This window comes from Jiangella muralis (genome assembly GCF_001270745.1).
Lineage (GTDB): Bacteria > Actinomycetota > Actinomycetes > Jiangellales > Jiangellaceae > Jiangella > Jiangella muralis.
Genome location: NZ_KQ434759.1, coordinates 1 through 193,514 on the forward strand (window position 1 = coordinate 1; position 193,514 = coordinate 193,514).

Sequence of the window (193,514 nt, forward strand, 5' to 3'; positions counted from 1 at the left end):
CGAGCTGCTCGCCAAACCGGCAGCAGCATGAACCGTTGCTTACACCGCTGGACGCCGCCGGGCAAAGCACCCAGCAATAGGCGGGTTACTCCAAGATCAACATCGCCGGGCGGGCGGTAGCGGGCGGGCGGCCGGGCGGGCAGCCGGCGGGGGCGCTGGGCGGGCGGCGGCGAGGTCCGGGCGCTAGCGGCGCTCGTTGCCGTGCTTGTAGTTGCCGGTGATCTTGGCCAGCAGCAGCTGCCGCTCGCGCTCGTCGGCGGCGCGGTCGAGGGCGGCGGCCAGCCGGTCGGCGGCGTTCCCGCCGATGGTCGCCACGACCCGGCCGCCGCGGCTGACGCGGATGGGTCCGGCCTTCGTGACCTGGTAGTCGTACGGGTCTTCGGCGAGCTGGTCGGTCATCGCGACACCGTACGACACGGAGATGGGTCACATTTTTGTGATACATTCGTCCCCATGACGGCTGCTCCCGACCACCATGTAGGGCTCCGCGAGTTGCGCCACAGCACCGGCGCCGTGCTGGCGCGGGTACGTCGCGGCGAGACCATCGATGTGACCGAGAGAGGTCGGCTCATCGCCCGGATCGTCCCCGTGGAAGACCGGTCTCCTGGCCCCGTCCTGGCCGAACTGATCGAGTCCGGCCGCGTTCAGCCCGCCGAGCGCCCCGGGTATCGGCCGCGGATGCGCCCCGCCGACGGTACCAATCGGCTGGGTGAGGCACTCGCTGCGATGCGCGACGAAGAGCGCTGGTGAGCGTCTACTACGTCGACACGTCGGCGGCGTTGAAGCTGCTGGCAGAGGAAGAGCACTCCAAGGCGTTCGCGGCGTTCTACGACGCTCATGCTTCCGACTCCTGGGTGAGTTCGGCGCTCCTGCGCATCGAGGTGGTGCGCGCGGTGGCCCGCGTCCTCCCGTCGGCGCTTCCGGACGCGCGTGACCTGCTGACGGCCTTCGATTTCATCGCGATCGACGACGACATCGTCGAGCGTGCGATGGATGAGCCGGATCGGAAACTCCGCTCGCTCGACGCCATCCACCTGGCGACCGCTCGGGTACTCGACGCCGACCTCGATGCCCTGGTGACCTATGACGACCGGCTCGCGGAGGCTGCGACGGACGCCGGAATGACAGTCCTCCGGCCCGGCAGGTGAGTGGGCGTCAGGCGGTGAGGCCGGCGGGACTCCAGTCGAACGTGGGCGGCAGCACGCCCTCGAGCGTCAGCAGCCAGCGCTTGACCTCGAGCCCGTTGCCGCCCGACCCGCCGCTGTAGCCGCCCAGCCCGTCGCTGGCCAGCACCCGGTGGCAGGGGACGACGATGGGGAGCGGGTTGGCGCCCATGATGCCGCCGATGGCCCGGGCCGGCACCCCGGTGCCGCTGCGCTCGGCCAGCCCGCCGTAGGTGACGGACGAGCCGTAGCCGACGGTCTCGTGCAGCGTGCGCAGCACCACGGCCGACGCCGAGCCGGGGACGTGCCGCCAGTCGATCGGGACGTCGAACGAGCGCAGCCGGCCGGCGAAGTACTCGGCCAGCTGGGTGAGGACGGGCGCCAGCCGGGCGGGGTCGTCGACCACCGGTGTGCGGCCGGAACCCAGCCGGCGACCCCAGCCGACGGCGGCGAGGCCGTCGCGGGTGACGGCCACGCTGATGCGGCCGACCGGGGTGTCGAGCCCGCCGACCGCCACGTCATCGCTCACACCGTCCATTCTGCCCGCCCCCACCGACAGGGTCGCTGTTGTGGAGGCCCACCAAGCCGGAGCCGCGGGGCTGGTGCGAATTGCCGACTATGTGCTGGGGCGGCTCGTCGGCCAGAGTGGAGGGACACCGCCGCGGGTCCCCGCGGCGGACGCACGTCGGAGGAGCACTCGATGGCAGGAAGGTCGCGGCTGCCGGCCGCCGATCTCGCACGCATCGCCGCGTTCGCGGCGCTGACCGCCGTCCTCGGGCTGCCGGGGTCGTTCCACCTGTTCGGCAACGCGGTCCCGGTCACCCTGCAGTCGATGGGGCCGCTGCTGGCCGGCGCGATCCTCGGCGCGAAACGGGGCGCGCTGTCGCAACTGCTGCTGCTCGCGCTGGTCGCGGTCGGGCTGCCGCTGCTGGCCGGCGGACGGGGCGGGCTGGGCGTGTTCGCCGGGCCGTCGGCCGGCTACCTCGCCGGGTTCGTGGCATCGGCGTTCGTGGTCGGGCTGATCGTGGAGCGGTCCGGGCGCCGCCCGGGGATGCACTGGGTGCTGGTGGCGTGCTTGCTCGGGGCGGCGACGACGCTGGCCATCGGCATCCCGGTCCAGTCGGCGGTCACGGGGGTGCCGCTGACGGAGACGTTCCAGCTGTCGCTGGCGTTCGTCCCGGGCGATGCGGCCAAGGCGGTGTTCGCGGCGCTGGTCGCGTCGGGGGCGCAGCGGGCCTATCCGGACGCGGCGCCGGCGGCTCGCCGGGAACGGGTGGAGGGCCGTACCGGGGGCGACGACACCGGCTCCGGCCGGGCCTGAGACGCTGCGTCGATGCCGGTCTTCCGCGAGGTCTTGGCACACGCAGCCGCCGCACCGCACCGCGTCGCCGTCCGCTACGGCGACACGACGCGCAGTTACGCCCAGCTGGCGAGGCACGCCGAGCGGGCCCGCCCGGACGTCAAGCCGGGCACGTTGGTCCCGCTGCCGGACGGCGACCCGGTCGCGCAGCTCACCGGGCTGCTGGCGGCCGACGCCGCCGGGGCGGTCCCGCTGTCCTGCGACCCGTCGTGGCGGCCCGAACACCGGAGGGCGTTGCTCGCGCCGCTGCCGGACGTCGTCGACGAGGCAGGGGCGCACGACCTCGCCTGGGCCGGGTTCACGTCCGGCAGCACCGGGCGGCCGCGGGTGGTGGTCCGGTCGCGCTCGTCGTGGACCGGGTCGTTCGCCGCGACTGACCGGCTCACCGGGGTCACCGCCGCCGACACCGTGCTGGTGCCGGGTGCGTTGTCGTGGTCGCTGACGGCGTTCGCGGCGGCGCACGCGCTGGCGGCCGGTGCGACGGTGCGGCTGACCGGTGACTGGTCGGTTCCATCGCTGCTGGCGGCTGCGCCGGACGCCGATGTCGTCCACCTGGTGCCGCACCGGCTGGCGGCGGTGCTGGACGCGCGGCCGGAGCGGCTGCGGACGGCGGTGGTCGGCGGCGCCGCGCTGGGCACGGCGTTGCGCGAGCGCGCGGCGGACGCGGGTGTCGGCGTGGTCGCCTACTACGGCGCCACCGAGCTGTCCTTCGTCGCCGTCGACCCGGACGGGACCGGGCTGCGGCCGTTCGACGGCGTCGAGATCGAGCTGCGGGCGGGCGAGGTGTGGGTGCGCTCGCCGTGGCTGGCGCACGGGTACGTCGGCGCGGCGGCCGGGCCCTTGCGCCGCGACGCGGACGGGTGGGCGACGGTCGGCGACCTGGCCGCGGACGCCGCCGGCCCGCTGGTGCTGCGTGGACGCGGCGACGGCGCGATCCTCACCGGCGGCGCGACCGTCGTGCCGGAGGACGTCGAGGCGGTGCTGGCCGCCGTGCCCGGTGTCGAGGGCGTTGTCGTGCTGGGGCTGCCGCACGCCGGGCTCGGCCAGGTGGTCGCCGCCGTCGTGCAGGGCGACGGGGTGCGGCGGGCCGTGCTGGAGGCGACCGCCCGCGCGCGCCTGACGCCGGCCCAGCGACCGCGCCGCTGGCTCGCCGTCGACGAGCTGCCGCGCACGTCGTCCGGCAAGCCGGCTCGTGCGCTGGTCGCCGCCCTGCCTGCCCGGCCGCTGACGTGACCGCGCCGGTCGTGGTCGCGGCGCGGCGCACGCCCATCGGGACCGCCGGGAAGGCGCTGCGCGAGGTGACCGTCGACCAGCTGGCCGCGCCGGTGCTGTCGGCGGTCGTCGACGACGTGTGGCCGCTCACCGCGATGCGTCCGGTCGACGACGTCGTGCTCGGCAACTGCATGGGCCCGGGCGGGAACGTCGCGCGGGTCGCGGCGCTGGCCGCCGGGTTCGACGTCGCCGTGCCGGGCGTCACCGTCGACCGGCAGTGCGGCAGCGGGCTGGCCGCGATTCTGCAGGCCGGGCAGGCGATCCGGTCCGGCGAGGCGCGGCTGGTGCTGGCCGGCGGCGCCGAGAGTGCGTCGACGGCTCCGCAGCGGGTCGGTGCGGCCGGGCCGTACGACCGCGCGCCGTTCACCCCGCCCGAGTTCGGTGACCCGGACATGGGCGCCGCCGCCGACGACCTCGCCCGCCGCCGCGGCGTTACCCGCGGCCGGCAGGACGCCTACGCCGCCGCCAGCCACCGGAAGGCGCTGCTGGCCCGCGACGCCGGCCGGTTCGACGCCGAACTGGTGCCGGTCGGCGGGCTGGAGCGCGACGACCGGCCGCGGCCGCTCGATCCGGCCGTTCTGGCCCGGATGCCGCCCGCGTTCGTCCCGCGCGGCTCCGTCACCGTCGGCAACTCGTGCGCCAACAGCGACGGCGCCGCCGTCGTCGCGCTGACCGGCGACGACCTGCGGGCCGGACGGCCGGGGCTGCGGCTGGTGGCCGGCGCCGTCGTCGGCTGCGACCCGCGGCTGCCCGGCTGGGGCCCGGCGCCGGCGGTGCAGCGGGTGCTGGCCTCCGCGCGGGTCGCGCTGGGCGACGTCGCCGCCGTCGAGATCGTCGAGGCGTTCGCCGGCCAGGTGCTCGCCGTCACCGACGCGCTCGGGCTGGACCCGCTCGGGCCCGACGCGGGCACCGTCTGCGCCGACGGGGGCGCGCTGGCGCTCGGGCACCCGTGGGGCGCGTCGGGCGCCGTCGTCGTCGTGCGGCTGTTCGCGCGGCTGGTCCGGGGCGGCGCGCCGGCCGGGACGCTGGGCCTGGCGACCGCGGCGATCGGCGGCGGGATGGGCGTGGCCGGGCTGTTCGAGGTGGTTCGGTGACGCTGCTGACCGGCGCCTACGTGGCCGGGACGTCGCCGGTGCACCGCGCGCCGGCCGGGCTGAAGCTGGCGCTGCTGGCCGTCGGGTGCACGGCGCTGGTGTTCGCGCGGTCGCTGCCGCTCGTCGGTCTGGCCGCCGTCGTGGTCGTGGGACTGTACGCGCTGGCCCGGATCGACGTGCGGGCCGCGTGGGGGCAGCTGCGGCCGCTGCGCTGGCTGGTGGTCGTGCTGCTGGTGGTGCAGGTGCTGATCGCGGACCTTCCGACGGCGGTCGCGCTGACGGGCCGGCTGGTGCTCGCGGTCGCGCTGGCCGCGCTGGTGACGTTGACGACGCGGACGACGGCCCTGATGGCGGCGCTGGAACGGGGGCTGCGGCCGCTGCGCCGGTTCGGCGTCGACCCGGCCCGCGTCTCGCTGCTGATGTCGCTCACGCTGCGCAGCGTCCCGGTCGTCGCCGGGATCGCCGGGCGCATCCGGGAAGCGCGCTGGGCCCGTGGCCGCGAGCGCAGCGTCCGCGCGTTCGCCGTCCCGCTCGTCGTCGGCGTGCTGCGGCACGCCGACGCGATGGGCGAGGCGCTGGCCGCGCGGGGCCTGGACGACTAGCCCGAGACCTGGGCGATGCCCGGCACGCCGGCCTCGACGGTGACGCTGGCCCGGGTGCTGACCGGTGCGCCCGGCTGCCGGACGTACGGGACGACGCGGTAATCGGTGCGCCAGGCATCCGGCGTCAGGGTGCAGGTGGCGTAGCCGCGCTGGACGTTGTGGAACTTCATGTGCGGGTTCTCGGCCAGCCAGACGGCGCCGAGCGGGTCCTGGTCGACGCCGTCGCCGCCCGCGCTGATCGACGTCGCGAGGAACTCGGCGCCCACCGTCGCCGAGCCGGGGTCGTCGAAGTTCGCCTTGAGATCGGCGGCCACGGAGCGGTGCGCGTCGCCGGTGATCACGACGAAGTTGTCCACGTCGCGCTCGCGGACGCCGTCGAGCAGCCGGGTCCGGGCCGCCGCGTAGCCGTCCCAGGTGTCCATGCCGAACGCCTGCACCGGGCCGGCCTCGTGGTCGGCCTGCATCATGAAGATCTGGTTCGCCAGCACCTTCCACGTCGCCCGCGAGTCCGCCAGCCCGTCCAGCAGCCACGCCTCCTGCGCGTCGCCGAGCATCGTCCGGGCCGGGTCCAGGCGGTCGGCGCAGTCGATCTGCCGGCCGTCGCCGCAGGCCTGGTCGTCGCGGTACTGGCGGGTGTCGACGACGTTGAAGTCGGCCAGCGTGCCGTAGCGCAGCCGCCGGTACAGCTGCATGTCCGGGCCGACCGGCATCGACGCGCGGCGCAGCGGCATGTTCTCGTAGTACGCCTTCAGCGCGGCGATGCGGCGGGCCCGGAAGACCTCGCCGCCCACGCCGCCGCCGTCGACGTCGTCGGCCCAGTTGTTGTCGATCTCGTGGTCGTCGAGCACCACGACCCATGGCGCGGCGGCGTGCGCGGCCTGCAGGTCGGGGTCAGTCTTGTACTGGCTGTAGCGGACGCGGTAGTCGGTCAGCGAGTGGCACTCGACGGCGGGCAGGTGGGCGCGGCCGATGGTGCCGGCGCCGCCGCCCTCGTAGATGTAGTCGCCCAGCTGCACGACGAGGTCGACGTCCTCCTCCGCCAGGTGGCGGTAGGCGGTGAAGTGGCCTTCCGAGTAGTTCTGGCAGCTGGCGTAGGCGAAGCGGACCTGGCTGGGACTCGCGTCGGTGGCAGGGGCGGTGCGGGTGCGGCCGACCGGGCTCAGCTCGCTGCCGGCGCGGAACCGGTACCAGTAGTCGCGGCCCGGCTCCAGCCCATCGGCCTCCGCGTGCACCGAGTGCCCCAGCTCCGGCGTCGCCCGGACCGTGCCGGATCGCTCGATCTCGCGGAACCGCGGGTCGCGGGCGAGCTGCCACTGCACCGGGACCGCCCGCTGCGCCATCCCGCCGCTGCCGTCGGCCGCCAGCGGGTCCGGCGCCAGCCGCGTCCACAACACCACCCCGTCCGGCGCCGGATCGCCCGACGCGACACCGAGCGTGAACGGGTTGGCGCGGAACACCGGGTTCGCGCGGACCGGCGCGGCCGAGAACCCGGCCAGCGCGGCGGTGAACGTCAGCGCGCCGCCGCCGGTCAGGGCGAGGAACCGGCGGCGGTCGAGGGTGGACGGCGATGCGGGCACGGCGACCTCCGGGACGTGGGGATGTCCGATCCCATCACAGCTGTCCCGACTAGGGGTCAAGGCCGGAATGAACGTCCGGCGTCGCCCCGGTGAAGTCCCCGTCACTCACAGCATGGCGGTGTACTTGCCCCAGGTCGTGGAGGTGCCGATCTGGATGCGGGGTGCGAAGGTGCCGTTGTTGCGGCCGGGGAAGAAGTACAGCTTGCCGGTGTTCTCCCGGGCGACCACGTCGGGGATCTGGTCGTTGTTGAAGTCGCCGGCGCCGGTCATGGCGGTGTACTTGCCCCAGGTGGTGAGGGTGCCGATCTGGATGCGGGGTGCGAAGGTGCCGTTGCCGCGGCCGGGGAAGAAGTACAGCTTGCCGGTGTTCTCGCGCGCGACCATGTCCGTGTTGCCGTCGCCGTTGAGATCGCCGACGCCGGTCATGGCGGTGTACTTGCCCCAGGTCGTCGAGGTGCCGATCTGGATGCGGGCGGCGAAGGTGCCGTTGCCGCGGCCGGGGAAGAAGTACAACTTGCCGGTGTTCTCGCGCGCCACCATGTCCGTGTTGCCGTCGCCGTTGAGGTCGCCCATCCCCGTCATGGCGGTGTACTTGCCCCAGGTGGTGAGGGTGCCGATCTGGACGCGCGCACCGAACGTGCCGTTGCCGCGGCCGGGGAAGAAGTACAGCTTGCCGGTGTTCTCGCGCGCGACCATGTCGGCGTTGCCGTCATTGTCGAGGTCGCCGACGCTGGTCATCGCCGTGTACTTGCCCCAGGTCGTGAACGTGCCGATCTGGATGCGGGCGGCGAAGGTGCCGTTGCCCCGGCCGGGGAAGAAGAACAGTCTGCCGTTGTCCTCGCGCGCCACCATGTCCGTCTTGCCGTCTCCGTCGAAGTCGTGGTCCGCGACCGGCGGCTGGTCCAGGAGGGCGGCGGTGCCGTCGCGGATCTCGCCCAGCCGGGCGTACAGCAGCTCGCCCGGGCACTCGGTCGCGCCGCCGTCGCGGTGCCCGGCGATGGTCGGCAGCGTCTGCTGGCCCGGGTAGGCGAACGTGCCGTGCGGGTCGACGTCGTTCAGGCCGAGCTTCCAGGCGAACAGCCGGGCGTAGGCGTCGAGGACGGCCTGCCCGGGCTGCGTCGCGGTGAACTCGCCGAGCGCGGCCACCCCCACCGAGTAGCTGTTGTAGCCCTCGACGTGGGCGCCGACGACGGCGCGGTCGATACCACCCCAGCGGCCCTCCCAGATGCGGCCGAACCGGTCGACGAAGAAGTTGTAGCCGATGTCGCGCCAGCCGCGGCCGACGACGTGGTACTCGTAGATGCCGCGCAGGATCGCGGGCACCTCGGCCTCGGTGTAGTCGTTGGTGCCGGCCGTGTGGTGCACGAAGCCGCCCTGGACGTCGCCGTAGAGCGGGTCGGTCTGCTCGCGCAGCGACTCGTCGGCACCCCAGGCGGCCCGGCTGTGGATGACCGGTCTGGGCGCGCCGTCGCGAGCAGCGGCCGGCGTCCGCTGCAGCGTCGTCGCCGCGTCGGCCGGCTCCGCCGCCGTGTCGGCCGCCGCCTCGCCCGGGTCGATCAGCGTGAGCTCGAGGCCCGCGGGGACCTCGCCGCCGGGCGCCTCGACGCGGATCTCGATCGCCTCGGAGCCGGGCAGGATCACCGGGTCGGTGCCGCGCCGGGCACCCTCCGCCTCGGCCGTGTCCGCGTCCGGCGCGTGGCCGTCGTCGTGCACCGCGTACCACGGCGACCACGCCTCGGGGCCGCGCGCCCGCACGTTGATGTGGATGTCCGACGCGCCCTCGGCGGCCGGCCAGGTGACGGCGGCGACGTCGAACGCGGGGGTCTCGATCGTGCCGGTGCCGACGGTGGCGTCGCCCGCCCTCGCCGTCCCGCCGGCCGCGAGGAGATCGTCCAGCGCGATGGTCTCAACCGTGGTCCCGGCGGGCTCGGCATCGGGGGGCGCGGCGTCGCTCCCGCTGGCCGGCACGGTGGTGAGCCCGGCAGCAGCCAGGGCCAGGATGGCGAGGACGCCTACGTTCCGGGGATGCATGGACACGAGGGCGAAATGTACCGGTTCGACGGCTTTGCCGGTAGTTCGTCGCTCAGGCGGGGTCGAGCCACCAGGGACTGGAGTAGGCGACGCCGAAGTCGTTGCAGGGGTGGCCGTCCGGGCCGGGGGTGCCGTTGGGCCGGGACGGGTCCGAGACGCGCAACACCACCCAGTCGCCGTCGTCGGCATCCAGGGGGACGGTGAAGCGGGTGACCCGGCCGGCGGCGGCCTCGACGACGTCGGCGACGACCGGGACGCCGTCGCCGGGGCGGAGGACCTGGAGGTCGAGGCGGCGGCCGGACCAGTCCGCGCCGCGGTCGAGGTCGACGGCGAAGTGGATGTCGCCGCGGGCGCGCCGGATCGAGCCGCCCATCGGCACGCCGTCGGCCGTCGCGTCGAGGCGCAGGCCGGAGACGCAGGTGGCGAAGAACCGCCGCTCCGTCATCGCCTGGAACACCGCCTCGCGGGTGTTCTCGGTGACCCACATGCCGGTGCGGCCCTTGCCCTCCGGGTAGCCCCAGTCGGTGCCGTGCTCGTCGGTGACGCCGGACAGCCCGGGCCGCCAGCCGGCGTTCAGGCAGGTCACCAGCGGTGAGCTGACGCCCTTGGCCCAGCCCTCGAACAGATAGTCGTCGTACCGGTTGAACATCTCCAGGCTGACCAGCTGGTCGTGCGCCGCCGGCTCGTAGCGGAAGTCGTTGAACCGGCCCGGCTCGCGACCCGGGTGGTTGAACCCGGCCAGCCCGTCGGCGCCGCCGTCACCGAGGCCGAGGAAGCCGTCCTGGCGGGTCAGCCAGCGGTAGAAGCCGCCCATCAGCGTGGCGTCGAGCACGTCGGTGTAGTCGTCGGTGAACCACACGTTGACGTGGCCGAGCAGCGGGTTCGTCCACTCGAAGCCGCGGATCGCGGTGAACACCCCCGGCTCGTCGGCGGCGTCGGCGAGGTCGCGGGTCCGGCTCCAGCCGCTGCGGCTCAGCCCGGTGATGCGGTTGACGCCGTCGGGCAGCAGCGGGTCGAGGATGCTGAGCACGCCGTCGGACAGCGTCGCGTGGTCGGTGAGCGCCGCGACGTCGAGGCCGGCCGAGCGCATCGACTCGTACGCCAGCGCGGGGTCGCCGGCGCCGTCGGAGAGCATGGTGTGGTTGTGCAGGTCGGCGTGGACGAGCGTGCGGCCGCGGGTGATCCGCGACGCGCGGGCGGCGCCCGGCTGGCCGGTCGCGGTGCGGGTGACTCCGGCGGCGGCGCCGTCCGCGTCGGCGGCCAGGATCAGACCGCCGGCCCCGGCGAGGATGCCACGACGGCCCGGCGCGGGCACGTGCCGATGCTCGTGTTCCGAGTCACTCATACAGCGATCCCAACCCTCCGTCGTCACCAGCAGGGAAGCCGAGGTGTGCGGCGTCGGAACACCGGCTCGCCCCCACCTTAGTTCCAGCCGTTAGCCTCCTCTCGTGCTGGTGTTGGCGGTTGCGGCGTTCGCCGTCGCGTGGTGGCTGGGGCTCTACCTCGCCGGTCGCGACCCCGCCGACTCCGCGATGCGCCGCGCCGGGCTGGGCCTGGTGTCGTACGCGCTCGCGTTGGCGATGGCGCCGTTCGACGGGTCCGTCGTCGACGCGCTGGGGTACGTGCTCGCCGGGCTGCCGGCGCTGATCTGGACCGGTGTGCTGCTCGCGCTGCTGCCTGACGGCGCGCCGTGGCGGGCGCCGGCCGAGCGGGCGTGGCGGTTCGTCGTGCTGCCGCTGGGCCTGGCCGAACTGGTGGCGGCCGCGGTCGCCGGCGGCGGCTGGGAGCCGCTGACGGCGGTGCTGGTGCTGCTGCCGCTGGCGGCGGCGCTCTGGCTGGTGCTGCGCGCGCGGACCGGGCCGCTGGAGCTGCGTCAGGGCGTCGTCGTGCTGGCGACGCTGCTGTTCGGGCTCGGCGCGGTGGCGGTGCTGGTGCCGATGGGCGGGCTGCCCGACTGGTTGGTGCTCGCGGCCGTCGGGGTGGACCTCGTCGTGCTCGGCGTCGTCGTCGCGGTGACGAACGCGCTGGAGTCGGGCGAGGCGCTCGGCGCGGACCTGCGGCGATCCGCCGTCGGGGCGCTGCTCGCGGCCGCGGTGTTCGGCGGGCAGGTCGGGCTGGTCACGCTGGCGTCGGGCGACGGGCCGGGCGACGCGGACGACGCGCTGCGGGCACTCGCCTTCGGCGTCGTCGGCGCCGCGATCGCCGTTGTGACGCTGGCCAGCGCCGTCCAGGCGGCCGTCGACCGGCTGGCGTTCGCGGGGACGCCGGCGCTGCGGGCGTCCCGGTCAGAGCTGCGCGACGCGTCCGACGCGCTGCCCCGCCGCGACGCGCGCCACCACCTCGACGACCTCGACGACGACGCGTTCGTGCGGCTGGTCCGCGACGCGCTGCGCAACTACGGCGACCTCGGCAAGCTGGTGTCCAGCCCGCTGCTCGCCCTGCCCGCCGTCGACGCCCGGCTGGCTCGCGGCGGCCGGGACGGACACGCCCTGGACCGCGCGACCGAGCTGAAGGCGCTGCTGCTGGAGAGCATCGAGCGGCTCCGCCCCCGCGACGCCGACTTCGGCACCAGCGAGGAGTGGCGGCACTTCAACGCCCTCTACTTCCCGTACGTCGCCGGGATCCGCCCGTACCGCCGCCAGCCGGACCTCAGCGGCCTCGACGACACCTCGCGGCGGGCGTTCGACTGGCTGCGCCGGTACGTCCCCGAACGGACGCTCTACAACTGGCAGAACGCCGCCGCCCGCGTCGTCGCGCACGATCTGCGCACCCGGACCGGCTGAACTGGCAGCACTTGGCAGTGCCGGGTATGTGCTTGGCAGTGCCGTCCGGGCGACGGTCGTGGTGTCCGAACGACATCACGAAGGAGCTGGTCACCATGGCCGCAGACACTGCCACTCGTACCCCCGCCGTCGCCCGCATCCGCGAGACGCCGCTGCTGCGCTGGACGCTGGAGTTCGACGGCATCGTGACGGCGCTGAACGGGCTGGTGTACGTGCTCGCGGCGGGATGGGTGGGCGACCAGCTGGGGTTGCCGACGGCGCTGCTGTACCCGGCCGGGGCGCTGCTGGTCGTCATGGGCGCGTTCGTGTTCTTCGTGTCGACGCGGCGGGCGGCGCCGGTGCTGTGGGTCGGCGCGATCATCGTGCTGAACGCCGTCTGGGCGATCGACAGCGTGATCGTCATCGCGGCCGGCTGGTTCGACCCGACCACCGCCGGGGCGATGTGGATCCTGCTGCAGGCCGCGATGATCGCCGTCTTCGTCGTCCTCCAGTACACGGGCCTGAAGCGGGCCCGCCGCTGACGCCGTCACCGCGAGGCCTCCGGCCCCGGCGTGCTTGAGCCCGCGCCGGGGCCGGTGCACGCCCGGCTCCCTACGGGACGACGGTGACCAGGCCACCGTCGACGACGAGGTCCTGGCCGTTGACGTAGGACGCGGCATCGGAGGCGAGGAACGTGACCGCGGCGGCGACTTCGTCGGCGCTGCCGGCGCGGCCCGCGGCGATCCGGCCGACGACGGCGGCCTGCGCCTCGGCGCTCACGTTGTCGTGGAACATCGGGGTCTCGATGTAGCCGGGGCTCACGGAGTTGACGCGGACGCCCCGGGGCGCCAACTCGGCCGCGAAGGTCTGCGTCAAGCTGTGCACCGCCGCCTTGGTGGCTGCATAGATGCTGGCGCCGGCCAGGCCGCGGTGCCGCGTCCACGAGGCGTTGATCACGATCGCCGCCCGCTCGGACAGCAGCGGAACCGTCGTCTGGACGGAGAAGAACACCCCCTTGAGGTTGATGCCGACGACGCGGTCGAACTCGGCCTCGGTGACGTCGGCGGCCGGCTGGAACGCGGCCACGCCCGCGTTGGCGAAGACCACGTCGAGCCGTCCGTGCCGGTCGCCGATGGCGGCCGCCAGCGCGTCGAGGTCGGCGCGGTTCGCGACATCGGCGCGCACCGCGAGCACGCGCCGCGAGCCGCCGAGGTCGTCGAGCGCGGCGTCGAGCCGGCTCTGGTCGCGACCGGTGATGACCACGTGGGCGCCCTCGGCGAGGAACCGGCGCGCGGTGGCCAGCCCCATGCCGCTGGTGCCGCCGGTGACGAGGGCGACCCTGCCGTCGAATCGGGAGTAGTGCTGCGTCATGTCACCCAGCGTTGCGGCCACGGTGCGGCGCGACCAGTGCGCAGCTATCCGGGGTCCGGCACCACCAGGGTGCCGGCGCGCGGGTGGTACAGCTCGAGGTACCAGTGCGGGCGGTCAGTCACGGCCAGGGTCGTCAGGTCGAAGAACAGGTCGCCGGCCTCGGGATGGCGCACCGCCTTCACCGCCTGGATGGGGACGCCCACGTCGTGCCGCGCCCACAGCTCGGCGAACTCGGCGCTGACGGCGCTGAGGTCGCCGACCAGCCGGGCGAACTCCGGATCGCCGGGAGCGCGGGCCGCGTCGGCCCGGAAGGCCGCCACGACGGACGGCGCGACCGACGCCCAGTGCACCCGCAGGTCGCGGTAGCGGGCGCTGGTGAAGAACGTGACGAGGCAGTTGTGGCCCGTGTCGTCGTAGCCGAGCATCGTCCGGGCGGCGTCGTTGACCGCCAGTTGGTTCCAATATCGGTCGCGCAACAGCGCCGGCCGCGGCACCCACGCGTCGAGCAGCTGCCGCAGCTCGGGCGGGACCACGGTGTCGCGGCTCGCGCCGGACGGCGGCGGGTTGAGACCGGCCAGCAGGTACAGGTGCGCGCGCTCGGGCTCGCTCAGCCGCAGCGCGCGGCCGATGGCGTCGAGCACCTCGGCCGAGACGTTGATGTCGCGGCCCTGCTCGAGCCAGGTGTACCAGGAGACCCCGACACCGGCCAGCACCGCTACCTCCTCGCGCCGCAGCCCCGGCGTGCGGCGCCGGCCCACCGCGACCAGTCCGACGTCACCGGGCGTGAGCCGGGCCCGGCGCGTGCGCAGGAAGTCGCGCAACTGGTCGCGGCGGATCAGCGTCGGCGCGGGAGACTCGCTGGCCATGCTCTCCACGGTAGCCGTGGCCGCTGGATCCCGGTGTGTCGCAAAGTGGAACCGTGAAGCCCTGCCCTAGGCTCTGGTTACACTTTTTACTAAGAAAGTGTAACTCGCGTCCAGGGAGGGGCTGTGTCGTTCCACTTTCTCGGGCCGGACCCCGTCGAGGCTCAGTTGCAGCGAGTCCTCGACGGGCTGTCGGCCGGGCGTGCCCCTCGCGACATCGAGCTGCTCAACGTCGACGTGAAGGAAGAACCGGGCCGCCGTGGCCACGGAGGCACGGTTCTCCCTGGTCGACCAGAGAATGAGGAGGCCGCGCGATACCTCGTCGGGGAGCTGTCGTGTATCGCGAACACCCCGGGTGCAGGCGCCCTCATCCTGGGCATAGCCGACGACGGCCGGCGCATCGGCACGGAGCTGAACGAGGAGTGGCTGCGGCATCGCATCTTCCAGCTCAGCGACCGGCGCCTGACCGTGGACATCAGGGTCGGAGACCTGGCTGGGACTCGTCTTCTCATCCTTCGGCCGCCGGAAGCGGTGGAGCCGATCCGCTCGAACGGCCGGATCCACTGGCGGGTCGCCGATCACTGCGTCGAGGTCGACGCGGCGACCTGGATGGCCGGTCGGTTGCATCGAGGCGGGTTCGACTGGTCTGCGCAGCAGTCGGGCTTCCGACTCGACGACGTCCAGCCCAGTGCCGTTGAGGTAGCCCGGCGTTTCCTCGGCCAGGCCGGCAGCGATCCGGCCGCGGCCGACCTCGCCGCGGCGACGGACAGCGACCTGTTGCGCCGGCTCAACGTCGTCGACGGCGACGGCCGGCTGACCAATGCCGGCGCGCTGCTCTTCGTGCGGACGAACGCACCGGCGATCGACTACATGCGGCGCGATCATCCCGGCGGTGACAGCACCATCCGGATCCGGCGAGACGGACCGTTGCTCTCCCAGTTGGCCGAGGTCGAGACCGCGGCTGCGGCCGCGAACGCGCTCGTGCAGATCCCCGACGGGCTCGTCCGCGGTCAGGTCCGCAGGCTCCCACAGTCCGCCGTCCGCGAGGCGATCGTGAACGGGGTGATCCACCGTGACTGGTCCACGGACGCACCGGTGGTGGTCGAGCATGTCGGCGACACCCTCACGGTCACCTCGCCCGGCGGATTCATCGCGGGCATCACGCCAGAGAACATCATCACCCATCCGTCGGCGCCTCGATACCGGGCGTTGGCGGAGGCAGCGGCATCGCTCCGGCTCGCGGAGCGTGAAGGCATCGGTGTCGACCGAATGGTCGCGGCCATGCTCGCCTTGGGCCACGAGCGACCGGAGATCTCCGAGTTGCCCGGACCGTATGTCCGGGCGGTTCTCCTGGGCGGACCGCCTGATGAGTTCTGGATCGAGTTCCTGGCCGACATCTCGCCGAAGACACTGGCCCGCGACGTCGACCTCCTCCTGATGCTGGATCACCTGTGCCGCCATGGCTGGATCGACTCGCGGCGGGCGGCGCCGGTGATCCAACGCGGAGAAGCGGAAGCGCGTGCCGCCATCGGCCGGCTGGCCGAGGCCGCCTTCGTGGGCCGCCTCGTGACCGAAGTGGCCGGAGTTCCCGTCGGCGAACCCGCAGCCTGGCGATTGTCCGACCTCGTTCGCGACACGCTGGAGTATCGGCTGGGCTACCGGCAGGGCGAGGCGCGCCAGCGCATGATCCTGGAGTGGGCGCGGGCCAGAGGGCGGGTCTCGTCGACAGAGATCGCCGACCTGGCCGGGGTGGCGCAGAACTACGCCGGGAAGCTGCTGACCGAACTCGAGCGGCAGGGCCAGCTGGAACCAGGGCGCCCGAACCGCAGCGGCCGCGGGTTCTTCTACCGCCCCGTCAGCAGCTGAGCATTAGGCCCAGCCTCAGGGAACGCCGCTGGGTTCCTTTCCCTCGTGGGCCTCGCCGCTGCCAGGGACCTCGCGGCCGGCGCTATACTAGGCTCGAACGGTGGTGACCCAGGACCTGCCCGCGGCGGGCGTCGAGACGACGTCCAGGCGGCGGCTGACCGCGGAGATCTGGATCGTGCTCGGGCTGTCGCTGGGGCAGTCCGCCGTCTACGCCGTCGTCAGCCTGATCGCGCGGCTGACCCGGCCGGAGCGGCTGAGCGAGCAGACCGCCACGCTGAACGCGTCCCGCAGCGTGCGCGAGTACCTCGACCTCACCTACCAGCTGCTGTCCATCGGGTTCGCGCTGGTGCCGGTCGCGCTGGCGCTGTACCTGTTGTCCGGACCGGGCCGGTCGGCGCTGAAGCGCATCGGCTTCGACCTCGCCCAGCCGGGCCGCGACCTGCTGTTCGGCGCCGGGCTGTCGGCCGTCATCGGGCTGCCGGGGCTGGGCATCTACTTCCTCGGGCACGCGCTGGACATGAACGTGTCGATCCAGGCGAGCACGCTGGGCGCGTACTGGTGGACGGTGCCGGTGCTGGTCCTGTCGGCGCTGCAGAACGCGGTGGTCGAGGAGGTCATCGTCGTCGGGTTCCTGATGACGCGGCTGAAGCAGCTGGGCTGGGAGCTGCCGGCGATCATCGCGACGAGCGCGGTGCTGCGCGGCTCGTACCACCTGTACCAGGGGTACGGCATGGCCATCGGGAACATGCTGATGGGCGTCGTGTTCGGGTACTTCTACCACCGGACGAGACGGGTCATGCCGCTGGTGGTGGCGCACTCGATCCTCGACATCGTCTCGTTCGTCGGCTACGACCTGTTCGCCGACGAGCTGGGGCTGCCGTGACGACGGGGTATTCGGGGACGCCGCTGGTGCGCAAGCTCGGCATCGAGCCGGGCCACCGGGTGCTGTTCGACGGCGCGCCCGACGGGTTCGCGCTCGACGGCGTCCGGCCCGACCACCGCGCGGGGCCCGGCCGCTACGACGTCGTGCTCGCGTTCGTCCGCGACCGTGCCACGCTCGACCGCGACCTCCCCGCCCACCAGGACCGCATCGAGCGCGCCGGCGCGGTGTGGGTGGCCTGGCCGAAGCGGGCCAGCAAGGTCCCGACGGACGTCACGGAGGACGTCGTGCGGGAGGTGGCGCTGCCGCGCGGCCTGGTCGACGTGAAGGTGTGCGCCATCGACGCGGTGTGGTCCGGCCTGAAGCTGGTGATCCGCAAGGAGAACCGCTGACGCCGTCACCGCGGGGGATCCGGAACCATCCCCGTCGAGGCCGGGACCGGCTCGATGCGGTGGCGGCGGACGAGCAGCAGCACCGCCAGCACGATGTAGGCGGCGATGGCGGCCACGGCGCCCGGGTAGGCGTCCTGGCCGATGAGGATGGCCGTCCCGGACAGCAGCGCGAAGTCGAACAGGCCGTGCAACACCGAGTTCAGGACGTTGCCGCCCGACACCCGGCGGATCAGATAGAAGAAGTACCCGGCGAAGCTCACCGCCACCGCCTGCCCGATGGCGCCCGGCCCGCGGCCGATGAGGTTCGACAGGTGCACGGCGCCGAAGATCAGGCTGGACCACAGTGCCACCTGCCCCTCGCGCAGGCCGCGCCGCCGCAGCGTGGTCACGCCGATGCCGCGGAACATGCCCTCTTCGCCCCAGCCGACGAACTGCGTGGCCACGAACAGGGTGAGGACGAAGACGACGCTCTTGTCGAGCAGGTCGGCGTAGTCGATGGCCAGCACGATGGCGGCCATCAGCACGATGGGCACCGCCCACACCCAGCGCCGGACCGGCCGGTCGTCCGTCAGCACCGGCCGCCACCAGCCCAGCACGCCGACCACGGCGTAGGTGAAGACCAGCGCGGCGCCGAGCGGTATCCACATGGTGATCATGACGTTGGATGCCGTGGTGAAGGCCTCGTCGGCCTCGATGCCGGCGATCTCGGCAGCGAGCAGGCCGCCGCCCTGGATGATCGCCAGGTAGCCGACGACGACGGCGAGGAAGCCCCAGACGGGCAGGTCACGGCCGGTCATGATCGAACTGTAGTGTCTCGGGGCGGCGACGTGACGCGGCTGCGCTGACACGCCGACGGTGGCACACTCCGTGGATGGACGTCGCCGCGGATGAGAGACCTCTCATCGGTGTCTCATCCTGCTCTCGCCGGGCCTGCCGACCATGCTGAGCATGAAGTCGGCGGCCGCGCTCACCATCTCCGCCCTGGCGGTCGTGGCCGCCGGGATCTTCGGTGTGGGCGCCATGCTGGCGACGCCGTCGACCGGTGACGACTTCGGCGGGCCGGTCGACGTGGGCCCGGCCGGCTCTGACGGCCAGGAGCCGACGCGCGGGCCGTCGACGCCCACCCCGACCCCGACCACCCCGACGCCGACCGCCACCACCCCGCCGCCCGACGACACCGGCGGCCAGCCGGTCGAGCCGCCGCCGCCGGTGCGTCCCGGAGACGACGACGGCGACGACGACGGCGATGACGACGGCGACGACGGTGGCGACGACGGGGTTGATGACGACTGAGCCAGGTACGAGATGACGCGGCCGGCGGAGTGCGCGTCCGGGTCGCCGTCCGGACCCGGGTGCTGGCCGCGGTGCTGGGAGTGGCGGCGGTCGGCATGCTGGTGGCCGGAGTGACGTCATTCCTCGTCCAGCGCGAACGGGTCGACGCGCGCATCGACGACAACATCGCGCAGGAGGTCGGGGAGTTCCGCGAGTTCGCCGAGGACGGCATCGACCCCGCGACCGGCAGCGCCTTCACCACCGTCGACCGCTTCCTCGAGGTCGTCCTGCAGCGCAACGTGCCCGACCGCGACGAGGGCCTGCTCGCGCTGGTCGACGGTGAGGTCGCCTGGGAGCCCGCCAGCGGCGTCAGCGTCCGGCTGGAGGACGACCCCGGGTTCGTGGCGCTGGTCGCCGGCCAGGGTGGCACCACCCGGGTGCGGCCGCACTCGGTCGACACCGAGACGCTCGGGCAGCTGCGGTACGTGACGGTGCCGGTCACCGTGCCCGGCGACCCCGCGCAGGGCCTCTACGTCATCGCCTACGCCCGCGAGATGGAGCAGGCCGAGGTCGTCGACGCGTACAAGACGTTCGCGATCGTCGCCATGACGTCGCTGGCGATGGTCGGCGCCGTCGGCTGGCTGGTCGCCGGCCGGCTGCTGCGGCCGATCCGGCTGCTGCGCGACACCGCCCAGCAGATCAGCGACACCGACCTGTCCGGGCGCATCCCCGTCACCGGGACCGACGACATCTCCGCGCTGGCCCGCACGTTCAACGACATGCTGGACCGGCTGGAACTGGCCTTCGCCGGCCAGCGCGACGCCCTCGACGACGCCGGGCACGAGCTGCGCACCCCGATCACGATCATCCGCGGTCACCTCGAGCTGATGGACTCCGCCGACCCCGCCGACGTCGAGGAGGTCCGCGTCCTCGTCCTGGACGAGCTGGACCGCATGCGCCGCATGGTCGACGACCTCGTCATGCTGGCGAAGTCCAGCCGGCCCGACTTCGTCCACCCGCGCCCGGTCGAGCTGGACCGCCTGGTCGACGAGGTGCTCGACAAGGCCCGGACCCTCGCCGACCGGCAGTGGCGCGTCGACGCCCGGGTGACGGCGACCGTGGCGCTGGACCCGCAGCGGATCACCCAGGCGCTGCTGCAGCTGATCTCGAACGCCGTGAAGTTCACCGCGCCGGGCGACGTCATCGCCGTCGGCAGCGCGCTCACCGGCGCCGAGGTGCGGCTGTGGGTCCGCGACACCGGCGCCGGCATCGCCGCCGACGACCTCGACCGCATCTTCGACCGGTTCGCCCGCGCCGACGTCGGCCGCGGCGTCGAGGGCTCCGGCCTCGGACTGGCCATCGTCCGCGCGATCGCCGAGGCGCATCGCGGCACCGTCACCGTCGACAGCCGGCCCGGCGACGGTGCGATCTTCACCGTCGCGCTGCCGTTGTTCGGCGCCGCGGCGGCCGACGACCTCGTGGAGGAGGAAGCTAGATGAGCAGGATCCTGATCGCCGAGGACGAACCGCGCATCGCGGCGTTCATCGAGAAGGGGCTGCGTGCCGCCGGCATGACGCCGACCGTGGTCGGCGACGGCCGCGGCGCCTTCGACTACGCGATGACCGGCGGCTTCGACCTCGTCATCCTCGACATCGGGCTGCCCATCATCGACGGGTTCGCGGTGCTGCGGCAGCTGCGCGAGGCCCGCAACGAGCTGCCCGTCATCATCCTGACCGCCCGCGACTCCATCACCGACACCGTCGCCGGCCTCGAAGGCGGCGCCGACGACTACATGGCCAAGCCGTTCCGGTTCGAGGAGCTGCTGGCCCGGATCCGGCTGCGGCTGCGCGAGGACCGCGCCCCCGAGGCGATGGTCCTGCACCACGGCGGGCTGTCACTGGACCTGCGCACCCGGCGGGCGACCGTCGACGAGCGGACGGTGGAGCTGTCGGCGCGCGAGTTCGCGCTGGCGGAGACGTTCCTGCGGCATCCGGGCCAGGTGCTCAGCCGCGAGCAACTGCTCAGCCGGGTCTGGGGCTACGACTTCGACCCCGGCTCCAACGTCGTCGACGTGTACGTGCGGTACCTGCGGCGCAAACTCGGCAGCGAGCGGTTCGTGACGGTGCGGGGCATCGGCTACCGCCTCGTCAGCCCCGACGACGAGGAGTCCGGCCCGCCTGAGCCCAGCCGCCAGGTCACCTGATCGCCGCGGTGGGAACGATCAGGTGACGTACCGGCCGGTTGCGGCGGCGTGTCGGTCACCTGATCATCTTCAGCATGTGGACGCGAAACGATCAGATGACGTAGCCGGCGCGAATCGGGCCGGTACATCACCTGATCGTTTGCCGCGCGCCCCGGGTCAGCCGGCGGACGAGGCGCTGTCCGGCGTCGACGGGCTGGCCGGCGAGGTGGCGGACGCGGGGTCGGCCGGGCTGTTCGGCGTCGTGGCACTGGTCGCGGAGGCCGGGTCGGCGGGCGAGTTCGCCGAGGTGGCGGAGGCCGGGTCGGCGGGGTCGGCCGGCGAGTCGGCGGTGCCGGCCGAGCTGGCCGTGTTCGCGCTGGCCGGGTCCGCGGGGGAGCTCGCCGAGTTCGCGGAGTTCGCCGACGACGGCGCCGAGGAGCCCGACGACACGTCGGCGGCCGGCGCCTGTGCCCCGTTGAGGATGGGCGCGGCGACCGCGCTGCCGGCGCCGAGGCCGAGCGCCGCCATGGTGCCGACCGCGAGCCACGTCTTCTTCTGGAGCTTCATCGTTGTCCTCCTGTACTGGACGCCGGAGCGTCTTGTTCTGACAGCTACGAGCATCGCGGCCGCGCATGAAGGCTTCAGGAGAGCCGCATGAGAGCGTTCTCAGCCGCGCCCGGACCGCCCGCCGACGCCGCGTCGAGCCAGCGCTCGGCCAGCTCCAGCCGGTCGGCGGTGGCCCGCTCCCAGTCCGGGTCCTGGGCCCGGTACGGTCCGGTGGCCAGCGACAACGTCACTCCGGCGGCACGCAGCCGGAGCTCGGCCGGGTCGACCCGGCGCGACAGCACGGGCAGCCACTCGGTCAACGCCGCGTGTGCTCCCGCCGCGGCGTCGAACGGGCCGGAGGCGAGGACGGAGAGGTGCGCGAGCAGGCAGCCGAAGTCGTCGGCGCGGCGGCCGGGGCCGATGGTGTCGATGTCGAGCAGCCCGCTGACCCCGCCGTGCTCGACGAACAACTGGGCGTCGTAGAAGTCGCCGTGGGTCGGCTCGTCGCCGTCCGGGAACGCGGCCAGGCCGTGGGCCAACGCGTCGGCCAGCGAGCGCGCCTGCGGCCCCAGCGACGGCGCCGCGGCCGCGACGACCCCGGCGTAGTGCGACGCGTGCGCCGACCACGGCGCCCGCCTCGGCAGGCCGGCCACCTCGGCCGGCAGCCGGTCCAGCAGCGCGACCAGCTCGGCGGGGGCGCGCAGCGTGGTCGCGCCGGACTCCAGGGCGGTCCGCAGCGGCGTCCCGCGCAGCGGCGCCAGCACGATGATCCCGTCGTCGCTCCAGCCGAGGCTGCGCGGCACCGGCACGCCGGCCTCCGTCAGCACCCGGTGCCGGCTGTCGACGTCGCGGACCTGGGCCGGCCGCAGCACCTTGACGAACACCCGGTGCCGCTCCGTCACGACCTCGATGACGGCGCGCTTGCGCGGCCGGTACGCGACCACCCGCAGCTGGACGCCGTCCGGAGACAGCCCGAGGCCCTTGAGCAGGTCGCCGACGGTCGACGGGAAGCAGGCGGCCGCGAGGCCCGGCAGTTCTGGGTCGTACGGGAACCGCCACACCTGGACGTACCGGTCGCCGTCGGTGACGACGAGCCCGCCCGGCGGCCGCACGCCCGACACCGAGGCGGCGAACGTCTCCTCCCGTTCGCCGTCCGCCCACGACGCGCGGACGACGTAGGAGGCGGTCGTGCGGTCGCCGGGCCGGTGGTCGACGTCGCGCAGGGTCCAGCCGAGCAGCGACGCCCCGGCCGGCGTCAGGGCCGCGTCGAGGATGTCGGGGACGGACGGGCCGGTCAGCAGCGCGAGGCCGGGGTCGGTGGACGGTCCGGGCACGCGGGCCAGCCTGACGGCCGACGATGAGCCGGACATGAACCGGAGATGAGACGGCTCTCATTCACGACGGCACCGCTGTCGCGCATCGGCCCGGACCCGCCGCTAAGCTGAGGCCGTCACATCGCATCGGGGGTTCGCGCGTTCGGCGCGCCCCCTCTCGAAGGGAGCTGTGTCCGCCGTGTCGACGGACGCGTCAAGTCGCACACATTCAGCACGCCACCGTGACGCCGGGCCGGGTGCCCGATGACCGCCGCGGTAGCGATTCTCGCGGTCTTCGTCCTGACCTTCGGGACCGCCTATTTCGTGGCGCAGGAGTTCGCCTACGTCTCGGCCGACCGGGTCGAGCTGGCCCGCCAAGCCGGCGCCGGCGACAAACGCGCCGCGTCGGCGATCCGGGTCATGGAACGCCTGTCCTTCATGCTGTCGGCCGCCCAGGTCGGCATCACCGTCACCGGCCTCATCGTCGGTCTTATCGCCGAACCGGCGTTCGCGCAGGTCGTCCGGCCACTGCTGGAGTCCGTCGGGCTGCCCGCCAGCGCGGTGCCGGGCGTCTCGGTCGCGGTCGGGTTCGCGGTCGCGACCATCATCCAGATGGTGCTCGGGGAGCTGTTCCCGAAGAACCTCGCGCTGGCCACGCCGGAACGGCTGGCCAAGCTGCTGGCGTCGTCGACGCACCTCTACCTGGCCGTCAGCGGCCCGGTGGTGCGGCTGTTCGACAACTCCGCCGCGTGGCTGCTGCGCAAGGCCGGCATCGAGCCGGTCGAGGAACTGCACCACGGCGCCACGTTGGAGGAGCTGGGCCACGTCATCGGCGAGTCCGAGGCGGGCGGCTCACTGTCGTCGCAGCTGTCGGGCATTCTCGGCCGCGCGCTGTACTTCTCCGAGCACACCGCCGGCGAGGCCATGGTGCCGCGGCCGGACGTGCGCGCCGTCCGCTCCGACGCCACGGCGGCCGCCGTCGTCGAGCTGGTCTCCACCCACGGCCACTCCAACTATCCGGTCCGGGGCGAGGAGACCGACGAGGTCGTCGGCGTCGTCGGCGTGCGCGAGCTGATGTACGTCGCGCCCGGTGACGTCGACTCCATGCTGGTCCGCGATATCGCCCGCCCGCCGCTGCTGGTGCCCGACAGCCTGCCGCTGCCGGCGCTGGTCGAGCGCATGCAGGACGCCGGCGACGAGTTCGCCTGCGTCGTCGACGAGTACGGCGGCCTGGCCGGCATCGTCACGCTCGAGGACGTCTCCGAGGAGCTGTTCGGCGACATCACCGACGAGACCGACCAGCAGGGCGTCCCGGTCACGCAGGACGGCGACTGGTGGCAGCTCGACGCCGGGCTGCGGGTCGACGAAGCCGCCTCGAGGACCCGCCTGCCGCTGCACGAGTCCGACCACTACGACACCGTCGCCGGCCTCATCGTCGCCGAGCTGGGCCGGTTCGCCGAACCCGGCGACCGCCTCGTCGTCGGCAGCCGCGACGACGGCCGCGACCGCGTCGAGATCGAGGTCGTGACGGTCGCGCGGCACGTGCCCGAGCTGGTGCGGCTGCACCGCCTCGGCCTCGTGCACACCGACGGGAACGCGGAGGCGGCCTCGTGAGCCCGGTCACCGCGATCCTCGTCACCTTCGCCCTGCTGATCGCCAGCGCGTTCTTCGTCGCCGCCGAGTTCGCCCTGGTCGGCGCCCGGCGGCACCGCATCGAGCAGGCCGTCGCTTCCGGCAAGCGCGGCGCCAAGGCGGCGCTGGCCGGCATCCGCGAACTGTCGCTCATGCTGGCCGGCGCCCAGCTCGGCATCACCATGGTCGTGGTCGGCCTGGGCATGGTGTCCGAGCCGGCCTTCCACCATCTCCTGGAGCGGCCGCTGCACGCCGTCGGCATGCCCGACGGCACGGCCGACGTCCTCGCGCTGATCATCGCGCTGACCGGCATCACGTTCCTGCATGTCGTGGTCGGCGAGATGGCGCCGAAGTCGTGGGCCATCGCGCATCCGGAGCGGTCCGCGATGATCCTCGCGCCGGCGTTCCGCGGCTATGCCTTCGGCGTCCGCTGGCTGCTGGTGCTGCTCAACGGCGTCACCAACGTGCTGCTGCGGCTGGTCCGGGTCACGCCGCGGGACGAGCTCGTGACGATCCGCAACCGCGAGCAGCTGCACCAGCTGGTCCGCGAGTCCAACCGGCTCGGCCTGATCGGCGCCGCCGACTACGGACTGCTGACCCGCGCGCTGGTCGCGCCGGAGCAGCAGGTGCGGACGGTCATGGTGCCGGCCGAGCGCATCGTGTCGGTGCCGGCCGGGGCCGGCCCGCAGGACGTCATCGACGTCGGGCGCGGCAGCGAGCGCACCCGGCTGGTGGTCCGCGACGACGCCGGCGCCCCGGTGGGTGCGGTGCACGTGCGCGGCGCGCTGAGCGCCCGGGCGGCCGGCGCCGCATGGACGGCGGGCGCGGCGGCGCTGCCCGTCCCGCTCATCCCCGACGGCGCCGACCTCGCCCAGGCCGCCGACGTGCTGCGCGGCGCGCGGTCGCAGCTGGGCATCGTCGTCGACGGCTCCGGCGCCGAAGTGGGCCTGGTGGCCATGGACGACGTCGTCACGGCGGTGCTGGTCAACCGATGACGGCCGCGTGGGTCGCGTTCCTGACCGACTACGGGCGGGCCGACGGCTACGTCGCCGCCTGCCACGGCGTGATCGCCCGCATCGCGCCGTCGGCTCGGGTCATCGACGTGACCCACGAGGTGCCGGCCCAGGACGTGCGGCACGGCGCCGTCGTCCTGGCCGACACCCTGCCGTACCTGCCGCCGTCGGTCGTGCTGGCCGTCGTCGACCCCGAGGTGGGCACGCGGCGCCGCGCGGTCGCCGTCGCCGCTGGTGAGCATGTGCTGGTCGGGCCGGACAACGGGCTGCTGTCGTGGGCGGCCGACGCCGCGGGCGGCGCCGTGCGCGCGGTGGAGCTGGAGTACCGCCTCGACACCGGCGCGACGACGTTCGACGGGCGGGACGTGTTCGCGCCCGCCGCCGCGCACCTGGCCGCGGGCACCGAGCTGCGCGCGCTGGGCCGGGAGCTCGACGTCGCGACGCTGGTCCGGCTGCCCGACCCGTGGCTGCGGGTCGGGCCGGAGATGGTCGAGGCCGAGGTGCACGTCGTCGACCGGTTCGGCAACGTCGCGCTGGCCGCCGGGGCAGCGGACCTGACGGCGGCCGCGCTGGACCAGCACCCCCGGCTGCGCGTCACCGCCGGCGAGCGGTCGTCGTACCTGCCGCTGGCGGCGTCGTTCGCGGCCGTGCCCGAGGGCGACCCGGTGCTGCTGGTCGACTCCGCCGGCCGGCTGGCGCTGGCGGTGAACCGCGGCAGCGCGGCGGCCGAGCTGGGGCTGCGGCCGGGAGACCGCGTGACGATCAGCACGTGATGTCCGCGCCGATGTCGAAGCGGCGGGCGCGGCTCCGACGTCACCTGTGAGAGCACAGGAGGCGAGCCGATGAAATACCTGATCCTCATCTACCGCGACCCACCCAGCGCCGGGCCTGGCCATGCCGCGCACGCCGCGCTGACGCACGAGCTGGCCGGCGGCGGCGAGCTGATCGCGGCCGAGACGCTGGCCGATCCTTCCCAGACCCGGCGGGTGCACGCCGGCGCGGTGGTCGACGGGCCGTTGCCCGGGGCCGGCGCCCAGCCGGCCGCCTTCTACCTGGTCGAGTGCGAGACGCTGGACTGCGCGCTGCGGCACGCGGCTCAGGCGCCGGAGGCCGCGGCCGGCCGGGTGGAGGTGCGCCCGGTGCTGTGCCGCGGCGGCCTGGAGATGTAGGTCCCTCAGCCCAGCTCGATCACCCGCTTGCCGCGCGCGTGCCCGGTCTCGACGGCGCGGTGGGCGGCGGCGACCTGGTCGAGCGGATAGCGGCGCTCGACGACGGGACGCAGGGTGCCGTCGTCGACGTGCCGGGCGAGGGTGGCGAGGTCGTCGCGTCGTGCCTTCACCTGGACGACGCGGATGCGCGGTCCGGGCAGCAGCGCGGACGCGAGTGCGAACGGGACCGCACGGGTGGCCGTCGTCGCGATCCGGCCGCCGCGGTCCAGCAGCCGCCGGTAGTCGCGCGCGTGCGCTCCGTGCAGGTCGGCGACGGCGTCGAAGACGCGGTCCGCGGGCGGCGCCGCGGTGTGGTCCCAGACGTCGGCCGCGCCGAGGTCGTGGCAGAGGTCCGCGTTGGACGGCCCGGCCACCGCCGTCACCGTGGCGCCCATGGCCACGGCCAGCTGCACCGCCGCCGTCCCGACCCCGCCGGATGCGCCGACGACCAGGACCCGGTCGCCCGGCCGCACCCGCAGCGAGTCGCGCAGCACCTGCAGCGCCGTCAATCCCACCGTCGGCAGCGCGGCCGCAGCCACCAGGTCCACCGCCGCCGGAGCCGGGGCGCACCGGTCCGCCCGCATGACCGCGTACTCCGCGACCGTGCCGAGCCGCTTCGGCAGCCCGCCGCGATAGCCCCAGACGCGGTCGCCGACGGCGAGGTCGTCGACGCGCTCGCCCACCGCCACCACCTCGCCGGCGAGGTCGAGCCCGGTGCCGCGGGGCAGCCGCGCGCCGAACCGCAGCCGCCCGGACCGGAACAGCGCGTCACTCGGATTCACGCTCGCGCCGTGCACCCGGACCAGCACCTCGCGTGGCCCGGGCCGCGGTACGTCGACGGTGTCGGCCCGCAGCACGTCCGGGTCGCCGTAGCGGTGGTGGCGGGCGGCCCGCATCGTCGCCGGGATCACGCCGCCACCTCCACCTTCGGCGCCGCTGCGGCGCGCCGCACGCCCAGTGCGAACAGCGCGACGCCGCCGGCCAGCCAGCAGGCCAGCACGAGCAGCGGCCCGGCCGCGCCGGCGCCGTCGAAGTAGGCGACGGAGCGCAACAGGCTCCCCGTCGCGCCCGGCGGCAGCAGCTGGCCGAGTGCGCCCCAGCCGGCCGGCAGCAGCTCCGGCGCGCTGGCCAGCCCGGACAGCGGGTTGCCGAGCAGAATCAGCGCGATGGCGCCGACCGCCAGCCCGGCGTTGCCGAGCGCCGTCCGCAGCCCGAGAATCGCCCACGCCGTCGCCGAGATGCCCAGCGCCGCCGCGGCCGCCGTCGCCCAGTACGCGCCGTCGAAGGTGCCGAAGACGAACCGCAGCAGCGCGGTCACCGTCAGCCCGGCGACGACGGCGAACACCGCGGCCCCGGCGGCCTGCCGGGCCGGCCCGCGCACCGTCATGAGCAGCACGACGGCCGCGATCCAGCCGCCCAGCGCCAGCGGCAGGGCACCGGCGGACAGCCCGGCGCCGGTGGGGTCGTCGGCCGGGAACGGGCGCACGTCGGTGATCGTCTGCACGCCCAGCTCCGTGCCGAGCGCGCGCAGCTGGGTCGCGACGGCGTTGCTGGCCGCGCTCGCGACTAGCAGCTCGTCCGGGCGCCCGGACGCGTCGAGCAGGATCGCCCCGTAGGCCTCGCGGTCCAGGATCAGCGCCCGGGCCGCGTCCGCGTCGGCGGCGGGCGTGACGGCGAAGCCGTGGGTCTCCAGTTCGCCGGCGAGGCCGCCCTCGTCGCCCGCGACCGCGATCGGCACGTCGTTCGGGCCGGAGTGCAGCGGCGGCAGCGCGAACGCCGACAGCAGTGCAACCAGCAGCACCGTCAGGCCCGCGATGACCGCGGCGAGCTGCCGCCAGGCGGGCGGGGATGGGGTCTGCTCGGGCATCTCGTCCTCCAGATAAGAAACGCTTCGTATCTTATGAACTCGGACTGTAGGCTACCCGCGATAAGAAACGCAACGTTCCTTGGAGGATCGATGGCGGAGACCCGCCGGCGCGGCGAAGCGCTCGAGGCGGCCATCGTCGACGCCGTCTGGGCCGAGCTGGCCGAGTCCGGGTACGCCGGGCTGACCGTCGGCGCCGTCGCCGAGCGGGCCCGGACCAGCAAGGCCGTCCTCTACCGGCGCTGGCCGGGCCGGGCGGCGCTGGTGATCGCCGCGCTGTCGCAGCACGCGCCGTCCACCGAGGACGTGCCGGACACCGGGACGCTGCGCGGCGACCTGCTCGCGCTGCTGCGCACCATCGCCGCCGGTGTGTCGGCCCGCAGCATCGACGCGCTCTGGGGACTGCTCACCGAGACCGCGCGCGACCCCGAGTTGGCCGCGCTGGTCCGTACGCAACTGGCCGAGCTGCAGCGCAGCGGCCCGATCGTCGTCGTCTTCGACCGCGCGGTGGCCCGTGGTGAGGTCGACGCCGCCCGCGTCACCTCCCGGCTGCTGCGGGTGGCGCCCGACCTCGTGCGCAACGAGCTGATGCTGTACGGGGCGATCACCGACGCGGCCATCGTCGAGATCGTCGATCAGGTGGTGCTACCGCTCGCCGGAGTGTGAGCCACGTCGCGTTCCGGCCGGACGTGTCACACCCGGCGGACGGCGCGGGTCTCGTGTGCGGACATCCAGACGCACGTGAGACGGAGACACGATGGCGAGGAGACTGGCGGAGTTCGTGACGCGCCGGCGGCGGGCGGTGCTGATCGTGGCGGTGCTGCTCGCCCTGCTCGGCGGGGCGACCAGCACGTCGCTGTTCGGCAAGCTGTCGGCCGGCGGCTTCGACGACCCGGGGGCGGAGTCAGGGCGGGCGGCCGACCTGCTCGAGGACACCTTCGGGCAGTCGCCGCCGAACCTGGCGCTGCTGGTCACCGCCCCCGACGGCGTCGACGGCGCCGCCACGGCCGAGGCGGGGACCCGGCTGACGGAGTCGCTCGCGGCCGAGGACGGCGTGCGCGACGTCGTCTCGTACTGGTCGTCCGGGCAGCCGCAGCTGCGCAGCGACGACGGCGAGCGCGCGCTCGTCCTCGCGACCATCCCCGGCGACGAGACCGCCGTCAACGAGCGGGTCGGCGAGCTGGCCGACGTCTACGGCGGGGACGTCGACGGCCTGACCGTCGAGGTCGGCGGGCATGCCGCGTTCTCGCACGAGCTGGCCGAGCAGAGCGAGAGCGACGTCGTCACCGGCGAGTTGATCGTGTTCCCGGTGACGCTGATCGCGCTGGTCCTGGTGTTCGGCGGGATCGTCGCGGCGCTGCTGCCGCTGGCCGTCGCCGCCGCGACGTCGCTGCTCGGGATGGGGCTGCTGTGGGCGCTGGCCGAGGTCACCTCGCTGTCGGTGTTCGCCGCCAACGTGGTGACGCTGGCCGGGCTGGGGCTGGCGATCGACTACAGCCTGCTGATGGTCAACCGGTACCGCGAGGAACTGGCCGGCGGGCGCACGGTGCCGGAGGCGATCCGGGCCACGCTGGGTTCGGCCGGGCGGACCATCGTGTTCGCGTCGCTGACGGTGTGCATCGCGCTGGCGACGCTGATCCTGGTGCCGCTGCCGGCGATCCGGTCGATCGGGTACGCGGGGGTGCTGACCGCCCTGCTCGCCGCGACGGCGTCGCTGGTCGTGCTGCCGGCGCTGTTCGCGGTGCTCGGGACCAGGGTCGGGACGCCGCGGCTGCGGCGGCGCTCGTCCGGGCCGTCGTCGGATGGGTTCTGGCACCGGCTGGCGGTGGTCGTGATGCGCCGCCCGCTGCCGATCGCGACCGTCGTGACGGCGATCCTGCTGCTGCTCGGCGCGCCGTTCCTCGGCATGAAGCTCGGCTACCTGGACGAGCGGGTGATGCCGTCGTCGTCGGAGGCCCGGCAGGTCGCGACGGTGATCCGCTCGGACTTCGCGACGGGGGAGCAGGACGCGCTGCAGGTGGTGGCGCCGTCCGGGCTGGCGGAGCCGGATGCGTACGCCGAACGGATCTCCCGGCTCGACCACGTCGCCCGCGTCGACACCGTCAGCGGCAGCTACGCCGACGGCGCCGCGGTGGCGCCGCCCGGCCCGCCGCACGCCCGGTTCGCCGCCGGCGACGCCGTCTACCTCTCGGTCGTGCCCGAGCCCGGCACCGTCGAGCAGACCCGCGAGCTGGTCGGCGCCGTCCGCGCCGTCGACGCCCCGGCCGAGACCCTGGTCGGCGGCGTCGCCGCGGTGGCCGAGGACGCGGACCGGTCGCTGCTGGACATGCTGCCGTGGGCGCTCGGCGCGGTCGGGCTGGCGATGGTCGTGCTGCTGTTTCTGCTCACCGGCAGCGTGCTGCTGCCCATCCTTGCGCTGGTGCTGAGCACGCTCAGCCTCACCGCGACGTTCGGCGCGATGGTGTGGATCTTCCAGGACGGCCACCTGTCCGGCCTGTTCGGCTTCACCGTCACCGGCACCACCATCTCGACCGTGCCGGTGATGCTGTTCGCGCTCGCGTTCGGGCTGGCGATGGACTACCAGGTGTTCATGCTGTCGCGGATCAGGGAGGAATACGACCGCGGCGCCTCCCCGACGGCGGCCGTCGCGCTCGGCCTGGAGAAGGTCGGCCGCATCGTCACCGCCGCGGCCGTCCTCATCTCCATCGTCTTCCTCGCCTTCCTCGTCTCCGACATCACACTGATGAAGGCGTTCGGGGTGGGGCTGCCGCTGGCGGTGCTGATCGACGCCACGCTGATCCGCGGCGCCCTGCTACCGGCCACCATGCGGCTGCTCGGCGGCGCGACGTGGTGGGCGCCGGGGTGGCTGCGCCGGGTGCACGCCCGGTTCGGCCTGCGGGAATCTTCCGACGCGCCTCAGCGGGAGCCGGTCCCTGCCCGTCGATGAAGCTCTGGTCGGCTGGGAGGGGACAGTTCGCCGCTGTCCGCACGTGGGCCGTCCCCCTGCTGCCCATTTTCTCAGCGGCCAAGTGCGGGCAGTTATCAGGGGGACGGGGGAGGTGCGGGCAGAGCCCGCCCGGGTGCACCGTTCGCCGTTCGCCTGGCTGGCTGGCGTTCGCTGTTGTTGCCGTGCACCGTTGGGTCGTCCTCGATTCGCGGCGGCCATCGAGGTGGCGGCGAGGTGTGCCCAGACTGCCACGGCCAACCTGCGGACCACGGCGAACGTGCGGCCACCCGGCGCACTGCAGCAAAGCGGACACGAGCGGCACAGAACCGGCGTTCACGAGTGGTCAGCCGATCGCGAGGGCGGCGGCGACGCGGTCGCGGAGGGCGTTGACCTCCTCGCTGGTGAGGGTCCGGTCGACTGGGCGGAGCACCAGCCGGAGCAGCACGTTCTCCTGCCCGGGCCGCATCGCCAGCCGCTCCCGCGCAGCCGCCGGAAGGTCCGCGTACGGCGTCGTGGAGAGGACGGCGACCTCCTCGACGAGGTCGGCGTCGGGGCCGAGGGCCTCGCGGACGCGGTCGCCGAGCAGTTCGGCGTCCGAGCCGGCGGCGACGGCGACGGAGAGGTCGCGGCGGGCCGGCGGCAGGCCGGACACCGGCTGGTACGGCGTGAGGTCCAGCAGTTGCCCGGCCACCCGCGGGTCGGCGGAGCGCAGCAGCCGGATGTCCGGGATGCCCTTGCGCAGCATGAGCGCCCGGTCGAGCCCCATGCCGAGCGCAAGTCCGGACCACGAGGACGGCGACAGCCCGGCGGCGGTCAGCACCTCCGGCGCGGCCAGCCCGCATTCGGCGATCTCGACCGGGTGGCCGTCGTGGATGGCCTCGACCTCCCGGCCGCCGGACGTGTACGGGTGCGACGTCGCCGTCCAGCGCCAGTGGGTGCCCGGCAGCAGCGCGTCGACGAGGGTGGTGACCAGAGCCTGCAGGTCGTCGTGGTCGAGCCGGCGGCCGCCGCGGCGCAACAGCCAGAGGTCGAGCTGGTGCGGCGTGCCGGTGTGCAGACGGTCGATGGAGTCGCGGCGGTGGCAGATGCCGGGCAGCACCAGCAGCACGTCCCGCTCCGGCGCGCCCCCGGCGGCGAGCGCGCGCAGCGCCGGCGGCACCCCGGCCGACGTGTGGCTGCGCAGCATGGTGGTGTCGCTGACGTAGCGGGTGTAGCGGGCGTCGCGCGAGACGGCGTCGCGCTGGTAGCCGAGGCGGTCGTAGTTGTCCTCGACGGCGACGACCGGGCGCGAGCGCAGCAGCCGGACGTCGGCGTCCCACCGTTCACCCAGCGCCGAGGCGGCGGCGGTGACGAGGAGTTGCAGGGCATGCGGCCCCTGCGCGGGATCGGTGAGGTCGCGCAGCGAGAGCGCGTCGACCAGGGCGGGCAACGACAGCGGCTGCGGGCGGCTATCGGAGGCAGCGAGAGAAGTAGTCATGACCGGGCCTTTCGCGGAAGGGAAGCGGATGGATGCTCCCCCGGCCGGTCGTCCGCGAAGGGTCAGGCGTGCGAACCCTCCGGGCGGCGGACGTTCGCCGACCGGGGGCCGCTAAACCAGCGCTGACCTGGCATGTGCTGGAGTCTAGCCGAGCGCCAGCTGATCAGCCAGGCGCGACAGGCTGTCGTGCCAGCCCTTGAGGTGGTCGTCGCGCTGCTCCTCGGTCGGGTTGTGGCTGTGCGTCACCACGACCTCGGTGCCACCCTGCTCCGACGGGGCGATGCGGACGGCGACCCGGCTGGCGGGCGCGTTGTCGCCGTCCCACGACCAGATGAACGTCACCAGGCGGGGCCGCCGGATCTCGCCGAAGATGCCGCGGACCGCGACGTTGTGGCCCTTGGACAGCCCGGTGGTGCGGAAGCTGAACCGACCGCCGGCCCGGGGATCGGTCTCGTAGATCGCGGCGAACGCCGGCGGCCAGTACCAGCCGGCCAGCCGCCGTGGCTCGGTGAACATCGGGAAGACGTCGTCGGGGTCGGCGTCGACCACCATGGAGACGACGGCGGTGGTGGCATCGGGGGTGGATGACTCGACCATGGTTGGGCACTTTAGGGCATTTTCCTACATCCTGACGAGAGGGGCCCACGGCTCGTCGCCGACTTCCCGGCGCAGCCGCTCCAGCTCGGCGGTGAGTTCGCGCCGGACCGTGTCGTAGGCCGGATCGGCGTACCGGCTCGTCAGCTCGGCGGGGTCGCGGCCGAGGTCGAACAGCTCCCACTCGTCCGGGTAGTGGATCAGCTTGTGCGTCGCCGTCCGCACGCCGACGTGCGCGGGGACGTGGTGGCTGCCGTCCAGGTGCTCCCAGTAGCGGTAGTACATCGAGGTGCGCCAGCCGGCCGGCCGCTCGCCGCGCAGCAGCGGGCGCAGGCTGCGGCCCTGCATGCGCGGGTGCGCGGGCACCCCGGCGAGGTCGAGGAAGGTGGGCGCGAAGTCGACGTTCAGCGCCATCGCGTCCGTCGATGTGCCGGGCGCGACCTCGCGCGGGTAGCGCACCATGAGCGGCATCCGCAGCGACTCCTCGTACATGAACCGCTTGTCGTACCAGCCGTGGTCGCCGAGGAAGAATCCCTGGTCCGATGAGTAGGCGACGACGGTGTCGGCGGCCAGCCCGTGTTCGTCCAGCGCGTCGAGCAGCCGGCCGGTGTTGTCGTCGATCGACGCGACGCAGCGCAGGTAGTCCTTGAGGTAGCTCTGGTACGCCCAGCGGGTGCGCTCGTCGGCGGGCAGGCCGCGCGGCCACGGCGCCTTGAGGTCGCGCTCGTTGAGATCACGGCCGACGCGCATCCGGGCCTCGCGCGCCGCCCGGCCGCGTCCGGCGTAGTCGTCGAACAGGGTCGGCGGCTCCGGCAGGTCGACGCCGTCGAACAGGCCGAGGTGGGCGACGTCGGGGTCCCAGCTGCGGTGCGGCGCCTTGTGCCAGAGCAGCAGGCAGAACGGGCGGTCCGGGTCGCGGCCGGCGATCTGCTCGAGCGCGAGGTCGGTGAGGACGGTCGTCGTGTAGCCGGGGACGGTGCGGCGGCCGCCCGGGCCGAGCAGCTCCGGGTTCCAGTACTCGCCCTGGTCCTCCAGGATCTCCCAGCTGTCGAAGCCGTGCGGGTCGTGCACCCCGCCGTGGCCGAGATGCCACTTGCCGACCAGCCAGGTCTGGTAGCCGACGGCGCGCAGCAGCGCCGGGAACGACGGCTGCCGCGCGTCGATGGGCGTGCTGAGGGTGCGGACGCCGTTGACGTGGCTGTAGGTGCCGGTGAGGATCGCCGCCCGGCTGGGTGCGCACAGGGCGTTCGTGCAGAACGTCGCGTCGAACCGCATGCCCTCGGCGGCGATGCGGTCCAGCTGCGGCGTCGGCATCAGCTCGCTGCCGTACGCCGAGATCGCGTGCGCCGCGTGGTCGTCGGTCAGGACGAAGACGAGGTTGGGCCGCTTCACGCGGTCTCCACCGTCAGCGGCGCGGACGTGCGCACGTCGGCGTGGCCCGCGGCGTCGACGGCGACGGTGAGCGGGTGGCCGGCCACCCGCAGGCCCTCGACCCGCAGCGGGAACCAGTCGGCGAACGCCGGGTCCGGCGCCACCCGCAGCCGGCCGCCCGGCACGTCCGCCGTCAGCCCGAGGGCCGCCTGCAGCAGCGCGACGACCGTCGCCGCCGACCACGCCTGCGGCCGGCACGCGGCCGGGTAGGCCAGCACCGGCTCGCCGGCGCGGGCGTCGGTGCCGGCGAACAGCTCGGGCAGCCGGTAGGCGAAGTCGGGCGCGACCCGCAGCAGCCCGCCCGCCAGCGACGCCGCGACGCCGGGGAAGCCGTCGGCGGTGAGCCCGCGGACCGCGATGGCGGTGTCGTGCGGCCAGCTGCTGCCGGCGTGGTAGCCGAGCGGGTTGAACCCGGCCGCGTCGGCGCTCATCGTCCGCAGCCCGTACCCGGCGTCGAGGTCGGGCCGGCCGAGCCGATCCGCGACGACGGCGGCGTCGTCCGGGCCGAGCAGGCCGGTGCCGAGCAGGTGGCCGAGGTTCGACGTGACGGTGCCGACCGGCCGCTTGGCGCCGTCGAGCGCGATGGCGGGGAACCGGCCCTTCTCGTCGGACACCCAGAACGCGGCGGCGAACCGTTCGCGCAGCGCCGCCGCCCACTCGCGGAGCCGGTCGCCGCCCTCGCGCCGGTGCGCGTCGAGCAGGTCCGCCCCGGCGAGGGCCGCCTCGTGCGCGTACGCCTGCGCCTCGCTGAGCGCGATCGGCGGCTCGGCGATGGTCCCGTCCGGGTACTGGATGGAGTCGCCGGAGTCCTTCCACCCCTGGTTCGCCAGGCCGCGGCCGCTGCTGTCGACGTACTCCAGGAAGCCGTCGCCGTCGGGGTCGGCCTCCTCGGTCAGCCAGCGCAAAGCGGCTTCGAGCGGATCGAGCAGGTCTCGGACGTCGTCGTCCGGCAGGCCCCAGCGCCACGCGTCGTGCAGGAGACAGACCCACAGCGCGGTCGCGTCGACGGTGCCGAAGTACACCGGCGGCAGCCGGCTTCCGGCCGTGGGGATGCGGACCTCGTGCAGGATCTTGCCCGGCGCCTCCGCGGTGTCCGGGTCGTGTCTCGTGCCCTGGCGGCGGGCCAGCGTCCGCAGCGTCCCGCGGGCGACGCCGGTGCCCAGCGGCAGGGTGAAGCGGGCGGCCCAGAGGGAGTCGCGGCCGAACAGGGTGAAGAACCACGGGCTGCCCGCGGCCAGGAACGTGTCGCCCGGCGCCAGCGGGTCGGCGAGTGCGAGCGCGCCGAGGTCGTCGACGCTGCGTTCGGTGAGGCGGGCGAGGTCGGCCCGGCCGGTGACGGTGACGGCGTCCCACCCGGCGTCGGCCGGCCCGAACGCGTTGGCCGGGGGACCGGCGGCGAACGCGGCGGTGACGGTGACGTCGACGATCCAGGACGAGCGCGGCGCCAGCTCGACGGCCCAGGAGAGGACGGCGCCGGTCGCGTGCGCCTCGACGGTCGCGCCCGGCGCGCTGAGCGTGGTCCGCAGCTCGCCGCCGTCCCACTCGACGCCGCCCGGCGCGGAGGACGGCGGGCGGCCGCCGCGCTGGGCGCCGTCCTGCTTGATGGCGTCGGCGGCGGCGAAGTCGGCGGCGACGTGCAGGCGCACGGTCGCGACCACCGGGACGCGGGCGCTGTTGACCAGTTCCAGGCTTTCGGTGATGCCGTCGGTCCGGGCGAAGCGCTGCCGCTCCAGCCGCACCGTCGGGTCGGCGCCCGCGTCGCCGAGGTGCCGGACGATGCCGGTGAAGTGGGCGTGCCCCGCACCGCGCAGGCCGTGCCCGGCCGGTTCCGGCTCGTGGCCGTCGACGTCGACGCGCAGTTCGGAGAGGACCCGCCGGTCGTGGCTGAGCACGCCCTGGGCGCCGGCCGCCCGGAGCTGGCCGTCGGCGCCGGACAGCGCCACCGTCGGAGCCCTGACGCAGCTGACGAGGTCGTGCAGGAACGGCTGCGGCACCGGGCTGGAGGCGGGTGAAGCGGTCACCACGGTGATCCTTCCGTGACTTGACAGAACAGTCGACGCGTTCTTAACTCTGAACCAGATCCCATCTTTGAACGATCAAACGCACGCTATCAACCGAATTTTGATCGTTCAACACGTCAAGGAGGACGGCCGATGGCGACACCGGAGAGTGGTGCCACGCTCGAGAGCGTCGCGTCGGCGGCCGGTGTGTCGCGGCAGACGGTCTCCAACGTCCTGAACGCGCCCGAACGGGTGGCGCCGGAGACCCGGCAGCGGGTCGAAGAGGCCATCCAGGCGCTGCGCTACCGCCCCAACCGGTCCGCCCGGTCGCTGCGCACCCGCATGAGCAACCTCATCGGCTACTGCGTCCCGCCCGCCGCGGCCGGCAACCTCAACCCCGTCCTCGACCGGTTCGTGCACGCCGTCACCGAGTCCGCGGCCCAGCACGGCTTCCACGTCCTGCTGTTCACCGCGCCCGCGGGCGATGCCGGGCTGGACCGGTACGCGGAGCTGCTCGCCCAGCGCGCGGTCGACGGGTTCGTGCTGGCCGACACCGTGGTCGCCGACCCGCGGCCGCGCTGGCTCACCGAGCAGAGCGTCCCGTTCGTGGCGTTCGGTCGCAGCTGGTCCGGCCCCGACATCGGCCGCTGGGTCGACGTCGACGGCGCGGCCGGCATGACGGAGGCGGTCGAGCACCTGCACGCGCTCGGCCACCGCCGCATCGCCTTCATCGGCTGGCCGGAGGGCTCCGGCGTCGGCGACGACCGCGTCGCCGGGTACACCGCGGCCTGCCGGCGCCTCGGCCTGGACCCGCGGATCGTCCGCGCCGAGGGTGGCGCCGGCACCGGCCGCGCCCTCGCCACCACCCTGCTCGACGGCGACGACGCGCCCAGCGCGCTGGTCTGCGTCAGCGACGACTCCGCGTACGGCGCGCTGCGGGCGCTCGCCGACCGCGGCCTGCAGCCGGGCGAGGACGTCGCCGTCGTCGGGTTCGACGACACCCCCGCCGCCCGGCTTCCCGGCGTCGACCTCACCAGCCTGTCCCAGCCGATCGAGCAGATCGGCCGCGAAGTCGTCCAGATGTTGCTCGGCCTGCTCGGTGTCGTGGTCACCCCGCCCGGCCCCGAGCACCGCCTGCTGCGCCCGTCGCTGGTCGTCCGGGCCAGCTCTCGCCCCGCCGGACCGGGTCCGGCCGCCCCCACGGAGGCTTGACATGCGACACATCCCCCGAACCCCACTCGCGGTGGCCACGGCCTTGGCGGCCGCGACCCTGCTGGCCGCCTGCGGCAGCGGCTTCGACGACGATGACGACGCCGCCGGCGACGACGCGGCCACCGGCGGGACCGACGGCGGCGCCTCGCTCACCGTCATGATCGGGTCGTCCGGCGAGGCCGAGACGGTCGCCGTCCAGGACGCGACGGCCCAGTGGGCCGAGGAGACCGGCAACGAGGTCGAGGTGATCCCGGCCCAGGACCTCGTGCAGCAGCTGCAGCAGGGGCTCGCGGGCGGCAACCCGCCGGACGTCTTCTACGTCAGCCCGGACCGCTTCCGCATGCTCGCCGAGGGCGGCTCGCTGTACCCGTACGGCGACCAGATCGAGGACGCCGACGACATCTACCAGTCGCTGCGCGACGCGTTCACCTACGAGGACGAGCTGTACTGCGCGCCCAAGGACGGCGGCGTGCACGCGCTGGTCATCGACACCGAGGCGTGGGCCGCGGCCGGGCTGACCGAGGCCGACTACCCGCAGGACTGGGACGGCCTCGCCACCGCCGCGCAGGCGCTCACCGCCGACGGCCGGGTCGGCCTGGCCTTCACCGGCGACTACAACCCCGTCGGCTCGTTCCTGCTGGCCGGCGGCGGGTTCTTCGTCAACGACGATCAGACCGAGGTCACCGCGGACACCCCGGAGAACCTCGCGTCGCTGCAGTACATCAAGGACAACATGGACGCCGGCACGTTCGCCTTCGCTCCCAACATCGACGCGGCGTGGGGCGGCGAGGCGCTGGGCAGCGGCAAGTCCGCCATGACGATCGAGGGCGCCTGGATCGTCGGCGCGCTGCAGAACGACTTCCCGGAGCGGCAGTGGACCGCCGTCCCGATGCCGGCCGGTCCCGGCGGGCCCGCGTCGACGGCGTTCACCAACTGCTGGGGCATCGCCGCCGACAGCGAGAACCAGGCCGCCGCCGTCGACCTCGTCAACTCGCTCGTGAGCCCCGAGCAGCAGCAGACGTTCGCCGAGGCGTTCGGCCCGATCCCGTCGCGCGCCAGCCTGGCCGGCTGGAACGCCGAGACGTTCCCGGAGAAGGCCGCGTTCGCCGAGGGCATGGACACCGCCCGCAGCCAGGTCGCGGTGCCGGGCTTCGAGTCCGTCCTCGCCGACTTCAACACCCAGCTCGAGGGCATGGCGGCCGGCACCGTCACTCCGGAGCAGGCGCTGCAGGCGCTGCAGACCAACGGCGAAGCCCTCCTCTCGCAGGAGTGACGTGACCGCGACGGTCACCCGGGAGGCGTCGGCGGGCCGGATCCGGCCGGTCCGCCGACGCGTCACCTCCGGGCACCTGCGCCAGGAACGCCGGGCCGGCTGGCTGTTCGTCGCGCCGGCCGTGATCGTGCTGGTGGTGTTCCTGTTCGCGCCGATCCTCATGGCGGCGTGGGTCAGCCTGCTGGACTGGAACGGGCAGTCCAGCCCGTTCTCCGGCGACGCCGACTTCGTCGGGCTGTCCAACTACCAGAGCCTGCTGACCGAGGCCGGTCTGCTACGCAACGACTTCATGCTCAGCGTGCGCAACACGATCTACTACGTGCTGTTCAACGTCACCGGCGTGGTGGTGGTGTCGTTCGCGCTGGCGATGGCCGTCAACTCGTACGTGCTGCGCGGCCGCTCCTTCTTCCGCACCATCTTCTACTTCCCGGCCATCACGTCGTCGGTGGCGATCAGCGTGCTGTTCCTCTTCCTGTTCCAGGGGTCCGGCGTCGTCAACGTCGTGCTGTCATGGGTGGGCGTCGACGGGCCGTCGTGGTTCACCGACCCGCGTGGTGTGCTGCACATCGTGCTCGGGTGGTTCGGGGTCTCCGACGCGCCGGGGGCACTGGCCGACACGACGGTGGGCGGGCTGAGCCTGTGGAACTGGCTGTCCGGCCCGTCGGTGGCGATGTGCGCGCTGATCACGCTGACCATCTGGGCATCGTCGGGCACGTTCATGCTGTTCTTCCTGGTCGGGCTGCAGGACATCCCGGTCGAGCTGGAGGAGGCGACGGCGATCGACGGCGCCGGCGGGTGGCAGCGGTTCCGGCATCTGACGCTGCCGCTGATGCGCCGCAGCATCGTGCTCGTCATCACGCTGGCGCTGATCAGCAGCTGGCAGGTGTTCGACCAGGTGTTCATCCTGTCGCAGGGCTCGCCGGCCAAGACGACGCTGACGCCGGCCTACGTCTCCTATGTGCGCAGCTTCGGCGACGGCCAGTTCGGCGTCGGCGCGGCGGTCGCGTTCGTGCTGTTCGCGATCATCATCGTGCTCACGCTCGTGCAGCGGTGGGTGGGAAGGGAGCGCCGGACATGAGCGGGCTGACGCTGCGGCGGGCGCCCCGGCCGCGGCGCGAGCGTGACGCCGTCCCCGTCGTGCTGACCGACCGGTACTCGCCGCTGCCGCGCAAGGTGGCGGTGCGGGTCGTCGGGTATGGCCTGCTGGCGCTCGGGACGCTGCTCTACCTCGGGCCGTTCCTCGTCCAGGTGGCGACGTCGTTCAAGACCGACGCCGACGCCGTCGGCAACCCGGTGTCGCTGATCCCGTCGCCGGTGACGCTGGCCGCCTGGGAGATCGTCGCCGGGTCGAACCCGGCGTACTCGGTGCCGGTGTTCCGCTGGCTGGGCAACTCGTTCGCCGTCACCATCTCGGTGACGCTGGGCCGGCTGATCATCGACAGCCTGGCCGGCTACGCCCTAGCGCGGCTGCGGTTCCGCGGGCGCGCGGTGGTGTTCGCCGGCGTCGTCGCGGTGCTCGCCGTCCCCGGCGTCGTGCTGCTGATCCCGAAGTTCCTGGTGCTCAACGAACTCGGCATGTTCAACAGCTACGCCGGGATGATCCTGCCGCTGTTCTGCGACGCCGTCGGGATCCTGCTGATGAAGACCGCGTTCGAGGCGGTGCCGACCGAACTGGACGAGGCGGCCCGCATCGACGGCGCCGGCGTGTTCCGGACATTCTGGAGCGTGATCCTGCCGCTGGTCCGGCCGGCGCTGGTGACCGTGACGATCCTGTCCTTCCAGGGCTCGTGGAACGAGTTCACCCACTTCCTGGTGGCGACCTCGGACCCGGACCTCGCGACGATGAACCTCGGCATCGCCCGGCTGACGGCCGGCGACCTGCAGGGGTCGCAGCAGTTCCCGCTGAAGCTGGCGCTGGCGACGTTGTCGACGATCCCGATCGCGATCGTCTACGTGTTCTTCTCGCGCTACTTCATGCGCTCCGGCAACGCCACCGGCCTGAAGTGACGCAGGGCGCCGTGGGTCACACGTTGGGGGACGGGGGCAGTCTGGGCACGCCTCACCTCACCCGCGCAAGGACGGCATAGTCGCCGATGACGACGCTCATCCGGTGCTGCGGCGGGTGACGTGCCCCCCACGCGAGTGACGTCGACGCCCTGAGCCGTCTTCGATGGCGAGAACCGTCCGAACGGCACCTCGAAGACGACTCCCGCCATCGAAGACGGCGCCGGGAGTCGAGGACAACCGGTGCGCCGGCAGGAACGGCGATTGGGTCCGAGTACGTGAATCCTCGTGCCGCCATACATGCTGGCCAGGGAGAATGCCGCCGGCCGCTCACTGGCCGCTCATGGTTGGCGGTTTGGTGGGCCCAGGGCGCCAGTAATCCGCCAACCATCGGTGGCCGCGCACGGTCAGGGGTCGGTGGGGACGGCAGCCAGGCGAACGGCGAACGGTGCACCGGGCGGGCTCTGCCCGCACTTCCCCCGTCCCCCTGATAGCTGCCCGTACTTGGCCGCGCGCGTGCGGGTCAAGCGGACCTTCGCCGGCGCGAAGCGCCCCACAAGTCCGCTTGAGGCGCGCGTGCGCGGCTAAGAAAATGGGCAGCAGGGGGACGGCCCACTGCCCGCAAAACGGCGACCGGCGGCGACCACGCCCCGATCGTGGCCCGCGGGAAATCCGGATGACGGGCGGCGGCTCGCCCTGGCAGAGTGGCCGGTCGTGTCCAGCGTCTACCTGATCACCGGCATCATGGCGGCCGGCAAGTCCACCGTCGCGCAGGCGCTGGCCGAGCGGCTGCCGCGGGCGGCGCACGTGCGTGGTGACACGTTCCGCAAGGCCATCGTGTCCGGCCGCGCCGACCCGGTGCCGGGCGACGCGGAGGGGATGGCGCAGCTGCGGTTGCGCTACCGCATCGCCGCCGGGGTCGCCGACGAGTACGCGGCCGCCGGGTTCACCGCCGTCGTGCAGGACGTGGTGATCGGGCCGGTGCTGGCGGAGTACGTCGAGCTGGTGCGCACCCGCCCGCTGCACGTCGTGGTGCTCGCGCCGACGCCGGACGCCGTCGCGGAGCGGGAGGCCGGTCGCGGCAAGACCGGCTACGGCGCCTGGACCGTCGACGACCTCGACACGTCGCTGCGCACCGAGACGCCGCGGTTCGGGCTGTGGCTGGACACGTCGGACCTGACGCCGGAGCAGACGGTCGACGCGATCCTGGCCCGGCGCGACGAGGCCGCCGTCTGACGGTGCCGCCGCGGCATCGGCGAGCAGCGCGTGCGGGCGTCAGCCGGCGTCGGCGAGCAGGCCGCGCTGGTGCGCGATCGACACCGCCTCGGTGCGGCTGGCCGCGCCGAGCTTCGTCATGACCCGCGACAGGTGCACGCTGACCGTCTTCTCGCTGATGAACAGCTCTTCGCCGACCTTGCGGTTGGTGTAGCCGCGGGCCACCAGCTCGAGCACGCCCAGTTCGCGCGGCGTCAGCAGCCCGGCGCTCGGCAGCACGGTGCCGGGCAGCGCGACGTGGGCTCGCCGGGCGAGGTCGCGGACGGCGGCGGCCAGCGGTTGCGCGCCCAGCCGGTCGGCGGCCTCGTGCGCGGCGGCCAGCTCGACGGCGGCGGCGTCACGGTCGCCGCTGGTGATCAGCGCCTCGGCCAGCCGCCAGCGGCCCAGCGCGACGTGGAACGGCTCTCCGTAGCCGAACGCCTCGACGACCGCGCGCCACGGCTCTACCTCGCCCGCGCCCTCCAGCCGGGACTCCTCGGCCCGCAGCCGGGCCAGCCAGGCCACGCCCTCGGCGCCGAGGTGGTCGGCGCGGGGGATGCCGTGCTCGGCGGTGCTGCGGGCGTGCTCGACGAACCGGCGTCCCTCGGCGACGGCGGCGGCCTCGGCGGTGGCGTCGTGCTCGGTGCGGGCCCGGGCCGCGACGTCGGCCAGCGAGCCGAGCGCCAGCGTGGCCAGCCGGATGCCGCCGAGTGGCCAGTAGTCGTCGTCGCCCTTGCGCATGGATGCGATGGCGTCGTCGGCGAGCCGTGCGGCGTCGTGCTGCCGGCCCTGCCAGCCCGCCATCTCGAGGCCCGCGATGCCGGCCAGCTGGGCGATCTGGCCGTCTCGGTGCCATTCGGGCCGGATGCGGTCGAGGTCGCGCTGCGCTTCGTCGAACCGGCCGCGGCTCACCTTGATGATCGCCGCCGACGCCGCCAGCAGCGCCGAGATGGTGTCGGAGACCTGCTCGCCGGGCGGGCTGGCGGCCGCGAGCGCCTTGTCCCAGCTGCCGCGGGCGTAGTGCACCATGGCGCCCATCCAGCGCAGCTCGAGGCCGTAGGCGCTCCACGTGAGGCCCAGCTCGGCGGCGCGGGCGGCGGCGGCGTCGGCGATGGCACTGGCTTCGTCGAGCCGGCCCTGCTCGTACCGGGTGGTGACGAGGTTGAACGACGCCCGCAGCTCGACGTTGGCCGCGCCGACCCGGACGGCGTTCTGCCGCGCCTGCTCGAACAGCGCGCAGGCCTCTTCGACGGCGCCGGCGCGGAGGTCGTTGAAGGCGAGCGTGATGAGCGCGTCGGACTCGGCGCTGACGCTGCCGCTGGCCCGCGCGTCGGCGATGGCCTGCTCGGCGAACTGGCGGGACAGCTCGTTCTCCCTGGCCAGGCGCGTGCGCCCGCGCAGCGCCAGCACCCAGGCGCGGGTGCGGCTGGGCGGCTCGGGCTCGACCAGCGCCCAGGCGTCCTCGATGACCTGCTCGGCCTCCTGCCACCGGATGCTGGCCAGCAGCGTCTCGGTGAGCTGGCGGCGGACGTCGGCACGGGTGATGGCGTCGGCGTCGCGGTCGGCCAGCTCGAGCGCCGCCTCCGCGTACGCGACGGCCCGCTCCGGCTGCCCGGCCGCGCTGGCGACGTAGGCGGCCTTGCGGGTGAGCGCCAGCTCGTCGACGCCGGACCGCGTGGCCGGATCGTCGACCGCCGGCCACAGTTCCAGCGCCTGCTCGACGTAGCGCAGTTCGGCCGCGAGCGCTCCCACCCGCATGGCGTCGTCGGCCGCCTTCACCGACGCGGTCAGCGCCGTGGGGAGGTCGTTGCTGCGCAGGCTGTGGTAGGCGAGCGCGCCGGCCAGTTCGTCCTGCTGCAGCTCGACGATGCGGCGGGCGTAGGCGGCGTGCAACCGGACCCGCTCGCCCGGCAGCAGGTCGGCGTAGACGGCCTCGCGCAGCAGCGCGTGCCGGAAGGTGTAGCCGCCGTGGTCGTCGGTGACGAGGATGTGGTGCTGCAGCGCCTCGCGCAGCGCGGTGTCGAGGTCGCCGTCGGGGAGGTCGATGACGGAGCGCAGCGCGGCGTGCCCGACGTGCCGGCGTCCGGTGACGGAGATGGCGCCGACGACCCGCTGGGCGGCCGGGCTGAGAGTCTCGACCCGCGACAGCAGCACGTCGGCCAGCGCGGTGGGGATGCCGCCGGCCCGGCCCGTCGCGGTGGCCGCCACCAGCTCCTCGGCGAAAAACGCGTTGCCCTCGGACCGGGCCGCGACGTCGGCCAGCCACTCGGCGTCGACACCGGCGTCGGCCAGCGCCTCGACGAACGCCAGCGCGTCGGCCGGGCCGAACGGCGCGAGGTCGAGCCGCTCGACGACCGGCAGCCGGACCAGCTCGGCCAGCAGCGGCCGCAGCGGATGCTGCCGGTGGAGGTCGTCGGACCGGTACGTGGCGACCACCAGCAGCCGCTGCGCCGCGAGCCGCGACACCAGGAACGAGAGCAGGTCGCGGCTGGACGCGTCGCTCCAGTGCAGGTCCTCGATGGCGAGCACCACCGGCGCGTCGTCGCTCAGCTCGGCCAGCACCGTGACCATGGCGTCGAACAGCTGCAACTGCCCGAGGTCGGTCTCTTCACCGGACCGCATGGTGGTGGCCGCGGCACGGCCGATGAGCCCGGCCAGCGCCGGCCGCGCGTCGACGAGATCGGGCCGGACCCGCCGCAGCTGCTCGACGACCTCCTTGAACGGCAGGTACGGCAGCCCGGCCTCGCCGACGCTGACGCAGCGGCCCAGCAGCACGTGGGCGCCGGCGGTCTCGGCCTCGGCCAGGAACTCCGTCAGCAGCCGGCTCTTCCCGACCCCGGCGTCGCCGGAGAGCAACACGGCGCCGCCGGTGCCTCCTCGGGCGCGTTCGAGCGCCGCGCGCAGCTGCGCGGACTCGCTGCTGCGGGCGGTGAACGGCACTCCGGTTCCGAGCCTTGGCACGACACCGATGCTTGCATACCCCTCCGACAACGTGGCAGGCATTTTCGCGCCGGTCAGCGGACCGGCTGCGGCCGGCGCGCGGCGGGGCGGGTGTCCTGTGGGGTGGACGTGACGTCACGGCGCGTGCCACGGCGGGTGGTGACGGCGTCGCGGCGGAGCCGTTCGTGCCGGTAGTCGAGCTCGGCGCGGATGGTGTCGATCATGGTCTGCCTCCCCTGAACTGGCCTCGTACCGTCGAGACTCGTGCTGAGGGCGGCCCCGCCGCATCGGGCGACCACGCACACCCGCGCGGCGGCGACCCCTTACCCCGTCGCCACCGGGGGAGTAAGGGGATCTCGCGGGTGCCGGATCAACTACGGTGGTGCTCACATCTCGGCAAGAAGGGTCACCGTGGTCAGCGTTCCGAGCGTCTCCTACTCGATCACCGTCAGGCTCGAGGTGCCCGCGGGCGGCACGTCCGTCGGTCAGCTCACCGCCGCCGTCGAGAAGGCCGGCGGGCTCGTCACCGCGCTCGACGTCACCGCATCGGGCGCCGACCGCATCCAGGTCGACGTCACCTGTGCCGCCACGTCGTCGGCGCACGCGGGCGAGCTGGTCACGGCGCTGCGCTCGGTGCCCGGCGTCATCATCGGCAAGGTCAGCGACCGGACCTTCCTCGTGCACCTCGGCGGCAAGATCGAGGTCGTGTCGAAGGTCCCGATCCGCAACCGCGACGACCTCTCGCTCATTTACACCCCCGGCGTGGCGCGGGTGTCGCAGGCGCTCGTCGACAACCCCGACGACGCCCGCCGGCTGACCATCAAGCGCAACACCGTGGCCGTCGTGACCGACGGGTCGGCCGTGCTGGGGCTGGGCAACATCGGCGCGACGGCGGCGCTGCCGGTCATGGAGGGCAAGGCGGCGCTGTTCAAGCGGTTCGGCAACATCGACGCGTTCCCGATCTGCCTCGACACCCAGGACGTCGACGAGATCATCCGTACCGTCCAGAACATCGCGCCCGTCTTCGCCGGCATCAACCTCGAGGACATCTCCGCGCCGCGCTGCTTCGAGATCGAGGCCCGGCTGCGCGAGCTGCTCGACATCCCCGTCTTCCACGACGACCAGCACGGCACCGCCATCGTGGTGCTCGCGGCGCTGCACAACGCGCTCAAGGTGGTGCGCAAGGAGATCGGCTCCATCCGCGTCGCGATGTCGGGCGCCGGCGCGGCCGGTCATGCCATCGCGCAGTTGCTGGTGGCGGCCGGCGTCACCGACATCGTCGCCGCCGACATCAACGGCGTCATCCACTCCGGGCGGGCCGACCTCACCGGCGTGCCCACGTGGTACCTCGAGCACTGCAACCCGCGCGGCGTCACCGGCGACCTCCGCGACGCCGTGCGCGACGCCGACCTGTTCATCGGGGTGTCGGCGCCGAACGTGCTCACCGCCGCCGACGTCGCCACCATGGCCAGCAACGCCATCGTGTTCGCGTTGGCCAACCCCGAGCCCGAGATCGACCCGCGGGCCGCCAGCGAGTACGCCGCCGTCGTGGCGACCGGGCGGTCGGACTACCCGAACCAGATCAACAACGTGCTCGCGTTCCCCGGCGTCTTCCGCGGCCTGCTCGACGCCCGCAGCCGCTCGGTGACGACGGAGATGATGCTGGCGGCCGCCGCGGCGCTGGCCGCCACCGTCAAGGACGAGGAGCTCAACCCGTCGTACATCGTTCCCAGCGTCTTCCACTCCGGCGTCGCCGACACCGTGGCCGAGGCCGTGCGCGGCAGCGTCGAGACCATCAGGCGCGTCGCCGAGGAGACCGGCGAGTTCCCAGCCATCCCGGTGTGATGGACGCCGAACCCGTGGGCGCCGAGAAGCTGACCGGGAAGCTGCTCGTGGCCGCACCGTCGCTGCGCGGCTCGACGTTCGACCGGGCGGTCATTCTCATGCTCTCGCACGACGGCGACGGCGCCCTCGGCGTCATGGTCAACAAACCGACCGAGGTGCTGGTGGGTGACGTGCTGCCGGGCTGGATCTCGGTGGTCACCGAGCCCGGCGTGGTGTTCCAGGGCGGGCCCGTCAGCCTCGACAGCGCGCTCGGGCTGGTGGCCGTCGGCGGGAACGACGAGCCGCTGGGCATCCGCCGGGTGCGTGGCCGGCTCGGCGTCGTGGACCTGGACACCCCGGCCGAGATCATCGAGCCCGCGGTGACGGCGATGCGGGTGTTCGCGGGGTACGCCGGGTGGGCGCCGGACCAGCTGGAGGGCGAGATCGAGGAGGGCTCGTGGTTCGTCGTCGACTCCGAGCCGGGCGACGCGTTCCGTACCGACGCGCAGGACCTGTGGCCGGTGGTGCTGCGCCGCCAGGGCGGCCAGCTGGCCCTGATGGCGACCTTCCCCGCCGACCCGTCGATGAACTGACGCATCGGGCTCACCGCTCCAGGCGTTCGAGGACGGCCACGACGTGGTCGCCGCCGCTGCCGGGCGGCGTGTCGGGCGCGAGCCGGGGCGGCGCGCTGGTGCGGACGACCCGCCAGCGCACCCCGCCGGCCGTGAGGACGTTGCCGGGCGCGTACCAGGCGGTGGTCTCGCGGCCGCCGGGCTCGTCGACGCCGAGGCAGACCAGCGGCGCGTCGACCCCGACGACGGTGATGGCGGCCGCGCCGGCCGCGGCGGGGTAGCCGAGCCGCACCCGGACCCGGGCGGCCGGCGCGCCGGACTCAGCCGTCGTCATCGGCCTCACACCAGTCGATGCGGGTGAACAGGCGGCGGAAGACGTCGAGCGGCACCGGCCGCGGGTGCCGGCGTCCCCACGGGTTGTGCAGCAGCACCCGGCGCTCGGTGTCGAGGCCGCGGACGGCGTAGGCGTGCGCGACCGGCGCCAGGTGGTAGCGCAGCGCGGCCGCCGCGCCGGCGTCGTCGCCGTCGTCGAAGGGGCGGCTGCAGGCGACCGCCGGCTGACCGGACTCGGCCAGCGCCGCCACGATGTCGTCGTCGGCCTTCGGCACTCGCAGCAGGTAGCTGGGCCGCCCGGTGAGCCAGTACAGCGCCTCGGCGGGCAGGCCGCCGCCGGCCAGGGCGGGGTAGCCGCCGCCGTAGACGGCGAACGCCTTCTCGACGTACGGCACCAGCGTGGAGCCGTCGGGGGAGCGGGCGTACGCGAACCCGCCGTCCGCGTCGTCGACCGGCAGCGTCGGGTGCAGCCGATACCGCCGCCCCGGCACGTCGACCAGCACGGCGTCGCCGGCCGCGGTGACGGCCGGCAGCAACCACGGCGCCCGCTCGGCCACCGTGCACAGGGCGGCGACGAGGTGGCAGTCGCTGATGGCGCCCTGGCCGGCGAACTCGGTGCCGACGGCGGCGGGGAGGGTGAGCGGGTGGGCGGCGTACCGGACGCCGTCGGTGAGCGCCGGCTCCGTCGCCAGGCCGGGCGTGGGGAACGGCGGGACGGGCGCAGGGAGGCCCGGCGGTGGGCCCGGCCGCGGGGCGGGGTGCAGCAACGCGAGCAGCCCCGCCACCTCGGCGTCGAGCCTGTGACGGACGGCGCCGGCCGCGTCGTCGACGGCGGCGGTGATGGACCGGGCCAGCTCCGCGGCCGGCCGGGCGCCGTCGACACCCACCGCCCGCGCCACGCCCTCCGCGCGCCCGGCCGTGGCCGCGCGCACGGCCTCGAACTCCGCGCCCACCCCGGCGCGGAGCAGCGTCAGGGCCTGGACGGCCGCACGGATGGGCCGCTCAGCCACGGCCGGACCCGGACGCCGTCGTCGATGTCGCTCTCACACCCCCTATGGGTGCTTCTGGCGACCCGAATGTGACACGACGGTCAGGATTTGTCGCCGCCGCCGGGCTTCATGGACGCCCAGATCTCCTTGCACTGCGGGCAGACCGGGTACTTCTGGGGGTCGCGGCTGGGCACCCACACCTTGCCGCAGAGGGCGATGACGGGCGTCCCGTTGATCATGGCCTCGGTGAGCTTGTCCTTGGGCACGTAGTGCGAGAACCGCTCGTGGTCGCCGTCGCCACTGGTGGGTTGGGTACGGCGGTCCTCGATGGTGTCGCTGCCGGGGGTCAACTGGGTGCTCACCCCGCCAGTCTACGGATTGGGTGGACGAACCGCGCATGTCGGCAGCGTCGCTATGATTCGCTCGTGACAGAGCGGTCGGGTGACGAGGAGGCGCAGGGCATCCTCGGCCCGGCGTATCGGCGGCTGTCCATTGGCATCGTCTCCGCGGTGGTGTTCGTCGCGTTCGAGTCGATGGCGGTCGCGACGGCCATGCCCACGGCGGTGCCCGAGCTGGACGGCATGGCGCTGTACGCGTTCGCGTTCTCGGCGTTCTTCACGACGAGCCTGTTCGGCATGGTCGTGTCGGGCGAGCTGAGCGACCGGACGGGGCCGCGGCTGCCGCTGATCCTGGGCACGTCGTCGTTCACGGTGGGGCTGCTGCTGTCCGGTTCGGCGCAGTCGATGTGGCCGTTCCTGGCCGGACGGGCGACGCAGGGGCTGGGCGGCGGGCTGGTCATCGTCGCGTTGTACGTGGTGGTGGGCCGCGCGTACCCGGAGCGGCTGCGGCCGAAGATCTTCGCCGGCATCGCCGCCGCGTGGGTCGTCCCGTCGATCGTCGGGCCGCTGGTGGCGGGGCTGCTGACAGACGAGCTGTCGTGGCGGTGGGTGTTCCTGGGCATCGCGCCGCTGGTACTGATCCCGGTGTTCCTGACGCTGCCGTCGGCGAAGGCGGTCGACGGGCCGCCGCCGGGTGGCGCGGCGCGGCGGGCCGGGAAGAAGCGGTTCGCGCTGGCGGCGGCGGTCGGGGTCGCCCTGCTGCAGTACGCGGGCTCGCGCGCGGATCTCGTCGCGCTGGCGGTGGCCGCCGTGGGACTGGTGCTGCTGGTGCCGAGCGTGCCGAAGCTGCTGCCGCCAGGCACGATCGCGCTGCGCCGCGGGCTGCCGACGGTCGTCGCGCTGCGCGGCATCTACGCGGGCGCGTTCTTCGGCACCGAGACGTTCCTGCCGCTGCTGCTGGTGTCCGAGCGAGGGCTGTCGTCGACGCTGGCCGGGCTGTCCCTGACGGGCGGCGCTCTGGGCTGGGCGACCGGGTCCTGGTACCAGGGCCGGACGCGCACCGTCGCGCCGCGCTACCTGCTGGTCCGGGCCGGCGGGGTGTTCGTCGCGCTGGCCATCAGCAGCGTGTCGCTGGCCCTGATCGATGCGGTCCCGCCGTACGTCGTCATGCTCGGCTGGGTGGTCGGCGCGTTCGGCATGGGCATCGCGACGGCCAGCATGAGCGTGCTGCTGTTCCAGCTGTCGCCGGTCGCGGACCACGGGGCGAACTCGGCGTCGTTGCAGGTCAGCGATGCCCTGTTCACGGCGACGTTCGTCGGGCTGGCGGGCACGATCTTCGGTTCGGCGCACGCGGATTCGATCGCCCAGGCGACCGTCGACAACTGGGTGTACCTGGTGATCATCGGGATGATGGCGGCGCTGGCGCTGTTCGGCGCGTGGGCGGCCGGCCGGGTGCGGACGGCGTCCGACGCGGCCCCGTCCGGCCTGACGGCCGACCCGCCGCAGCCGGCCGGGCCCGCCACGGAGTCGGCGGGGTGAGACTGCGCGCGTCCGGCCGCGGGCTGTCGGTCCCGGCCGTTAGGCTCGACGAGGTGCCCGGGCCGCCGCCCGGCGCCGCCGGTGTCGGCAGTGCTGCCGACGGGCCGCGCCAGACATGGACGTCAACGTCACGGGAGATGTGTGAGCACTTCGGCCGCTGAGCACCTGCCTCCTGCCTATCCCGATCGTGCCCCGTGGGGAACCGCGGGGCGCCTGCGCGCTTGGCAGGCGGCGGCGCTCGAGGACTACATGACGCGCGAGCCGCGCGACTACCTCGCGGTCGCGACCCCCGGCGCGGGCAAGACCACGTTCGCGCTGCGCATCGCCGCCGAGCTGCTCGCCCGCAAGATCGTCCACCAGCTCACCATCGTCGCGCCGACGGAGCACCTGAAGCGGCAGTGGGCCGAGGCCGCCGACAAGGTCGGTATCACCGTCGACCCCGCGTTCAGCGGCCGCACGGCCCGCACCAGCCGCGACTTCACCGGCGTCGCCGTCACCTACGCCGGTGTGGCCGCGCACCCCATGCTGCACCGCGCCCGCTGCGAGAACCGCCGCACGCTGGTCATCCTCGACGAGGTGCACCACGCCGGCGACTCCATGTCCTGGGGTGAGGCCACTCGCGAGGCGTTCGACCCCGCCTCCCGCCGGCTGGCGCTGACGGGCACGCCGTTCCGGTCCGACATCAACCCCATCCCGTTCGTCACCTACGCGCCCGACGTCCAGGGCATCCCGCGCAGCGTCGCCGATCACTCCTACGGCTACGCCGAGGCGCTCAAGGACGGCGTCGTCCGGCCGGTGCTGTTCATGGCGTACTCCGGCGAGATGCGCTGGCGCACCCGGGCCGGCGACGAGGTCGCGGCGCGGCTGGGCGAGCCGCTCACCAAGGACATCACCGCGCAGGCCTGGCGCACCGCGCTCGACCCGCACGGCGACTGGATCCCGTCGGTCCTGCAGGCCGCCGACACCCGTCTCACCGAGGTGCGCCGGCACGTGCCCGACGCCGGCGGCCTGGTCATCTCCACCGACCAGGAGTCGGCCCGGGCCTACGCCTCGCTGCTCAAGCGAGTGTGCGGCGAGTCGCCCACCGTCGTGCTGTCCGACGAGCCCAAGGCGTCGAAGAAGATCGCCGAGTTCAGCGACGGCGACAGCCGCTGGATGGTCGCCGTCCGCATGGTCTCCGAGGGCGTCGACGTGCCCCGCCTGGCGGTCGGCGTCTACGCCACGGCCACCCAGACGCCGCTGTACTTCGCCCAGGCGATCGGCCGCTTCGTCCGCGTCCGCAAGCGCGGCGAGACCGCGTCGATCTTCCTCCCGACGGTGCCGACACTGCTGTCGTACGCGGGCGAGATGGAGGTCTCGCGCGACCACGTCCTCGGCAAGCCGCCGGGCGCCGACGACGACCCGCTGGCGGCCGAAGCGGCCCTGATGGAGGCGGCCCAGCGCGAGGACCCCGCCGACGGCGACGAGTTGATGCCGTTCGAGGCGCTCGGCTCCGACGCCTCCTTCGACCGCGTCCTGTTCGACGGCGGCGAGTTCGGCACCCAGGCCCGCACCGGGTCCGCCGAGGAGGCCGACTACCTCGGCATCCCCGGCCTGCTCGAGCCCGACCAGGTCGCCGTCCTGCTGCGCCGGCGGCAGGCCGAGCAGCAGGCCGCCCGCGACGCGGCACCGTCCGGCGACGACGCGCAGAGCGACGGCGGCCGTGACCCCGCGGTGTTCGAGCAGATCTCGATGCTGCGGCGCGAGCTGAACGGCCTGGTCGGCGCCTGGCACCACCGCACCGGCAAGCCGCACGGCGTCATCCACACCGAACTACGCAAGAGCTGCGGCGGCCCGCCGGCGGCGCTGGCCACGGCGGCGGAGATCCAGGAGCGCATCGACACCATCCGCGCCTGGGCCATCGCCCGTGGCTAGGGCGTGTGAGTCCGGATGATCTCGGGCGGCTGGTCGCTGTGGCTCGTGATGACGTGCGCACCGATGAGTACCATGATCATGGTTTCATCGGCGGCAGGTGCTGTTCACACACACCCTAGGCACTCGAGGTGCGGGTCCGCCTGAGCAGGCGCACCAGCAACGCCGCCACAATCAGGCAGCCCGCCAGCAGCAGTACGCCGCCGGCCGTCCGCACGCCCCAGTCGTAGTCGCTGGTGTAGGCGGTCGGCCGGTCGGCGTCGTCGTGCAGGCGTACGTCGTCGATCCGGGCCGGCATCGGGTCGCCGCGGCCGACTCGTTCGGCGTCGCGCAGCTCGACGTCGCGCCGGGTGAGCGTGCCGTCGGCGCTGACGTCGATTCTTCCAGGCCCACCGGGGACCCCCGCTCCAGGCAGGTCAGCGGGAGATGCGGACGGCGTCGGCCTCGATCGAGCCGGCCGTCGACGTCCAGCGGCTGACGCCGACCACCGGGCGGCTGCCGGCGGCCAGCGCGAACGTGCCGATGGAGACCCACCGGCCGCCGTTGCTGCGCTGGTCGATGTAGACCGTCTGGTTGCCGTTCGGCGTCGCCACGAGGTACGGCGTGCGCGAGTTGTTCGCCGGGTCCTGCGGGTACCAGACCTCGACGAGGTAGTTGGCGGCGGACGGGATGTTCGCGCTGAACCAGGCGACGTCGCTGGAGAGCACCGGCTGGGCGTGCCGGTGGTTGCTGCCGTACTGGCCGGGCGCCGACGCCGTCACCCAGTTGGCGCTGGCGGTGAACGCGCCGCCGTTGTCGACGATGACGCTCCACCCCGGCGTGCCGCCGCCGTTGACGTAGCCCATGTACCGGTTCCAGTCCCAGTTCGGGCCGGGGTCGGTGTGCGTGGCGCCGGGCGCCTCGCTGTGCGCGATGATGTTCGTCCGCGTGCGCGGGATGCCGTAGCGGTCGCAGACGTGCCTGGTCAGCGCGGCCGACGAGCGGTACATGGCCTCGGTGTACCAGGCGGGGTCGTTGACCCAGCCCTCGTGCTCGATGCCGATGGACCGGTTGTTGGTGTTGCCGACGTGCCAGGCGACGTCCTTGTTGCGCACCATCTGGGTGATCTCGCCGTCGGAGGAGCGGACGACGTAGTGCGCCGACACGTTCGCGCTCGGATTCTGGAACCACGAGATGCAGCCGGCGTACGAGCCCTGGACCGTGTGGATGACTACGCGATCGATGGCGTAGTCACTGGGCCGGTTGGCGACGCGGTAGTTGCCGGAGTTGGCGGCCACCCAGCGGGCCGGGCCGTAGTCGTCGGTCTTGACGGAGAACCGCTGGTCGAGGGTGGGGACGGTGGCGAACGAGCGGTAGTCGGGGGCGACCGCCCGGGCGGCGACGGTGTACGTCTCGCCGTGCGCCTGCAGCGCCAGGCCGCGCTCCAGCGTCTCGTAGACGGTGTCGGCCTCGAGCCGGGCGACCGAGGGGTCGGCATAGCCGGAGTAGCGGGCGACCGGCTCATACCAGGCGTCGACGCGGCGGCGGTCGGCGGCGCCCAGCCCGGCGTCGTCGGCCAGCGAGCGCAGCAGTGCGGCGGCGCCGTCGACGTTCGCCGCGATGTCGGTCTTCAGCGCGTCCAGGCCGTGGCCGGTGAGCGCGGCGGCCGTGCCCAGCGTGTCGGTGGACGGGTTGCTGATCAGGTGCATGACGCCGTAGCCGCCGGCCTGGCTGGGCTTACCGGCGTGGTCGTCGATGCGGGTGACGGTGTAGGAGAGCGCGACCAGCAGGTCGCGCGGGACGCCGTGCTTGCGGGCCGCGGCGGCGAACGCGGCGCTGAGCCGGGTGACCGTCCGGACGGGGCTGCCGGCGGCGTTGGCGGCGGTCGTGACCACGGGGGTCACGACGATGGCGGCGCCGAGCGCCAGGACGGCGCGGCGGCTGGGTTGGGTCGTCACTGCGGATCCCCTCTGTCGCCCGGAGCCGGTGGATCGCACCGGCCGAGTAACAGCAGAACCTACCGACAGTTTGTGGTGCTGTCACCAGGTTCTGGCGGAATGTCCGGGTGGGACACACACTAATCGGCCGGGGCTCCGGAGTGTCGCTCCAGGAAGGTGTAGACGTCGGTGTCGTCGACCCCTGGAAACGTGCCTGGAGGCAATGCTGCCAGGAGGTGGGAATGGACCCGTGCACTGGGCCAGGCCCGGCTGGCCCAGCGGCCGGCCAGCGCGGCCGGCGGACGGCGGCAGCAGGACGGATCGGGGCAGGCCGACGTGGCCCGGACGGTGGTCTCGCGGCCCTGGAACCACTTCGAGTGGGCGTACGGCACGCCGACGTCGATGGCGAAGTCGCCCTCGGGCGTGCTCTCGACGTGCGTGGTGCACCAGTAGGTGCCGCGGCCCATGTCGGTGTACTGGTGGTGGGTGGCGTAGCGGTCTGGCGCCGAGAACACCGCCCGCGACGCCCAGAACCGGCAGACCAGCTGGCCCTCGATGGCGCCGGTGACGTCGGCGGGGAAGGTGACGTCGTCGTTCTCGTACGCCTTGTAGATGACGCCGTCCTCGCCCACGCGCATGAAGTGCACCGGCAACCCGAGGTGGTGGGTGGCGAGGTTGGTGAACCGGTGCGCCGCGGTCTCGTAGGAGACGGCGAACACGTCGCGCAGGTCGTCGATGGCCAGCTCGCGCCGGGCCTTGGCGCGCTGCAGGAAGCTCACCGCTCCGGTCTCGGGCATCAGCAGGGCCGCGGCGAAGTAGTTGGTCTCGACCCGCTGCCGCAGGAAGTCGGCGTAGTCGGCCGGCTCGCGGTGGCCCAGCGCGAAGTGACCGAGCGTCTGCAGGACGATGGTGCGCGGGTCGTGCCCGCCGCGGCCGGACGACGGCAGGTAGATGCGCCGGTCCTCCAGGTCGGTGACGGAGCGGGTGGCGCGTGGGAGGTCGGCGACGCGGTGCAGCGTGAAGCCGAGGTGCGTGGTCAGCTCGCCGACGCCGCGCTCGGTGAGCGGTCCGCCGTCGTGCCCGACGGCGCGGGAGATGCCGGCCGCGACCTGCTCGATCTCGGCGAAGTAGTTGCCGCGGTCGCGCATCTGGTGGCGCAGCTCGGCGTTGGCCCGGCGCGCCTCCTCGGGGGTGGCGGCCTGCTCGGTGGCCCGCCGCCGCAGCTCGCCGTGCAACCCGATCAGCGACTCGAGCACGTCGGTGGACAGCGTGCTGGTGGCGGCGACGTGCGGCAGTCCGAGCGACGAGTACAGCGGGTCGGTCTGCGCGTGCTCGAGCGCGATCTCCAGTGCCGCCCGGTGCGACGGCGGCTCCGGCTTCATCAGGTCGGCGACGTCGACGCCCAGCGCCGTCGCGATGGCCTGCAGCAGCGTGAGCCGCGGCTCGCGCCGTCCGTTCTCGATCTGCGAGAGCAGCGACGGCGCGCGGTCGACGGCGGCGGCGAGCGCGCTCAGCGTGAGCCCGGCGGCCTTGCGGGCGTGCCGGATGCGGCGGCCCAGGGTGACGAGGTCGAGATCGGCCATTCCCCCCTCCATCCAGTGAAATTGTCCCATCAGTGAAATTCGGTGAATCTTCACCCACTCTAGCGGTGGATCGGGGTGGTTGATGCGCCGCACGGTGGAGGACGTCAGCAATTCACCTAACCGGGAGTGAGCATGACGACGACACTCGACCCAGGCCATCGCACCGGCGCGCCGGCGGACCGTCAGGCCGCCGAGGCCGCCGCCCTCGCCGAGCAGTGGGCGACCGACCCGCGCTGGTCCGGCGTGCGCCGCACCTACACCGCCGAGGACGTCGTGCGGCTGCGCGGCAGCGTCCGCGAGGAGCACACGCTGGCCCGCCGCGGCGCCGAGCGGCTGTGGGAGCTGCTGCACCAGCCCGAGCACGTGGCCGCGCTGGGCGCGATCACCGGCAACCAGGCGGTGCAGATGGTCCGGGCCGGGCTCAAGGCGATCTACCTGTCCGGCTGGCAGGTCGCGGCCGACGGCAACACGTCCGGCAACACCTACCCCGACCAGAGCCTCTACCCGGTCAACTCGGTGCCGACGGTCGTCCGCCGCATCAACAACGCGCTGCTGCGCGCAGACGAGATCACCTACGCCGAGGGCGCCGACCCCGGGTTCGACTGGCTGGCTCCGATCGTCGCCGACGCCGAGGCCGGGTTCGGCGGTCCGCTGAACGCGTACGAGCTGGCCAAGGCGCTGATCGCGGCCGGCGCCGCGGGCGTGCACTACGAGGACCAGCTGGCCTCGGAGAAGAAGTGCGGGCACCTGGGCGGCAAGGTGCTGGTGCCGACGTCGCAGCACGTCCGGACCCTCAACGCGGCCCGGCTGGCCGCCGACGTCGCCGGCGTCCCGACCATCATCGTCGCGCGCACCGACGCCCTCGCCGCCGAGCTGATCACCAGCGACGTCGACCCGATCGACCAGCCGTTCCTCAACGGCGAGCGGACCGCCGAGGGCTTCTACCGGACCCGCTCCGGCGTCGAGCCCGTCCTCGCCCGCGCGCTGGCCTACGCGCCGTACGCCGACCTGCTGTGGGTCGAGACCGGCACCCCGGACCTCGCGCTGGCCCGGAAGGTCGCCGAGACGGTGCGCGAGCAGTACCCGGACAAGATGCTGGCGTACAACTGCTCGCCGTCGTTCAACTGGAAGGCGCACCTCGACGACTCCGAGATCGAGACCTTCCAGCGCGACCTCGCCGAGTTGGGCTACCGGTTCCAGTTCATCACGCTGGCCGGGTTCCACCAGCTCAACTACGGCATGTTCGACCTCGCCCGCCGCTACGCCGAGAGCGCGATGACGGCGTACGTCGACCTGCAGCAGCGCGAGTTCGCCGCCGAGCGGCTCGGCTACACCGCGACCAAGCACCAGCGCGAGGTCGGGACCGGCTACTTCGACCTGGTGTCGACGGCGCTGAACCCGGACAGCGACACGCTCGCCCTCAAGGGATCCACGGAGGAGGAGCAGTTCTGACCCTGGCTGCGGGCGGATCACCGGGTTCTGGGACCGCCGGTGATCCGCCCGCCGTCGGTGCGCGTCAGAACTCGCTCTGCGACCGGGCGGCCGCGACGAGGATGGCCTGACGCTGCTGGCGGTTGTGCCGACCGGCCTCGAACCACTCCGCCGAGACCGCCTCGACCCGCCGGACGAGGTCGCCGTGGCCGGCGAACGGCGCGGCGTCCCAGACGCGGTCGAGGAACGTCTCGCCGTTCTGATCGCGGATCGCGTCGTTCGGCACGCCCGTCGGCTGCGACCGGAAGACCACCTCGGGCTCCACGCGCTTGACGTACGGGTGGAACGAGTTGAACTGGCCAGGCACCGGGTCGGCGACGTAGTACGGCGCCAGCAGGTAGCCGTGCGTCGTGAAGTGCATCGACGCGTCGGCGGGCTGGATCGACGCCGCGAGGTCGCCGTCGAGCCCGAGCTGCGGGAAGAAGGTGAACTCGCGGTAGCTCGGGGTGTCGTCGCGCACGACCATCAACGTCGGGCCGTACATGATGGACTGTATTGACTTGTCATTGGCAGCCTTGTCCACCCAGAAGCTCAGCGGCATGTTGATGTCAACGACGTCGCCGGCCTGCCAGCTGCGGCTGACGGTGACGTACGACGACGGCGTCGCGTCGACCTGCTGGTCCCGGCCGTTGACGGCGACCGTGTAACCGTGCCAGGCCCAGCCCGGGACCCGGAGCTTGAGGTCGAGCGGGCCGCTCCCGCTGACGAACCGCAGCCGGGTCGACCCGGCCGCCGGGAACGCCGTCTCCTGGGTGATGACGAAGCCGCGCTCCGGCCAGGTCAGCGTCGCCTGGATGAACAGGTTCAGGTACAGCGCCGACCCGTCGCCGGACCGGAGGAACACCGTCTCCTGGTACTTCGTGTGGCTCTCGACGCCGGTGCCGTTGCAGCAGCTGCCGTTGCCGCCGTACCGGCTGTACTCGACGAAGGTGCCGATGCGGCGCGACCGGCCCGGCCACATGTTCTGGTGGTACGTCACCTCGGTGGCGGTGACGCTGTCGACGTCGCGGCGCGAGCTGAGGATCTGGTTGTGCAGCGCCCGCTCGTAGAAGTCCATCAGCGTCGGCTCGGGCTCGTGGAAGAACAGGTTCCGGGTGAGCCGGAGCATGTTGTACGCGCAGCACGTCTCGGCGTGCCGCGGGTCGCTGCCCGACGTGAAGCCGGACGTGATGTCGCCGCGGGCGCGGAAGTGCTCGCTGCGTCCGGCGCCGCCGTTGCTGAACGTGCGGTGCGGCACCACCATGCCCCAGAAGTTGCGCGCCGCCGTGTGGAACCGCTCCTCGCCGGTCTGCTCGAAGATGCGCAGGTAGCCGATGTTCGGCGCCATGTACTGGTTCGCGTGCCGCCCGTTGAGCTGATCGCTGTTCTCGATGCTCGCGGTGAACAGCGTGCTGAACGTGAACAGCTTGGCGGTCTCGAGGAACCTGGCCCGCTGCCCGGCGTCCGTCGTGTGCGCCGCGAGCTCGGCCATGACCTCGTTCATCGACCCGGCTTCGCCGGCGCTGTAGGTGTTCCACATCTGGTCCCGGCCCTCGGGCGAGATGCGGCTCAGGCGGCTGTGCACCCACTCGCCCATACGCAGCAGGATCGGCAGCGCGTCCTCGTTGCCGGTGAGGTCGTACGCGTTGAGCAGGCCGCGCATGATCTTGTGGTGGGTGTACCAGACCGCCCAGACGGCGTTCGGGCCGCTGTTCGGCTGCACCATCGGCGGCTCGATGCGGATGAACTGGCCCTCCGGGAACGCGGCCAGGTAGCCCGGGTAGCCGGTGCCGACGATGGTGGCGGGCCGGCCGTTCCCGGACGCGTCCGGCGCGGTCTCACCCTCGTCGTCGAAGGTCCAGCGGGCCCGTAGGGCGCCAGCGTCCACCCCGGTGGGTTCGGTGGCCAGCTGCTGGATCTCGGCCGCGCTGAGGGCGCGGCCGTGCAGCTGGACCTCGTCGACGGCGGCGTTGAGCAGGACGTGGTCGTTGCTGGTGGAGCGGCCGATCCAGTTGCTGACGGTGTCGCCCAGGGCCGCCGGCGTGATCGTCATGGCCGTGTTGACGCCCGCCTCGACGCCGTTGACGTACAGGCGGCCGGTGCTGCCCTGGAGCGTGACGGCGACATGGTTCCAGGTATTCAGGGTGAGCTGGGTGGCGCTGTCGATGCGCTGCTCGGCGTTGGCGCCGTCGACCGTGATCGCGAACCGCGGGCCGACGTCGTTCGAGACCCGCGCGGTGAGGGCGAGGTAGGCGCGAGTGCTGGTCGCGAGCGTGAGGATGCGCGCGTTCGTCTGGCTGCTGCCCGGGCTCACCCACGCGCTGAACGTGGCGTCGGTCAGGCCCGTCGTCAGACCGGTGGGGAGCGTGACGAACTGGTTCGGGTGCGGGTCGCCGAGCTTGACGGCGTTGCCGAACCGGCCCGGCACCCGGCCGACGTTGCGCCCGTCGAGCGCGTCCTGGACCTTCGCCAGCTCCTCGACGATGTAGTCCAGCTTCGTCAGGAAGATCTCCTCGCCGGTGGCCGCCCAGCACTGCGCCAGCATCGTCATCCAGTGGCCGGAGAAGTGGCCGCGGAGCAGGTGGTTCGGGGTGTCCCAGCCGCCCGGCCAGGTGCCCGGCGCGGGCAGCCCGGCGTTCGCGCGGAACAGGTGCAGCATGCGGTCCGGCCCGTCCAGCGGGTCGCTCGTGCCGGGGTAGTGGCGGGCGTAGTCGATCATCCGGTCGCGCTTCGCCTTGTAGATGCCGTCGCCCAGGCTGACCTGGTTCAACGCGAACGGCGCCACCTCCCACCCGGCGGACGTCCAGCCCGGGCGCGGCGTGCCGCCGGGGATGGCCGGTGCGGCCGCTGGTGCTGGTGCGGCCGCTGCCGGTGCGGCCGCTGTGGCCACGGCCGAGGCCGCTGCCGGCGCCGCCGCCGCCATCGCGCCGAACCGCAACGCGTCCCGCCGGGAGAATCTCTTGCTCATTCTGGCCCTCCTCGTTCCGGCCCTCGTCGGCCGCGCTATGTGAGCGTTAACAACGTGGTGGAGAGTCCGCTATGGACGGATGTGAACTGTGATGTGTGAAATAGTGCCCGCTGCCGAGGGTCGGGTCAAGGGTGATCACCAACGGCGTCGGCCGCGGACCGCGCACTCGCCTGGCCGCCTGGTTGCCCGGTCGTGGTGGCCGCCGTGGGCTGCAGCCGCGGATCGTGCCCTCGCCTGGCCGCCTGGTTGCGGCCGCCGCCGTGCCCACGCCGCGCCGTCGGGCAGGTGGGCGGACGCCCGGCTCCGATCCGCTCGGCTCTGTCGACGCGCGGCCCCGCCGGCCAACGGCGCCCGTTGATCATGGGAGATCGGGGTTCCCGGGCGGGCGGAACCCTGAATTCTCCATGATCGACTTTGCTGGGTGCTCACCTACCTGCACGCGAATCGTCGTGCCGACGGCGGTGTACGCCGCGACCTCCGATTGGGGCGCGGAGAGTGCGGGTGACGTGACGTGACGGTGACGGCGGCGCGTCCCCGACTAGGCTGGCCCGGCGCATCGAGCGCGGCGTCGAACCGGAAAACGATCAGGTGACGAAACGGCGGCCGTTCGCCGCGGTTGGTCACCTGATCATGGTGTGTCCACCTGGTGGAGATGATCAGGTGACGTAGTGGCCGGGGCGACGTGTCCGGACGTGCGGCGAGATGGCCAGCCGGGGCGCGTCGGCGGCAGCCGTCAGAGCTTGCGCATCGACCAGGCCTGCTCGGCCGAACCGACCACCGTGTCGAGGTCCTGGCCGGTCGAGGCGAGCACCGCCGCGGCCACCGCGCCCTCGGTGAACGGGGCGTCGGCGAGGCGGACGAGCGGGCCGCCGCCGTCGTCCTCGAGGTCTTCGAGCAGGGTCTTCGCCGTCAGCACCGAACTGCCCATGTCCATGAGGACGCAGACGCCGTCACCGCTGTCGGCCGCCTTCACGGCCGCCGCGATGAGGTCGATGCTGGTGCCGAACCGCCCGTCGTCGGTGCCGCCGGCGGCGCGGATGGCGACCGACGGGCCGGCCAGCTCCGCCGCCATCTCGGCGACGGAACCGGCGACCGCCGGGCTGTGGGAGACGAGCACGATGCCGACCGTCACGCGACGACCTCCGCCAGCGCCCGCAGGATCAACGCCGTCGACGCGGCGCCCGGATCCTCGTGACCGACGCTGCGCGGACCGAGATAACTGGCCCGGCCCTTGCGCGCCTGCATCGGGACGGTCGCGGCCAGCCCTTGCTCGGCGCCGTCGGCGGCGGCAGCGGCAGCCGCCGCGAGTGGCCCGCCGTCGGCCGCCACCGCCTGGAACGCGGCGACCGCCGGCGCGAGCGCGTCGATCATCGTCTTGTCGCCCTCGTTGGCGCCGCCCAGCCCCTTGATCGCGGTCAGGGCGGCCTCCAGCGCGGCGCCGACCTCGTCGGCGGAGGCGGAGGTGGTGTCGCCGAGGGCCTTGCCGGCCCGGCGGAACGCGCTGCCGTACAACGGCCCGGACGCACCGCCGGTCTTCGCGACGATGCCCCGGCCCGCCGCGACGAGGACGTCGCCCGGGGTCGAGGGGGCTCGTTCGGCGATGTTGGTCAGCGCGGCGGCGAGCCCGCGGGCCATGTTGGCGCCGTGGTCGCCGTCGCCGATGGCCGCGTCGAGGCCGGTCAGCCGCGCCTCGTCGGCCTTGACGGCGGCCTCGGACGCGGTGATCCAGGCCGTCGCCGTCTGCGCGTCGAACGCCATGCTCACCGTCCCCACCGCAGCGCGGGCGTCTCGACCGGCGCGTCCCACAGCCGCAGCAGGTCGTCGTCGAGGGACATGACGGAGATCGAGAAGCCCTGCTGGTCGAGGCTGGTGATGTAGTTGCCGACCAGGCTGCGCGCGACCCGTGCGCCGTGCCCCTCGATCCAGGCGACGGCCTCGGCGAACGCGCCGTACAACTCGATCAGCGGGCTGCCGCCCTGTCCGTTGAGCATGACCAGCACGTCGCCGGAGATCGGCCGGTCGGCATGGATGACGTCGAGCGAGTAGCCGACGAACTCGTGGATCGGGGCCATCTTGCCGCGCTCGCGGCCCGGTTCGCCGTGGATGCCGACGCCCAGCTCGACCTCGTCGTCGGCGAGGTCGAAGCCCGGCTTCCCGGCGGCCGGGACGGTGCCGGCGTGCAGCGCGATGGCGAACGACCGCGTCACCTCGTTGACGTGGGTGGCGATGCCGGCGACGGTGTCGAGGTCGGCGCCCTCTTCGGCGGCGGCGCCGGCGATCTTCTCGACGAACACCGTGCCACCGACGCCGCGGCGCCCGGCCGTGTAGGTGGAGTCCTCGACGGCGGCGTCGTCGTTGGTGACGACATCGACGACGCGGACGTCCTCGTCGTCGGCCAGCTCGGCGGCCATGCGGAAGTTGAGCACGTCGCCGGTGTAGTTCTTGACGATGTGCAGCACACCCGCGCCGCCGTCGGCGGCCTTCGTGGCGGCCAGGATCTGGTCGGGCACGGGTGACGTGTACACCTCGCCCGGCGCGGCGGCGTCGAGCATGCCGTAGCCGACGTACCCACCATGCAGCGGTTCGTGTCCGGAGCCCCCGCCCGAGACCAGTCCCACCTTGCCCTGCGTCGCGCCGCCCGCACGCGAGATGACCCGGTTCTCCAGGTCGACGGCGAGCGACGGATGGGCGGCGGCCATGCCGCGCAGCGCGTCAGCGATGACAGAGTCGGGGGAGTTGATCAGCTTCTTCATCGACGGACCGACCTTTCCGTGATGCGGATGTCATCTGCGTGCCACAGTACGCGCGAAACGGCCCGCCGGACCGGGGACCGGCGAACCTCTATGGTTGTCGCCGTGGTGGAGATCTCGCAGACGCTCGATCGCGGCCTTCGCCTGCTCGAGGTGCTGTCCGGGTCCAGCGACGGCCTCACCGTCGCCGAGGCGTCCACCGTCCTCGGCGTCAACCGCACCATCGTCTACCGCCTGCTGGCGACGCTGGAGCAGCACGGCCTGGTGCGCCGGGTCGCGGGCGGCCGGTTCAGCGTCGGGTTCGGGGTGCTGACGCTGGCCGGCAGCGTGCAGCCGTCGCTGCGGCAGGTGGCGCAGCCGGTGCTGCGGGCGCTGGCCGACGACGTCGGCGCGACGGCGCACCTCACCATCGCCGACGGCGCCGAGGCGCTGGCCGTCGCCGTCGTCGAACCGACCCGCACCGACTACCACGTCGCCTACCGGGTCGGCTCGCGGCACCCGCTGGAGCGCGGCGCCGCCGGGCGGGCCGTCCTCGGCGGGCGGGCGGGGTCGGCGGCGTTCGTGAGCACGGTGGGCGAGTTGCAGACGGGGGCCAGCGGGGTGGCCGCGCCGGTCATCGGCGTGCCGGGGGTCGAGGCCAGCGTCGGCGTCATCGCCCTCGCGGCGCTGGACGACGACACCGTCGGGCCGCGGGTGGTCGCGGCGGCGGCGCAACTGGGCGAGCGGCTCGGCTGACGGCGCTCAGCCGCTGACCTCGACCTCGATCTCGTTCGAGACCATCTCCGGGTCGTCGACGTTGACCAGGCGGAACAGGTTCGGGCCGGGCGCGTCGGTGGCGACGGAACCGCTGAACGTGCCGTCCTCACGGGTGGTCAGCGTGATCGGCCGGCTGGCCGGGTAGTCCTGCCACTCGCCGTCGCCGACCTTGTGCTGCAGCGCCACCCGCACGCCGCCCTCGACCGGCGCCAGCGTACCGGCCAGCGCGATGAGGTCGTTCGGCGCGACCTCGGCCGGGTCGGCGGTGAGTTCCAGGCCCTCCTCGGGGGCGGGCTCACCCGGGACCGACGTGCCCGGGTCCTGGCTGGTGCCGTCGCCGGGCTGGCCGCTGTCGTCGGCGCGGGAGCCGAACCAGGCGCCGCCGGCGAACCCGATCACCGCGGCGACGGCGAGGCACGCGGCCAGCGCACCGGCCGTGGCCTGGCCGGGCGGGCCGGTGCCAGTGCGGGTGCCGGCGCGACGGGGCGCGGTGCGGGTGGTGGTCCGGTCGCTGGTGCGGCCCGTTCGGGGGCTGCGGGCGGGTGCGGGCGCGTCGTCGTCCTGGTCGTCCGGGTCGACGTCGGGGGGTGCGGGGGCGTGCCGGGCATCGGGAGCGCCCGGGCCGAAGGCGGCGGCGAAGCCGGGTCCGGGCTCGTACGCCGCGGTCTCGGCCGGCGCGGCGACGGTGGTGGGGGCGGCGACGGCGGTGGGCGCGGCCTCGGGCTCCGGCCTGGCGCGGCGGGCGGCGGCCCGGCGGCCGTTGGACCGGGACACGGTGCGCTCCGGCGCGGCGGGTGCGGCGTCGTTCTGGTCGGCGCCGAAGCTGGCCCAGAACGCGGCGTGGGGCTCTTCGGTGGCGGCGACGGGCTCAGGGGACGGGCTCGCGGCGGCCGCGGCCCCGGTCGGCTGGACGTCGGCCGGCGGTGCATCAGGTGCCGGCTGGCCGGCGGCCGGGTCGGGGGTGGCGGGGTCGGGGGTGGCGGCGCGGCCGGACATGGGGCGGCCCGGGGCGCCGGTGCGGGTGCGGGCGGACGTGGCCATCCCGGCGGCGGGGCGCGTGGCGTCGGCGGGTGCGCCCGGTTCGGGTCTGGAGCCGAGTCCGAGTGGGTCCTCCGGCTCGATCCGGATGCGCCCCGACGCCGACCGGCGCCCCTCCTGCGGCATCGACTCGGTCGCGTCGATGCGGCCGGACCGGGACCGGCGGCCGGTCGGGGCCGCGGCCTCGACGTCGGCGGCCGGAGGGTCGGTGCGCGGTGCGGTGGTGTCGGCGGCCGGAGAGTCGGCGGGCGGTGCGGTGGTGTCGATGCGGCCGGACCGGGACCGGCGGCCGGGTTGCGGCGGGTCCGCCGGCGGGACCGTCTCGATGCGGCCCGACCGGCGCCCGCGCTGCGGTGTGGCCTCGGCGGGGTCGGCGGCCGGCGCGCCGGACTCGGGTACGTCGATGCGGCCGGACCGCGACCGGCGGCCGGTCGAGGGAGCGGACGTCTCGATGAGGCCGGACGTGGACCGGCGACCAGGTGGCGGCGCGGACGCGTCGATGGGGCGGCTGTGCTTGGCGGCCCGCCTGGACCGGGAACTGCCCGGCCCCGCGTCGCCTGCACCGGAAGCAGCGCCGGACGAGGACGCGCCGTTGGGCTCCGGCCACAGCGGCGTCCCGAGTTCGTCGCTCAGGGGCGCCAGCAGCGGCCCGGTCTCGTGCGGCGCCACAGTGCTGGACTCGAGCCAGGAGGCGATGCCGAGGTCGTCCTCGGCGGGGTCGGGACCAGGTGCGGAAGCGGGCTCGGCACCACCATCAGACGGAGCGTCGCCGGTACCGCCGCCCGCCGCTCGGCGGCCGCCGGCGGCGTGCTTGGCGGCTCGCGCGTCGCCTGTGGCTGGTCGGGACATCGTCGCCTATTGAAGCATCCGTCACCGACGTCGCGCCTCAGCCGACCGTGACCTGGACTTCGTTCGACACGACGGAATCGTCGTCCTCGCGGACGAGGCGGAAGGTGTTGGTGCCGGACTGGCTGGTCGAGGCGTAGGTGCTGAAGGCGCCGTCGGCGTTGGTGACGGGCTGGTTGTTCAGCGGGAACGTCTCCCAGTCGCCGCCGTCGACGCTGCGTTCGAGCCGGAGCTGGATGCCCTCTTCGGGCGGGTCGACGGTGCCGGTGAAGTCGATCTGGCCGCCGGGAGCGATCGACTCCTGGCCGGCGCTCAGGGTGATCGCGCCGTCGCCGGACGGGGCCTCGGTCTCGGGCGGGGTCTCGCCGCCGGGGGTCTCGCCCACGGGGGTGGTGTCGTCTGGCGCGTTCGTCTCGGACGCGGACGGCGACCCGCCGTCGGATTGCGAGCCGAAGTAGCCGCCGCCGGCGAAGCCGACGATGGCTGCGGTGATGAGGCAGGCGGCGAGCGCGCCGCCCGAGGCTCGACTGGACATCGAAGACATTCAACCCTGACACCCGGGGGGCTAGGCAAGTCGACAGGGCCACGACGTCGGACATGACCTGGGGTGACGCAGAGTGTGATGAAGCCCGCGGGTACGGAACGCGTCCAGACGGGTACCGTGCCGACAGGCCGACGAGCCGGGAGGGACCGATGAGTGAGACCGACGTCGTCGTGGTCGGGGGTGGCCCGGCCGGGCTGCTGCTGGCCGGCGATCTCGCGAGCGCCGGTGTCGGCTGCACGCTGCTCGAACGGCGAACCGGGCGCTCGCCGCTGACCCGCGCGTTCGCCGTCCACGCCCGCACCCTGGAGGTGTTCGACGCCCGCGGTGTCGCCGAGCAGGTCATCGGGACGGGGACGCGGGTGGCCGGGCTCAGCCTGTTCGGCAGCATCGAGGTCGACCTCTCCGACCTGCCGACCCGGTTCCCGTTCGTGCTCGTCACGCCGCAGTACAACGTCGAGGACGTGCTGGCGGCGCGGGCCCGCGAGGCCGGCGCCACCCTCGTCGAGGGCGCCGGGGTGACCGGTCTGGACCAGGACGGCGACGGCGTCACCGTGCGGGTGGACGACGGGCGGGCGCTGCGCGCGGCCTACGCGGTCGGCGCCGACGGCGTGGGCAGCACGGTCCGCGAGGCGCTCGGGCTGCCGTTCCCCGGCGAGGCGGTCGTGGAGTCGGTGATGCTGGCCGACGTCCGGCTGGCCGACCCGCCCGACGAGGTGCTGGTGGCCAACGCCGGCGACGACGGGTTCGCGTTCGTGGCCCCGTTCGGCGACGGCTGGTTCCGCGTCATCGCGTGGGACCGCAAGGTGCAGCGGCCCGACGACGACCCCGTCGAGATGGACGAGATCAGCGACCTCGCGCGCCGTGTGCTCGGCACCGACTACGGCATGCACGACGCCCGCTGGCTGTCGCGGTTCCACAGCGACGAGCGGCTGGTCCCGAGCTACCGGAAGGGGCGGACGTTCCTCGCCGGCGACGCCGCGCACGTGCACTCGCCGGCCGGCGGCCAGGGCATGAACACCGGCCTGCAGGACTCCGCGAACCTGGGCTGGAAGCTGGCCGCCGACCTCCACGGCTGGGCCCCGCCCGGCCTGCTGGACAGCTACGACACCGAGCGCCGCGCCGTCGGCGCCAGCGTCGTGCAGGGGAGCGGAACGCTGCTGCGCCTGGCGCTGACGGGGTCGGCGCCGCTGCGCGCGGTCCGCAACGTCGCCGGCGCCGTCGCCGCGAGCATCGGCCCGGTGCAGCGCAAGGCCGGTGAGTTCGTGTCCGGGCTGGCCATCGGCTACGGCCGGTCCCGCGGCGACCACCCGCTGGTCGGCAAGCGGGTGCCGGATGTCTCCGTCGTCACCGAGTCCGGCACGAAGACCCGGCTCTACGAGGCGCTGCGCGGCGGCCGGTTCGTGCTGCTGACCGGCCAGGACCACCACGGCCTGGTGGACCCGTGGGCCGGCCGGGTCGACCTCGTCATGACGGTCGACCGCTCGCAGGGCCTGACGCTGGTCCGCCCCGACGGCTACGTCGCCTGGGCCACCGACACCCGGCCGATGATCCGCCGCGACGCCGAACTGCGGGCCGCCCTCATTGCCTGGTGCGGTGAGCCGAGCGGCGCCTAGGGCACGGCCGACGCGACCAGCGGGAGGATCCGCGGCGCGACGACGGTGGACAGCGCGATCAGCGTCGTGGTGCGGACGATGTCGTCGTCGCCGACGAGGTCGTCGATGACCCGCTGGAGGTCGTCGTTGTCGCGGGCGACGATGCGGCAGAGCAGGTCGCCCTGGCCGGTGATGGTGTGCACCTCCAGCACCTCGGGGATGCGGCTCAGGTGCGCGGCGACGGATTCGCGGGCGCCCTGGCGGATGTCGAGCGAGGCGAACGCCGTGACCCGGAAGCCGAGCGCGGCGGGGTCGACCGTCGGCGCGAAGCCGGCGATGACCCCGGTGTCGCGCAGCCGGTCGAGCCGGGCCTGCACCGTGCCGCGGGCCACCTGCAGCCGTCGCGACGCCTCCAGCACGCCGATGCGCGGCTCGCTGGTGAACAGCTCCAGGATCCGGGCGTCGAGGGCGTCGATCATGCGTCCTCCAGACTGGACAACCTGCACAGTGATTCGGCGGGGCAGGTGTCCACACCGTACACCGTGATCAGCGTCTCGGCGGCCTCTTGCACACCCGCGAGCGGCCCCGGCAGAGTCCTGTCATGACGGCCACCGACCACACTCTGACCCCCGAAGAACGCGACGCCGACCTCGATCTCGAGCAGCTCAAGCAGCTCGTCGGACTCGTGGAGTACGACGAGAGCAAGGACCCGTTCCCGGTCACGGCGATGGACGCGGTGGTGTTCGTCGCCGGCAACGCCACCCAGGCCGCGCACTTCTACCAGTCGGCCTTCGGCATGGAACTGGTCGCCTACGCCGGCCCTGAGACCGGCAACCGCGACCACAAGTCGTTCGTCCTCAAGAGCGGCTCGGCCCGCTTCGTCATCAAGGGCGGTGTGCACCCGGAGAGCGACTATCTCGACCACCACCGGCGGCACGGTGACGGCGTCGTCGACCTCGCGCTGGAGGTCCCCGACGTCGACAAGTGCGTCGCGCACGCCCGGGCCCAGGGCGCCACCGTCCTGGAGGAGCCGCACGACGTCAGCGACGAGCACGGCACAGTCCGCATGGCTGCCATCGCGACGTACGGCGAGACGCGGCACTCGCTGGTCGACCGGTCCCGCTACGCCGGGCCGTACCTCCCCGGCTACGTCGCGCGGACGTCCACGCACGTCAAGCGCGACGGCGCGCCGAAGCGGATGTTCCAGGCCGTCGACCACTGCGTCGGCAACGTCGAGCTGGGCCGCATGGACTACTGGGTCGACTGGTACCGCAAGGTCATGGGCTTCATGAACATGGCCGAGTTCGTCGGCGACGACATCGCCACCGAGTACTCCGCGCTGATGTCGAAGGTCGTCGCCAACGGCAACCACCGGGTGAAGTTCCCGCTCAACGAGCCGGCCATCGCGAAGAAGAAGTCGCAGATCGACGAGTACCTGGAGTTCTACGGCGAGGCCGGCTGCCAGCACATCGCCCTGGCCACGGGCGACATCCTGCGCACCGTCGACCTCATGCGCGCCGAGGGCGTCGAGTTCCTGGACACCCCCGACGCCTACTACGACGACCCCGAGCTGCGGGCCCGCATCGGCACCGTCCGCGTCCCGGTCGAGGAGCTGAAGCAGCGCGGCATCCTGGTCGACCGCGACGAGGACGGCTACCTGCTGCAGATCTTCACCAAGCCGATCGGCGACCGTCCGACGGTGTTCTACGAGCTGATCGAGCGGCACGGCTCGCTGGGCTTCGGCAAGGGCAACTTCAAGGCGTTGTTCAAGTCGATCGAGCGCGAGCAGGAGAAGCGCGGGAATCTCTGACGTTTGTCGTCTGCACCAGCCCGTACACGAACCGGGCCAGCCGTCCCGAGCCGGTGGGCGTCGTGAACGCGACGTGCCACCGGCTCGGCGCGTCGCCCTCCAGGTGCTTCACGTCGGCGTAGGTCCGCTCGACGTCGCCGATGACGCACGACCACGGCTCGAGGTCGCCGTCGGCGGGCAGTTCCGGGACGGCGCCGCCGTGCTCGCGGGCCAGCCAGCCGTTGACGACGGTGCCGGTCGCGCTGGTCAGCAGCTCCCAGCGCAGGTCCGGCCAGAGCGGCAGGTACCAGTGGGCCAGCCGGCACTGCACGTCGCCGATGGTCACGTCGCTCTGGCCGACCGGCGCGCCGAGCACGATGCGGTACCGGTCCAGCCCGCGCGGCGCCGTGCGGGACCGTTCGACCGTCTGCCAGAACGCGTTGGCCTTCCGTGCGTCGGAGTGGGTGACGCCCAGCCGCTCCCACGCCGCCTCGACCAGGTCCGGCTGGAAGTCCTGCATGCGCCGCAGCAGGGTCAGCTGGAACTCGGTGACGCCGAAGCCGCTCAGTGCCATCGGCCCAGTGTGTCAGCGCGGCGCTGGACGTCCGGCCCCGCGATCGGGGAGGATATCGCCGACTCAGCCCGGACGGCGAAGGGTGCCGCTACGTGGATGGTCTGGTCCTCTTCCTCGCCCAGGAACTCGGTCTCACCGCCGGGCGCCGCGCGGTCCGCGCGATCCGCGACCCACCGGAGGTGCGGGCGCTGCGGACGGTCGTCAAGGCGGCCCTGGACGCGCCCGAACTCGCCGCCCTGGCCGCGCCGGACCACCGGGACGGGTTCCTGGCGGCACTGCGCAACCGGCTCGGCGACGACCCGCCGGACCGGCCGCGGTACGGGCGGCCGGAGGTCAGCGAGGCGACGCTGCGCCGGCTGGTGGGTGACTGGGTGGCCCCGCTGACGCACCCGGTGCCGCCGTCGGACCAGAGCCCGCTCGCCGGTCTCGGCATCGATCCGGAGCACCTGCGCGAATTGCTCTACGCGCTGGTCCGGGCCGGCATCAGGGCCGACGCGGCGGGCGGCGGGCCGCTGCAGCCGCTGGACACCATCCTCCGGCTGGAGCGCACGAGCGAGCAGCAGGACGCACTCGTCTCACTGGTGCGGCCGGTCCCGCCGGTGCCGCCCCCGCCGGCCGGCGTCGGCGCCGTCGACACCTTCACCGGGCGCTCCGCCGAGCTGACCGAGCTGACCGCCCGGCTCATCGCGCCGCCGCCCGGCGTCGTGCCGGTGCTGACGATCCACGGCCCACCGGGCATCGGGAAGAGCGCGCTGGCCGCCCAGGTGGGCCGGCATCCCGAGGTCGTCGCGCACTACCCCGACGGCGTGCTGCTGGTCGATCTGCTCGGCTGGACCGACGGCATGGAGCCGCTGGGCGTCGGTCCCGTGCTCGCGCACCTGCTGAGTCTGGCCGGCGTCCCGGTGCCCGACGACGGCGGGGTGGAGCGACTGCTGCCGGCCTGGCGCGGCTGGCTGGCCGGGCGCCGGGTCCTGGTCGTCCTCGACAACGCCCGTGACGAGGTCCAGGTGCGGCACCTGCTGCCGGATCAGCCGGGCTGCGCGGTCGTGGTGACCAGCCGCGAGCGGCTGGGGCACCTGGCCGGGGCCGCGGTGTCAGGGCTGGGCGCGCTGGCCGGGGCCGACGCCGCCGAGCTGCTGCGCCGGCTGGCCGGTCCCGGGCGCCTGGACGACGAGGAGGCGACGGCGCGCATCCTGGCGCTGTGCGGTGGCTGGCCGCTGGCGCTCCGGCTGGCGGCCGGGATCTTCCGCAACGAGCCCGACGCCGACGCCGCCGAGGTGGCCGCGGCGCTGTCCAGCGCGTCGGCCACCGAGCTGGACCCGATGACGGCGCGGCTGCGGGCGTCGTACGAGCGGCTCGACGACGAGCTCCGGCCCGCGTTCCGCTGGCTGGCGTCGTGGGACGGCCCGGCCCTGACGCCGTTCGCCGCCGCCCTGCTGCTCGATCGTCCCGAGGACGACGCGGTCGGGCTGCTGCGGCGGCTGGCGCGGGCCGAGCTGCTGCTGCCCGCCGGGCCGTCGCGCTGGCGGCCGCACGACCTCGTCCGGTCGTTCGCCGACGGGCTCAACGGCGACGATCCGTGGGACGAGCACTACCGCACGTTCCACCGGCTGCTCGACGGCTACCTCGCCGAGGTCGAGGAGCAGGGGCAGGCCTGGGACCGGCTGGCCGACGAAGACGAGAACGTCGCGATCGCCGCCCGCGGCGCCGTCGTCGGGGCGCTGGTGGTGCTGAGCGACCCGCCGGACGAGGCGGCCCGGGCCGAGCGGAACGCCCGGCTGGCCCACCGGCTGGGCCTGGACGATGCGAGCGCGCTCACCGAGGACGCGGTCCGGCTGCACACCGCCGGCGTCCGGCTGGCCGAGGAAGGCAGCCGTCTGCTGGGCCTGATCGGCCACACGAGCGCCGCCCTGAACTGCGCCGCGCTGCTCAACTACGCGGTGCCGGACGGCGCCGACCGGTTCGGCCGGCTCCTGGAACGCGACGTCGTCTACCCGCAGTTCACCGCGCTGTTGCGGCGGCAGATCGCCGAGCTGCGGGAGGCCGGCGACGAGCGGAGCGCGGGCCGGATGCTGCTCGCTCTCGCCGCCACACAGGCCGACCGCGGCGACAGCGAGGCGGCGGCGTCGTCCCTGCGGGCCGGGCTGCGCAGCGTCCGGGTGGCCGGCGACCGGTGGGCGGAGGCCAGGGGCCTGGCTGCGCTGGCGCGGCTGGAGGCCGATCGGGGCGCGGCGGACCTCGCGCGCGAGCACCTGACCCGGTCGCTGGCCCGCTACGAGGAGCTCGGGCCGTCGTACGTCGATCCGGTCACCGGCAACCCGCTCGATCCCGCGGACGTCGACGACGTGCGGGAGCGGCTGCGCGCGCTGGACGACGACTAGGGGGCGTCGCCGCCGGGGCGGCCGAGCACGCGCCCGGCGACGCCGCGCAGCAGGCGGTCCAGCGGCGAGCCGAACGGGTCGTCGCGGACGACGTAGGTCCAGGTGGCCGACGGGCGGCCGAGGCCGAGGCCGGCGGCGTCGGTGAGGTCGGGGTGGGCGGCCAGGAACGCGTCGGCGTCGTCCTCGGCGGCCTGGAGCAGCGGCTCGAAGGCGCGGACGGCCTCGGCGTTGAACTCCACCACCGGCGCCTTGCCGGACAGCGACCGCAGGGGCGTGGCGTCGCGCACCTGCGCCAGGTGGGCGAGGTGGTCGGCCCACGCGCGGTCCAGGAAGAACAGCCGCACGCCGCGCTCGGGCTCGGGCCGGGCGAGCAACTCCTCGCGGCGGGCGAGGACGTGCTCGCGCTGGCGGCGGGGCACGACGGCGTAGGAGTGGGTGTTGGCGTAGATCCGCAGCGCGATGCCCTCGGCGACGCGTTGCGCGTGCTCGGCCTGCGAGCGGGCGCCGGCAGCGGCGATGCGGCCGTCGGCGTCGGACGAGGCGCGCAGGCGGGCGTGCCGCGCGACGAGGTCGTCCTCCAGGCTGGCGAAGAACGCCGAGCCGCCGGGGTCGCCTTGGCGCCCGGCCCGCCCGCGCAGCTGGTCGTCCAGCCGCGCTGCCACGTTGAGCTCCGTCCCGATGACCAGCAGCCCGCCCAGCGCGGCGATCTCGTCGTGGCTCTCGGCGCTGCCGCCCAGCCTGATGTCGACGCCGCGGCCGGCCAGCTGGGTGGAGACGGTGACGGCGCCGCGGCGCCCGGCCTCGGCGATCACCGCGGCCTCGGCCTCGTCGTTCTTCGCGTTCAGCACGACGCACGGGACGTCGGCGTCAGCGAGCAGCGCGGCCAGCTCCTCGCTGTCGGCGACGCTGGGCGTGCCGGCGAGGACGGGCCGGCCGGACGCGTGCGCGGCGGCGATGCGGCCGACGATCGCCCGCAGCTTGTCGGCCCGGGTGGCGTAGAGGGCGAGCGGCTCGTCGACGCGGACGCACGGCAGGTCCGGCGGGATCACCTCGACGCGGCGGGCGTACATCCGGTCGAACTGTTCCACCGCCGACGCCGCGGTGCCGGTCATGCCGCTCAGCAGGCCGAACTCCTCCACCAGCTCGGCCGCCGTGACGGAGTCGAGGACCTCGCCGGCCTGGCTCGGCGGCAGCCCCTCCTTCGCCTCGACGGCGGCCTGCAGGCCGTCCGGCCAGCGCTGCAGGTGCGCGACCCGGCCCTTGGCGGCGTCGACCAGCTGGACGGCGCCGTCGCGGACGAGGTAGTCGACGTCGCGGGTCAGTAGTGCCTCGGCGTGGACGGCGAGGTTGGCCAGTGTGAGGGTGCGCCCGCCGTCGGCCTCGGAGTAGAGGTCGACGCCGAAGGTCCGCTCGATCAGCTCCTCGCCCGCGGGGGTGAATGCGATCCCGTAGCCGTCGGCGCTCACCGCGTAGTGCGTGTCCGACTCCATCGACGTGACCAGCTCCGCCATCGCGGTGTCCGCCTCGGCGTCGTCGACGGCGCCGGCGAGGACGAGCGGCAACCGGGCCTGGTCGACGAGCACGGAGTCGGCTTCGTCGACGATGACGACCTCGCGGCGGTCGCGCACCCGCTCGGCCTCGTCGTGGACCAGGCGGTCGCGCAGGGTGTCGAAGCCCAGCTCGTTCGCCGCCACGTACACGACGTCGGCGGCGTAGGCCGCGCGCCGCTCGTCCGGCGTCGACGTCGCGTCGACCCAGGCCACCCCGACGCCGGCCGCGTCGTACAGAGGCCGCATCCACTCGGCGTCGCGGCGGGCCAGGTAATCGTTGGCGGCCAGCACCGTGACGTGCCGGCCGCGGGCGCTGGACAGGGTGGCCGCGAGCGCGCCGGCCAGCGTCTTGCCCTCGCCGGTGTCGAGCTGCACGATGCGCCCGGCGAGCAGCCCGAGCACGGCGAGCAGCTGGTTGTCGTGCGCCCGTTCGCCGAGCGTGCGCCGGCCCAGCTCGCGGACGAGGGCGAGGCCGTCGGCCGGGTCGACGTCGGCGCGCAGCCGCCGGCTCAGCTCGCCGGTGGGGACGTCGGCCAGCGCGGGCTCGGCCTGCCCAGCACGGCGCACCGTCCGTTGGCCGGCCGCGTCCGGGGCCAGCGGCCGGACACCGAGAAAACCCGCGAGACGCGCGCGAACACCCACGAGACGTCAGCCTATGTCGTCCGATCGGGGCGTTCCCTTTTGTCCGGATCTCCGGCAGGCTGCGGTGATCACACCGTCGCCTACTCGCCTGGGAGCGTCCTCGATGAGATCTCGTGTCAGGTCCGGAGCCGTCGCGGTGGCTGCCGTGGCGCTGCTGGCGGGTGCCGTCCTCCCCGCGAGCGCGCAGTCCTCCCGCCCGTCGCCGGGCGAGTCCGGCGCGGGCGACGCCTACTTCCCGTTCGCCGGGAACGGCGGCTACGACGCCGTGCACTACGACCTCGACCTGCGCTACCAGCCGCCGGACGCCGCGCCCGCGCCGCTGACCGGCCGGCTGGACGCCGTCGCGACCGTGACGATCGTGCCGACGCGGCACCTGACCAGCTTCAACCTGGACCTGCGTGGGATGGACGTGGAGTCCGTCGTGGTGCGGGACCGGCCGGCGGTGTTCACCCGCGAGGGCGACGAACTGGTCGTCACGCCGAAGACGATCCTGCCGCGCGGCAAGGCGGTCGACGTCGTCGTGACCTACGGCGGCGCGACCGGGCGGCCGACCGACATCGAGGACGCGTTGTACGGCTGGGTGACGACCCGCGACGGCGCGATGGTGGCCAGCGAGCCGGACGGGTCGATGACGTGGTACCCGGTCAGCGACCACCCGACCGACAAGGCCACCTACGACGTCGCCGTGACGGTGCCGGAAGGGCTGGTCGCGGTCGGCAACGGCGATCTCGTCGGCTCCGACACCGTCGGCGGGTGGACGACCTGGGAGTGGTCCGCGCGCGAGCCGATGGCCAGCTACCTGGTGACGGCGTCCGTCGGCAACTACGAGCTGCGGCAGACGACGACGCCGGGCGGGCTGCCGCTGATCGACGCGATCGACCGCGACCTCGCGCCCGCCGCGTCGGCCGGGCTCGCGCAGACCGCCGAGATGATCGCGCTGTTCGAGACGCACTTCGGCCCGTACCCGTTCTCGTCCTACGGCGCGATCGTCGACGACGACACTGTCGGCTACGCGCTGGAGACGCAGACCCGGCCGATCTACTCCCGGAGCGCGTCGGAGGGCACGGTGGCGCACGAGCTGGCGCACCAGTGGATGGGCAACTCGGTCAGCCCGGCGCGCTGGCAGCACATCTGGCTGAACGAGGGCTGGGCGACGTACGCGAGCTGGCTGTGGGCCGAGCACGACGGCGGGACCACCGCCGCCCAGCGGTTCGCCGCGGTGATGGCGCGGCCGGAGTCCAACGCGTTCTGGCAGACCGTCGTCGCCGACCCAGGCCCGCTCGGACTGTTCGCGAGCGCTGTCTACGACCGGGGCGCGGCGACGCTGTACGCGTTGCGGCAGGAGATCGGCGCCGACGCGTTCGGCGCGCTGTCGCGGGAGTGGCCGGCCCGGTACCGGGACTCGGCCGCGACGACGGACGACTTCCAGGCGCTGGCCGAAGAGGTGTCCGGCCAGGACCTGGAGGAGTTCTTCGACGTCTGGGTGTGGACGGCGGGGAAGCCGGCGATCTCCTGACCGTTCATCGGCAGGACGCGCTATCATCGTCGCATGGCGATGAATCGGGTGTCTGTCGACGCGGCGGCGGTGCAGCTGTTCCACAGCCTCGCCGACCCCGCGCGGCTGGAGATCGTGCGGCTACTGGGCCACGGCGAGCGGCGGGTGGTCGACCTCACCGGTGAGCTGGGCCTGGCCCAGTCGACGGTCTCCGGCCACCTGTCCTGCCTGCGCAACGCCGGGCTGGTCGAGCCGCACCCGCACGGCCGGTCCACCTACTACGCGCTGGTCCGGCCCGAGCTGTGGGCGCTGCTGACCGCCGCCGAGGACGTCCTCGCGGCGACCGGCTCGCCCGCCCGGCTCTGCCCCGACGGCGTCGGCGCCGGACACCTGCCGCACGACGACGCCGTCGCGCACGCCCCCGAGGCCGGGCACCGGGCCCGGCCCGACGCCGCCGCGCCCGCCACCCGGCCGGGACAGGTGCACTGATGGGCGCCGGGCACGGTCACGGCCACGGCCTGCCGCAGGGCGCCACCGCGTCGTACGCGTACCGGCGCCGGATGCAACTGGTGCTGGTGCTCATCGGCGTCGTGATGCTGGTGCAGCTCGGCGGCGCGTACCTCTCCGGGTCGCTGGCGCTGCTGGCCGACGCCGGTCACATGCTGGCCGACGGTCTCGGCGTCACGCTGGCGCTGCTGGCCACGGCCATCGCGGCCAAGCCGGCGAACACCGCGCGGACGTTCGGCTGGCAGCGGGCGGAGATCCTGGCGGCGCTGACCAACGGCGTCGTCGTCGGCGTCATCGGGGTGCTGGCCATCGTCGGCGGCGTCCGGCGGCTCGGCGACCCGGCCGAGATCGAGACCGGCATCATGCTGGTGGTCGCCGTCATCGGCCTGCTGGCGAACGTCGTCGCGCTGTTCCTGCTGCGTTCCGGCCAGCGCGAGAGCCTGAACGTGCGCGGCGCGTACCTCGAGGTCATGGGCGACACCCTGGGCTCGCTGGCCGTCGTCAGCGCGGCCATCGTGATCATGGCGACCGGCTGGGTCCGCGCCGACGCGCTGGCGTCGATGCTGATCGGCGTGCTGATCTTGCCGCGCGCCTGGATACTGCTGCGGGAGGTGTTCGACGTCCTCCTCGAAGCCACCCCCAAGGGCGTCGACCTGAAGGACGTCCGCCGCCACATCATGGAACTCCCCGGCGTCGTCGACGTGCACGACCTGCATGCCTGGACGATCACCAGCGGCGTCCCGGTGCTGTCCGCGCACGTCGTCATCACCGACTCCGCCGAGCCCGGCTGCGGCGCCGACTCCGTCCTCGACGGGCTGCACGAGTGCCTGGCCGGCCACTTCGACATCGAGCACAGCACGTTCCAGATCGAGCCCCTGGGCCACGTCGAGCACGAGCACGCCGGCCACGCCTGACCCCGTCCCATGATCATCAAAGAATTGGGGCGTGATCACGCCCCAATTCTTGCTCGACCTGGTTTGTCCACAGGCCCGATTGGCGCGACGGCGCCGGCTCACGCAGGCTGGCCCGCGTGGGCCTCGACGACCTTCTGGCGGCGCAGTGCGGTGTCGTCAGCCGTGCACAGGCGCTGGCCGCGGGGCTGACGGTCGACAGGATCAGGTGGTTGGTCGAGTCCGGCCGCTGGCGGCGCGTCCACGCGCACACGTTCGTGACCTTCACCGGGCCGCTGCCGTTCGAGGCGCAGGTGTGGGCGGCGGTCCTGCGCGCAGGTGCGGGCGCCGTGGCCAGTCACCGCACCGCCGCCTACCTCGACGGCCTGTGCGACGAGCCGGGCCCGGTCATCCACGTGACCGTGCCGGCCGACAGATACGTCGGCGGCAAGATCGACGGCGTGCGCGTTCACTACGCGCATCGGCTTCCCCGCACCCGTCATCCCGCCGCGACCCCACCACGCACGCGGGTCGACGAGACCGTGCTCGATCTGGTGGACGTCGCGCCGCATTCGCGTGAGGCCGAGGGCTGGGTGACGGCGGCCTGCCAGCGCCGCCTCACCACCCCCGAACGGCTCGCCGACGCGCTCGGGCGGCGGAAGAAGATCCGCTGGCGACCCATGACCGAGGCCATGCTCGCCGACGTCGCGTCCGGAGCCCAGTCGCCGCTGGAGCTGCGCCACCTGCGCCGGGTCGAACGCGCCCACGGCCTGCCCACCGGCCACCGCCAACAACGCATCGCCGGGCAGCGCGTGATCTGGATCGACGTCGACTACGAGCCCTACCACCTCCGGGTCGAACTCGACGGACGCCTCGGCCACACCGGCGAAGGCCGCTTCCGCGACCACCACCGCGACAATCACGCCACCGTCGACGGCCACGCCACGCTGCGCTACGGCCACGCCGACGTGTTCGGTGACCCCTGCGGCGTCGCAGCCGAGCAGGCCCGCGTTCTCACCGCTCGCGGCTGGACCGGCACCGTCCGCTCCTGCCGACCCGGCTGCCGCGCCACCCTGTTCCATCCAAGAAATGTGGGGTGATCACGCCCCGTTTCTTTGATGATCATGGGGAGGGGTGGACGGTGCCGGTGACCGCTCCGAGCCGCTGGCGCGACCCGTCCGGGCCGGGGGCTGTGGCGCGGATGGTGACGGTGTCGCCGTCCTCCAGGAACGCGCGGGTTGAGCCGTCGGCCAGCGTGACGGGCTCGGTGCCGTTCCACGTCAGTTCGAGGAACGAGCCGCAGTCGGGCCGGACGCCGCTCACCGTCCCGCTCGCGTAGAGGTCGCCGGTGCGGACGGAGGCGCCGTTGACGGTCATGTGGGCCAGCATCTGCGCCGGCGTCCAGTACAGCGAGCGCAGCGGCGGCCGCGAGACCACCGTCCCGTTCCACGACACCGAGAACGACACGTCCAGGCCCCACGGCTCGGCGTCGCGCAGGTAGGGGGCGACGGCCGGCGACCGCAAAGGCGGCGCCACCCGGGCGTGCGCCAGCGCGGCCAGCGGCACCACCCACGGCGACGCCGACGTGGCGAACGACTTGCCCAGGAACGGGCCGAGCGGGACGTACTCGAACGCCTGGATGTCGCGCGCCGACCAGTCGTTGACCAGCACCATGCCGAACACGTGGTCCTCGAACGCACCGACCGGCACCCGCGACCCGAGCGCCGACGGCGTCCCGACGACGAAGCCCGCCTCGGCCTCGATGTCCAGCCGCAGCGACGGACCGAATTCGACGGCGTCGCCGGCCCGGCGCAGCCCGGACGGCCGCACCACCGGCGTGCCGGAGACGACGACGGTGCCGGCGCGGCCGTGATAGCCGATCGGCAGTTGCCGCCAGGCCGCCGGCAGCGCCGGGTTGTCCGGCCGGAACAGCCGGCCGACGTTCTCGGCGTGCGTCTGCGAGGCGTAGAAGTCGACGTAGTCGGCGACGTCGAACGGCAGCCCCAGCCGCACGTCGGCCGCCGGCACGAGATGCGGCTCGACGAGGTCGCGGTGCCGCGGGTCGGTGACCAGCTCCAGCAGCCGCGCGCGCACGGCGTCCCAGACCGGCCGCCCGGCGGCCAGGAACGGGTTGAGCGTGGGGTGGTCGAACAGCTCCGCGCCGGCCAGCGGCGTGAGGTCGAGCACCCACGAGCCGACGGCGACGCCCACCCGCGGCGACGCCCCGGCCACCGAGAACACGCCGTACGGCAGCGTCCACGCGTCGAACGGGTCGTCGTCGCCCAGCGGCAGCCAGGTCACGGCGCCACCAGCCCGAGCTCGCCCAGCTCGGCCAGCGGCTCGTCGATGCTGCACGACCCGTACGACGCGAACCAGCGGCGCACCGACGCGGGATCCAGCGTCCCGACCTCGGCCGCCAGCGCCGCGCCGTCCTCCAGGGACAGCGCCGCCGCGACCTCCGCGGCCGGCGCGCCCTCCACCGCCCGCCCCACCGCCAGCAGCAGGTTGAGGAACCCGTGCTCGGACGGACGGCGCACGGCGTGGTGCAGCCCGGCGGTGAACTTGAACGGGATGCCGCGGTCCAGGCACGCGACGACGAACGCCGCCACCTCGTCGTCGGACGGGACGGCGTCGGCGGACGGCCCGCCGGTGCGCAGCTTGGCGCGATACCCGGCGTCGGCGAGGACGTCCAGGGCGGCCTCCCAGCCCGGCTCGCGCGGCACCTCGACGTAGGCCGGCTCGTCATCGGCGGGCCCGCCCAGCGCGGCGTCGAGCGCGGCCACCGTGCGGCGCGCGTTCTCGCCCAGCGGCGACCCGCGTAGCGGCACCTCGACGCCGCGCAGCACCAGGCCGGGGTGCTGCGCGACGGTGTCGGCGGCGGCCAGCACGCCGGCCGTCCCGGTGTCGACGACGACCGCCACCTCCAGCGGCGCGGGCAGCCCACGCGCCAGCCCGGCCAGCGACTCCAGCGCGGACGCCGGGCACAGCAGCGGCCCGACCAGCGCGGCGTACCACGCCGACCGGTGCGCCAGGTGTGCCGGCACGGCCTCCGGCAGCGGCAGCGAGCCGGGCGGGAACACGGCCGCGTCGTCGATCAGCCGCTCGAACATCGGGGGAATCGTCATCGCACGCCTGGTTCCTTTCCCTTGACACTCATCCGACCCATCCTCGACCCTGGTCGATATACGGGCAAGCGCGTCCGATATCCGAACAATTGCCGAGAAGGTGACGGAGATGTTCTACCGCAGCGTCGGCCAGGTCCCGCCCAAGCGGCACACCCAGTTCCGCAAGCCCGACGGCGGTCTCTACTACGAGGAGCTGATGGGCGAGGAGGGGTTCTCCTCCGACTCGTCGCTGCTGTACCACGAGGGCGTCCCGTCGGCCATCGTCGACTCCCGCATCTGGGAGCTGCCCGACGCCCGCACCGTCGCCAACCACCCGCTCAAGCCCATGCACCTCAAGCCGCACGACCTCTTCCCGGGCAAGGACTGGAAGGCGTTCGACGTGGTCACCGGCCGGCGGCTGCTGCTCGGCAACGGCGACGTCCGCATCGCCTACGTCGCGGCCGGCGAGTCGTCGCCGCTCTACCGCAACGCCATCGGCGACGAGTGCGTCTACGTCGAGGACGGCGAGGCCACGCTGGAGACGATGTTCGGCCTGCTGCGGGTGCGCAAGGGCGACTACGCGATCATCCCGCGGGCCACGGTGCACCGCTGGGTCCCGACCGGCGACGAGCCGCTGCGCGCGTACGTCGTCGAGGCGAACTCGCACATCACCCCGCCGAAGCGGTACCTGTCGCGGTTCGGCCAGTTCCTCGAGCACGCGCCGTACTGCGAGCGCGACCTGACGGCCCCGGCCGAGCCGTTCGTGACGGTGGGCGAGGACGTCGACGTGTACACGAAGCACCGCGGGCACGGGCCGTCCGGCCTGGTCGGCAGCATCGTCACCTACCCGACGCACCCGTTCGACGTGGTCGGCTGGGACGGCTGCCTGTACCCGTACACCTTCAACGTCGACGACTTCGAGCCGATCACCGGGCGCATCCACCAGCCGCCGCCCGTGCACCAGGTCTTCGAGGGCTACAACTTCGTCATCTGCAACTTCGTCCCGCGCAAGGTCGACTACCACCCGCTGGCCGTGCCGGTGCCGTACTTCCATTCCAACGTCGACTCCGACGAGGTCATGTTCTACTGCGGCGGCGACTACGAGGCGCGCAAGGGCTCCGGCATCGGCCAGGGCTCGATCACGCTGCACCCCGGCGGCCACTCGCACGGCCCGCAGCCGGCCGCCATCGAGCGGGCGCTGGGCAAGGACTACTTCGACGAGCTGGCCGTCATGGTCGACACCTTCCGGCCGCTGGAGATCGGCGAGGCGGGGCAGCAGAGCGACGACGGCGCGTACGCGTGGAGCTGGAGTGGGCGCGGCCCGACGGGGTGACGCCTGGTTGTCGGTGCAAGCGGCTAGAGTGCGGGCGATCCCACCCTGAACCGTTCTGAGGAGTTCCCTGTGCGCCGCATCACCGGCTGTCTGCCGCTGGCCGCTGCCCTGCTCGTCCTCGCCGGCTGCGGCGACGACTCCGGCGGCGGCTCGGAGGAGACCGCGGCGCCGTCCGCGGCCGCGTCCGACCAGACCGAGCCCGAGAGCGAGGGCGAAGGCGAGGGCGAGGACGAGCCGGTGGCCGACGTCGCCTGCGCCGACGGCCCGCCGGAGGCGGTCGTCACCGACGCCGGCGACGAGCCGCGCGCGCTGATGGAGCTCACGCCCACGGCCGGCGACTCCGCCGCCACCACCATGACCATGACGATGGCCAGCAGCAGCACCGTCGACGGCGAGGAGCTGCCGGCCGCGCCGGTGCCGCCGATGACCATGGGCATGGTCATCACCGTCGAGGACGTCACCGACGACGAGATCACCATGACGGTCGTCTACGACAGCGCCGAGATCGAGGGCGGCGACCCCACCGCGCAGGGCCTGCTCGACTCCATGGTCGGCCTCACCGCCACGGTCACGTCCACCCGCAGCGGCGCGTTCATCGACGGCGGGTACGACACCGAGGGCCTCGACCCCTCGCTCGCCCCGCTGCTCGAGCAGTTCGAGACGCAGCTGGCCAGCCTCACCGTCCCGCTGCCCACCGAGCCGGTCGGCGTCGGCGCCACCTGGGACGTCGCCACCAGCGCCGACCTTCTCGGCGGCACCTTCTGCAACGTCTACGGCTACACCCTGACCTCGTTCGACGGCGACGCCTACGAGATGACGGCCGAGATCTCCCAGCAGGGGCAGCCGGGGCCGCTCGAGATGGGCGGCGCCAGCGCCGAGCTGGAAGAGCTGACCGGCTCCGGCAGCGGCACCACCGCCGGCCGGCTGACCTTCCCGGTCGCCATCTCCGGCAACAGCGACATCACCACGTCGACCGTGATCTCGGCCGACGGGCAGAACCTGGAACAGCAGTCCGAGGTGCAGATGGAGCTCAGCCCGCGCGACTGACCGGCTGACAGCCGGGTGAAAGTCAGAAGAAAGCGGGCCCTGCCACGATCTCCGGCGGTACGTGATCCACCGGAGGGGGACGTCGTTGTTGTACAGGATGCTGCTGCCCGGGCTGCTGCTCGCGACCGGGGCGGCGGCGGCGACGCCGGCGGGGGAGCCGTCGCCGCTGCCGCCCGGGCCGCTGCCCGGTGAGGTCGTCCGCGTCGCCGGCACCGGCGATCAGGGCTACTCCGGCGACGGCGGGCCGGCGGTCGACGCGCGGCTCAACCATCACCTGCGGCTGTCCACCGCTCCCGACGGCACGCTCTACATCGCCGACCGGTCGAACGGCCGGCTGCGGTCCGTCGACGGCGACGGCGTCATCGACACCGTCCCGGGCACCCGCGCCCTGGACCCGCCCGAGTCCGAGTACGACGAGGTCGACGACCCGGCGGACGGCGCGGCGCCGGGCCCGCCGATCGCCAGCGCCGTCGGTTCCGACGGCAGCATCTACGTGGCCGGCGACCTGGACGTGCGCCGCATCGGGCCCGACGGCGCCGTCACCGTGCTGGCCGGCGCCGGCGAGGACGACATCGAGAACGGCGACGCCGACGGCGGACGGGCCGCCGACGCGCGCATCCGCTCGCCCGAGGACATCGCCGTCGACGCGGCCGGTGACGTCATCGTGGCCGACAGCGGCAACGGCCGGATCCGCCGCATCGGCGCCGACGGCGTCATCACCACCATCGCCGGCGGCGGCGAGACGCCGCTCGACGAGGCCCTGGACGGCCCGGCCACCCAGGCCGAGCTGTACTCGCCGTACAGCGTCGCCGTCGACGTCACCGGCACGGTCTACTTCACCCTCGTGATGAGCCCCGACGTCTACGAGGTCGGCCCCGACGGCGTGCTCGGCGTCATCGAAGGCGACGACCTCGCGGTCCTCGACCGGCGCGAGGACCTGCTCGGCGACACCGATGTCGGTGGCCGGCAGCTGGCGGTGGGACCGGGCGGCGAGGACCTGTACATCACCGACGCCGCCAACGGCCGGCTGCGGGTGCTGCGCGACGGCATGATCGAGGTCGCGGGTGCGCTGCCGACCAGCGCGGACGACATCACGGTCGGCCCGGACGGCACGGTCTACTACACCAACGGGACCACGGTGTGGCGGCTCCCACAGGGCATCGACGAGCCGGCTGACCCCATGACGCCGGCCGGGTCGTCGTGGCCGGATCGCGATCCCGGCGACGTCGTCACGGTGGCGGGCGCGGCGACGAGCCCCGAGGACGTGGTGCCGCCGGCGCCACAGCCCGACCCGTACCTCGGCCCGCTGTCCGTCGCCACCGGACCGGACGGCGTCACCTACGTCGCCGACCCGTCGCAGCACGTGGTCCACCGCGTCGGCGCCGACGGCGAGGTCAGCGTCGCGGCGGGCACCGGCGAGGCCGGCAGCAGCGGCGACGACGGGCCGGCCGGCGAGGCACAGTTGGACACCCCGGTGGGTGTCACCGTCGACGCCGACGGCACCCTGTACATCGCCGACTCCGTCGCGGGCGTGGTCCGCCGGGTCGGCGCCGACGGCGTCATCACCACCGTCGCCGGCACCGGGGCGGACTCCGGCGACGAGCCGCCGCCCGTCTGCGTGGGCGAGCCCGCGGCCGAGGCGGTCCTCGGCCCGCCGTCGGACGTCGCGATCGGCCCGGACGGCGCCCTCTACCTGTCCCTCTCCGCCCGCGCCCTGATCTGCCGCGTCGGCCCCGACGGCCTGCTCACCCGGGTGGCCGGCGGCGGCGACCTGTCGGCGGAGGACGCCGACGGCCGGCCGGCGCTCGAGGCCGGTCTCTGGGAGCCCGGTGCGATCGACGTCGACGCCGGCGGCAACGTCTACCTCGTCGAGGACGGCCGGCCGTACGTGCGCATGGTCCGGCCCGACGGCACGCTCGTCACGTTCGCCGGCGACAGCCGCTTCGGCCTGGACGAGGGCGGCTTCGCCGGCGACGGCGGGCCGGCCGTGGCGGCCGAGCTGAACACGCCGGGCGACGTCGTCGCCGGTCCGGACGGCGTCTACATCGCCGACGCCTTCAACAACCGCGTCCGCCGGGTCGGCCCCGACGGCGTCATCGAGACGGTCGCGGGCACCGGCGCCCGGGCGGATTCCGGCGACGGCGGACCGGCCGCCGAGGCGGGCCTGAGCGAGCCGATCACCGTCGACGTCGCACCCGACGGCGCCCTGGTCGTCGCCGGCACCCGAGAGGACCACGTCCGGCGCATCGGCACCGACGGCGTCATCGAGACCGTCGCCGACTTCAGCGTCGACGACGGCACGTCGCCCGAGCCGGCCGATGCCGCGGTGCTCAGCCCGCACATGGCCATCGCCGTCGCACCCGACGGCACGCTGCTGGTCGCCGAGCCGCAGCAGCAGCGGCTGCGCCGCCTCGACGGCGCCGACCTCGTCGGTGTGGGCCCGGCGGGCCAGCCGCTGGGCAACCTCCTCCGGATCGCCACCGGGCCCGGCGGCGAGGTCTACGCCGCGCTGGCCGACGCCGTGGTGCGGGTGCATCCGGACGGCCGGCGGGTCACCGTCGCCGGTGGCGGGCGCGTGGAGCAGCCGGCGGTGGTGGACGCCCAGGCGGTGGGCCAGACGGTGCGCCCGGGCGACGTCGCCGTCGGGCCGGACGGCCGGGTCCACCTGTTCGACCTCGCGACCCAGCGGGTCTACTGGATCGACCGCGACGGCGCGATCAAGGCGATGCCCGAGTTCGACGACGTCACGTTCGAGCTGCCCGCCGGGCTCGCCATCGGACCCGACGGCACCGTCTACGTCAACGACCAGGGCGCCAACCTGGTGTACGCCGCGGCGTCGGGCGAACCGGCCCAGGTGTTCGCGGGCACCGGCGAGAGCACCATCGTCAACGGTGACGCCGGCGACGGCGGGCCGGCCGTGGACGCGATCCTGCAGTCGCCGTCCGACGTCGAGACGGACGCCGACGGCAACGTCTACGTGTCCGACTTCGTCGGCATCCGGCGGGTCGACGCCGAAGGCACCATCAGCACCGTGCTCGACGCCGAGCCGGACGGCGACACGGATCGCTGGATCACCGCCCTGGCGGCCGGCCCCGGCGGCGACCTCTACGCCGTCGACGGCACGACCCGCCAGGTGATCGCGCTGGTCCGTCCCGATGAGATCTCCGGCGGCTTCCCCTGGTGGATCGCCGGCGCCGGCGCGGGCGCGCTGGTGGCCGCCGCGGCCGTCGTCGTGCTGATGCGCCGCCGCCGCGCGGCCGGCGCAACGGCTACGCCAGTCACCGACCCCACGACGGAAGGACCTGTGACCGCATGAACAGCGACGACGACGGCAAGGTGTTCGACGGGTACGCCCGTCTCTACGGCCCGCTGACGGTGGCCGGGCTCGGCCTGATCTTCAAGCCGATGTTCGACGACCTCGAGGTCGATCTGGAGACCGGCGGCGTCGTCAGCCGGTTCGGCAACCTCTGGGACACCGCCGCCAACACCAACGGCGACCCGGCGGTGCTCGGCATCATGCTGGCGCTGATCCTGATGTCGCTGACGCTGGTGGCGACGTTCCGGCCGCGGTCGGGCGGGCTGCCGGTCGGCATCTCCGTCGTGTGCCTGCTGATCATCCTCATGCTGGTCACCAAGCCCGGCACCGGCGATCCCGCGCCCGACCTCAGCCCGGACGGCCTCTCGTCGATGGCCGTCGCGACCTTCGCCCTGGTCCTGGGCGTCGTGCACGCGGTGCACTTCGCCCGCTGGAGCCGCGGACGGACGCCGTCCGGCCTGCGCTGACCGACCCGCCGGCCGACGCCGGCGATCCGACCGACCCGATGGGGGATCCGTGCTCAACCGGGCGTTGCTACCTGCCCTCCTGCTCACCGGCGGCCTGCTGGCCGCCGTCCCGGCCGCCGGCGAGACACCGCCGGAGGAGGAGATCCCCGGCCTGCCGGTCGTGATCGCCGGCACGGGGGAACGGGGCTACTCCGGCGACGGCGGCCCGGCGGTGGACGCCCGCCTGAACGACGAGCTCCGGTTCGCCGCCGGGCCCGACGGCACCCTTTACGTCGCCGACCGCTACAACGGCCGGGTGCGGGTGGTCACGCCCGACGGTGGCATCGACACCCTGCCCGGCTCGCTGGCCCGGCGCTCGCCGGAGACCGACGGCCTGGAGGTACCCGGCCTGGGCACCTACAGCCCCCGCAACTCGCCCTTCGCGACCGCCATCGGGCCCGACGGCAGCGTCTACGTCGCCGGGAGCCAGGACATCCGCCAGGTCGCCCCCGACGGCACCGTCACGGTGATCGGCGGCGCCGGCAACGAGCAGCCACCGGACGGCGTCGACCCCGGTGGCGACGCGATCGACGCGTACCTCCGCGACCCCGCGGACATCACGGTCGACGCCAACGGCATGCTCTACGTCGCCGACACCGCGAACAACCGGATCCGCCGCATCGGCCCGCACGGGATGATCACGACGATCGCCGGCGGCGGCGAGGACCCCCCGGCCTCGGCCGAGGGCCAGCCGGGCTCGAGCGTGAACACCTACGGCCCGACCAGCGTCGCGGTCGACTCCACGGGCAGCGTGTTCTTCACCATCGAGATGGACGGCTCGGTGTACGAGATCGACCCGGCCGGGAACCTGCACGTCATCTCCGGCGAGGACATCGCCGCGACCGGCGGGGACGAGCCCGCGGGCGACGCCGCGCTCACCGGTGGCCGGCATCTGGCCGTCGACGCCGACGACAACCTCTACATCACCGACCCGGGCAACGGCCGGCTGCGGATGCTCAGCGCCGAGGACGACCTGATCACGACCGTGGCGCCGCTGCCGGCCGACGCCCGGGACATCGTGATCGGCCGCGACGGCACGCTCTACTACGGCCTGGCGAACCGGATCTTCCGGGTGAGCGACCCGGGTGCGCCGGCGCCGGCCGCCGAGCCGGTGGAGCCGGCCGGGCCGTCCTGGCCGGACGCCGACCCGGGCGACCTCGTGCCCGTGGCGGGGGCGCGCGGCGGTGCCGACGCACAGACCGAGACCGCGTACCCGCGTGACCCGGCGGTCGGCCCGGCGACGGTCGCGACCGGCCCCGACGGCGTCAGTTACGTGGCCGACACCAGGGGCCACGTCATCCACCGGGTCGACGCCGACGGCGCCGTGTCCATCCTGGCCGGGACCGGCGAGGGCGGCTTCGGCGGTGACGGCGGCCCGGCCACCGCCGCCCAGCTGTCCGGCCCGGACGGCCTGGACGTCGACGCCGCGGGCAACGTGTACGTCGCCGACGCCGGCAACGCCAGGATCCGCCGCATCGGCGCCGACGGGCGCATCGAGACGATCGTGGGTGCTGGCCGGCCCGACGACGGCGAGACCGTCCCGGCCTGCGACGGCGAACCGGCCACCGAGGCCGTGCTCATGTACCCGGTCGACGTCGTCGCCGCGCCGGACGGCACCGTCTACCTGGCCGACCGCGACCTCGGCGTGGTCTGCCGGGTCGGCGCGGACGGCCTGCTCACGCGGGTGGCCGGCGGCGGCGAGCTGTGGTCGGACGACGCCGACGGCGAGCCCGCCGTCGAGGCCAGCCTCTGGGAGCCCACCGCGATCGACATCGACGCGGCGGGCAACCTCTACCTCATCGAGAGCGGCCGTCCGTACGTGCGGATGATCCGGCCCGACGGCGTGCTCGTCCCGCTGATCGGCGACAGCTACTTCGGCCAGGACGAGGGCGGCTTCTCCGGCGACGGCGGCCCGGCCACCGAGGCGGAGCTGAACACGCCGTCCGATCTCGCCGTCGCGCCTGACGGCAGCCTCTACGTCGCCGACACCTTCAACGGCCGGGTCCGGCACGTCGCCGCCGACGGCGTCATCACGACGGTGGCCGGCACCGGGTCGGTGGACGCGGGAGGCGACGGCGGACCGGCGGCCGAGGCCGGCCTGGGCGAGCCCACCGGCATCGACGTCGGTCCCGGCGGCGAGGTCGTCGTCGCGAGCCTGAGCGCCGACCTCGTCCGGCGGATCGGCGCCGACGGCGGCATCGAGACGCTGGCCGACTTCCACGAGGCCGAAAGCCCGGACGAACCGGTCGACGAGGCGGAGCTGTCGCCGGGCATGAGCATCGCCGTCGGCCCGGACGGGACGCTGACGATCGCCGAGCCGCACGCCCTGCGGCTGCGCACCGCCCAGGACGGCACCCTCACCGACCTGGTGGCCGGCGGCACGGCGGACCTCGCCCAGGCCGGGCAGTTGGCGGCCGGCCCGGGCGGCGAGCTGTACGCGATCCTCGGGCAGACGGTCGCCCGGGTGTACCCCGACGGGCGCAGCGTCGTCGTCGCCGGAGGCCGCCCGGGGGACGACGCGCCGATCGTCGACGGCACCCTCGCGACGGCGCAGTCGCTGACGCCGCGCGACATCGCCGTCGGCCCCGAGGGCACGGTGTTCGTGCTCGACAACCTCCGCATGGGGGTGTACGAGATCCGCGCCGACGGCACCATCGCGGGGGTGCCCGGGTACGCCGACGTGCGGTTCGCCGTGCCGGCCGGGCTGGCCGTGGGCGGCGACGGGACCGTCTACGTCACGGACGCCGAAGCCCACCTGGTGTACGCGGCCGCGCCGGGCGAGGACGCGCGGACGATCGGCGGCAACGGCGAGGACCTGTATGACGAGGACGACAGCGGCGACGGCGGCCCGGCCACGGAGACGCAGCTCGCCGTCCCCGGCGACATCGTCGTCGACGCCGCGGACAACGTGTTCGTCCAGACCCCGAACGGAGTGCGCCGGATCGCACCCGACGGGACCATCACGACCGCGCTGTGGCCTCCGGACCTGTCGGAGGAGCGGCTCGCCCCGGGCGCGCTGGCGCTCGGCCCCGGCGGCGACGTCTACGTCGTGGAGAGCACCTTCGGGCAGGTGTTCGCGCTGATCCGTCCGGGCGACGTCACCGACGGGTTCCCGTGGTTCCGGGCCGGCCTCGGCGCCGCGGCCGTGGTGCTGCTGGCCGGCGCGGCCGTGCTGGTGGTCCGCAGACGACGGGAGCGGTCGGCCCTCGACAGCCCGCTCGCGTGAGCTGTGCGGTCCCGTCGTCATGGTCCCCGTGTCGCAAGCAGCCGCTTTGGCGACGTTCACCGCTTTGCTGCCGTGCGCCGGGTTCCGTGCCGTTGGTCGTCCCCCTGCTGCCCATTTTCTCAGCCGCGTGACCGCGCCTCAAGCGGACCCGGGGGGCGCTTCGCGCGGCTGCGGGGCCGCTTGACCCGCGGTCCCGCGGCCAAGAACGGGCACCTATCAGGGGGACGGGGGGAGTCTGGGCACGCCACCCCCCACTTCACGCGCGCCGGGAGCACCTCACCCGCGAAAGCACCGCACAACCACCGCCGACGACGCTCATCCGGTGTTGCGGCGGGTGACGTGCTCCCCACGCGAGTGAAGCCACCGCCACCGCGACCGCAGCCACCGTCTTCGATGGTGAGAACCGTCCGAACAGCGCCTCGAGGACGGGTCCGGGAGTCGAGGACGGGTCCGGGAGTCGAGGACGGGTCCGGGAGTCGAGGACGGCGGCGGGAGTCGAGGACGGCCATGATCACCAGGCGGCCCAGGTCGCTGGGGGGTTGGGTCCGTGCCGTTCGGCGTCGGCGTCGGCGTTCGCGTTGGCCGGGTGCAAAGCCCGCCCGGCTGGGAGGGAGTCCCACCCTACGGGCGGGCACCGACATACTCGCGCGCGCGAATGCTCGCGCAGACGCCGATGCCCGACGCCCGCTGCGCCCGCACCGGGCCTACCAGCTCGCCGCGCCGGGCGCACCGACTCGCCCGCTGCGCCGGGAATCGCGGCGGCAGCGGGCGAGTGGGCCGGTGCGTGGATCAGGTGACGTCGCGGCGCCGCATCAGCAGCGCCCCCGCCACCGCGAAGGCCACCAGGTACGCGGCCACCAGCAGCGCCGCCGGCCGGCCGTCGAGGACGGTCAGGACGCCGGGCGCTCCCTCGGGGTCGTCCGAGCCGCCGGCGCCCAGTGCGCCGGCCAGCGACCCGGCCGCCGTCCCCGGCAGCACGTCGGTCACGTACTCGATGCCGCTGAGCAGGTTGCCGACGCCGCGCAGCAGGTTCTCGATCACCAGCGACCACACTAGCCCGAGGCCGACCGCCAGCGCGGGGCTGCGGGTCAGCACGCCGACCAGCACGCCGGCCACGGCCCACATCCCGAAGATCAGCAGCCCGCCGCCGACCGCCTCGGCCAGCGCGCCGAGCGCCGGCCACGCGATGCTCTGTCCTTCGACGACGGCGATCAGGGCCGACGCCGCGAAGTCCAGGGCCAGCGTCGCCGCAACCACCCCGACGACCGCGATGCCGACGGCCGCGAGCGTCCCGCCGAACGTCGACAGCCGGCCCGGGCCCTGCGTGAGCGCGGTCTTCCAGGTGCCCCAGCCGTAGCCGCTGCCGGCGGCCAGCGCGCCGAGGATGAACATGATCGCGCCGCCGAACATCGGCATGCCACCGGTGAACACCGACGGGATCGCGGCCGGCAGCAGGTCCGGCAGCAGCGCCGACGGCGGGACGCCCTCGTTGGAGAAGCCGGACGAGCCGGTCGAGTACGCGATGTAGTTGAACAGGTAGGCGAAGGTGAGGTTGAGCAGCAGCCACACCGTCGCGAGGATCCAGACCGCGGGCCACTTGCGCAGCCGCAGCAGCTCGGCCTTCGTGCTGGCGACCAGTCCACTGACCATGGTGGGGACGGCGCGGGCCTCGCCACGCGCGGTGGCCCGGCCGGTCATCGTCGCGGTGCTCATCGGTTCTCCTCCTCGTCGGTCGTCATCTCGAAGAACACGTCTTCCAGCGACCGCTCGGCCGTCCGGATCTCGTGGATGTCGGCGCCGGCGGCGACCAGCGCGCGGGCCAGCTCGGGCGCCCGCTCGTCGGACAGCTCCAGCCGGATGCCCGCGTCGGTGAGCTGGACGGCGTCGTCGCCGGCCACCTGCATCGACGCGGCGAGCGCCACCTCCACCGGCTGCGCGCGGACCAACAGCGTGCTGGCGCCGCGCAGTTCGGCGACGGTGCTCTCGGCCAGCAGCCGGCCGTGCGCGATGACGCCGACGCGGTCGCAGATCTCCTGGACCTCGGCCAGCAGGTGGCTGGAGAGCAGCACGGTCTGGCCCTGCTCGGCGAGGTCGACGACGAGCTTGCGCATGTCGGCCATGCCGGCCGGGTCCAGCCCGTTCGTCGGCTCGTCCAGGACCAGCAGGTCCGGCTCGCCGAGCAGCGCGGACGCGACACCGAGCCGCTGCTTCATGCCCAGCGAGTACGACTTGAACGCGTCGCTGCCACGCTCGGCGAGGTCCACGCGGTGCAGCGCGTCCTCGACCGCCACGTCGGAGACGCCCTGGTAGCGGGCCATCACGCGCAGGTTGTCGCGGCCGGACAGGTAGGGGTAGAAGCCGGGGCCCTCGACCAGCGCGCCGATTCGTGCCGTCGCGCCGGGCTCACCGGGCGCGTGGCCCAGGATCGTCGCGGTCCCGCTGGTGGGACGGACCAGGCCGAGCAGCATGCGCAGCGTGGTCGTCTTGCCGGCTCCGTTCGGTCCGAGGAAGCCGTACACCTCGCCGCGGCGGACGGTGAGGCTCACGTCGTTGACGGCGAGCCGGTCGCCGTAACGCTTGGTCAGCCGTTCGGTGACCACGATGGTGTTCGTCATGGCTCCACGCTCCCGCGCAGCCGCCGTCGCCCGCGTCGTCCACAGAGCGGCATCGGGCGTACGCAGATTCGCGTAGTGCGGTTACGCCGCGTCGCCGACGCCGCGCGACCGGCGCCGGATCTAGGGTCGAGGGCATGGAGAGGGTACGGACCTGGCTGATCGACGCCGGCATCGCGCTGGCGCTCGTCGTGCTGGGCATCGGCGGCACGCACGGCGCGTCCCAGGGACAGGCATGGGCGCGCGACCCGGGCGTGTTCGCCTACACGCTGGTGGTCATCGCCGCGCTGGCGTTGCTGCTGCGCAGGCGGTATCCGCGCACGACGCTGCTGATCAACGGCGCGGCCCTGGTGACGTATCTGGCCGCGGACTTCGCGTACGGACCGATCATGATCACCGTCCCGGTGGTCATGTACACGCTCGGCTACCAGCTGCCGCTGCGCTCGGCGCTGCGCTGGGGCGGCGGCTACTACGTGGTGTTCTTCGTGGTGTCGACGGTGCGGCTGCTGGACGACACCGGCGACGACGTGTGGCGGCAGGGCGCGGCCTGGGCCATCGCGTCGCTGGCGCTGTTCGGCGCGCCGCTGGCCATCGGGGCGGCGCTGAAGACCCGGCGCGAGTCGCAGGCCGACGTGCGGGCGGCGCTGGCACGGCGCGCGGTGTCGGAGGAGCGGCTGCGCATGGCGCAGGAGCTGCACGACTCCGTCGGTCACGGCCTCGCGGTCATCGCCATGCAGGCGGGTGTCGCGCTGCACGTCCTCGACCGCAACCCGGAGAAGGTGCGGGCCGCGCTGGAGGCGATCCGCGACACCAGCCGGTCCTCCCTCGACGGCCTGCGGGCCGAGTTGCAGGTGCTGCGCAGCCCGATCACCGACGCCGCGCCGCGCAGCCCGGTTCCCGGGCTGGCCGAGGTCGGCGTCCTGCTCGACCGCATCCGCGCCGGCGGCGTCGAGGTGGCGGCCGACCTCGACGGCGCGTCCGGCGGCGACCTCCCGCCCGACGTCGACCTCGCGGCGTACCGCATCGTGCAGGAATCGCTCACCAACGTGCTGCGGCACGCGGCCGCCACCCGGGCCGAGGTGCGGATCCGCCGTTCCGGCCACGAGCTGCTGGTGGACGTGAGCGACAACGGGGTGGGCGGCGGGCTGCCCGGTGCGCCGTCCGAACCGGCCGAGGACGACGGGTCGGGCACCGGGATCGCGGGCATGCGGGCCCGGGCCGAGGCGGTCGGCGGCCGGTTGCAGGCCGGTCCGCGCACCGGCGGCGGGTTCGCCGTCCACGCGCGGCTGCCCATGGCCGGCGTCGGCCGCGAGCCGGACCTGTCAGGATCATCCACATGACGGACGACGTGAACAGTGTCATCAGGGTGGCGGTGATCGACGACCAGGCGCTGGTGCGCATGGGCCTGTCCACCCTGCTCGAGACCGAGGACGACACCGAGCTGGCCGGTGAGGCCGCCGACGGCCGCGCCGGGGTCGACCTCGTCCGGCGCACGAAGCCCGACGTCGTGCTGATGGACATCCGCATGCCGGTGCTCGACGGGCTCGCGGCGCTGCGCGAGATCACCGCCGACGCCGCCCTGTCCGACGTCAAGGTCATCGTGCTGACCACGTTCGAGCTGGACGAGTACGTGTTCGAGGCGCTGCGCGGCGGCGCCAGCGGGTTCGTCCTCAAGGACTCCCCGCCGGCCGAGCTGCTGCACGCCATCCGGGTGGTCGCCGACGGCGCCAGCCTGCTGTCGCCGTCCGTCACCCGCCGCGTCATCGAGCAGTTCAGCGGCCGCGACGTGCCGGCCAGCACGCCGCACCCGGAGCTGGACCGCCTCACCGAGCGCGAGCGCGAGATCGTGGCGTGGGTGGCGACCGGCCGCTCCAACGACGAGATCGCCGCCGAGCTGGTCGTCAGCCCGGCCACCGTCCGCACGCATGTCAGCCGCGCCATGGTGAAGCTGCACGCCCGCGACCGCGCCCAGCTGGTGGTCTTCGCCGTCCAGTCCGGGCTCACGCAACCGTGAAGGTCGTCGCCACCGACCTCGACGGCACCCTGCTCCACGGCGACGGGACGGTGTCGCCGCGCACCCGGGCGGCGCTGGCCCGGGCCGAGGACGCCGGCGCGACCGTCGTGTTCGTCACCGGGCGGCCGCCGCGCTGGATCGACGTCCTCGCCGCGGAGGTCGGCTCGCACGGGCTGGCGATCTGCGCGAACGGCGCCATCGTCTACGACGTGCGCCGCCGCGAGATCGTCGAGGAGCACGGCCTGCCCGGCGACGTCGCGCTGGAGGTGGCGCGGGCGATCCGGGCCAACGTGCCGGGCGCGACGTTCGCCATCGAGCGGGCGCTGACGTTCGGCCAGGAGCCGTCCTTCCGGGGTACCTGGCCGGCGCCCGACGGCACGGTCGTCGCGTCGCTGGAGGAGCTGCTGGCCGAGCCGGTGTCGAAACTGGTCGTCACGCACCCGTCGCTGTCCGCCGCCGAGTTCGTCTCCCGGGCGGCGGCCGTGGTGGGGTCGCTGGCCGCCGCGACCTACTCCGGCCACGCGGCCGTCCTGGAGGTCAGCCGGTCCGGCGTCTCGAAGGCGTCCGCGCTGGCCGCGCTCTGCGGTTCCCTGGGTGTCGACGCGCACGACGTGGTCGCGTTCGGCGACATGCCCAACGACGTCCCGATGCTCGCCTGGGCCGGCACGTCCTACGCCGTCCGCAACGCCCACCCCGACGCCGTCGCCGCCGCGTCCCACCGCTGCCCGTCCAACGACGAGGACGGGGTCGCGCAGGTGCTGGAGCGCATCTTCGCCTGATGCGTCGAGATACGTGACAAGAGGTGTCGTGATTTGCCGGGAGGCTGATGGGCGTACGGATTCTCGTGACTCGAATGGAGCCGAAGTGGCAATGGAACGAACGGCCGTCAACCCGGTGACGTGGTCGGCGCCGATGGGATTTCACCAGGGTGAGGTCGTGTCCGGGCACACCCGGACCCTGTACTGCTCCGGGCAGACGGCGATGAGTCGCGACGGCGAGCCCCAGTACCCCGGCGACATGGCGGCGCAGGTGGCGCTGAGCCTCGACAACCTGGAGGCCGTGCTCGGCGAGGCCGGCATGTCGCTGGCCAACCTCGTCCGGCTCAACGTCTACACCACCGACGTCGACCTGCTCTTCCAGCACTACGGCGTGCTGGTGTCGCGGCTGGGCGCCGCCGGGGTGGCGCCGCCCACCACCATGCTCGGCGTGACGCGGCTGGCGATCCCCGTCCTCATGGTGGAGCTCGAGGGCACCGCCGTCGGGTGATCGCGGGCCGGCCATGATCATCAACCTTCTCGGCTGTTATAGCAGCCCAAAAGGTTGATGATCATGGTGGACGGCGGCCAGTTGGTCGTCCAGGGGCGGGGCGCCGCGGCGGTTGTCGATCTCGACGTGCGGGGCAGGTGGCGGCACGTCGGGCAGGGTGGCGGCGGTGAAGGCGGCGAAGTTCGCCAGCTTCTGCCCGTCGCGGTCGTGGCTCCGGGCGACCAGCCGCTCGCGCAGGGTGTCGCCGTCGGACCGGACCCACAGCAGCCGCACCGGGTCGCCGCCCAGCTGGTCGACGTAGCCGGACCAGCGGTCCAGCGAACGGGTCTGGCCGGTGAACGGGGCGACGAGGATCACCGGGCAGCCAGCCGACCGGACCTCCCGTGCCGTGTCGGCCAGGCCCGCGTACTCGTGCACCTTGATGTGCTCGTCGTACCAGGGCCCCTCCCGCTCGCCGAACGGCCGGCCGTTCGCCGCCAGCGTCGCCACCACGAACGGCGCGTAGACGGTGTCCTTGTCCAGCAGGGCCGGGACGGGGTCGAGCAGCGCGGCCAGCTTGCGGGCGACGGTGGTCTTGCCGGCGCCGGGCGCGCCGGCGATCATCCAGACGGCGGGGCTCACGCCAGCCGACCCTACCCAGCGGCCACTCCGAGCAGCAGCCGATGGTGCCGCGGCCGCGCGATCTCGTCCGCGACGGCCACGGCGAGGTCGGCGTACGTGATGAGCGCCGACGTGGAGCCGGGGACGAAGCGGTAGCCGCCGGACGGGGCGCCGCCGTGGTCGAAGTCGCCGGCCGGGGCGACGACCAGCCAGTCGACCTCGGCCGTGGCGCGGCGGAACACGGACAGCCCGGCGCCGTGGCCGAGCATGAAGTCGCGGTGCTCCGAGGGGTAGCCGGGGGTGTCGATCAGCGGCGTCCCCGTCACGTCCGGCAGCTGCGACGCCAGCCCGACGGCGACCAGCCGCGGCACCCGAGCCGTCGCCAGGCCCGTGAGCAGCGCCGACGCGGCGGCGGGGAAGAACTCGCCGGCGGGGACGGTGAGCGTCGCGGCCGCGTGCACGGCGGCGTCGTGCCCCGCCGACAGCGACGCGACCGCGTCGGCGTCCGTCACGTCGCCCGCTGCCAACGTGACCCGGCCGCCACGAAGGTCCGCGTACCGCGTGGGGTCGCGCACCACCGCCGTCACGTCCCAGTCGCGGGCGGCCGCCTCGGCCAGCACCGCCCGCCCGGCCCGTCCGCCGGCTCCGAACACCACGATTCTCGTCATGCCGCGGACGCTAGGCGACGCCCCGGTCAGCCCGAGGTGACCACGCAGGTCAGTACGGTGGGAGCATGCCGCCGCTCGATCCCGACATGTTCGATCCGGTCTGTCCGTCGACGCTGCTGCCGCTGCGGTTCTCGGACAAGTGGGCCGGCCTGGTCATCCGCTGCCTCGAACACGGCCCGCGCCGGTTCTCCGAGCTGCGCGTGCCGCTGCGCTCCGTCAGCGCGCAGTCGCTCACGACGTCGCTTCGCCACCTACAGCGCGACGGCCTGGTCGAGCGCACCGAGCGGCCCGGTCCGGTCCGGCACGTCGAGTACGCGCTGACGCCGCTCGGGCGCAGCATGCTGCCCGTCATCGCGGCGCTGTGCGCGTGGGGCAAGGCGCACTGGGACGAACTGCTGGACGCCCGCGAGGCGGCGACCGTGCGAACCGCCTGATCAGCGGACGATCGGCGCGCCCTCCAGCCGCACCCCGGCCGCCCGCAGCGCGTCCAGCGCGGCCGCCGTCGTTCCCGCCGCGACCCCGGCGGTGAGGCCGAGCAGCACCGTCGTCTGCAGGCCGGTGCGCGCGGCGTCGAGGGCGGTGGCGCGGACGCAGTGGTCGGTGGCGATGCCGACGACCTCGACGGTGCCGACCTCGTGCGCGCGCAGCCAGTCGGCCAGCCCGGTGCCGTCGTGCGTCTTCCCCTCGAAACCGGAGTAGGCGGCCGCGTACTCGCCCTTGTCGAAGACCGCGTGGAACGGCTGCGGGTCGAGGTTCGGGTGGAACGCGACACCGTCGGTCCCGGCCACGCAGTGCGGCGGCCAGCTGTCGACGTAATCGGGGGTCTCGGAGAAGTGGTCGCCGGGGTCGATGTGGTGGTCGCGGGTGGCGACGACGTAGTCGTAGCGGCGGTCCCACGGGTCGGCGTCGGTCCAGCTCTTGAGTACCTCGGCGATGCCGAACGCGACGTCCGCGCCGCCCGCGACCGCGAGGCTGCCGCCCTCGCAGAAGTCGTTCTGGACGTCGACGACGATGAGTGCGCGCTTCATCAGCGATCCTCCCAGCGGGTCGGGATGGCGGGCTCACCGCGCGACAGCTTCAACGCGATGCGGGGCAACTCGGAGCGGGCCCGCTCGTGCCGTTCGCGGGCAGCGGCCAGCGGTTCGCGGCCGACGGTCTCGCCGTCGCGCACGAGGGGGACGAGCAGCGGACGGTCGTCGCCGTCGTCGACCGGTTCATGACCGACGCCGATGACCTCGGCCTCGGCCACCCCGCGGGCGTTGCGCCGGCGCAACGCGTACTTGCGGCCGCCGTGGCTGACCTTGCCGGCGCTCTTCTTCTCGACGGAAACCATGGCGCCGTCGTCGTCGGCCCTGGCCACGAGCTTGTAGACCATGCCCGCAGTCGGGGAGCCGGCGCCGGTGACCAGCTGGGTGCCGACGCCGTACGCGTCGACCGGCGCGGCCGCCAGCGCGGCGATGGCGTGCTCGTCGAGGTCGCTGGTGACGACGATGCGGGCGTCGCGCGCGCCCAGGGAGTCGAGCAGCGCGCGGACCTCCTTCGCCTGCGGCAGCAGGTCACCGGAGTCGAGCCGGACGGCGCCCAGCTCCGGCCCGGCGACCTCGACGCCCAGCCGCACGGCCTCCTCGACGTCGTAGGTGTCGACCAGCAAGGTCGTGCCCTTGCCCAGGGAGTCGACCTGGGCGGTGAACGCGTCGCGCTCGGTGTCGTGCAGCAGCGTGAACGAATGCGCGCTGGTGCCGGCCGTCGGGACGCCGTAGCCGCGGCCGGCCTCGAGGTTGCTGGTGGTGCTGAACCCGGCGATGTACGCGGCCCGCGCGGCGGCGACGGCGGCCCGCTCGTGCGTGCGGCGCGACCCCATCTCGATGCACGGACGGTCGCCGGCGGCGGTGGTCATGCGGGAGGCGGCGGTCGCGATGGCGGAGTCGAAGTTCAGCACCGACAACGCCAGCGTCTCGAGCACGACCGCCTCGGCGAACGACGCCTCGACGATCAGCAGCGGCGAGTTCGGGAAGTACGCCTCGCCCTCGCCGTACCCCCAGACGTCGCCGGTGAACCGGTACCCGGCCAGCCACTCCAGCGTCGGCCCGTCGACGATGCCGCCGCGCCGCAGGAAGTCGAGCGCGTCGTCGTCGAACCGGAACGTCTCGATCGCGTCGAGCAGCCGGCCGGTGCCGCCGACGACCCCGTAACGGCGTCCACCGGGTAAGCGTCTGGCGAACACCTCGAACACCGAGCGCCGCGTGGCGGTGCCCCGGGCCAGCGCCGCCTGGAGCATGGTGAGCTCGTACTGGTCGGTGAGCAGGGCCGTCGTAGCCGACACAATCACCAGAGTATGCGGGCGCGCCACGAATGGCCCGGATCCCGAGCAGACTGGCGAAGGCGTGGCGCGGGGTGGATGATGAGATGTCGTGGACCGGCGGGAACACCGCGGGTCCTGAGCACGGTTGCGCGGGGTGATGGCCGGAAGATGACACCATTGGGGGCCGTGATGACCGCACCCGTCGAGATCGAGCGCCCCGAGGCCGCCGAGGTCCCGGTGGCGGACGTCCCGTGGATCACCATCGTCTGGAACGACCCGGTCAACCTCATGTCGTACGTCACCTACGTCTTTCAGGCATACTTCGCCTATCCGAAGACGAAGGCCGAGAAGCTGATGCTCGACGTCCACGAGAAGGGGAAGGCCGTCGTGTCCTCCGGCACGCGTGAAGAGATGGAGCGCGACGTCGAGGCCATGCACTCCTACGGGCTGTGGGCCACGCTGCAGAAGGCGGGGGACCGAGTCTGAGCACCGCGTTCCGTCGAGCTCGCGGGGGCGTCGTCGCCGCGTCGTTCCACGTCGTCGAGGTCGAGCTGCTGCGCTCGCTGGTGGGCCAGCTGCTCGAACTCGTCCGCGAGGAACCGGCCGACCTCACCGGCGGCGACGGCTGGGCCGCCGAGCTCGGCCTGGCCGACGACGCCGCCTCCCGGCCGACCGACCCGGTGCTGCTGCGCCTGTTCCCCGACGGCTACCGCGAGGACACCGAGGCCGCGTCCGACTTCCGCCGCTTCACCGAGCGCGGCCTGCGCGACCGCAAGGCCGCCGCCGCGGCGACGGTGCTCGCCTCCCTGGCCACGGCCGACGCCGCCGACGTGCCGGCGAAGAACCGCGAGAAGATCCGCATCGAACTGGACGCCGCCGAGTCCGAGGCCTGGCTGCGCACGCTGACCGACCTCCGGCTGGCCCTGGGGACGCGGCTCGGCGTGACGGACGCCGACGAGGACGACTGGCTCTCGCTCGACGAGAACGACCCCCGCCGCCACGTGCACGACGTGTACGACTGGCTCGGCTGGGTCCAGGAGACGCTGGTCCGCACCCTCTCGTCTGCCCTGGAGTAGGCGCCTCCGTATCCTGGCAACCGTGCTGAGCATCCGCCGTGACATCGTCGACGCCATCGTGGCGCATGCCCGCAAGGATCACCCGGACGAAGCGTGCGGCGTCGTCGCGGGGCCGGTGGGCAGCGACCGCCCGGAGCGGTTCGTCCCGATGCTCAACGCCGCCCGGTCGCCCACGTTCTACGAGTTCGACTCGATGGACCTGCTGCGCCTGTACCGCGAGATGGACGACAACGACGAGGAGCCGGTCGTCATCTACCACTCGCACACCGCCACCGAGGCGTACCCGTCGCGCACCGATGTCTCCCTCGCGAACGAGCCGGGCGCTCACTACGTCCTCGTGTCGACCCGCGACGACGACACGCAGGACTTCCGTTCGTTCCGGATCGTGGACGGCGAGGTGACCGAGGAGGAAGTCCAGGTCATCGATGGGGAATGATGGGCCCCGGCACCGCCGTTGCCTCATTGAGCATCCCCATCGACAACGAGTCCAGGAGCAGTCCGATGGCCGTCGAGGTCCGCATCCCCACGATCCTGCGCCAGTACACCGGCGGCGCGAAGACCGTCGAGGGCGCCGGCGACACGCTGGCCGCGCTGATCGACGACCTCGAGAGCAAGCACCCGGGGCTGCGCGACCGGCTGGTCGAGAACGGCTCGCTGCGCCGGTTCGTCAACGTGTACGTCAACGACGAGGACGTCCGCTTCCTCGGCGGTGAGAAGGCGGCGCTCACCGACGGCGACAACGTCACGGTGCTGCCGGCGGTCGCCGGCGGGGCGCGCTGAAGCCAAGCCGGCATGCGCTACGACTCCCTGCTCGACTCCCTCGGCCGGACGCCGCTGGTCGGGCTGCCGCGGTTGTCGCCGTCGCCCGAGGTGCGGCTGTGGGCGAAGCTGGAGGACCGCAACCCGACCGGCTCGGTGAAGGACCGCCCGGCGCTGCGCATGATCGAGGCCGCCGAGGCCGACGGACGGCTCACGCCGGGCGCGACGCTGCTGGAGCCGACGTCGGGCAACACCGGCATCTCGCTGGCCATGGCGGCGAAGCTCAAGGGCTACCGCATGGTCTGCGTCATGCCCGAGAACACCTCCGAGGAGCGGCGCCAGCTGCTGCGCATGTGGGGCGCCGAGATCATCCCGTCGCCGGCGGCGGGCGGCTCCAATGAGGCGGTCCGGGTGGCCAAGCGGCTCGCCGAGGAGCACCCCGACTGGGTCATGCTCTACCAGTACGGCAACCCCGGCAACGCGCTCGCGCACTACGAGACCACCGGCCCGGAGCTGCTGGAGGACCTGCCCGAGATCACCCACTTCGTCGCCGGCCTGGGGACGACGGGGACGCTGATGGGCGTCGGCCGCTACCTGCGCGAGAAGCTGCCCGACGTGCGCATCGTCGCCGCCGAGCCGCGGTACGGCGAGCTGGTGTACGGGCTGCGCAACCTCGACGAGGGGTTCGTGCCGGAGCTGTACGACGAGTCGGTGCTGACGTCGCGGTTCTCGGTCGGCCCGCGTGACGCCGTGCGGCGAACCCGGCAGCTGCTGGAGCAGGAGGGCATCTTCGCCGGCATCTCGACCGGCGCCGTCCTGCACGCCGCCCTCGGCCTGGCCACGAAGGCGGCCGCGGCGGCCGAGCGCGCCGACATCGCGTTCATCGTGGCCGACGGCGGCTGGAAGTACCTCTCGACCGGCGCCTACGAGGGCACGCTCGACGAGGCCGAGGACCACCTCGACGGCCAGCTCTGGGCCTGACGTACGGTGCAGTGATGCGCCAGCTGGTCTATTACATCGGTCAGACCATCGACGGGTTCATCGCCGGCCCGAACGACGAGATCGACTTCTTCCCGGTGCCCGACGAGTACTCGACGTGGATGTTCACCCAGTTCGGTGACGCGCTGCCGAGCCACGCCCGGCAGCTGGGCCGCATCGACGACGTCCCGAACTCGCGGTTCGACACCATCGTCATGGGCCGGCGCACGTACCAGCCGGCGCTCGACGTCGGCATCACCAGCCCGTACGCCCACCTGCGGCAGTACGTCGTGTCGACGACGCTGGGCGAGTCGCCGGACCCCGCCGTCACCATCGTCGACGGCGACCCGGTGGCCGCCGTCCGGGCGCTCAAGGCCGAGGACTCCGAGCTGGACGTCTACCTCGCCGGCGGCGCTGCGCTGGCCGGCGCGCTGCTGCCCGAGATCGACCGCATGGTCGTCAAGCAGTACCCGGTGGTCGCCGGCGCCGGGGTGCCGCTGTTCTCCACCGGGTTCGCGCCGGCCGCGTTCGAGCTGACCGACGTGCAGACGTTCGGCAGCGGCCACGTGGTGCTCGACTACCGCCGGGCCTAGAGCCGACGTGGCGTTCGCCACGTCCAGGCGCCGGGGCGGCCCTGGCGGCGTACGCTCTTGCACCGATGAACGACGCACCGATCGGGATCTTCGACAGCGGAGTGGGCGGTCTGACGGTCGCCCGCTCCGTGCTCGACCAGCTCCCGCACGAGCCCGTCCTGTACGTCGGCGACACCGCGCGCGGCCCGTACGGTCCACGGCCGATCGCGCAGGTGCGTGAGTTCGCCCTCGACGTCATGGACACTCTCGTCGCCGAGGGGGTGAAGATGCTGGTCATCGCCTGCAACTCGGCCAGCAGCGCGGTGCTGCGCGACGCCCGCGAACGCTACGACATCCCCGTCGTCGAGGTCATCCAGCCGGCCGTGCGCCGCGCCGTCGCCGCGACCCGCAACAACGCCGTCGGCGTCATCGCCACCCGCGCGACCGTCACGTCGCGCGCCTACGAGGACTCCTTCGCCGCCGCGCCGCACCTCAGCATCACCGCTCAGGCCTGTCCGCGGTTCGTCGAGTTCGTCGAGGCCGGCATCACCCACGGCGCGGAGCTGGAATCCGCGGCCCGCGAGTACCTCGAACCGATCCGTGCGGCCGGCGTCGACACGCTGGTGCTCGGCTGCACCCACTACCCGCTGCTCACCGGCGTCGTCTCGTACGTCATGGGCGAGGCGGTCACGTTGGTCAGCAGCGCCGAGGAGACCGCGAAGGACGTCTACCGCACGCTGGTCGACCACCGGCTGATGCGCGACGACGCGCTGCCGCCGCCGCGGCACCAGTTCCGCTCCACCGGCGACGCCCGGCCGTTCCGCGAGCTGGGCGGCCGGTTCCTCGGCCCGGAGATCGCGTCGGTCGAGGAGACGTCCGAACTGCCGGTCGTCGGCCGCGACCTGGCGGTCGGCTCTTGAGGCTCACGGTGCTGGGCTGCTCCGGGTCGATGCCCGGGCCCGGCTCGCCCGCGTCCGGCTACCTGGTCGAGGCGGACGGGGTCCGGCTGGTGCTGGACCTCGGCAACGGCGCGCTCGGCCCGCTGCAGGACGTCGTCGGCGTCGCCGGGCTGGCCGAGCTGGACGCCGTCGTGCTCACCCACCTGCACCCGGACCACTGCATGGACCTGTGCGGGCTGTACGTCGCGCTGCGCTACGGGATGCCGTCGCGGCGGCGGATCCCGGTGTACGGGCCGGCCGCGACCGCCGACCGGATGGCCGCGGCGTACGGCAAGGAGCCCGACCCCGGGCTGTCCGGCGAGTTCGACTTCCGCGAGCACCCGGTGGACGGGTTCCGCGTCGGGCCGCTGTCGGTGCGGGTGGCGCCGGTCGTGCACCCCGTCGCCGCGTACGCCGTCCGGATCGAGCACGACGGCCGGTCGCTGGTGTACTCCGGCGACACCGCGGCGACGCCGGCGCTGGTCGAGCTGGCCCGCGACACCGACCTGTTCCTCTGCGAGGCCGCCTACGCCGACGGCGACGACAACCCGCCGGGCATCCACCTGACCGGGCGCGAGGCCGGCGAGCACGCGGCCGCCGCCGGAGCCCGTCGACTGGTCGTCACGCACGTGCCACCATGGGGCGATCCGCAGCGTGCGGCCGAGCACGCGAGCGCGGTGTACGACGGGCCGGTGGAACTCGCCGTGCCGGGGGGCCACTGGGAGGTCTGATGACGGAGCACGACGACACGGCCGAGCAGGCGGGGCCGCCGTTCCCGATGCCGACGGCGCCGCTGGAACCGCTGCCCGAGAACTGGGAACGGGCGCTGGTCATCGCCGCGCACCCCGACGACGTCGAGTACGGCGCCGCCGCGGCCATCGCGCGCTGGACCGGGCAGGGCAAGCAGGTCGTGTACTGCATGGTCACCAGCGGCGAGGCGGGCATCGACACCATGCCGCCGGAGCAGACCGGACCGCTGCGCGAGAAGGAGGAGCGCGACTCCGCCGCCGTTGTGGGCGTCGACGAGGTCGAGTTCCTCGGCTACCCCGACGGCGTCATCGAGTACGGCCTGCCGCTGCGCCGCGACGTCGCCCGGGTCATCCGCCGGCACCGTCCCGACATCGTCATCACCGGCAACTTCCACGAGACCTTCGGCGGGGTCATGCTCAACCAGGCCGACCACATCGCCGTCGGCAAGGCCGTGCTCGACGGCGCCCGCGACGCCGGCAACCGGTGGGTGTTCACCGAGCTGCTGGACGAGGGCCTGGAACCGTGGAACAAGGTGCGCGCCATCTGGGCGGCCGGGTCGCCGGAGGCCGCGCACGGCGTCGACATCACCGACACGTTCGAGCTGGGCGTCCGGTCGCTGGAGGCGCACGCCGGGTACCTCGGCGCGCTGCCCGGCCACCCCGAGCCGGCCGAGTTCCTCGGCATGTTCGCCCGCCAGGCCGGTCCCCGGCTCGGCGTCGAGTGCGCGTCCGTCTTCGAGGTCTACCCGCTGATGCTCTACTGAGCCTCCCGGGCGCCATGATCATCAACCTTCTGGGTTGCTCTGACGACCAGGAAGGTTGATGATCATGGAACGAGCACGCCGGTCGCGTACATCCGCTTCTCCGATCCCCACCGCGGCCAGCACGTCGTCAGCGTCAGCCGGGCCTCGGCGGGCTCGGTCCCGGCCGGCTCGCCGGGCACCGGGTCGACCACCCACAGCTCGGTCGCCTCGATGACGTTGCCGTCGTCGTCGCCGTCGGGCGCGTCGTCCAGTTCGTACCGGAACACCCCGTCGATGGTCTCGATCTCGACGACGTCGCCCGCGCGCAGCTCGGCGAAGCGTGCGAACGGCTCGCCGTGCCCGGACCGGTGCGCGGCGACGGCGACGTTGCCCAGCCGGCCGGGGTCGGCGCTGTCGACGTAGTGGCCGGGCCCGTCCTTGAGGTCCTCGGGGTCGGTGCCCTCGATGACGATGCGCTCCCAGTCGTCGCCGAAGCGGGGGATGCGCAGAATCCCGTACGCGTCGCCCAGCTCCAGCGGCTCCGGCGTCGGCGCCGCGTCGGTCTCGACAGGCTCGTCGGAGCGGCTGAGCAGGTGCTGCTGGAACTGGTCGCGCAGGTCGTCCTGGGCGGCCGCGGTCTGCAGTCCGGTGCCCCAGAACGTGTAGACGACGAACAGCAGCACCAGCGCGCCGGCGGTCAGCAGCAATTCGCCGGCCACCCCGGCGGCGACCAGCGCGCGGCCGCCGGGCCGCCCGCCGCGGGCCGTCCGGCGATGCCTCGGCGCCGCCCTGCGCTGCACGGTCCCGAAGGTAGCCGGGACACCGGCGGGCATGCAGGCGATTCGGGTTGTTCAGGTCCTAGCCAGTGTCGAGTATCGGTCCGAGGATCTCGCCCACCTCAGTCATCTCGTAACGACCGACCAGGAGCTCCAGCAGCTCCACCGCCGTGTGCGGCGGTCTCTGGTGTCGTTCGGCGAGCATCTGGAGCGCTCGGGCGGCGCGGTTCGGGTCGACGTCGGCGGTGTTCGCCGCGAACTCCCGGACGCTGAGGATCTCGACGTGAGCGGGTATGAGGTCCGGCGGAAAGTCCTTGAGGTTCTCGGTGACGATCGCGCCGGCGCCGCCGACCACTGCCGTGGCGACGACGTGCTCGTCGTCGCGATCTGGCAGCCCGAACGTTCCGTCCAGCCCTTCCCATCCTGTCACGAGGGCGTCGTCAAAGTGCCGCCGCATCTGATTGAGCAGGTGGTCGGCGCGCTCGGTCGCCGTCGACGGCTCCGCATCGCGCCGCAACCACTTGCCCTGCTCGTGACGATGCAGCTCCGCGAGGATCGCCTCGCTCCACAGCGGCCGATAGAGACCTTCGACCGCCATCGACAGCACGAAGTCGCGCTGCAGGCTGGGCCACAGCACGCACGTGTCGAGGACCGCCGCGAACATGCGGCCATCCTGGCAGGGTCAGGCGCCGCCTCGCGACCGCTCCGCAGCGACCTCCGCTCGGACGCGGCGGAACTCCGCGGCCATCGCCTCCGGGTCCTCGTCCGGATCGTCGTAGTCCACCGAGGTGTCGAGGAGCGCGCGGTACTGCTGTTCCCGGCGTTGCCTCCGGTACCGCAGCAGGTCGTCGAGTTTGACCATCCGGCGCCGCTTACCCGGGGTCTCGGCGGGCATGACGCCGGCGTCGATCAGCTTCACCACCGTGGGCCGGCTGACGCCGAGGAGGTCGGCAGCCTGCTGGGTGGTGAGCAGCTTGTTCTGCGGGACCACCGTGACGGCCTTGCCGGCCTGCAGGGCTTCGACGATCTGCCGCATCGCACGGTGAATGGACGCGGGAACCTCGACACTGTCGTGCTCGTCGGCTCCGACCAGCAGGTAGCGTGCTGCCGGCCGGCCGCCGCGGACTCGTTCGTGCGCGTCCAGGAAGCTCAGCACGTCGGCGAGCTGCTCGGGCTGCTCGGGTAGATACGTCTGCTGCTCCATAGCCATGGCGGACGCCTCCCTCCTTTTACGAAACAAGCGTAACTCGTTTCGTAAGTTTCGCAACTACGCATCGCCGGGATCGCGGCGTACGATGCCAGGCGAGAGCTTCCCACACCGCCGTGGAGGGGGCCGTGGGCCGACGCAGGCACGACACCGACCGCACGGCGGAAGCGCGCGCCGACGCGCTGGCGTCGGTCGTGGAGGACCTGGCCGGGAAGTTCACCCTCCGGCCGCTGCTCGACCGCATCCTGCGCCGCTCGGTGGAACTGCTCGGCGCCGACGCCGGGTCGATCTGCAGCGTCGACGAGACCGCGGGCGTGTACCGGAAGGAGGCCGACTTCGGCATCGCCTGCCAGTCCGGCCGCAGCTTCCCGCTGTCCGAGGGCATGACCGGCGCGGTGGTCGCCGCCCGCGCGCCACTCATCTTCGCCGAGTACACCCACGTCCCCGGCGGGCACGTCGCGCCGGCCGACCGCGCGACGCTGCATGGCGTGATCGGGGTGCCGATCGCCTGGCGGGGCCGCGTCATCGGCGCGTGCATCGTGTTCAGCCGCGACCCCGAGCGCAGCTTCTCCGACGACGACGCACGGCTGCTGGAGCTGTTCGCCAAGCATGCCGCCATCGCGATCGTCAACGCGCGCATGCACGAGCAGCTGGAGGAGCGCACCCGTGCCGAGGCCACCGCCGCCGAGCGGGAGCGCCTCGTCAGTGAGGTGCACGACAGCGTCGCGCAGGGGCTGGCGGCCGTGCTGGCCCACCTCGAAGGGGTGACGGGGCCCGACGGCGGGCAGCTGGCGGCCGCGCGCGAGGCGGCCCGGGGCGCGCTGGCGGAGTCGCGGCGCTGGGCGCTGGGACTGGCGCCGTTGCTGCTGGAGGGCCACTCGCTGGAGGAGGCGATCGGCGTCGAGATCGCGTGGGCCCGGTCCACCGGCAACCTCGACGCCAAGCTGGTCGTCGCGGGGCAGCCGGCGCCGCTGGCGCCGGAGGTGGCGCACCAGGCGTTCCGCATCGTCCAGGAGGCGCTGACGAACATCGTGCAGCACGCGGCGGCGGCATCGGCGCGGGTCGGGGTGGTGTACGGGCCGGACGAGCTGGTGCTGATGGTGCAGGACGACGGCCGCGGCTTCGACCGGGCGGCGTCACAGGAGCCGGGGACGGGCGGGTTCGGGCTGCGCGGCATCGTCGCCCGGGCCCGGACGTACGGCGGCAGCGTCGGCGTCGAGTCGACGCCCGGCTGGGGGACGCAGATCCGCGCGAGCCTGCCGTACCAGCCGGCCGAGTCGGCCGACCCGGCCGGGAACCGGCTGCGCGTCCTCGTCGTCGACGACCAGCCGGTCACGCGGGCCGGGCTGGCCCGGCTGCTGGCGGCCGCCGAGCCGGGCGTGCGGGTGGTCGCCGAGATCGGCGGCGCTCCGGCGCTGCTCGACGCGTACCGGCTGCTCCGCCCGGACGTCGTGCTGGTCGACGCCTACCTGGGCGGGCATGACGGCGTCGAGTGCACGCGGCAGCTGGTCGCCGAGGATCCGGGCGCGGCGGTCGTGCTGCTGGGCGCGACGGCCGGCGACCCGATCGTCGCGCAGGCGCTGCGGGCCGGCGCGCGCGGCTGCGTCGGGCCGGACGCGGACGGTCCCGAGCTGGCCCGCGCGGTGCTCGCGGCGGCGCACGGCGGCATCACGCTGTCCGCCGGCGGCCGCGACGCGCTGCCCCGGCCGGCCGCACCCACCGCGGACGCCGCCGCGCTCACCGTCCGCGAGCGCGAGGTCCGCGACCTGCTCGAACGCGGGCTGCGCGACAAGCAGATCGCGGAGCGGCTGACCATCTCCGTCAAGACGGTCGAGAAGCACGTCGGCGCCGTCCTGCGCAAGACCGGCGCCAGCAACCGCACCGAGGTCGCCGCCCGCGCGGCAAGGTAGGGAAACCCCGCACACAGACGGGGAGGTTCCCCGAGGCGCCCGCCGCCGCCCGCGCCCTAGCGTCGGCAGCAGGACGAGGGGGTGAGCCGGTGCCGGTCGTGCCGACGCGGGAGATCCTGGACCGCGCCTTCGCGGAGCGCTACGGCGTCGCGGCCATCAACATCGTCAACGATCTCAGCCTGGAGGCCGTGCTCGCGGCGGCCGTCGAGGTGCGGGCGCCGGTGATCGTCCAGACCTCGGTGAAGACGGTGAGGTCGATCGGGCTGGACCTGCTCTACGCGATGTGGCGGGAGCTGACGGCGGGCATCGAGGTGCCGGTCGCGCTGCACCTGGACCACTGCCCGGAGCGAGAGGTCATCACCGACTGCCTGCGCAAGGGCTGGAACAGCGTGCTGTTCGACGCCTCCGCGCTGCCGGTCGAGGAGAACCAGCGCCAGACCGTCGAGGTCGTCGCCGAGGCGCACGCCCTGGGCGCGCACGTCGAGGGCGAGATCGAGTCGATCACCGGCGTCGAGGACGGCATCGGGTCGGACGAGGAAGCGGAGCGGCAGTCGCTGGAGACGGCGCTGACGTTCATCCGCACGACCGGCGTCGACGTGTTCGCGCCGGCCATCGGCAACGCGCACGGCCGGTACAAAGCCGAGCCGAAGCTGGACGCGCAGCGGGTCAGCGACATCGTCGCGGCCGAGCCGATCCCGATCGCCCTGCACGGCGGCACCGGCATGACCGACGCCCAGTTCGCCGACCTCATCGCCCGCGGCTGCGCGAAGGTCAACATCTCGACCGCGCTGAAGGTGACGTTCATGCGGTCCAACCTGGAGTTCCTCAGCGCCGCCGAGGCGCGGGACAGCTGGGACCCGCCGTCGCTGTTCAAGGCGGTCCGCGCCGATGTCGTCGACCTGGCAGCCGGGTTCATGCGGACGTTCGGCAGCGCCGGGAAGGCGTGGTGACGGGCGTGCCGGCGCTGGTCTTCGACTGCGACGGCGTGCTCGCCGACACCGAGCGCTACGGTCACCTGCCCGCGTTCAACCAGACGTTCGCCGAGTTCGGGCTGCCGGTGCGGTGGAGCGAGGACGAGTACGCCGGGAAGCTGCTGATCGGCGGCGGCAAGGAGCGGATGGCCAGCCTGCTGACGCCGGCGTTCGTCGCGGCTGCCGAGCTGCCCGCCGACGCTGACGGGCAGCGTTCAATGCTCGCGGACTGGCACCGGCGCAAGACCGAGATCTACGCGGCGATGGTCGCCGACGGCCGGCTGCCCGGCCGCCCCGGCGTCGCCCGGCTGGTCGAGGAGGCGCACCGGGCGGGCTGGGCGCTCGCCGTCGCCTCGACCTCCGCGGAGCCGTCCGTGCGCGCCGTCCTCCAGCACGTGGTCGGGGACGAGCGAGCCGCCGACTTCACCGTCCTGGCCGGCGACGTCGTCCCGGCCAAGAAGCCGGCGCCGGACATCTACCTGCTCGCGCTCGACCGGCTCGGCCTCGCGCCGGACGCCGTCGTCGTCGTGGAGGACAGCCGCAACGGGCTGCTGGCGGCCGACGGCGCCGGGCTGACCTGCCTGGTCACCGTCAACGGCTACACCGAGCGCGAGGACTTCGCCGAGGCGGCGCTGGTGGTCAGCAGCCTCGGCGACCCGGACGGCGAGCACACGATCGTGCTCGCGAACCGCTCCGCGGCGCGGCCGGGCGGCTGGATCACCATCGACGACGTGGCCGCGCTGCTGAAGGAGGCATAGATGGACGAGAGCTTCGGCGCCGTCGAGTACGTCGTCCACACGATCGCCCAGACGGCCGTCGACAACGAGACGTACTTCGGCGACCTCGACGCGGTCGTCGGCGACGGCGACTTCGGCTACTCGATGGCCCGCGGCTTCGAGATCGTGCTGGCCGACTGGGACACCATCGACCGCTCCGACATCGGGACCTTCCTGAAGAAGATCGCGCTGATCGTCACCGGGCGCATCGGCGGCACGTCCGGCCCCATCTGGGGGACGGCGCTCATCCGCGCCGGGTCGGCGGCCGGCGACAAGACCGCCGTCAGCGCCGAGGACGCCGTCGCGATGCTGCGCGCGGCGATCGAGGGGATCAAGACCCGCGGCCAGTCCGACGTCGGCGACAAGACGCTGCTCGACGCGCTGGTCCCGGCGGTCGACCGGCTGGACGCCGAACTGGCGGCCGGCGCGGATGGACAGACCGCCCTGGACGCGGCGGCGACGACGGCGCGCGACCGGGCCGAGGCGACCCGCGAGCTGATCGCGAAGCGGGGCCGAGCTGCGTACACGGGGGAACGCAGCATCGGCACGCTCGACGCGGGCGCCGTCGCCGTCGCCGTCATGGCCGAACGAGTCGCACAGGGCTGGGCGGATCACGCCACTCAACCCGCCACAACCCCGCCCACACCGGAGGAGGCGCCGTGAAGAAGTTCGTCAACGACCCGAAGCGGTACGTGCCGGAGATGCTGCAGGGCATCGCGCTGGCCAACCCGGACACGCTGCGCTACGTGCCCGACTACAACCTCATCATGCGGGCCGACGCGCCGCGCGACGACAAGGTCTCGATCATCCAGGGCTCCGGGTCCGGGCACGAGCCGGCCCACGTCATGGTCGTCGGCAAAGGGATGCTCGACGCCGCCTGTCCGGGCGACGTGTTCTCGGCGCCGCCGATGGACTACGTGCTCGAGACCAGCAAGCTGCTGAACACGCCGAAGGGCGTGCTGCATCTGATCAACAACTACACCGGCGACCGCATGGCCTTCGACATGGGCCGCGAGCTGGCCGAGGCCGAGGGCATCACGATCAAGACCGTCGTGGTCGACGACGACGTCGCGGTGAAGGACTCGACGTACACCGTCGGGCGGCGCGGCGTGGCCGGCAACTTCTTCGTCATCAAGGCGGTCGGTGCGGCGTCGGAGCAGGGCGCGGAGCTGGACGAGCTCGTCCGCATCGGCGACAAGGTCAACTCCGTCACCCGGACCATGGGCATGGCGCTGACGTCGTGCACGCCGCCGGCGAAGGGGTCGCCGCTGTTCGAGCTGGGCGACGACGAGATGGAGATGGGCGTCGGCATCCACGGCGAGCCAGGCCGCCGCCGCGAGAAGCTGGCCGACGCGAACGCGATCGTCGACGAGCTGCTCGAGGCCGTCGTCACCGACCTGCCGTACGAGCGCGGCGACAACGTCGCGCTGATGATCAACGGGCTGGGCGGGACGCCGATCAGCGAGCTGTACATCCTGTACGGACGGGCGCACCAGCAACTGGCGGACCGCGGCATCACCGTCGGGCGCAACTACGTCGGCGAGTACTGCACGTCGCTGGACATGGCCGGCGTCTCGCTGACGCTGGTGAAGCTGGACGACGAACTGGTGTCGCTGTTCTCGGCGCCGGCGGAGATCGCGATCCGCACGTTCTGAACGGGGGTCGGCGCTGCGGCGGCCGCCGAGGCGATAGCTTGGGCGGCATGACCCGTATCGACGGCCGCAGCGCCGATCAGCTCCGCACCGTCCGGCTCACCCGGGGCTGGCTCGACCACGCCGAGGGCTCGGTGCTCGTCGAGTTCGGCAAGACCCGCGTGCTGTGCGCCGCGTCGGTCACCGAGGGGGTGCCGCGCTGGCGCAAGGGCTCCGGCCTGGGCTGGGTGACGGCCGAATACGCCATGCTGCCGCGGTCCACGAACACCCGCTCCGACCGCGAGTCGGTGAAGGGCCGCATCGGCGGCCGCACGCACGAGATCTCCCGGCTCATCGGCCGGTCGCTGCGCGGCGTCATCGACACCAAGGCGCTCGGTGAGAACACGCTGGTCATCGACTGCGACGTGCTCCAGGCCGACGGCGGCACCCGTACGGCCGCCATCACCGGCGCGTACGTCGCGCTGCGCGACGCCGTCGAGTGGATGCGCACGGAGAAGCTGCTGTCGTCGGAGCAGGTGCTGACGGACTCCGTGTCGGCCATCTCCGTCGGCGTCGTCGACGGTGAGCCGCTGCTCGACCTCTGCTACGAGGAGGACGTGCGCGCCGAGACCGACATGAACGTCGTCATGACCGGCGACGGCCGGTTCATCGAGGTGCAGGGCACCGCCGAGGGCGCGCCGTTCGACCGCCAGGAGCTCGACTCCCTGCTCGCGCTGGCCGGCACCGGCTGCAAGGAGCTGACCGACCTGCAGACCGCGGCGCTGGTCGGGTGAGTTCGTCGCCGAAGGTCGTTCTCGCGACCCGCAACGCGCACAAGGTCCCGGAGATCGCCCGCATCCTCTCCGCCGCCGGCACGCCGGTGTCGCTGGTCTCCGTTGCGGAGTTCCCCGGCGTCGAGGACGTCGAGGAGACCGGGCTGACGTTCGAGGAGAACGCGCTGCTCAAGGCGCACGCGGTGGCCGCGGCGACGGGGCTGCCGGCGCTGGCCGACGACTCCGGGCTGTCCGTCGCGGCACTCGGCGGCATGCCCGGCGTGTTCTCGGCGCGCTGGGCCGGCGTCCACGGCGACGACGGCGCCAACCTGCGGCTGGTGCTGGCGCAGCTGACCACCGTGCCGGACTCCGCGCGGCAGGCGGCGTTCGTCTGCGTCGCCGCGCTGGCGCTGCCCGGCGGCGCCGCCTGGACCTCGGAAGGGCGCGTCGACGGCGTCGTCGTGCGGGCGCCGCGGGGGAGCAACGGGTTCGGCTACGACCCGATCTTCGTGCCGTCCGGCTCCGACCGGACGACCGCCGAGCTTGAGCCTGCGGAGAAGGACGCCATCTCACACCGGGGGAAGGCGTTCCGGGGGATTGCCGTACACCTCGCCGCCCTGTGATCCTGAACAAACGCTGACGATCATGGCCGGCGGTGGGCGGGATCGCCTTCCGAGAGGATGATCGGAGGGTGACGTCTACTGAGTCCGCGCGCTCGTGGTGGCCGCCGGCGCTGGCCGGCGTCGTCGCGCTGGGCCTCGGGCTGGCCGTCGCCGAGATCGTGGCCGGTGCGCTGGGCCGGGCCGAGACGCCGGTCGTGGCGGTCGGTGAGGAGTTCATCGACCACACCCCGGGCTGGCTGAAGGACTTCGCCGTCGAGACCTTCGGCACGAACGACAAGACCGTGCTGCTGGCCGGCATGGGCGTGGTGCTGGTGCTGCTCGGCGCGGTGATCGGGTTGCTCACCGCCCGGAGCAGGGGCATCGGGCTGCTCGCCGCCACCGTCCTGCTGGTGATCGCCGGGCTGGCGGTCAACGCCCGGCCGGACTCCACGACGGCCGACCTCATCCCGACGCTCGCCGCCGGCCTGGTCGCGCTGCCGACGCTGGCCTGGCTGGTCGGCAAGGCGGCGCCACCCGCGGCCGCCGGGTCCCTGCCGGTCACACCGGCGCCCACCCGGCGCGCGTTCCTCACCGCCGCCGGCGTCACCGCCGGCCTGGCCGTTGCCGGCGCCGGGCTCGGCCAGCTGCTCGGCGCCCGCCGGGCCGGCGTCGAGACCTCCCGCGACGACCTCGCCGCCAGCCTCGACCTCCCGCGGGCCCGCCCGCCGGGCGGCGTCGACCTCACCGTCCCTGATGCCGACCCGTGGCGCACCCCGAACCAGCACTTCTACCGCATCGACACCGCGCTGTCCGAACCGCTGGTCCGGGCCGAGGACTGGTCGCTGCGGGTGCACGGCATGGTCGAGACCGAGGTGGAGCTGAGCTACGACCAGCTGCTCGCCATGGGCCTGGAGGACCGCTGGCTGACGCTGAACTGCGTCTCCAACGAGGTCGGCGGCCACCTCATCGGCAACGCGCTGTGGTCCGGCGTGCCGATCGCGGACGTGCTCGCGCTGGCCCGCCCCCAGACCGGCGCCGACGCCGTCCGGTCCCGCTCGCAGGACGGCTGGACCGCCGGCACCCCGCTCGACGTCCTCACCGACGGCCGCGACGCGTTGCTGGCGGTCGGCATGAACGGCGACCCGCTGCCGCTCGCGCACGGGTTCCCGGTGCGGATGATCGTGCCCGGCCTGTACGGCTACGTCAGCGCCACGAAGTGGGTGGTCGAACTGGAGGTCACCCGGTTCGCCGACTTCGAGGCCTACTGGACGACGCGCGGCTGGGCCGAGAAGGGCCCGGTCAAGGTCGCGTCGCGCATCGACGTCCCGAGCAGCCGCGCCCACGTCGACGCCGGCACCGTCGCCGTCGCGGGGGTGGCGTGGGCGCAGCACCGCGGCATCGCGGCGGTCCAGGTCCGCGTCGGCGACGGCGACTGGAACGACGCCCGGCTGGCCGCCGTCCCGAGCACCGACACCTGGCGGCAGTGGGTGTGGGAGTGGGACGCGCAGCCGGGGAAGCACCGGCTGCAGGTCCGCGCCACCACCGCCGACGGCGAGGTGCAGACGTCCGAGCAGGCGCCGCCCGCCCCTGACGGCGCCTCCGGCTGGCACACCATCGACGTCACCGTCGACTGATCATGGCGCTCTTTGTGTTGCCCCAGCAGCAGAAAGAGCGCCATGAGTTGTCCACAGATCGCTCGCGGGGGCTGGCCGGGCCCTTACCGGTGGCGCAGGCTGGGCGGCGTGCCTCACGAACGCGCGCGCCGGCTGGCCAGGGTCCAGGACGGCCTGATCACCCGGAAGCAGACGCTCGCCGCCGGGATGTCGCCGGCTGCGCTCGTCCATGCCCTGCGGCCGGGCGGTCCGTGGCAACGTGTCCTGCGCGGCGTGTTCGCGACCTTCACCGGCCCGCTGTCGCCGCTGCACCGGCTCCGGGCCGCCCGCCTCTACGCAGGTGACGACGCGCTGGTCACCGGGGCGTGGGCCTGCTGGATGGCGGGCCTCGGCTACGGCCCGCCGCCCGGCGACGGGATCGAGGTGCTGGTGGCCCGCGACGTCCGGTTGCACGGGACAGGCTTCGTGGTCGTCAGGCGGACGGTGCGGATGCCTGCGGCGAGTGGCTGGATCGGCCTCGACGACGCCGACGCGCTGCTGCCGCCGCACGTGGTCCTCGACGAGCTGGCGCCGCGGGCACGGCCGGGCGAGATCCTCATGGTGCCCACAGTGCGCGCCGTCGTCGACGCCGTCACCGTCACCGAGCACGCGCCGCCGGACTGGTCGCCAGAGTGCCGGTGCCGCCACGGCTGCCGGGAGCCCGGTGCCCACCGGACCCGGGCCTTGCGGAACGTCCGGGCGCTGATGTGCGAGGCCGTGCAACGCCGGAAGACGGGGCCCGCCGCATTGCGCACCGAGGTCGATGCGGCCTGGCCGCGCCGCTCAGAGCTGGCGAAAGTGGCGCTGGCGGACATCGAGGCGGGCTGCCGGTCGGCGCCGGAGTGCGAACTGCGGGACCTGGTGCGCGGCAGCCGGATCCTGCCCGAGCCGCGGTGGAACCATCCGCTGCCGGGTGTGCGCGGGATCGTGCCGGACGCGTGCTGGCCGGAGCGGCGGCTGATCGTCGAGGTCGACTCGCGCGCGTTCCACGGGTTCGGCGACGCGCCGGAGCGGACCGAGCACCGGCGGGCCCGGCTGGCCGCGCTGGGCTGGGTGGTGCTGCCGGTGTCGCCGGCCCGGCTGCGCACGGACCCGGGCGGGGTGCTGGCGCAGATCGAGGCCGCGTATCTCGCCACTCATGGCGCTCTTTCTGCTGCCAGAGCCGCACAAAGAGCGCCATGACCTACGGCACGACGTCCACGACGGCGCGGGGGCCGTCGAGCACGGGGACGCCGTCCTCCCAGGTCACCTCGGTGAGCCACATCGTGCGGCCGGGCAGCGCCGAGCCGACGGAGTCGGGCGGCCAGGCGTGGTGCACCATCCAAGTGCGGCCGTCCTTCTCGACCAGCATGCAGTGTCCCGGCCCGGCCGCGTCGTCGCTGGACGCCAGGATGGGCGACGACGACGGCTTCGCGCACGGCCCGAGCGGGCCCTCGCAGACGGCGTAGCCGACGGCGTACTCGGCGCGGTCGTACGCGTTGGCCGAGTAGAACAGGTAGTAGGTGCCGTCGCGCAGCCAGAGGAACGGCGCCTCGACCAGCGTGCCCTCCCACGGCTGGTCCTGCTTGATCAGCTGGACGGGCGTGCCCACCAGCGACAGCCCGTCCGGCGAGAGCGGCTGCGCGTAGATCCAGGTGTCGACGCCGATCGCGTTGCCGTCGTTCTTCCACAGCAGGTACCGGGTGCCGTCGGCGTCGGTGAACGGGCTGGCGTCGATCGAGCCGCCCTCGCCGGCCTGGCAGATCAGCGGCTCGGCGGACTCGTCGACGAACGGGCCGGCCGGTGACGTCGCGACCGCCCGGCCCACGCACTGCCGCCCCGACGCCGTTCCCAGCGCCGTGTAGTAGAGGACGTACCGGTCCGGCCCGTGCACCGCGATCTCCGGCGCCCACGTCCGCCCGCCGGTCACCCACGGCGCCAGCACCGGCATCGAGTCGCCGGCCGGCTCCCATGTCACCAGGTCCGGCGACGTCATGACCGGCACGTTCCCGGCCCGCGAGTTCGTCGCGTAGGCGTAGTAGGTGCCGCCGGCCTCGATGACGGCGGGGTCGGGGAAGTCGCGGTCGACGACGGGGTTGGTGAAGCCCACGGGCTGCTCCTCTTCGACGGGGTCGGGCTCGGCGGTGCCGCAGGCGGCCAGGACGACGAGCGCCGTCCCGGCCGCCAGCAGCAGCCTCATCGAACCTCGGACAGGCGGAACCAGTCGAAGGTCGCGACGGTCGCGGGCGTGGCGCCGCCGCCGGCGTACACGCCGATCTGCGGCGAGGTGTCCGCCGGCAGCGTCCACGTCGCGCCCCACCGCCAGGTCTCGCCGTCGCGCGACGACGCCGACCGGTACTGGTGCTCGCCGGTCTCCGGGTCGGTGGTGTGGTGAAGGCGTAGCCACATGGTCGACGCCACCGGACCGCCGAGGTGGGCGCCCCAGCGCAGCGCGCCGTTCTCCTTCAGCTCCTTGCCGAACTCGACCTGCCGGGTGCCCCAGATCGCGACGTCGCCGAGGCGCAGCAAGCTGTCGTCGTCGACCCGGACGATCAGCCCGGCCTGCTGGTAGTTGCGGATGGTGCCGGAGCCGAGGTCGAGGTGCAGCTTCGTCTCGGCGATCCAGTCGCCCTCCGGCGGCGTGCGCAGCAGCAGCGGCCCGGTGTTGCCGGCGCCGACGACGTCGACGGAGGCCAGCGGCCAGGTCAGCGCGCCGTCGCCCGCGGTCACCGTCGACGACGGCCGGACCCACTCCCAGCCCGCGCCGAGCGCCGGGTCGTCGAACTGCTCGTCGACCAGGACGTCGCCCGCCTCGGGCTCGTCCACCCGCTTGGTCACGGGGTCATGCGCCGCGACGACGGTGAGGTTGTCGACCTGCGCCTCGCCACCGGACGCGGCCAGCGTGACGGGGCGCGGCTTGGCCGCGCCGCGGGGCAGGTCGACGGCGACCTCGGCGTCGGCGTCGCCGAGCCGGCTCTCCGCCAGCCGGGCCACGGCCCGCCCGTCGCGGACCTCGACCGACAGCGCCGTCCACTCGTCGCCGTCGTAGCGCGACGGCAGCGGCGCGGAGTCGGACTCGACGCTGCGGCCCTGTGTGGACGTGACGGTCAGCGTCCGATCAGCGGCGTCGACGGTGACCGTGACGCCGTTGCGCCCGGACCGCGCGACCCCGACCGTGACGTCGCCGGACACCCGCACGTCCGCCTCGACCCGCACGTCCTTCGGCGCGCTCCGCGCCGTCCGCGCCTCGCCGGACAGCACCGCGACGTCGCCGCCGTCGCCGGTCGCGTCGGTGCCGGCCGTCCAGTCGCCGACCAGCGCCGCGTTCGAGGCCGGCGCCCCGCTCGCGATCCCGAGCGAACTGGCTGTGACGGGGGCGGGCTGCGGCGTGTCGGACGGGCCCGCGCCGGCCCGCGCGACCGGCCAGCCGTCGATCCAGTCCAGCCGGTCGACGAGGGTCGGACGCTCGTTGATGCCGCCGGGCGCGTCCAGCCAGGCGTCGTTCCGGTCGATCGCGTGGTAGACGATCTGGTCCTGCCCGGACACGTCGGTGACGATCGTGTGGTGGCCGACGCCGATCCAGCGGTTGCCGTTCTGCGCCAGCACCTGGGTGCCGCCGACTCGCGAGTCCAGCATCGAGACGCCCTCGTGGTCGACGAACGGGCCGAGCGGGCTCTTCGAGCGTCCGGCGTAGACGCTGTACCCGGTGACCGGGCCCGCGCAGCAGTTCGCCGACGACGCCGTCAGGTAGTACCAGCCGTCCCGCTCGACCACGAACGAGCCCTCGTACCGGTCGCCGACGCTCACCTGGGTGGGCGAGCCGACGGCGCGCATCCCGGTCTCGTCCAGCTCGGTCACCCACAGGCCGCCGTGGAAGCCGCCGAAGTACAGGTACCGCTTGCCGTCCGACGCCGAGAGCAGCGCCGGGTCGATGGTGTTGAAGTAGTTGCCGTCGCCGGTCGGCCGCGGCGCCACCACGGGCCCGCCCGAGTCGGTCCACGGCCCGGCCGGCGTCGGCGCCGTCGCGGCCCCGATGGCGTAGTTCCACTGGCCGGGCTCGGCGACGGTGTCGGTGACGGTGTAGTACATGACGTACTGGCCGTCGACGTAGCGGATGTCCGGCGCCCAGTAGAACGAGGTGCTGGTGCTCCAGGCCGGCCGGTCCGCCTCCTCGAACACCGTGCCGAGGTACTCCCAGTCGGCGAAGTCGCGGGAGCGGGCGATGTGCATGAGCCCGAACTCGCTCGGCGCCTCGTGCAGCGGGTCGCTGGTCGCGTACAGGTACCACCAGCCGTCCTTGCCGCGGATCACGGCCGGGTCGGCGTAGGTGTCGGAGAATTCGCTCGAGATCGGGTTCTGGGTGACGGGGTCAGCTGCGGGCTCGGCGGTGGCGGCCGCAGCCGTGGCCGGCAGCGCCAGCACGACGGCGGCGATGCCGGCGAGGAACGTACGACGCACGGGGATCATCCCTTCAGTCCGCTGCGCGAGACGCCTTCGATGACGTAGCGCTGCGTGAACAGGAACAGGATCAGGACGGGAACGCTGGCGACGAACGCGCCGGCCATGATGACCGGATAGTCCGTGGTGTACGCGCCCTGCAGCAGCTTCAGCCCGGCCGGCAGCGTGAGCCGCTCCGGGCTGAACAGGACGTAGATCGGCCAGATGAAGTCGTTCCAGTTCGACAGGAACGACAGCACCGCCAGCGTGGCCAGCGCCGGCTTGGAGTTCGGCAGGACGATGCGGGTGAAGATCTGCCACTGGTTGGCGCCGTCGATCAGCGCCGCCTCCTCCAGCTCGCCGGGCAGCATCGCGAAGAACTGCCGGAGGAAGAACACTCCGAACGCGCCGGCCGCGCCGGGCACGGTCAGCGCCCAGACGGTGTCCAGCCAGCCCAGCCGGTCGATGATCAGGTAGTTCGGGATGAGGAACACGAAACCCGGCACGAACAGCGTCGACACGATCACGACGAACAGCGCGCCGCGGCCGCGGAAGTGCAGCCGGGCCAGCGCGTACGCCGCCGTCGACGCGACCGTCAGCACCAGCACCATGTGCAGCGTCGCCGCCAGCAGGCTGTTGAGGAACCAGCGCAGCACCGGGTACGCACCGTCCAGCCGCAGCAGCCCTTCGTACGCGGCGAACGTCGGCGACGACGGGAGCAGCGTCGGCGGGACGGCGGTCGCCTCCGGGTTCGTCTTGATCGACGTCAGGAACATCCAGACGATCGGCCCGATGAAGATGACGGTCAGGACCAGCAGGAACAGCCAGAACATGCCCTGACGCAGGTAGGCGCCGGGCGCCGGGCCGGCCGGCCGCGGGCCGGCCTCCGGGCGCGTCAGGACCGCCATCGCGGCCTCCTCTCCCGCATGGCCAGCACCTGGACGATCGAGACGATGCCCAGGAAGACCGCGAGCAGGTAGGACATCGCCGCAGCGCTGCCCATCCGGAACGACTCCAAGCCCTCGGTCAGCATCACGATGAGCGCCGTCCGGGTGGAGTCGCCCGGCCCGCCGTTCGTCACCAGCAGCGCCTGACCGAACATGTTCGCCGAGGCCAGGATCGTGATCGTGACGACGAACAGGTGCACCGTCCGCAGCCCGGGCAGCGTCACGTGCCGGAACACCTGCCAGGCCGACGCGCCGTCGACCTTGGCCGCGTCGTACAGCTCGCCCGGGATGTCCTGCAGGCCGGCCAGGTAGATGATCGTGTTGAAGCCGAGCGTCCACCACACCGTCATCGCGACCAGGCTGATCCACGCCCACGGCTGGGCGGTGATCCACGGCGTCGACGTGCCGAGCAGCCCGTTCACGATGCCGATGTTCGGGTCGAGGATGAACCGGAACAGCAGGCCGACCACGGCGACGCCCAGCACGTACGGCATGAAGAAGACCGCGCGGAAGAACGTCCGGCCGGGGAACCTCCGGTTCAGCAGCACCGCCAGCCCGAGCGGGATCGCGACCAGGAACGGCACGCTGGCGACGGTGAAGATCGCCGTCGCGCGCATGCCGTGCCAGAACGCCTCGAACACGGCGGACGTCGAGTCGAACAGCGCGGTGTAGTTGTCCAGCCCGACGAACGGGCGGCTCGGCAGCAGGAAGTCCCAGTCGTGCAGGCTCATCCAGATCCCCAGCACCGCCGGGGCCAGGACGAACGTCGCGAAGATGACCAGGAACGGCGCCATGAACGCGTACGGCGTCCACGGCGCGTGCCGGCGGATGCGGGTGGGGGAGGACCGGGCGCCGGGCCCGCGCGCGGCGGCGCCGCGCGCGGGTGCGCTGGTCGTGGGGGATGCCACGGGACTACCCGTCGTACCGTTCGCGGTTCTCTTCCAGCTTCTTCGTGGCCCGGTCGGCCGCCTCGGAGAGCGCCGCCGCCGGCTCCTTCGTCAGCAGGACGGCCTCGTTCAGCGCCTGGTTGAAGTCCGCGAACACGTCGCCGATGCCCGGAACGGCGGGCGGGAAATGCAGGTAGTCGACCTGCTGCGCCAGCGCGGCCTGCTCCGGCAGCGCCTCGAACTCGGCGGACTCGCGCACGGAGTTGCGGGCCGGCACCTGGCCGCCCTCGGCCCACGCGATGGACTGCTGGCTGACCCAGTTGATGAACACCCGCGACGCCGCCAGCTTGTCCTCGTTGGGCGTGCGCTGGCGCATGATGACGAAGTTGTGCGAGCCGGCCCAGGCCGCGTCGGTGCCGCCGATGTTCGGCAGCGGCGCCACGCCCCACTGCAGGTCCGGCACCTCCTTGAGGGTGTTGATGTGCCAGATGCCGTTCCAGTTGAACGCCGTCTGGCCGTTCTGCAGCGCGATCGCGTCGGCGTCCTGGCCGACGTCCTTGGCGCTCCAGCCGTTGTTGACGGCGTCGACCATCCAGGTCAGGGCCTGCACGCCCGGGTCCTCCGCCCAGGTGACCTCCGTGCCGTCGGCGTTGAACAGGTCGCCGCCGAACTGCCAGATCAGCGACTGCAGCGTCAGCCCGCCGGTGAACGGGTGCGGCGACATCCAGTGTCCCTGGATCCCGGCCGACGCCAGCGCCTCCAGCGCCGCCTCGTAGGAGGTGCGGTCCATCGGCGGGTTCTCCGGGTCCAGCCCGGCCGACTCCAGGACCGTCTTGTTGTAGTAGTACCCGAGCGGGTGCACGTCCAGCGGGATGCCGAAGCGCTGGCCGTCGAACTCGCCGGCCGTCCAGACGGCCTCGGCGAAGTCACCGGCCTCCAGTTCCAGGGCCGAGGCGACGTCGTCGAGCGGGACGATGACGTTGCGGGCGGCGTTCGTGGACAGCGAGTCGATGTGCATGATGCCGACGTCCGGGCCGTTGCCGGACTGCACCGCCGTCGGGACTTTCTGGTAGTAGTCGGCCCACTCCGACACCGTCATCGTCACCGCGATGTTCGGGTGCTCGGAGTTGAACGTGTCGACCAGCTCCTGCATGAACGGGCCGTCACCGCCGGTGAAGCCGTTCCAGAACGCCAGCTCGACGTTGGGGCCGTCGTAGCCGCTGGCACCGCCGTCGCCCTCGGCCGGTTCGGCGCCGGGGGACTCCGAGCCGCCGCCGCAGGCACTGAGCGCGACGCCGGCGCCGATCATGCCGGTCGCGGTGAGGAAGCGTCGTCGGGTGAGCGCGTTCATTCGTGTGGTCACAGCTGCTCCTTCGCAGACGTGCCGGGTCAGTGGCCCAGGCGGATGAGGTGCCAGGACGACGGCGGCAGGATCGCGGTGAGCGTCTGGTCGCCGTCGATGACGGTGCCGGCGACCGGACGCGGGACGACCCGGTCCGGGTGCTCGGCGGAGTTCGTGGCCGACGGGTCGTCGTCGGCGAGCGTCAGGTGCTCCAGCAGCCGCCGCTCACCGAACGCGCGCAGCGGGACGGTGAGCCGGGCCGGCTCCGTGCGGTTCCGGTTCGTGGCCAGCAGAGTGAGCGCGCCGGTCTCCGGGTCCTGGACCGCGGTCACCCGGGTGGCGGGGACGTCGCCGTAGCGCTGCGTCGGGAGCTGCGCCGTCCGCACCGCCGTGCGCAGCACCGTCCCGCGGGCGTGCCGGGCGGTCAGCGCGAACGGGTGGAAGATGGTCTGCCGCCAGGCCGCGCCTCCGGGTCGCGTGAGGATCGGCGCGATCACGTTCACCAGCTGTGCCTGGCAGGCGATCGCGACCCGGTCGCTGTGGTCCAGCAGCGCCATCAGCAGGTCGCCGACCACGACCGCGTCCGTGACGTCGTACACGTCCTCGATCAGGGCGCCGTTCTCGGTCTGCTCGAGGGTGTCCTGCCCGGCGAACCGGTGCTGGTACCAGACGTTCCACTCGTCGAACGAGACGGTCAGCCGTTTGCTGCTGCGCCGGACCGCGCCGACGTGGTCCGCGGTGGCGGTGATCGCCGTGATCATCCGGCGCATGTCCTCCGAGGACGCCAGGAAGCTGTCGACGTCGCCGCCGGCCGGTTCGTAGTAGGCGTGCAGCGAGATGTGGTCGACCAGGTCGTAGGTGTGCTCCAGGACGGTGCGTTCCCAGCTGCCGAACGTCGGCATGCCGCTGTTGGAGCTGCCGCAGGCGACGAGTTCCAGGTTCGGGTCCGCCCGGCGCATCGCGCGCGCCGTCTCCGCGGCCAGTCGCCCGTACTCGTCGGCCGTCTTGTGCCCGATCTGCCACGGGCCGTCCAGCTCGTTGCCCAGGCACCACGTGCCGACGGCGTGCGGGTCCTTGTGCCCGTTCGCGACCCGGCGGTCGGCGGTGCTGGTGCTGCCGGGCGCGAAGTTGGTGTATTCGAGCAGGTCGACGGCGGCGTCGACGCCGCGGGTGCCCAGGTTCACCGCCATGATCGGGTCGACGCCGACACCGCGGGCCCACCGGCAGAACTCGTCCGTCCCGACGGTGTTCGGCTCGAGCGACCGCCAGGCCAGGTCGAGGCGGCGCGGGCGGTCCGCCACCGGCCCGACCCCGTCCTCCCAGCGGTAGCCGGAGACGAAGTTGCCGCCCGGGTAGCGGACGGTCGTGACGCCCAGCTCCCGCACCAGGTCGGCGACGTCCTGCCGGAACCCGTGCTCGTCGGCGGTCGGGTGGTCGGGCTCGAAGATGCCGCCGTAGACGCACCGTCCCATGTGCTCGACGAACGACCCGTACAACCTCGGGTCGACGGCGCCCACGGTGAATGCCGGATCCAGTCCGACCTCGACGTCGTACAAGAGTGCCTCCCGTGCCTTCCGCAGCGACTCGGTGGTGCGAGAAATCCTGGCATTGCCGTTTACAACGGATAACCTTGCGGACAGTTTTACAACGGATAACCTGGGTTTGGGAAGAGAGGGTGGCGAGTTGGTCCGGTCCGGTCTCCGGGCCGGAAAAGCGGTCGGCCGGGGACCGGGCGATCCCTAGACTCGGTCAGACACACGGTCAGATCGTCCTGGGCAGGCGAGAGGGGCAGGCAGGTGGGCACGCGGCTGAAGGACGTGGCGGACCTCGCCGGCGTGTCGTTCAAGACCGTCTCCAACGTCATCAACAACCACCCGAACGTCACCGAGAAGACCCGCCAGAAGGTGCTCGCCGCCATCGCCGAGCTGCGCTACCGGCCGAACGTGTCGGCGCGCAGCCTGCGGCACGGACGGTCGGGGTTCCTCGCCATCGCGCTGCCGGAGCTGACGTCGCCGTACTTCGCGGCGCTGGCGTCCGAGCTGGGCGCCGTCGCGAAGCGGCAGAGCCTGACGGTGCTGATCGAGGAGACGTTCGGTGAGGCCGAGCGCGAGCGCATCGCCCTGGACTCCCTCGACACCCAGCTGATCGACGGCGTCGTGTTCAGCCCGATGGCGATGACGTCCGCCGACGTCGCGGCGCATCCGGGGTCGACGCCGATGGTGCTGCTGGGCGAGCGGGGGCATCCGGCCGGCTTCGACCACATCGCCATCGACAACGTCCGGGCGGCCCGCGAGGTCACCACGCACCTCGTCGGGCTGGGGCGGCGGCACATCGCGGCCGTCGGCGCGCAGCGGGCCGGCACCGGTGGGCTGCGCGCCCGCGGCTACCGCGCCGCCCTGCGCGACGCCGATCTGCCGGTCGACGGCCGCCTGGTCGTCTCCGACCTCGACTTCAGCCGCGCCAGCGGCGCCCAGGCGATGGCCGGCCTGCTCGACAGCGGCCGCCCCGTCGACGCCGTGTTCTGCTTCAACGACCTCATGGCGCTCGGCGCGCTGCGGGTGCTGCACGAGCGCGGCCTGCGGGTGCCGGACGACGTCGCGGTGGCGGGCTTCGACGACGTCGAGGACGGCCGCTACTCGACGCCGTCGCTGACGACGGTCTCGCCGGACGTGCCGTTCCTCGCCGCCGAGGCGATCCGCCTGATCGTCCGGCGGCTGGCCGACCCCGAGGCGAAGGCCGAGCGCATCGACGTCCCGTTCACGCTCGAGATCCGCGAGAGCACGGCCGGCCTCGCCCCATGATGTAGGCGGCCTCGATCTGCAGCTGAACCCCCGCTGGGTCGGCTCGCAGCCGGGCCGGCGACACCGGGAGTACCACCCAGCCGAGTGCGGCCAGCCGGGCCCGACGGTGCTCGGTCCGCTCCGGCGCGTCGCCGAACCCGTGGAACGAGCGCGAGTCGACCTCGACAACCAGCCGCTGCTCGTCCCAGCATGCATCCGGGACGATCCCGCGAACACCGGGCAGCGGCCGGTTCCAGTGCGGCTCGGGCAGGATCCGGCTGTGGCGTACCACGTCGCGCAGCTCGCACTCCGGCGCCGACCGGCAGCCCGCCTCGATGTCCGCCAGCGCCACGCGGATCAGCGCCGATCCTCGCCGTCTCGCTGCCCGCGCCTCGACCCGCAGCTCGGCCAGGCTGGACTTGCGGCGCTGCACGACCTCGCACATCAGCGCGCGGACGTTGCGTAGTCCCGCGCCCCGGTGTGCCGGCGTCCACTCGGAGGGCTGCAGCGTCCCGAGCACGACGGCATCGATGACGGCGCGCGCGGCGGGCACCGTCGGGATCACACCGGGCCGGGCCGTGGGCGCGATGCTGTCGAGCACCAGGTCGGGTGGAACCGGCAGCGCGCCCGCCGTCTCGTCGCGATTGATCCAGAACTGCATCTGAGGGAGTCGTGATGTCTGATGAACCCGGACGAAGCCCGTGTCCGAGCGGTCCATTTTGCGTGCGACCAGCATGTCCACGACAGCTCCGGTGGGTGGGCCGTACTTCAGTCCGGACATCCAGCATGCCCAGGCCCCAGTGACCAGCGCGCCGTCGCCGACCCGCAAGCAGGCCGCTCGCAGTCGGTGTAGCGGTGCCAGCGGACCGGTGAACGTCGCGTAGACACCACGGACCACCCGCTGCCACGGTCCACCGCGCCGCAGCGCGTGCTCGATCGCCGACGGCGTCAGCCCGGCCGCGAGCGCTTGGCCTCGGGTGATGAGCCCGTCCTGTAGCCGGGCCAGGTTCTCGGCACGCATCTGAGCCATGCCGAACAGCCTGCGTCGACGACGTGCGGGATGCCAGGCCCGCTGAAGGATCTGTGGACAACCGACCCGTCGTCCAAGTCGTCGGGAAGGAGTTTTGCCCGCCAGAGCGAGGAGAACTCCCTCCCGACTGGGGCGACAGCGTCAGCGCACGCGCCAGGCCGCCTCGACCAGCGCCGTCAACGCCGGCTCGACCTCCTCGTAGGCGCGCGTCTTCAGGCCGCAGTCCGGGTTCACCCAGAGCCGGTCGCCGGGGATGTCGGCCAGCGCCCGCCGCAGCAGCGCCTCGACCTCGTCGGCGTCGGGCACCCGCCGCGAGTGGATGTCGTACACGCCGGGGCCGATGCCGCGCCCGAACCCGGACGCCGCGACGTCCGGCACGATCTCCATCCGCGACCGCGCCGCCTCGATGCTGGTGACGTCCGCGTCCAGCCCGTCGATCGCGGCCACGACGTCGCCGAACTCGGAGTAGCAGAGGTGCGTGTGCACCTGCGTCGCGTCGGCCACGCCGGACGTCGCGAGGCGGAACGCCGTCACCGACCAGTCGAGATAGTCCGGCCGCGCAACGGCCCGCAACGGCAGCAGCTCGCGCAGCGCCGGCTCGTCCACCTGCACGATCCCGACGCCGGCCGCCTCCAGCTCGCCGACCTCGTCGCGCAGCGCCAGCGCGACCTGCCGGGCGGTGTCGCCCAGCGGCTGGTCGTCGCGGACGAACGACCACGCGAGGATCGTGACCGGCCCGGTCAGCATGCCCTTCACCGGCCGCTCGGTGAGCGACTGCGCGTAGGTGGCCCACTCGACAGTGATCGGCGCGGGCCGTGACACGTCGCCGTAGAGGATCGGCGGGCGGACGCAGCGCGATCCGTACGACTGCACCCAGCCGTGCTCGGTCGTGACGAACCCGGCGAGGTTCTCGGCGAAGTACTGCACCATGTCGTTGCGCTCCGGCTCGCCGTGCACGAGGACGTCGAGACCGAGCCGTTCCTGCAGCCGGATGACCCGCTCGATCTCGGCCCGCATCCTGGCGACGTACTCGGTGCGGTCCAGCCGCCCGGCGCGGTACGCGGCCCGCGCCCGCCTGATGTCGCCGGTCTGCGGGAACGACCCGATGGTCGTCGTCGGCAGCGGCGGCAGGCCGAGCCGGTCGCGCTGGGCGGCGGCCCGGCCGGCGTACGGCGCGCGCCGGGCGTCGGCCGCGGTGAGCCCGGCCAGCCGCGTCCGCACACCGTCGTCGACGACGCGCGGGGCGGCGGCACGATCGGCCAGCGCGGCCCGGGCGGCGGCGAACTCCGCCGAGCGGTCCTCGCCGCGCAGCGCGGCCGCGAGCGTCACGACCTCGGCGACCTTCTGGTCGGCGAACGCCAGCCACGACCGCAGCTGCGGGTCCAGCGCGGTCTCGGCGTCGAGGTCGTACGGGACGTGCAGCAGCGAGCAGGACGTCCCGACGGCGACGGAGCCGGCCCGCGCCTGGACGGCGCGCAGAGTGGCCAGCGCCGCGTCGAGGTCGGTGCGCCAGACGTTGCGGCCGTCGACCACCCCCGCGACGACGGTCTTGGTGTCCAGGCCGGGGGTGCCGGCAGCGGGCAGGTCACCCGCGACCAGGTCCAGCCCGATCGCCTCCACCGGCGACGACGCCAGCACCGGCAGCGCGTCGCCGAGCGAGCCGAAGTACGACGACACCAGGATCGCCGGCCGATCCGCCAGCTCACCCAGCCGCGAGTACACCCGGCGCAGCGCATCCAGCTCCGCGTCAGTCCGGTCCGCGACGTAGGCCGGCTCGTCCAGCTGCACCCACGCGACCCCCTCGTCGGCCAGCGTCGCCAGCAGCAGCGCGTAGACGGTGACGAGGTCGTCCAGCCGGTCCAGTGGCGCGAAGCCGCCGGGCGCGCCGTCCGCCGGCTTGGACAGCAGCAGCAGGCTGGCCGGCCCGAGCAGCACCGGCCGGGTCTCGACGCCCAGCGCCAGCGCCTCCCGGTACTCGCCCACCGGCTTGGCCGGGTCGAGGTGGAAGCGCGTCGCCGGGCCGATCTCCGGGACGAGGTAGTGGTAGTTGGTGTCGAACCACTTGGTCAGCTCCAGCGGCGCCACGCCGCCGGTGCCGCGGGCCATCGCGAAGTACGTGCCCAGGCCGTCCAGCCCGAGCGACGCGAACCGCGGCGGCACCGCGCCGGCCAGCACGACGGCGTCGAGGACCTGGTCGTACAGCGAGAACGTGTTCGACGGGACGGCGTCCAGGCCCAGCGCGGCGAGCCGGCGCCAGGTCCGCTCGCGCTCGGCGCGCGCCGTGGCGTCGAGGTCGTCGCGGCCGGATTCGCCGGACCAGTACGCCTCCAGGGCGCGCTTGAGCTCGCGGTCCGGGCCGATGCGCGGGTAGCCGGGCACGGTCGCGGTCAGGGCAGGGGTGGGACGGGTCATGAGAGTGGTGTCTCCTCGGGAGCGCGGACAGGCGTTCGCCGGGGGCCGGCCACCCGGTCGACGTCAACCGCGCCAGGGGCCTCTTGCGTCGGCCGGATCGCACCCATCAGGTGCCCGCCGGCCGAACCACCAGTGCCAGCGATCTTAGGAGCCAGGCACGCGACCGCAAGGCGACGTCCCGTCATACGGACGATCGTGTCTCATCATTCGGGAATTCGCCGGTCCGAGTCCTGCGGCGCCGGCCGCGTCGGCGCCGGAGCAATCTCGTCCCGGGAGATGCGCCAGGGCTCGCGATCACGCTGCGGGCCAACGCCAGGCGGCGGCCGGATGAACGGCCCGCCCGCATCCTTGCGCCAGGTGCGACTATGTCGCATCATGCAGTGAGCAAGAAAGTCGCTGCCTGTCGTCGCAGGTCAGTTGCAGAATCACGCCCCGTCCCGGTCGCGAGGAGGACACCCATGCACGTCCCCGACGGGTTCCTGAACGCTCCCACGTCGGTCGCGACCGGCGCCGTCGCGGCGGCGGGTGTCGCGGTGGCGTTGCGCAAGGCGCAGGGCGAGCTGGACGAGCGGGCGGCGCCGCTGGCGGGCCTCACCGCGGCGTTCGTGTTCGCCGTGCAGATGCTGAACTTCCCGGTCGGCGTCGGCACCAGCGGCCACCTGATGGGCGGGGCGCTCGCGGCCGTGCTGGTCGGCCCGTGGACGGCGGTGCTGTGCCTGTCGGTGGTGCTGCTCGTGCAGGCACTGTTGTTCGCCGACGGCGGGCTGACGGCGCTAGGCACGAACATCTCGCTCATCGGCATCACCACGGTGGTCGTCGGCTGGGTGGTGACGCGCGCGGTGCTGGCGGTGCTGCCGAAACGGCCGGCGTCGGTGGTGCCGGCCTCGGCGGCCGGCGCGCTGCTGTCGGTGCCGGTGGCGGCCCTGGTCTTCGTGCTGCTGTTCGCCGTCGGCGGCGAGGCGTCGCTGTCGCTGGGCGCGCTGACGGTGAGCATGCTCGGCTGGCACACGCTGATCGGCATCGGCGAGGCGGTCATCACCGGCCTGACGGTGAGCGCCGTCGTCGCCGTCCGGCCGGACCTCGTGTACGCGGCGCGCGGGCTGCGCGCGCCGCTGCAACTGAGGAACGCCGACGGGACGCTGGTGCCGGTCGCGGCGGGTGGGCCGGAGCCGGTGGCCGCGCGGGGGAGCGTGCGGCCGTTGCTCATCGGTGGCGGCGTGGTCGCGCTGGCGCTGGCCGGCGTCGTCAGCTTCTTCGCCAGCGCCCATCCGGACGGCCTGGAGTACGTCGCCGAGGACGAGGGCTTCCTCGCGACCGCCCGCGACCACGCGTTCGGCGGCTCCGCGCTGGCCGACTACGGCGAGGTCGGCGGCATCCCGGTCGGTGTGGCCGGGGTCCTCGGCGTCGCGGTGGTCGTGGTCCTCGGCGTGGTGTTGTTCCGGCTGGTCGGCCGCCGGTCGCCGGCAGCTGCGAAGCGGGCGGACGCCGTCCGGTGAGCGGTGGCCACGGGCTCGCGCTGTACCGGCCGGGCGACTCGCCGGCGCACCGGCTGCCGGCGCACGTGAAGATACTGGCGCTGCTGGCGTTCGTGCTGGTGGTGGTCGCGACGCCGCGGGAGGAGTACGCGGCGTTCGGCGCCTACGCGGTGCTGCTGGCCGGCGTGGCGGCGCTCGCCCGCGTGCCGGCCCGCGTGATCATCACCCGGATGGTGGTAGAGATCCCGTTCGTCGTGTTCGCGCTGCTGCTGCCGATCGTGTCGCAGGGCCCGCGGGTCGACGTGCTGGGGCTGTCGCTGAGCGAGCACGGCCTGCTGACCGGCTGGAACATCCTCGCCAAGGGCACGCTGGGCGTCGTCGCGTCGATCCTGCTGGCGGCGACGACGGATGTGCGGGCGCTGCTGGCCGGGCTGCAGCGGCTGCGCGTACCAGACCGGCTGGTAGAGATCGCGTCGTTCATGATCCGCTACGCCGACGTCGTCACCGGCGACCTCCGCCGCATGCGCATCGCCCGCGAGTCGCGCGGCTTCGAGGCCCGCCACCTCGGTCACGTCCGGGTGGTCGCGCAGGGCGCCGGCGCCCTGTTCGTCCGGTCCTACGAGCGGGGCGAGCGGGTGCACCTGGCGATGCTGGCGCGCGGCTACGGCGGCTCGATGCCGCTGACGTCCACCGCGGGCGCGAGCCGCGCCGACTGGCTGCGCGGTGCCGCGCTCCCACTGGCCGCCGCGGTCGTGGCGCTGACGGCGGTGCTGGCGTGACGGGCGACGCGTCGCTGGAGGTCAGCGGGCTGGCGTTCGCCTACGCCGACGGCCACCAGGCGCTGTTCGGCGTCGACCTCACGATCGGACGGGGCGAGCGGGTCGCGCTGCTCGGGCCCAACGGCGCCGGCAAGACGACGCTGGTGCTGCACCTCAACGGCATCCTGTCCGGCGGCGTCGGCACGGTCCGCGTCGGCGGGCTGGAGGTGCGGCCGGGCGACCGCGACACGCTGCGCGAGGTCCGCCGCCGGGTCGGCATCGTCTTCCAGGACCCCGACGACCAGCTGTTCATGCCGACGGTCCGCGACGACGTCGCCTTCGGCCCGGCCAACCTCGGCCTGCGTGGCGCCGAACTGGACGCTCGCGTCGACGAGGCTCTGGCGCTGGTCGGCATGGGCGACGTCGCCGGCCGGCCGCCGCACCACCTCTCGTTCGGCCAGCGCCGCCGGGTCGCCGTCGCGACGGTGCTGGCGATGCGCCCGGAGATCCTGGTGCTGGACGAGCCCACCAGCAACCTCGACCCCGCCAGCCGGCGCGAGCTGTACGACATCCTCGACGCGCTCGACGTCACCCAGCTGGTGGTCACGCACGACCTGCCGTTCGCGCTGCAGCTGTGCCCGCGCTCGGTCGTGCTGTCCGGCGGGACGGTGGTGGCCGACGGTCCGACCGCGGACGTGCTGGCGGACGAGCCGCTGCTGGCCGCGCACCGGCTGGAGCTGCCGTACGGCTTCGACCCGCGCTCGGTCGCCCCGCCCACCGCCTGACTCGTCCGTGCGTCCGCCGGCGGCCGCCGGGTCCGGCCATGATCATCCAACTTTTGGGGTGTCAGAGCAGCTCAAAAGTCGGATGATCATGGTGGACGTGTGGCCGACCTCCTGGCTGGGCCCTTGTCGTCGCGAACGATCACTGGCATGATTCCCTGCATCCGGATAGCTGGAAATGTTTTCGAAATCTCGAAACTACTTGTCCAGAACGGAGCCATTCATGCCTGCCTTGTCTCGACGGGGATTGCTGCGTCTCGCCGGGGGAACAGCCGCTGGAGGAGCGCTGGCCGCGACCGCGCCAGGGCTGTCGTCGGCCGCCCGGGCCGACACGTTCGAACCGCGGCCGCTGCCGGCGGACGGCCCGGAGCCGGATCTGGCCGCGGCGCTGCGCTGGTGGCCGCCGCAGCGCAACGTCTGGACCCCGATCGGCTGGAAGGGGCACCTGTTCCGGTTCACCTCGGTCTACAACGGCGCGCTGATCTGCGAGCCGAGCTGGGTCATCTCCGCCAAGCCGAACGTGATGCCGTACCAGGGCCGGAACTTCCAGTTCACCGTCGTGATGCCGCAGCGGGTCGGCGGGTTCCGCCCGTTCCCCGACTCCGAGCGCGAGGTCTGGGACGACGACCTCGGCTACCGGAAGCAGGGCTGGCACGAGGATCACGACGCCCCGGTGCTGTGGACCGAGTTCCGCCGCCCGGAGCGCCTGGTCATCCGGCAGTCCGTCTTCGCGCACCTGCCCGGCGCCGGCGAGGTGCAGAGCGCCGTCGAGCCGCTGTACGCGTGGGTGCGCTTCGAGGTGACCCACGTCGACCCGGTCGAGCCGCCGGACGAGTTCGCGTTCCGGCTGTGGCTGAGCAAGGCGTACATGCGGCCGCAGGGCCCGTATGAGCAGGAGAACGGCGTGCCGCTGCGGGCGGTGCCGGCGCTTGCGCCGCTGGACGGCGACCTGACCATGCAGCGGGTGTGGAACCCCGATCTCCGGCCGGTCGACGTGCCGATCATGGACGACGACGGCAACGTGCGGCTGGTGGTCCGCACGGCGGAGGGCGGCCGGATCACGCTGGCGCCGGGCGGTGCGGACGGCGTCTACGACCTCGACCTCAGCCTGCCGGCGCAGGTCGGCAGCCACATCGACCTGCTGGTGCCGCTGCTGCCCGGCGCGCGGGCCGACGTCGAGGAGGAGTTCGCGCTCGGCTGGGACGGCGCGCTGGCCGAGTCCGACGGCTTCTGGGCGCCGGACGCTCAGGGCGCCCGCATCACCACCCCCGACCACCACGTGAACCAGGTGCTGCGGCGTGGCCCGCAGCTGGCCGAGATCGTCGCCGAGAAGAGCCCGGACCTCGGCCTGTTCTCGTTCCTCTCCGGCTCCTACGCCTACGACGTGCTGTGGAGCACGCCGACGTCGATGATCAGCCACATGTTCCTGGACCGGCTCGGCCTGCACGACGTCGTCGAGCAGCACATCGAGATCTACAAGGAGTACCAGGGCACGCGGACGCCGCCCGGCGCCATCTTCGCCGGCGGGAGCTATCCCGGCTACCTCTCGACGCCGCAGGAGCTGCAGGCGATCGACTGGATGAGCGACCACGGCGCGATCCTGGAGATCATCTCGACGCACGCCCTGCTGTCCGGCCGCCAGGAGTTCGTCGACCGGTGGCTGGAGCCCGTGGTCATGGCGTGCGAGTACATCGCCCAGGCCGTCGCGCTCACCGGCCACGACGGCGTGCCCGGCCTGATGCCGCCCGGCCACTCGACCGACGAGGGCGTGGAGACGCAGGGCATGATCAGCCAGTGCTTCACCTACAAGGGCCTGGCCTCCGCGGTCCGGTTGCTGAAGCGCGAGAAGCACCCCCGCGCCGCCGAGTTCGCCGCCCTCGCCGACACCTTCCGGACGACGTACGCCCAGGCCATGCGCGACCTCGGTGACCGCTCGGCGACCTGGACCGACGCCGACGGCGACAGCTGGCCGGTGCTGCGGCCGCAGTTCACCGGCGACGGCGTCTGGGACGACTTCACGATGCTCGACACCGGTGCGCTGATGTCGGTGTGGGCCGGCCTGATGCCCGCGTCGGACCCGCTGATGTCGTCGTTCGTGGAGTTCTTCCGGGTCGGTCCGAACACCGCGCTGTTCGACCCGGTGCATCACAACGCCCTGTACCCGGCGGTGCTCGACCACGAGCAGTCGTCGAGCGAGCCGTGCTACAGCTGGAACGTCTTCCACAGCTGGCAACTCGGCGACCGGCAGCGCTACCTGGAGGGGATGTTCGGGCTGGTCGCCGGCGGCCTGTCGCAGGACACCTACATCTCCAGCGAGCACCGCAACGCCATCTACGGGAACCTGTTCTCCTACCCGATCGTGGTCTGGACGATCCTGCATGCGGTCATCGACGACAGCCTCGAGGACGACATGCTGCACCTGCTCCGGCTGTGCCCGCTGTCCTGGATCTCGGGCGACACGCGGACCCGGTTCGAGCAGGTCGCGACCCAGTACGGCCCGGTCGACCTCGAGTTCGGACTGGAGGACGACGGGCAGACGCTCGACGTCGCGGTGACGGGCCACTGGCACCACGCGCCGCGCCGGACGATCCTGCATGTCCCGCCGCTGCCCGACGTCCGCACCGTCGTCGTCAACGGCCGTCGCTACGCCGCCCGGGAGACCATCGTGATCTAGGAGTCGTAGAGCGCGTCGACGGCCTTGAGCAGGCGCTTCTCCGACACCGGCTGGGCCGTGCCGAGCTCCTGGGCGAACAGGCTGACCCGCAGCTCCTCGATCATCCGGCGGACGGCGTCGTGCTCGGGGGTGGGGCCGTGGCCGGGCGGGAGGGCGGCGAGCGCGGCGTCGTACTCGTCGGTGACCCGGCGGACGGTCTCCAGGTGCTGGTGGTCGCGCTGCGGGCTGGTCGGCAGCTTCTCCAGCCGCCGTTCGATGCCGCGCAGGTAGCGCAGCAGGTCGGGCAGCCGCCGCCGCCCGGTGGACGTGACGAAGCCGGGCGGCATCAGGCGGGCGAGGTGGTCGCGGGCGTCGACCAGGGACGCCGTCAGCGCGAGGCTCGTGGTGCCCTTCAGCGCCGCCGCGACCCGGTGGGCGACCTCGAGCACCTTCTCGACGTCGGCGACCACCTCGAAGACGGTCTCGATGAGGTCGGCGCGGACCCGCTCGCGCAGCGCCGCGAACGCCGTCTCGTCCCACGCCGGGCCGCCGGCCTCGCCGACCAGCCAGTCGACCGAGGCGGCGGCGACGTCGTCGAGCAGGCCGGCGATGGAGCCGTCCGGGTTCTGGCTGAGCAGCAGTTTCGACCGGTTGCCGAGGTGGCGCTGCACGAACGACGTCGGCGACGGCACGGAGAGCAGCAGCAGCCGCCGGTTGCCGGTCCACATCGCGCGGGCCTGGTCGGCCGGCGTCGGCAGCACCTTCAGCGCGACCGTCGCGCCCTCGTCGACCAGCGCCGGGTAGCCGGTGACGACGTGCCCGGAGCGGCGCTGCTCGAACGTGCGGGGCAGCTCGCCGCCCGGCCACGCCGTCAACCCCGTCCGCTCGATGCTGCTGGCCGCGGCCGCCATGGTCTGGCGCAACTGCTGCTTCAGCCGCACCTTCAGCGCGTCGAGGTCCTTGCCCTCGCCGGCCGGCTTGCCCTTCTCGTCCAGCACCCGGAACGTCATGCGCAGGTGGTCGGGCACCTTGCTCAGGTCGAAGTCGTCGGCGGTCACCGGCACGGCCCGCAGCCGGTGCAGCACCCGGGCCAGCGCGGCGGTGAACGGCTGTCCGGACGGTGACGGCGGCAGCTGGGCGAGCGCCTCGCGCGCGGTGTCGGGCGCCGGGACGAACGAGCGGCGCAGCTGCTTCGGCAGCGCCTTGATCAGCGCCGTCACCAGCTCCGGCCGCAGCCCTGGCACCTGCCAGTCGAACCCGTCCGGTTCGACCTGGTTGAGCACCTCGATCGGGACGTGCACCGTGACGCCGTCGGCGCTGGACCCCGGCTCGAACTGGTACGTCAGCCGCAGGCCGAGGTCGTCGGCCGGCCAGCTGTCGGGGTAGTCGGCCTGGGTGACGGCGCCGGCGGCGTCGGTGGTCAGCAGGTCGGTGCTGAACGTGAGGAGGTCGGGACGCTCGTGCTGGGCCTTCTTCCACCAGCTGTCGAAGTGCCGGCCGGAGACGATGTCGGCGGGGATGCGCTGGTCGTAGAACTCGAACAGCGTCTCGTCGTCGACGACGATGTCGCGGCGGCGGGCGCGGTGCTCCAGCTCCTCGACGTCGTCCAGCAGCTCGCGATTCTCGTGGAAGAACCGGTGGTGCGTCGTCCAGTCGCCCTCGACCAGCGCGTGCCGGATGAACAGCTCGCGGCTCAGCTCCGGGTCGACCCGGGAGTACTGCACCTTGCGCCGCGGCACGATGACGACGCCGTACAGCATGACCTTCTCGTAGCCGACGACGGCGCCGGCCTTGCGCTCCCAGTGCGGCTCGCTGTACGTCCGCTTCACCAGGTGCTCGGCCAGCGGCTCGGCCCACGCGGGGTCGATGCGGGCGTTGACGCGGGCCCACAGCCGCGACGTCTCGACCAGCTCGGCGGACATCAGCCAGCGGGGCGGCTTCTTGAACAGCGCCGACCCGGGGAAGACGGCGAACTTCGCGCCGCGGGCGCCCTGGTACTCGTTGCCGGCCTCGTCCTTGACGCCGATGTGCGAGAGCAGGCCGGAGAGCAACGCCTGGTGGATGTTGTCCTCGGACCCGTCGACGGTGTTGAGCGTGACGCCCAGCGGCTTGACCAGCTGGCGCAGCTGCGACTCGAGGTCTTGCCACTCGCGGATGCGCAGGTAGTTGAGGTGTTCGGTGCGGCAGAGCCGGCGGAACGCGCTGGACGAGAGCTCCTGCTGCTGCTCCTTCACGTACCGCCACAAGTTGAGGAGGGCCAGGAAGTCCGACGTCTGGTCGGCGAACCGGGCGTGGAACGCGTCGGCGACCTCGCGCTGGTCGCTCGGCCGTTCGCGCGGGTCCTGGATCGACAGCGCCGCGGCGAGGACGAGCACCTCGCGGGTGGAGCCGTTGCGGCCGGCCTCCAGGATCATCCGGGCCAACCGCGGGTCGATCGGCAGCTGGGAGAGCGACCGTCCGACCGTGGTGAGGCGGTCCTTGTCGTCACGCGCGGTGGGGTCGAGCGCACCCAGCTCGACCAGCAGGTTGACGCCGTCGGCGATGCTGCGGCGGTCGGGCGGGTCGAGGAACGGGAACGCCGCGACGTCGCCCAGCCCGAGCGCCGTCATCTGCAGGATGACCGACGCGAGGTTGGTGCGCAGGATCTCCGGCTCGGTGAACGCCGGCCGCGCCTCGAAGTCCTCCTCGGAGTACAACCGGACGCAGATGCCGTCGGACAGCCGGCCGCAGCGACCGGCCCGCTGCCGCGCCGACGCCTGCGACACCGGCTCGATCGGCAGCCGCTGCACCTTGGTCCGGTTGCTGTAGCGGGAGATGCGCGCCGTGCCGGGGTCGACGACGTAGCGGATGCCGGGCACCGTCAGCGACGTCTCGGCGACGTTCGTGGCCAGCACGATGCGCCGTCCGGTGTGCGGCTGGAACACCCGGTGCTGCTCGGCGGCCGACAACCGGGCGTACAGCGGCAGCACCTCGAGCGTCCCCTGCGGGGCCGACGCGTACCGCTTGCGCAGCGCGTCGGCGGTGTCGCGGATCTCCCGCTCACCGGACAGGAACACCAGCACGTCGCCCGACGGTTCGAGGGCCAGCTCGTCACAGGCGTCGACGATCGCCTGGATCTGGTCGCGCGGCTCGCCCTCCTCCTCCGGCTCCAGCGGGCGGTAGCGGACCTCGACCGGGTACGTCCGGCCGCTGACCTCGATGATCGGCGCGTCATCGAAGTGCTGGGCGAACCGCTCCGGGTCGATCGTCGCCGAGGTGATGATCACCTTCAGGTCGGGCCGCTTCGGCAGCAGCTGCTTGAGGTAGCCGAGGATGAAGTCGATGTTCAGGCTGCGCTCGTGCGCCTCGTCGATGATCAGCGTGTCGTAGCGGCGCAGCATGCGGTCCTGGCCGATCTCGGCCAGCAGGATGCCGTCGGTCATCAGCTTGACCAGCGTGTCGTCGCCGGCCTTCGCGGTGAACCGGACCTGGTAGCCGATGGCGCGGCCCAGCTCGGTGTGCAGCTCCTCGGCGATGCGTTCGGCGACGGTGCGCGCCGCCAGCCGGCGCGGCTGGGTGTGCCCGATGGCGCCGCGGACGCCCCGGCCCAGCTCGAGGCAGATCTTCGGCAGCTGCGTCGTCTTCCCGGACCCGGTCTCGCCTGCGACGATGACGACCTGGTGGTCGCGGATCGCGGCGGCGATCTCGTCGCGGCGCTGGCTGACCGGCAGCTCCTGCGGGTACCGGACGGCGGGGACGGCCGCCTGGCGCCGTGCGACCCGCCGCTCGGCGGCGTCGACCTCGTGCGCGATCTCGGCCAGCGCGGACGTTAGCGCCTCGCCGTCGCGGACCTTGCGCACACCGTCGAGCCGCCGCGCGAGCCGCCGCTCGTCGCGCAGCATCAGCTCGGGCAGCCGGGCACGCAGGTCGGCCAAGGTGGGTGTGGTGGGGGAGGCAGGCATACGCCGTCAAGGGTACGGCGCGGTGGACGCCGGATCACCCGGTTATCCGGCGGCATCCCGAACCCCGCGCGCGGTGACCCTGTCGGGCCGGGCTTCTCGTTGGCTGGCCGGCCGTGCCCGGGTCTGCGACGTTCGTCGGAGACCGCCACGTTGGGGACGGGGGCAGTCTGGGTACACCTCGATGCCCGCGCTCCGGGAATCGAGGACGACCAACGCGGCTGAGAAAATGGGCAGCAGGGGGACGGCCCACTGCCGCAAGACGGCGAACCGCGCGTCCTTTTTACGCGATCCCCACCCCACCGTGTGATCTCACCCAGTGATCACACCCAGTGGCGCGCCGCCACGCGACGCCCGCTCAACACTCGGTTCGAGCGTCGGAGACCCGGCGAAACGGAGGGGCGGGTCATACCTACCACGACGCGCGACCGGCGGACGTCGTCGCGGCGTGGGTGCGGGCGACGCGAGCCCCCGCACCCCCGCGGCGTCAGCTGGTGACCACAGCCGGGTTGTGCACCCCACGCCGGACCGGAGCGCGTCCGGCCGGCTGCTGCGGCTCCGGCTCGCGCGCCGGCGCCGGCGGGATCGCGACGGTGACCGGCGCGCTGACGCGGACCGTGACCGGCTCGCCGTGGTGCAGCAGCTCCAGCCGCGAGCCGTCCTCGTGGTCGCCTTCGCGCAGGTAGTACGTGACCTCGTCGGGCCGGACGCTGACCCGCAGCCGCAGCCCTCGCCACAGCAGCGAGAAGTCCAGCCGGTTGATGCGGCTCGGCAGCCGCGGGGCGAAGGAGAGCACGCCGTCGTGGTCGCGCATGCCGCCGTAGCCGGCGACGAGGCCGAGCCACGCCCCGGCGAGCGACGCCAGGTGGACGCCGTCGCTGGTGTTGGAGTGGCTGTCGTGCAGGTCGGTCAGCGCGGCCTCGCCGAGGTAGTCGTGCGCCAGTTCCAGGTGCCCGGTCTCGGCGGCCATGACGGCCTGGGTGCACGACGACAGCGACGAGTCGCGGACGGTGCGGGCCTCGTAGTAGCTGAAGTTGCGCACCTTCTCGGCCGGCGTGAACGCGTCGCCGCGCCAGTGCATGGCCAGCACGAGGTCGGACTGCTTGATGACCTGACGCCGGTAGAGGTCGAAGTAGGGGTGCGTCAGCAGCAGCGGGTAGTCGTCGGGCTCGGTGTGCTCGAAGTCCCACTCCTGGAACCGGGTGAACCCCTCGGATTGCTGGTGCACGCCCAGCTCGTCGTCGTACGGGATGGCCATGGCGCCGGCGGCGTCGCGCCAGGACGCCGTCTCCTCGTCGTCGACGTCCAGGGCGGCGGCGATGTCGGGGTGACGGAGCACGGCGTCGGCGGCGCCGACGAGGTTCCGTTGCGCCATGAGGTTCGTGTAGACGTTGTCGTTGGAGACGGCCGAGTACTCGTCCGGCCCGGTGACGCCGTCGATGTGGAACGCGCCGTGACGGTCGTGGTGGCCGAGCGAACGCCACAGCCGCGCGGTCTCGACCAGCAGCTCGACCCCGACCTCACGCTCGAACGCCTCGTCGCCGGTGGCCTGGACGTAGCGCATCGTCGCGTCGGCGATGCCGGCGCCGATGTGGAAGCCGGCGGTCCCGGCCGGCCAGTAACCGGACGTCTCGTGGCCGCGGATGGTCCGCCACGGGAACGCCGCGCCCTTCAGGCCGAGCGTGTGGGCCCGCTCCCGGGCGAGGTCGAGCGTCGCGTGCCGCCAGCGCAGCACCTGCGCGGCCGCGTCGGGCTGGGTGTAGATGAGCACCGGGAGCACGAACATCTCGGTGTCCCAGAAGACGTGGCCGTCGTACCCGGGCCCGGTCAGGCCCTTCGCCGGGATCGGCCGCATCTCGTTGCGGGCGCCGGCCTGCAGGACGTGGAACAGCCCGAACCGGACCGCCTGCTGGACCTCGGGATCACCGTCGACGCGGACGTCGGCGGCGTCCCAGAACGCGTCGAGGTACTCGCGCTGCCCCTTGCAGAGCCCTTCCCAGCCGGTCAGCCGCGCCGACGCCAGCGCCGCGCCGACCTGGTCGCGCAGCGCCGGCAGCGACCGGCGGCTGGAGAACCCGTACGCGAGCAGCTTGACGACGCGCAGCTTCTCGCCCGGCTTGAGCACGCACGCGATGGTGGTGCGGGCCCAGTCGGGGAACGCCTCGGTGCTGACGACGGTGCGGTCCGGGCCCTCGACGACGTGCGTCATCGCGGCCGCCATGCGCAGGCCGCTGGCCTTGGTCCGGTGGATCAGCAGGCCGCCGGCGCCGTTGGCGATGTGCTCCTCGGACTCCAGCGGCTCTTCCAGCAACGCCGCGACGCGCGGGTCCTTCTTGGTGACCGGCAGTTCCTCGTTGGCGACCAGCCCGGACTGGATGACGACGCGGGCCTCGTTCTCGACCGGCTCGACCTCGTAGCAGATCGCGGCGACGGCGCGCTGGATGAACGACACCAGCCGGGTCGAGCGGACCCGCACCGCCTGGCCGGCCGGCGACACCCACTCGACGGTGCGGTCCAGCGTCCCGGCGCGCATGTCGAGCACCCGCTCGTGCGCCTGCAGGTCGCCGTAGCGGACGTCGAACGGCTCGTCGTCGACGAGCAGCCGGATCAGCTTGCCGTTGGTGACGTTGACGACCGTCTGGCCCTGTTCCGGGTAGCCGTAGCCGGCCTCGGCGTAGGGCAGCGGGCGCAGCTCGTAGAACGAGTTGAGGTAGCTGCCGGGCAGCCCGTGCGGCTCGCCCTCGTCGAGGTTGGCGCGCAGGCCGATGTGGCCGTTGGACAGCGCGAGCACCGACTCGGACTGCGCCAGCAGGTCGAGGTCCAGTGTGGCCTCGCGGATGCGCCACGGCTCGCAGGGGTAGGCGCCCTCGCGGATCATCGGCCCGCCTCCAGGAGCTCAGCGAGGTCGTCGACGACGATGTCGGCGCCGTGCTCGCGCAGGGCGTCGGCCTGGCCCACGCGGTCGACGCCGACGACGAAGCCGAAGTCGCCCGCGCGGCCCGCCTGGACGCCGGCGAGCGCGTCCTCGAACACGGCGGCCTCGCCGGGCGCGACGCCCAGCCGCTCGGCCGCGGCGAGGAAGGAGTCGGGCTGCGGCTTGCCGCGCAGGCCCTCGGCGCGCGCCGTCAGGCCGTCGACGCGGACCTCGAGAAGGTCGGCGATGCCGGCGGCCGCGACGACCTCGCGGCAGTTCGCGCTGGCCGACACGACGGCCCGGCGCAGCCCGGCCTCGACGGCGGCGTGCAGGTAGGTGACGGAGCCTGGGTACGGGCGCACGCCGACCTCGCGCAGCCGCTCCAGCAGCACGACGTTCTTGCGGTTGCCGACGCCGTTGACGGTGTCGGCGGTGCCGGGGTCGTCGGGCGTCCCCTCGGGCAGCGTGATGCCGCGCGAGGCGAGGAACGAGCGCACGCCGTCGGCGCGCTGTTTGCCGTCGACGTAGACGTTGTAGTCGCCCTCGATGTCGAAGGGGACGAAGGGGTCGTCCGCGCCTTGCGCGCGGTCGCGGAGAAACGCGTCGAACGTCGCCTTCCAGGCGGTTTTGTGCACTTCCGCGGTGGGGGTGAGGACTCCGTCAAGGTCGAACAGACACGCCTTGATGTGGTCCGGCAGGCCAAGCATTGGACGACCTTAAGTCATCATCCGGGGTGGCGGGTGGCGGCGCTGCGAACCCGCGTGCCGCGGCGGTGGGATGGTCAGGCTTCCTGCCCTTCTGAGGCCGCCTCGATGTCCAGTCGCAACGGCGTGACCTGCACGTCGTCGCCGCCCGGCCGGGTGTGCCAGCGGACCACGATGTCCGTGACCCGTCCGTGCATCGGCTGGATCAGGAGGTAGTGCTCGGCGTGTCGCGGGCCGAACTCACGCAGGTGGGTCTCGCCCTCCGTGACGGTGAGGTCGTCGGTGTCGAGACGGACGTCGTAGGCGGACGTGCCGCCGTCGTTGCGCAGCACGTAGCGGTGCTGGCTGAGCCGTTCGAGGCGGAACCGCGGCGCCGAGCGGGTCCGGCGCCGGTACCGGACGATGCGGCCCGTACCGGACGCCGGCTGGCGCGCGTAGACGACCGTCGCAGCCAGCACGAGCACCACGACCAAGGCGATGATGAGCAGAACGGCGACCGTCACATTTCGACTGTAATGCGGCTGTGGGTCAGCGGAACAGGGTCGCGTTCCGCACGGCCCACTCGGCGAACGTCGTGGCCGGCCGGCCGAGCAGCTCGGCGACGGCCCCGGTGGCCTGCTGCGGGTAGTCGACGAGGTCCTTCTCGCCGTCGACGTACCACTCGGCGTGCTCGCCCATCGCGGGGGTGAGCGCGGCGACGGCGTCGTCGCGGCTCAGCTCGACGTACGGGACGTCGCGGCCGAGTGCGCGGCCGATGAGCGCGACCTTCTCGGCGCGGGTCAGTGTCTCGGGGCCGGTGAGGGTGTACGCCTGCCCGACGTGGCCGTCCCGGACCAGCGCGACGGCGGCCACCGCGGCGACGTCGTCCATCGCGATGGCGGCGTTCGCCGACCGCGCGTAGCCGTCGCGGACCTGGCTCGTGGTGCGGATCTGGTCGGCCCAGATGGTGCTGTTCTCCATGAACTCCCCGGGCCACAGGTGCGTCCACGCCAGGCCGGACGCCTCGACGTCGTCGACGATCGAGCCCCACCAGCTCTCCCGTTCGCCGGACAGGCTGACGACGTGCTGGACGCCGGCCTTCTTCGCGCGGGCCAGCACCTCGACGGCGGTCTCGGTGTACGACGTCAGGTACATGCGGTCGACGCCGTCGAAGGCGCCGTCCAGCGTCTCGGGCGCGCCGACGTAGCCGGTCGCGACCTCGACGCCGCCGGGCAGCGTGGCCTTGGCCGGGTTGCGGACGAGGGCGCGCACGTCGGTGGCGCCGAGGGTGAGCAGCTGGTCGACGACGAGGCGGCCGACGCTTCCGGTCGCACCGGTGACGAGGAGGGTCATGCCCACAGCGTACACCGTACGCGTACGTCGTACGCATAGAGTTTCCCGGGGCTACGGTGTGGTGTCGTCCCGTCGCACGCGCCGCAGCGTCTCGGACCACTGCTCGGTGAGGTAGGGCGTGCCCGGTCGTTCGCCGAAGTCCAGCGCCGCGGTCACGGTCATCGTCAGCAGGTCCTCCAGGGATCCCCGCGGACGATGCCCGTCGGCCTCGTAGACCGTCCGCACCAGCTCGATCGCGGCATCGGTTCGCGCGGCGTCGGCCAGGAAGGCGTGGAGGTCGACGAGTGTGCCGAGGCCGACCGTCTTCAACGCCGACACCAGGGCGGACCGGGCCCGCCGGCGCCGGTTCTCGTCCTCCCTGGTGGTGACGTCGAAGCCGTGCCGCTGGAACCACGTTGTCAGCACGTCGCCCCGGCCGCCGTCGAGGTAGGCGCCGATCGAGGACGTGTCCACCGGGACGTCCAGGGCGCCGCGGTCCACCTGCTGCCGGTACTCGCTGTCGGTCGCCGCGCTCGCGTCCCGCAGCGACGAGAACTGCTCGTCGGCCAGCTCGAACAGCGCGCTGAGCCGCGAGAGCCGCCGCTGGATCGGCTCCGGCAGCGCCGCCGACTTGTACGCGACCTTGTGGCTCACCGCCGCCCAAGCGTGCTGCAGCGCCGTCCGCACCTGGATCTCCGCCGTGATCGACGCGAACGGCGCCCACTCCGCCAGCTCGCGCCGCGACGGGCCGAGCCGCACCACGTGGTGGGCCGAGAGGTAGCCGAACTGGTCCGAGGCGAGGTCGATGGCCTTGTCCGACGAGTTCTCCTGGTCGATCTCGAACTCACGGGCGATCAGCTCGCCGATCCGCCCGACGTCCTCCAGGTAGTAGGTGATCACCCGCAGGCCGACCAGATCGGTCATGGTGCCGATCGGGTCGTCGTCGTGGCTCTTGCGGGTGATCTTCTCGACGAAGCTGCCGACCGTCTTCGCGCGCGACTCGATCTGCACCACGTCGATGCCCGCCGAGGTCAGCACGTCGGCGAGCAGGGCCCGGAGGCGGTCCGCGTACTGCTCGTACAGCCCGCGCTGGGCGCTGTACCTGGTGCCCCACTGCTTGGCGGTCAGCTCGGCCATCAGCCCTCACGTCTGCTCGATCACGGCGTCGGTGCGTCTGCGAGGGTACGTCAGCTCCGCGTCACTCGGTGAGGTGGCCACCGAGGTCGGGGACGGCGTGCAGCACGATGCTCGTCGACGTGCGCTCGGCGCCGCCGTGCGCGGTCAGCTCGCACAGCTCGTCGTCGAGGCCGGCCACGTCGCGGCAGGCCAACTGCACCAGGTAGTCGTCGTCGCCGGCCAGCTGCCAGGCCGCCGTCACCGCCGCCCGGCCGCTGAGCCACTTCTCGAAGATCGGCCGCTCGGTCGCCGGCGCCAACCCGACCCGCACCACCGCCTGCACCGGCCGCCCGACGGCGTCGAGGTCGACCTGGGCGCGGAAGCCGGCGATGATGCCGGCCTCCTCCAGCCGCCGGACCCGCACCGACATCGCCGACACGCTCAGCCCGGCCCGCCGCGCGAGGACATGCAGCGGGGAGCGGCCGATCCGCAGCAGCTGGCCGAGGATCACCCGGTCGACGGCGTCCAGCTCACGCGGCATGACGCGCCTTCACCGGCGCCGGGGCCGCGACGAGGACCGGGTCGACCTGGATGCGCGCGACTCCGAGCGGGGCGAGCAGCGCGCGCTCGGCGGCGATGCTGAGCCGGGTCCACGGCTGCGCCCGGCCCATGGCGGCGGCGAGCGCTTCGGCGCTGGTGAAGGCCAGGCCGACGCGGCCGCCGTCCGGGAGCCGGGCGGTGACCACGGCCATGCAGGACGAGGTCGTGCGGACGGGGACGAACAGCGGCTGTGAGTGCTCCATGCCGGCGACGCTAGGTCGCGAAGCCCGGCCGGGACCGGATCTTCACGCGTTCCAGACGCCGTCGGCCGCAATTCTGACGTCCACTTGACGGTCTGAGGGGTTGGATGTGTCCGAGGAGCCTGTCACGATGATCGTTGTGACCCCGACACGCGCCCGTCGGCCGTCCTCCGCTCAGCTCGACCGCGCCCGCTCGGCCGCGCTGGGCGCCCTCGAGGACCCTGCCGCCGTGCAGAACCTCCGGCTCTTCTACGACCGCGACTCCAACTACGCCGGCCGCAGCTTCCTCGCGGTCGGCCCGGTGGAGTACGACTCCATCACCGCCGCCGACCTCTACGCCACGTCGCTGCTGGGCATCAGCGTCGGGCCGCGGGCCGGGCGGCAGCTGCTGCAGGGCGGCCCGCACCGCAACGACGTCCTCAAGGCGTTACGCATGGTGCCGGTCGAGACCGACCTCGCCGACGCCGCCGACGCCGTCCTCGACGCCGCCGAGCACCTGCACCTGCAGCTCAAGAACGCCCTCGGCGGCAACAAGTGGGTGGCGGCGTCGAAGCTGTGCGCCCGCAAGCGGCCCCGCCTGTTCCCCGTCCGCGACTCCCTCGTCACCCGCGGCCTCCTCGGCGTGGGCGAGGACCGCCGCGTCGACTGGCTGGTCTACCAGCACCTCGTCACCGACACCGAGGTGCGGCGGCTGCTCGAGAAGGTCATCGCCGAGTCCGCGGTCCGCGAGTCCGACCTGCTCGACCCGCCGCTGCGCATCCTCGACGTCGTGCTCTGGATGCACGTCAAGACGTCCGCCTAGGCCGGTCCGACGCCCCTGCCCGCAGAGCAGCTCGGTGCCGGCCTTCGCCGCGCGGGCGAAGTCGCGCAGCGCCCGCAGCCCGGCGTCGTCGAAGCCGCCGAGATCCTGACGCAGCCGCTCGTTCAGCGCGCCGATGACCTCGGTCAGCAGGTCGTCTCGCATGCCGCCGCGGTGTGGGTGGGGCTCGCCGTGGTCCTCACGGCGGAGTTCATGGACCTCGTGGACGCCACGATCGTCACGGTCGCGCTGCCGTCGATGGCCGCGGACCTGGGCATGACGTCGGCGCAGGTGCAGTGGACGCTGGCCGGTTACACCCTCGCGATGGGTGCGGGCCTGATCACCGGCGGCCGGGTCGGCGACCTGTACGGACGCCGCCGGGTGTTCCTGGCCGGCGTCGGGGCGGGGACACTCTTCGCCGCGCTGACCGCCCTGGCGCCGAACCCGGGCTGGCTGATGGTCATGCGCATTCTCACCGGCGTGGCGGCGGCGTTCACCGTCCCGCTGGTGATCGGGATGATCCGGGCCAACTTCCCGGACCGGTACCGTCCCGCGGCGCTCGGCGTGTACGGCGCGACGCTGGGCCTGGCCGCGGTCGTCGGCCCGATCCTCGGCGGTGCGCTCGTCGACGGCGACCTCTGGGGGGCTGGGCTGGCGCGCGGTGTTCTGGGTGAACGTGCCGATCGGGGTGGTGGCGCTGCTGGTCGGATGGCGGACGCTGGCTGAGCCGCGCGACCCCGGCTCGGCCTGGCGGGACGTCCCCGGCGCCGTCCTGGCGACGGCGGCGACGGTGCTGCTGCCGCTGATCCAGGGCCCCAAGCTGGACTGGCCCGCGTGGACCGTCGCCTGCCTGGTCGCCGCGCCACTGGTGATCGCGGCGCTGGTGTGGCGGCAGCGCCGGATCCGGGCCCGCGGCGGCGACCCGCTGATCGAGCCGACGCTGTTCACCCGGCGCGGGTTCGCTGGTCGCGGTGCTGTTCTTCGGCGCGATCGGCTCGTACTTCCTGCTGCTGGTGCTGTACCTGCAGAACGGCACCGGGCGGACGGCCTGGGAGACCGGGCTGGTGCTGCTGCCGTACGCGATCGGCTCGTTCATCACGTCGGCGTTGTCGGTGCAGCTGGCGGCGAAGGCCGGGCGGGCCCTGCTGGTGACCGGCGCGGCGAGCCTGGCGGCGGCGCAGGTGCTGCTGCTGGTGCTGCTGACCGACACCGTCGACCTCGGCTACTGGGCGCTGGCCTGGCCGCTGTTCATCGGCGGCCTCGGCCTCGGGCTCGCCGCGCCACCCCTCATCGACATCATCATCTCCGCCGTCGACGAGCACCGCGCCGGCTCCGCGGCCGGCGTCCTGACGACGTTCAGCCAGGTCGGCAACGCCCTCGGCGTCGCCGTCCTCGGCACCGTCTTCTTCGCGACCCTGGAGGACGCGGCCGGCGTCGACGCCGTCACCGCCCACGCCGACGCGCTGGCGGCGGCGCTGCCCTGGCAGATCGGAGCGTACGTGCTCGCCGCGCTGCTGATGACGCTGCTGCCCAGCCGTGCCCGTCCGGAGCACCATTGACAAGATCACCAGCCTGCGGTATGTCAAGGTAATTCGGGTCAATGCGGGGTGGGGCGCAGCTGAGGGGGGATGATTCCCGGTGAGCCTTTTCTGGGGTGCTTAGCCGGCCATCGGCTGATTATCAACGCATGGTGGAGCCGATCCATCAGGCGATCGGATGCCGCCATGACAGTAAGCGGACACGGCCTTGGGGCTGTGCGTCCGCTGCCTTACGACGCATTCAGCCACGGGGGTGAGCTGGAATGGCAGATCCAACCGTTCGTGCGCGCCTGCAGTATTGCAGCGCGCCCGTCCGTAGCATGCCCGTACTGTCGCCCGACCTTCCATTCGACCGCCAACGCGCGATTATCGTCTGGCGGACCAGATGGGCGAACGGGACGACGCTGCGGTACTGCTTCCTGGAGCAGTCCGAGCGCCTTGATCAGCAGCAGGTCGTCCGGGAGTCCTTCGACGAGTGGAAGGCGATCGGGCTCGGGCTGGACTTCGTCGAGGTCGACGACCCCGATGAGGCCGAGATCCGGATCGGATTCGTCCAGGGTGACGGTTCCTGGTCCTACCTCGGACGCGACGTGCTCGGCATCGCGATCGATCAGCGAACGATGAACTTCGGCTGGGACCTCACCACGCAGGAAGGCCGCTCGACCGCGCGCCATGAGATCGGGCACAGCCTGGGCCTGCCGCACGAGCACCAGAACCCCAACGCCGGAATCATCTGGGACGAAGAGGCGGTCTATGCCTTCCTCGGGCGACCGCCGAACAGCTGGGATCGCGGCAAGGTCTACCAGAACGTGCTCCGGAAGCTCGACCCCAGGGAGGTGACGGGATCGGCCTGGGACCCGGCCTCCGTCATGCATTACGAGTTTCCCGGCGGGCTCATTCGTCGTCCCGAGGAATTCCGGACGGGCATATTCCCGCCGGGAACCGTCTCCGACGTCGACCGCCAGCAGGTCCGGTCCTGGTATCCGTCCCAGGCCGCCGTGCTCCCGGTCCTCCAGCCGTACCAGTCCGTCGCGATGAATCTCGCCCCAGGTGAGCAATTCGACGCGGAGATCCGTCCCGCCGCGAGCCGCAAGTACAGCATCGGGACATTCGGCTCGGCCGACGTCGTCATGGTCCTCTTCGAGGAAGTCGGCGGGGAACTGCGCTACCTCCAGGGCGACGACGACAGCGGCGAAGCGCGCAACGCACTCATCGCGACCAAGCTTTTCGCCGGCCGGCGATACGTCGTCCGCGTACGCCTGTACTACACCTGGGCATCGGGCGGATCAGCCCTGATGCACTGGTAGCCGAAAACGTCAGGAGAGCGATTCGAATGGCTGACGAATCCAGAACGGGACGCGAAAGGTCCCGCAGAAATGAGCCGGCGAAGGCGCCGGGTGCGGTGACACCCGCGGCCACCGGTGACGGCGACGATGCCGTCCGTGCGTCGATGGACCTCCTCCGGGCCATCGACAAGGAACGGGCCGCGGCGGGTGGGCCGTCGGCGGCGCCGTCGACCGACTTCACGTCCGAGCTCAACAACATCCCGTTCCGCAGCATGATCGGCGGACCCCTGCAGGCCGCCGTCGATGCGCAGATCGCCTCATCGCTGGCGACCATCGACTTCATCGACCGCGTGGGCTTCAACGAGGTCGGCGGCAAGCGTGAGGTCGTGATGGTCGACTTCACCCACCAGCGCAAGGACGTCGACGCGGCGGGCAATGAGATCTCGCGGGACGTGGCGCTCCGGGTCCCGTTGCTGGCCATGCTGCCCATCCCGGCGCTGCGGATCGAGCACGTGATCGTGGACTTCAACGTCAAGCTCAACTCGGTCGAGACGTCCACGGTGTCGGAGGACATCGGGGTCGAGGCCGAGGTGAAGGCCGGCTGGGGGCCGGTGAGCTTCCGGGTCTCCGGCTCGTATCAGCGGCGCAGCACGGTGGGCGTCGAGGTCTCGAAGGAGTACACGCTCAAGGTCAACGTCAAGGCTGTGCAGGACGAGATCCCGGCCGGGCTGGAGAAGGTCCTCGGCATGCTGGCGGCCTAGACCCGTACGGGAGATGACATGCGTGATGTTGCGCTCAGCGACTACCTCGGGTTCTGCTTCGCCGAAGCCGTCAAGGGCCGGGAGCTCGCCGACGGGTACTCGAGGCAGGTCGCCGAGCGGCGACGAGGGGATCCGGACTTCGCGGACTTCTCGACGCCCCGGTTCCGGATCGCCAACCTGGAGCTGACGATCCCGGTTCTCGTCAGCGACGTCGAGGTCAGGCAGGTGGTCCGGTTCGCGATGGAGCGCGAGGCATTCGAACGGGCCGTGCTGGCCGAAGCCGGGCGGGCGCGGGCTGTCCTGGAGCGAGAAGCCCTCGGCCTCGGGCCCGACATCTCTCGCCCTGACGGTGCGCGTCCCGGCGCGCAGACACGGCAGGCCATGGCGGAGTTCTATGACGAGCTCGCGGCGAACGCTCACCCCTTGACGCCGGAGAGCATCGTGCGGGAACGGTGGCCGACGGTGTTCCGGGCGGTCCTGATGGAATCGCGCGCCGTCCCCGACCTGGTGCGCTCGGCGAACGCGGCGAGGGAGCTCACCGCGTCCACGCCCGTGGTGGCCGACCTCGTCCACGAGCACACCGTGGTGGAGCACGCGCGGCTGGGCCACCTGCGGGTGAGTCCGCTGACGCACGTCGTCGCCACCGAGGGTTCGCCGTCGTCGGTCTTCACCATCAAGGCCGAATTGGTGGAGGAGGGGTTCTTCCTGCGCGAGATCCGGACTGATGGCGGCGCGACGACGACGATCGTGGACTTCGAGTGATGGCGGTCTTCCGCCGGCACCGGCTGCAGGAGTACGAGCGGTTGCTCGAGGCGTGCAACGCGGCGCTGGGCGCGAGTGCATCGGCGGCATGGGACTCGGCCGCGCTCGCGTCCGACTTCCTCACCGAGACCGCGAGGACGTACGCGGTGCTCGGCCAGGTCGTCGACGTGAACGAGACCTTGACGCTGCGAGCCGAGCTGGCCGCGGCGATGCGTGGCGTGCGACTCCGGGTCGACGCCGGCACGCACGGCGGCGGAGGGCGGCGACGGTTCGCTCAGGCGGTGGCGCTGCGGACTCTGGTCGAGGCGGGCGAGCGGTTGCGCAAGCATGCCCGTCACGAGGCCGAGCAGCTGTCGGTGCTGGGCGGTCAGCTCGCGGAACTCCTGATCGCCGCGTCCGTCGCCGGGGCCATCCCCGCGGCGGCGGACTCACCCCAGGACGTGTGGCGAGCCCTGGCCGATCACGCCGTCACGCGCGAGGCGGTGCGCCGGCTGGCGATGACCGCTTCCATCCCCGACATCCTGGTGATCGTCGGCGATCAGCTGAACATCCCCACCGCCGAGAGCCGAAGCCCTGGTGCGGGAGAGGGGACTTGAACCCCTACGTCCGAAGACACGACGGCCTAAACGTCGCGCGTCTGCCAATTCCGCCACTCCCGCGCACCGGCCATCGTAGGGCACGTGGGCTCAGGACCGCGCAGCACGCCCGCGACGCTCGTCGACGCTGCGACGACGGCGGCGAGAGCCTCGGGGGTGTACTTCACGTGATGACTTTACGTGGCGCCACCGACAGGGTCAGGGGAGCGACCAGGTCATGCCGATGGGCTGCATGCGCTGCCCGATCACCGTCGCCGAGCCGTCGGTGTCGACGGAGAGGATGAAGGTGGCGTTCTGGGAGATCTCGGCCTGCGAGATCTGCGACCCGCCGGGGATGGTGCCCAGGCCGGCCGCCTCGATGACCACCGAGTAGCCGGGGTTCACCGTCACCGACTGGGTGCAGCTGATCGACGCCAGGGTGACGGCGCCGTACTCAGTCTGCAGCCAGTGGGTCCGGCCGGCGTCCTCGACGGCGCAGCTGCGGGTCGCGGTGCCGAACTCGGGTGGCGCGGTGCCGAGCTGCAGGCCGTGCGCCGGCAGGTTGGTGAGGCCGTCGGCGAGGGTGAGGTCGATGCCCTCGGGCTCCTCACCGGTCTCGCCGTAGGCCCGCAGCGCCTCCAGCACCTCGTCGCCGCGGCGGGTGGCGTCGTCGTCGGCGACGACGGCGGCGCCGTCGGCCGTGAGCGGCGCGGTGACGGACGTGCCCTCGGCGGGGTGCACGGCGAGGCTGGCCAGCCACGGTGACGCGGCGTTCTCGCGGGTGAGCAGGAACCACGACGGGGCGCCGCCGGCGGACGACTGGCCGGTGACGATCGCCCACATCGGGTACTCGCCGACCTGCGGCGACAGCACGACGGACGGGGTGACGGCGGACGGCGGGCCCTCCGGCACGGCGCCGGTGGCGGCCTGCTCCTCGGCCGCGAACTGCGACGTCGCCAGCAGCGCGCCGCCCTCGACGTCGGCCAGCGGGGCGTCGCCGGAGCCGCTCGCCGCCGCGCCGACGACCTCGTTGTACTGCTCGAAGAACCCCTCCGCGCGGTCGGATGTGATGGCCGGGATCAGCGCGTCGCGCGCGCCCGCGTCGATCTCGCCGGGCACCTGCGCGCACGCCGTCACCAGCCCGGTCAGCCCGAGCACGACGGCGATGCGGGCGGACGGCTTCGGCGGCGGCGCGGGCGCCGGAGGCGGCGGGGTGCGCTCGGGCAGTGGCCGCTTCGGCAGCGGCGTGACGGTCGCGACCTTCTCCGGCTCCGGCGCGGGCTGCTCGTCCTTCGGGTCCTTCTCGCCCGGCTCGTCCGGGGGCGGCTTCGGGGCCTCGTCCTTCTCCTCGTCGGGAACGACGCGTAGCGCGCGCTCCCGCTTGCGCCGTCGCCGCCGCAGCCAGATCAGCAGCACGCCGGCGCCGATCAGCAGCAGCCCGCCCACGCCCACCAGCACGGCGGTGACGAAGATGCCGTCGACCTCGACCCCGAGGCTCAGCTCGACGTCCAGCGGCTCCCCGGACGCCGACGGCGACATGACGACGACCCGCACCGGCTCGTCCGTCAACTCGTACGACACGCCGCGCCAGCCCGACCCGGACGCGCTGGACTCCCACCAGTCCAGGTCACCGGGCGGCGCCGCCGGAGCGGGCGAACCGTCCTCCGACGACGACGTCACCTCGCCGCGCAGGTCCGCGGCCGTCACCGTCTGCTGCGCCACGCCGTCGAGGTAGGAGTCGACGTGGATGCGGTGCCCGACGCCTACGAACACGTCGCCGTCGTCGGCCATCCGCGCGCTGACGTGCAGCACCGGGCCGGTGACCGTCGCGATGCCCACCGCGGTGGCCGCGACGGAGCCCTCGCCGCCGACGTCGGCGCGCGCGTACTCGACGGTGTCGTCGGGACCGACGTAGACGGCGGTCGCGGCGCCGGCGAGCAGCAGCGGCGTGCCGAGGACGATCAGCGCGACGGCGAGGACGGTGCGCAGGCGGGCACGTGTCACGCCGCGTCGAGCCCCAGGTCGCGCCGGAGCTTGGCGACGTGCCCCGTCGCCTTGACGTTGTACATGGCCTTCTCGACCTTGCCGTCGGCGTCGATGACGAACGTCGACCGGATGACGCCCTGCACGACCTTGCCGTACAGCTTCTTCTCGCCGAACGCGCCGTACGCCTCGAGCGTCGAGCGGTCGACGTCGGACAGCAGCGGGAAGGTGAGGTGGTCGCGCTCGCGGAACGTCGCCAGCTTGGCCGGCGCGTCGGGCGAGACGCCCAGGACGGCGTACCCGGCACCCTGCAGCGACGCGAGGTTGTCGCGGAAGTCGCAGGCCTGCGTGGTGCAGCCCGGAGTCATCGCGGCGGGGTAGAAGTAGACGACGACCCGCTGCCCCCGGTAGTCGGCGAGGGAGACGGGCTTTCCGTCGGCGTCGGGGAGGGTGAATTCGGGCGCGGCGTCGCCCGGAGAGAGTCGCGAGTCAGTCACGTTCACACCGTATCCATACGGGTGGGCGGCCGCATCGGTACGGTAGATCCGTGTCCGCCGCGGATCAGAGACCGACCGAGCCCGTGCTGCCGGCCTCGCGCCAGCCGATGCCCATGGCGCCCGAGGTGCAGGCCGAGCTGGCCAAACGCGGCCGCAGCGTGCGCCAGATCGAGACCGAGATCGCCGCACGCACCGACCGGCTGGCCGCCAACGTCGACGAGCTGACCGCGCGCCTGGCGCCGTCCCGGCTGGTCAAGGAGTCGACGGCGGGCCTGCGGGCACGGCTGACGACGCCCGAGGGCAACCCGCGGCTGGAGGTGCTCGGCGCCGTCGCCGGTGCGGCGCTCGTGGTCGGGCTGCTGCTCTGGCGGGCACGACGGCGCTGACCACCGCCGTCCGGACGTACCCTCTACTGTTGTGACCTCCCAGGACCCCGACAAGCTGCCCATCCGCATGCTGCACGACCGCGTGCTGGTCTCGCAGGACGGCGAGGACGGCGAGCGCCGGTCGTCCGCCGGCATCGTCATCCCCGCCACGGCCGCCATGGGCCGCCGGCTGGCCTGGGCCCGGGTCGTCGCGGTGGGCGCGAACGTGCGCACCGTCGAGACCGGTGACCGCGTGCTGTTCGACCCCGAGGACAAGGCCGAGGTCGAGGTCCGCAGCGAGACGTACGTGCTGCTGCGCGAGCGCGACCTGCACGCCGTCGCGTCCGAGCGGATCGGCGACGGCCAGACCGGCCTCTACCTGTAGCGCCGGCCATGCCCGGACCGCCCGAGAACCCGTCGCCGTGGCGCGACGAAGGGCTCGACGCGCTGGCGCAGCGGTCCAAGGAGAGCGCCGGCACGCGGTTGCGACGGGTCCGGCTCACCGCGCTGCCGATCGTCCAGTCGGCGCTCGGCGCGGCGCTGGCCTGGTGGCTGGCGACGATCCCGCCGATCGACCACGCACAGCCGTTCTTCGCGCCGATCTCCGCGCTGATCATCCTCGGCGGCGGGCTCGGGCAGCGGCTGCCGCGGGTGCTGGAGCTGGTCGGCGGCGTCGCGGTCGGGGTGCTGGTCGGCGACCTGCTGGTGTCGTGGATCGGCGGCGGCGTCGTGCAGCTCGCGCTCGTGGTGGCGCTGGCGATGGTCGCGGCGGTGCTGGTCGGTAGCGGCGCGCTCATCATCACCCAGGCCGGCGCGTCGGCCGTGCTGGTCGTCGCGCTGGCACCGGCCGATCCCGGCGGGCTCGACCTCGACCGCTTCGTCGACGCGCTCGTCGGCTGCGGCGTCGGGCTGGCGATCAGCATCCTGCTGCTGCCGCTCAACCCGGTCGCGGCGGCGCGGCGGCAGATCGACCCGCTGCTCACCACCGTCGCCGAGGTGATGGAGTCCGCGGCCCAGGCGCTGGCCGGGCACGACCGCACCGCCGCCACCGAGGCGCTGGAGCGGGCCCGCGACACCCAGGCCGACGTCGACGCCATGCACTCCGCGCTGGAGGGCGCCAACGAGGTCGCCCGCATCGCGCCCGTGCGCTGGCAGAAGCGCGGCCACCTCGCCGCCTACCTCGACGTCGCCACGCCGCTGGACCACATGACCCGCAACACCCGCGTCCTGGTGCGGCACGTCATCAGCCTGCTGCAGCGCGACGAGCCGGTCCCGAAGGTGCTGCCGCAGTCGCTGCGGGCGCTGGCCGGCGCCGTCCGGCTGCTGCGCATCGACCTCGAACGCGGTGACGAGCCGCGCGAGGCCCGGGTGTCGGCCGTCGAGTCCGCCCGCATGGCGACCGAGGCGCTGGACCACACCGGCGGCTTCGCCGGGCAGATCGTGATCGCCCAGATCCGCTCCCTCGCCGTCGACGTGCTGCTGGCGACCGGCCTGACCCGCGACGAGGTGCTGGAGCTGCTGCCCGGCCTGCCGGAGGGCCCGGTCAGCTACGGCTGACGGTGCGGCTCGCGCCTGGGCGAGGTGGGGTGCGGTCGCCCGTGTTGACGCAGGCGCCAACTGTTGGCGGTGGTGTCTACGCCCTCGCGACGTCACCGGTGTCCGCGTCTTCCGCGGCGCGGTCTGGTCAGCCGGTGGGGAGTGCGTGGGCCTCGTCGAGCATGGGCGCGAGCAGGTCGCCGTCGTCGGCGAGGTGGGGTGTGGTCGCCCGTGTTGACGCAGGCGCCAACTGTTGGCGGTGGTGTCTACGCCCTCGCGACGTCACCGGTGTCCGCGTCTTCCGCGGCGCGGTCTGGTCAGCCGGTGGGGAGTACGTGGGCCTCGTCGAGCATGGGCGCGAGGAGGTCGCCGTCGTCGGCGAGGCGGGCGAGGACGTCGTCGATGTCGAACTGCAGCGGCAGCCGCTTGGTCGCCGTCGAGCGGGCGCCGGCCTCGACCTCGTCCCACGTGACCGGCGTCGACACGGTCGGGCGGGCCCGGCCGCGGACGGAGTACGGCGCGATGGTCGTCTTGGCGGAGTTGTTCTGCGACCAGTCGATGAACACCTTGCCGCCGCGCGCCGCCCGCTCCATGCGCGAGATGACCAGCTTCGGGTGCTCCTGCTCCAGCCGCTGCGCCAGCCCGCGGGCGTACCCGCTGACCTCGTCGTCCGTCGCCGAGCCGTCCAGCGCGACGTACATCTGCATGCCCTTCGACCCGCTGGTCTTCGGGTACGACGGCAGGCCGGCGTCGTCGAACAGCTCGCCCAGCAGCAGCGCGACCTGGCAGCACTGGATGATGTTGGCCGGCTCGCCGGGGTCGAGGTCGACGACGAGGCGGTCGGGGTTGGTCCCCGCACCGGAAGCATCGACGGTCCACTGCGGCACGTGCAGCTCGAGGACGGCGAGGTTGGCCAGCCACACCAGTGTCGGGAGGTCGTCGGCCATGACGTAGACGACGGTCTCGCGGTCCATCGTCGAGCCGGGCGACGGCAGTTCGGCCGTCCGCACCCACGGCGGCGTGCCGCGCGGAGCGTTCTTCTCGAAGAAGTTGGCCTCCTCGACGCCGTTGGGCCAGCGCTTGCGGGTGACCGGGCGGTCGCGCAGGTGCGGCAGCAGCACGGACGCCGCATGCGTGTAGTACTGGATGATTTCGCCCTTGGTCGTCCCGGTCTCCGGGTAGAGCACCTTCTCGAGGTTGCTCAGACCCAGGGTGCGGCCCTCGACGTCGACGTTGACCTTGCTCGGCATGCCTTGCAGTCTCGCCGACGCCGGGTACGTTCGCCAGATGCTCGACGACATCCGCGTGGCGCTGCGCCGCCAGCTGCCGTCTCACGCCGACACGGCGGTCGTGCCGCTCGGCGCCGGGGCGGACAACGTCGCCTTCGCCGCCGGCGACCTGGTGCTGCGCCGGTCCCGGTCCGACGACCCGGTGACGCGGCTCGCGGCGGCCCAGCGCGAGGCGGCGCTGCTGACGGCGGTCGCGGCGGTGTCCAGCCTGCCGGTGCCGGAGCCGGTGTTCGTCGATGAGCCGACCGGGATCCTCGCCTACCGCCGGCTGCCCGGCACGCCGCTGCTGTTCCACCCGGTCGCGGCGCCGGCGGCGCTGGCCGAGCCGCTCGCGCGGTTCCTCACCGGCCTGCACGCCGACGCGCACGGCACCCTGTCCGCGCTGGTCGAGGCCGACGACACGCCGGGCGCGGTGTGGCTGGCCGACGCGGCGGCGTCGTACGAGACGGCGGCCGCGGTCATCGGGCCGGCCGGCCGGCGCCGGGTCGAGGCGTTCCTCGCCGCGCCGCCACCAGGACCGCCGCGGCGGCCGACGTTCTGTCACGCCGACCTCGGCGCCGAGCACCTGCTGGTCGACGGCGGCGCGCTGAGCGGCGTCATCGACTGGACCGACGCGGCGGTCACCGATCCCGCCGTCGATCTCGGCCGGCTGTACCGCGACCTCGGCCCGGACGTCGTCGAGCGGATCATCGCCTCGTACGGCGGCGACCGGGACGCCGTCGGCTCCGAGCGGGTCGCGTTCTACGCGCGGTGCGCGCTGCTGGAGGACATCGCGTACGGCGTCGAGACCGGCGCCGCGGAGTACGCCCGGCTCGGGCTGGCGCACCTGGACCGCACGTTCGGCTGACCGTCAGGGGGCCGGCGTGGCTTCGGGCGTCGGCGTGGGCGTGGTGGTCGGCGTCGGCGTCGGCAGGTACGGGACCGGCGACGGGCTGGCCTGGCCGCCGCCGAGCAGGCAGAGCGCCAGTTCGAGCGGGGAGAGATCGATCTCGAGGCAGATGCCGTCGTTCTCGTCGTCCTCGTCCGGCTTGTCGTCGTCCGCCGGCTCTTCGGTCGGCTGGCCCGCGGTCGGCTTGATGGTGGGCGTCGGGTCGTCGTCGCCGGTGGGCGAACTGGACGGCTGGTTGGTGGGGAAATCGATGCCGGGGACGTCGGTGGGGTCGTCGCCGGGCTGCTCGGGCGGGTCGTTGCCGGACGGGGTCTCGTCGGCGCCGCCGGTCTCGCCCGGGTCCTCGGACGGCTCGCGGTCGCCGGTGCCGTCGCCGCCGCCCGGCTCGGTCCCGGGCTCTTCGGACGAGCCGCCGTCGTCGTCGCCGGAGTGGCCCGCGCCCGAGCTGCCGCCGTCACCGTCGTCATCGGGGTCGGGGGAGGCGGAGTCGCCGCCCTCATCGTCGCCGGTGGGCGCCTCGCCGGGATCGTCGCCGGACGGCTGCTCGGAGTCGTCGCCGGGCGAGGCGATGATCTGCTCGGCGGACGGGATGCGGTCGATGCCGAGCGCGCTGTCGATGCTGGGCACCAGCATGTTGCCGAGCGTGATGCCGAGGGTGGCCGCGAACGCGCAGACGATGACGACCGGGTAGCGGCGGACCTTCTCGAACACCCAGGCGGCCGGGGTGGGCCGGGACACGCCGAATCGGGGACCGCTGGACCTGGCTCCGTGGCCACGTCGGCGTCCCGTCGACTTCTCTTGCCGAGCCCTGCTGATCGACCGAGATCCCTTCTGGTTCCCGGAGGGAGATCTGGCGAATTTCGCACGAAGCCGCTACAGATCGCCCCCCAGTTGCGTAACCCTACTCAGGCGGGTGGAGGCGGCAACAGCCGTTCGGCAGATTTCGTCAGTTCAGCCCGCCAGGGTGGTCCGTTCGGACGGTAGACAGCCCTGGAATGTTGCGGCACGGGCCTCTGGCCTGGGTAAACATAGTCTTCTTGACGGTGTGCCGCGGCCACCGGTCAGTACCATCCGAGCTCCCGCAGCCGGGTCTCGGCGAGGCCGAACGCGTGCCCGATCTCGTGCCCGAGCACCTTCCGCACCCGGGCCGCGACGTCGTCGGGCGTCTGGCTGACCCGCAGGATCGGGACGCGGTACAGCTCGATGCGGTCCGGCAGGCTGCCCGGCACCCGGCCGCCGATGCGCGTCCGGGCCACCCCGTGGAACTGGCCGAGCAGCAGGCCGCGCCCGTGGTAGTCGGCCGGCGGCTCGTCGTCGACCATGATCGCGATGTCGGCGACGGCCCGCTGCACCCAGTCGGGCAGTTCGGACAGGGCCTGCGTGACCATGCCCTCGAACGCGTCGAGGTCGATGGAGTCGGCGTCCACGCCGCGAGTCTACGTCCGCCCGTGGGTTTGCCAGTTAGTTGGATAGTCCAACTCAGCAGCTAGACTGGGTTCATGCGAGAAGCAGTCATCGTCGACGCGGTCCGCACCCCGCTGGGAAGGGGCAAACCGGGCGGCGCGCTGTCCGCCGTCCACCCCGTCGACCTCCACGCCACCGTCCTCCGTGCGCTCGCCGACCGCACCGGCCTCGACCCCGCCGCCGTCGACGACGTCATCGGCGGCGCCGTCGGGCAGATCGGCGAGCAGAGCTCGAACACCACCCGCTGGGCCGTGCTGGCCGCCGGCTTCCCCGAGTCGGTGCCCGCCGTCACCGTCGACCGTCAGTGCGGCAGCAGCCAGCAGGCCGTCCACTTCGCGGCGCAGGGCGTCCTCAGCGGCGCCTACGACGTCGCCATCGCGTCGGGCGTCGAGTCGATGAGCCGGGTCCCGATCGGTTCGCAGGCCGCGGGGCAGGACTTCCTCGGCGCCGGGGTCGCGGCGCGGTACCCGGACGGGCTGGTGCCGCAGGGCGTCAGCGCCGAGCTGATCGCCGCCCGCTACCGGCTGCCGCGTGAGCGGCTGGACGCCTTCGCGCTGGCCAGCCACCAGCGGGCGGCCGCCGCCTGGCGCGACGGCCGGTTCGCGGCCGAGATCGTGAAGGTGCCCGGCGCCGACCTCGCCGCCGACCAGTCCGTCCGGCCGGACACCTCGGCCGAGGCGCTGGCCGGGCTGACGCCGTCGTTCCGGGCCGAGGTGTGGGAGCGGCGGTTCCCGGAGATCGGCTGGCAGGTCACCGCCGGCAACTCGTCGCCGGTCAACGACGGTGCGGCGGCCGTCCTCATCATGGAAGCCGCCGTCGCCCGGCGGCTCGGGCTGCGGCCGCGCGCCCGGCTGCACACGTTCGCCGTCGCCGGCGCCGATCCGCTGCTCATGCTGCTGGGCATCATCCCGGCGACGCGGAAGGTGCTGGCGCGCGCCGGACTGAGCCTCGCCGACATCGACGCATTCGAGGTGAACGAGGCCTTCGCCAGCGTCGTCCTCGCCTGGCTGGACGAGACCGGCGCCGACCCCGCGCGCGTCAACGTCAACGGCGGCGCCACCGCCATCGGGCACCCGCTCGGCGCGAGCGGCGCCCGGCTGCTGACGACCTTGCTGTCGGTGCTCGAGCAGACCGGCGGGCGGTACGGACTGCAGGCCATGTGCGAGGCCGGCGGCCTGGCCAACGCGACCATCGTCGAACGGCTGGACGGCGCCGCGTGAGCGGCGTCCGCGGCTCCGCGCGGGAGTGCTCGATCGCGAACGCGCTGGCCGTCGTGGGGGAGCGGTGGAGCCTGCTGGTGCTGCGCGAGGTGCTGCTGGGGAACGTCCGCTTCGACGCCATCGCCGCCGCGACCGGCGGCAGCCGCGACATCCTGGCCGCCCGGCTGCACACCCTCGTCGACGCCGGGGTGCTGGAGAAGCGGCCGTACTCGTCGCAGCCGCGCCGGTACGAGTACGTGGCGACGCATTCCGGGCGGGCGCTGCAGCCGGTGCTGCTGGCGCTGATGGACTGGGGCGACCGCTACGTCACGCCGGGCCCGCCGCCCACGGTGTGGGAGCACTCGTGCGGCGCCGAGCTGCACCTGGCCGCCGTGTGCGCCGCCTGCGGCTCGCCGGTCGACTCGGGCTCCTCCCGCCTCCTCCGCCTTGGCGGCGTCGACCAGGTCTAGTTCCGCTTGGTCTCGCCGGCCCGGCGCAACGGTGTGGGATCGCTGCGTGATCGATGTGAGAACACTGTCGTGTCGGCGACAGTGATGCCGCGTCGTTTCCGCAGCGATCTCACATCGATCCCCACATCGTTGGGCGCGACGACTGTGCGCCCCCTGACGCGTCACTGGGTGGGATCACTGTGCTTGCTGGGTGGCGTTGCTGTTGCCAGGGCAACAGTGATCCGCCCCAGCCGGCGCAGCGATCTCACACAGTGAGTGGGCGGTACGCCGTCGTGCGGCGGTTGGCCGTCATGGCCACGTGGGCCGTCCCCCTGCTGCCCATTGTCTTAGCCGCGCCCGTGCGCCTCAAGTCCGCGCCGCTGTGGTCGGCGTTCGCTGGGCTTGGGGGCTTGGACTTGACCCGCACGCGCGCGGTCTAAGTGCGGGCAGCTATCAGGGGGACGGGGGAGGTGCGGGCAGAGCCCGCCCGGTGCACCGTTCGCCTGGCTGGGCTGGCGTTCGTCGTTGCTGCCGGCGCACCGTTGGTTGTCCTCGATTCCCGGAGTCGTCTTCGATGGCGGGAGTCGTGTTCCGGGCGCCGTTGGACGATTCTGGCCATCGAAGACGACCCAGGGCATCGACGTCACTCGCGTGGGGAGCACGTCACCCGCCGCAGCACCGAATGAGAGCCGTCATCGGCGGCTATGTGGTGCTCACGCGGGTGAGGCGCACCCGGCGCGGGTGAAGTGAGGCGTGCCCAGACTGCCCCCGTCCCCCTGATAGGTGCCCGTTCTTGGCCGGGAGTGCGCGGGTCAAGCGGTCACCCGCCGCGCGAAGCGCCATCCGGGTCCGCTTGAGGCGCGTGCTGCCGGCTAAGAAAATGGGCAGCAGGGGGACGGCCAACGGCACGGCCCCCGGCGAACGCGGCAGACCCGGGCGCACGGTACGGCCAGCCAACGCGGACCCCGGCCGGCCACACAGGCGGCGCAGCCAAGATCAAGCGGACTCGCTCAGCTAGACGGGAGTGACGCGGAGGGTGGTCGTGCGGACGTCGCCGGTGATCATCATGCGCAGCGACGAGCCGGACCCGGCGTACTTGCCGCTGTAGGCGTCGTCGATCTTGGCGTTGGTCGCCTCGTCGTCGGCGAGCTGGACGGTGACGTCGTACCTGGCGCCGCCGTCGACGAACGCGGCCTCGCCGGTGCGGCGCAGGCGGGCGTACCACTTGGACGAGTCGCCGTAGCCGTTGCGGATGTACGCCTCCCCGTCGACGACGACGGCCCAGATCTTGGTGACGATCTCGCGCCCGTCCTCGGTCCGGGTGGCCAGCCGGACGGTGCCCGTGCGGTCGAGGTGGTCGAGGGCTGCACTGCTGTCGGTCATGAGCGTGACAACCACGCCCGGGCCGTTCCTATGCCTCGGGACTGTCGGAGGCCGCCGCTACGATCGGGCGCAGCCGACCGAGGAGGGACGCATGCCGCCCGAGGACTCGCCCGTCCCGACGGAGTATCCGCACGCCATCGGCCGCACCGCGCGTCGCGTGCTGGCGCTGCACGGCTACACCCGCTACGACCAGCTCACCTCGGTGACGCCGACGCAGCTGCTGGCGATCCACGGCGTCGGGCCGAAGTCGATCCGCATCCTCACCGAGGAGTTGGCCGCCCGCGGCCTCGCGTTCGGCGGCTGAGCACCCGGTTCGAGCCGTCAGCCGGCCGTCAGGTCGAGCCGGGCCAGCCGGTCGGGGTCGGCGAGGATGTCGATCTCGACGATCCGGCCGCCGCGGATGGTGAACGCCATGACCGACAGCGGCCGCCCGTCCGGCGCCGTGACCAGGCCAGGCGCCCCGTTGACCAGCACCGGACGGGAGTGCCGGGCGGCCTCGGCGAAGCGGATCGCGCCCTCGGCGACCCGGTGGGCGCCGCGGATCAGCTCGGACGCCTGCCGCGCGCCGTGGTCGCCGCGGAGCAGCACGTCCGGGTCGAGCACGGCGACGAGCGCGTCGAAGTCGCCCGCGCGGGCGGCGGCCAGGAAGGCGTCGGCGACCTCGCGCTGGCGCGGCAGGTCGGCGTCGGGGACCGTCGTGGCGGCCTGGACGCGGCGGCGGGCCCGGCTGGCCAGCATCTTCGCCGCGTCCGCCGAGCGCCCGACGATGGGGCCGATGTCGTCGAACGGCACGGCGAAGGTGTCGTGCAGGACGAACGCGAGCCGCTCCGCCGGCTGCAGGGTGTCCAGCACCACCAGCATCGCCAGCCCGACGGAGTCGGCGAGCAGCGCCTCCTGTTCCGGGTCGACGCCGTCGGCCGGGCTGAGGACCGGATCCGGGAGCCGGACGTCCAACGGCTCCTCCCGCCGCGCGGTGCGGGAACGCAGCAGGTCGAGGCAGATCCGGCCGACGACCGTCGTCAGCCACGCGCCGAGGTTGCGCACGTCGCTGGTGTCGGTGCGGCTGAGCCGCAGCCAGGTCTCCTGCACCGCGTCGTCCGCTTCGCTCAGTGAGCCCAGCATCCGGTAGGCGACCGCGCGCAACTGCCCGCGATGCGCCTCGAACCGTTCGGCCAGCCCGTCCACCGTTACCTTCCGCCGTCGCGCTCCGTCGTGGTGATGAAGCCGATTCAAAGGAGCTGAACATGAGGATCGCAGTTGCCGGAGGCACCGGTCGACTCGGGCGTCACCTGGTCGACGTGCTGACCGAGGCCGGGCACGACGCGGCGCCGCTCGCGCGCGCCACCGGAGTGGACGTCGTCACCGGTGAGGGGCTGGCGGAGGCGCTCAAGGGTGCGGACGTCCTCGTCGACGCCGCCACCGGGCCGTCGCCGGACAGGGACGAGGCGGCCGCCTTCTTCCGTGCCGCCGTGGCGAACCTGCGGCGGGCCGGCGCCGAGGCCGGCGTGGAGCGCGTCGTGGTGGTGTCGATCATCGGGGTCGACCGGCTCACGACGGGCTACGGCGCGGCCAAGCTGGATCAGGAGCGGGCGTGGCTGGACGGGCCGCTCCCGGTGCGCATCCTGCGCTCGGACCTGTTCCACGAGTTCGTCGAGCCCATGATGGGCTGGGGCCGCCAGGGCGACGTCGTCCACCTGCCTCGATCGGTGCGGCAGCCGGTCGCCGTCCGGGCGGTGGCCGAGACCGCGGCGGAGTTGGCGACCGCTCCGGACGGGCCGCCCCTGCTGGAGGTCGCCGGGCCGCGCGTGGAGAACGTCGTCGACCTGGCCGCCCTGGTCCTCGCCCACCGCGGCGACCCCGCCCGCGTCGAGGGCGTCAGCGACCCCGCTGACCCGGACAGCGTGCTGTACGAGGCGGGCCGGATCCTGCCCGGCCCGGACGCGGTCATCGCCGGCCCGGCCTTCGCCGACTGGCTCTCGTCGGGAGCGGCGTGATGAGCGATCTCCAGGCCGCCGCCGACCGGGTCGAGATCGAGGCGCTGCGCGGTGAGTTCACCGACGCCGGGATGATGCGCGACTACGACCGGTTCGCGGCACTGTTCACCGAAGACGCCGTCTGGCGGGTCCCCGCGGTCGGCGCCGAGTTCGCCTGCCGCGACGCCATCAGGGCCGGGATCGAGCGGCTGCTCGGAGAGCTGTGGGACTACCTGGTGCAGGGCACGCACCCGGGCGTCGTCCGCCTCGACGGCGACACCGCGACCGGCCGCGCCTACGTGCTGAGCTTCGGCCGGCTGGGCGACGGCGGGTCGCACCTCAACCACTCCGTCTACCACGACCGCTACCGCCGCACCCCGGACGGCTGGAAGTTCTCCGAGCGGGTCGACGAGGTGCTGTACCTGGACACCAGCCCGCTGGCCGGCGGACCGCCGGAGGGCACAGCGCGGCCACCTGAATGACCTGCTGGGGAGTGCGCCATCAGGGACTCGAACCCCGAACCCGCTGATTAAGAGTCAGCTGCTCTGCCAATTGAGCTAATGGCGCAACGACGCTGAAGATTACCACCCCGCGCTGGGAAGCTGAAATCGTGAACCGATGCGGGCCCGCCGTGCGTACCGCCGCGCTGTGGGCCGGCGTCGACCCGGCCTCGAGCGGCGTCGCCTCGCCGAACGGCGGCGGCCACATCGTCCTGGCCGACAGCCGCTCGCCGCATGAGGACCCCGTCGACGGAGCCCTGCACCAGGCGCTGACCGCACTGCCGCGCGACGAGCAGTTCGACTGGATCGAGCGCTATGTCACGGCGGGGCGGGACTGCGACCTGACGGCGCTGGCCGCCCTCCACGACGAGCTGCGGTGAGCCGGTGATCCGGCTGCACGTGCGGGCGCGGTACGGCGCGTACGAGCTGGTGCGCAACACCGTCGCCTGTATGGGGATGGTCACGGTCGCGACGGCGCTGGCCGGTGCCGCGCGGGCGTGGGCGCCGCTGCTGGCGTACGTGGGTGTGGCGTACCGGGCGGCCCCGAAGCCGGTGGTCGCCGAGACGGCCTGGTGGGCGTGGCCGGTGCAGCCGCCTCGGCGGCGGGAGCGTGGTGGGCGGCGGCCGCCTGGTTCGCCGCCGGCCTCGTTCTCTATGCGCGGAACGGCGCGCGGGCCACGGCCGACCGGGACGCCTGATCGGGCGGGGCCGCTGTGGCAGGGTAGAACGCATGGCCAACCCGCCCGAACGCCGTGAGTACGACATCGACATCCCGGCGGAGGTCGAGCCCGGCACGTACGCCGACTTCGCCTCCATCTGGCACACCGCAGACTCCTTCGTCCTCGACTTCGCCGTCCTGAAGCGTCCGCCGAAACCGTCCGTCGGCGAGGACGGGAGCCGCGTGCTGAAGGTGCCGACGCGGGTGGTGACGCGGGTGCGGGTGCCGCCGAGCCAGGTCTTCGAGATCATGAAGGGCCTGGAGAAGCAGCTGTCCATGTGGGAGCGCAGCCACGGCGTCAAGCGCCGGCCGCCGGAAGACTCCTGAGCCAGCCCGTGGGCAACGTACTGCGCATCGTCATCGGCTTGGCCGGGTTGACGGCCGCCGGCTGGTCGGCGCTGCGGACGCTGCGGCTGCGCCGGCACGGGCAGGAGGCCGAGGCCGTCGTGGTCGAGAGCCGGATGCGTGGGTCGATGGGGCCGCAGGGCGACAACACCACCCGTTGGGTGTCGACGGTGCGGTTCGAGGACGGCGACGGTGTCGAGCACGTGTCGGAGGTGGCCGGCAAGCACGAGGAGGGGGACACCGTCCTCGTCCGGTACGTTCCCGGCCGGACCGGCAAGGTGGCGAGGCCCGGGCAGGTGTCGTTCGGAGAGGCCTTCGCGATCCTGCTGGCGACCGCCGCCATGATCGCCTTCACGCTGCTGATCTGAGACGTGCGTCCGCCCCGCCGGGCGTGCGTGGCGGGGCGGACGGGGCGTCAGCGCTTGAAGGCGTCCTTCACCTTCTCGCCGGCCTGCTTCAGGTCGGATTTCGACTGCTCGGCCTTGCCCTCGGTCTCGGTCTTCTCGTCGTCCGTGACCTTGCCGAGCGCCTCTTTGGCCTGGCCCTTGGCCTTCTCTGCGGTGTTCTTCAGCTTGTCGTCCGCACCCATCGGTCTCCCTCCCTCGTGTGTCCTTGACCCGTACCCGGGGCCGCGCGGACTATTCGGAGGGGCAGGTGTCGGTGGCCTCGACGCGGGCGATGACGCGGTCGGCGATCGAGTTCAGCGCCTTGACGTCGTCGTCGGTGAGTACGGCGAAGAAGTGCCGGCGCACGGCGTCGACGTGGGAGGGCGCGGCGGCCTCGATGGCGGCCCGGCCCTCGGGGGTGAGGACGATGAACGCGCCGCGTCCGTCGGACGAGCACTCCTCGCGGCCGATCAGGCCCCGCTTCTCCATGCGGCTGAGGTGGTGCGACAGCCGGCTCTTCTCCCAGCGCATCGCCTTGGCCAGCTCGGACACCCGCAGCCGGGCGTCGTCGATGTCGGTGAGGTGGACGAGGACCTCGAAGTCCTGCATCGACAGCATCGACTCGGTCTGCATCTGACGGCTCAGCGCGGCGCCGAGGACGGTGTTCATGCGCAGATAGCCTCGCCAGGCGTGCTGCTCCCGATCGTCGAGCCACCGTGTCTCTGCCATGGATGCCAGTGTACGGAATAGTTGACACGTCATCCAAGTTCGATAACCTGTGACGCGTCAACAAAATGAGTTGACCACAGCCCCCCGGCAAGGAGTACGAACATGACCACCACGACCGACCTGACCCAGCTGACCGGCGACTACACGCTGGATGTGGCGCACACGCGGCTCGGGTTCGTCGCCCGGCACGCCATGGTGACCAAGGTGCGCGGCGCCTTCAACGAGTTCGAGGGTACAGCCCGCATCGACGGCGCCGACCCGCGCAACTCGTCCGTCAACATCGTCATCAAGACCGCCAGCGTCGACACCCGCAACGAGCAGCGCGACGGCCACCTGCGCACCAACGACTTCTTCGAGGTCGAGACCTACCCGGAGATCACCTTCGCGTCGACCTCGGTCGAGCAGTCGGACGAGACGACGTTCCAGGTCACCGGCGACCTCACCATCAAGGACGTCACCAAGCCCGTCACCTTCGACCTCGACTTCACCGGCGCCGCGACCGACCCGTTCGGCAACCAGCGCGTCGGCTTCGACGGCTCCCTGGTGATCAACCGCAAGGACTGGAACGTCATGTGGAACGCCCCGCTCGAGGCCGGCGGCGTCCTCGTCAGCGAGAAGGTCACGCTGGAGTTCGAGATCTCGGCCATCAAGCAGGCCTGAGACCGCTCCGCCGACGCCGCACCCGCGGGTAGGTCCCGGGTGCGGCGTCTTCTCGTGCTCCTCCGTTGACATGGAACGGTGTGCCGTATTGCATGATCGGCACCCCCGCCCCTGGAGGAACCATGAGAACCGTTCCGATCGTGCTGGCCGGCGTCGTCGCGCTCGGCCTACTGAGCGCCCCGGCGAGCGGCGCGGACGGCGTCGCCGCCGGGCCGACCTGGTCACCCGGCACCCCCGACGTCGTCATCGCGCAGGCCGCGCAGGGCAAGAAGCTGCACTTCCCGAACGCCGAGCGGCTGGCCGACGGGTCCATCGTCGCGGTCGCCCGCGAAGGCGCCGGCCACACCGGCCAGGACGGCCGGCTGCTGTTGCTGACCAGCGACGACGGCGGCCAGGCGTGGTCCGAGCCCGAGGTCGTGTACGACAGCCAGTACGACGACCGCGACCCGATGATCACCCAACTGGCCTCCGGCCGGCTGCTGCTCAGCTGGTTCCAGATCGACTACTCCGTCACGCCGGCGGAGCCGATGGGCACCCGCGTGGCGCACAGCGACGACGGCGGCGAGACGTGGTCGGCGCCGGTCGTCGTGGAGTCGATGCTCAGCGGCGAGTCGGACATCGTCGACACCTACGAACTGGGCTGGAACGGCAGCCACGGCCAGGTCAAGGAGCTGCCCGGCGGCGACCTGATCATCCCGCTGTACGGCACCGTCCCCGACGACAAGTGGCAGAAGGCGACCGTCGTCCGCAGCACCGACGGCGGCGAGACGTGGTCGGCGGCGACGGAGTCCATGGTCGCGTCGGCGACCAGCACGCACTACCAGGAGCCGGTGCTGACCGTGCTGCCCGGCGGCGTCGTGCACGCGCTGCTGCGCATCGGCACGGCCGCGTCGACGATGGGCGCGGTGCACTCGCAGGAGTCGTGGTCGCGTGACGGCGGGCGGACGTGGTCGGCGCCGGCGGAGATCGACCTGGTGACGTCGTCGGCGCACACCGAGGTGCTGCGCGACGGTTCGGTGTTCCTGGCCTACGGCGACCTGTCCGGGCACTTCACCGACCGGCGCGGGACGGTGGGCGCGGTGATCCGCTCGCCACAGTCGCCGTGGAACGGGGCCGCGCGCGAGCTCGTCTGGGACTCCGGGACCGGCGATCAGGCCAACCCCGCCGTCGTCGAGGTGCGGCCCGGCCGCGTCCTCGTCATCGGCTTCGACTCGGCCGCCAGCCGGCTCGTCGGCACGTTCGTCTCCGTGTCCGAGATTCGGCCGGACCGGCCCGACCCGCGCCGCGTCGACCTGGCCGCGCTGGTGTCGTCCGGCGCCGCGACGGTGTCGACGGACCTGACGCACGTGCAGGCCGGCCGGCCGGGCGTGGGCGTGCTGGGCGCTCTCGACGGCGTGGTCGGGTACTGGGACGCCGCCTGGGCGCCCCGGGCGGCGCCGGCGTCGTACACCGTCGAGTTCGCCGAGTCCCGGCGGGTGTCGTCGGTCGGGGTGGCGCTGAAGCCCGGCTACGCGTCGGCGGCGACGGTGTCGGTGCGTTCCGGCGGCGCATGGCGTGACGTCGGCACCCTCGACTCCGCCGTCCGCTGGGGTGACGACCTCACCTGGTTCGACGCTCCCGGCATGGCCGACGCCGTCCGCGTCACCATCACGTCGTCGAACGGCTGGGCGGTGCTCGCCGAGCTCGGGGTGCGCGCCCCCGGCGCCTGAGCGGAACAGCAGAACGGCCCCGTCGGATTCGACGGGGCCGTTCGCATCGCCGCCGCCTCGGCCTGGCAATTCCGCGGCGACGTACGGCGGAGTCTGGACTCCGGCCGCCGGGTAGTCTTCTCGGAGGCTGTTCGGTGAGGGCGCCAGCCGGACAGGCAGACCGAGACATGGATGAGTCGGGCTCGAACACCCGAGACCCGGGCCCGCATCCAGCCGTGATCGCGATCGGAGTCGATCGGAATGCCTCGAGCGCGCATCCGCCGGCTGACCTGGGCGTCGCGCCTCATCCTGGGTGTGATCTTCGTGTTCCTGCCCGGCGGCCTGCTTCTCCCGTTCGTCCTGGGCGGGCTCGGGATGAGCATCGAGGACTACTTCGACAGAGTCTTCCTCTGGCAGTTGGTGGCCACGGCGGTCGTCGTGCTCGGCGGCGTGGCTCTTGCCGGTCGGGTGGGGAGGAGCCTGGAGGAAGCGGCTTACGCCGACGCCCGCAAGGCTGTCGGCAGGGTCGACGAGGTGGTCGAGACCGATCCCGGGGGAGGGGACTTCTCGCCCTCGTACGACCTCGTGATCAGCGCCGTGATCGCGGGCCCGCTGACGATCCGTCGGAGGGTCGCGTGGGGCGCGACGTCCGCGCTCGCCCCCACCTGGGTCGGGCGGCACGTCCGCTTCCGCTACAACACCCGCGACCCCGAGGATCTGAACGACATCCTCTTCCTGGGATTCGCCGACGAGAAGGATGACGGACGGCGATGAACGAGAGCGAGGTGTGAACCCCGACTGGTTCGACAGTCGATGGTTCACACCTCGCACACATGGGGTGAGTGACGGGACTTGAACCCGCGACTTCCTGGACCACAACCAGGTGCTCTACCAGCTGAGCTACACCCACCATGCGTCCCCCAATGGGGCACGGCTGAACAAGTATACGGTGCGCGGAGGGGTGGTCGGGAACGGGCTATTCGCGGGCGGGTTCGCCGCGCGCCTCGTTCATGACGGAGACGGCGGCGGCCCGCGAGCTGGCGCTGTCGGGGCCGGGCAGCGGGACGAACACCGTGCGCCGGTAGTACCGCAGCTCGTCGATGGAATCCTTGATGTCGCCGAGCGCGCGGTGGTTGCCGGTCTTGGCCGGGCTGGCGAAGTAGACGCGCGGATACCAGCGGCGCACCAGCTCCTTGATCGACGACACGTCGACGTTGCGGTAGTGCAGCCAGCCCTCGACCTCGGGGAGATCGCGAGCGAGGAACAGGCGGTCCATGTGGACGGTGTTGCCGGCCAGCTGGGCCTTCGACGGCTCCGGTACGTGCGCCTTGATGTACTGCATGACCAGGGCGTTGGCCTCGTCCATGGTGACGCCGCCGGGGAGCTCGGTGAGCAGGCCGCTGGTGGTGTGCATCTGGCGCACGACGTCGTTCATCTGTTCCAGCGCGTCGTCGGGCGGGCGGATGACCACGTCGACGCCGTCGCCGAGGACGTTCAGCTCAGCATCGGTCACGAGCACGGCCACCTCGATGAGCGCGTCTCGCTCGAGGTCGAGGCCGGTCATCTCGCAGTCGATCCACACCATTCGATCGTTCGTCACGCCGACCACCCTATTGGCATCTCGCCTAGCGCCGTCGGCGCCGGCGCCCCGCGGACGGTGGCTCGGCGTCGTCGGCGGCGTCGGTCGCAGGCTGATCCGGTCGCGACCGGGCGGCGACGTAGGCGAGCAGGACGAGCACCGCGGCAGCCGCCACGACAACCACGGCGGCCTGCCAGTACGGCCGTCCGTTCACGATCATCACGACGGCGGCGACTGCGGCTGCGAGCGACCCGTAGACGGCCAGCTCGCCTATGGATGGGATGACGATCGGCAGCGATCGGCGCGGCGCGGGATCGGGTTCCGGGCCGGGCGTGGCGGCGGGCGGCGGCGGGTCGTGCGGCGTGGAAGGGGTGGACGCCGACGCCGGCATCGACGGCTGACGGCCCGCCCTTCGCGGGCGGGGGACGGCGTCGGGGAAGGCTGTCCACGGTTCGGCGCCGGGACGCAGCGGCGCGTCGCCAGGGGTGTTCGGCCGTTGGAAGGACGCCGTGCTGTCGGGTGCGGCGGTCTCGGGCGCCGGGGGTCCGGTGTGCCCGGCCGCGCGTCGTCCGGCGGCGAACCGCTCGGCCGCCCGCGCCCCCGCGACCGCCCGTGCCGCGGCCCTGGCATCGACCGGTCCGGGCGGGCCGGCAGCGGACGGCTCGGCGCCCAGCGCGTCGTCCGCGGTCTCGTCGGGCGGCGCCTCGGGATCCGGCGCGTCACCGGACCGGCTCGCCGCCCGCCGGCCTGCCTGACGGCGCTTCGCCACCGGTACTCCTCGCAGCGTGGAACGGACGATCGGGTGTGCCGCACACCATAGTCCGGAACGATCGCCGAACCCACCCCGAAGTCGACTTGAGTCCGAAAACCATTCTCAATTAGTATCCACGCCATGACCACACCACGCATCGCCACCACGGCCACGCTCGCCGTCGCCGCCCTGCTCCTCACCGCCTGCGGCGACGACGGCTCGTCCGCCCGCAGCCAGAGCACGTCGTCCCCACGAGAGGACGGGGCCCAGGAGGTCCAAGAGGCCGCGTCCCGCCTGGTCACGACGTACGACGGCGGCCTGATGGTCATCGACGGCGCGTCGCTGGAGGTGGTCGGGACGGTCGAGCTGGACGGCTTCACGCGGGTCAACCCGGCGGGCGACGGCCGTCACGTCATGGTCTCCGCGGGCGACGCGTTCCGGGTGCTCGACGCCGGCGCCTGGAGCAGCGCGCACGGCGACCACGAGCACCACTACGTCGGCGACCCCGCGTTCACCGGCGTCGAGTTCGAGGCCGACCACCCCGGCCACGTCGTCCGGCACGCGGGCACGACCGTCCTGTTCAGCGACGGGTCCGGCCGCATCGAGCTGTTCCGGGCCGACGAGCTGGCCGACGGCGCGCCGCGGACCGAGGTCGTCCAGGCCGACCAGCCGCACCACGGGGTCGCCGTCCAGCTGGCGAACGACGAGCTGCTGGTCACCCTCGGCGACGAGACGACGCGCACCGGCGCCAAGGTCCTCGACGCCGGCCGCGCCGAGATCGCCCGCAACGAGGACTGCCCCGGCGTGCACGGCGAGGCGGTCGCCGACGACGAGACCATCGTCGTCGGGTGCGAGAACGGCGTCCTCGTCTACCGCGACGGCGCGTTCACGAAGATCCCCAGCCCCGACCCGTACGGCCGCATCGGCAACCAGGCCGGCTCGGACGAGTCCGCCGTCGTCCTCGGCGACTACAAGGCCGACCCCGACGCGGAGCTGGAGCGGCCCGAGCGGGTCTCGCTGATCGACACCGCGACGAACACGCTGCGGCTGGTCGACCTCGGCGTCAGCTACACGTTCCGCTCGCTCGCCCGCGGCCCGCAGGGTGAGGCGCTGGTGCTCGGCACCGACGGCGCGATCCACGTCATCGATCCGGCGACGGCACAGGTCACGGGCACGATCCCGGTGATCGGCGCGTGGACGGAGCCGCAGGACTGGCAGCAGCCGCGGCCGGCCCTCCACGTCGACGGCGACACCGCCTACGTCACCGACCCCGCGGCGAGCGAGCTGCACGCCGTCGACCTGGCCGCCGGGTCGGTCGTCGCCTCGACGACGTTGCCGCAGGTCCCCAATGAATTGACCGGCGCGAGGGAGTAACATTTTGCGCCGATGAGCTTCCAGCCCCTGCCGCCGGCCCCGCCGCCGCCTCCGCCCCCACCGGCCGCACGCCGCCGCCGGTGGGTGTGGCCGGTCGTCGCCGTGTTCGCCCTACTGGCGGGCGGCGGCGCCGGGGTCGCCATCGGTCTGAACCTCGACGACGACGATTCCGCGCCGGCCGCGCAGGAGTCGCCTGCCCCGCAGGAGACCGGCGACGGCGGTGACGGCGACGAACTGGAGCGGCTGCGCGACCGCCTCGAGGAGGTCGAGCAGCAGCGCGACGACCTCAAGCGGCGGCTCGACGAAGCCCGCGCCGAACTCGACTCCGGCGGCAGCGAGCCGCCGGCCGAGGAGTCGCCGGAGTCCGAGCCGACCCCGTTCGAGGGCGAGTTCACCGACGGTGTCTTCACCTTCACCGACGTGCAGGTGCTGCGCGACTTCGCCGGCGACTTCGAGGTCCGCGCCACGGTGACCAACACCGGCGACGAGACCGTCGACTACGTCGACTGGACGGCGACCGTCCTCAACGGCGGCGAGACGGTCTCGACGCTGACGACGTCGGCCTCCGGGCTGGCCGCCGGCGACTCCGTCGACGCCCAGTTCATCGGCTTCGACGACTACGGCGACTGGGACGCCGTCGAGTTCGCCGTCGACACCGACACCGACCGCACCTGACGCAACCATTCGCGTAGACGTCGTCCGCTCGTCGCGAACCGGACATTGACCCGTCGTCAATCGCCGTGACGGTAACGGTCATGAGCGAACGGTCCCGTCTCCGCCGCATCGTCCGCGCCGTCGTGGCGGTCCCGCTGGCAGCCGCCCTCGGGGTCGCCGTCACGGCCGCCGCGCACGCCGTCGACGGCCCGCACGACGCCGCCCACGCCCACAACGACTACGAGCACGAGCGCCCGCTCCTCGACGCGCTCGACCACGGATTCACCAGCGTCGAAGCCGACGTCTGGCTCGTCGACGGCGAACTGCTGGTCGCGCACGACGCCTGGGAGGTGCAGCCCGGCCGGACCCTGCAATCGCTGTACCTCGACCCGCTGCGCGACCTCGTCCACGCCAACCACGGCTCGGTGTACCCGGACTGGGACGGCTCACTGCAACTGCTCATCGACATCAAGAACACCGGTGCGGCGACGTACGCCGAAGTCGACGCCGTGCTGCGCCGGTACCAGGACATCATGACGCGCTACGTCGGCGACCGGGTGCAGACCGGCGCCGTCACCGCCGTCATCAGCGGCGACCGGCCGAAGGCGACGATGCAGGCGCAGCGGCTGCGGTTCGCCGGGTACGACGGCCGCCTCGGTGACCTCGCCAGCGGGCTGCCGGCCGGGTTCATGCCGCTGGTCAGCGACAACTGGGGCCACCACTTCAGCTGGCGCGGCGTCGGCCCGATCCCGGAGGCGGAGCGGGCCGAGCTGCGGCAGATCGTCACGACGGCGCACGCCGCCGGCTACCGCGTCCGCTTCTGGGCGACGCCGGACACCCCCGGGCCGGCCCGCGACGCGATCTGGGCCGAGCTGCTCGCCGCCGGCGTCGATCACCTCAACACCGACGACCTCGCCGGCCTGGACGCCTTCCTGTCCGCGCGCTAGCCCACCCTCTCGGCGCTGATCTGCAACGTCGCGCTGCCGCCGTCGACGGTGACGGCCGTCAGCGCGGCGCAGGCGCGCAGGGTCGCGGCGACCAGCGACCCCGTGTCGCGGCCGCTGCCCGCGCCGTCGTCCGGCCCGTAGCCGTAGAACAGCCGCAGCCGGCCGCCAGGCGCCAGCAGCGCCGCGAGCGCGTCGACGTTGGCCTTGCGCGGGTGCGTCCAGAACACGTTGACGTTCGACGCGAAGATCAGGTCGAATCGTTGCGGCGGGGTCGCGCTCAGCGTCGTCAGGTCCTGCTCGACGACGGTGACCCGGCCGGCGTCGACGAGGGCCCGGTTGCGCTCGCGGATCCGCCGCGCGCCGACGGCCGAGCGGTCCAGCGCGGTGACGTGCCCGTCGCCGGTGAGCAGCGGCCCGATCGCGGCGACCGCGACACCCGGGGCGGCGCCCAGCTCGAGGATCCGCTCGGTCCCGGTCAGCTCGAGCCGCGGGATCAGCCTGGCGATGTGCGCGGGTGGCCGTTCGCTCATGGCGGAGAGTGTCTCAGCCATCCCTGACAGGGTGCGTCCACAGTCGCGATTCGCGATACGGTGCGCCCGAGTAGTTCCCGGTTGCCTTCGTCGTCACTGACTCCGGCACAGCGGGACCGTCGGGGGACGGGGACCTCCCGGCAGGTTGCCGCGCGCCCCCGGGAGGGATCGTGTCCGCACCACGTTCCGGCCCGTTCGTGTGGTCGCCGTTCGGCGACGGGTACCTCGTCGCCTCCACCGACCCCACCGGCCGTCCCGTCGTCGACCTCGTCCTGCCGTCGCCGGAGGGGGCGCTGCGCTGGGTGGCGGCGTTCACCCCGGACGACCTCGAGTCGTTGGCGTCGCTGTCCAACGCGGCCGCCGCCCCGCCGGTGGTCCGTCCAGGGGACAGCCCGACGGCCGGCCCGGCCCGGGCCCGTTCCGCCGACCGCCACCTGACGACGATGGGCGGCCTTGCCTTGGCGCTGAGCATCGTGGCGGTCTTCTGGATCGGCCTGGGGGTGCTGCTGTGGACGCTGCTGCGGTGAGGCCGCGTCGGCCGGGGGAGAGGGGCGCCGGCCCCGGCTATCGTGATCGGTCGTGAAGGTCCTCATCGTCGGCGGCTCCGGATTCCTGGGCGGTGAGCTCGTCCGCCAGGCTCGTGCGGCCGGCCACGACGTCGCCGCGACGTACCTGACCCGGCCGGGCGGCGACGACGGCGTCGAGTGGCGGCCGCTGGACGTGCTCCGGCGCGACGAGGCCGAGGCGGTGGCCGGCGCGGTCCGCCCGGACGTCGTCGTCAACGCGGCGTACCGGCAGGCGGACTGGGCGATCACGGCCGACGGCGCGGCGCATGTGGCGCTGGCCGCGGCGGCGACCGGTGCCCGCCTCGTCCACGTCTCCAGCGACGCGGTGTTCTCCGGCGCCGCAGTCCACTACGACGAGACGGCCGTCCCGGATCCGGTCAACCCGTACGGCGCGGCGAAGGCCGCGGCCGAGACGGCGGTGCGGGCGATCGCCCCTGCCGCCGTCGTCGTCCGCACGTCGCTGATCATCAGCGACGGCGGCTCGCCGCAGGAAACCCGCGTCCACGACCTCGCCGCCGGCCGCCGCTCGGGCGTCCTCTTCACCGACGACATCCGCTGCCCCGTCCACGTCGCCGACCTCGCGGCCGCCCTGCTGGAGCTGGCCGCGTCAGACCGCGCCGGCACCCACCACGTCGCCGGCCCGGACGCCGTCAGCCGGTACGACCTGGGGCTGCTCATCGCCCGCCGCGATGGCCTCGACGGCGCCGCGCTGCCGGCCGGCACCCGGGCCGCATCCGGCCCGCCCGGCCCACTCGACGTCCGCCTCGACAGCCGTGCGACGCAGGTGGTGCTCCGTACCCGCCTCCGGGGCGCGCGGGAGTTCCTCGCGCCCCGCTGACCCGGAAGTGTCCGACCCCGCGACTAACCTCCCGCGCACCAAGGGGGAAGTACGAGGGGGCGGGTGGACATGACCGAAGAGACCTGGCATGAGGCGCGGCTCATCCCGACATCGGGCATCAACGGCGCCGAGGAGCAGGAGCGCCGCGCGACCTCGGCGTTGCTGGCCGTGATGACCGCGGTCCGCGAGTTCGGCCGCGCGCTGACGAAGCCGTTCGGCGCGCCGGCGGGCAACGTCGAGACCTACATCGAGGTGCCGTTCGTCCTGGGCGAGAAGAAGCTGTTCCCGGACGGCCTGGTCCGGGTCAGCCGCGGCCAGAAGACGTGGACGGCGTTGGTCGAGGTCAAGACGGGCAGCAACGAGCTGGCGGCAGAGCAGCTGGAGAACTACCTCGACATCGCCCGCGACCACGGCTTCGATGCGGTCCTGACCATCTCGAACGAGATCCCGGCCGTCCCGGGTCAGCACCCGGCGAAGGTCGACAAGCGAAAGCTGCGCAAGGTGGCGATACACCACCTGTCCTGGACCAGCGTGCTGACCGAGGCGGTCATGCAGAAGGAGTTCCGCGGCATTGCCGATCCCGACCAGGCGTGGATCCTCGGCGAGCTCATCCGGTACCTGGAGCACCCGCGCTCCGGCGCCCTCGAGTTCGACGACATGGGCGAGAGCTGGGTTGCGACCCGCAACGCCGTCGCGGCCGGGACGCTGCGGCCCACCGACAAGGGCGTCAGCGAGGTCGCCAACCGCTTCGACGCGCTGCTGCGCTTCGCCAGCCTCCGCCTCGGCCGTCAGCTCGGCACCGAGGTGACGCCGGTCCTGTCTCGTCGGGAACTGGCAGAGCCGGCGCTGCGCTCCCAGTGGCTGATCGACCACCTGGCCGAGCACGCGACCCTCACGGGCGCGATCCGCATCCCCGACACCGTCGGCGAGCTGGTGGTGACGGCCGACCTGCGGGCCGGCCGCATCACCTGCCACGTCGACGTCGACGCGCCCCGGGAAGGGCGGCAGACGACGCGGGTCAACTGGCTGGTGCGGCAGCTCAGGACCGCCCCGGCCGACCTGCGCATCGAGGCGTTCGTCCTGCATGGACGGGGCGCCGGCTCGGCCGAGCTGTTGGCGACGGTCCGCGACGATCCCGGTGTGCTGGTGGCCGACCCGGCCAAGGACCTCAGGTCGTTCCGGGTCGCCCAGAGCCTGCCCATGGGCGGCAAGCGCGGCCGGGGCCGCGGCAGCTTCATCGACTCCGTCCTCGCCGTGGTCGACACCTTCTACGGCGAGGTCGTCCAGCACCTGAAGGCGTGGTCGGCAGCGCCGCCGCGGCTGCGTCCCGAGCCGGAGCCCGAGGCTGCGGACCGGCGGCCCGAGGTCCCGGCCGCCCTGGTCTCGACGTCGCTGTCTTCGCAGGACGGCGCCGAGGCGGTCGCTTCGGTAGTCGCCGCGGCGGACCCGGACCCGATGCCCGAGGACGTGGCCGCCGCGGACTGACGGCCACGCCCTCGACCGAACGGCGTCAGCGGGCGGGCAGCACCCGGGAGACCAGCGCCTTCGCGCGCGCCCGGATGCTCTCGCCGCGCGACGGCGCCAGCGGGCCCGGCAGCTGGTCCGGCAGCGGCTGGATGGGGTTGTCGCAGTAGATGGTGCCGGTGACGTAGAGGTCGCCGAGGATCACGACGTCGCCGTTGAACTGCGCCGAGCCGTGGGCGAGCACCGCCAGGCCGAACTCGTTGATGGCCACGATGCCCGCGTCGTCGGGGGTCGAGCTGTACGCGACCATCCCGGCGATGTTGATGCCGGCACCGAGGACGCCCGCGCCGGCACCCACCACGTCCGTCTGGTTGAGGCCCATCACGCCGGCGCGATCGGGGTGGATCGTCGACGCCGCGACGCCGTCGTTCTGCCCGCCGCCGGCCGCGATGGCGGCGCCGGTGCCGGAGGTGTTGGCGTAATTCGCCGCGGAGACGCCGTACGCGTTGGCCGAGTAGCTGCCGCCCGCGAAGCCGTTGGACCGGGCGGACGTCATCAGCGCGGCCGCGCCGGAGCCGGCGTTGTGCACGGCGACGGTCGGGGTCGAGGAGCTGGAGCTGACGCCGGTCGAGGCGGAGCCCGACGTGTTCGAGCGGCCCAGGACGAGCGCCTGGCCGGCCGCGGCGTCCGCCTGCGCGGCGCCCGCGACGCCGATGACGGCGGCGCCGGTGGCTCCGGCGGCGCCCGCGGCGAGGAACCGCCGGCGGTTCGGGGTGGTGGTCGTGGTCTCGTGGTCGGTCGTGCCGTCCATGGTCCCCCCATGCGTTCCAGCCCGGCCGCGGGTCGGCGCGGGCACGGTCGGTAACGGCTCGGACCGTAACAGCGGGCCGATAGATCGTCAACAGGTATCCGGACCGCGATGCGGACGGGAGAAGTGGGTGCGCCTGGAGGGACTCGAACCCCCGACCAAGAGCTTAGAAGGCTCCTGCTCTATCCAACTGAGCTACAGGCGCAATCGCAGACACACGACATTGTGACCGAAAGATCAGCTCTGCCGCACGGGCCGGCCGAGGCCCTCGACCACTTGGGCGCCCGGCCACGCCGCCAGCACCGGGCCGGGGAGCGCCAGCTTGGAACCGCGCACCCCGCTGCCGACCACCGCGAAGGGTAGCGCGGCGACCGCCGGGTCGACCAGGATCGGCCAGTCGGCGGGCAGCCCGATGGGGGTGATGCCGCCGTACTCCATGCCGGTCGATTCGACGGCGGCATCCATCGGCAGGAACGACGCCTTGCGGACGCCGAGCAGCTTGCGCACCACGCCGTTGACGTCGGCCCGCGTCGTCGCGAGCACCATGCACGCCGCCACGTACGAGACGCCCTCGCGCTTGCCGGCGACGACGACGCAGTTGGCGGACTCCTCGGGAGCGACGTCGTACGCGGCGCAGAACTCGGCGGTGTCGGCGAGCGCCGGGTCGATCGGGGCGACGTAGACGGACGCCGCGGCCGGGGAGCCCTCCAGGGCGGACTTCACCGGCCCGCCGAGCAGGTCCGGACGGGACAGCGCCGGCTCCGCCGCGAGCCGGCCGATCTTCGGAGTTGTCACCCCACGATGCTACGGTCCCGTCTTCGTGGCCCTCTTCCCGCGCCTGCGCGTCTCCGCCTACGTCATCTGCGAGGACGGCGACGGCCGGCTGCTGCTGTCTCGCTGGATCGGCTACGAGGACGGCCCGCACTGGTCGCTGGCCGGCGGCGGCCTGGACCCGGTCGAGGACCCGCGGCAGGGCGCCCTGCGCGAGGTGTTCGAGGAAACCGGCTACATCGTCGAGCTGGACGGGCTGCTCGGCGTCGACGTCGAGCACTTCGTCAGCGAGCGGCACGTTCCCGCTGGCTACGACGGCGTCGACGTGTACGCGGTGCGTATCGTCTACCGCGGCCACGTCGTCGGCGGGGAGCTGACGCACGAGGTGGGCGGCACCAGCGACCTCGCCGCCTGGCTGACGCGCGACGAGGTGGCCGCGGCGCCCAAGGTCTCGCTGGTCGAGGCGGGCCTCGCGCTCTACGACGACGGCGACGGCGTCCCGGTCGCGCCCCACGAGCCCAACCCGCCCGTGCCCGGCGGCGTGCGCGTCGAGCAGCGGGTCGCGGCCTACGGGATCGGCCCGGACGGCGACACGGCAGGCGCGCTGCTCGATCACGGCGCCGACCCGGCCGACGTGGTCCGGGAAGCGTTCCGCGCCCAGCGCGGCCGCGACGTCACCGTCGGCCGGCCGCGCGACGCCTCCAGCAGCGTCGAACCCCTCGGCGACGACGCCGTCCGCTGGACCGTCCGCCTCGACTACGACGTCGCCCCGGCCGCGGGCGGCGGGTCGTTCATCAGCCGGAAGGCGGGGACGACGAACGGGGCGAGCGTGAGCAGGAACACGACGACTCCGACGGACACGAGCGTCGGCCGGACGCCGGCCTGATCGGTCAGTGCGCCCACCACGACCGGGCCCAGGGGGATGCCGGCCCAGGCGGACGCCTTCACCGCGCCCAGCACCCGGGGGAGCATCTCGACCGGGATCCGCTCGTACTGCACGGCGCCGACGATCGGGTTGATGCCGCCCGCGGCCAGTCCGCAACATGCCGCCGTCACGACTACGGGGAGCAGGGTGTCGCTCAGGGCCAGGCTCACGTACAGCGGCGATCCGCCGATCAGGAAGCCCACGGCGTAGGCGAGCCACCGATTCACCCGCGGCGCCATCCAGGCTCCGACGAGGCTCCCGGCCAGCGCGCCCAGTCCTGACGCGGCGGCGACGGTGCCGACGGCCGCCACCGGCAGCCCGCTGTCGCGCACCCACGACGGCAGCAGCACGCTCAGGTAGCCGGTGCTGAGCAGGTTCGTCGCGGCGATCATGACGACCAGAGCACGCAGGACGGGGTCGTGGACGAGGAACGAGAGGCCGTCGGCGATCCGGCGCAGGTACGGCTCGACGGGATCGGTGCCGGCGCCGAGCTCGCCCGGCACCAGGAGCCCGACCAGCAGGGACGCGATCACGAACCCGCATCCGCTGGCCAGCAGGACCAGCGGCGCGGGGAGCAGGCTCAGCAGCATCGCGGCCAGCGGCGCGCCGAGCAGGGTGCCGGCCTGGGTGGCCGAGGCGTGCAGCCCGGCCGCCCGGCTCAACGGCGTCCGGCTCAGCAACGCGGTGCCCGGGACCAGCGGTGCGCTGCCGCAGTCGGCCACTCCGCGCACCGCGCCCACCACGGCGACCACGGCCAGCAGAGTGCCGTAGCCGAGCTGCCCACTCGCATGCAGCGCCGGTACGACCAGCACGACGAGCCCGGCGACGAGGTTGCCGAGCCAACTGGCCCGGCGCGGCCCGATGCGCTCGACCCACGGGCCACCGAGCGCCTGCATCGCGACGTAGGGAGCCATCTCGGCGAACACCGCCACTCCGGTACGGGTGGCGCTGCCCGTCGTGCTGAGCACCAGCCAGGGGATGGCGATCGCGGAGACGGCGGTACAGGTGACCGAGGTGAGATACGCGCCCAGGACCGCGGCCAGCGGCAGCCGGCGTGGTGCGGCCACGACGGCCGGCGCAGGCGCGGTACCCATCAGCCCGGCTCGGCGCGGACCGGATGGGGGTCGGGCAGCAACTGGAACTGGAACACCGCGCGCCGCCGCTCCGGTCCGCCGGACGGTGTGACCTCGTCCGGTCCGCCCGGGCCACGTGCCCGGCCCTGCTGGTCGCGGCGATACCGGGCGACGAGTGCGATGATCTGGCCGGACAGTTCCCGTGCCTCGTCGTGGGTGAGACTCAGCGAGGCCTCACCCAGCTGCCATGGCGACGTGACCAGCTCGTCCTGGCGCTCCACCAGCGTGCTGATCCAGGACAGCACGCGCTCGTAGCCGACCTGCGCGATCATCCGCAGGTACTGCTCGGCGGCCTCCAGTTGTTCGGTGTCGCCGGCCTGCCCGGGAACCCGGAAGGAGAACGTCGTCGCCTCGTGGGCCGCTCGCCACCAGCGGTCGCGCCGGTTCCCCAGCGACGCCTCCTCCTCGACGAGCCCGGCCGTCGCCATGGTCCGCAGGTGATAGCTAGTGACGCCGCTGGACTGGCCGATGCGCTCGGCCAGTCCGGAGGCGGTGGCCGGACCGTCCTCGCGCAGCAACCGGAGCAGCGTGAGGCGGATGGGGTGGGCCAGCGCCCGCACGTTCAGCGGGGTGAGCAGGTCGTGCCGGTCGGGGTCGAACCACGACGGCGGCCACGAGTGAGGGCTGTCCATGACGGCAGCCTAGAACCCCAAACGCATTTTGCAAAAGGATTCTGCAATCGGAGGCGCGGCTACGACGCCAGCTGAAACCGCCACACGATCGCCATCGGGCTGCCCTCGTACGCGGCGTTGGCGGCGTCGGGGGCCAGCGGGTGCAGCGACCAGATGTTCGGCGGGCGGCCCGACGGTGCGAGCGGCGGCGCCGCGCCCGCGGTACCGGCCGGCGCGCCGTCCGGCCCACGAACGGTGACGGGCGCACCGGCTCCTCGCAGTGCCGGACCTCGAAGCCGAGCGGCAGCGCGGCCGCCAGGTACTCGCTGGCGAGCCGGCTGCGGTTCGGCAGGTAGCCCATGGCGCCGTCCGGCCCGGGCACGACGATCGGCAGCCCGACGTCTCCCAGCCTCCCACGCGGGTCGGACACCACGAGCTGGCCGCCCGGCCGCAGCACGCGCGCGAACTCGGCGAACACCGGCCGCAGGTCCGGGACGTGCGAGAGCGCCAGCGCGCACACGACGAGGTCGACGGCGTCGTCGGGCAGTGGCAGTGACGCGAGGTCGCCGGTCACGAACCGGCCCGCCGGGACCTTCGCCCGCGCGACGGCCAGCATCTCCGGCGAGCTGTCGACGCCGATGACCTGGTGCCCTCGTCCGGCCAGGTACTGCGCGTGCCGGCCGGTGCCGCAGGCCGCGTCGAGCGCGACGCCCACCGGAACCTCGTCCAGCAGCGACCGGACGATCGGCCCCTCGATGTCGATCAGCTGGTTGCCCGGCCGGTCGTACCCGTCCGCCCACCAGCCGTACGCCTCGGCGGACGTCAGCCTCGCCGCCGGGCCGCCCGCGCCCAAGTCGTCCGCCCCCTCCAGCAGCGACCGGACCTCGGCCAGCCGCGCCGCGACGAACTCCTCGTCGTGCTCGCCGGCGAACGCGCGCAACAACGCGACCCCCTCGAGACCGAGCAGGTAGGCGAGCGGGTGCTGGTGGATCACGCGGCGCTCAGTGCGAGTAGACCGGCACGACCATGCCGCGGGCCAGCGTGTGGAACGCGAGGTTGAACGAGACGACGGCGGGGGAGGCGTCGCCGTCGACCCCGAGCGTCTCGACGTCGACCGCGTGGACGACGAAGAAGTATCGGTGCGGGACGTCGCCCTGCGGTGGCGCCGAGCCGAAGTACTCCTTCGTGCCGGCGTCGTTGCGCACCGCGAACGCCGGATAGGGTAGCCCGGCGCCGCGCGCGATGGACGTCGTCGTCGCCGGAATGTCGACGACGACCCAGTGCCAGAAGCCGCTCGGCGTCGGAGCGTCGGGATCGAAGCACGTGAGCGCGTAACCACGGGTGCCGTCCGGCGCGCCGGACCACGACAACTGCGGCGACAGATTCGCCCCACCGGCCGCGGCGGAGATGAAGTCAGCGGCGAGCTGCTCGCCGTCGGTGACGTCGTCGCTGGTCAGCGTCATGGGCGGGACGGCCGGAAGCAGGGTGTACGGGTCGGGCGGGGTGGGACGTTCGAGCGACATCGAGGCCTCCATCGCGGGTATTTCTGCGCGCTCGACGTTAGTCCATCGACTCGTCACTGTGACTCGGCATGTGAACGATTGGCATCAATGCCACGATGGCTCTTGGCCAGGGACCGTTCGAGAGTGCAAGATTCGCCAGTGGATACCGCAGAGGTGAGCGTTCACGGCGCTCTCGCCGCACTTCGCGGCCGGCTCTCGGGGGTGCAGTATCCGCTCGAGGTCAGCGACGCCGACGATGCCCGTACGACGCGGCGCGAACTGCTGGCTCAGCTCGACGACTACATCCTCCCGCGCCTCGACCAGCTGGACGCGCCGTTGCTCGCCGTCGTCGGCGGGTCGACCGGCGCCGGCAAGTCGACCCTGGTGAACTCGCTGGTCCGGCGGAAGGTCAGCGACGCCGGCGTGCTGCGTCCGACGACACGGTCGCCGGTCCTGGTGCACCACCCCGACGACGTCGGCTGGTTCGACGAGCTGCGGGTGCTGCCGGACCTCCCGCGCGTGGCGATCCACGACCAGGCCGGCGGCGCGCTGCGACTGGTCGCCGACGACGGGTTGCCGACCGGCATCGCGATCCTCGACGCGCCCGACGTCGACTCCGTCGTGACGGAGAACCGGGCCCTCGCCGCGCAGCTGCTCGCGGCCGCCGACCTGTGGCTGTTCGTCACCACCGCGGCCCGCTACTCCGACGCCGTCCCGTGGGACTTCCTCCGCGCCGCCGCCGACCGCCAGGCCGCCGTCGCCGTCGTCCTCGACCGCGTCGCGCCCGACGCCGTCAGCGAGGTCCGCACCCACCTGTCGGCGATGCTGGCCGAACACGGCCTCGGCGACGCGCCGCTGCTCGTCGTCGAGGAGACCGCCCCCGACGACTCCGGCCTGCTGCCCGAAGAGGCGGTCGCGTCGGTGCGGGGCTGGCTTGACGGGCTGGCCGCCGACGAGTCGGCCCGCAACGAGATCGTCCGGCGGACGCTCGACGGCGCCATCGGCGGGGCGCTGCGGCAGCTCCCGGTGCTCGCCGAGGCCGCCGACCACCAGGTCGAGGCGCTGACCCGGCTGCGGGACGAGATCGCGCACGTCTACGGCAAGGCGGCCAAGCGCATCGACGCCGCGTCCGCCGACGGCTCGATGCTGCGCGGCGAGGTGCTCGCGCGCTGGCAGGACTTCGTCGGGACCGGCGACTTCATGCGGTCGCTGGAGGCGCGGGTCGGCCGCATGCGCGACAAGGTGACGGCGTTCCTGAAGGGACGTCCGCAGCCCGCGGCGGCGGTCGAGGAGGCGATCGAGAACGGCGTCGCCGCGATGATCGTCGAGGAGGCCAACCGAGCCGCCGAGAAGTCCGACGGCAAGTGGCGCGACTCCGCCGCCGGCCGCGCCCTGCTGGCCGGTGACGACCTCTCCCGCACCGTCGGCGACCTCCCCGAACGCAGCGCCACGACCGTCCGCGAATGGCAGGACGCGGTCGTGACGATGGTCCGGTCGGAGGGTGCGGACAAGCGGTTCAACGCCCGGCTGCTCTCGTTCGGGGTCAACGGGCTGGGGCTCGCGCTGATGATCGTCGTGTTCGCGTCGACGGCCGGGCTGACCGGCGCCGAGGTCGGCGTCGCGGGCGGGACCGCCGTCGTCGGGCAGAAGCTGCTCGAGGCGATCTTCGGCGACGAGGCCGTGCGGCGGCTGGCCGCCCAGGCCCGCGCCGACCTGTCGGAACGGGTCGAGGAGCTGCTGCGGACCGAGTCCGCGCGGTTCACCGACCGGCTCGGGGGACTACCCGTCGAGGCCGGCGCCGGCGACGCGCTGCGGGCCGCCCTCGTCACCGTCGAGCAGGCCCGGGAGGACGCCGGATGAAGAGGTGGTCCCGACGAGGCCGCATCACGCTGCCGGAACGGGTGACCGCGCTGCAGGAGGCGGTCGCGGCCGGTGGCAAGCGGCTGCCGGCCGACCTCGCCCAGACGGTGCAGGTCGTCGTCGACCGCGCCGGCGAGCGCCGTCAGCTCTCCGTCGAGCACACCGTCGTCGCGCTGGCCGGCGCCACGGGCAGCGGCAAGTCGACGCTGTTCAACCGCATCGCCGGCATGGAGGTCTCGGTCGTCGGCGTCCGCCGCCCGACGACGTCCGACCCGCTGGCGATCGTGTGGGGGACGCAGGGCGTGATCCCGCTGCTCGACTGGCTCGCCGTGCCGCCGCGGCACCGGGTCGCCCGCGAGAGCGTGCTCGACTCCGGCGCGGGCGACGACCTCGACGGTCTCGTCCTGCTCGACCTCCCGGACCACGACTCCACCCAGAGGGAGCACCGCGACACCGTCGACCGCCTCGTCGAGATGGTCGACCTGTTCGTCTGGATCCTCGACCCGCAGAAGTACGCCGACGCCGCTCTGCATGAGCGGTACCTGCGGCCGCTGGCGTCGCACCAGGGCGTCACCGTCATCGTGCTCAACCAGATCGACCGCCTCACCCGCGCCGACGTCGTCGAGTGCGTCACCGACCTGCGCGGACTGCTCGACAAGGACGGGCTGGACGAGGTCCCGGTGGTCGCCCTGTCCGCCGCGACCGGCGACGGCGTCGAGGTGCTGGTCGACCTCATCCGGACCGCCGTGACCAAGCGCCGCGCCGTCGACGAGCGCATCGAGGCCGACATCAGGATGACGGCCGAGCTGGTGGCGACCGCGGTGGGTTCCGGCGCGCCCGGGTCGGTGGGCGACGGCGAGCGGCGGCAACTCGCGTCCGCCGTGGCGTCGGCGTCGGGGGCGGATGTCGTCGCGACGGCGGCGGGACGGTCGTACCTGCAGCGGGCGCGCGTGGCGACCGGGTGGCCGATCACCCGCTGGCTGGGCCGGTTTCGACGCGATCCGCTGTCCAGGCTGGGGGTCCGCATCCGGTCGTCCGCGCTGTCGCCGTCTGCCGGTGGGTCCGTGCTCGGTTCCGGTGGTTCTGGTTCTGGTGGGGCCGGGTCTGGTGGTTCTGGGTCCGGTGGGGCCGGGTCCGGTGCTGGCGGCGCGGCCGGCGCTTCGTCTGGTGGCGGCGCGTCCGTTGGTTCGTCCGGTGGCGCCCGGATCTCGTTGCCGGCGCCGACGCCGGTGCAGCGGTCGCGTTCGGACGCGGCGGTCCGCGAGTACGCCGACGCCGCGGCCGGCTCCCTCCCGCCCGCCTGGCGCGACTCCGTCCGCTCCGTCGCCGCGTCCGCCGGTACCCGGTTGCCGGACGAGCTCGATCGGCGGGGGGCCGGGACCGACTTCGGCATCGCGTCGCGGCCGGGCTGGTGGCGGCTGTTCAACGTGCTGCAGTGGCTCGCCCTCCTGACCGCGGCGGCGGGGGTGCTGTGGCTGCTCGCCCTGGCCGGCGCCTCGTTCCTCCGGTTCGACGTCGCGGAGCCTGCGGTGGGCGGCCTCCCCGTGCCGACGGTCCTGCTGGCCGGCGGCCTGGTGCTGGGCGTGTTGCTCGGCCTGCTCGGGCTCGTCGCGGCCCGGCGTGGCGGCCGGCGCCAGGAGGCCCGGGTCCGCCGCCAACTCCACGACCTCATCGACAACCTCGCCTCCGACGTCGTCGTCCAGCCCATCGACGCCGAGCTGGCGAAGTACCGCGCCTTCGCGACCGCCCTGGAGCGCGCCCGCTCCTAGCGTTCCGGAGCCCCGAGTCATCCTCGGGCGGCTGGTCGCTGTGGCTCGTGACGACGTGCGGCCCGGTGAGAACCATGATCATGGCGCTGTTGATGCTGCTCTGGCGACACAAATCGCGCCATGACCATGGTTCTCACCGGTAGGTGGTGCTGGCTCGCGCCCGTTCTTCGCTCTCCTGCGGGGCACCTCACCCGCGTCAAGACCGGATCAAGACCGAACCGGCGCACCCATCTCTGACAGCTCTGGAGCGCCCGATCGCGACGCCGGTGTGCGCGGATCGTCGATGCCAACCCGACGGCAGCAGCCCAGCCCCAACTCCAGCCGTGGCTCCAGCTCCAGCCGCAGCCGCGGCCCTCCGTCATCAGCGGGTGTGGCAGACCGGCGGTGTCGACCCCGCGCCGTTGTCCACAGCCTCGGCGAGTTCGCGGAGTTGTCCACATTCCGCCGAACCGGCCTTTCGATCGGCCGCTTCGAACGGAAGTCTCGGGTGCATCACCTCAACGGGAACGAGCACAGGAGATGTCAGATGAGCGAGGTCATGATCACCGTCGTCGGGAACGTCGCGACAGAACCCCGGCTGGACGAGACGAAGAAGGGCGAGACGTTCGCCAGCTTCCGGCTGGCCTGCAACGGTCAGCGCTACGACTCCCGGGCGCGGTCCTGGGTCGACGACGACACGTCCTTCTACACCGTCTACTGCTGGCGCTCGCCGCTGGCCGACAACATCAAGGCATCGCTGCGCAAGGGCGATCCGGTGGTCGTGCACGGCCGCCTCAAGAACCGCGAATGGCGCGACGAGCAGCATGTCATGCGCGTCTCGCCGGAGATCACCGCGCGCAGCCTCGGCCACGATCTCTACCGCGGCACGTCATCGTTCACCAAGGTCAGCCGCCAGCCGTTCCTCCCCGAGGACGACGACGCCGTCGATTCGGTGCGTGCCGCCTACCTCGGCACCAACGACGAGCAGGGAGTGGTCGACAAACGCACTGGCGAGATCATCTCCGGCGCGCTCCCGGGCGCGTTGCCGCCCGGTCGGGAACGGCCGGCCGGCCCCGCACCGGCGAACGGCCACGTGCCTGCCAATGCGCCGGGACCGGTCGGCGACCGGCTGGCGGCTGGCGACCGCATGCGTGCCGGCGACCGGATGATGGGCGACGGCCGCTCGCCCAGCGCATCGGCGACCGCGCCCGGTGCCGGCCCGAGCACCGCCTCCAGCTCCGCACGGCCGACCGGCACCGCGACGGCCGATCCGGCCACGGAGCCGGCGGAGACGACGAAACCGGCGGAGACCACTGAGCCGGTGGAGACGACGCCGTCGCCGCGCTCTGGCGATCGCGCCCGCCGCGAGAAGGCGAGTGTCCCCGGCTGACCCGACCCCGCGCCGTCGGTCGCCGATGGTCGACGGCACGGGCCTCCCCCGACCCGTGCTGCCTCACGACGACCGACGGCGCGGCCCTTCACGAGCTGGGGCGCCGGCGGCCTGAAGCCGGACGGCCGGGGCGTGCCGGCGCTGCCGATCGCAACCGAACTCCTCGCCGCGGGGCCCGTGCCGCGCTCCGCGGCGAGGCCGCCCACCGTGCCGCCCCCTCGTGTCGTCCCGCGCCGTCAGCAGCGGCCAAGCGGCGGCGACAACGACAACGGCGTCGCGCCTGCGATCGACCAGGCGGACGGACGATCGGCCGCGCCCGCCGCTCAACCGACCGGACGATCGGCCGTGCCCGCGCCCGCCGCCCACCGACCCGCCGCACCGCCGCACCGCCCAACCGAGCAGACGGACGATCGGCCGCGCCCGCCGCCCAGCACCGCGCAAGCGTCACCCGCTCGGTGACCGCACTCATCGACGAGAGGAGGACCGAATGGCCGGCGATCACGTGACTACGCCGTCCAGCACCCGGCTGACCAGGGCAGACCGTCGCAGCCAACCCAGTCGCGGCCCGCCGCGGCCAGCGACGGAGGCCGGGAACGGGGCGGCGGCGCGGGCTGCCGTGTTCAGAGAGGGAGACGCGGTCGTCTCGGGTGGGGCCGAGGCCGTACTCTTGGACTCGTTATGGCGGACTTCATTTACTCCATGCGTAAGGCGCGTAAAGCGCACGGTGACAAGGTCATCCTCGATGACGTCACGGTGTACTTCCAGCCCGGTGCGAAGATCGGCGTCGTCGGACCCAACGGCGCCGGCAAGTCGAGCATCCTCAAGATCATGGCGGGTGTCGACCAGCCGTCGAACGGTGAGGCCCAGTTGGCTCCCGGCGCGACGGTCGGTTACCTCGCCCAGGAGCCGGAGCTCAACGAGGACAAGACGGTCCTCGGCAACGTCCAGGAGGGCGTGGCCGACACTCTCGAGCTGATCAACCGGTTCAACGAGATCACCGAGAAGATGGCCGTCGACTACTCCGACGAGCTGCTCGACGAGATGGGCAAGCTGCAGGAGCAGCTCGACCATCGCAACGCGTGGGAACTCGACTCCCAGCTCGAGCAGGCGATGGACGCGCTGCGCTGCCCGCCGGGCGACGCCGACGTGAAGGTGCTGTCCGGTGGTGAGCGCCGACGCGTCGCGTTGTGCAAGCTGCTGCTGCAGCAGCCCGACCTGCTGCTGCTCGACGAGCCCACCAACCACCTCGACGCCGAGAGCGTGCTGTGGCTGGAGCAGCACCTGGAGAAGTACCCCGGTGCGGTCATCGCCGTCACCCACGACCGGTACTTCCTCGACCACGTCGCGCAGTGGATCGCCGAGGTCGACCGCGGCCGCCTCCACGGCTACGAGGGCAACTACACGACGTACCTGGAGACCAAGGAAGCCCGTCTCAAGATCGAGGGCGCGAAGGACGCCAAGCGCCAGCGCCGGCTGCGCGAGGAGCTGGACTGGGTCCGCTCCAACGCCAAGGGCCGGCAGACGAAGCAGCGCGCCCGTCTCGATCGTTACGAGGAGATGGCGGCCGAGGCCGAGAAGACCCGCAAGCTCGACTTCGAGGAGATCCAGATCCCGCCGGGCCCGCGCCTGGGCAACCTCGTCGTCGAGGCGAACAAGGTCACCAAGGGCTTCGGTGAGCGCACGCTGATGCGAGACCTGTCGTTCACGCTGCCGCGGAACGGCATCGTCGGCGTCATCGGCCCGAACGGCGTCGGCAAGACGACGCTGTTCAAGATGATCGTCGGCCAGGAGCAGCCCGACGAGGGCGAGTTCCGCATCGGCGACACCGTCCGGCTGTCCTACGTCGACCAGTCGCGCGGCGGTATCGACCCGAAGAAGAACGTCTGGCAGGTCGTGTCCGACGAGCTCGACCACATCAAGGTCGGCCAGGTCGAGATGCCCAGCCGCGCGTACGTGTCGGCGTTCGGGTTCAAGGGCCCCGACCAGCAGAAGCCGGCCGGTGTGCTGTCCGGCGGCGAGCGGAACCGCCTGAACCTGGCGCTGACGCTGAAGCTGGGCGGCAACCTGATCCTGCTCGACGAGCCGACCAACGACCTCGACGTCGAGACGCTGCAGTCGCTGGAGAACGCGCTGCTCGAGTTCCCCGGCTGCGCCGTCATCACGTCGCACGACCGGTGGTTCCTCGACCGCGTCGCCACCCACATCCTCGCGTGGGAGGGCGACGACGAGGACCCGGCCAAGTGGTTCTGGTTCGAGGGCAACTTCGAGAGCTACGAGAAGAACAAGATCGAGCGGCTCGGCGCCGACGCCGCGCGCCCGCACCGGGTCACCTACCGCAAGCTCAGCCGCGACTAGGGGGCCCGGCGTGCCGCGCCACGTGACACAGGTGCCCCTGCGCTGGGCCGACATGGACGCCTACGGTCATGTCAACAACGTCGTCTACCTGCGCTACCTGCAGGAGGCGCGGGTCGACATGCTGTTCGTCCATGCCCCGAAGCAGGGCGCGGAACAGCTCGCCGAGGGCGTCGTCGTGGCGCGGCACGAGATCAGTTACCACGCGCCGCTGCACTACCGGGCCGCGCCGGTCCGCGTCGAGACGTGGGTCCGTCGCGTCGGCAACTCGTCGTTCGACCTCGGCTACGAGGTGCTCGACGATGACGGCGACGGCGCGCGGACGGTGTACGCGGTCGCGTCGACGGTGCTCGTGCCGTACGACCTCGACGACGCGCGTCCGCGCCGGGTCGCGCACGAGGAGCGGCTGGTGCTCGAGTCGTTCATCGAGTTCGACGGGCCGGAACCGGGGAAGGCGGCGGCGTGAGACACGTCTACGAGTGCTCCGTCCGGTTCGACGACCTCGACGCGTTCGGGCACGTCAACAACGTGACGTTCGCCGAGTACCTGCAGGAGGCGCGGGTCGACTTCGCGCACCGCCGGCTCTCGTCATCCGATGACGTCGCGCACGAGGGCTCCGTCGTCGCCCACCAGAGCATCGACTACCTCGCGCCGGTCCCGTTCCGCACCGAGCCGTTGCAGGTCGAGGTGTGGGTGACGCGCGTCGGCACGACGTCGTTCGAGGTCGCGTACGAAGTGAAGGACGAGTCGACGCTGTTCGCGCGGGCCACGGGCGTGCTGGTCGCGTTCGACGTCCGCGCCAACACGCCGCGCCCGGTCAGCCCGGCCGAGCGCGAAGTGCTCGAGCGCTATTTCGAGCCGTCGTCGTGACCTCGTTCGTCCCCAGCCACCCGGACGCCGCCGGCGACCTCGCGATGTTCGCCCGCCGGGTCGCCAAGTACGAGCCCGACTCGGTGCTGCGCATCGTTGCCCACGGGACGGTCGCCGGCTGCTTCGCCGAGACCCCGTTCGACGCGCTCGCGCTGCGGGCCGTCGCCCTCGCCGAGCCCGCCGACTTCGACATCGTGGTCGAGGCCGGCAACCTCGCCGCCCGGGCGGTCGGCGCGGCCGGACGGTTCGAGCTGCCGCCGGCGCTGCCCGCGCTGCGGTGGGCCAGCAGCCTGCCACCCCGATCCGGCTGGACCGAGCTCGCCCGCCTCCCGCTCACCGCCGTCGTCGCCGATGTCGAACGCGGCGTCGAGGAGTTCCGCACCCGCGCGGTCGGGGTCGCCGACGGCAAGTCGCTGCGGGCCGGGCGGGCGGCGCTGGAAGGGCTGGCGACGGAGATCTGGGACCGCGAGCTCGCGGCCGGCATGCCGCTGCGGCTCGCGCAC

The 193,514-nt window shown here is 73.1% G+C and carries 184 protein-coding genes, 4 tRNA genes and 1 pseudogene; 108 read left to right on the plus strand and 81 right to left on the minus strand.

Going from position 1 to position 193,514, the window contains the following annotated elements:
- Positions 1 to 183: 183 nt before the first annotated feature.
- Positions 184 to 399 (minus strand): hypothetical protein, encoded by a 216-nt coding sequence (locus tag ACW62_RS16385; RefSeq protein ID WP_053205351.1) that lies wholly within the window; start codon positions 397 to 399, stop codon positions 184 to 186.
- 54 nt (positions 400 to 453) lie between these two features.
- On the opposite strand from ACW62_RS16385, the gene ACW62_RS16390 reads away from it, so the two are divergent.
- Together ACW62_RS16390 and ACW62_RS16395 are read left to right on the plus strand one after the other, a co-directional pair.
- Positions 454 to 750 (plus strand): type II toxin-antitoxin system Phd/YefM family antitoxin, encoded by a 297-nt coding sequence (locus ACW62_RS16390; RefSeq protein ID WP_053205199.1) that lies wholly within the window; start codon positions 454 to 456, stop codon positions 748 to 750.
- Positions 747 to 1,148, plus strand: coding sequence for a type II toxin-antitoxin system VapC family toxin (locus ACW62_RS16395; protein WP_053205200.1), 402 nt, complete (start codon positions 747 to 749; stop codon positions 1,146 to 1,148). Before ACW62_RS16390 ends, ACW62_RS16395 begins: the two co-directional genes overlap by 4 nt.
- A 7-nt stretch (positions 1,149 to 1,155) precedes the next feature.
- Here ACW62_RS16395 and ACW62_RS16400 read toward each other — a convergent pair whose 3' ends face one another.
- Positions 1,156 to 1,701 (minus strand): methylated-DNA--[protein]-cysteine S-methyltransferase, encoded by a 546-nt coding sequence (locus ACW62_RS16400; protein ID WP_053205201.1) that lies wholly within the window; start codon positions 1,699 to 1,701, stop codon positions 1,156 to 1,158.
- 162 nt (positions 1,702 to 1,863) lie between these two features.
- Between ACW62_RS16400 and ACW62_RS16405 the strand changes: the two genes are divergently transcribed.
- The 4 genes from ACW62_RS16405 to ACW62_RS16420 are packed head-to-tail and all read left to right on the plus strand — an operon-like array spanning position 1,864 to position 5,491.
- Entirely contained in the window at positions 1,864 to 2,484 is a 621-nt protein-coding gene (locus ACW62_RS16405; RefSeq protein WP_053205202.1) for a biotin transporter BioY, read from the plus strand.
- A gap of 12 nt (positions 2,485 to 2,496) precedes the next feature.
- Positions 2,497 to 3,756: an AMP-binding protein gene (locus tag ACW62_RS16410; protein ID WP_053205203.1), complete on the plus strand. Its 1,260-nt coding sequence runs from the start codon at positions 2,497 to 2,499 to the stop codon at positions 3,754 to 3,756.
- Positions 3,753 to 4,889 (plus strand): thiolase family protein, encoded by a 1,137-nt coding sequence (locus ACW62_RS16415; RefSeq protein WP_053205204.1) that lies wholly within the window; start codon positions 3,753 to 3,755, stop codon positions 4,887 to 4,889. The genes ACW62_RS16410 and ACW62_RS16415 overlap by 4 nt, the downstream gene beginning before the upstream one ends.
- Positions 4,886 to 5,491, plus strand: coding sequence for an energy-coupling factor transporter transmembrane component T family protein (locus ACW62_RS16420; protein WP_157574801.1), 606 nt, complete (start codon positions 4,886 to 4,888; stop codon positions 5,489 to 5,491). The genes ACW62_RS16415 and ACW62_RS16420 overlap by 4 nt, the downstream gene beginning before the upstream one ends.
- Here ACW62_RS16420 and ACW62_RS16425 read toward each other — a convergent pair.
- The 3 genes from ACW62_RS16425 to ACW62_RS16435 form a co-directional block, all read right to left on the minus strand.
- The gene (locus ACW62_RS16425; RefSeq protein ID WP_053205205.1) at positions 5,488 to 7,068 is read right to left on the minus strand and encodes an alkaline phosphatase D family protein; all 1,581 of its coding nucleotides are present in this window, start codon (positions 7,066 to 7,068) and stop codon (positions 5,488 to 5,490) included. The two genes, ACW62_RS16420 and ACW62_RS16425, sit on opposite strands and share 4 nt — an antisense overlap.
- 105 nt (positions 7,069 to 7,173) lie before the next feature.
- Entirely contained in the window at positions 7,174 to 9,099 is a 1,926-nt protein-coding gene (locus ACW62_RS16430; protein ID WP_053205206.1) for an FG-GAP-like repeat-containing protein, read from the minus strand.
- A gap of 52 nt (positions 9,100 to 9,151) precedes the next feature.
- Positions 9,152 to 10,444 carry a CehA/McbA family metallohydrolase gene (locus ACW62_RS16435; protein ID WP_053205207.1) on the minus strand — a complete coding sequence of 431 codons (1,293 nt, stop codon included), beginning with the start codon at positions 10,442 to 10,444 and terminating at the stop codon, positions 9,152 to 9,154.
- 103 nt (positions 10,445 to 10,547) lie between these two features.
- Between ACW62_RS16435 and ACW62_RS16440 the strand changes: the two genes are divergently transcribed.
- The gene (locus ACW62_RS16440; RefSeq protein ID WP_053205208.1) at positions 10,548 to 11,882 is read left to right on the plus strand and encodes a hypothetical protein; all 1,335 of its coding nucleotides are present in this window, start codon (positions 10,548 to 10,550) and stop codon (positions 11,880 to 11,882) included.
- Between the two features lie 95 nt (positions 11,883 to 11,977).
- A complete protein-coding gene (locus ACW62_RS16445; protein ID WP_053205353.1) occupies positions 11,978 to 12,403 on the plus strand; it encodes a hypothetical protein in 426 nt (141 codons plus the stop codon).
- Positions 12,404 to 12,473: 70 nt separating this feature from the next.
- On the opposite strand, the gene ACW62_RS16450 is transcribed toward ACW62_RS16445, so the two are convergent.
- Positions 12,474 to 13,232: a glucose 1-dehydrogenase gene (locus tag ACW62_RS16450; RefSeq protein WP_053205209.1), complete on the minus strand. Its 759-nt coding sequence runs from the start codon at positions 13,230 to 13,232 to the stop codon at positions 12,474 to 12,476.
- 44 nt (positions 13,233 to 13,276) lie between these two features.
- Entirely contained in the window at positions 13,277 to 14,098 is an 822-nt protein-coding gene (locus ACW62_RS16455) for a helix-turn-helix transcriptional regulator (protein WP_053205210.1), read from the minus strand.
- A 123-nt stretch (positions 14,099 to 14,221) separates the two neighbouring features.
- On the opposite strand from ACW62_RS16455, the gene ACW62_RS16465 reads away from it, so the two are divergent.
- From ACW62_RS16465 to ACW62_RS16475, 3 genes are all read left to right on the plus strand, one after another.
- Entirely contained in the window at positions 14,222 to 15,961 is a 1,740-nt protein-coding gene (locus ACW62_RS16465; protein WP_157574803.1) for an ATP-binding protein, read from the plus strand.
- 100 nt (positions 15,962 to 16,061) lie between these two features.
- Positions 16,062 to 16,844 (plus strand): CPBP family intramembrane glutamic endopeptidase, encoded by a 783-nt coding sequence (locus ACW62_RS16470; protein ID WP_205629400.1) that lies wholly within the window; start codon positions 16,062 to 16,064, stop codon positions 16,842 to 16,844.
- Positions 16,841 to 17,233: a DUF3052 family protein gene (locus ACW62_RS16475; RefSeq protein WP_053205213.1), complete on the plus strand. Its 393-nt coding sequence runs from the start codon at positions 16,841 to 16,843 to the stop codon at positions 17,231 to 17,233. Before ACW62_RS16470 ends, ACW62_RS16475 begins: the two co-directional genes overlap by 4 nt.
- Positions 17,234 to 17,238: 5 nt before the next feature.
- On the opposite strand, the gene ACW62_RS16480 is transcribed toward ACW62_RS16475, so the two are convergent.
- A complete protein-coding gene (locus ACW62_RS16480) occupies positions 17,239 to 18,030 on the minus strand; it encodes a CPBP family intramembrane glutamic endopeptidase (RefSeq protein ID WP_053205214.1) in 792 nt (263 codons plus the stop codon).
- A 151-nt stretch (positions 18,031 to 18,181) separates the two neighbouring features.
- Between ACW62_RS16480 and ACW62_RS35285 the strand changes: the two genes are divergently transcribed.
- The 4 genes from ACW62_RS35285 to ACW62_RS16500 all read left to right on the plus strand — a co-directional run bounded on the left by ACW62_RS35285 (position 18,182) and on the right by ACW62_RS16500 (position 21,345).
- Positions 18,182 to 18,526 carry a hypothetical protein gene (locus tag ACW62_RS35285; protein ID WP_205629401.1) on the plus strand — a complete coding sequence of 115 codons (345 nt, stop codon included), beginning with the start codon at positions 18,182 to 18,184 and terminating at the stop codon, positions 18,524 to 18,526.
- Positions 18,527 to 18,555: 29 nt separating this feature from the next.
- The gene (locus tag ACW62_RS16490; protein ID WP_205629402.1) at positions 18,556 to 20,004 is read left to right on the plus strand and encodes a sensor histidine kinase; all 1,449 of its coding nucleotides are present in this window, start codon (positions 18,556 to 18,558) and stop codon (positions 20,002 to 20,004) included.
- Positions 20,001 to 20,708 (plus strand): response regulator transcription factor, encoded by a 708-nt coding sequence (locus tag ACW62_RS16495; RefSeq protein ID WP_053205216.1) that lies wholly within the window; start codon positions 20,001 to 20,003, stop codon positions 20,706 to 20,708. The genes ACW62_RS16490 and ACW62_RS16495 overlap by 4 nt, the downstream gene beginning before the upstream one ends.
- 139 nt (positions 20,709 to 20,847) lie before the next feature.
- Positions 20,848 to 21,345, plus strand: coding sequence for a hypothetical protein (locus tag ACW62_RS16500; protein WP_053205217.1), 498 nt, complete (start codon positions 20,848 to 20,850; stop codon positions 21,343 to 21,345).
- On the opposite strand, the gene ACW62_RS16505 is transcribed toward ACW62_RS16500, so the two are convergent.
- Complete coding sequence (locus ACW62_RS16505; protein ID WP_205629403.1) at positions 21,329 to 22,567, minus strand: phosphotransferase; 1,239 nt, start codon at positions 22,565 to 22,567, stop codon at positions 21,329 to 21,331. The genes ACW62_RS16500 and ACW62_RS16505 overlap by 17 nt on opposite strands.
- Positions 22,568 to 22,810: 243 nt before the next feature.
- Here ACW62_RS16505 and ACW62_RS16510 point away from each other — a divergent pair, with 243 nt between their 5' ends.
- The 4 genes from ACW62_RS16510 to ACW62_RS16525 all read left to right on the plus strand — a co-directional run bounded on the left by ACW62_RS16510 (position 22,811) and on the right by ACW62_RS16525 (position 26,360).
- Complete coding sequence (locus ACW62_RS16510; RefSeq protein WP_053205219.1) at positions 22,811 to 24,160, plus strand: hemolysin family protein; 1,350 nt, start codon at positions 22,811 to 22,813, stop codon at positions 24,158 to 24,160.
- The gene (locus tag ACW62_RS16515; protein WP_053205220.1) at positions 24,157 to 25,173 is read left to right on the plus strand and encodes a hemolysin family protein; all 1,017 of its coding nucleotides are present in this window, start codon (positions 24,157 to 24,159) and stop codon (positions 25,171 to 25,173) included. Before ACW62_RS16510 ends, ACW62_RS16515 begins: the two co-directional genes overlap by 4 nt.
- Positions 25,170 to 25,964, plus strand: a complete 795-nt coding sequence (locus ACW62_RS16520; protein ID WP_053205221.1) for an SAM hydrolase/SAM-dependent halogenase family protein — start codon at positions 25,170 to 25,172, stop codon at positions 25,962 to 25,964. Before ACW62_RS16515 ends, ACW62_RS16520 begins: the two co-directional genes overlap by 4 nt.
- A 69-nt stretch (positions 25,965 to 26,033) precedes the next feature.
- The gene (locus ACW62_RS16525; protein WP_053205222.1) at positions 26,034 to 26,360 is read left to right on the plus strand and encodes a YciI family protein; all 327 of its coding nucleotides are present in this window, start codon (positions 26,034 to 26,036) and stop codon (positions 26,358 to 26,360) included.
- A gap of 5 nt (positions 26,361 to 26,365) precedes the next feature.
- On the opposite strand, the gene ACW62_RS16530 is transcribed toward ACW62_RS16525, so the two are convergent.
- Together ACW62_RS16530 and ACW62_RS16535 are read right to left on the minus strand one after the other, a co-directional pair.
- Positions 26,366 to 27,310: an NAD(P)-dependent alcohol dehydrogenase gene (locus ACW62_RS16530; RefSeq protein WP_053205223.1), complete on the minus strand. Its 945-nt coding sequence runs from the start codon at positions 27,308 to 27,310 to the stop codon at positions 26,366 to 26,368.
- Positions 27,307 to 28,266, minus strand: coding sequence for a hypothetical protein (locus ACW62_RS16535; protein WP_053205224.1), 960 nt, complete (start codon positions 28,264 to 28,266; stop codon positions 27,307 to 27,309). The genes ACW62_RS16530 and ACW62_RS16535 overlap by 4 nt, the downstream gene beginning before the upstream one ends.
- A gap of 90 nt (positions 28,267 to 28,356) precedes the next feature.
- Here ACW62_RS16535 and ACW62_RS16540 point away from each other — a divergent pair, with 90 nt between their 5' ends.
- Entirely contained in the window at positions 28,357 to 28,929 is a 573-nt protein-coding gene (locus ACW62_RS16540) for a TetR/AcrR family transcriptional regulator (protein WP_053205225.1), read from the plus strand.
- Positions 28,930 to 29,020: 91 nt separating this feature from the next.
- Positions 29,021 to 31,210 carry an MMPL family transporter gene (locus tag ACW62_RS16545; protein ID WP_053205226.1) on the plus strand — a complete coding sequence of 730 codons (2,190 nt, stop codon included), beginning with the start codon at positions 29,021 to 29,023 and terminating at the stop codon, positions 31,208 to 31,210.
- 343 nt (positions 31,211 to 31,553) lie between these two features.
- Here the strand turns inward: ACW62_RS16545 and srmL are convergent, their stop codons facing one another.
- From srmL to ACW62_RS16565, 4 genes are all read right to left on the minus strand, one after another.
- Positions 31,554 to 32,687 carry a PheS-related mystery ligase SrmL gene (srmL, locus tag ACW62_RS16550; RefSeq protein ID WP_083459839.1) on the minus strand — a complete coding sequence of 378 codons (1,134 nt, stop codon included), beginning with the start codon at positions 32,685 to 32,687 and terminating at the stop codon, positions 31,554 to 31,556.
- Between the two features lie 144 nt (positions 32,688 to 32,831).
- Positions 32,832 to 33,284, minus strand: a complete 453-nt coding sequence (locus tag ACW62_RS16555) for an SRPBCC family protein (RefSeq protein WP_053205227.1) — start codon at positions 33,282 to 33,284, stop codon at positions 32,832 to 32,834.
- A gap of 24 nt (positions 33,285 to 33,308) precedes the next feature.
- A complete protein-coding gene (locus ACW62_RS16560) occupies positions 33,309 to 34,673 on the minus strand; it encodes a sulfatase family protein (protein ID WP_053205228.1) in 1,365 nt (454 codons plus the stop codon).
- Positions 34,670 to 36,733, minus strand: coding sequence for a glycogen debranching N-terminal domain-containing protein (locus ACW62_RS16565; RefSeq protein ID WP_053205357.1), 2,064 nt, complete (start codon positions 36,731 to 36,733; stop codon positions 34,670 to 34,672). Before ACW62_RS16565 ends, ACW62_RS16560 begins: the two co-directional genes overlap by 4 nt.
- Before the next feature lie 132 nt (positions 36,734 to 36,865).
- Here ACW62_RS16565 and ACW62_RS16570 point away from each other — a divergent pair, with 132 nt between their 5' ends.
- From ACW62_RS16570 to ACW62_RS16590, 5 genes are all read left to right on the plus strand, one after another.
- A complete protein-coding gene (locus tag ACW62_RS16570) occupies positions 36,866 to 37,924 on the plus strand; it encodes a LacI family DNA-binding transcriptional regulator (RefSeq protein WP_053205229.1) in 1,059 nt (352 codons plus the stop codon).
- Position 37,925: 1 nt separating this feature from the next.
- Positions 37,926 to 39,197, plus strand: coding sequence for a sugar ABC transporter substrate-binding protein (locus tag ACW62_RS16575; RefSeq protein WP_083459840.1), 1,272 nt, complete (start codon positions 37,926 to 37,928; stop codon positions 39,195 to 39,197).
- Between the two features lies 1 nt (position 39,198).
- A complete protein-coding gene (locus ACW62_RS16580) occupies positions 39,199 to 40,275 on the plus strand; it encodes a carbohydrate ABC transporter permease (protein ID WP_205629404.1) in 1,077 nt (358 codons plus the stop codon).
- A complete protein-coding gene (locus ACW62_RS16585) occupies positions 40,272 to 41,204 on the plus strand; it encodes a carbohydrate ABC transporter permease (protein WP_083459841.1) in 933 nt (310 codons plus the stop codon). Before ACW62_RS16580 ends, ACW62_RS16585 begins: the two co-directional genes overlap by 4 nt.
- 711 nt (positions 41,205 to 41,915) lie before the next feature.
- A complete protein-coding gene (locus ACW62_RS16590; RefSeq protein WP_157574804.1) occupies positions 41,916 to 42,437 on the plus strand; it encodes an AAA family ATPase in 522 nt (173 codons plus the stop codon).
- A 39-nt stretch (positions 42,438 to 42,476) separates the two neighbouring features.
- Here ACW62_RS16590 and ACW62_RS16595 read toward each other — a convergent pair whose 3' ends face one another.
- Both ACW62_RS16595 and ACW62_RS34095 read right to left on the minus strand, forming a co-directional pair.
- Positions 42,477 to 45,416, minus strand: coding sequence for a helix-turn-helix transcriptional regulator (locus ACW62_RS16595; protein WP_205629405.1), 2,940 nt, complete (start codon positions 45,414 to 45,416; stop codon positions 42,477 to 42,479).
- A gap of 53 nt (positions 45,417 to 45,469) precedes the next feature.
- Positions 45,470 to 45,619, minus strand: coding sequence for a hypothetical protein (locus tag ACW62_RS34095; RefSeq protein ID WP_157574805.1), 150 nt, complete (start codon positions 45,617 to 45,619; stop codon positions 45,470 to 45,472).
- A 187-nt stretch (positions 45,620 to 45,806) separates the two neighbouring features.
- Between ACW62_RS34095 and ACW62_RS16600 the strand changes: the two genes are divergently transcribed.
- The gene (locus tag ACW62_RS16600; RefSeq protein WP_053205231.1) at positions 45,807 to 47,240 is read left to right on the plus strand and encodes an NAD-dependent malic enzyme; all 1,434 of its coding nucleotides are present in this window, start codon (positions 45,807 to 45,809) and stop codon (positions 47,238 to 47,240) included.
- Complete coding sequence (locus tag ACW62_RS16605; protein WP_053205232.1) at positions 47,240 to 47,812, plus strand: YqgE/AlgH family protein; 573 nt, start codon at positions 47,240 to 47,242, stop codon at positions 47,810 to 47,812. The genes ACW62_RS16600 and ACW62_RS16605 overlap by 1 nt, the downstream gene beginning before the upstream one ends.
- A 10-nt stretch (positions 47,813 to 47,822) precedes the next feature.
- Here ACW62_RS16605 and ACW62_RS16610 read toward each other — a convergent pair whose 3' ends face one another.
- From ACW62_RS16610 to ACW62_RS16620, 3 genes are all read right to left on the minus strand, one after another.
- Positions 47,823 to 48,125: a hypothetical protein gene (locus ACW62_RS16610; protein WP_053205233.1), complete on the minus strand. Its 303-nt coding sequence runs from the start codon at positions 48,123 to 48,125 to the stop codon at positions 47,823 to 47,825.
- Entirely contained in the window at positions 48,112 to 49,134 is a 1,023-nt protein-coding gene (locus tag ACW62_RS16615) for a C2 family cysteine protease (protein ID WP_053205234.1), read from the minus strand. The genes ACW62_RS16610 and ACW62_RS16615 overlap by 14 nt, the downstream gene beginning before the upstream one ends.
- 80 nt (positions 49,135 to 49,214) lie before the next feature.
- Positions 49,215 to 49,475 (minus strand): DUF3039 domain-containing protein, encoded by a 261-nt coding sequence (locus tag ACW62_RS16620; RefSeq protein ID WP_053205235.1) that lies wholly within the window; start codon positions 49,473 to 49,475, stop codon positions 49,215 to 49,217.
- 63 nt (positions 49,476 to 49,538) lie between these two features.
- Here ACW62_RS16620 and ACW62_RS16625 point away from each other — a divergent pair, with 63 nt between their 5' ends.
- Together ACW62_RS16625 and ACW62_RS16630 are read left to right on the plus strand one after the other, a co-directional pair.
- On the plus strand, positions 49,539 to 50,990 hold the full coding sequence (locus ACW62_RS16625) for an MFS transporter (protein WP_083459842.1): 1,452 nt from the start codon (positions 49,539 to 49,541) through the stop codon (positions 50,988 to 50,990).
- Between the two features lie 141 nt (positions 50,991 to 51,131).
- Positions 51,132 to 52,904, plus strand: a complete 1,773-nt coding sequence (locus ACW62_RS16630; RefSeq protein WP_053205236.1) for a DEAD/DEAH box helicase — start codon at positions 51,132 to 51,134, stop codon at positions 52,902 to 52,904.
- Between the two features lie 115 nt (positions 52,905 to 53,019).
- Here ACW62_RS16630 and ACW62_RS16635 read toward each other — a convergent pair whose 3' ends face one another.
- From ACW62_RS16635 to ACW62_RS16645, 3 genes are all read right to left on the minus strand, one after another.
- Positions 53,020 to 53,199 carry a hypothetical protein gene (locus ACW62_RS16635; RefSeq protein WP_053205237.1) on the minus strand — a complete coding sequence of 60 codons (180 nt, stop codon included), beginning with the start codon at positions 53,197 to 53,199 and terminating at the stop codon, positions 53,020 to 53,022.
- A gap of 118 nt (positions 53,200 to 53,317) precedes the next feature.
- Positions 53,318 to 54,838: a golvesin C-terminal-like domain-containing protein gene (locus tag ACW62_RS16640; protein WP_053205238.1), complete on the minus strand. Its 1,521-nt coding sequence runs from the start codon at positions 54,836 to 54,838 to the stop codon at positions 53,318 to 53,320.
- Between the two features lie 119 nt (positions 54,839 to 54,957).
- On the minus strand, positions 54,958 to 56,400 hold the full coding sequence (locus ACW62_RS16645; RefSeq protein ID WP_240477322.1) for a helix-turn-helix transcriptional regulator: 1,443 nt from the start codon (positions 56,398 to 56,400) through the stop codon (positions 54,958 to 54,960).
- Between the two features lie 132 nt (positions 56,401 to 56,532).
- Here ACW62_RS16645 and aceA point away from each other — a divergent pair, with 132 nt between their 5' ends.
- Positions 56,533 to 57,852 carry an isocitrate lyase gene (gene aceA, locus ACW62_RS16650; protein WP_053205362.1) on the plus strand — a complete coding sequence of 440 codons (1,320 nt, stop codon included), beginning with the start codon at positions 56,533 to 56,535 and terminating at the stop codon, positions 57,850 to 57,852.
- 64 nt (positions 57,853 to 57,916) lie between these two features.
- On the opposite strand, the gene ACW62_RS16655 is transcribed toward aceA, so the two are convergent.
- The 4 genes from ACW62_RS16655 to dhaK (ACW62_RS16675) form a co-directional block, all read right to left on the minus strand.
- A complete protein-coding gene (locus ACW62_RS16655) occupies positions 57,917 to 60,838 on the minus strand; it encodes a beta-L-arabinofuranosidase domain-containing protein (RefSeq protein ID WP_083459843.1) in 2,922 nt (973 codons plus the stop codon).
- Positions 60,839 to 61,571: 733 nt separating this feature from the next.
- The gene (gene dhaM, locus ACW62_RS16665; RefSeq protein ID WP_053205242.1) at positions 61,572 to 61,970 is read right to left on the minus strand and encodes a dihydroxyacetone kinase phosphoryl donor subunit DhaM; all 399 of its coding nucleotides are present in this window, start codon (positions 61,968 to 61,970) and stop codon (positions 61,572 to 61,574) included.
- Positions 61,967 to 62,596 carry a dihydroxyacetone kinase subunit DhaL gene (gene dhaL / locus ACW62_RS16670; RefSeq protein WP_053205243.1) on the minus strand — a complete coding sequence of 210 codons (630 nt, stop codon included), beginning with the start codon at positions 62,594 to 62,596 and terminating at the stop codon, positions 61,967 to 61,969. Before dhaL (ACW62_RS16670) ends, dhaM begins: the two co-directional genes overlap by 4 nt.
- A 2-nt stretch (positions 62,597 to 62,598) precedes the next feature.
- Positions 62,599 to 63,591 carry a dihydroxyacetone kinase subunit DhaK gene (dhaK, locus tag ACW62_RS16675; protein ID WP_053205244.1) on the minus strand — a complete coding sequence of 331 codons (993 nt, stop codon included), beginning with the start codon at positions 63,589 to 63,591 and terminating at the stop codon, positions 62,599 to 62,601.
- 90 nt (positions 63,592 to 63,681) lie between these two features.
- On the opposite strand from dhaK (ACW62_RS16675), the gene ACW62_RS16680 reads away from it, so the two are divergent.
- Positions 63,682 to 64,323, plus strand: a complete 642-nt coding sequence (locus tag ACW62_RS16680) for an IclR family transcriptional regulator (protein WP_053205245.1) — start codon at positions 63,682 to 63,684, stop codon at positions 64,321 to 64,323.
- Positions 64,324 to 64,329: 6 nt separating this feature from the next.
- Here ACW62_RS16680 and ACW62_RS16685 read toward each other — a convergent pair whose 3' ends face one another.
- Positions 64,330 to 66,231 (minus strand): hypothetical protein, encoded by a 1,902-nt coding sequence (locus tag ACW62_RS16685; protein ID WP_157574807.1) that lies wholly within the window; start codon positions 66,229 to 66,231, stop codon positions 64,330 to 64,332.
- A 37-nt stretch (positions 66,232 to 66,268) separates the two neighbouring features.
- A complete protein-coding gene (locus ACW62_RS16690) occupies positions 66,269 to 66,763 on the minus strand; it encodes a hypothetical protein (protein WP_053205247.1) in 495 nt (164 codons plus the stop codon).
- A gap of 158 nt (positions 66,764 to 66,921) precedes the next feature.
- Here ACW62_RS16690 and ACW62_RS16695 point away from each other — a divergent pair, with 158 nt between their 5' ends.
- On the plus strand, positions 66,922 to 68,385 hold the full coding sequence (locus ACW62_RS16695) for an FAD-dependent monooxygenase (protein ID WP_053205248.1): 1,464 nt from the start codon (positions 66,922 to 66,924) through the stop codon (positions 68,383 to 68,385).
- Here the strand turns inward: ACW62_RS16695 and ACW62_RS16700 are convergent.
- Positions 68,382 to 68,843, minus strand: a complete 462-nt coding sequence (locus tag ACW62_RS16700) for an Lrp/AsnC family transcriptional regulator (protein ID WP_053205249.1) — start codon at positions 68,841 to 68,843, stop codon at positions 68,382 to 68,384. The genes ACW62_RS16695 and ACW62_RS16700 overlap by 4 nt on opposite strands.
- Positions 68,844 to 68,965: 122 nt before the next feature.
- Between ACW62_RS16700 and hppD the strand changes: the two genes are divergently transcribed.
- On the plus strand, positions 68,966 to 70,174 hold the full coding sequence (gene hppD / locus ACW62_RS16705; protein WP_053205250.1) for a 4-hydroxyphenylpyruvate dioxygenase: 1,209 nt from the start codon (positions 68,966 to 68,968) through the stop codon (positions 70,172 to 70,174).
- Here hppD and ACW62_RS16710 read toward each other — a convergent pair.
- Complete coding sequence (locus tag ACW62_RS16710) at positions 70,131 to 70,727, minus strand: hypothetical protein (protein ID WP_053205251.1); 597 nt, start codon at positions 70,725 to 70,727, stop codon at positions 70,131 to 70,133. The genes hppD and ACW62_RS16710 overlap by 44 nt on opposite strands.
- A gap of 92 nt (positions 70,728 to 70,819) precedes the next feature.
- On the opposite strand from ACW62_RS16710, the gene ACW62_RS16715 reads away from it, so the two are divergent.
- The gene (locus ACW62_RS16715) at positions 70,820 to 73,108 is read left to right on the plus strand and encodes an NB-ARC domain-containing protein (protein WP_053205252.1); all 2,289 of its coding nucleotides are present in this window, start codon (positions 70,820 to 70,822) and stop codon (positions 73,106 to 73,108) included.
- On the opposite strand, the gene ACW62_RS16720 is transcribed toward ACW62_RS16715, so the two are convergent.
- Positions 73,105 to 75,300, minus strand: a complete 2,196-nt coding sequence (locus ACW62_RS16720; protein ID WP_083459844.1) for a preprotein translocase subunit SecA — start codon at positions 75,298 to 75,300, stop codon at positions 73,105 to 73,107. The two genes, ACW62_RS16715 and ACW62_RS16720, sit on opposite strands and share 4 nt — an antisense overlap.
- A 103-nt stretch (positions 75,301 to 75,403) precedes the next feature.
- Between ACW62_RS16720 and ACW62_RS16725 the strand changes: the two genes are divergently transcribed.
- The 4 genes from ACW62_RS16725 to ACW62_RS16740 all read left to right on the plus strand — a co-directional run bounded on the left by ACW62_RS16725 (position 75,404) and on the right by ACW62_RS16740 (position 79,292).
- Positions 75,404 to 76,816, plus strand: coding sequence for a M1 family metallopeptidase (locus tag ACW62_RS16725; protein WP_053205254.1), 1,413 nt, complete (start codon positions 75,404 to 75,406; stop codon positions 76,814 to 76,816).
- 33 nt (positions 76,817 to 76,849) lie between these two features.
- Complete coding sequence (locus ACW62_RS16730; protein ID WP_083459845.1) at positions 76,850 to 77,284, plus strand: ArsR/SmtB family transcription factor; 435 nt, start codon at positions 76,850 to 76,852, stop codon at positions 77,282 to 77,284.
- Complete coding sequence (locus ACW62_RS16735) at positions 77,284 to 78,216, plus strand: cation diffusion facilitator family transporter (protein WP_053205255.1); 933 nt, start codon at positions 77,284 to 77,286, stop codon at positions 78,214 to 78,216. The genes ACW62_RS16730 and ACW62_RS16735 overlap by 1 nt, the downstream gene beginning before the upstream one ends.
- 116 nt (positions 78,217 to 78,332) lie before the next feature.
- The gene (locus tag ACW62_RS16740; RefSeq protein WP_053205256.1) at positions 78,333 to 79,292 is read left to right on the plus strand and encodes a type IV toxin-antitoxin system AbiEi family antitoxin domain-containing protein; all 960 of its coding nucleotides are present in this window, start codon (positions 78,333 to 78,335) and stop codon (positions 79,290 to 79,292) included.
- Between the two features lie 22 nt (positions 79,293 to 79,314).
- Here ACW62_RS16740 and fahA read toward each other — a convergent pair whose 3' ends face one another.
- Together fahA and ACW62_RS16750 are read right to left on the minus strand one after the other, a co-directional pair.
- The gene (fahA, locus tag ACW62_RS16745) at positions 79,315 to 80,493 is read right to left on the minus strand and encodes a fumarylacetoacetase (RefSeq protein WP_083459846.1); all 1,179 of its coding nucleotides are present in this window, start codon (positions 80,491 to 80,493) and stop codon (positions 79,315 to 79,317) included.
- On the minus strand, positions 80,490 to 81,317 hold the full coding sequence (locus ACW62_RS16750; protein WP_083459847.1) for a hypothetical protein: 828 nt from the start codon (positions 81,315 to 81,317) through the stop codon (positions 80,490 to 80,492). Before ACW62_RS16750 ends, fahA begins: the two co-directional genes overlap by 4 nt.
- A gap of 109 nt (positions 81,318 to 81,426) precedes the next feature.
- Here ACW62_RS16750 and ACW62_RS16755 point away from each other — a divergent pair, with 109 nt between their 5' ends.
- The 5 genes from ACW62_RS16755 to ACW62_RS16775 all read left to right on the plus strand — a co-directional run bounded on the left by ACW62_RS16755 (position 81,427) and on the right by ACW62_RS16775 (position 90,724).
- Positions 81,427 to 82,629 (plus strand): homogentisate 1,2-dioxygenase, encoded by a 1,203-nt coding sequence (locus tag ACW62_RS16755; RefSeq protein WP_053205258.1) that lies wholly within the window; start codon positions 81,427 to 81,429, stop codon positions 82,627 to 82,629.
- A gap of 69 nt (positions 82,630 to 82,698) precedes the next feature.
- Positions 82,699 to 83,676, plus strand: a complete 978-nt coding sequence (locus ACW62_RS16760; RefSeq protein ID WP_053205259.1) for a hypothetical protein — start codon at positions 82,699 to 82,701, stop codon at positions 83,674 to 83,676.
- An 85-nt stretch (positions 83,677 to 83,761) separates the two neighbouring features.
- Positions 83,762 to 86,992: an NHL domain-containing protein gene (locus tag ACW62_RS16765; protein WP_157574808.1), complete on the plus strand. Its 3,231-nt coding sequence runs from the start codon at positions 83,762 to 83,764 to the stop codon at positions 86,990 to 86,992.
- The gene (locus ACW62_RS16770; protein ID WP_053205261.1) at positions 86,989 to 87,459 is read left to right on the plus strand and encodes a hypothetical protein; all 471 of its coding nucleotides are present in this window, start codon (positions 86,989 to 86,991) and stop codon (positions 87,457 to 87,459) included. Before ACW62_RS16765 ends, ACW62_RS16770 begins: the two co-directional genes overlap by 4 nt.
- Before the next feature lie 49 nt (positions 87,460 to 87,508).
- Positions 87,509 to 90,724, plus strand: a complete 3,216-nt coding sequence (locus ACW62_RS16775; RefSeq protein WP_053205262.1) for an NHL domain-containing protein — start codon at positions 87,509 to 87,511, stop codon at positions 90,722 to 90,724.
- A 789-nt stretch (positions 90,725 to 91,513) separates the two neighbouring features.
- Here the strand turns inward: ACW62_RS16775 and ACW62_RS16780 are convergent.
- Positions 91,514 to 92,437 carry a hypothetical protein gene (locus tag ACW62_RS16780; RefSeq protein WP_205629406.1) on the minus strand — a complete coding sequence of 308 codons (924 nt, stop codon included), beginning with the start codon at positions 92,435 to 92,437 and terminating at the stop codon, positions 91,514 to 91,516.
- Complete coding sequence (locus tag ACW62_RS16785; protein ID WP_053205263.1) at positions 92,434 to 93,339, minus strand: ABC transporter ATP-binding protein; 906 nt, start codon at positions 93,337 to 93,339, stop codon at positions 92,434 to 92,436. Before ACW62_RS16785 ends, ACW62_RS16780 begins: the two co-directional genes overlap by 4 nt.
- A gap of 134 nt (positions 93,340 to 93,473) precedes the next feature.
- Here ACW62_RS16785 and ACW62_RS16790 point away from each other — a divergent pair, with 134 nt between their 5' ends.
- The 4 genes from ACW62_RS16790 (at position 93,474) to ACW62_RS16805 (ending at position 96,616) form a co-directional block, all read left to right on the plus strand.
- Positions 93,474 to 94,676 carry a sensor histidine kinase gene (locus tag ACW62_RS16790; protein ID WP_053205264.1) on the plus strand — a complete coding sequence of 401 codons (1,203 nt, stop codon included), beginning with the start codon at positions 93,474 to 93,476 and terminating at the stop codon, positions 94,674 to 94,676.
- A complete protein-coding gene (locus ACW62_RS16795; protein ID WP_053205265.1) occupies positions 94,673 to 95,350 on the plus strand; it encodes a response regulator transcription factor in 678 nt (225 codons plus the stop codon). Before ACW62_RS16790 ends, ACW62_RS16795 begins: the two co-directional genes overlap by 4 nt.
- Positions 95,347 to 96,129, plus strand: coding sequence for an HAD family hydrolase (locus tag ACW62_RS16800; protein WP_053205266.1), 783 nt, complete (start codon positions 95,347 to 95,349; stop codon positions 96,127 to 96,129). Before ACW62_RS16795 ends, ACW62_RS16800 begins: the two co-directional genes overlap by 4 nt.
- A gap of 91 nt (positions 96,130 to 96,220) precedes the next feature.
- A complete protein-coding gene (locus ACW62_RS16805; RefSeq protein WP_053205267.1) occupies positions 96,221 to 96,616 on the plus strand; it encodes a RidA family protein in 396 nt (131 codons plus the stop codon).
- 36 nt (positions 96,617 to 96,652) lie between these two features.
- Here ACW62_RS16805 and ACW62_RS16810 read toward each other — a convergent pair whose 3' ends face one another.
- Positions 96,653 to 97,237 carry a P-loop nucleotide/nucleoside kinase family protein gene (locus ACW62_RS16810; RefSeq protein ID WP_205629407.1) on the minus strand — a complete coding sequence of 195 codons (585 nt, stop codon included), beginning with the start codon at positions 97,235 to 97,237 and terminating at the stop codon, positions 96,653 to 96,655.
- 11 nt (positions 97,238 to 97,248) lie between these two features.
- A complete protein-coding gene (locus ACW62_RS16815; protein WP_053205269.1) occupies positions 97,249 to 97,884 on the minus strand; it encodes an NAD(P)-dependent oxidoreductase in 636 nt (211 codons plus the stop codon).
- A 65-nt stretch (positions 97,885 to 97,949) separates the two neighbouring features.
- Between ACW62_RS16815 and ACW62_RS16820 the strand changes: the two genes are divergently transcribed.
- Positions 97,950 to 98,318 (plus strand): winged helix-turn-helix transcriptional regulator, encoded by a 369-nt coding sequence (locus ACW62_RS16820; RefSeq protein ID WP_205629408.1) that lies wholly within the window; start codon positions 97,950 to 97,952, stop codon positions 98,316 to 98,318.
- Here ACW62_RS16820 and ACW62_RS16825 read toward each other — a convergent pair whose 3' ends face one another.
- Positions 98,319 to 98,912, minus strand: coding sequence for an isochorismatase family protein (locus ACW62_RS16825; protein WP_053205270.1), 594 nt, complete (start codon positions 98,910 to 98,912; stop codon positions 98,319 to 98,321).
- Complete coding sequence (locus ACW62_RS16830) at positions 98,912 to 100,207, minus strand: nicotinate phosphoribosyltransferase (RefSeq protein WP_157574809.1); 1,296 nt, start codon at positions 100,205 to 100,207, stop codon at positions 98,912 to 98,914. Before ACW62_RS16830 ends, ACW62_RS16825 begins: the two co-directional genes overlap by 1 nt.
- 156 nt (positions 100,208 to 100,363) lie before the next feature.
- On the opposite strand from ACW62_RS16830, the gene clpS reads away from it, so the two are divergent.
- From clpS to ACW62_RS16875, 9 genes are all read left to right on the plus strand, one after another.
- A complete protein-coding gene (gene clpS, locus ACW62_RS34100) occupies positions 100,364 to 100,672 on the plus strand; it encodes an ATP-dependent Clp protease adapter ClpS (protein WP_053205272.1) in 309 nt (102 codons plus the stop codon).
- Positions 100,636 to 101,262 carry a DUF2017 domain-containing protein gene (locus ACW62_RS16840; protein WP_053205273.1) on the plus strand — a complete coding sequence of 209 codons (627 nt, stop codon included), beginning with the start codon at positions 100,636 to 100,638 and terminating at the stop codon, positions 101,260 to 101,262. The genes clpS and ACW62_RS16840 overlap by 37 nt, the downstream gene beginning before the upstream one ends.
- Before the next feature lie 13 nt (positions 101,263 to 101,275).
- Complete coding sequence (locus tag ACW62_RS16845; protein ID WP_420843599.1) at positions 101,276 to 101,698, plus strand: M67 family metallopeptidase; 423 nt, start codon at positions 101,276 to 101,278, stop codon at positions 101,696 to 101,698.
- 65 nt (positions 101,699 to 101,763) lie between these two features.
- On the plus strand, positions 101,764 to 102,042 hold the full coding sequence (locus ACW62_RS16850; RefSeq protein WP_053205275.1) for a MoaD/ThiS family protein: 279 nt from the start codon (positions 101,764 to 101,766) through the stop codon (positions 102,040 to 102,042).
- A gap of 12 nt (positions 102,043 to 102,054) precedes the next feature.
- Positions 102,055 to 103,002 (plus strand): PLP-dependent cysteine synthase family protein, encoded by a 948-nt coding sequence (locus tag ACW62_RS16855; RefSeq protein ID WP_053205276.1) that lies wholly within the window; start codon positions 102,055 to 102,057, stop codon positions 103,000 to 103,002.
- Positions 103,003 to 103,016: 14 nt separating this feature from the next.
- Complete coding sequence (locus ACW62_RS16860) at positions 103,017 to 103,592, plus strand: dihydrofolate reductase family protein (RefSeq protein WP_053205277.1); 576 nt, start codon at positions 103,017 to 103,019, stop codon at positions 103,590 to 103,592.
- 65 nt (positions 103,593 to 103,657) lie between these two features.
- On the plus strand, positions 103,658 to 104,491 hold the full coding sequence (gene murI, locus ACW62_RS16865; RefSeq protein WP_053205278.1) for a glutamate racemase: 834 nt from the start codon (positions 103,658 to 103,660) through the stop codon (positions 104,489 to 104,491).
- Positions 104,488 to 105,240 (plus strand): MBL fold metallo-hydrolase, encoded by a 753-nt coding sequence (locus ACW62_RS16870; RefSeq protein WP_053205279.1) that lies wholly within the window; start codon positions 104,488 to 104,490, stop codon positions 105,238 to 105,240. Before murI ends, ACW62_RS16870 begins: the two co-directional genes overlap by 4 nt.
- Positions 105,240 to 106,022 carry a PIG-L deacetylase family protein gene (locus tag ACW62_RS16875; RefSeq protein WP_205629410.1) on the plus strand — a complete coding sequence of 261 codons (783 nt, stop codon included), beginning with the start codon at positions 105,240 to 105,242 and terminating at the stop codon, positions 106,020 to 106,022. The genes ACW62_RS16870 and ACW62_RS16875 overlap by 1 nt, the downstream gene beginning before the upstream one ends.
- 62 nt (positions 106,023 to 106,084) lie before the next feature.
- On the opposite strand, the gene ACW62_RS16880 is transcribed toward ACW62_RS16875, so the two are convergent.
- The 3 genes from ACW62_RS16880 to ACW62_RS16890 are packed head-to-tail and all read right to left on the minus strand — an operon-like array spanning position 106,085 to position 107,987.
- Positions 106,085 to 106,801 carry a class E sortase gene (locus tag ACW62_RS16880; protein ID WP_169792070.1) on the minus strand — a complete coding sequence of 239 codons (717 nt, stop codon included), beginning with the start codon at positions 106,799 to 106,801 and terminating at the stop codon, positions 106,085 to 106,087.
- 58 nt (positions 106,802 to 106,859) lie between these two features.
- Positions 106,860 to 107,441: a PIN domain-containing protein gene (locus ACW62_RS16885; RefSeq protein ID WP_053205281.1), complete on the minus strand. Its 582-nt coding sequence runs from the start codon at positions 107,439 to 107,441 to the stop codon at positions 106,860 to 106,862.
- Between the two features lie 18 nt (positions 107,442 to 107,459).
- Positions 107,460 to 107,987 (minus strand): helix-turn-helix domain-containing protein, encoded by a 528-nt coding sequence (locus ACW62_RS16890; RefSeq protein WP_053205282.1) that lies wholly within the window; start codon positions 107,985 to 107,987, stop codon positions 107,460 to 107,462.
- 125 nt (positions 107,988 to 108,112) lie between these two features.
- Here ACW62_RS16890 and ACW62_RS36225 point away from each other — a divergent pair, with 125 nt between their 5' ends.
- The 9 genes from ACW62_RS36225 to ACW62_RS16935 all read left to right on the plus strand — a co-directional run bounded on the left by ACW62_RS36225 (position 108,113) and on the right by ACW62_RS16935 (position 117,481).
- Positions 108,113 to 109,894 carry a helix-turn-helix transcriptional regulator gene (locus ACW62_RS36225; protein WP_053205283.1) on the plus strand — a complete coding sequence of 594 codons (1,782 nt, stop codon included), beginning with the start codon at positions 108,113 to 108,115 and terminating at the stop codon, positions 109,892 to 109,894.
- Positions 109,895 to 109,983: 89 nt separating this feature from the next.
- Complete coding sequence (locus ACW62_RS16900; protein WP_053205284.1) at positions 109,984 to 110,844, plus strand: class II fructose-bisphosphate aldolase; 861 nt, start codon at positions 109,984 to 109,986, stop codon at positions 110,842 to 110,844.
- On the plus strand, positions 110,841 to 111,623 hold the full coding sequence (locus ACW62_RS16905; RefSeq protein ID WP_205629411.1) for an HAD-IA family hydrolase: 783 nt from the start codon (positions 110,841 to 110,843) through the stop codon (positions 111,621 to 111,623). The genes ACW62_RS16900 and ACW62_RS16905 overlap by 4 nt, the downstream gene beginning before the upstream one ends.
- Positions 111,624 to 112,304, plus strand: a complete 681-nt coding sequence (gene dhaL / locus ACW62_RS16910) for a dihydroxyacetone kinase subunit DhaL (protein ID WP_053205285.1) — start codon at positions 111,624 to 111,626, stop codon at positions 112,302 to 112,304.
- Positions 112,301 to 113,296, plus strand: coding sequence for a dihydroxyacetone kinase subunit DhaK (dhaK, locus tag ACW62_RS16915; RefSeq protein ID WP_053205286.1), 996 nt, complete (start codon positions 112,301 to 112,303; stop codon positions 113,294 to 113,296). Before dhaL (ACW62_RS16910) ends, dhaK (ACW62_RS16915) begins: the two co-directional genes overlap by 4 nt.
- Before the next feature lie 47 nt (positions 113,297 to 113,343).
- A complete protein-coding gene (gene rph, locus ACW62_RS16920; protein WP_053205287.1) occupies positions 113,344 to 114,066 on the plus strand; it encodes a ribonuclease PH in 723 nt (240 codons plus the stop codon).
- Positions 114,063 to 114,668, plus strand: a complete 606-nt coding sequence (gene rdgB / locus ACW62_RS16925; RefSeq protein WP_053205288.1) for an RdgB/HAM1 family non-canonical purine NTP pyrophosphatase — start codon at positions 114,063 to 114,065, stop codon at positions 114,666 to 114,668. Before rph ends, rdgB begins: the two co-directional genes overlap by 4 nt.
- A gap of 68 nt (positions 114,669 to 114,736) precedes the next feature.
- Complete coding sequence (locus ACW62_RS16930; protein ID WP_053205289.1) at positions 114,737 to 116,281, plus strand: molybdopterin-dependent oxidoreductase; 1,545 nt, start codon at positions 114,737 to 114,739, stop codon at positions 116,279 to 116,281.
- A 108-nt stretch (positions 116,282 to 116,389) separates the two neighbouring features.
- On the plus strand, positions 116,390 to 117,481 hold the full coding sequence (locus tag ACW62_RS16935) for an endonuclease domain-containing protein (protein ID WP_053205290.1): 1,092 nt from the start codon (positions 116,390 to 116,392) through the stop codon (positions 117,479 to 117,481).
- A gap of 1 nt (position 117,482) precedes the next feature.
- Here ACW62_RS16935 and ACW62_RS16940 read toward each other — a convergent pair whose 3' ends face one another.
- The 6 genes from ACW62_RS16940 to arfA form a co-directional block, all read right to left on the minus strand.
- Positions 117,483 to 118,478 (minus strand): glycoside hydrolase family 43 protein, encoded by a 996-nt coding sequence (locus ACW62_RS16940; RefSeq protein ID WP_083459850.1) that lies wholly within the window; start codon positions 118,476 to 118,478, stop codon positions 117,483 to 117,485.
- Positions 118,475 to 120,745 carry a glycoside hydrolase family 43 protein gene (locus ACW62_RS16945; RefSeq protein ID WP_053205291.1) on the minus strand — a complete coding sequence of 757 codons (2,271 nt, stop codon included), beginning with the start codon at positions 120,743 to 120,745 and terminating at the stop codon, positions 118,475 to 118,477. Before ACW62_RS16945 ends, ACW62_RS16940 begins: the two co-directional genes overlap by 4 nt.
- Positions 120,742 to 121,548, minus strand: a complete 807-nt coding sequence (locus ACW62_RS16950; RefSeq protein WP_053205369.1) for a carbohydrate ABC transporter permease — start codon at positions 121,546 to 121,548, stop codon at positions 120,742 to 120,744. Before ACW62_RS16950 ends, ACW62_RS16945 begins: the two co-directional genes overlap by 4 nt.
- A 62-nt stretch (positions 121,549 to 121,610) precedes the next feature.
- Complete coding sequence (locus tag ACW62_RS16955; protein ID WP_205629414.1) at positions 121,611 to 122,570, minus strand: carbohydrate ABC transporter permease; 960 nt, start codon at positions 122,568 to 122,570, stop codon at positions 121,611 to 121,613.
- Between the two features lie 4 nt (positions 122,571 to 122,574).
- Positions 122,575 to 123,912: an ABC transporter substrate-binding protein gene (locus ACW62_RS16960; RefSeq protein WP_205629415.1), complete on the minus strand. Its 1,338-nt coding sequence runs from the start codon at positions 123,910 to 123,912 to the stop codon at positions 122,575 to 122,577.
- 26 nt (positions 123,913 to 123,938) lie between these two features.
- Positions 123,939 to 125,447 carry an arabinosylfuranosidase ArfA gene (arfA, locus tag ACW62_RS16965; protein WP_053205293.1) on the minus strand — a complete coding sequence of 503 codons (1,509 nt, stop codon included), beginning with the start codon at positions 125,445 to 125,447 and terminating at the stop codon, positions 123,939 to 123,941.
- 240 nt (positions 125,448 to 125,687) lie between these two features.
- On the opposite strand from arfA, the gene ACW62_RS16970 reads away from it, so the two are divergent.
- On the plus strand, positions 125,688 to 126,692 hold the full coding sequence (locus ACW62_RS16970; protein WP_053205294.1) for a LacI family DNA-binding transcriptional regulator: 1,005 nt from the start codon (positions 125,688 to 125,690) through the stop codon (positions 126,690 to 126,692).
- Here the strand turns inward: ACW62_RS16970 and ACW62_RS16975 are convergent.
- Positions 126,649 to 127,701: a type IV toxin-antitoxin system AbiEi family antitoxin domain-containing protein gene (locus ACW62_RS16975; protein WP_157574810.1), complete on the minus strand. Its 1,053-nt coding sequence runs from the start codon at positions 127,699 to 127,701 to the stop codon at positions 126,649 to 126,651. The genes ACW62_RS16970 and ACW62_RS16975 overlap by 44 nt on opposite strands.
- Before the next feature lie 141 nt (positions 127,702 to 127,842).
- Positions 127,843 to 130,113, minus strand: a complete 2,271-nt coding sequence (gene metE / locus ACW62_RS16980) for a 5-methyltetrahydropteroyltriglutamate--homocysteine S-methyltransferase (RefSeq protein ID WP_053205296.1) — start codon at positions 130,111 to 130,113, stop codon at positions 127,843 to 127,845.
- A gap of 458 nt (positions 130,114 to 130,571) precedes the next feature.
- On the opposite strand from metE, the gene ACW62_RS16985 reads away from it, so the two are divergent.
- The 4 genes from ACW62_RS16985 (at position 130,572) to ACW62_RS17000 (ending at position 135,802) form a co-directional block, all read left to right on the plus strand.
- On the plus strand, positions 130,572 to 131,609 hold the full coding sequence (locus ACW62_RS16985; protein ID WP_053205297.1) for an energy-coupling factor ABC transporter permease: 1,038 nt from the start codon (positions 130,572 to 130,574) through the stop codon (positions 131,607 to 131,609).
- On the plus strand, positions 131,606 to 132,367 hold the full coding sequence (gene cbiQ / locus ACW62_RS16990) for a cobalt ECF transporter T component CbiQ (RefSeq protein WP_053205298.1): 762 nt from the start codon (positions 131,606 to 131,608) through the stop codon (positions 132,365 to 132,367). Before ACW62_RS16985 ends, cbiQ begins: the two co-directional genes overlap by 4 nt.
- Positions 132,364 to 133,131: an energy-coupling factor ABC transporter ATP-binding protein gene (locus tag ACW62_RS16995; protein ID WP_053205299.1), complete on the plus strand. Its 768-nt coding sequence runs from the start codon at positions 132,364 to 132,366 to the stop codon at positions 133,129 to 133,131. Before cbiQ ends, ACW62_RS16995 begins: the two co-directional genes overlap by 4 nt.
- 220 nt (positions 133,132 to 133,351) lie before the next feature.
- Complete coding sequence (locus tag ACW62_RS17000) at positions 133,352 to 135,802, plus strand: hypothetical protein (protein ID WP_157574811.1); 2,451 nt, start codon at positions 133,352 to 133,354, stop codon at positions 135,800 to 135,802.
- On the opposite strand, the gene hrpA is transcribed toward ACW62_RS17000, so the two are convergent.
- From hrpA to ACW62_RS17040, 8 genes are all read right to left on the minus strand, one after another.
- Entirely contained in the window at positions 135,799 to 139,722 is a 3,924-nt protein-coding gene (hrpA, locus tag ACW62_RS17005; protein WP_053205301.1) for an ATP-dependent RNA helicase HrpA, read from the minus strand. The two genes, ACW62_RS17000 and hrpA, sit on opposite strands and share 4 nt — an antisense overlap.
- A gap of 484 nt (positions 139,723 to 140,206) precedes the next feature.
- On the minus strand, positions 140,207 to 142,597 hold the full coding sequence (locus ACW62_RS17010; RefSeq protein WP_053205302.1) for a glycoside hydrolase family 65 protein: 2,391 nt from the start codon (positions 142,595 to 142,597) through the stop codon (positions 140,207 to 140,209).
- The gene (locus tag ACW62_RS17015) at positions 142,594 to 143,340 is read right to left on the minus strand and encodes a beta-phosphoglucomutase family hydrolase (RefSeq protein WP_053205303.1); all 747 of its coding nucleotides are present in this window, start codon (positions 143,338 to 143,340) and stop codon (positions 142,594 to 142,596) included. The genes ACW62_RS17010 and ACW62_RS17015 overlap by 4 nt, the downstream gene beginning before the upstream one ends.
- A gap of 74 nt (positions 143,341 to 143,414) precedes the next feature.
- A complete protein-coding gene (locus ACW62_RS17020; RefSeq protein WP_053205304.1) occupies positions 143,415 to 143,840 on the minus strand; it encodes a hypothetical protein in 426 nt (141 codons plus the stop codon).
- 25 nt (positions 143,841 to 143,865) lie between these two features.
- Entirely contained in the window at positions 143,866 to 144,669 is an 804-nt protein-coding gene (locus ACW62_RS17025; RefSeq protein ID WP_053205305.1) for an NAD(P)H-binding protein, read from the minus strand.
- 51 nt (positions 144,670 to 144,720) lie between these two features.
- Positions 144,721 to 145,785, minus strand: coding sequence for a GTP pyrophosphokinase (locus ACW62_RS17030; RefSeq protein ID WP_053205306.1), 1,065 nt, complete (start codon positions 145,783 to 145,785; stop codon positions 144,721 to 144,723).
- Positions 145,786 to 145,846: 61 nt separating this feature from the next.
- The gene (locus ACW62_RS17035; protein ID WP_053205307.1) at positions 145,847 to 146,305 is read right to left on the minus strand and encodes an Lrp/AsnC family transcriptional regulator; all 459 of its coding nucleotides are present in this window, start codon (positions 146,303 to 146,305) and stop codon (positions 145,847 to 145,849) included.
- On the minus strand, positions 146,295 to 146,567 hold the full coding sequence (locus tag ACW62_RS17040; protein WP_053205308.1) for an SAV_915 family protein: 273 nt from the start codon (positions 146,565 to 146,567) through the stop codon (positions 146,295 to 146,297). The genes ACW62_RS17035 and ACW62_RS17040 overlap by 11 nt, the downstream gene beginning before the upstream one ends.
- A 136-nt stretch (positions 146,568 to 146,703) precedes the next feature.
- Between ACW62_RS17040 and ACW62_RS17045 the strand changes: the two genes are divergently transcribed.
- The 7 genes from ACW62_RS17045 (at position 146,704) to ACW62_RS33225 (ending at position 152,306) form a co-directional block, all read left to right on the plus strand.
- Positions 146,704 to 147,366: a DUF6308 family protein gene (locus ACW62_RS17045; RefSeq protein ID WP_053205309.1), complete on the plus strand. Its 663-nt coding sequence runs from the start codon at positions 146,704 to 146,706 to the stop codon at positions 147,364 to 147,366.
- Positions 147,367 to 147,543: 177 nt separating this feature from the next.
- A complete protein-coding gene (locus tag ACW62_RS35290) occupies positions 147,544 to 148,089 on the plus strand; it encodes an MFS transporter (RefSeq protein ID WP_205629416.1) in 546 nt (181 codons plus the stop codon).
- 245 nt (positions 148,090 to 148,334) lie between these two features.
- Positions 148,335 to 148,922: an MFS transporter gene (locus tag ACW62_RS35295; RefSeq protein ID WP_205629417.1), complete on the plus strand. Its 588-nt coding sequence runs from the start codon at positions 148,335 to 148,337 to the stop codon at positions 148,920 to 148,922.
- A 299-nt stretch (positions 148,923 to 149,221) separates the two neighbouring features.
- Entirely contained in the window at positions 149,222 to 150,208 is a 987-nt protein-coding gene (locus tag ACW62_RS17055) for a M12 family metallopeptidase (RefSeq protein WP_205629418.1), read from the plus strand.
- 95 nt (positions 150,209 to 150,303) lie between these two features.
- Positions 150,304 to 150,948: a DUF2589 domain-containing protein gene (locus ACW62_RS17060; protein ID WP_169792071.1), complete on the plus strand. Its 645-nt coding sequence runs from the start codon at positions 150,304 to 150,306 to the stop codon at positions 150,946 to 150,948.
- An 18-nt stretch (positions 150,949 to 150,966) separates the two neighbouring features.
- Positions 150,967 to 151,710 (plus strand): hypothetical protein, encoded by a 744-nt coding sequence (locus tag ACW62_RS17065; RefSeq protein ID WP_053205311.1) that lies wholly within the window; start codon positions 150,967 to 150,969, stop codon positions 151,708 to 151,710.
- On the plus strand, positions 151,710 to 152,306 hold the full coding sequence (locus ACW62_RS33225) for a hypothetical protein (protein WP_083459852.1): 597 nt from the start codon (positions 151,710 to 151,712) through the stop codon (positions 152,304 to 152,306). The genes ACW62_RS17065 and ACW62_RS33225 overlap by 1 nt, the downstream gene beginning before the upstream one ends.
- Here ACW62_RS33225 and ACW62_RS17070 read toward each other — a convergent pair.
- The 3 genes from ACW62_RS17070 to bcp form a co-directional block, all read right to left on the minus strand.
- Positions 152,285 to 152,369 (minus strand) — tRNA-Leu (locus ACW62_RS17070). The two genes, ACW62_RS33225 and ACW62_RS17070, sit on opposite strands and share 22 nt — an antisense overlap.
- A 135-nt stretch (positions 152,370 to 152,504) precedes the next feature.
- Complete coding sequence (locus tag ACW62_RS17075) at positions 152,505 to 154,289, minus strand: DUF8094 domain-containing protein (protein WP_053205312.1); 1,785 nt, start codon at positions 154,287 to 154,289, stop codon at positions 152,505 to 152,507.
- Positions 154,286 to 154,765 (minus strand): thioredoxin-dependent thiol peroxidase, encoded by a 480-nt coding sequence (gene bcp, locus ACW62_RS17080; protein ID WP_053205372.1) that lies wholly within the window; start codon positions 154,763 to 154,765, stop codon positions 154,286 to 154,288. The genes ACW62_RS17075 and bcp overlap by 4 nt, the downstream gene beginning before the upstream one ends.
- Before the next feature lie 50 nt (positions 154,766 to 154,815).
- Here bcp and ACW62_RS17085 point away from each other — a divergent pair, with 50 nt between their 5' ends.
- The 3 genes from ACW62_RS17085 to ACW62_RS17095 all read left to right on the plus strand — a co-directional run bounded on the left by ACW62_RS17085 (position 154,816) and on the right by ACW62_RS17095 (position 156,687).
- The gene (locus ACW62_RS17085; protein ID WP_157574812.1) at positions 154,816 to 155,151 is read left to right on the plus strand and encodes a DUF3618 domain-containing protein; all 336 of its coding nucleotides are present in this window, start codon (positions 154,816 to 154,818) and stop codon (positions 155,149 to 155,151) included.
- A gap of 67 nt (positions 155,152 to 155,218) precedes the next feature.
- Positions 155,219 to 155,515, plus strand: coding sequence for a GroES family chaperonin (locus ACW62_RS17090; protein WP_053205373.1), 297 nt, complete (start codon positions 155,219 to 155,221; stop codon positions 155,513 to 155,515).
- Positions 155,516 to 155,523: 8 nt separating this feature from the next.
- Positions 155,524 to 156,687, plus strand: a complete 1,164-nt coding sequence (locus ACW62_RS17095; RefSeq protein WP_053205314.1) for an FUSC family protein — start codon at positions 155,524 to 155,526, stop codon at positions 156,685 to 156,687.
- 296 nt (positions 156,688 to 156,983) lie between these two features.
- Here ACW62_RS17095 and ligD read toward each other — a convergent pair whose 3' ends face one another.
- Positions 156,984 to 157,916, minus strand: a complete 933-nt coding sequence (gene ligD / locus ACW62_RS17100) for a non-homologous end-joining DNA ligase (protein WP_053205315.1) — start codon at positions 157,914 to 157,916, stop codon at positions 156,984 to 156,986.
- Positions 157,917 to 157,953: 37 nt separating this feature from the next.
- On the opposite strand from ligD, the gene ACW62_RS17105 reads away from it, so the two are divergent.
- The gene (locus ACW62_RS17105) at positions 157,954 to 158,802 is read left to right on the plus strand and encodes a phosphotransferase family protein (RefSeq protein ID WP_053205316.1); all 849 of its coding nucleotides are present in this window, start codon (positions 157,954 to 157,956) and stop codon (positions 158,800 to 158,802) included.
- Positions 158,803 to 158,805: 3 nt separating this feature from the next.
- Here the strand turns inward: ACW62_RS17105 and ACW62_RS17110 are convergent, their stop codons facing one another.
- Together ACW62_RS17110 and ACW62_RS17115 are read right to left on the minus strand one after the other, a co-directional pair.
- On the minus strand, positions 158,806 to 159,582 hold the full coding sequence (locus ACW62_RS17110) for an ICP22 family protein (RefSeq protein WP_053205317.1): 777 nt from the start codon (positions 159,580 to 159,582) through the stop codon (positions 158,806 to 158,808).
- 323 nt (positions 159,583 to 159,905) lie between these two features.
- Positions 159,906 to 160,271 carry a metallopeptidase family protein gene (locus tag ACW62_RS17115; protein ID WP_053205318.1) on the minus strand — a complete coding sequence of 122 codons (366 nt, stop codon included), beginning with the start codon at positions 160,269 to 160,271 and terminating at the stop codon, positions 159,906 to 159,908.
- A 72-nt stretch (positions 160,272 to 160,343) separates the two neighbouring features.
- Between ACW62_RS17115 and ACW62_RS17120 the strand changes: the two genes are divergently transcribed.
- Together ACW62_RS17120 and ACW62_RS17125 are read left to right on the plus strand one after the other, a co-directional pair.
- A complete protein-coding gene (locus tag ACW62_RS17120; RefSeq protein ID WP_053205319.1) occupies positions 160,344 to 161,528 on the plus strand; it encodes a thiolase family protein in 1,185 nt (394 codons plus the stop codon).
- Entirely contained in the window at positions 161,525 to 161,977 is a 453-nt protein-coding gene (locus ACW62_RS17125) for a winged helix-turn-helix transcriptional regulator (protein WP_053205320.1), read from the plus strand. The genes ACW62_RS17120 and ACW62_RS17125 overlap by 4 nt, the downstream gene beginning before the upstream one ends.
- A 993-nt stretch (positions 161,978 to 162,970) precedes the next feature.
- On the opposite strand, the gene ACW62_RS17130 is transcribed toward ACW62_RS17125, so the two are convergent.
- On the minus strand, positions 162,971 to 163,339 hold the full coding sequence (locus tag ACW62_RS17130) for a DUF2255 family protein (protein WP_053205321.1): 369 nt from the start codon (positions 163,337 to 163,339) through the stop codon (positions 162,971 to 162,973).
- 91 nt (positions 163,340 to 163,430) lie between these two features.
- On the opposite strand from ACW62_RS17130, the gene ACW62_RS17135 reads away from it, so the two are divergent.
- Positions 163,431 to 163,643, plus strand: a complete 213-nt coding sequence (locus tag ACW62_RS17135) for a helix-hairpin-helix domain-containing protein (protein WP_053205322.1) — start codon at positions 163,431 to 163,433, stop codon at positions 163,641 to 163,643.
- A 17-nt stretch (positions 163,644 to 163,660) separates the two neighbouring features.
- Here ACW62_RS17135 and sigJ read toward each other — a convergent pair whose 3' ends face one another.
- A complete protein-coding gene (sigJ, locus tag ACW62_RS17140; RefSeq protein WP_053205323.1) occupies positions 163,661 to 164,524 on the minus strand; it encodes an RNA polymerase sigma factor SigJ in 864 nt (287 codons plus the stop codon).
- Between the two features lie 59 nt (positions 164,525 to 164,583).
- Here sigJ and ACW62_RS17145 point away from each other — a divergent pair, with 59 nt between their 5' ends.
- On the plus strand, positions 164,584 to 165,333 hold the full coding sequence (locus ACW62_RS17145) for an SDR family oxidoreductase (RefSeq protein WP_053205324.1): 750 nt from the start codon (positions 164,584 to 164,586) through the stop codon (positions 165,331 to 165,333).
- Positions 165,333 to 165,794 carry a nuclear transport factor 2 family protein gene (locus tag ACW62_RS17150; protein WP_053205325.1) on the plus strand — a complete coding sequence of 154 codons (462 nt, stop codon included), beginning with the start codon at positions 165,333 to 165,335 and terminating at the stop codon, positions 165,792 to 165,794. Before ACW62_RS17145 ends, ACW62_RS17150 begins: the two co-directional genes overlap by 1 nt.
- Positions 165,795 to 165,806: 12 nt before the next feature.
- On the opposite strand, the gene ACW62_RS17155 is transcribed toward ACW62_RS17150, so the two are convergent.
- Positions 165,807 to 165,879: transfer RNA gene (locus ACW62_RS17155), tRNA-Lys, on the minus strand.
- A 43-nt stretch (positions 165,880 to 165,922) separates the two neighbouring features.
- Here ACW62_RS17155 and ACW62_RS17160 point away from each other — a divergent pair.
- The 3 genes from ACW62_RS17160 to ACW62_RS17170 all read left to right on the plus strand — a co-directional run bounded on the left by ACW62_RS17160 (position 165,923) and on the right by ACW62_RS17170 (position 167,243).
- Positions 165,923 to 166,192, plus strand: coding sequence for a hypothetical protein (locus ACW62_RS17160; protein ID WP_157574813.1), 270 nt, complete (start codon positions 165,923 to 165,925; stop codon positions 166,190 to 166,192).
- Positions 166,193 to 166,542: 350 nt separating this feature from the next.
- Positions 166,543 to 166,857, plus strand: a complete 315-nt coding sequence (locus ACW62_RS17165; RefSeq protein ID WP_053205327.1) for a DUF3467 domain-containing protein — start codon at positions 166,543 to 166,545, stop codon at positions 166,855 to 166,857.
- Positions 166,858 to 166,865: 8 nt separating this feature from the next.
- Positions 166,866 to 167,243, plus strand: a complete 378-nt coding sequence (locus ACW62_RS17170; RefSeq protein ID WP_053205328.1) for a DUF3592 domain-containing protein — start codon at positions 166,866 to 166,868, stop codon at positions 167,241 to 167,243.
- Positions 167,244 to 167,290: 47 nt separating this feature from the next.
- On the opposite strand, the gene ACW62_RS33230 is transcribed toward ACW62_RS17170, so the two are convergent.
- Together ACW62_RS33230 and ACW62_RS17175 are read right to left on the minus strand one after the other, a co-directional pair.
- A complete protein-coding gene (locus tag ACW62_RS33230; RefSeq protein WP_083459854.1) occupies positions 167,291 to 167,464 on the minus strand; it encodes a CsbD family protein in 174 nt (57 codons plus the stop codon).
- 49 nt (positions 167,465 to 167,513) lie between these two features.
- A complete protein-coding gene (locus ACW62_RS17175) occupies positions 167,514 to 167,990 on the minus strand; it encodes a MarR family winged helix-turn-helix transcriptional regulator (RefSeq protein WP_053205329.1) in 477 nt (158 codons plus the stop codon).
- 102 nt (positions 167,991 to 168,092) lie between these two features.
- Between ACW62_RS17175 and ACW62_RS17180 the strand changes: the two genes are divergently transcribed.
- The 3 genes from ACW62_RS17180 (at position 168,093) to ACW62_RS17190 (ending at position 171,112) form a co-directional block, all read left to right on the plus strand.
- Positions 168,093 to 168,650: a YceI family protein gene (locus ACW62_RS17180; protein ID WP_053205330.1), complete on the plus strand. Its 558-nt coding sequence runs from the start codon at positions 168,093 to 168,095 to the stop codon at positions 168,648 to 168,650.
- A 122-nt stretch (positions 168,651 to 168,772) separates the two neighbouring features.
- Entirely contained in the window at positions 168,773 to 170,359 is a 1,587-nt protein-coding gene (locus ACW62_RS17185; protein ID WP_053205331.1) for a sialidase family protein, read from the plus strand.
- 303 nt (positions 170,360 to 170,662) lie between these two features.
- The gene (locus tag ACW62_RS17190) at positions 170,663 to 171,112 is read left to right on the plus strand and encodes a hypothetical protein (RefSeq protein WP_169792072.1); all 450 of its coding nucleotides are present in this window, start codon (positions 170,663 to 170,665) and stop codon (positions 171,110 to 171,112) included.
- Between the two features lie 60 nt (positions 171,113 to 171,172).
- Here ACW62_RS17190 and ACW62_RS17195 read toward each other — a convergent pair.
- From ACW62_RS17195 to ACW62_RS17205, 3 genes are all read right to left on the minus strand, one after another.
- Positions 171,173 to 171,248 (minus strand) — tRNA-His (locus ACW62_RS17195).
- 66 nt (positions 171,249 to 171,314) lie between these two features.
- Positions 171,315 to 171,923 (minus strand): oligoribonuclease, encoded by a 609-nt coding sequence (gene orn / locus ACW62_RS17200; RefSeq protein ID WP_053205333.1) that lies wholly within the window; start codon positions 171,921 to 171,923, stop codon positions 171,315 to 171,317.
- A gap of 40 nt (positions 171,924 to 171,963) precedes the next feature.
- Positions 171,964 to 172,686: a hypothetical protein gene (locus ACW62_RS17205; protein ID WP_053205334.1), complete on the minus strand. Its 723-nt coding sequence runs from the start codon at positions 172,684 to 172,686 to the stop codon at positions 171,964 to 171,966.
- Positions 172,687 to 172,809: 123 nt separating this feature from the next.
- Here ACW62_RS17205 and aztD point away from each other — a divergent pair, with 123 nt between their 5' ends.
- The 3 genes from aztD to ACW62_RS17220 all read left to right on the plus strand — a co-directional run bounded on the left by aztD (position 172,810) and on the right by ACW62_RS17220 (position 175,643).
- Complete coding sequence (gene aztD, locus ACW62_RS17210; RefSeq protein WP_053205335.1) at positions 172,810 to 174,042, plus strand: zinc metallochaperone AztD; 1,233 nt, start codon at positions 172,810 to 172,812, stop codon at positions 174,040 to 174,042.
- Positions 174,043 to 174,054: 12 nt separating this feature from the next.
- Positions 174,055 to 174,717, plus strand: a complete 663-nt coding sequence (locus tag ACW62_RS17215) for an FxLYD domain-containing protein (RefSeq protein WP_053205336.1) — start codon at positions 174,055 to 174,057, stop codon at positions 174,715 to 174,717.
- A gap of 80 nt (positions 174,718 to 174,797) precedes the next feature.
- Positions 174,798 to 175,643, plus strand: a complete 846-nt coding sequence (locus ACW62_RS17220; RefSeq protein ID WP_053205337.1) for a phosphatidylinositol-specific phospholipase C/glycerophosphodiester phosphodiesterase family protein — start codon at positions 174,798 to 174,800, stop codon at positions 175,641 to 175,643.
- On the opposite strand, the gene ACW62_RS17225 is transcribed toward ACW62_RS17220, so the two are convergent.
- Entirely contained in the window at positions 175,640 to 176,173 is a 534-nt protein-coding gene (locus tag ACW62_RS17225; protein WP_053205338.1) for an SAM-dependent methyltransferase, read from the minus strand. The genes ACW62_RS17220 and ACW62_RS17225 overlap by 4 nt on opposite strands.
- A 170-nt stretch (positions 176,174 to 176,343) precedes the next feature.
- Here ACW62_RS17225 and ACW62_RS17230 point away from each other — a divergent pair, with 170 nt between their 5' ends.
- From ACW62_RS17230 to ACW62_RS17240, 3 genes are all read left to right on the plus strand, one after another.
- Complete coding sequence (locus ACW62_RS17230; protein ID WP_157574815.1) at positions 176,344 to 176,700, plus strand: hypothetical protein; 357 nt, start codon at positions 176,344 to 176,346, stop codon at positions 176,698 to 176,700.
- Positions 176,701 to 176,752: 52 nt separating this feature from the next.
- Positions 176,753 to 177,577 carry an SDR family oxidoreductase gene (locus ACW62_RS17235; RefSeq protein ID WP_053205340.1) on the plus strand — a complete coding sequence of 275 codons (825 nt, stop codon included), beginning with the start codon at positions 176,753 to 176,755 and terminating at the stop codon, positions 177,575 to 177,577.
- A 69-nt stretch (positions 177,578 to 177,646) separates the two neighbouring features.
- Positions 177,647 to 179,062 (plus strand): hypothetical protein, encoded by a 1,416-nt coding sequence (locus ACW62_RS17240; protein ID WP_053205374.1) that lies wholly within the window; start codon positions 177,647 to 177,649, stop codon positions 179,060 to 179,062.
- Between the two features lie 25 nt (positions 179,063 to 179,087).
- Here ACW62_RS17240 and ACW62_RS17245 read toward each other — a convergent pair whose 3' ends face one another.
- From ACW62_RS17245 to ACW62_RS17255, 3 genes are all read right to left on the minus strand, one after another.
- Positions 179,088 to 179,852 (minus strand): hypothetical protein, encoded by a 765-nt coding sequence (locus ACW62_RS17245; RefSeq protein ID WP_053205341.1) that lies wholly within the window; start codon positions 179,850 to 179,852, stop codon positions 179,088 to 179,090.
- Between the two features lie 128 nt (positions 179,853 to 179,980).
- Positions 179,981 to 180,054: transfer RNA gene (locus ACW62_RS17250), tRNA-Arg, on the minus strand.
- 32 nt (positions 180,055 to 180,086) lie between these two features.
- Positions 180,087 to 180,629: a YbaK/EbsC family protein gene (locus ACW62_RS17255; RefSeq protein ID WP_053205375.1), complete on the minus strand. Its 543-nt coding sequence runs from the start codon at positions 180,627 to 180,629 to the stop codon at positions 180,087 to 180,089.
- A 40-nt stretch (positions 180,630 to 180,669) separates the two neighbouring features.
- Between ACW62_RS17255 and ACW62_RS35860 the strand changes: the two are divergent.
- Positions 180,670 to 181,002, plus strand: a pseudogene (locus ACW62_RS35860) (NUDIX hydrolase); the annotation flags it as partial.
- Between the two features lie 374 nt (positions 181,003 to 181,376).
- On the opposite strand, the gene ACW62_RS35300 reads toward ACW62_RS35860, so the two are convergent.
- From ACW62_RS35300 to ACW62_RS17280, 4 genes are read right to left on the minus strand one after another with little or no spacing between them, the layout of a single operon-like run.
- Positions 181,377 to 182,639 carry an MFS transporter gene (locus ACW62_RS35300; RefSeq protein ID WP_053205342.1) on the minus strand — a complete coding sequence of 421 codons (1,263 nt, stop codon included), beginning with the start codon at positions 182,637 to 182,639 and terminating at the stop codon, positions 181,377 to 181,379.
- Positions 182,639 to 183,238, minus strand: a complete 600-nt coding sequence (locus ACW62_RS17265) for a helix-turn-helix domain-containing protein (RefSeq protein ID WP_420843598.1) — start codon at positions 183,236 to 183,238, stop codon at positions 182,639 to 182,641. The genes ACW62_RS35300 and ACW62_RS17265 overlap by 1 nt, the downstream gene beginning before the upstream one ends.
- Positions 183,123 to 184,283, minus strand: coding sequence for a class I SAM-dependent methyltransferase (locus ACW62_RS36540; protein ID WP_205629421.1), 1,161 nt, complete (start codon positions 184,281 to 184,283; stop codon positions 183,123 to 183,125). Before ACW62_RS36540 ends, ACW62_RS17265 begins: the two co-directional genes overlap by 116 nt.
- A gap of 7 nt (positions 184,284 to 184,290) precedes the next feature.
- On the minus strand, positions 184,291 to 184,812 hold the full coding sequence (locus ACW62_RS17280) for a YbhB/YbcL family Raf kinase inhibitor-like protein (protein WP_053205376.1): 522 nt from the start codon (positions 184,810 to 184,812) through the stop codon (positions 184,291 to 184,293).
- A 153-nt stretch (positions 184,813 to 184,965) separates the two neighbouring features.
- On the opposite strand from ACW62_RS17280, the gene ACW62_RS17285 reads away from it, so the two are divergent.
- The 7 genes from ACW62_RS17285 to ACW62_RS17315 form a co-directional block, all read left to right on the plus strand.
- Entirely contained in the window at positions 184,966 to 186,651 is a 1,686-nt protein-coding gene (locus tag ACW62_RS17285; RefSeq protein ID WP_205629422.1) for a GTPase family protein, read from the plus strand.
- Positions 186,648 to 188,420, plus strand: a complete 1,773-nt coding sequence (locus ACW62_RS17290; RefSeq protein ID WP_083459858.1) for a GTPase — start codon at positions 186,648 to 186,650, stop codon at positions 188,418 to 188,420. Before ACW62_RS17285 ends, ACW62_RS17290 begins: the two co-directional genes overlap by 4 nt.
- Before the next feature lie 526 nt (positions 188,421 to 188,946).
- Positions 188,947 to 189,789 carry a single-stranded DNA-binding protein gene (locus ACW62_RS17295; RefSeq protein WP_053205347.1) on the plus strand — a complete coding sequence of 281 codons (843 nt, stop codon included), beginning with the start codon at positions 188,947 to 188,949 and terminating at the stop codon, positions 189,787 to 189,789.
- A 678-nt stretch (positions 189,790 to 190,467) separates the two neighbouring features.
- Positions 190,468 to 192,144, plus strand: a complete 1,677-nt coding sequence (gene ettA, locus ACW62_RS17300; RefSeq protein ID WP_053205348.1) for an energy-dependent translational throttle protein EttA — start codon at positions 190,468 to 190,470, stop codon at positions 192,142 to 192,144.
- A gap of 10 nt (positions 192,145 to 192,154) precedes the next feature.
- On the plus strand, positions 192,155 to 192,607 hold the full coding sequence (locus ACW62_RS17305; protein WP_053205349.1) for an acyl-CoA thioesterase: 453 nt from the start codon (positions 192,155 to 192,157) through the stop codon (positions 192,605 to 192,607).
- Positions 192,604 to 193,011: an acyl-CoA thioesterase gene (locus ACW62_RS17310; RefSeq protein ID WP_053205350.1), complete on the plus strand. Its 408-nt coding sequence runs from the start codon at positions 192,604 to 192,606 to the stop codon at positions 193,009 to 193,011. Before ACW62_RS17305 ends, ACW62_RS17310 begins: the two co-directional genes overlap by 4 nt.
- A partial coding sequence (locus ACW62_RS17315; protein ID WP_169792073.1) for a DUF8010 domain-containing protein occupies positions 193,008 to 193,514 on the plus strand: 507 nt, incomplete at its 3' end. The genes ACW62_RS17310 and ACW62_RS17315, both read left to right, overlap by 4 nt.

What these genes read in the sequence shown, in the direction of transcription:
- ACW62_RS17175 (WP_053205329.1), bottom strand. Translation starts at nt 167,990, where the DNA reads ATGGCAGAGACACGGTGGCTCGACGATCGGGAGCAGCACGCCTGGCGA.
- ACW62_RS16805 (WP_053205267.1), top strand. Translation starts at nt 96,221, where the DNA reads ATGGAACGAACGGCCGTCAACCCGGTGACGTGGTCGGCGCCGATGGGA.
- ACW62_RS17150 (WP_053205325.1), top strand. Translation starts at nt 165,333, where the DNA reads ATGAGCGATCTCCAGGCCGCCGCCGACCGGGTCGAGATCGAGGCGCTG.
- ACW62_RS33225 (WP_083459852.1), top strand. Translation starts at nt 151,710, where the DNA reads ATGGCGGTCTTCCGCCGGCACCGGCTGCAGGAGTACGAGCGGTTGCTC.
- ACW62_RS16430 (WP_053205206.1), bottom strand. Translation starts at nt 9,099, where the DNA reads ATGCATCCCCGGAACGTAGGCGTCCTCGCCATCCTGGCCCTGGCTGCT.
- ACW62_RS16825 (WP_053205270.1), bottom strand. Translation starts at nt 98,912, where the DNA reads ATGAAGCGCGCACTCATCGTCGTCGACGTCCAGAACGACTTCTGCGAG.
- ACW62_RS17105 (WP_053205316.1), top strand. Translation starts at nt 157,954, where the DNA reads ATGCTCGACGACATCCGCGTGGCGCTGCGCCGCCAGCTGCCGTCTCAC.
- ACW62_RS16525 (WP_053205222.1), top strand. Translation starts at nt 26,034, where the DNA reads ATGAAATACCTGATCCTCATCTACCGCGACCCACCCAGCGCCGGGCCT.
- ACW62_RS16755 (WP_053205258.1), top strand. Translation starts at nt 81,427, where the DNA reads ATGTTCTACCGCAGCGTCGGCCAGGTCCCGCCCAAGCGGCACACCCAG.
- ACW62_RS17280 (WP_053205376.1), bottom strand. Translation starts at nt 184,812, where the DNA reads ATGTCGCTCGAACGTCCCACCCCGCCCGACCCGTACACCCTGCTTCCG.
- murI (WP_053205278.1), top strand. Translation starts at nt 103,658, where the DNA reads ATGAACGACGCACCGATCGGGATCTTCGACAGCGGAGTGGGCGGTCTG.
- ACW62_RS16680 (WP_053205245.1), top strand. Translation starts at nt 63,682, where the DNA reads ATGGTTGTCGCCGTGGTGGAGATCTCGCAGACGCTCGATCGCGGCCTT.
- ACW62_RS16545 (WP_053205226.1), top strand. Translation starts at nt 29,021, where the DNA reads ATGGCGAGGAGACTGGCGGAGTTCGTGACGCGCCGGCGGCGGGCGGTG.
- ACW62_RS17220 (WP_053205337.1), top strand. Translation starts at nt 174,798, where the DNA reads ATGAGCGAACGGTCCCGTCTCCGCCGCATCGTCCGCGCCGTCGTGGCG.
- ACW62_RS17065 (WP_053205311.1), top strand. Translation starts at nt 150,967, where the DNA reads ATGCGTGATGTTGCGCTCAGCGACTACCTCGGGTTCTGCTTCGCCGAA.
- ACW62_RS16700 (WP_053205249.1), bottom strand. Translation starts at nt 68,843, where the DNA reads ATGATCGACGCCCTCGACGCCCGGATCCTGGAGCTGTTCACCAGCGAG.
- ACW62_RS16690 (WP_053205247.1), bottom strand. Translation starts at nt 66,763, where the DNA reads ATGTCCAGTCGAGCCTCGGGCGGCGCGCTCGCCGCCTGCCTCATCACC.
- ACW62_RS16750 (WP_083459847.1), bottom strand. Translation starts at nt 81,317, where the DNA reads ATGACGATTCCCCCGATGTTCGAGCGGCTGATCGACGACGCGGCCGTG.
- ACW62_RS16605 (WP_053205232.1), top strand. Translation starts at nt 47,240, where the DNA reads ATGGACGCCGAACCCGTGGGCGCCGAGAAGCTGACCGGGAAGCTGCTC.
- ACW62_RS17225 (WP_053205338.1), bottom strand. Translation starts at nt 176,173, where the DNA reads ATGAGCGAACGGCCACCCGCGCACATCGCCAGGCTGATCCCGCGGCTC.
- ACW62_RS17130 (WP_053205321.1), bottom strand. Translation starts at nt 163,339, where the DNA reads ATGACCGACAGCAGTGCAGCCCTCGACCACCTCGACCGCACGGGCACC.
- metE (WP_053205296.1), bottom strand. Translation starts at nt 130,113, where the DNA reads ATGACCCGTCCCACCCCTGCCCTGACCGCGACCGTGCCCGGCTACCCG.
- ACW62_RS16535 (WP_053205224.1), bottom strand. Translation starts at nt 28,266, where the DNA reads ATGCCCGAGCAGACCCCATCCCCGCCCGCCTGGCGGCAGCTCGCCGCG.
- ACW62_RS16770 (WP_053205261.1), top strand. Translation starts at nt 86,989, where the DNA reads ATGAACAGCGACGACGACGGCAAGGTGTTCGACGGGTACGCCCGTCTC.
- ACW62_RS17030 (WP_053205306.1), bottom strand. Translation starts at nt 145,785, where the DNA reads ATGGCCGAGCTGACCGCCAAGCAGTGGGGCACCAGGTACAGCGCCCAG.
- ACW62_RS17000 (WP_157574811.1), top strand. Translation starts at nt 133,352, where the DNA reads ATGCCTGCCTTGTCTCGACGGGGATTGCTGCGTCTCGCCGGGGGAACA.
- ACW62_RS16455 (WP_053205210.1), bottom strand. Translation starts at nt 14,098, where the DNA reads ATGGCCAGCGAGTCTCCCGCGCCGACGCTGATCCGCCGCGACCAGTTG.
- ACW62_RS16850 (WP_053205275.1), top strand. Translation starts at nt 101,764, where the DNA reads ATGGCCGTCGAGGTCCGCATCCCCACGATCCTGCGCCAGTACACCGGC.
- ACW62_RS17290 (WP_083459858.1), top strand. Translation starts at nt 186,648, where the DNA reads ATGAAGAGGTGGTCCCGACGAGGCCGCATCACGCTGCCGGAACGGGTG.
- ACW62_RS16555 (WP_053205227.1), bottom strand. Translation starts at nt 33,284, where the DNA reads ATGGTCGAGTCATCCACCCCCGATGCCACCACCGCCGTCGTCTCCATG.
- ACW62_RS16405 (WP_053205202.1), top strand. Translation starts at nt 1,864, where the DNA reads ATGGCAGGAAGGTCGCGGCTGCCGGCCGCCGATCTCGCACGCATCGCC.
- ACW62_RS16945 (WP_053205291.1), bottom strand. Translation starts at nt 120,745, where the DNA reads ATGATCCCCGTGCGTCGTACGTTCCTCGCCGGCATCGCCGCCGTCGTG.
- ACW62_RS16575 (WP_083459840.1), top strand. Translation starts at nt 37,926, where the DNA reads ATGCGACACATCCCCCGAACCCCACTCGCGGTGGCCACGGCCTTGGCG.
- ACW62_RS33230 (WP_083459854.1), bottom strand. Translation starts at nt 167,464, where the DNA reads ATGGGTGCGGACGACAAGCTGAAGAACACCGCAGAGAAGGCCAAGGGC.
- ACW62_RS17240 (WP_053205374.1), top strand. Translation starts at nt 177,647, where the DNA reads ATGACCGAAGAGACCTGGCATGAGGCGCGGCTCATCCCGACATCGGGC.
- ACW62_RS16585 (WP_083459841.1), top strand. Translation starts at nt 40,272, where the DNA reads ATGAGCGGGCTGACGCTGCGGCGGGCGCCCCGGCCGCGGCGCGAGCGT.
- ACW62_RS16735 (WP_053205255.1), top strand. Translation starts at nt 77,284, where the DNA reads ATGGGCGCCGGGCACGGTCACGGCCACGGCCTGCCGCAGGGCGCCACC.
- dhaL (WP_053205243.1), bottom strand. Translation starts at nt 62,596, where the DNA reads ATGGCGTTCGACGCGCAGACGGCGACGGCCTGGATCACCGCGTCCGAG.
- ettA (WP_053205348.1), top strand. Translation starts at nt 190,468, where the DNA reads ATGGCGGACTTCATTTACTCCATGCGTAAGGCGCGTAAAGCGCACGGT.
- ACW62_RS16855 (WP_053205276.1), top strand. Translation starts at nt 102,055, where the DNA reads ATGCGCTACGACTCCCTGCTCGACTCCCTCGGCCGGACGCCGCTGGTC.
- ACW62_RS16435 (WP_053205207.1), bottom strand. Translation starts at nt 10,444, where the DNA reads ATGAGTGACTCGGAACACGAGCATCGGCACGTGCCCGCGCCGGGCCGT.
- ACW62_RS16890 (WP_053205282.1), bottom strand. Translation starts at nt 107,987, where the DNA reads ATGGCTATGGAGCAGCAGACGTATCTACCCGAGCAGCCCGAGCAGCTC.
- ACW62_RS17165 (WP_053205327.1), top strand. Translation starts at nt 166,543, where the DNA reads ATGGCCAACCCGCCCGAACGCCGTGAGTACGACATCGACATCCCGGCG.
- ACW62_RS16540 (WP_053205225.1), top strand. Translation starts at nt 28,357, where the DNA reads ATGGCGGAGACCCGCCGGCGCGGCGAAGCGCTCGAGGCGGCCATCGTC.
- ACW62_RS16385 (WP_053205351.1), bottom strand. Translation starts at nt 399, where the DNA reads ATGACCGACCAGCTCGCCGAAGACCCGTACGACTACCAGGTCACGAAG.
- srmL (WP_083459839.1), bottom strand. Translation starts at nt 32,687, where the DNA reads ATGACTACTTCTCTCGCTGCCTCCGATAGCCGCCCGCAGCCGCTGTCG.
- rph (WP_053205287.1), top strand. Translation starts at nt 113,344, where the DNA reads ATGACCCGTATCGACGGCCGCAGCGCCGATCAGCTCCGCACCGTCCGG.
- ACW62_RS17135 (WP_053205322.1), top strand. Translation starts at nt 163,431, where the DNA reads ATGCCGCCCGAGGACTCGCCCGTCCCGACGGAGTATCCGCACGCCATC.
- hppD (WP_053205250.1), top strand. Translation starts at nt 68,966, where the DNA reads ATGACGGCCACCGACCACACTCTGACCCCCGAAGAACGCGACGCCGAC.
- ACW62_RS16785 (WP_053205263.1), bottom strand. Translation starts at nt 93,339, where the DNA reads ATGACGAACACCATCGTGGTCACCGAACGGCTGACCAAGCGTTACGGC.
- ACW62_RS16820 (WP_205629408.1), top strand. Translation starts at nt 97,950, where the DNA reads ATGCCGCCGCTCGATCCCGACATGTTCGATCCGGTCTGTCCGTCGACG.
- ACW62_RS16685 (WP_157574807.1), bottom strand. Translation starts at nt 66,231, where the DNA reads ATGTCCCGACCAGCCACAGGCGACGCGCGAGCCGCCAAGCACGCCGCC.
- ACW62_RS16645 (WP_240477322.1), bottom strand. Translation starts at nt 56,400, where the DNA reads ATGGCCGATCTCGACCTCGTCACCCTGGGCCGCCGCATCCGGCACGCC.
- ACW62_RS16780 (WP_205629406.1), bottom strand. Translation starts at nt 92,437, where the DNA reads ATGAGCACCGCGACGATGACCGGCCGGGCCACCGCGCGTGGCGAGGCC.
- ACW62_RS34095 (WP_157574805.1), bottom strand. Translation starts at nt 45,619, where the DNA reads ATGATCGACACCATCCGCGCCGAGCTCGACTACCGGCACGAACGGCTC.
- ACW62_RS16730 (WP_083459845.1), top strand. Translation starts at nt 76,850, where the DNA reads ATGGCGATGAATCGGGTGTCTGTCGACGCGGCGGCGGTGCAGCTGTTC.
- ACW62_RS16480 (WP_053205214.1), bottom strand. Translation starts at nt 18,030, where the DNA reads ATGACCGGCCGTGACCTGCCCGTCTGGGGCTTCCTCGCCGTCGTCGTC.
- ACW62_RS16975 (WP_157574810.1), bottom strand. Translation starts at nt 127,701, where the DNA reads ATGGCTCAGATGCGTGCCGAGAACCTGGCCCGGCTACAGGACGGGCTC.
- ACW62_RS16985 (WP_053205297.1), top strand. Translation starts at nt 130,572, where the DNA reads ATGCACGTCCCCGACGGGTTCCTGAACGCTCCCACGTCGGTCGCGACC.
- ACW62_RS17245 (WP_053205341.1), bottom strand. Translation starts at nt 179,852, where the DNA reads ATGGACGGCACGACCGACCACGAGACCACGACCACCACCCCGAACCGC.
- ACW62_RS16610 (WP_053205233.1), bottom strand. Translation starts at nt 48,125, where the DNA reads ATGACGACGGCTGAGTCCGGCGCGCCGGCCGCCCGGGTCCGGGTGCGG.
- ACW62_RS17090 (WP_053205373.1), top strand. Translation starts at nt 155,219, where the DNA reads ATGCTGCACGACCGCGTGCTGGTCTCGCAGGACGGCGAGGACGGCGAG.
- ACW62_RS17055 (WP_205629418.1), top strand. Translation starts at nt 149,222, where the DNA reads ATGCCCGTACTGTCGCCCGACCTTCCATTCGACCGCCAACGCGCGATT.
- ACW62_RS16510 (WP_053205219.1), top strand. Translation starts at nt 22,811, where the DNA reads ATGACCGCCGCGGTAGCGATTCTCGCGGTCTTCGTCCTGACCTTCGGG.
- dhaK (WP_053205244.1), bottom strand. Translation starts at nt 63,591, where the DNA reads ATGAAGAAGCTGATCAACTCCCCCGACTCTGTCATCGCTGACGCGCTG.
- orn (WP_053205333.1), bottom strand. Translation starts at nt 171,923, where the DNA reads ATGGTGTGGATCGACTGCGAGATGACCGGCCTCGACCTCGAGCGAGAC.
- ACW62_RS17120 (WP_053205319.1), top strand. Translation starts at nt 160,344, where the DNA reads ATGCGAGAAGCAGTCATCGTCGACGCGGTCCGCACCCCGCTGGGAAGG.
- ACW62_RS16875 (WP_205629410.1), top strand. Translation starts at nt 105,240, where the DNA reads ATGACGGAGCACGACGACACGGCCGAGCAGGCGGGGCCGCCGTTCCCG.
- ACW62_RS16725 (WP_053205254.1), top strand. Translation starts at nt 75,404, where the DNA reads ATGAGATCTCGTGTCAGGTCCGGAGCCGTCGCGGTGGCTGCCGTGGCG.
- hrpA (WP_053205301.1), bottom strand. Translation starts at nt 139,722, where the DNA reads ATGCCTGCCTCCCCCACCACACCCACCTTGGCCGACCTGCGTGCCCGG.
- ACW62_RS16520 (WP_053205221.1), top strand. Translation starts at nt 25,170, where the DNA reads ATGACGGCCGCGTGGGTCGCGTTCCTGACCGACTACGGGCGGGCCGAC.
- ACW62_RS17095 (WP_053205314.1), top strand. Translation starts at nt 155,524, where the DNA reads ATGCCCGGACCGCCCGAGAACCCGTCGCCGTGGCGCGACGAAGGGCTC.
- ACW62_RS16450 (WP_053205209.1), bottom strand. Translation starts at nt 13,232, where the DNA reads ATGACGCAGCACTACTCCCGATTCGACGGCAGGGTCGCCCTCGTCACC.
- ACW62_RS16410 (WP_053205203.1), top strand. Translation starts at nt 2,497, where the DNA reads ATGCCGGTCTTCCGCGAGGTCTTGGCACACGCAGCCGCCGCACCGCAC.
- ACW62_RS17015 (WP_053205303.1), bottom strand. Translation starts at nt 143,340, where the DNA reads ATGCTTGGCCTGCCGGACCACATCAAGGCGTGTCTGTTCGACCTTGAC.
- ACW62_RS17035 (WP_053205307.1), bottom strand. Translation starts at nt 146,305, where the DNA reads ATGCCGCGTGAGCTGGACGCCGTCGACCGGGTGATCCTCGGCCAGCTG.
- ACW62_RS16860 (WP_053205277.1), top strand. Translation starts at nt 103,017, where the DNA reads ATGCGCCAGCTGGTCTATTACATCGGTCAGACCATCGACGGGTTCATC.
- ACW62_RS16815 (WP_053205269.1), bottom strand. Translation starts at nt 97,884, where the DNA reads ATGACGAGAATCGTGGTGTTCGGAGCCGGCGGACGGGCCGGGCGGGCG.
- ACW62_RS16570 (WP_053205229.1), top strand. Translation starts at nt 36,866, where the DNA reads ATGGCGACACCGGAGAGTGGTGCCACGCTCGAGAGCGTCGCGTCGGCG.
- ACW62_RS16950 (WP_053205369.1), bottom strand. Translation starts at nt 121,548, where the DNA reads ATGTTCTGGCTGTTCCTGCTGGTCCTGACCGTCATCTTCATCGGGCCG.
- ACW62_RS16940 (WP_083459850.1), bottom strand. Translation starts at nt 118,478, where the DNA reads ATGAGGCTGCTGCTGGCGGCCGGGACGGCGCTCGTCGTCCTGGCCGCC.
- aztD (WP_053205335.1), top strand. Translation starts at nt 172,810, where the DNA reads ATGACCACACCACGCATCGCCACCACGGCCACGCTCGCCGTCGCCGCC.
- ACW62_RS16885 (WP_053205281.1), bottom strand. Translation starts at nt 107,441, where the DNA reads ATGTTCGCGGCGGTCCTCGACACGTGCGTGCTGTGGCCCAGCCTGCAG.
- ACW62_RS17215 (WP_053205336.1), top strand. Translation starts at nt 174,055, where the DNA reads ATGAGCTTCCAGCCCCTGCCGCCGGCCCCGCCGCCGCCTCCGCCCCCA.
- ACW62_RS16710 (WP_053205251.1), bottom strand. Translation starts at nt 70,727, where the DNA reads ATGGCACTGAGCGGCTTCGGCGTCACCGAGTTCCAGCTGACCCTGCTG.
- ACW62_RS35285 (WP_205629401.1), top strand. Translation starts at nt 18,182, where the DNA reads ATGAAGTCGGCGGCCGCGCTCACCATCTCCGCCCTGGCGGTCGTGGCC.
- ACW62_RS16790 (WP_053205264.1), top strand. Translation starts at nt 93,474, where the DNA reads ATGGAGAGGGTACGGACCTGGCTGATCGACGCCGGCATCGCGCTGGCG.
- ACW62_RS16495 (WP_053205216.1), top strand. Translation starts at nt 20,001, where the DNA reads ATGAGCAGGATCCTGATCGCCGAGGACGAACCGCGCATCGCGGCGTTC.
- ACW62_RS16635 (WP_053205237.1), bottom strand. Translation starts at nt 53,199, where the DNA reads ATGCCGGCCCGGATCGACGACGTACGCCTGCACGACGACGCCGACCGG.
- aceA (WP_053205362.1), top strand. Translation starts at nt 56,533, where the DNA reads ATGACGACGACACTCGACCCAGGCCATCGCACCGGCGCGCCGGCGGAC.
- ACW62_RS16390 (WP_053205199.1), top strand. Translation starts at nt 454, where the DNA reads ATGACGGCTGCTCCCGACCACCATGTAGGGCTCCGCGAGTTGCGCCAC.
- ACW62_RS17185 (WP_053205331.1), top strand. Translation starts at nt 168,773, where the DNA reads ATGAGAACCGTTCCGATCGTGCTGGCCGGCGTCGTCGCGCTCGGCCTA.
- ACW62_RS17010 (WP_053205302.1), bottom strand. Translation starts at nt 142,597, where the DNA reads ATGATCCGCGAGGGCGCCTACCCCTGCGAGCCGTGGCGCATCCGCGAG.
- ACW62_RS16445 (WP_053205353.1), top strand. Translation starts at nt 11,978, where the DNA reads ATGGCCGCAGACACTGCCACTCGTACCCCCGCCGTCGCCCGCATCCGC.
- ACW62_RS16400 (WP_053205201.1), bottom strand. Translation starts at nt 1,701, where the DNA reads ATGGACGGTGTGAGCGATGACGTGGCGGTCGGCGGGCTCGACACCCCG.
- dhaL (WP_053205285.1), top strand. Translation starts at nt 111,624, where the DNA reads ATGGACGAGAGCTTCGGCGCCGTCGAGTACGTCGTCCACACGATCGCC.
- ACW62_RS16695 (WP_053205248.1), top strand. Translation starts at nt 66,922, where the DNA reads ATGAGTGAGACCGACGTCGTCGTGGTCGGGGGTGGCCCGGCCGGGCTG.
- ligD (WP_053205315.1), bottom strand. Translation starts at nt 157,916, where the DNA reads ATGCCGAGCAAGGTCAACGTCGACGTCGAGGGCCGCACCCTGGGTCTG.
- ACW62_RS17040 (WP_053205308.1), bottom strand. Translation starts at nt 146,567, where the DNA reads ATGGAGCACTCACAGCCGCTGTTCGTCCCCGTCCGCACGACCTCGTCC.
- ACW62_RS16655 (WP_083459843.1), bottom strand. Translation starts at nt 60,838, where the DNA reads ATGAGCAAGAGATTCTCCCGGCGGGACGCGTTGCGGTTCGGCGCGATG.
- ACW62_RS35300 (WP_053205342.1), bottom strand. Translation starts at nt 182,639, where the DNA reads ATGGGTACCGCGCCTGCGCCGGCCGTCGTGGCCGCACCACGCCGGCTG.
- ACW62_RS17145 (WP_053205324.1), top strand. Translation starts at nt 164,584, where the DNA reads ATGAGGATCGCAGTTGCCGGAGGCACCGGTCGACTCGGGCGTCACCTG.
- ACW62_RS17295 (WP_053205347.1), top strand. Translation starts at nt 188,947, where the DNA reads ATGAGCGAGGTCATGATCACCGTCGTCGGGAACGTCGCGACAGAACCC.
- ACW62_RS17025 (WP_053205305.1), bottom strand. Translation starts at nt 144,669, where the DNA reads ATGACCCTCCTCGTCACCGGTGCGACCGGAAGCGTCGGCCGCCTCGTC.
- ACW62_RS17180 (WP_053205330.1), top strand. Translation starts at nt 168,093, where the DNA reads ATGACCACCACGACCGACCTGACCCAGCTGACCGGCGACTACACGCTG.
- ACW62_RS16795 (WP_053205265.1), top strand. Translation starts at nt 94,673, where the DNA reads ATGACGGACGACGTGAACAGTGTCATCAGGGTGGCGGTGATCGACGAC.